Annotated in this window: 221 protein-coding genes and 4 tRNA genes (1 of these 225 cut by a window edge); 118 read left to right on the forward strand and 107 right to left on the reverse strand. The window is 70.4% G+C overall.

The features are described from left to right. Positions 1-94: 94 nt before the first annotated feature. Both D9C15_RS23445 and D9C15_RS23450 read left to right on the forward strand, forming a co-directional pair. The gene (locus D9C15_RS23445; protein ID WP_128000903.1) at positions 95-1132 is read left to right on the forward strand and encodes an alcohol dehydrogenase catalytic domain-containing protein; all 1038 of its coding nucleotides are present in this window, start codon (positions 95-97) and stop codon (positions 1130-1132) included. Between the two features lie 34 nt (positions 1133-1166). Further along, positions 1167-3389: a helix-turn-helix domain-containing protein gene (locus tag D9C15_RS23450; RefSeq protein WP_240668556.1), complete on the forward strand. Its 2223-nt coding sequence runs from the start codon at positions 1167-1169 to the stop codon at positions 3387-3389. A gap of 289 nt (positions 3390-3678) precedes the next feature. On the opposite strand, the gene D9C15_RS23455 is transcribed toward D9C15_RS23450, so the two are convergent. From D9C15_RS23455 to radC, 3 genes are all read right to left on the reverse strand, one after another. After that, positions 3679-3990: a hypothetical protein gene (locus tag D9C15_RS23455; protein WP_128000904.1), complete on the reverse strand. Its 312-nt coding sequence runs from the start codon at positions 3988-3990 to the stop codon at positions 3679-3681. After that, positions 3987-4295 (reverse strand): DUF5983 family protein, encoded by a 309-nt coding sequence (locus tag D9C15_RS23460; RefSeq protein WP_128000905.1) that lies wholly within the window; start codon positions 4293-4295, stop codon positions 3987-3989. The genes D9C15_RS23455 and D9C15_RS23460 overlap by 4 nt, the downstream gene beginning before the upstream one ends. Positions 4296-4608: 313 nt before the next feature. Continuing rightward, complete coding sequence (gene radC, locus D9C15_RS23465) at positions 4609-5154, reverse strand: RadC family protein (RefSeq protein WP_128001097.1); 546 nt, start codon at positions 5152-5154, stop codon at positions 4609-4611. Between the two features lie 637 nt (positions 5155-5791). Between radC and D9C15_RS23470 the strand changes: the two genes are divergently transcribed. Then, a complete protein-coding gene (locus D9C15_RS23470) occupies positions 5792-6004 on the forward strand; it encodes a hypothetical protein (protein WP_128000906.1) in 213 nt (70 codons plus the stop codon). 132 nt (positions 6005-6136) lie between these two features. Here D9C15_RS23470 and D9C15_RS23475 read toward each other — a convergent pair whose 3' ends face one another. The 3 genes from D9C15_RS23475 to D9C15_RS23485 form a co-directional block, all read right to left on the reverse strand. Then, complete coding sequence (locus D9C15_RS23475; protein WP_128000907.1) at positions 6137-6808, reverse strand: hypothetical protein; 672 nt, start codon at positions 6806-6808, stop codon at positions 6137-6139. A gap of 172 nt (positions 6809-6980) precedes the next feature. Continuing rightward, positions 6981-7625: a hypothetical protein gene (locus D9C15_RS23480; RefSeq protein WP_128000908.1), complete on the reverse strand. Its 645-nt coding sequence runs from the start codon at positions 7623-7625 to the stop codon at positions 6981-6983. A 214-nt stretch (positions 7626-7839) separates the two neighbouring features. After that, entirely contained in the window at positions 7840-8052 is a 213-nt protein-coding gene (locus D9C15_RS23485; protein WP_128000909.1) for a hypothetical protein, read from the reverse strand. Between the two features lie 877 nt (positions 8053-8929). Between D9C15_RS23485 and D9C15_RS23490 the strand changes: the two genes are divergently transcribed. Next, entirely contained in the window at positions 8930-9175 is a 246-nt protein-coding gene (locus D9C15_RS23490; protein ID WP_128000910.1) for a hypothetical protein, read from the forward strand. A 10-nt stretch (positions 9176-9185) separates the two neighbouring features. After that, positions 9186-11153, forward strand: coding sequence for a hypothetical protein (locus D9C15_RS23495; RefSeq protein ID WP_128000911.1), 1968 nt, complete (start codon positions 9186-9188; stop codon positions 11151-11153). An 883-nt stretch (positions 11154-12036) separates the two neighbouring features. Here the strand turns inward: D9C15_RS23495 and D9C15_RS23500 are convergent. Beyond that, positions 12037-13062 carry an IS30 family transposase gene (locus D9C15_RS23500; RefSeq protein ID WP_128000912.1) on the reverse strand — a complete coding sequence of 342 codons (1026 nt, stop codon included), beginning with the start codon at positions 13060-13062 and terminating at the stop codon, positions 12037-12039. Positions 13063-13418: 356 nt separating this feature from the next. Between D9C15_RS23500 and D9C15_RS23505 the strand changes: the two genes are divergently transcribed. Together D9C15_RS23505 and D9C15_RS23510 are read left to right on the forward strand one after the other, a co-directional pair. Beyond that, complete coding sequence (locus D9C15_RS23505) at positions 13419-13877, forward strand: helix-turn-helix domain-containing protein (protein WP_128000913.1); 459 nt, start codon at positions 13419-13421, stop codon at positions 13875-13877. 213 nt (positions 13878-14090) lie between these two features. Then, a complete protein-coding gene (locus D9C15_RS23510) occupies positions 14091-16157 on the forward strand; it encodes a ParB/RepB/Spo0J family partition protein (RefSeq protein ID WP_205854884.1) in 2067 nt (688 codons plus the stop codon). 28 nt (positions 16158-16185) lie between these two features. Here D9C15_RS23510 and D9C15_RS23515 read toward each other — a convergent pair whose 3' ends face one another. Beyond that, positions 16186-17493, reverse strand: coding sequence for a phage integrase N-terminal domain-containing protein (locus D9C15_RS23515; protein WP_240668557.1), 1308 nt, complete (start codon positions 17491-17493; stop codon positions 16186-16188). A 1299-nt stretch (positions 17494-18792) separates the two neighbouring features. On the opposite strand from D9C15_RS23515, the gene D9C15_RS23520 reads away from it, so the two are divergent. The 4 genes from D9C15_RS23520 to D9C15_RS23530 all read left to right on the forward strand — a co-directional run bounded on the left by D9C15_RS23520 (position 18793) and on the right by D9C15_RS23530 (position 21168). After that, positions 18793-19830: a PRTRC system protein D gene (locus D9C15_RS23520; protein ID WP_128000915.1), complete on the forward strand. Its 1038-nt coding sequence runs from the start codon at positions 18793-18795 to the stop codon at positions 19828-19830. Continuing rightward, positions 19827-20111 carry a hypothetical protein gene (locus D9C15_RS23525; RefSeq protein ID WP_128000916.1) on the forward strand — a complete coding sequence of 95 codons (285 nt, stop codon included), beginning with the start codon at positions 19827-19829 and terminating at the stop codon, positions 20109-20111. The genes D9C15_RS23520 and D9C15_RS23525 overlap by 4 nt, the downstream gene beginning before the upstream one ends. Positions 20112-20332: 221 nt before the next feature. Beyond that, positions 20333-20614 (forward strand): CFI-box extended C-terminal domain-containing protein, encoded by a 282-nt coding sequence (locus D9C15_RS34600; protein WP_375138818.1) that lies wholly within the window; start codon positions 20333-20335, stop codon positions 20612-20614. Then, entirely contained in the window at positions 20554-21168 is a 615-nt protein-coding gene (locus D9C15_RS23530; RefSeq protein WP_128000917.1) for a CRISPR-associated protein Cas4, read from the forward strand. Before D9C15_RS34600 ends, D9C15_RS23530 begins: the two co-directional genes overlap by 61 nt. 17 nt (positions 21169-21185) lie before the next feature. Here D9C15_RS23530 and D9C15_RS34155 read toward each other — a convergent pair whose 3' ends face one another. From D9C15_RS34155 to D9C15_RS23540, 3 genes are read right to left on the reverse strand one after another with little or no spacing between them, the layout of a single operon-like run. After that, positions 21186-21431 (reverse strand): helix-turn-helix domain-containing protein, encoded by a 246-nt coding sequence (locus D9C15_RS34155; RefSeq protein ID WP_240668559.1) that lies wholly within the window; start codon positions 21429-21431, stop codon positions 21186-21188. Positions 21432-21446: 15 nt separating this feature from the next. Beyond that, positions 21447-21662 carry a toxin-antitoxin system HicB family antitoxin gene (locus D9C15_RS34160; protein ID WP_240668560.1) on the reverse strand — a complete coding sequence of 72 codons (216 nt, stop codon included), beginning with the start codon at positions 21660-21662 and terminating at the stop codon, positions 21447-21449. After that, positions 21650-22084, reverse strand: a complete 435-nt coding sequence (locus tag D9C15_RS23540; protein ID WP_128000918.1) for a putative toxin-antitoxin system toxin component, PIN family — start codon at positions 22082-22084, stop codon at positions 21650-21652. The genes D9C15_RS34160 and D9C15_RS23540 overlap by 13 nt, the downstream gene beginning before the upstream one ends. Positions 22085-22419: 335 nt before the next feature. Between D9C15_RS23540 and D9C15_RS23545 the strand changes: the two genes are divergently transcribed. Further along, positions 22420-22701: an antitoxin gene (locus tag D9C15_RS23545; RefSeq protein ID WP_128000919.1), complete on the forward strand. Its 282-nt coding sequence runs from the start codon at positions 22420-22422 to the stop codon at positions 22699-22701. 319 nt (positions 22702-23020) lie between these two features. Here D9C15_RS23545 and D9C15_RS23550 read toward each other — a convergent pair whose 3' ends face one another. Then, a complete protein-coding gene (locus D9C15_RS23550) occupies positions 23021-23257 on the reverse strand; it encodes a cold shock domain-containing protein (RefSeq protein ID WP_128000920.1) in 237 nt (78 codons plus the stop codon). A 177-nt stretch (positions 23258-23434) separates the two neighbouring features. On the opposite strand from D9C15_RS23550, the gene clpS reads away from it, so the two are divergent. Beyond that, positions 23435-23791, forward strand: coding sequence for an ATP-dependent Clp protease adapter ClpS (gene clpS, locus D9C15_RS23555; protein ID WP_112190245.1), 357 nt, complete (start codon positions 23435-23437; stop codon positions 23789-23791). Further along, a complete protein-coding gene (gene clpA / locus D9C15_RS23560) occupies positions 23788-26091 on the forward strand; it encodes an ATP-dependent Clp protease ATP-binding subunit ClpA (protein ID WP_128000921.1) in 2304 nt (767 codons plus the stop codon). The genes clpS and clpA overlap by 4 nt, the downstream gene beginning before the upstream one ends. A 28-nt stretch (positions 26092-26119) precedes the next feature. Here clpA and D9C15_RS23565 read toward each other — a convergent pair whose 3' ends face one another. The 5 genes from D9C15_RS23565 to D9C15_RS23585 are packed head-to-tail and all read right to left on the reverse strand — an operon-like array spanning position 26120 to position 29300. Next, complete coding sequence (locus D9C15_RS23565) at positions 26120-26887, reverse strand: M90 family metallopeptidase (RefSeq protein WP_128000922.1); 768 nt, start codon at positions 26885-26887, stop codon at positions 26120-26122. Then, positions 26887-27663 carry a UDP-2,3-diacylglucosamine diphosphatase gene (locus tag D9C15_RS23570; RefSeq protein ID WP_128000923.1) on the reverse strand — a complete coding sequence of 259 codons (777 nt, stop codon included), beginning with the start codon at positions 27661-27663 and terminating at the stop codon, positions 26887-26889. The genes D9C15_RS23565 and D9C15_RS23570 overlap by 1 nt, the downstream gene beginning before the upstream one ends. Before the next feature lie 10 nt (positions 27664-27673). Next, positions 27674-28174: a peptidylprolyl isomerase gene (locus D9C15_RS23575; protein ID WP_128000924.1), complete on the reverse strand. Its 501-nt coding sequence runs from the start codon at positions 28172-28174 to the stop codon at positions 27674-27676. A gap of 1 nt (position 28175) precedes the next feature. Beyond that, positions 28176-28751, reverse strand: coding sequence for a peptidylprolyl isomerase (locus D9C15_RS23580; RefSeq protein ID WP_128000925.1), 576 nt, complete (start codon positions 28749-28751; stop codon positions 28176-28178). A 42-nt stretch (positions 28752-28793) separates the two neighbouring features. Further along, a complete protein-coding gene (locus D9C15_RS23585; protein ID WP_240668562.1) occupies positions 28794-29300 on the reverse strand; it encodes a tetratricopeptide repeat protein in 507 nt (168 codons plus the stop codon). A 187-nt stretch (positions 29301-29487) separates the two neighbouring features. On the opposite strand from D9C15_RS23585, the gene cysS reads away from it, so the two are divergent. From cysS to D9C15_RS23700, 25 genes are all read left to right on the forward strand, one after another. Beyond that, positions 29488-30864, forward strand: coding sequence for a cysteine--tRNA ligase (gene cysS, locus D9C15_RS23590; protein ID WP_128000927.1), 1377 nt, complete (start codon positions 29488-29490; stop codon positions 30862-30864). Between the two features lie 3 nt (positions 30865-30867). Beyond that, positions 30868-31521 (forward strand): DNA-3-methyladenine glycosylase family protein, encoded by a 654-nt coding sequence (locus tag D9C15_RS23595; RefSeq protein WP_240668564.1) that lies wholly within the window; start codon positions 30868-30870, stop codon positions 31519-31521. Between the two features lie 32 nt (positions 31522-31553). Further along, a complete protein-coding gene (locus D9C15_RS23600) occupies positions 31554-32525 on the forward strand; it encodes an acetyl-CoA carboxylase carboxyltransferase subunit alpha (protein ID WP_128000928.1) in 972 nt (323 codons plus the stop codon). A gap of 15 nt (positions 32526-32540) precedes the next feature. Then, on the forward strand, positions 32541-33833 hold the full coding sequence (gene tilS / locus D9C15_RS23605; protein WP_128000929.1) for a tRNA lysidine(34) synthetase TilS: 1293 nt from the start codon (positions 32541-32543) through the stop codon (positions 33831-33833). Between the two features lie 84 nt (positions 33834-33917). Further along, positions 33918-35189 (forward strand): aspartate kinase, encoded by a 1272-nt coding sequence (locus tag D9C15_RS23610; protein ID WP_128000930.1) that lies wholly within the window; start codon positions 33918-33920, stop codon positions 35187-35189. 37 nt (positions 35190-35226) lie between these two features. Beyond that, positions 35227-35319, forward strand: a tRNA-Ser gene (locus D9C15_RS23615). Between the two features lie 176 nt (positions 35320-35495). Continuing rightward, entirely contained in the window at positions 35496-36713 is a 1218-nt protein-coding gene (locus D9C15_RS23620) for a tyrosine-type recombinase/integrase (protein ID WP_128000931.1), read from the forward strand. Between the two features lie 99 nt (positions 36714-36812). Beyond that, positions 36813-37124, forward strand: a complete 312-nt coding sequence (locus D9C15_RS23625; protein WP_128000932.1) for a hypothetical protein — start codon at positions 36813-36815, stop codon at positions 37122-37124. An 8-nt stretch (positions 37125-37132) separates the two neighbouring features. After that, positions 37133-38152 (forward strand): hypothetical protein, encoded by a 1020-nt coding sequence (locus D9C15_RS23630; RefSeq protein ID WP_128000933.1) that lies wholly within the window; start codon positions 37133-37135, stop codon positions 38150-38152. Between the two features lie 124 nt (positions 38153-38276). Then, a complete protein-coding gene (locus D9C15_RS23635; RefSeq protein WP_205854885.1) occupies positions 38277-38540 on the forward strand; it encodes a helix-turn-helix transcriptional regulator in 264 nt (87 codons plus the stop codon). After that, positions 38537-38779, forward strand: a complete 243-nt coding sequence (locus D9C15_RS23640) for a hypothetical protein (RefSeq protein ID WP_128000934.1) — start codon at positions 38537-38539, stop codon at positions 38777-38779. Before D9C15_RS23635 ends, D9C15_RS23640 begins: the two co-directional genes overlap by 4 nt. A 7-nt stretch (positions 38780-38786) precedes the next feature. Further along, complete coding sequence (locus tag D9C15_RS33505) at positions 38787-38963, forward strand: hypothetical protein (protein WP_164886828.1); 177 nt, start codon at positions 38787-38789, stop codon at positions 38961-38963. Positions 38964-39210: 247 nt separating this feature from the next. Then, positions 39211-39873 (forward strand): hypothetical protein, encoded by a 663-nt coding sequence (locus D9C15_RS33510; protein WP_205854886.1) that lies wholly within the window; start codon positions 39211-39213, stop codon positions 39871-39873. Next, the gene (locus tag D9C15_RS23645) at positions 39870-41228 is read left to right on the forward strand and encodes a replicative DNA helicase (RefSeq protein ID WP_164886830.1); all 1359 of its coding nucleotides are present in this window, start codon (positions 39870-39872) and stop codon (positions 41226-41228) included. Before D9C15_RS33510 ends, D9C15_RS23645 begins: the two co-directional genes overlap by 4 nt. 138 nt (positions 41229-41366) lie before the next feature. Then, on the forward strand, positions 41367-41735 hold the full coding sequence (locus tag D9C15_RS23650) for a single-stranded DNA-binding protein (RefSeq protein WP_128000936.1): 369 nt from the start codon (positions 41367-41369) through the stop codon (positions 41733-41735). Next, a complete protein-coding gene (locus D9C15_RS23655) occupies positions 41728-42048 on the forward strand; it encodes a hypothetical protein (protein WP_205854887.1) in 321 nt (106 codons plus the stop codon). The genes D9C15_RS23650 and D9C15_RS23655 overlap by 8 nt, the downstream gene beginning before the upstream one ends. Further along, a complete protein-coding gene (locus D9C15_RS23660; RefSeq protein WP_128000937.1) occupies positions 42045-43493 on the forward strand; it encodes a hypothetical protein in 1449 nt (482 codons plus the stop codon). The genes D9C15_RS23655 and D9C15_RS23660 overlap by 4 nt, the downstream gene beginning before the upstream one ends. A 39-nt stretch (positions 43494-43532) precedes the next feature. After that, on the forward strand, positions 43533-43865 hold the full coding sequence (locus tag D9C15_RS23665) for a hypothetical protein (RefSeq protein WP_128000938.1): 333 nt from the start codon (positions 43533-43535) through the stop codon (positions 43863-43865). A gap of 40 nt (positions 43866-43905) precedes the next feature. Next, positions 43906-44382: a hypothetical protein gene (locus D9C15_RS23670; RefSeq protein WP_128000939.1), complete on the forward strand. Its 477-nt coding sequence runs from the start codon at positions 43906-43908 to the stop codon at positions 44380-44382. Continuing rightward, positions 44336-44881, forward strand: a complete 546-nt coding sequence (locus tag D9C15_RS23675) for a hypothetical protein (protein ID WP_205854888.1) — start codon at positions 44336-44338, stop codon at positions 44879-44881. The genes D9C15_RS23670 and D9C15_RS23675 overlap by 47 nt, the downstream gene beginning before the upstream one ends. Continuing rightward, entirely contained in the window at positions 44878-47244 is a 2367-nt protein-coding gene (locus D9C15_RS23680) for a phage tail length tape measure family protein (protein WP_128000940.1), read from the forward strand. The genes D9C15_RS23675 and D9C15_RS23680 overlap by 4 nt, the downstream gene beginning before the upstream one ends. A gap of 12 nt (positions 47245-47256) precedes the next feature. Further along, complete coding sequence (locus D9C15_RS23685; protein WP_128000941.1) at positions 47257-47502, forward strand: hypothetical protein; 246 nt, start codon at positions 47257-47259, stop codon at positions 47500-47502. A 98-nt stretch (positions 47503-47600) separates the two neighbouring features. Next, positions 47601-48032 carry a hypothetical protein gene (locus tag D9C15_RS23690; RefSeq protein WP_128000942.1) on the forward strand — a complete coding sequence of 144 codons (432 nt, stop codon included), beginning with the start codon at positions 47601-47603 and terminating at the stop codon, positions 48030-48032. A 32-nt stretch (positions 48033-48064) separates the two neighbouring features. Then, positions 48065-48493 (forward strand): hypothetical protein, encoded by a 429-nt coding sequence (locus tag D9C15_RS23695; RefSeq protein ID WP_128000943.1) that lies wholly within the window; start codon positions 48065-48067, stop codon positions 48491-48493. A 2-nt stretch (positions 48494-48495) separates the two neighbouring features. After that, positions 48496-48705, forward strand: a complete 210-nt coding sequence (locus D9C15_RS23700; protein WP_128000944.1) for a hypothetical protein — start codon at positions 48496-48498, stop codon at positions 48703-48705. A 431-nt stretch (positions 48706-49136) separates the two neighbouring features. Here the strand turns inward: D9C15_RS23700 and D9C15_RS23705 are convergent, their stop codons facing one another. Next, a complete protein-coding gene (locus D9C15_RS23705; RefSeq protein ID WP_128000945.1) occupies positions 49137-49376 on the reverse strand; it encodes a hypothetical protein in 240 nt (79 codons plus the stop codon). Positions 49377-49952: 576 nt separating this feature from the next. After that, positions 49953-50801, reverse strand: coding sequence for an AraC family transcriptional regulator (locus tag D9C15_RS23710; protein ID WP_128000946.1), 849 nt, complete (start codon positions 50799-50801; stop codon positions 49953-49955). Positions 50802-50900: 99 nt separating this feature from the next. Between D9C15_RS23710 and D9C15_RS23715 the strand changes: the two genes are divergently transcribed. From D9C15_RS23715 to D9C15_RS23725, 3 genes are all read left to right on the forward strand, one after another. Beyond that, positions 50901-51266, forward strand: a complete 366-nt coding sequence (locus tag D9C15_RS23715) for a DUF3703 domain-containing protein (RefSeq protein WP_128000947.1) — start codon at positions 50901-50903, stop codon at positions 51264-51266. A gap of 71 nt (positions 51267-51337) precedes the next feature. Beyond that, positions 51338-51790 carry a FixH family protein gene (locus tag D9C15_RS23720; protein ID WP_128000948.1) on the forward strand — a complete coding sequence of 151 codons (453 nt, stop codon included), beginning with the start codon at positions 51338-51340 and terminating at the stop codon, positions 51788-51790. Then, complete coding sequence (locus tag D9C15_RS23725) at positions 51787-53070, forward strand: cytochrome-c peroxidase (RefSeq protein ID WP_128000949.1); 1284 nt, start codon at positions 51787-51789, stop codon at positions 53068-53070. The genes D9C15_RS23720 and D9C15_RS23725 overlap by 4 nt, the downstream gene beginning before the upstream one ends. A 27-nt stretch (positions 53071-53097) precedes the next feature. Here D9C15_RS23725 and D9C15_RS23730 read toward each other — a convergent pair whose 3' ends face one another. From D9C15_RS23730 to D9C15_RS23740, 3 genes are read right to left on the reverse strand one after another with little or no spacing between them, the layout of a single operon-like run. Continuing rightward, positions 53098-53325 (reverse strand): DUF2798 domain-containing protein, encoded by a 228-nt coding sequence (locus D9C15_RS23730; RefSeq protein WP_128000950.1) that lies wholly within the window; start codon positions 53323-53325, stop codon positions 53098-53100. Positions 53326-53341: 16 nt separating this feature from the next. Continuing rightward, positions 53342-53941, reverse strand: a complete 600-nt coding sequence (locus D9C15_RS23735; protein ID WP_128000951.1) for a flavodoxin family protein — start codon at positions 53939-53941, stop codon at positions 53342-53344. A gap of 45 nt (positions 53942-53986) precedes the next feature. Then, a complete protein-coding gene (locus D9C15_RS23740) occupies positions 53987-54481 on the reverse strand; it encodes a DUF2938 family protein (RefSeq protein WP_128000952.1) in 495 nt (164 codons plus the stop codon). 77 nt (positions 54482-54558) lie between these two features. Here D9C15_RS23740 and D9C15_RS23745 point away from each other — a divergent pair, with 77 nt between their 5' ends. After that, positions 54559-54990 carry a helix-turn-helix domain-containing protein gene (locus tag D9C15_RS23745; protein ID WP_128000953.1) on the forward strand — a complete coding sequence of 144 codons (432 nt, stop codon included), beginning with the start codon at positions 54559-54561 and terminating at the stop codon, positions 54988-54990. 66 nt (positions 54991-55056) lie between these two features. Here D9C15_RS23745 and D9C15_RS23750 read toward each other — a convergent pair whose 3' ends face one another. From D9C15_RS23750 to mltG, 7 genes are all read right to left on the reverse strand, one after another. Beyond that, positions 55057-55287 carry a hypothetical protein gene (locus D9C15_RS23750; RefSeq protein WP_128000954.1) on the reverse strand — a complete coding sequence of 77 codons (231 nt, stop codon included), beginning with the start codon at positions 55285-55287 and terminating at the stop codon, positions 55057-55059. A gap of 135 nt (positions 55288-55422) precedes the next feature. Beyond that, a complete protein-coding gene (locus D9C15_RS23755; RefSeq protein WP_240668566.1) occupies positions 55423-55971 on the reverse strand; it encodes an ankyrin repeat domain-containing protein in 549 nt (182 codons plus the stop codon). Between the two features lie 71 nt (positions 55972-56042). Then, complete coding sequence (locus D9C15_RS23760) at positions 56043-56867, reverse strand: TatD family hydrolase (protein WP_128000956.1); 825 nt, start codon at positions 56865-56867, stop codon at positions 56043-56045. A 52-nt stretch (positions 56868-56919) separates the two neighbouring features. Beyond that, a complete protein-coding gene (locus D9C15_RS23765) occupies positions 56920-57315 on the reverse strand; it encodes a PilZ domain-containing protein (RefSeq protein ID WP_128000957.1) in 396 nt (131 codons plus the stop codon). Positions 57316-57325: 10 nt separating this feature from the next. After that, complete coding sequence (gene holB, locus D9C15_RS23770; protein WP_128000958.1) at positions 57326-58375, reverse strand: DNA polymerase III subunit delta'; 1050 nt, start codon at positions 58373-58375, stop codon at positions 57326-57328. Continuing rightward, a complete protein-coding gene (gene tmk, locus D9C15_RS23775) occupies positions 58369-58992 on the reverse strand; it encodes a dTMP kinase (protein WP_128000959.1) in 624 nt (207 codons plus the stop codon). Before tmk ends, holB begins: the two co-directional genes overlap by 7 nt. Then, the gene (gene mltG, locus D9C15_RS23780; protein WP_128000960.1) at positions 58992-59984 is read right to left on the reverse strand and encodes an endolytic transglycosylase MltG; all 993 of its coding nucleotides are present in this window, start codon (positions 59982-59984) and stop codon (positions 58992-58994) included. Before mltG ends, tmk begins: the two co-directional genes overlap by 1 nt. A gap of 60 nt (positions 59985-60044) precedes the next feature. Between mltG and ygfZ the strand changes: the two genes are divergently transcribed. From ygfZ to D9C15_RS23795, 3 genes are read left to right on the forward strand one after another with little or no spacing between them, the layout of a single operon-like run. Next, positions 60045-60974, forward strand: a complete 930-nt coding sequence (gene ygfZ / locus D9C15_RS23785) for a CAF17-like 4Fe-4S cluster assembly/insertion protein YgfZ (protein ID WP_128000961.1) — start codon at positions 60045-60047, stop codon at positions 60972-60974. A gap of 52 nt (positions 60975-61026) precedes the next feature. After that, a complete protein-coding gene (locus D9C15_RS23790) occupies positions 61027-61332 on the forward strand; it encodes a DUF4936 family protein (RefSeq protein ID WP_128000962.1) in 306 nt (101 codons plus the stop codon). Further along, positions 61320-62276: an NRDE family protein gene (locus tag D9C15_RS23795; RefSeq protein WP_128000963.1), complete on the forward strand. Its 957-nt coding sequence runs from the start codon at positions 61320-61322 to the stop codon at positions 62274-62276. The genes D9C15_RS23790 and D9C15_RS23795 overlap by 13 nt, the downstream gene beginning before the upstream one ends. Positions 62277-62289: 13 nt before the next feature. On the opposite strand, the gene D9C15_RS23800 is transcribed toward D9C15_RS23795, so the two are convergent. Further along, positions 62290-63147 carry a YbgC/FadM family acyl-CoA thioesterase gene (locus D9C15_RS23800; RefSeq protein WP_128000964.1) on the reverse strand — a complete coding sequence of 286 codons (858 nt, stop codon included), beginning with the start codon at positions 63145-63147 and terminating at the stop codon, positions 62290-62292. Further along, positions 63144-64052 carry an alpha/beta hydrolase gene (locus D9C15_RS23805; RefSeq protein WP_128001103.1) on the reverse strand — a complete coding sequence of 303 codons (909 nt, stop codon included), beginning with the start codon at positions 64050-64052 and terminating at the stop codon, positions 63144-63146. Before D9C15_RS23805 ends, D9C15_RS23800 begins: the two co-directional genes overlap by 4 nt. Positions 64053-64127: 75 nt before the next feature. Between D9C15_RS23805 and gbd the strand changes: the two genes are divergently transcribed. Continuing rightward, complete coding sequence (gbd, locus tag D9C15_RS23810) at positions 64128-65276, forward strand: 4-hydroxybutyrate dehydrogenase (RefSeq protein WP_128000965.1); 1149 nt, start codon at positions 64128-64130, stop codon at positions 65274-65276. A gap of 105 nt (positions 65277-65381) precedes the next feature. On the opposite strand, the gene rpoS is transcribed toward gbd, so the two are convergent. The 4 genes from rpoS to surE are packed head-to-tail and all read right to left on the reverse strand — an operon-like array spanning position 65382 to position 68975. Further along, positions 65382-66428 carry an RNA polymerase sigma factor RpoS gene (gene rpoS, locus D9C15_RS23815; RefSeq protein ID WP_128000966.1) on the reverse strand — a complete coding sequence of 349 codons (1047 nt, stop codon included), beginning with the start codon at positions 66426-66428 and terminating at the stop codon, positions 65382-65384. A 22-nt stretch (positions 66429-66450) separates the two neighbouring features. After that, positions 66451-67368, reverse strand: coding sequence for a peptidoglycan DD-metalloendopeptidase family protein (locus D9C15_RS23820; RefSeq protein ID WP_240668567.1), 918 nt, complete (start codon positions 67366-67368; stop codon positions 66451-66453). An 18-nt stretch (positions 67369-67386) separates the two neighbouring features. Then, a complete protein-coding gene (locus tag D9C15_RS23825; protein ID WP_128000967.1) occupies positions 67387-68202 on the reverse strand; it encodes a protein-L-isoaspartate(D-aspartate) O-methyltransferase in 816 nt (271 codons plus the stop codon). Continuing rightward, complete coding sequence (gene surE / locus D9C15_RS23830; protein WP_128000968.1) at positions 68199-68975, reverse strand: 5'/3'-nucleotidase SurE; 777 nt, start codon at positions 68973-68975, stop codon at positions 68199-68201. The genes D9C15_RS23825 and surE overlap by 4 nt, the downstream gene beginning before the upstream one ends. Positions 68976-69076: 101 nt before the next feature. Here surE and D9C15_RS23835 point away from each other — a divergent pair, with 101 nt between their 5' ends. The 7 genes from D9C15_RS23835 (at position 69077) to D9C15_RS23865 (ending at position 76538) form a co-directional block, all read left to right on the forward strand. Continuing rightward, positions 69077-70054: an NADPH:quinone oxidoreductase family protein gene (locus D9C15_RS23835; protein WP_128000969.1), complete on the forward strand. Its 978-nt coding sequence runs from the start codon at positions 69077-69079 to the stop codon at positions 70052-70054. Between the two features lie 83 nt (positions 70055-70137). Further along, the gene (locus tag D9C15_RS23840; protein ID WP_128000970.1) at positions 70138-70860 is read left to right on the forward strand and encodes a LuxR C-terminal-related transcriptional regulator; all 723 of its coding nucleotides are present in this window, start codon (positions 70138-70140) and stop codon (positions 70858-70860) included. A gap of 64 nt (positions 70861-70924) precedes the next feature. Beyond that, positions 70925-73165 (forward strand): sensor histidine kinase, encoded by a 2241-nt coding sequence (locus D9C15_RS23845; RefSeq protein ID WP_128000971.1) that lies wholly within the window; start codon positions 70925-70927, stop codon positions 73163-73165. Positions 73166-73226: 61 nt separating this feature from the next. Then, positions 73227-74120, forward strand: coding sequence for an L-threonate dehydrogenase (ltnD, locus tag D9C15_RS23850; RefSeq protein ID WP_128000972.1), 894 nt, complete (start codon positions 73227-73229; stop codon positions 74118-74120). Further along, positions 74117-75403: a 3-oxo-tetronate kinase gene (gene otnK, locus D9C15_RS23855; protein WP_128000973.1), complete on the forward strand. Its 1287-nt coding sequence runs from the start codon at positions 74117-74119 to the stop codon at positions 75401-75403. Before ltnD ends, otnK begins: the two co-directional genes overlap by 4 nt. Further along, positions 75400-76050, forward strand: a complete 651-nt coding sequence (locus D9C15_RS23860) for a class II aldolase/adducin family protein (protein ID WP_128000974.1) — start codon at positions 75400-75402, stop codon at positions 76048-76050. Before otnK ends, D9C15_RS23860 begins: the two co-directional genes overlap by 4 nt. Before the next feature lie 89 nt (positions 76051-76139). Continuing rightward, positions 76140-76538 carry a DUF2917 domain-containing protein gene (locus tag D9C15_RS23865; RefSeq protein WP_128000975.1) on the forward strand — a complete coding sequence of 133 codons (399 nt, stop codon included), beginning with the start codon at positions 76140-76142 and terminating at the stop codon, positions 76536-76538. Here the strand turns inward: D9C15_RS23865 and D9C15_RS23870 are convergent. The 16 genes from D9C15_RS23870 to D9C15_RS23945 all read right to left on the reverse strand — a co-directional run bounded on the left by D9C15_RS23870 (position 76526) and on the right by D9C15_RS23945 (position 94907). After that, on the reverse strand, positions 76526-79696 hold the full coding sequence (locus D9C15_RS23870) for an efflux RND transporter permease subunit (RefSeq protein ID WP_128000976.1): 3171 nt from the start codon (positions 79694-79696) through the stop codon (positions 76526-76528). The two genes, D9C15_RS23865 and D9C15_RS23870, sit on opposite strands and share 13 nt — an antisense overlap. Then, positions 79693-81261, reverse strand: coding sequence for an efflux RND transporter periplasmic adaptor subunit (locus D9C15_RS23875; protein ID WP_128000977.1), 1569 nt, complete (start codon positions 81259-81261; stop codon positions 79693-79695). The genes D9C15_RS23870 and D9C15_RS23875 overlap by 4 nt, the downstream gene beginning before the upstream one ends. Positions 81262-81265: 4 nt before the next feature. Beyond that, complete coding sequence (locus tag D9C15_RS23880; protein ID WP_240668569.1) at positions 81266-82558, reverse strand: TolC family protein; 1293 nt, start codon at positions 82556-82558, stop codon at positions 81266-81268. 84 nt (positions 82559-82642) lie between these two features. Next, positions 82643-83056, reverse strand: coding sequence for a hypothetical protein (locus D9C15_RS23885; protein ID WP_128000978.1), 414 nt, complete (start codon positions 83054-83056; stop codon positions 82643-82645). 66 nt (positions 83057-83122) lie between these two features. Further along, positions 83123-83500: a hypothetical protein gene (locus D9C15_RS23890; RefSeq protein WP_128000979.1), complete on the reverse strand. Its 378-nt coding sequence runs from the start codon at positions 83498-83500 to the stop codon at positions 83123-83125. Continuing rightward, positions 83497-85770, reverse strand: a complete 2274-nt coding sequence (locus tag D9C15_RS23895) for a copper-transporting P-type ATPase (protein ID WP_128001106.1) — start codon at positions 85768-85770, stop codon at positions 83497-83499. The genes D9C15_RS23890 and D9C15_RS23895 overlap by 4 nt, the downstream gene beginning before the upstream one ends. 176 nt (positions 85771-85946) lie before the next feature. After that, complete coding sequence (locus tag D9C15_RS23900; protein WP_128000980.1) at positions 85947-86438, reverse strand: c-type cytochrome; 492 nt, start codon at positions 86436-86438, stop codon at positions 85947-85949. A gap of 3 nt (positions 86439-86441) precedes the next feature. Further along, complete coding sequence (locus D9C15_RS23905) at positions 86442-86912, reverse strand: hypothetical protein (RefSeq protein ID WP_128000981.1); 471 nt, start codon at positions 86910-86912, stop codon at positions 86442-86444. Positions 86913-87032: 120 nt separating this feature from the next. After that, the gene (locus tag D9C15_RS23910; RefSeq protein ID WP_128000982.1) at positions 87033-87434 is read right to left on the reverse strand and encodes a hypothetical protein; all 402 of its coding nucleotides are present in this window, start codon (positions 87432-87434) and stop codon (positions 87033-87035) included. A gap of 155 nt (positions 87435-87589) precedes the next feature. After that, positions 87590-87922 (reverse strand): copper-binding protein, encoded by a 333-nt coding sequence (locus D9C15_RS23915; RefSeq protein ID WP_128000983.1) that lies wholly within the window; start codon positions 87920-87922, stop codon positions 87590-87592. 63 nt (positions 87923-87985) lie between these two features. Continuing rightward, a complete protein-coding gene (locus D9C15_RS23920) occupies positions 87986-88489 on the reverse strand; it encodes a cupredoxin domain-containing protein (protein ID WP_128000984.1) in 504 nt (167 codons plus the stop codon). 11 nt (positions 88490-88500) lie between these two features. Continuing rightward, the gene (locus D9C15_RS23925; RefSeq protein WP_128000985.1) at positions 88501-89922 is read right to left on the reverse strand and encodes a multicopper oxidase family protein; all 1422 of its coding nucleotides are present in this window, start codon (positions 89920-89922) and stop codon (positions 88501-88503) included. A 31-nt stretch (positions 89923-89953) separates the two neighbouring features. Further along, on the reverse strand, positions 89954-91408 hold the full coding sequence (locus D9C15_RS23930; RefSeq protein ID WP_375138816.1) for a TolC family protein: 1455 nt from the start codon (positions 91406-91408) through the stop codon (positions 89954-89956). 4 nt (positions 91409-91412) lie between these two features. Further along, a complete protein-coding gene (locus D9C15_RS23935) occupies positions 91413-91787 on the reverse strand; it encodes a hypothetical protein (protein ID WP_128000987.1) in 375 nt (124 codons plus the stop codon). 176 nt (positions 91788-91963) lie between these two features. Further along, entirely contained in the window at positions 91964-92431 is a 468-nt protein-coding gene (locus tag D9C15_RS23940) for a hypothetical protein (protein ID WP_128000988.1), read from the reverse strand. A 58-nt stretch (positions 92432-92489) separates the two neighbouring features. Then, the gene (locus D9C15_RS23945; protein WP_128000989.1) at positions 92490-94907 is read right to left on the reverse strand and encodes a heavy metal translocating P-type ATPase; all 2418 of its coding nucleotides are present in this window, start codon (positions 94905-94907) and stop codon (positions 92490-92492) included. 189 nt (positions 94908-95096) lie between these two features. Here D9C15_RS23945 and D9C15_RS23950 point away from each other — a divergent pair, with 189 nt between their 5' ends. Then, positions 95097-95354, forward strand: a complete 258-nt coding sequence (locus tag D9C15_RS23950; protein ID WP_128000990.1) for a heavy-metal-associated domain-containing protein — start codon at positions 95097-95099, stop codon at positions 95352-95354. 43 nt (positions 95355-95397) lie between these two features. On the opposite strand, the gene cueR is transcribed toward D9C15_RS23950, so the two are convergent. From cueR to uvrC, 9 genes are all read right to left on the reverse strand, one after another. Beyond that, positions 95398-95973 carry a Cu(I)-responsive transcriptional regulator gene (gene cueR / locus D9C15_RS23955; protein ID WP_310734490.1) on the reverse strand — a complete coding sequence of 192 codons (576 nt, stop codon included), beginning with the start codon at positions 95971-95973 and terminating at the stop codon, positions 95398-95400. A 200-nt stretch (positions 95974-96173) separates the two neighbouring features. Next, positions 96174-96249, reverse strand: a tRNA-His gene (locus D9C15_RS23960). Between the two features lie 42 nt (positions 96250-96291). After that, positions 96292-98211, reverse strand: coding sequence for a SurA N-terminal domain-containing protein (locus D9C15_RS23965; RefSeq protein ID WP_128000991.1), 1920 nt, complete (start codon positions 98209-98211; stop codon positions 96292-96294). A 134-nt stretch (positions 98212-98345) separates the two neighbouring features. Further along, positions 98346-98421 (reverse strand) — tRNA-Val (locus D9C15_RS23970). 16 nt (positions 98422-98437) lie between these two features. After that, entirely contained in the window at positions 98438-98710 is a 273-nt protein-coding gene (locus tag D9C15_RS23975) for an HU family DNA-binding protein (protein ID WP_128000992.1), read from the reverse strand. Between the two features lie 214 nt (positions 98711-98924). Further along, positions 98925-99767: a DMT family transporter gene (locus D9C15_RS23980; RefSeq protein WP_128001108.1), complete on the reverse strand. Its 843-nt coding sequence runs from the start codon at positions 99765-99767 to the stop codon at positions 98925-98927. 35 nt (positions 99768-99802) lie between these two features. Then, on the reverse strand, positions 99803-100369 hold the full coding sequence (gene pgsA / locus D9C15_RS23985) for a CDP-diacylglycerol--glycerol-3-phosphate 3-phosphatidyltransferase (protein WP_128000993.1): 567 nt from the start codon (positions 100367-100369) through the stop codon (positions 99803-99805). Positions 100370-100421: 52 nt separating this feature from the next. Beyond that, positions 100422-100925 (reverse strand): hypothetical protein, encoded by a 504-nt coding sequence (locus D9C15_RS23990; protein ID WP_310734491.1) that lies wholly within the window; start codon positions 100923-100925, stop codon positions 100422-100424. Continuing rightward, entirely contained in the window at positions 100912-102804 is a 1893-nt protein-coding gene (uvrC, locus tag D9C15_RS23995; protein ID WP_128000994.1) for an excinuclease ABC subunit UvrC, read from the reverse strand. The genes D9C15_RS23990 and uvrC overlap by 14 nt, the downstream gene beginning before the upstream one ends. A 34-nt stretch (positions 102805-102838) precedes the next feature. Here uvrC and earP point away from each other — a divergent pair, with 34 nt between their 5' ends. From earP to mnmC, 4 genes are all read left to right on the forward strand, one after another. Beyond that, positions 102839-103870, forward strand: a complete 1032-nt coding sequence (gene earP / locus D9C15_RS24000; protein WP_128000995.1) for an elongation factor P maturation arginine rhamnosyltransferase EarP — start codon at positions 102839-102841, stop codon at positions 103868-103870. 118 nt (positions 103871-103988) lie between these two features. Continuing rightward, complete coding sequence (gene efp / locus D9C15_RS24005) at positions 103989-104543, forward strand: elongation factor P (RefSeq protein WP_128000996.1); 555 nt, start codon at positions 103989-103991, stop codon at positions 104541-104543. Positions 104544-104605: 62 nt separating this feature from the next. Beyond that, the gene (locus tag D9C15_RS24010; RefSeq protein ID WP_128000997.1) at positions 104606-105529 is read left to right on the forward strand and encodes a heme-dependent oxidative N-demethylase subunit alpha family protein; all 924 of its coding nucleotides are present in this window, start codon (positions 104606-104608) and stop codon (positions 105527-105529) included. Continuing rightward, on the forward strand, positions 105526-107496 hold the full coding sequence (gene mnmC, locus D9C15_RS24015; RefSeq protein ID WP_128000998.1) for a bifunctional tRNA (5-methylaminomethyl-2-thiouridine)(34)-methyltransferase MnmC2/FAD-dependent 5-carboxymethylaminomethyl-2-thiouridine(34) oxidoreductase MnmC1: 1971 nt from the start codon (positions 105526-105528) through the stop codon (positions 107494-107496). The genes D9C15_RS24010 and mnmC overlap by 4 nt, the downstream gene beginning before the upstream one ends. Here the strand turns inward: mnmC and D9C15_RS24020 are convergent. Both D9C15_RS24020 and rpiA read right to left on the reverse strand, forming a co-directional pair. Then, a complete protein-coding gene (locus tag D9C15_RS24020) occupies positions 107462-107650 on the reverse strand; it encodes a hypothetical protein (RefSeq protein WP_128000999.1) in 189 nt (62 codons plus the stop codon). The two genes, mnmC and D9C15_RS24020, sit on opposite strands and share 35 nt — an antisense overlap. Positions 107651-107703: 53 nt before the next feature. Continuing rightward, a complete protein-coding gene (gene rpiA, locus D9C15_RS24025) occupies positions 107704-108363 on the reverse strand; it encodes a ribose-5-phosphate isomerase RpiA (RefSeq protein ID WP_128001000.1) in 660 nt (219 codons plus the stop codon). Between the two features lie 59 nt (positions 108364-108422). Here rpiA and D9C15_RS24030 point away from each other — a divergent pair, with 59 nt between their 5' ends. After that, entirely contained in the window at positions 108423-109460 is a 1038-nt protein-coding gene (locus tag D9C15_RS24030; protein WP_128001001.1) for a quinone-dependent dihydroorotate dehydrogenase, read from the forward strand. Here the strand turns inward: D9C15_RS24030 and D9C15_RS24035 are convergent. From D9C15_RS24035 to D9C15_RS24050, 4 genes are all read right to left on the reverse strand, one after another. Further along, a complete protein-coding gene (locus D9C15_RS24035) occupies positions 109457-109921 on the reverse strand; it encodes a hypothetical protein (protein WP_128001002.1) in 465 nt (154 codons plus the stop codon). The genes D9C15_RS24030 and D9C15_RS24035 overlap by 4 nt on opposite strands. A 75-nt stretch (positions 109922-109996) precedes the next feature. After that, complete coding sequence (locus D9C15_RS24040) at positions 109997-111115, reverse strand: helix-turn-helix domain-containing protein (RefSeq protein ID WP_128001003.1); 1119 nt, start codon at positions 111113-111115, stop codon at positions 109997-109999. Between the two features lie 25 nt (positions 111116-111140). After that, positions 111141-111779 carry a CoA transferase subunit B gene (locus D9C15_RS24045; RefSeq protein ID WP_128001004.1) on the reverse strand — a complete coding sequence of 213 codons (639 nt, stop codon included), beginning with the start codon at positions 111777-111779 and terminating at the stop codon, positions 111141-111143. A gap of 1 nt (position 111780) precedes the next feature. Then, on the reverse strand, positions 111781-112491 hold the full coding sequence (locus D9C15_RS24050; protein ID WP_128001005.1) for a CoA transferase subunit A: 711 nt from the start codon (positions 112489-112491) through the stop codon (positions 111781-111783). Between the two features lie 93 nt (positions 112492-112584). On the opposite strand from D9C15_RS24050, the gene D9C15_RS24055 reads away from it, so the two are divergent. Continuing rightward, positions 112585-113013: a PaaI family thioesterase gene (locus tag D9C15_RS24055; protein WP_205854889.1), complete on the forward strand. Its 429-nt coding sequence runs from the start codon at positions 112585-112587 to the stop codon at positions 113011-113013. Next, positions 113010-113570 (forward strand): LuxR C-terminal-related transcriptional regulator, encoded by a 561-nt coding sequence (locus D9C15_RS24060; RefSeq protein WP_128001006.1) that lies wholly within the window; start codon positions 113010-113012, stop codon positions 113568-113570. The genes D9C15_RS24055 and D9C15_RS24060 overlap by 4 nt, the downstream gene beginning before the upstream one ends. Before the next feature lie 19 nt (positions 113571-113589). Here D9C15_RS24060 and D9C15_RS24065 read toward each other — a convergent pair whose 3' ends face one another. Continuing rightward, positions 113590-114123: a YfiR family protein gene (locus tag D9C15_RS24065; RefSeq protein WP_128001007.1), complete on the reverse strand. Its 534-nt coding sequence runs from the start codon at positions 114121-114123 to the stop codon at positions 113590-113592. A 5-nt stretch (positions 114124-114128) separates the two neighbouring features. Next, positions 114129-116105: a TonB-dependent receptor plug domain-containing protein gene (locus D9C15_RS24070; protein ID WP_128001008.1), complete on the reverse strand. Its 1977-nt coding sequence runs from the start codon at positions 116103-116105 to the stop codon at positions 114129-114131. A gap of 180 nt (positions 116106-116285) precedes the next feature. Here D9C15_RS24070 and D9C15_RS24075 point away from each other — a divergent pair, with 180 nt between their 5' ends. Beyond that, a complete protein-coding gene (locus tag D9C15_RS24075; RefSeq protein ID WP_164886832.1) occupies positions 116286-117926 on the forward strand; it encodes a flavin monoamine oxidase family protein in 1641 nt (546 codons plus the stop codon). On the opposite strand, the gene D9C15_RS24080 is transcribed toward D9C15_RS24075, so the two are convergent. From D9C15_RS24080 to D9C15_RS24090, 3 genes are read right to left on the reverse strand one after another with little or no spacing between them, the layout of a single operon-like run. Continuing rightward, positions 117913-118338 (reverse strand): acyl-CoA thioesterase, encoded by a 426-nt coding sequence (locus D9C15_RS24080; protein ID WP_128001111.1) that lies wholly within the window; start codon positions 118336-118338, stop codon positions 117913-117915. The genes D9C15_RS24075 and D9C15_RS24080 overlap by 14 nt on opposite strands. Positions 118339-118340: 2 nt before the next feature. Continuing rightward, positions 118341-119003, reverse strand: coding sequence for a YceH family protein (locus D9C15_RS24085; RefSeq protein ID WP_128001010.1), 663 nt, complete (start codon positions 119001-119003; stop codon positions 118341-118343). A 1-nt stretch (position 119004) separates the two neighbouring features. After that, positions 119005-119787 carry an SDR family oxidoreductase gene (locus D9C15_RS24090; protein ID WP_128001011.1) on the reverse strand — a complete coding sequence of 261 codons (783 nt, stop codon included), beginning with the start codon at positions 119785-119787 and terminating at the stop codon, positions 119005-119007. Positions 119788-119933: 146 nt separating this feature from the next. Between D9C15_RS24090 and D9C15_RS24095 the strand changes: the two genes are divergently transcribed. The 3 genes from D9C15_RS24095 to D9C15_RS24105 are packed head-to-tail and all read left to right on the forward strand — an operon-like array spanning position 119934 to position 124023. Further along, the gene (locus D9C15_RS24095; protein ID WP_128001012.1) at positions 119934-121619 is read left to right on the forward strand and encodes an electron transfer flavoprotein-ubiquinone oxidoreductase; all 1686 of its coding nucleotides are present in this window, start codon (positions 119934-119936) and stop codon (positions 121617-121619) included. Next, positions 121616-122578 carry a DUF2868 domain-containing protein gene (locus tag D9C15_RS24100; protein ID WP_128001013.1) on the forward strand — a complete coding sequence of 321 codons (963 nt, stop codon included), beginning with the start codon at positions 121616-121618 and terminating at the stop codon, positions 122576-122578. Before D9C15_RS24095 ends, D9C15_RS24100 begins: the two co-directional genes overlap by 4 nt. Beyond that, on the forward strand, positions 122575-124023 hold the full coding sequence (locus D9C15_RS24105) for a GTPase (RefSeq protein ID WP_240668571.1): 1449 nt from the start codon (positions 122575-122577) through the stop codon (positions 124021-124023). Before D9C15_RS24100 ends, D9C15_RS24105 begins: the two co-directional genes overlap by 4 nt. 15 nt (positions 124024-124038) lie before the next feature. On the opposite strand, the gene D9C15_RS24110 is transcribed toward D9C15_RS24105, so the two are convergent. Next, on the reverse strand, positions 124039-125952 hold the full coding sequence (locus D9C15_RS24110; RefSeq protein WP_128001014.1) for a M48 family metallopeptidase: 1914 nt from the start codon (positions 125950-125952) through the stop codon (positions 124039-124041). Positions 125953-126099: 147 nt separating this feature from the next. Between D9C15_RS24110 and mepK the strand changes: the two genes are divergently transcribed. Continuing rightward, positions 126100-126630, forward strand: coding sequence for a peptidoglycan L,D-endopeptidase MepK (gene mepK, locus D9C15_RS24115; RefSeq protein WP_128001015.1), 531 nt, complete (start codon positions 126100-126102; stop codon positions 126628-126630). A 10-nt stretch (positions 126631-126640) separates the two neighbouring features. Here mepK and D9C15_RS24120 read toward each other — a convergent pair whose 3' ends face one another. From D9C15_RS24120 to D9C15_RS24160, 9 genes are all read right to left on the reverse strand, one after another. Continuing rightward, on the reverse strand, positions 126641-128059 hold the full coding sequence (locus tag D9C15_RS24120; RefSeq protein ID WP_128001016.1) for a L,D-transpeptidase family protein: 1419 nt from the start codon (positions 128057-128059) through the stop codon (positions 126641-126643). Next, positions 128056-128847, reverse strand: a complete 792-nt coding sequence (locus D9C15_RS24125) for an enoyl-CoA hydratase (RefSeq protein WP_128001017.1) — start codon at positions 128845-128847, stop codon at positions 128056-128058. Before D9C15_RS24125 ends, D9C15_RS24120 begins: the two co-directional genes overlap by 4 nt. A 16-nt stretch (positions 128848-128863) precedes the next feature. After that, on the reverse strand, positions 128864-130513 hold the full coding sequence (locus D9C15_RS24130) for an acyl-CoA synthetase (protein ID WP_128001018.1): 1650 nt from the start codon (positions 130511-130513) through the stop codon (positions 128864-128866). 1 nt (position 130514) lies between these two features. Beyond that, a complete protein-coding gene (locus tag D9C15_RS24135; RefSeq protein WP_128001019.1) occupies positions 130515-131798 on the reverse strand; it encodes an O-acetylhomoserine aminocarboxypropyltransferase/cysteine synthase family protein in 1284 nt (427 codons plus the stop codon). A 12-nt stretch (positions 131799-131810) separates the two neighbouring features. Further along, complete coding sequence (locus D9C15_RS24140) at positions 131811-132272, reverse strand: CoA-binding protein (RefSeq protein WP_128001113.1); 462 nt, start codon at positions 132270-132272, stop codon at positions 131811-131813. A gap of 38 nt (positions 132273-132310) precedes the next feature. After that, entirely contained in the window at positions 132311-133495 is a 1185-nt protein-coding gene (locus tag D9C15_RS24145) for a TIR domain-containing protein (protein ID WP_128001020.1), read from the reverse strand. A 101-nt stretch (positions 133496-133596) separates the two neighbouring features. Further along, entirely contained in the window at positions 133597-134895 is a 1299-nt protein-coding gene (aceA, locus tag D9C15_RS24150) for an isocitrate lyase (protein WP_128001021.1), read from the reverse strand. A 241-nt stretch (positions 134896-135136) separates the two neighbouring features. Beyond that, positions 135137-135844 (reverse strand): type 1 glutamine amidotransferase, encoded by a 708-nt coding sequence (locus D9C15_RS24155; RefSeq protein WP_128001022.1) that lies wholly within the window; start codon positions 135842-135844, stop codon positions 135137-135139. Then, positions 135841-137211 carry a transaminase gene (locus D9C15_RS24160; RefSeq protein ID WP_128001023.1) on the reverse strand — a complete coding sequence of 457 codons (1371 nt, stop codon included), beginning with the start codon at positions 137209-137211 and terminating at the stop codon, positions 135841-135843. The genes D9C15_RS24155 and D9C15_RS24160 overlap by 4 nt, the downstream gene beginning before the upstream one ends. 29 nt (positions 137212-137240) lie before the next feature. On the opposite strand from D9C15_RS24160, the gene D9C15_RS24165 reads away from it, so the two are divergent. Beyond that, complete coding sequence (locus D9C15_RS24165; protein WP_128001024.1) at positions 137241-138161, forward strand: agmatinase; 921 nt, start codon at positions 137241-137243, stop codon at positions 138159-138161. Positions 138162-138222: 61 nt separating this feature from the next. Continuing rightward, complete coding sequence (locus D9C15_RS24170; protein ID WP_128001025.1) at positions 138223-138756, forward strand: hemerythrin domain-containing protein; 534 nt, start codon at positions 138223-138225, stop codon at positions 138754-138756. Here D9C15_RS24170 and D9C15_RS24175 read toward each other — a convergent pair. Continuing rightward, a complete protein-coding gene (locus D9C15_RS24175; protein WP_128001026.1) occupies positions 138728-139207 on the reverse strand; it encodes an Lrp/AsnC family transcriptional regulator in 480 nt (159 codons plus the stop codon). The genes D9C15_RS24170 and D9C15_RS24175 overlap by 29 nt on opposite strands. Before the next feature lie 157 nt (positions 139208-139364). Between D9C15_RS24175 and aptA the strand changes: the two genes are divergently transcribed. From aptA to D9C15_RS24250, 15 genes are all read left to right on the forward strand, one after another. Beyond that, a complete protein-coding gene (gene aptA / locus D9C15_RS24180) occupies positions 139365-140726 on the forward strand; it encodes an omega-aminotransferase AptA (RefSeq protein ID WP_128001027.1) in 1362 nt (453 codons plus the stop codon). 10 nt (positions 140727-140736) lie between these two features. Beyond that, positions 140737-142059, forward strand: coding sequence for an NAD(P)/FAD-dependent oxidoreductase (locus D9C15_RS24185; protein ID WP_128001028.1), 1323 nt, complete (start codon positions 140737-140739; stop codon positions 142057-142059). A 44-nt stretch (positions 142060-142103) separates the two neighbouring features. Further along, positions 142104-142829 (forward strand): gamma-glutamyl-gamma-aminobutyrate hydrolase family protein, encoded by a 726-nt coding sequence (locus D9C15_RS24190; protein ID WP_240668580.1) that lies wholly within the window; start codon positions 142104-142106, stop codon positions 142827-142829. 80 nt (positions 142830-142909) lie between these two features. Next, the gene (locus D9C15_RS24195) at positions 142910-144277 is read left to right on the forward strand and encodes a glutamine synthetase family protein (protein ID WP_128001029.1); all 1368 of its coding nucleotides are present in this window, start codon (positions 142910-142912) and stop codon (positions 144275-144277) included. Positions 144278-144293: 16 nt separating this feature from the next. Beyond that, positions 144294-145691 carry an aspartate aminotransferase family protein gene (locus D9C15_RS24200; RefSeq protein WP_128001030.1) on the forward strand — a complete coding sequence of 466 codons (1398 nt, stop codon included), beginning with the start codon at positions 144294-144296 and terminating at the stop codon, positions 145689-145691. Between the two features lie 139 nt (positions 145692-145830). After that, positions 145831-146955, forward strand: coding sequence for a polyamine ABC transporter substrate-binding protein (locus D9C15_RS24205; protein WP_128001031.1), 1125 nt, complete (start codon positions 145831-145833; stop codon positions 146953-146955). Between the two features lies 1 nt (position 146956). Next, positions 146957-148069, forward strand: coding sequence for an ABC transporter ATP-binding protein (locus D9C15_RS24210; protein ID WP_128001032.1), 1113 nt, complete (start codon positions 146957-146959; stop codon positions 148067-148069). After that, entirely contained in the window at positions 148066-148998 is a 933-nt protein-coding gene (locus D9C15_RS24215; RefSeq protein ID WP_128001033.1) for an ABC transporter permease, read from the forward strand. Before D9C15_RS24210 ends, D9C15_RS24215 begins: the two co-directional genes overlap by 4 nt. Then, positions 148995-149852, forward strand: coding sequence for an ABC transporter permease (locus D9C15_RS24220; RefSeq protein ID WP_128001034.1), 858 nt, complete (start codon positions 148995-148997; stop codon positions 149850-149852). The genes D9C15_RS24215 and D9C15_RS24220 overlap by 4 nt, the downstream gene beginning before the upstream one ends. A gap of 35 nt (positions 149853-149887) precedes the next feature. Further along, positions 149888-151270: a DUF3138 family protein gene (locus D9C15_RS24225; RefSeq protein WP_128001035.1), complete on the forward strand. Its 1383-nt coding sequence runs from the start codon at positions 149888-149890 to the stop codon at positions 151268-151270. Between the two features lie 53 nt (positions 151271-151323). Beyond that, positions 151324-152832, forward strand: coding sequence for an aldehyde dehydrogenase (locus D9C15_RS24230; RefSeq protein WP_128001036.1), 1509 nt, complete (start codon positions 151324-151326; stop codon positions 152830-152832). 1 nt (position 152833) lies between these two features. Continuing rightward, positions 152834-154108, forward strand: coding sequence for a 4-aminobutyrate--2-oxoglutarate transaminase (gabT, locus tag D9C15_RS24235; RefSeq protein WP_128001037.1), 1275 nt, complete (start codon positions 152834-152836; stop codon positions 154106-154108). Beyond that, complete coding sequence (gene glnT / locus D9C15_RS24240) at positions 154105-155412, forward strand: type III glutamate--ammonia ligase (protein WP_128001038.1); 1308 nt, start codon at positions 154105-154107, stop codon at positions 155410-155412. Before gabT ends, glnT begins: the two co-directional genes overlap by 4 nt. After that, positions 155396-156319, forward strand: a complete 924-nt coding sequence (locus tag D9C15_RS24245; RefSeq protein ID WP_240668573.1) for a DMT family transporter — start codon at positions 155396-155398, stop codon at positions 156317-156319. The genes glnT and D9C15_RS24245 overlap by 17 nt, the downstream gene beginning before the upstream one ends. Before the next feature lie 9 nt (positions 156320-156328). After that, positions 156329-159124 carry a serine/threonine-protein kinase gene (locus D9C15_RS24250; protein ID WP_128001039.1) on the forward strand — a complete coding sequence of 932 codons (2796 nt, stop codon included), beginning with the start codon at positions 156329-156331 and terminating at the stop codon, positions 159122-159124. 8 nt (positions 159125-159132) lie between these two features. Here the strand turns inward: D9C15_RS24250 and dusA are convergent, their stop codons facing one another. Next, positions 159133-160158 carry a tRNA dihydrouridine(20/20a) synthase DusA gene (dusA, locus tag D9C15_RS24255; protein ID WP_259372613.1) on the reverse strand — a complete coding sequence of 342 codons (1026 nt, stop codon included), beginning with the start codon at positions 160156-160158 and terminating at the stop codon, positions 159133-159135. Positions 160159-160196: 38 nt separating this feature from the next. On the opposite strand from dusA, the gene D9C15_RS24260 reads away from it, so the two are divergent. The 11 genes from D9C15_RS24260 (at position 160197) to D9C15_RS24310 (ending at position 169469) form a co-directional block, all read left to right on the forward strand. Beyond that, positions 160197-161402: a tyrosine-type recombinase/integrase gene (locus tag D9C15_RS24260; protein ID WP_128001040.1), complete on the forward strand. Its 1206-nt coding sequence runs from the start codon at positions 160197-160199 to the stop codon at positions 161400-161402. 27 nt (positions 161403-161429) lie between these two features. Then, positions 161430-161648 (forward strand): hypothetical protein, encoded by a 219-nt coding sequence (locus D9C15_RS24265; protein ID WP_128001041.1) that lies wholly within the window; start codon positions 161430-161432, stop codon positions 161646-161648. A gap of 97 nt (positions 161649-161745) precedes the next feature. Next, positions 161746-162072, forward strand: a complete 327-nt coding sequence (locus D9C15_RS24270; protein ID WP_128001042.1) for a hypothetical protein — start codon at positions 161746-161748, stop codon at positions 162070-162072. A 108-nt stretch (positions 162073-162180) separates the two neighbouring features. Next, a complete protein-coding gene (locus tag D9C15_RS24275) occupies positions 162181-162447 on the forward strand; it encodes a hypothetical protein (protein ID WP_128001043.1) in 267 nt (88 codons plus the stop codon). A 14-nt stretch (positions 162448-162461) separates the two neighbouring features. Continuing rightward, positions 162462-162662, forward strand: a complete 201-nt coding sequence (locus tag D9C15_RS24280; protein WP_128001044.1) for a hypothetical protein — start codon at positions 162462-162464, stop codon at positions 162660-162662. Positions 162663-163368: 706 nt separating this feature from the next. Further along, positions 163369-163731: a hypothetical protein gene (locus tag D9C15_RS24285; RefSeq protein ID WP_128001045.1), complete on the forward strand. Its 363-nt coding sequence runs from the start codon at positions 163369-163371 to the stop codon at positions 163729-163731. Beyond that, positions 163728-164810, forward strand: coding sequence for a phage major capsid protein (locus tag D9C15_RS24290; RefSeq protein ID WP_128001046.1), 1083 nt, complete (start codon positions 163728-163730; stop codon positions 164808-164810). The genes D9C15_RS24285 and D9C15_RS24290 overlap by 4 nt, the downstream gene beginning before the upstream one ends. Next, a complete protein-coding gene (locus D9C15_RS24295; RefSeq protein ID WP_128001047.1) occupies positions 164810-166138 on the forward strand; it encodes a phage portal protein in 1329 nt (442 codons plus the stop codon). The genes D9C15_RS24290 and D9C15_RS24295 overlap by 1 nt, the downstream gene beginning before the upstream one ends. After that, positions 166138-166329, forward strand: coding sequence for a hypothetical protein (locus D9C15_RS24300; RefSeq protein WP_128001048.1), 192 nt, complete (start codon positions 166138-166140; stop codon positions 166327-166329). Before D9C15_RS24295 ends, D9C15_RS24300 begins: the two co-directional genes overlap by 1 nt. 123 nt (positions 166330-166452) lie before the next feature. Then, entirely contained in the window at positions 166453-169098 is a 2646-nt protein-coding gene (locus D9C15_RS24305) for a coiled-coil domain-containing protein (RefSeq protein WP_128001049.1), read from the forward strand. 50 nt (positions 169099-169148) lie between these two features. Beyond that, a complete protein-coding gene (locus D9C15_RS24310; RefSeq protein WP_128001050.1) occupies positions 169149-169469 on the forward strand; it encodes a helix-turn-helix domain-containing protein in 321 nt (106 codons plus the stop codon). A 368-nt stretch (positions 169470-169837) separates the two neighbouring features. On the opposite strand, the gene D9C15_RS24315 is transcribed toward D9C15_RS24310, so the two are convergent. Next, positions 169838-170116, reverse strand: coding sequence for a hypothetical protein (locus D9C15_RS24315; protein WP_128001051.1), 279 nt, complete (start codon positions 170114-170116; stop codon positions 169838-169840). 325 nt (positions 170117-170441) lie between these two features. On the opposite strand from D9C15_RS24315, the gene D9C15_RS24320 reads away from it, so the two are divergent. Both D9C15_RS24320 and D9C15_RS24325 read left to right on the forward strand, forming a co-directional pair. Further along, positions 170442-170903 (forward strand): (2Fe-2S)-binding protein, encoded by a 462-nt coding sequence (locus D9C15_RS24320; RefSeq protein ID WP_128001052.1) that lies wholly within the window; start codon positions 170442-170444, stop codon positions 170901-170903. Next, on the forward strand, positions 170903-173221 hold the full coding sequence (locus D9C15_RS24325; protein ID WP_240668575.1) for a xanthine dehydrogenase family protein molybdopterin-binding subunit: 2319 nt from the start codon (positions 170903-170905) through the stop codon (positions 173219-173221). Before D9C15_RS24320 ends, D9C15_RS24325 begins: the two co-directional genes overlap by 1 nt. A gap of 45 nt (positions 173222-173266) precedes the next feature. Here D9C15_RS24325 and D9C15_RS24330 read toward each other — a convergent pair whose 3' ends face one another. Beyond that, positions 173267-174967: a calcium-binding protein gene (locus tag D9C15_RS24330; RefSeq protein ID WP_164886836.1), complete on the reverse strand. Its 1701-nt coding sequence runs from the start codon at positions 174965-174967 to the stop codon at positions 173267-173269. A gap of 87 nt (positions 174968-175054) precedes the next feature. Continuing rightward, a complete protein-coding gene (locus D9C15_RS24335; protein WP_128001055.1) occupies positions 175055-175948 on the reverse strand; it encodes a DMT family transporter in 894 nt (297 codons plus the stop codon). Between the two features lie 88 nt (positions 175949-176036). On the opposite strand from D9C15_RS24335, the gene D9C15_RS24340 reads away from it, so the two are divergent. Continuing rightward, complete coding sequence (locus D9C15_RS24340) at positions 176037-176897, forward strand: LysR family transcriptional regulator (RefSeq protein WP_128001056.1); 861 nt, start codon at positions 176037-176039, stop codon at positions 176895-176897. Positions 176898-176900: 3 nt separating this feature from the next. On the opposite strand, the gene D9C15_RS33515 is transcribed toward D9C15_RS24340, so the two are convergent. From D9C15_RS33515 to D9C15_RS24380, 8 genes are all read right to left on the reverse strand, one after another. Further along, on the reverse strand, positions 176901-180377 hold the full coding sequence (locus D9C15_RS33515; protein WP_164886837.1) for a beta strand repeat-containing protein: 3477 nt from the start codon (positions 180375-180377) through the stop codon (positions 176901-176903). Between the two features lie 125 nt (positions 180378-180502). Continuing rightward, positions 180503-181771, reverse strand: a complete 1269-nt coding sequence (gene fahA, locus D9C15_RS24350) for a fumarylacetoacetase (RefSeq protein WP_128001057.1) — start codon at positions 181769-181771, stop codon at positions 180503-180505. Then, the gene (locus D9C15_RS24355; RefSeq protein WP_128001058.1) at positions 181768-182304 is read right to left on the reverse strand and encodes a VOC family protein; all 537 of its coding nucleotides are present in this window, start codon (positions 182302-182304) and stop codon (positions 181768-181770) included. The genes fahA and D9C15_RS24355 overlap by 4 nt, the downstream gene beginning before the upstream one ends. Continuing rightward, on the reverse strand, positions 182301-183377 hold the full coding sequence (gene hppD, locus D9C15_RS24360; RefSeq protein ID WP_128001059.1) for a 4-hydroxyphenylpyruvate dioxygenase: 1077 nt from the start codon (positions 183375-183377) through the stop codon (positions 182301-182303). Before hppD ends, D9C15_RS24355 begins: the two co-directional genes overlap by 4 nt. Before the next feature lie 12 nt (positions 183378-183389). Further along, positions 183390-184619, reverse strand: a complete 1230-nt coding sequence (locus D9C15_RS24365; RefSeq protein ID WP_128001060.1) for a Glu/Leu/Phe/Val dehydrogenase dimerization domain-containing protein — start codon at positions 184617-184619, stop codon at positions 183390-183392. 24 nt (positions 184620-184643) lie between these two features. Continuing rightward, a complete protein-coding gene (locus D9C15_RS24370; RefSeq protein ID WP_128001061.1) occupies positions 184644-185438 on the reverse strand; it encodes an ABC transporter ATP-binding protein in 795 nt (264 codons plus the stop codon). After that, entirely contained in the window at positions 185438-186367 is a 930-nt protein-coding gene (locus D9C15_RS24375) for an ABC transporter permease (protein WP_128001062.1), read from the reverse strand. Before D9C15_RS24375 ends, D9C15_RS24370 begins: the two co-directional genes overlap by 1 nt. A gap of 24 nt (positions 186368-186391) precedes the next feature. Then, positions 186392-187354, reverse strand: a complete 963-nt coding sequence (locus D9C15_RS24380) for an ABC transporter substrate-binding protein (RefSeq protein ID WP_128001063.1) — start codon at positions 187352-187354, stop codon at positions 186392-186394. 164 nt (positions 187355-187518) lie between these two features. Here D9C15_RS24380 and D9C15_RS24385 point away from each other — a divergent pair, with 164 nt between their 5' ends. Next, positions 187519-187992, forward strand: a complete 474-nt coding sequence (locus D9C15_RS24385; RefSeq protein ID WP_128001064.1) for an Lrp/AsnC family transcriptional regulator — start codon at positions 187519-187521, stop codon at positions 187990-187992. A gap of 26 nt (positions 187993-188018) precedes the next feature. Here D9C15_RS24385 and D9C15_RS24390 read toward each other — a convergent pair whose 3' ends face one another. From D9C15_RS24390 to rimP, 10 genes are all read right to left on the reverse strand, one after another. Further along, complete coding sequence (locus D9C15_RS24390; protein WP_128001065.1) at positions 188019-188903, reverse strand: alpha/beta fold hydrolase; 885 nt, start codon at positions 188901-188903, stop codon at positions 188019-188021. After that, complete coding sequence (locus tag D9C15_RS24395; protein ID WP_128001066.1) at positions 188903-189727, reverse strand: esterase/lipase family protein; 825 nt, start codon at positions 189725-189727, stop codon at positions 188903-188905. The genes D9C15_RS24390 and D9C15_RS24395 overlap by 1 nt, the downstream gene beginning before the upstream one ends. 10 nt (positions 189728-189737) lie before the next feature. Next, entirely contained in the window at positions 189738-191324 is a 1587-nt protein-coding gene (locus D9C15_RS24400) for a wax ester/triacylglycerol synthase family O-acyltransferase (protein ID WP_128001067.1), read from the reverse strand. Positions 191325-191395: 71 nt separating this feature from the next. Next, on the reverse strand, positions 191396-192283 hold the full coding sequence (locus D9C15_RS24405) for a DMT family transporter (RefSeq protein ID WP_128001068.1): 888 nt from the start codon (positions 192281-192283) through the stop codon (positions 191396-191398). After that, positions 192280-194097, reverse strand: a complete 1818-nt coding sequence (typA, locus tag D9C15_RS24410; RefSeq protein ID WP_128001069.1) for a translational GTPase TypA — start codon at positions 194095-194097, stop codon at positions 192280-192282. The genes D9C15_RS24405 and typA overlap by 4 nt, the downstream gene beginning before the upstream one ends. After that, on the reverse strand, positions 194094-195032 hold the full coding sequence (truB, locus tag D9C15_RS24415) for a tRNA pseudouridine(55) synthase TruB (protein ID WP_128001070.1): 939 nt from the start codon (positions 195030-195032) through the stop codon (positions 194094-194096). Before truB ends, typA begins: the two co-directional genes overlap by 4 nt. Then, entirely contained in the window at positions 195033-195398 is a 366-nt protein-coding gene (gene rbfA, locus D9C15_RS24420; RefSeq protein ID WP_128001071.1) for a 30S ribosome-binding factor RbfA, read from the reverse strand. Positions 195399-195465: 67 nt separating this feature from the next. Beyond that, a complete protein-coding gene (gene infB, locus D9C15_RS24425) occupies positions 195466-198315 on the reverse strand; it encodes a translation initiation factor IF-2 (RefSeq protein ID WP_128001072.1) in 2850 nt (949 codons plus the stop codon). A gap of 50 nt (positions 198316-198365) precedes the next feature. Continuing rightward, positions 198366-199844 carry a transcription termination factor NusA gene (nusA, locus tag D9C15_RS24430; protein ID WP_128001073.1) on the reverse strand — a complete coding sequence of 493 codons (1479 nt, stop codon included), beginning with the start codon at positions 199842-199844 and terminating at the stop codon, positions 198366-198368. Beyond that, the gene (gene rimP / locus D9C15_RS24435) at positions 199841-200380 is read right to left on the reverse strand and encodes a ribosome maturation factor RimP (protein ID WP_128001074.1); all 540 of its coding nucleotides are present in this window, start codon (positions 200378-200380) and stop codon (positions 199841-199843) included. The genes nusA and rimP overlap by 4 nt, the downstream gene beginning before the upstream one ends. Before the next feature lie 263 nt (positions 200381-200643). On the opposite strand from rimP, the gene fabI reads away from it, so the two are divergent. Beyond that, on the forward strand, positions 200644-201429 hold the full coding sequence (fabI, locus tag D9C15_RS24440; protein WP_128001075.1) for an enoyl-ACP reductase FabI: 786 nt from the start codon (positions 200644-200646) through the stop codon (positions 201427-201429). Between the two features lie 21 nt (positions 201430-201450). On the opposite strand, the gene D9C15_RS24445 is transcribed toward fabI, so the two are convergent. After that, entirely contained in the window at positions 201451-202341 is an 891-nt protein-coding gene (locus tag D9C15_RS24445) for an SHOCT domain-containing protein (RefSeq protein ID WP_128001076.1), read from the reverse strand. Between the two features lie 8 nt (positions 202342-202349). Continuing rightward, positions 202350-203321: a glucokinase gene (gene glk, locus D9C15_RS24450; RefSeq protein WP_128001077.1), complete on the reverse strand. Its 972-nt coding sequence runs from the start codon at positions 203319-203321 to the stop codon at positions 202350-202352. 448 nt (positions 203322-203769) lie between these two features. On the opposite strand from glk (D9C15_RS24450), the gene D9C15_RS24455 reads away from it, so the two are divergent. The 8 genes from D9C15_RS24455 to glk (D9C15_RS24490) all read left to right on the forward strand — a co-directional run bounded on the left by D9C15_RS24455 (position 203770) and on the right by glk (D9C15_RS24490) (position 213873). Then, a complete protein-coding gene (locus D9C15_RS24455; RefSeq protein WP_128001078.1) occupies positions 203770-204972 on the forward strand; it encodes a maltoporin in 1203 nt (400 codons plus the stop codon). Positions 204973-205043: 71 nt separating this feature from the next. Further along, positions 205044-206141: an ABC transporter ATP-binding protein gene (locus D9C15_RS24460; RefSeq protein ID WP_128001079.1), complete on the forward strand. Its 1098-nt coding sequence runs from the start codon at positions 205044-205046 to the stop codon at positions 206139-206141. A 98-nt stretch (positions 206142-206239) separates the two neighbouring features. Further along, a complete protein-coding gene (gene malE, locus D9C15_RS24465; protein ID WP_128001080.1) occupies positions 206240-207436 on the forward strand; it encodes a maltose/maltodextrin ABC transporter substrate-binding protein MalE in 1197 nt (398 codons plus the stop codon). 4 nt (positions 207437-207440) lie between these two features. After that, the gene (gene malF / locus D9C15_RS24470; RefSeq protein ID WP_128001081.1) at positions 207441-208964 is read left to right on the forward strand and encodes a maltose ABC transporter permease MalF; all 1524 of its coding nucleotides are present in this window, start codon (positions 207441-207443) and stop codon (positions 208962-208964) included. 10 nt (positions 208965-208974) lie between these two features. Next, positions 208975-209865: a maltose ABC transporter permease MalG gene (malG, locus tag D9C15_RS24475; RefSeq protein ID WP_128001082.1), complete on the forward strand. Its 891-nt coding sequence runs from the start codon at positions 208975-208977 to the stop codon at positions 209863-209865. A 56-nt stretch (positions 209866-209921) separates the two neighbouring features. Then, the gene (locus D9C15_RS24480) at positions 209922-210368 is read left to right on the forward strand and encodes a pullulanase-associated domain-containing protein (protein WP_164886838.1); all 447 of its coding nucleotides are present in this window, start codon (positions 209922-209924) and stop codon (positions 210366-210368) included. After that, on the forward strand, positions 210359-211993 hold the full coding sequence (locus tag D9C15_RS24485; protein WP_128001084.1) for an alpha-amylase family glycosyl hydrolase: 1635 nt from the start codon (positions 210359-210361) through the stop codon (positions 211991-211993). Before D9C15_RS24480 ends, D9C15_RS24485 begins: the two co-directional genes overlap by 10 nt. 8 nt (positions 211994-212001) lie before the next feature. Continuing rightward, positions 212002-213873, forward strand: a complete 1872-nt coding sequence (gene glk, locus D9C15_RS24490) for a glucokinase (protein WP_128001085.1) — start codon at positions 212002-212004, stop codon at positions 213871-213873. A gap of 12 nt (positions 213874-213885) precedes the next feature. Here glk (D9C15_RS24490) and D9C15_RS24495 read toward each other — a convergent pair whose 3' ends face one another. Then, a complete protein-coding gene (locus D9C15_RS24495; protein WP_128001086.1) occupies positions 213886-216147 on the reverse strand; it encodes an arginine/lysine/ornithine decarboxylase in 2262 nt (753 codons plus the stop codon). Positions 216148-216252: 105 nt separating this feature from the next. Here D9C15_RS24495 and D9C15_RS24500 point away from each other — a divergent pair, with 105 nt between their 5' ends. The 10 genes from D9C15_RS24500 to D9C15_RS24545 form a co-directional block, all read left to right on the forward strand. After that, positions 216253-216693 carry an NfeD family protein gene (locus D9C15_RS24500; RefSeq protein WP_128001087.1) on the forward strand — a complete coding sequence of 147 codons (441 nt, stop codon included), beginning with the start codon at positions 216253-216255 and terminating at the stop codon, positions 216691-216693. Positions 216694-216714: 21 nt separating this feature from the next. Then, positions 216715-217626, forward strand: a complete 912-nt coding sequence (locus tag D9C15_RS24505) for an SPFH domain-containing protein (protein WP_128001088.1) — start codon at positions 216715-216717, stop codon at positions 217624-217626. A gap of 16 nt (positions 217627-217642) precedes the next feature. Then, positions 217643-217733: transfer RNA gene (locus tag D9C15_RS24510), tRNA-Ser, on the forward strand. A 181-nt stretch (positions 217734-217914) separates the two neighbouring features. Continuing rightward, positions 217915-219129, forward strand: a complete 1215-nt coding sequence (locus D9C15_RS24515) for a tyrosine-type recombinase/integrase (protein ID WP_128001089.1) — start codon at positions 217915-217917, stop codon at positions 219127-219129. 410 nt (positions 219130-219539) lie between these two features. Further along, on the forward strand, positions 219540-219749 hold the full coding sequence (locus D9C15_RS34605) for a helix-turn-helix transcriptional regulator (RefSeq protein WP_164886839.1): 210 nt from the start codon (positions 219540-219542) through the stop codon (positions 219747-219749). Next, positions 219746-219967 carry a hypothetical protein gene (locus tag D9C15_RS24525; protein ID WP_128001090.1) on the forward strand — a complete coding sequence of 74 codons (222 nt, stop codon included), beginning with the start codon at positions 219746-219748 and terminating at the stop codon, positions 219965-219967. Before D9C15_RS34605 ends, D9C15_RS24525 begins: the two co-directional genes overlap by 4 nt. After that, on the forward strand, positions 219964-220842 hold the full coding sequence (locus D9C15_RS24530; RefSeq protein WP_128001091.1) for a helix-turn-helix domain-containing protein: 879 nt from the start codon (positions 219964-219966) through the stop codon (positions 220840-220842). Before D9C15_RS24525 ends, D9C15_RS24530 begins: the two co-directional genes overlap by 4 nt. A gap of 109 nt (positions 220843-220951) precedes the next feature. Further along, on the forward strand, positions 220952-221293 hold the full coding sequence (locus D9C15_RS24535; RefSeq protein WP_128001092.1) for a hypothetical protein: 342 nt from the start codon (positions 220952-220954) through the stop codon (positions 221291-221293). After that, positions 221286-222341 (forward strand): phage major capsid protein, encoded by a 1056-nt coding sequence (locus tag D9C15_RS24540; protein ID WP_128001093.1) that lies wholly within the window; start codon positions 221286-221288, stop codon positions 222339-222341. The genes D9C15_RS24535 and D9C15_RS24540 overlap by 8 nt, the downstream gene beginning before the upstream one ends. Further along, a protein-coding gene (locus D9C15_RS24545; protein WP_128001094.1) for a phage portal protein crosses the window boundary here: on the forward strand, positions 222341-222964 show its 5' portion. It continues 705 nt past the right edge of the window; the window shows 624 of its 1329 coding nt (coding positions 1-624); its start codon is at positions 222341-222343; the stop codon falls past the right edge of the window. The genes D9C15_RS24540 and D9C15_RS24545 overlap by 1 nt, the downstream gene beginning before the upstream one ends.

The following is a 222964-nucleotide window of genomic DNA, read 5'->3' on the forward strand; positions in this document are numbered from 1 at the left end:
CTGAAGGCGTTCTGAGGCCCCTGAGCCACAATGAAACCCGGCGTTTTCGAATCGCCGGGGCCAGCGCGAACACACAGCGTCGAACACAATTCCCATGCGAGCTGTCGTCTACAAGAGCCCCGGGCACGTCGAAGTCAGCGACGTCCCAGAACCGCATGTTGCGGAGGCGACTGATGCTATCGTGAAGGTCACGCACGCCGGCATCTGTGGCACGGACTTGCATGTAGTGAAAGGCGACTTCGCGGGTATCACGCCGGGTGCGGTGGTTGGACACGAATTCGTTGGCGAGGTCGTGGAAGCAGGTCGTGCAGTTCACCGAATTCGCTTGGGCGACAAGGTGATGTCTTCCGACTTCACTGCCTGCGGCCAGTGCCGCTGGTGCGATCGAGCCGAACACTGGCAGTGCACTGAGCGTGCCTTCTTCGGCACCGGCACCGCATTTGGCCCCAGCATCTCCGGAGCGCAGGCGGAGTACGTCCGGGTGCCGTTTGCCGACCAGACGCTGGGCCATTTGCCGGAACAGTGTCCACCGGAAGCAGCCTTGCTAATGGGCGACAACCTCGCCACCGGCTGGGTCGCGATCGAGCGCGCCAGCACCCAAGCGGGGGACTTCGTCGTAGTCATCGGCGGCGGCGCTGTTGGCCAGCTCGCCGCATTGTCGGCGCAGGTGGCCGGTGCGGGGGTTGTCGTGCTGGTCGAACCCAACGAAACGCGCAGGGCGTTCGCGAATGCCCAGGGATCCATCGCCGTGCACCCGGACGACGCCGCGGCGCTGGTGCGGAAACTGACGGATGGCGACGGTGCCGAGGTCGTCGTTGAGGCGGTCGGCGGCAATGGCACACTCGACTTCGCGATGTCGCTGGCGCGCGCGCGCGGACGCGTCGTATCCGTGGGCGCGCACGTGGCAGAAAGCTGGGCCTTTCCGGTCGGCCGCGCGTTCAGGGACGAGCTGACACTCAGCTTCGCGATCGGCGACAGCATTCGCCTGCGTCGCAAGCTGCTGCGCTTGGTCACCAGCGGAGCCCTAGATCCGACCGTGGTGGTGGATGCCCGCGGCCGCCTGACTGATGCGCCTAGCCTTTACGACCTGCTCGCAAGGCAGCAGCGCATGAAAGCAGTGATGACCCCATGATCCGGCGCGCGCACGACGGCGCAGACTCGGGGGCATGGGAAGTCGATTCACCTCCGAGCCAACGCTGATGCCGGGCGCACTGACGGGCGTTCTCGAGCCGATTGCGACTGCAGCGGCCCGTGGGCAGTACGACCTCCTGCTCGCGGAGGCAGAACGGGCCGTTGCCGAACTGGTCCCCGCCGCCCGCGCGCGCGTCATTCTTCGCACCGGCGGCGCCTGGTATGCGCCGTCAACGCTGGAACATGTTAACGAAACACCGGGTCTGGATCTTCCCGGAGGACTCGAGACGTGCGAAGCACCGCTGCGGGTGGGGAAGGGCGTGTTTGTCCCGGTTGCCCCCGGCGCGCTCGCTCTGCTGATTGAGGGGGATCCCGTCACGATCGAAGCCTCCGAGTCGCTCGGCGTGTTCTGCAAGTTCTTCGCGCTTGCGCTACAGACCTGCGAGCGCCAACGGATTGCGGTCCAGAACCTCGACGAGGTGCAGGCGCTGCAGCGGGTCGCCACCCGCATGCTCAAGAGCCACGACCTGAGCGAGATCCTGCTGCTCATCACGCAGGAGGCCAAGCAATTGCTGTCGGCGGACATCTGCGGCGTTCTGCTGCGGCAGGACGACAGGATCGTCATGCGCCGCTGCGTCGGTAACCGCTCCCCGGAAACGGCGAACCTGCAGATGGGGCCCGGGCAGGGGTTGGCGGGGCTCGTCCTGGCGCACCGCACACCAGCCTCGGTCGAGGACTATGTAACCAGCGAGTCGATCAGTCGCGATTTCTTCCATCTGGCCGAGGCCGAACTCGTTCGCTCGGCGCTGGCGGCCCCTCTGCTCGGACGCGACGACATCATCGGCGTGCTGGAAGTTTGGCGGCGGCGACCTTCGACGTTCACACCCCAGGACACAACCAGGCTGACGGCACTGGCGAACCTGACATCCATCGCCATCGAGAATGCGGAGCTCTACGCTGGGCAACGCCGCATGGTCGAGGAGCTGGGGCGTGCGCACGAGGCGCTCAACCAGCGGTACGACGTCGTGCGCAGCGTGTCGAGCCTCACGCAGACACTGATGCTGCTGTTGCTCCAAGGGGCCGGATTGAACACCATCGTGTCGACGGCGGCGACGACGCTAAAGACGGACGTCGCCGTCATCGACCGGGACGGTACGCTGTTGTCATGGAGCGGCAGTGACCGCGCCCATGAACTGGTTGCTGGCGCGGCCGCTGCTGCCATCGCGCGAGGAGTCGCCACCGCAGGGTTGTCGGTGACTCAGGACGGCATGTCCTGGCGAGCCCAACCGATCTTCGTCGAGGGCGAGGCGGTGGCCTGGATCCTCGGAACGCTCGATGACGGGCAGCGCTTGGAGCTCATTGAGCTGACACTCTCGCAAGTTGCGGTCATCGCTGCCTTGCAGCGGCTGGAACAGCGATCGGCAAGCCGAGCCCGATCGGAATCGATTGATGCGACGGTGTGGGATTTGTTGCGCGCGGACGAAACCGCACGTGCAGCGGCCATCGACCGCTCGGCAGATCTCAAGCTGGATCTGGAAGGCCCGATGCGACTCTATCTCTGCGAACTCGGCGCCGCGGTGCCGGGATCTGCGGAGAGTTCGGGCTCCATCCTTCGCCAGAAGATCACACGTTCCGTTCAGGCCATACGTGGCGAGAAGGTGCGCGCCATTGCATTGCAGGGCCTGTCGATCGCCGTGTTGTGTTCCGACCAAGCGCTCGGCGATGCCGAACGCTTTGCTAAGGGTCTCGCAGGAGCCATCAGCGATGGTCTCAGCGGACGCCATGTTGTGGTGGGTGGGAGTAGCCGCTGCCACGTTCCCCGTGCGCTCGCAATCGCATACCGGGAGGCGCAGATCGCGCTGGACGTCTCGCGACAGATGGGCAAGACCGCCTCGGTCGTGTACGACCGTGCAGGCGTAGTCGGCATGTTGCTGAGTCTGCGCCATGATGTCGGCATGCGGAGATTCCTGGAACTGAACCTTGGTGGGTTGCTGAACGAGGAACCGAAGCAGCGCGACCTTTTCTTGCAGACGCTGCGCGTCTACTTCGACGTGAACTGTTCACACGAAGCAGCGTCGCAGAAGCTTGGTGTGCACAGGAAGACCGTCGCACACCGGCTTGGTCGAATCTCTGATTTAACGGGCCTGGATCTCAGTACGCACGACGACCGGTTGGTCGCGGACCTTTCGCTTTACGTCTTCCAGCTGCTGAACAACGGTACAGCATCCGGCGATGCAGAGGATCGGCGCGGCAGGTAGTTGGTAAGCAACTGGATGGACGCCCAACCACCCGTTGAAGGCAGCAGCGTGCCAGAGCAGCATTCGACGAAAGGAGTTCCGAACGGGGGCAATGAGTTAACATAATTAACCACGTCACACAGAGGCAGCACAAAAACTCTCACCACTGGTGAGAGCGTTCTTGGGCAGATCACAGGCGGGTTGTTGTTTGATCGCGGGCCCATTCTCTGACTGATCGAGCAAAGAGTCGGCGCCGGCCTCGTCCCGGCAGGGAGGAGCGCACGGCGCCGTGATTTGAAGTCTATATGCCTCAGCCGACCATCAGCGTGACCGGCGTCCCGTCGGCGGCGTGGCGGACGATGCGGTTGCCCGCGAGCCGCAGGCCGTCGCTCTCGACTTCGCCGAGCATCGTGCTGGGCAGTTGAAGCCCGAGTTCGGCGACTTTGCCACGCAAGGTCGCGATGGCGGTCCAGTCCCGCTGGGGCTCCTGAAAGCTGGCGTAGAGCACCGTGTTCCGCTTGCCGTTGACCTGGAGGAAATAGTCCCCCAGGCGGCGATCGAAGCCGGCCACGACCTCGACCGTACGTCCGTTCAGCTGTGCCGTCGCGAGGTGCTGGCTCACGGCCCCGGCTCCACTGCGTCGAAGACCGGAAGGCCATCGATGACGGCGGCCTCGCGGTCAAACATCAGCCAGGCTACGCCGGCGGATTCGGCCACCTCGAACAGCATGGCCAGATCGGGCTCCGACGGCACGCGGTACTTCGGTGCCCCGACATAGACGAACCCGCCGCAGTCGGTCGGGTAGGCGTTCACGGACAGGTCGTCATCGGCGAGCTTGTTGCGCGTCGCCGAACTCAGATGCTTCAGGGACAGGCTGGCCAGCATCTCGGCCTGCTGTCGCAGGCCGGTGGCGGGCAGGGTATGCATCGTGGCTTCCTCCTCGGGATGAACTGGGAGATGCGGGGGATTCAGCCGCTGGCTTTCTGGTCGAGAGCGCACGGGGCGTGCGCTTCGATCGTCCGGCGCGGGCGAACGTCATGCCGCAGTCGCGGCAGCGGAACCAATGCAGGTGACCGAGCGCGCCCAGGGGCACGCCGTGGCCGGCACAGCAGGGGCAGGTCGGGGGTCTTCTCTCCGACATGGGCATCCTTGGTTGGGGTGGGATCGGCGAGAAGGGCACTGCCGAGGCGGTGCCCTTCTCGCGGCTGGGTCATGCAGGGCGTGACTGCCGCACATGGCGTCAGAGCAGTCCGCGCTCCACGAAGCTGACGCACTGGTCGCCGGCGACGACGAAGTGGTCGATCAGTCGGATGTCCACCAGCGCCAGCGCCGACTTCAGCGTCTGCGTCAGGAACTCGTCCGCGCGGCTCGGCTCGGCCTGGCCGCTCGGGTGGTTGTGGGCCACCGCGATCGCGGCGGCGTTGCGGGCCAGGGCGCTCTTGACCAGTTCCCGCGGGTACACCGAGGTCTGGGTGAGCGTGCCGCGGAACACCTCCTCGTGGGCGATCAGCCGGTGGTTGGCATCCAGGTACAGCGCGAGGAAGACCTCGTGCTGCAGGCCTGCGCAGCGCAGGCGCAGCCAGTCCCGAAGGACCTGGGGCGACGACATCACCGGCCCCTGCGCCATCCGGTCACGCAGCTCGCGCATCAGCAACTCGCGGGCGACACCGAGTCGGCGCGTCAGGAGCTGCTGCGTGGCCGGGTCCTCGTGGGGCGTCTCCCGGTCGCTGACGCGCAGCGCGGCCGGCGTCGGGCCTGGCAATGGGTGGGCCTGCAGGCCCAGCATCTCTGCCACCAGGGCCTCCCGAGACGCATGGGCGGCATCGGGCAGGTCCGGCAGATCTTGAAGGCCCTGGAAAGGGTGGAAGTTCATGGCGTTCTCCTCTCGTGGCGAAAAGGAAGACGGGAACGCCGTTCCCGGTGGGGACTGGTGTCCCCGCAAGGGAAGGATGTGCAGACACACGACGGAGCGTGGCCGGCACGGTGGCTCAGATGATCATCCGAGGCAGGTAACGACTGCGACGCCGCTGCCGCCGGTTCGGTCGGCAGCGGAAACACTCCTCTCGGGAGTGGGTGTGAGCCCATCAAGTCTGCGCCATCGGCGCCGGGGATTCAACCGGGGTGGTGCCAGTGACAGAGCCTTTGCCGCGCTTGCCCGCGTAAAGGGCGCCAGGGTCCGTGCCTTGGTCGGGCATCGGTACGCGGGGAGGTGGCACGGTTCGCGTGACCGCACTGCGCGTGGCCGCGCCGTTGTGGCTGGGCCACGGCCTGCGCGGATGTCTTGGCGGGCAGACTGCAAAAGTGACACCGCAGAGGCACTACGCTGTCACTGCAGAAATTTCTTCGTCGCGGGCCGCAGTGGATGTGCACAGACCTGCGCAGGCACGCGAAGATGCGCGGCTTCCCGACAAGGCCGACCCGACATGCTGCGCACCGGAAACCAGCTTCGACTGACCCGACCCGAACGGGCGCGGCTGGCCCGCATCACAGCCATCGAGCCGGGGTCCATCCGCAGCGTCGCGGACCTGCAGGCCTACGTCCGCCGGTGCAAGGCCCATTACTGGGGCCACTCCGATGACACCCGCTTCCTGCACTGGCTGATCGAGCGTGAGGTGCAGTCCCTGACTGGACGCTGAGCGCCCGTCGCCCCGTTCGCAGCCTTGGAAACAGGAACGCCCCCGGTGCTGGGCCGGGGGCGTGCTGGGTGACGGCCTGGAGTGGATCTGGATCGCGCCGTCTGAAGGGCCTCGAACGTTCGACAGGGTGGTTCAGCGGAACACGCGCGGCTCGACGCTTGCCCCGCGCATGAACGCGAGGTATGCACCGGCCTTGCCGATGTCGTCGAAGGTCGCCACGGGCTGCTCGTGCAGCACGACGGCCCAGGGACGGACATCGTCATCACTGGCGCGGATGCGCAGTTCCGGTGGCTGCCAGCGCGGGTGGCGGTACAGGGGCAGGCCGGTGTCCCAGTCCATCAGTGCCAGCACATGCGCACAGAGGATGGCCGTGCCGGCCGCCTCGCCCGGCTCGACGAGCAGGGGCACCTTCAGCAGGCCGGTCGAGCGGCCGACCGTGCCGACCACGTCGAACTCGTCGAGCCAGCTCGCGCCGGTGCTGGTGTCGCCGAGCACCAGCCGCACCTTGCGGCCTTCCCGGCGGCAGGTCTCCAGCACCCTCGCCAGGCGAGGGTCCGTGCCGGGATCGAAGTAGGTGCTGTGGCCCTGGGCGGACTCGCCCCAGGCACGCACGGCAGCGAGGTACTTCTCGTAGCCGGTGAGGCTGCCCGCGTCATCGGCGGTCGGCATCAGGTCGGGACGATCGAGCCGCTTCGCGATCTGCTGGGCATGATCGCGGGCGTTGTCGAAGCCGAAGCAGGTCACGCCACATTCGGTGGCGATCACATACAGGCGTTGCTCGGGATTCAGGGTGATGTCTCGCATGGTGAACTCTCGAAGTTGGGAGGGCGGACACCGGCCCTGGCGGGACAGGCCCGCGGGCGGTTGGATGGGGTGCCGGTCAACACAGGCCGCTGGACGTCAGTCCTTGGACGAGGCACGTCAGCGACTGAACCCGGTGCAGCCGATGGGGCTGCGCCGGGGCTCGGTCTTCGGATCAGCGCCGGCTGATCTGCACGGCGGGTGCGAGGCCGTCGACGGGAGGTTCCGGGGCACGCTCGGAGCCGCCTTCGGAGCCATTGACCGGCGACGCCGGGGACATGCCGGCCTGGTGCTGGAAGCGGGCGTGCGCGTCGGCGAACTCGGCATCGCCCAGCAGCTGACGAACCTGCGCGGCGGCCGGTTCGGTCCTGCCGTCGGCGTCACGGCCCGAGGCGGGGCGCGCGCCCCGCTTCGATGTCGCTGGCGAGGCTGGCGGTGTGGCGGCAATGGCCTCGTCGAGGACGTCCGCAGTGCGGTGGTACGCCTTCTGCGTGACGCCGCCCACGAAGGCTGCGGGTCGCTGCAGCGTCCACTGGACCAGCAGGCGCAGCCACTGCCCGATGCGCTTGTCGCGGGCCTGGCGCGCCTTGTGGACGCGCAGCGACTGCTTGCAGGAGAGGTACAGCGCCAGGTGGCGACGCTTCATCTCGGCGTCGCCGTCGAGCTGCGCCATCACCTCGGCGGCGAGGGCGACGTCACGGCCGACGCGTCTGTAGAAGCCGACCCAGGCGCGCTGCTCCTCGATGTCGATGGTGCTGCGCCGTGGTGACGGGCTCTGGATGGATCTGTCTGGGAAAGCATGACTCATGGGGTTCTCCAAGAAGGCGAGGGAACCCCGGCCCCGACGGGAGACGGTGACTCCCGGAGGTTGGATGGCGAGGACGGCTGAAAGCCGGAGCAAACGGGGTGTCGGGTGATGGCGTCCCGATGCCATCGCTGGCGGTCGGTTCACCATCCCCGAGACCCGAGGACTCGATCGGCACGAATTCGAGCCGACGGCAGTGCCGCGACGGACGACTCGATGCCCGCGACCATCAGGTCGTGAGCACGCGAGCGGCGCCTTGGCGCAGGCCCTCGGCAATGCCGATCCAGCGGTCGGCGATCCGGTCCAGATAGACCAGGTCGTCGGCCGCGATCTCGCCCGAGGCGCGGAGCCGGGCGATGACTTCCTTGACCAGGAGGGGATCCTCCCGGGCCAGCACGATGGCTGTCGAGGCGATGCGCCTGCGGTAGGTGTCGACCGTCATGGTCAGCACACCGTCGAGCAGGGCGCTGACGCCAGCGGGGCCGGGGCCTCGCACACCATGCGGATGGACGCAGGGGGCGTGCAGGTCCGGGCCCGGAGCAGCGCCGGAAGGGCGACAGGCCGCCGGGTGGGCACACGGGCAAGCCCGGTACCACCCAGCAGTGCACACACCGGCGCGACAGTGCGGTTCCACGGAACGGGACTCATGGGGGTTCTCCTTCAGGGGTGAAGGGGAACGCCCATCCCTGGCGGGGAACTGGGGTTCCCCGTCTGGGATGCCGTGCCGGGAAGGCAAGGCGCTTCGTCGCGTACAAGTGCGTACGCGAGCTGCAGAGGTCCGCGTCCGAGAGGACGCGGCCAGGGCAGATGCGTGCGTCAGGCCAGGCTTCTGATCGAGATCAGGCCAGGCTGGTGAGCGCAGGGCGCGTCACGACGCGAAGGTCGTGGTCGGCGCATGCGAGGAGGGGCCAAGACGCAGGGTCATGGCCGGTTCCGGGTTTCGGATCCGAATGGATCGGAATCGGCCCGGCACACGGAGGTGCCGGACGGGACACGAGGCAGGTAACGACTGCGACGCCAGCTGGGCTGGACTTCAGGGCGACCGGAGCCACCGATGAAGGCTGAGCAGACGCGATGTCCGCAGGAAGCCGGGCCAGTATGGGACGCGGGAACTTGGCCGGCAACAGACCCGAGGTCTCCTCGCGACAATGCCCGCCCAAGCGACCGGCTCGGCAGACGCTTGGGCGGGCAGTCGAATCCGAGTCATCCACATCGATGGCCCGGAATGCGTCGCCGCCCGCTTGCAGGGCGTGCAGGTCGGCAGTCGGTTCGTATAGTGGGTGGATCAAGACCTCCAGCAGACCGGTTCCGCACTGTCCATGACCGTCGAGCGCTATGCCTTCACTGACTGCGAAGCAACCACGGCGGCTGGGGTGCCGCTGCGCATTCCTGCTGGCGTTCACCACGTCGAGCGGCGATCGCTGGTGTTCCGCGTGCGCCTAGGTGGCCGCGAGCTTGATCTGACCCTGGCCGAGTGGGAACGGCTGCTGCACGCAGGCTGTGTCGGGCCGATCCCCGTCGTGGTTGCCGATCCTCAGGGAGCCGGCGACACCCATCCTCGGTGAGGCGTGCACCGTGGCGAAGGCAGAGTGGAACGTCCAGGCCGGGAACTCAGATCGCCAGATCCCGGCGACCACGGGACCTGTGCCGCTCAAGTGGGCCAGCGACGCGTCGACGGGTGCCCCCCGGTACATCCATGACCCGGACATCGTTTCGCAGGCTGCTGGCGCCGTATGTCCCGGCTGTGGCAGCAAGTTGTGGACGGTACTGGCGGGTCAGCCGCAGCGCGTTCGACCGACGGCGCACTTCCGCCACGTGGCCGGCACGCCGCGAACCGCGTGTGTCGTCGTCGCGGCGCGTCTTGCCGCCTCGCACCATCTGGCGTCGCTGGGCTACATCGACCTGCCGCGACGGCGGGTGACCGCCGTCTCGAAGGGTTTCAGCGGTGAGGGCTACGAGGGATGGGTGGAGAAGCCGGCGCAGCGTGTTCGGATCAGTGATGTGCGAATGGTCGATCTGGCCACGGCGGAACTGACGCTGGACGATGGCAGGACCATCCTGGTGGACTTGACGGGCGAGCGCGTCGAAGGCGAGGCAGGCCGCGCTGTCATCACGATCAATCTGTCGGATCCGGCGCTGGCGGAGATGGACGTGGACGAACTGCGAGCGCGACTGCGGCTGCTGCCTCCCGCAAGATGGTGCTCCCACTGGCGTGATCGCGAGTTGACGACAGAGGCGAGGACCCAGGCTGTGGACACGGCGCGGCAGGCGCTCGATGCCTGGTCCGACGAGGACGAGGCGCGGTTCCAGGCGCAACTGCCGCCGGGCATGGACCCGGACGCGACCGCGACGATGCGTCGGGAGACATTGCTTCACCGAACCGTCAAGTCGATCCTAGAAGACGCGAGGCGGATCCGAGCACCGGGCTTGCATGCCGCCGTGCAGCGTGATGCACCGGATGGGTACGGCGACGGCTGGTATGACCATCGCGTCGAGATCCTCTGGTGGAGCGCGCCGGCCGAACTCAGGTTTGAGGCCGTGGAACTGGAGCGGCGCCTCGGCCGCATCGTGCCGGATGTTGTCGGGCACCTGGCGGAGCCTCGACCGCGCATCCTGGGCGGCATGGCCACCCGGGTTCAACGGGGCGATGACGAAGAAGAGGACGAGCAGCACGATGAGTTCCCAGCGCACTGGTCGGAGACGGTGCTGATCGAAGTCGCGGTGACGCACAAAGTGGATGAGGAGAAGCTGCGAAAGGTCCGGCATCTCGATCTGCCGACGCTCGAGATCGACCTCGGTGCGATGGGGGGACGGCTGACCCTGGACGGTCTGCGCAGACTGGTCGTGGATGGGTTGGAAGGCAAGCGTTGGCTGCACCACCCAACGCTGCGAACCCAACGTGCGCTGCTGCGCTACAAGCTCCGTGAACATGCCGAGGTACTGGCCTACCAGGCCTACATCCGGGCACACCGGCGTGAGCGTCTGCTCGAAACACCCCCTTCGCTCTGGGCGGAGCGCTACCTGCAGGCACTCAGGGCGTTCTGCGACGCCAACATCAGGATCGAGAGGCTCCGAAAGACCGAAGGACCGCGATACCTCGAACACCTGGACGAGGACAGCGAGGAATGGGCGAAGGTCGCCCTGGCAGCCGAGGCCCTTGAAGCGCATGGGTTCGAGGGCGGTGTCGAGCGTGTGTTTGCCCGCACGATCGTGCCTCGCATCCTTTCGATCCAGTTGAACACCGGGGTTGGCTGCGCCGTGTCAAGCGCGATCCAGGTGTTGAACGCGATCATGAACACCCGCAGCGACAACAGCACGCAGTGGCTGTCGCTCTACCTCATTGCCGCGAAGTCCTTCGACGTGGAGCGGCACTTCAGGCCCGAGCAAGTTCAACGTTTCCGCAAATGGCGCGAGGAGGTCGTCGGGCAGATCGAGGCGGGGGCACCCGAGTACCTCCGGCCGGCTCGATTCGATGCCATCCTGTCCTTGCTCTTTCCATCGATGGCTCGTGGACTGGCAAACGGAAAGGGTCGCGTGATCTGAATTCCCAGGTGCCGAGGCAGGTGGCACTGGCCGGACACCGGCCCTTGGCGAGTACCCGGCCCCGGCCAGGAGCGGCACTTCGAGAGGCCTGGGCACCCCACTCGGTGAGTGGTCAGCTCGCGGCGCATTGCAGCCTTTCGCTGGTGCGTCTCTCGAGCGTGGGTCTCGGGTTCCACCGCCCCCGGCCGGGGTTTCGGCCCGGCGGCCGACCTACCTTCTTTGCTGGTGCAAAGAAGGTAGGCCAAGAAAGCACCTTCAACTCCAACACCCACGGCTCGTCGGGTGCCGATCGCTCGCTGGCGCTCGGTGCGGCTGTCACTCGATGCTCTCGCGAAGCCTCGCTCGACAGTCCACGACTTTTCACCGACACAGGAACGCGGGCGGCGTCACGCTGGACCACCAGCCGCCGCCCATGCGCACGAGCGGCGGCATGCCGATGGCGGGTGGTCCAGCGTGACCAGGCCACGGCTCGCCTCGTCGGTGAAAAGTCGTGGACTGTCGAGCAACCCTTTGCGAGAGCATCGGGTCACCACCGGCTCGAGCGCAGCGAGCGAAACGCACCCGACGAGCCGTGGGTGTTGGAGTTGAAGGTGCTTTCTTTGCTTGGCGGTCTCAAGTCCGAAGTGCAACACCTCAGGAAGCGAGAGGATAGCTCGATCGCGGTCCTGGCAGCTTGACAGACAGCACCCATCCCCCCGCCCTTCCCGCCGAGCGGGAAGGGAGCGAGTCGCCCTCTGTCGTCAGCGGGCAGGACATCGAATGCATGTCCTGCCCGCTGACGCTCAGCGTAGGCCTCGTGCACTCGTGTCGAGGCCAAGCCCTGGCGGGTGGCCTTGCGGCCAGCCTTGACACGAGCGCGCGAGGCGAGCAGCCGCGCGGGCTTTCAGTGAACGGCACCGCTGGGCTGCTGCGCCTGAGCGAGCAAGCGCGCGTACACGCGTATGGGCACGTCCCAGTCCAGCGTGGCGCGCGGCCGGGTGTTGAGGCTGTCGGCGATGGCGTCGAGCTGGTCTTGGCTGTAGCTGGACAGGTCCGCCCCCTTGGGCAGGTACTGCCGCAGCAGGCCGTTGATGTTCTCGCAACCGGCTCGCTGCCATGGGCTGTGCGGGTCGCAGAAGTACACGCGGATGCCCGTCGCGGCGGCCAGTTGCCGGTGGTGCGCCATCTCCTTGCCCTGGTCATAGGTCAGGGTCTTGCGCATCGGCGCGGCAATCGAGTTGAGCTTGTAGGTGAATCCCGCCAGAGCGGAGTCGGCCGTGGCGTCGGCCAGCTTGGCCAACAGGACCACCCGGCTGGCTCGCTCGTAGAGCACACCCACTGCCGATTGGTTGCCCGCGCCTCGCAAGAGATCTCCTTCCCAATGCCCAGGCATGGTGCGGTCTTGGACTTCGGGTGGTCGAAGGTGGATGCTGACCATCTCCGACAGCCGTCCCCGGCGGTCGGCTCCACCGCTGCGCGGGCGCCGCGTGCCCTTGCCTTGGCGCAGGCACGCGATGAGCTGCCGGCGTAGTTCACCCCGCGGCTGCGCGTAGATGGCCGTGTAAATCGTCTCGTGCGACACCTGCTGGCGCACCTTGCCCGGATGCATCTGCTTAAGTGTGGCGGCAATCTGCTGCGGCGACCAGAGCTGCTCCAGCAACGTGAGCACCTCCAGCCATAGATCTCCCTGGGCGTCGAGCTTGCGTGCCGGTCGCGCCTTGCGCCTGCGGGCTTGACTCGCGCGCTGCGCTTCGTCGCTGCGATAGCCCACCCGAGGCTTGCCGTTGCGGCGCAGTTCGCGACTGATCGTCGAGGGTGATCGCCCCAACTCACGCGCGATCCGCCGTACCCCAAGCTGCTGCAGTCGCATCCCCGCCACCGCCACACGCTCGTCCTGCGTCAACTGCCGATAACTCTTGCTCTGTTCCATTCGAACACCTCATCTGGGGACGAGGTGTTGCAGTTCAAACTTGAGGCTGCCCTTCCTTTCTTTGCACCAGCAAAGAAAGGGAGTCGGCCGCCGGGCCGAAATCCCGGCCGGGGGCGGTGGAGTCCAAGACCAAGGTTCGGAGCGCGGTGAACGGCTGCAATGCGCCGCGAGTTGACTGAGGTCGCGCGTTTGCCCGGGTGCAACTCGATGTCCGCCAAGGGTCGTCCAGGGACAGCGGCCTCGCTGACTTGAACGCCACAAAGCGGTCGCTCTTTGAAGTGCGACATGGCTCCGGCCGGCTTCCACCCGGACAGCACTGTTCCCGCCCTTCCTCGGGCCCTTGGCACAATCCTCGTATGCCCAACATTGCATCCGTGCTCAAGGCCGAGATCGTTCGTCTGGCTCGCAAGGAGTTGCGCAGCGAGATCGATTCGATCAGGAAGGCGCTCGCGGCAGCGCGCGCGGAAAGCGCCGCGTTGAAGCGCAGAGTCAGCGAGCTGGAACGGTCCGTGCGGCAGTCCGCGCGCGCCGCGCCCGCTCGGCCGCCATCACCACCTGCGGTCGAGGAAGCGGACGGCGCCGACAGATTCCGGTTCCGAGCCTCCGGTATGGCTAGCAATCGCAAGCGCCTGGGCTTGTCGGCTGCGGATTTCGGGTTGCTCGTCGGCGCATCCGGACAGAGCGTTTATGCCTGGGAGCAGGGCAAGGCACGCCCCAGAGGTAAGAACCTCGCGGCCATCGCTGCCTTGCGCGGGGTCGGCAAGCGCGAGGTGGTGGAGCGGTTGGCAGCCCTGAAGTCGGGCGAGCAGTCGTAGGCGAGCCGATGCGCGGTCCGGCGTCCTGACCGGACCATCGGCGAGCGCTCCTCGTCACCCTTGAAGTGCATGGGCTCAATGGGATCCTGACTGCATGGTGGGCCGCCGGCCTGCCATGCAACCGATCAGGAGTCCCTCATGAAATTCTCCAAAGCCGAGGTCGACGCCATCATCGAGGCGTCCCCTCGCACCTTCGTTCCCTTCAGCAAGCTGGTGCTGTCCGAGGACCACCAGGCCCGCAGTGCCACGACGCCCGCGCTGTCGCTGCCGGAACTGGCCGCGTCGATCAAGGACAGTGGCGTGCTGCAGAACCTTGTCGTCGTCCAAGCGGCGCGCGGGCGCTACGAGGTCTGCGCCGGGGGGCGGCGGCTCGCCGCGCTCACGCTGCTCGTGCAGCAGGGCGACATCGCCGACAACTACCCCGTGCCGGTGCTCGTCGTGCCGGCCGACAAAGCGCTCATTGCGAGCCTTGCAGAGAACTGCTTCCACGTGCCGATGCACCCGGCCGACGAGTTCGCCGCCTTCGCCAGACTGCTCGCGCAGGGCAAGTCCGTCGAGGACGTGGCCGCAGCCTTCGGCGTGACGCCGCTCATCGTCAAGCGGCGCATGAAGCTCGCCATCGTCTCGCCCCAGTTGATGGCTCTGTACCGCGAAGGCGGCATCGGCCTGGACTGCCTCATGGTGCTGGCCTCGGTCGACGATCACCAGCGCCAGGAGCAGGCCTGGGCCGGTCTGCCGAGCTGGAACCAGCGCCCGGAGCATCTGCGGCAGTTGCTGACCCGGGGCGAGATCGAGTCGGACGCCGACCCGCTGGCCCGGTTCGTCACCGTCAAGGCCTACGAGAAGGCCGGCGGACCACTGCGCCGCGACCTGTTCAGCGACGACGATCGCAAGGCCTACCTGCTGGACCCGGCCCTGCTGGACCGCCTCGCCGCCGACAAGCTGGGCAAGCGCGCGAAGCAACTCCTGTCTGAAGGCTGGAAGTGGGTCGACATCCGTCCGCGCTTCGCCTACGACGAGTACGTCAAGCACGGCGAGCTGCGCAAGCCCCGCCGCGCTCCGACGCCCGAGGAAGCCGAGGCGCTGAAGGCGCTGGACACGCGCATCGCTGCCCTGCACGAGCAGATGGACGCGCTGGTGGACCGCGACGGCGATGGCGATGCCGGCGAGGGCGTCAGCGGCGCCAGCGAGGCGAACGACGCCGCCGACGAGGACGACGCGTCGCGCGACCGTGCCTTCCTCGCCCTGGAGTCCGAGGCCGATGGGCTGGAGGAAGAGCGCAAGGCGAGACTGGAAGCGCTGACCGAATGGCCCGTGGCCTGGATGGCGCTCTCCGGGTGCGTGCTGCATGTGGGCGCGGACGGCCGTGCCGCGATCAAGGCAGGGCTCATCCGTCCCGAGGATCGGGCCGATCTGGCGCAGGCCATCACCAAGGCTGCCGAACAGAAGTCGGCCGGTGGACGCGGCTCGGAAGGCGACGCGGAGGCTGCGCGCGGCTCGGGGCTCCCGGCCCTGCAGTCGCTTCCATCGGCAGCCGGCGCCACGGCACGGCCCGTGCACTCCGAGAAGCTCATGCGCCGCCTCACGGCCCACCGTGTCGCCGCGATCCAGGCCGAACTGCTGGACCGACCCGAGGTTGCGCTGGCGGCACTGACAACCCACCTGACACTGAAGCTGCTGGCCGACCCGCTCCATGGCGCCTACCGACTGCCCAACCTGCTGGCGATCAGCGCGACCGGCAACCAGCACGAACTGCGGGGCGCGGCCGAGGACATCGAGGCAAGCCCGGCGGCCCAGCGCATCGAAGCCGACCGCGCCGCCTGGATTGCGAACCTGCCCAAGGAACCCGACGCGGTGTTCGACTGGATGCTGCGGCAGCCGCCGCAGACGGTGCAGCGGCTGCTGACCTTTCTGGTCGCGTCCACCGTGAACGGCATCACCGGCACCGACGCCGGCCGACCGGTCAATGACGGTCTGGCCCGCGCCCTCGGCCTCGACATGACGCGATGGTGGTCGGCGACGGGGGAGGCCTACCTTCAGCACGTGTCCAAGACGAGGGTGGTCGAGGTGGTGCACGCCGTGGCCGGCGCCAAGGCGGCAGGTCCGCTCGCGACGCTGAAGAAGGATGCCGCGGTGGCGCAGGCCGAACAACTGCTCGCCGGGCGTGGCTGGTTGCCCGATTGCCTGCGCATGCAGCCGCACGCCGATGCCCCGGCGACGGGTGGCGAGGAGGTCGACGCCAACGATTCTGCCCGGACCGAGGCGCCCGCCTGCGCCTGAACGCGGGGCCGGCGCAGAGCGGGCCGGCTCAGGCGATCGGGACAGGCGTGTCACCGTCGTCCCCGATGCTCCGCGGCCCGGGCTTGCCGGTCTCGCCCTGGACCGGGTCGCGGCTCCCTGCAGGCGAGCGCCGGATCGCACCAATGTAAGCCCCGGCCGAGCGCAGGCGGGCATGGCCCGCGATACGGGCCACACGCAGCCGCGCCTGGCGGTCGAGGTCCTGATCGACAGGCCCACCGCCACGCACCGGCGCGGGCGTGCCCGTCGTGTCCTGGTACTGGCCTTGAAGGTGGTCGTGCCGCGCCCCGTGCCCGGTGGTGCCGCTCTCGCGCTTCGTGAGGCCGAACTTGCGCAGCGCATAGTCCAGCCGACGGAGGTTGGACTTCAGGTCCCGATCCGGCGCCCCCATGTGTGCGTCATGGCCGCTGACCACGCTGCGGGCATGCGCGATGGCCGACTGCTGCTCCTCGGTGGCCAGCGGCAGCCAGCGCGCACGGCCTCCCTTGCCCTTTGTCCACAGGTACCGATCCGCCTCCCGTTGCTCGTCGGGCAGGCCTGTCTCCTCGAAAGGGTGGACGTGGGCGTAGGGGCGGCACATCACCGACTCCTTGCGCCGCAGACCGACCTTCACCATCAGGCGCATCGACGCGCCGATGCGGGCATCGTAGGCAGAGACCTGGGCCAGCAAGACCTCCACGTCGATGCCGTTGCCGCTCCAGCTCTTGTCGCGCTGGGCGTTCTCGTGGCGCTCGTACTCGTCAGGCGTCAGGCCGTAGTGCTCGGGCCTGCGGATGAAGCCCGGCTTGTTGAGCCACATCGCCAGGCCTCGCAGAAAGCTCAGGTAGGTCTGGATCGTCCCCGGCGAGAGCTTGCGGCGCTGCCACACCTTCACCATCGCCTGGACGTGCCGTTGGCCGAGGTTGCGCGGGTCGGGCGCCAGCTTGAAGCCCGCGTCCGTGTGCAGTTCGCGGAAGAAGCGTCGCAGGAAGTGGGCGCGCTCGTAGCGCGTCTTGTGCGACACGGTCTTCTCCAAAGCGGTGTGCAGCGGGTTGAACAGCTCGATCAGCACGTCCACCACCCGGTTCACGGGCGTCCTGCCCGGCGGGTACATGGCCAGCACCTGCTGGGGCGACTTGCCGGCCCAGTTCTGGCGGCGTGGCGAGTCCTGGCCATGCACGCGGCCTGGGCTGGCCGAGGTCATCGAGGAGTTCCTGGAAGGGCGGGTGGATGAGGGGGGCAGGGTGGAGCCATTGCGCGGGTCGTTGCGGCGGTCGTTGAGGGAGAGCGGTGCCTGCCGGCGGCGGCGCGAGGGTTCTGCACGGCGGATACGGGACATGGTGGGCTTTCTGCAAGGTGGCGGACTGCCCGAACAGCACGCCGGTGGATGAATGGTCCGGGGGACCGGAATCGGAGGAATCCATCTGGACATCCCCGGGGCGGATTCCTGGCAAGCCCACGGCGATGGAGATCGTGTGCAACGTCGGTGCGGCGGTCGATCTCTGCAGCGCCACACCCACCCATGGCTTTGCTGTCCGGGCTCCTCATGGTCTTCGGCGAGGGGCCTGGTCAGCTCGGTCAGACGTAAAAATGGAACACGTTGATCCAGGCCGTCTGCGCATTTCTGCGACGCGACGACAAGGGTGATGTCCACCCCGCTCGGGGCTGGGTGCGACATCGACGCCAGGGTCGAGCCCTGGGTCATTCGGTGGATCAGGCCTGGTGTGCAGCGCCGGCCGCTCGCATGGGTCCACCCCTGACCGAGAGTCCAGGGCGGTGTCGAGTTGATGAGCGAGGGTCGTGCGGGGAGCCTCATGGAGGCCATCACGCCGCGCGATGCGCGTCATGCGCGCGTGCTCAAGGGCTGGCGGGAACGGTGCGCGGCATCAGGTGCCGCCACGGGGTTCTGCTGCGCCGGTGCGCTTCTGGAGCGCCCAGCCGTCATCGCGGGGATGGGGCTGGCAAGGACCGGGCAGATCACTGCGGTGGTGGATGACTCGGCACGCTCGCGGCGTCGATCCTTCTGGAGGTCAAGGCCGGTCGCGCCACCCGTTCGGGACGGGAACTTCGGTTGAAGGCACGAGGCAGGTAACGACTGCGACGCCTGCAATGCTCCACGGGGAGCGGGCCAGGAGCCCTCGGGAGCCCACAGTGGAAACCGCGACGCCATCCACGGTCAAGGCCGCATGCGCAGCGCCCGCCGCAAGACCCCTGATCGTGCGGCCCTTGGGGCAGGCAGTTGACGGCGCGAGATTCGGCGGCAGGGCCCATCTAGCGTCGCAATGGCCCGGATCGCCAGCAACGGCGCGGGGTTGACAGGGAAGGCTGCCGCCTCAGGTACCTCGCGCGGACGTCGGTCTGGCTGGCGCGTCCGCAGCCTGTCCGCGCGCGCCGAACTGGAGAGGGGTTGAAAGGCCCGCGCGAGGTGAGACCGTGGTGACAGAAGTGCGCCCTGCGAACAGGCTCATGGCGAGCCGCGGGGCGCCTTCTGTCGCTGCGATGCAGTTCCGCTGATCCTGCATTGGCACTGAAGTCGAAAGACGCGCCGATTCGAGGCCATTGAGCGTGGAGAACGCGGCCTGGTGCGGCGACGCTGATCAGCCTTTCAAGGCAGTCAACTGCGCCAAGGAGCAACTGCATGGAACTCATCGTCAGAGCCGTGGATGTCGGGTCAGGCAACACGAAATTCGTTACCGGCATCTCGGGAGCCGACATCCGATGTGCCAGCTTCCCCTCGGTCGCTTATCCGTCGAGCGCCGACACGTCGGCCATGCCTGCAGCGGAGAAGCGCAAGACGGTCTGCATCCCTGTCGGCTCCCTGTTTTATGAGGTGGGTCCGGACATTCACCTGGCCGCGGACACGTTCCGCGCGAAGCAGCTGCACGACGAGTACACCGAGTCGCCGGAGTACATGGCGCTGCTGCGCGGGGCGCTGTCGATGATGAAGGTGCCGCACATCGACCTGCTCGTCGTCGGGCTGCCCGTCGCGCTGCTGGCACTGAAGAAGGCGGCGCTCGAGAAGGCGATGACGGGCAGCCACGAGATTGGGGCGGGACGAACCATCACGGTCCGCAAGGCACTGGCGGTGGCGCAGCCGCAGGGTGCGCTCGTCCACTACGCGGCCGAGCACGAGAAGATGGCCTCGATCGGCACGGAGCAGAGCCTGGTCATCGACCCGGGATCGAGGACCTTCGACTGGCTGGTCTGCCGCGGCATGCGGCTGGTGCAGAAGCAGTCGCACTCGATCAACCGGGGAATGTCCGATGTGCTGCGGCTGATGGCGGCCGAGATCTCGAAGGACATCGGGACACCCTACCGCGACTACGACGCCATCGACCTCGCCCTGCGGACCGGCAAGGCGCCGGTCATCTTCCAGAAACCCTACGACATGAAGCGGCACCTGCCCATCGCCGAGAGCGTGGCACAGCAGGCCGTGTCGACGATGCGCCAGTGGATCGAGACGCCCGAGAGCCTGCAGAACATCATCCTCGTCGGCGGCGGCGCGTTCCTCTTCAAGAAGGCGGTGAAGGCAGCCTTCCCCAAGCACCGGATCCACGAGGTGAAGGAGCCCCTGTACGCGAACGTGAGGGGCTTCCAGATGGCCGGGCAGAACTACGCGATGACTTCGCTCGCAACGCCGGCGCCTTCGGATCGTGCGCCAGGGGGTGGTGTATGAGCGCGCAGGAACGCGGAGCCCTTCGACCGATCCGGCTGGTGTTCGAGCTCTCGCGCGAGGAGAACCCGCGCCTGTTCGATGAACTGAGCCAGTTTCGGCAGGGGCGAAAGCGGGTCAACCGTCTGCGCCTGCTGGCCTACGACGGTCTGCTGGCGCAGCACGGCGTGTTTGCGATGGCTAGCCTGAAGACGCCCGACACGATCAAGGTCCCGAAGGAGCCTGACGTGCAGCAGGCCGCTGCGGTGACGAACGGGCTGTTTCAGCCTGCCATTCCGGAATGAAGGTCGACAAGCGTCGCCGCCGGGCTGGACGCAGGTCGATCGTGGGTGGGAACCCGACCGAACGGGCGCTCAGCGCCTCCCGGCTGGCCGAGATGGGGTTCTGCGAGCGGTGGGTCGTCCTCGAGCATCGGCATGGCCGCCCCCGTTCCAGACCGCTGCAAGTGGCCCGGGAGCGCGGATTGGTGTTCCATGGGCGACTCGAACGTCAGGCGAGGCTGGCCATGGGTGTTGGCCATGTACCGTCACCTGGGCCGAAGGGGCGCTGCTTCGTCGCCACCCTGGCCTTCGGCGAGGGATGGCAGACACAGACGCTCCGCCACTTCCGTGATGCCGTACTGCGACGCCGAGGCTGGGGACGGTCGATCGTGTACCACTACTACCGCGCCGGTCCCCGCATCTGCGCGGTGCTTGAAGCGTCTCCGGCACTGCTCGGGTGCATGCGATGGCTGCTCGGGCAGGCCGCTCGGCTGTGGAGGTGGTGGTCACGAGAGGCTGGACGATGAACATGGTCGAAGTCGTACTGGCGGTGATGATTCTTGCCGTCGCGATCGGCTTCGTCGGATGGGTCATCGCTGGCAGGCGCGCTGCGGCAGCGGAGCGTAGGCAAAGACCGGCGCGCCTCCGGGATGCCGAGCTGGTCTTCGTCGAGAGGCAGTTCAGGTCCTCGGGTCGCTGGCCGGTCGTCGCACGCGTCGACAGGGTCTATCGGAAGCCATCAGGGATCCTGGTGCTCGTTGAGCTGAAGACCCGTGCGAGCCCGGTGGTGACGCGTTCGGATGTCATCCAGTTGTCGGCGCAGCGAGTGGCGATGGAGGACGAACTGCACGCCACCGTCGCCGATGAGGCCTACGTGCTGATTCCTCGGAGGCGTCGGGGCACCTCGCTGATTCCTCTGCCTGTCAACCTCATGGCCCGGGAGGGGGTCGAGGACCTGATGCGCCGACGGGATGCGTTGCAGCGCGGACTGGTCGAGCCTCGTTGGCCCGCAAGCCAGCGGACTTGCCGTGCCTGCGGGTTTCGCGATCGATGTGGGCGGGCTCCATCGGCCGAGCCTTGAACCCGCAGGAGACCTCCTTATTCGTAGCCGAGTTGGAGTTCCTGCCCTTGCCTGGCCAACTCTGCCATCGCTTCGCTGCTTGCGTGATCCTGAACGGCCTTGAAGCGCATCAGATCTGCAAAACGCACTCGCTTGTCGTTGCCGCTCCGGTGGGCGTGAAGAGCCCCGGCTTCAAGCAGCTTGACCAAGTGTGAACGCGAAATCTTCAGCAGATCCGCCGCATCTTGGATCGTCAGGTCATCTTGGATCGGTTCGACTGTCACGGCGATGCCCTCGGCTCACTCGGCCCGATCTGCCTTGTCAAGTAAGGCCAGTGCGCGCTTGGGGTTGCCACGCGCCGCACGCGTCTCGAAGCGCACGCGGGCGTCGTAATTGGCGAGCGCCACCGTAGCCAACTCGTCCATCAGCTTGTTGATGCTGATCGAGTTGGACTTCGCGAGTGCCTTCAGGCGCTCGTGCTTGTCATCCGGCAAACGAATCGTCAAGGTGGACATGGAAAGGCCTCCAGGCATTGTTCGGGCGTCAGGACCCGCAGCGTCGGGAACTTCAGCTCGCCGCGCGCAACATCCCGCAGATTGCGCGTCACGATGGCATCGGCCTGTGCGGCCACGGCCAACTCGATCAGGTGGTTGTCGGCTTCATCAGGCAGGTTTGGCCGCCAAGCGTAGAACACTTCGACCCATCGGCAGCGGTTTATGAGACCGTCGAACACCTCGCCGCGTTCCTTGGTCGACAGCACGGAGTCGGCGAACAACTCGGAGCGGCCCAGAACGTCTTCGTACTCGGCCAGCAATGCGGGCCCGAGCACGGGTTGGTATCTGCCTCGCAGACATTCCCGTACCACGGCACGCCCAGTGCCGCCGCCCCGCAAGAGCGCGGCGACCAGTACATTGGTATCCAGCACGACCGTGACCATGCGGTATGATAGCACCGGTGCTATCATCTGATGAAGAGTCCGGGTCGTCAGCGCTCTGGGTGTCCGGCCGCGGCCTGTGAGTGCAGACCCCGCCGCGCGCTGAAAGGCTGCGCAGCCTACCTGACCAACCGCCGGGCAAGGCACCTGCGGCACAGGTCGTCATGGCCGTCGGGGATGCGGCCGCAAATGAGGGCTGGCGCCTGTGGCAGTCTGACGTAACGTCGCGAAGCTTGGCAGGTTACCGGCCGTGAACGGGCAGGGTATGTAGGCATAGATGCACGCAGGCGATGCCTGGATGAAGTCCAGCACATCGATGTAAACACGTGGAGCGCGTCGTGGAAACGACCATCACCAGAGTGCTCAGGATCGGCGACAGTCAAGTGGTGCGGATTCCTGCGGAGTTCCGGCTCAACAGTGAGCTTGTACGTGTTTCGCGCAACGAACAGGGCGACTTGGTAATCCATCCCTTGCGGGCCGACCGAGGTTCTGCGCTGCTCGATGCCCTGCGCGCCGTAGGCGAGGCGGACGTTGCCTTCATCGCAGCGCTGGAAGCCGAACAGGCTCGCTCTCAGCCTCTACACAGGCGCGAGGGCTCCGATGTGCCGGGTGGACACTGACTTCCCCAGCGACCTGACCAACGGCTGGGGTTTGACGGCATGGGAGGTACTGCTACATTGGCGCTGATCCTGCTCAGTGTTCGGCCAAGTGACAAACGTGCATCTGGCCCCACCTATGAAAGTTGGAGGATTCCCGATGGAGGGTCCTTTGACGGGAGATGGAGGGTGCCAGCGGGGCCGGAGCGTTATGCGACGCGGACTTAGGTGCGATTTCCATGTGATGATCGAGCAGATGGCCTGAGCCACGGCGGGCGCCGCGCCCGCCCCAAACGACGAGGGCCCGCATCGCGGGCCCTTGTTGCTTGTGGAAAGGAGGCGTTCAGGGTGCCGCTGCCGCCTTGGCCGGCGCAGGCTCGAGCGCGACGATGTTCTGGGCCAGCTGGCCCTTGGGCCCCTGCACGATGTCGAAGCGCACTTTGCTGCCTTGCTTCAGCGTGCGGAAGCCGTCCATCTGGATGGCCGAGAAATGGGCGAACACGTCGTCGCCCCCGCCCTCCGGCTCGATGAAGCCGAAGCCCTTCGCGTCATTGAACCACTTGACGGTGCCGATCGGCATGGTGGTCTCTCCTGAGGATCGAAAAGCGATTCTTGTGCAATGACTTTGCAAGTGTCAAGGACGTTCGCCCCAGTCGGACGGGCCCACCACGCGCTGGGTCGGTCTTGCGGAAAGTTGCCGCGGCGCCATATCCCTGGGCATGGATCGTGCACTGCCCAAGTCGATAGAATGCCTCGCATGTCCGACAACACGCCGTCGAAGCCACCGGCTCCGCCGGGCCAGAACAAGCCCGGCGACGGGCAAGGCGCCGTCGTGGCCGAACGCCGGACTCAACGCACCCAGCCGCCGCGCATGTACCAGGTGGTCATGCTGAACGACGACTACACGCCGATGGAATTCGTCGTGATGGTGCTGCAGGAATACTTCAAACGCGACCTCGAAACCGCGACCCAGATCATGCTGAAGATTCATCATGAGGGTCGAGGCGTCTGCGGCGTCTACTCCAAGGATGTCGCCGCGACCAAGGTTGAGCTGGTGCTGGCCGCTGCCCGCCGGGGCGGCCACCCGTTGCAGTGCATCATGGAGGCGCAATGATTGCCCAGGAACTAGAGGTCAGCCTGCACATGGCGTTCGTCGAGGCGCGCCAGCAGCGCCACGAATTCATCACGGTCGAGCACCTGCTGATGGCGCTGCTGGACAACCCGTCCGCCGCCGAGGTGCTGCGCGCCTGCTCGGCCAACCTGGATGACCTGCGCAAGAGCCTGGCGGGCTTCATCAAGGAGAACACGCCGACGGTCGGCGGCACCGAGGAGGTCGACACCCAGCCGACGCTCGGCTTCCAGCGCGTGATCCAGCGCGCCATCATGCACGTGCAGTCCACCGGCAGCGGCAAGAAGGAAGTGACCGGCGCGAACGTTCTGGTGGCGATCTTCGGCGAGAAGGACTCGCACGCCGTCTACTACCTGCACCAGCAGGGCGTGACGCGGCTGGACGTGGTGAACTTCATCGCCCACGGCATCAAGAAGAGCGATCCGCCCGAGCCGGCCAAGTCCAACGAAAGCAGCCAGAACAACGAGGGCGAGAAGGACGAGGGCGAAGGCAAGGGTTCGCCGATCGACCAGTTCACCCAGAACCTGAACCAGTTGGCCCGCGAGGGCAAGATCGATCCGCTGATCGGGCGCGAGCACGAGGTCGAGCGGGTGATCCAGATCCTGTGCCGGCGGCGCAAGAACAATCCGCTGCTGGTGGGCGAGGCCGGGGTCGGCAAGACCGCCATCGCCGAGGGCCTGGCCTGGCGCATCACGCAGGGCGAGGTGCCGGAGATCCTGGCCAACTCGATCGTCTACGCGCTCGACATGGGCGCGCTGCTGGCCGGCACCAAGTACCGCGGCGACTTCGAGCAGCGCCTGAAGGGCGTGCTCAAGCACCTGAAGGACCAGCCGAACGCGATCCTCTTCATCGACGAGATCCACACGCTGATCGGCGCCGGCGCGGCGTCGGGCGGCACGCTGGACGCGAGCAACCTGCTCAAGCCTGCGCTCAGCCAGGGCCAGATGAAGTGCATCGGTGCCACCACCTTCACCGAGTACCGCGGCATCTTCGAGAAGGACGCGGCGCTGTCGCGGCGTTTCCAGAAGATCGACGTGGTCGAGCCCTCGGTCGAGCAGACCATCGAGATCCTGAAGGGCCTGAAGTCGCGCTTCGAGGAACACCACAGCGTGAAGTACGCGCTCGGTGCGCTGCAGGCGGCGGCCGAGCTGTCGGCCAAGTACATCAACGACCGCCACCTGCCCGACAAGGCGATCGACGTGATCGACGAGGCCGGCGCCGCACAGCGCATCCTGCCCAAGAGCCGGCAGAAGAAGACCATCACGCGTGCCGAGGTCGAGGACATCGTCGCCAAGATCGCCCGCATCCCGCCGACCAGCGTGTCGAGCGATGACCGCGGCAAGCTCAAGACGCTGGATCGCGACCTGAAGAGCGTCGTGTTCGGCCAGGAGCCGGCCATCGATGCGCTGGCCGCCGCCATCAAGATGGCGCGCTCGGGCCTGGGCAAGCCGGACAAGCCGATCGGCTCGTTCCTGTTCAGCGGCCCGACGGGTGTCGGCAAGACCGAAGTGGCCAAGCAGCTCGCCTACATCCTGGGCATCGAGCTGATCCGCTTCGACATGTCCGAGTACATGGAGCGCCACGCCGTGAGCCGCCTGATCGGCGCGCCGCCGGGGTATGTCGGTTTCGACCAGGGCGGCCTGCTGACCGAGGCGATCACCAAGAAGCCGCACGCCGTGCTGCTGCTCGACGAGATCGAGAAGGCGCACCCGGACGTCTTCAACGTGCTGCTGCAGGTGATGGACCACGGCACGCTGACCGACAACAACGGGCGCAAGGCCGACTTCCGCAACGTCATCATCATCATGACGACGAACGCGGGCGCCGAGACGATGAACAAGTCGACCATCGGCTTCCTGAACTCGCGCGAGCAGGGCGACGAGATGGCCGACATCAAGCGCCTGTTCACGCCCGAGTTCCGCAACCGGCTCGACGCGATCGTGTCGTTCCGCGCGCTGGACGAGGAGATCATCCTGCGCGTGGTCGACAAGTTCCTGCTGCAGCTCGAGAGCCAGCTCGGCGAGAAGAAGGTCGAGGTCACCTTCACCGACGCGCTGCGCAAGCATCTGGCCAAGAAGGGCTTCGACCCGCTGATGGGCGCGCGGCCGATGCAGCGCCTGATCCAGGACACGATCCGGCGCGCGCTGGCCGACGAGTTGCTGTTCGGCCGGCTGGTCGACGGCGGCCGCCTGTCGGTGGACATCGATGCCGAAGGCCAGCCACTGCTGGACATCACACCGAACAAGAAGAACGACAAGCCCAAGGCCGAGGCGGCCACGGCATGACGAACGAGGGGCCTGCGGGCCCCTCGGTTCATTCGGCGGCCGGGTCCTGACGGTAGTACCTGGCCAGCAGCGCGTAGAGCGCCGGGTGGTCGGCGCGCAAGGCGGCCGGGTCGACGAAGAACACCTCGGAGGCGACCGCGAAGAACTCGTCCGGCCCCTCCGCGCCGTACGGATCGAGCAGGGTGCCCCGGCGGGAGTCGACCTGGGCCCGGAACGCGTCCCACTCGGGCTCCAGCACTGTCAGCCAGCGTTCGCGCGCAGCCGCGGTGGGCAGCAGCGGCACGCCGTCGGAGGCACCGTCGCGCATGTCCAGCACGTGCGCGAACTCGTGGATCACGACGTTGTAGACCCACGCGGCACTGTCGCCGGCCCCGGCGACGTCGCGCCACGAGAGCATCACCGGGCCGCCTTCCATGGCCTCGCCGGCGAGTTCCTCGGCGTAGTGGTGCACGATGCCGTCCTCGTCCATCACCTCGCGCCGCGCCACGACGACATCCGGGTGCACGACGATGCCCTTGAAATGGTCGTAGCACGACAGCCCGAGGCGCAGCACCGGCAGGCAGGCCTGCGCGGCGATCGCCACCGCCATGCCGTCGTCCACCTCCAGGCCCTGCATGCCGGCGAACTCCTTGTCGGCGAGGAACAGCGTGGCGAGCTCGCGCAGGGCGGTCAGGTCCGCCTCGCTGCGCTGGGTGAGGAAGGGGTAGCGGGCCAGCGTGATGGCCCACAGCGCGTCGGGGATCGGCCGACGCGCCAGCGTGCGCTGCGCGCGCCAGCGACGCCAGCGCTCGAACATCACTCGGGGCGCAGGCGCACCAGGCCCGAGCGTCGCAGGCGCAGCACCTCGGCGCGGTCCGCGTGGTCCAGGTCCCAGTCGCTCAGCACCTCGCGCATGAAGCCGGGAGCGAGGTCCTCGTGGCCCGGGCGGTGCGTGTGGCCGTGGATCATCGTCGGCGCACTCGCCTCGTGCTGCCAGCGCACGGCGGTGGCGCGATCGACGTCGACCCAGTCGGCCATGCCCGGGCCCTCCTTGCGCGCCTGGCTGCCGTCGCGCATCGCCCGCGCCCGGGCGCGCCGTTCCTCGAGCGGCAGGGCGAGGAAGTCGCGCTGGAACGCCGGACTGCGCACCTGGGCGCGAAAGGCCTGGTAGGGGCGGTCGTCCAGGCACAGCGCGTCGCCGTGGGCCAGCAGCATGCGCTCGCCGAAGGCCAGCAGCACGGTCGGATCGGGCAGGGCCATCACGCCGCATTCCTGCAGCAGGTCGCCGCCGACGAGGAAGTCGCGATTGCCCGCCATGAAGGCCACGCTGCGCCGCGTCGCCGCATCCGCCAGCACGTCGGCACAGCGGGCCGCGAAGCCGGTGCGGCGATCGTCGTCGCCGATCCAGAGCTCGAACAGGTCGCCCAGGATGAGCACCGCCGAGGCCGAGGTGTGGCGCATGTGGTGCGCCCAGGCCTCGAAGGTGCGCGGGGTGTCCTCGGCCAGGTGCAGGTCGCTGATGAAGTCGATCGCCGACCAGTCGGCCGGCGCCTCGAGCTCCCAGAACGACGGCAGCGGCAGCGTCTCGGTCATGGGCTCCGTGTCAGTCGAGCAGCACCGCCTTGACGATCACCACGTCTTCCAGCGGCACGTCGCCGTGTCCGCCGCTGCGGCCGGTCTTGACGCCCTCGATCGCGTCGACCACCTCGGTGCCGGCCACCACCTTGCCGAACACGGCGTAGCCCCAGCCGTCCTGCGACTGGGCCTTGTTGAGGAAGCCGTTGTTGGTGGCGTTGATGAAGAACTGCGCCGTCGCCGAATGCGGCGCCGAGGTGCGCGCCATCGCGATCGTGTAGTGGTCGTTGGTCAGGCCGTTGTGCGACTCGTTCTGGATCGGGGCGCGTGTCGGCTTCTGCTTCATGCCCGGCTCGAAGCCGCCGCCCTGGATCATGAAGCCGGGGATGACGCGGTGGAACACGGTGCCGTCGTAGTGGCCACTTTGCACGTACTCGACGAAGTTGCGCGCGGTGTCGGGCGCCTTCGCGTCGTCGAGCTCGATCGTGATGTCGCCCTTGCTGGTCTGCAACTGGACGCGTTGGCTCATGTCATTTCTCCAGGGTGGCCTTGTTGATGGTGACCGGCTCGAGCGGCACGTCGCGGTGCATGCCCTTGTTGCCGGTGGGCACGGCGCGGATCTTGTCGACCACGTCCATGCCGGAGATCACCTTGCCGAACACCGCATAGCCGTTGCCGTCGGCCGACTGCGCCTTGTTCAGGAAGGCGTTGTCCTTCACGTTGATGAAGAACTGCGCGGTGGCGGAGTTCGGGTCCATCGTGCGCGCCATCGCGATCGTGCCGCGCAGGTTGTCGAGGCCGTTGCCGCTCTCCAGCGGGATCGGCGCGCGCGTGGGCTTCTCCTTCATGTCCGCGGTCATGCCGCCGCCCTGGATCATGAAGTTGCTGATGACCCGGTGGAACACGGTGCCGTCGTACTGGCCGGCCTTCACGTACTCGACGAAGTTGGCCACGGTCTTGGGTGCCTTGGCGGCGTCGAGTTCGACGACGATGTCACCGGCCGAGGTGGCCAGCTTGACCTTCTGCGCGTGTGCGGCGAGGCCGGTGCCACCCAGCGCGAGGGCGGTGGCGGCGAGCGCGACCCAGCGGGTCACGGTTCGGTTCATGCGTTCACTCCTTCCAAGCAGACGACGACGAGAGAGGGCAGGTCAGGGCGCCGGGCGGCCGAGCAGTTGCCGCACCAGCTTCAGCTTGCCCGGGAGCGCGGCGTTGGCGGGCTCGAGCTGCTGTGCGCGCTGGTAGGCACGCAACGCCATCATCGCCAGCACGTCGCCGAGGTTCTCGTGCGCGGCGGCGAAGGACGGATTGGCGCGCACCGCCTGGTCCAGCGCCGCCTTGGCGCGATCGTAGTCTCCCGCTGCGGCGTACAGCGCGGCGAGGTTGTTGTACGGCTCGGGCAGTTCGGGATAGTCCTCGACGAGGCGCTGGAACACCTCGCTCGCCTCGGCCTCGCGCCGGCTTTCGGCCAGCAGCACCCCGCGCAGGAATCGCATCGGCGCGTCCTTGGGCTTGGCCGCCAGGAACTGCTCGGCGCGCGCGAGGGCAGGGCCGGTCTGCCCGGTGGCCTGCAGCCGCTGCACCTCGGCATGCTCGTCCGCACGGGCGACGCCGACGGCCAGCATGCCGGCCAGAGCGAGGCGCAGCAGCGCAGGCACGGGTGACTTCATTGGGGGGATTGCACGGACCGGCACGGCAGGGCCGCACCGCTATACTGGTTCGCATTGTAGTTCAGCCCCCTCGTCCGGCCGCCGTCGCGACGGCCGGTTCGCGAGCGCGGGAGCGCCCCTCTCCGTCCCACCGAACGCAGGCCGCACTCCGGCGTGCGTGACCGTCCACCGGCCCATGACGCTGCGCATCCACAACACGCTCACGCGCGAGACCGAGACCTTCCAGCCCCTCGAACCCGGCCATGTGCGCATGTACGTGTGCGGCATCACCGTGTACGACCTGTGTCACGTCGGCCACGCCCGCTTCATGCTGGTGTTCGACATGGTGCAGCGCTGGCTGAAGGCGCTCGGCTACCGCGTGACCTACGTGCGCAACATCACCGACATCGACGACAAGATCATCAAGCGGGCCGTCGAGCGCGGCATCCCGATCCGCCAGCTGACCGAGGAGATGACGGCGGCGATGCACGAGGACATCGGCCGTCTGGGCGTCGAGGCGCCGACGCACGAGCCGCGCGCCACCGACTACGTGCCGCAGATGCTGGCGATGATCGGCACGCTGGAGGCCAAGGGGCTCGCCTACCGGTCGAGCAACGGCGACGTCAACTACGCGGTGCGCAAGTTCCCGGGCTACGGCAAGCTCTCGGGCAAGTCGATCGACCAGCTGCGCGCCGGCGAACGGGTGGCCGTGCTCGAGGGCAAGGACGACCCGCTGGACTTCGTGCTGTGGAAGTCCGCCAAGTCCAGCGAGCCCGACGACGCCAGGTGGGACAGCCCCTTCGGCAGCGGCCGACCGGGCTGGCACATCGAGTGCTCGGCGATGGGCTGCACGCTGCTGGGCGAGCAGTTCGACATCCACGGCGGCGGGCTGGACCTGATCTTCCCCCACCACGAGAACGAGATCGCGCAGAGCGAGGGGGCCAACGGCCGGCGCTTCGTCAACACCTGGATGCACAACGGCTTCCTGAACATCGACAACGTGAAGATGTCGAAGTCGCTGGGCAACTTCTTCACCATCCGCGACGTTCTGAAGCACCACGACGGCGAGACGGTGCGCTACTTCATGCTGCGTACCCACTACCGCAGCCCGTTCAACTTCAGCGACGCCAACCTCGACGATGCCAGGCACGCCCTGACGCGGCTCTACACCGCGCTCGATGGCGTGGCCGCCGACACCGTGCCGGTGGATTGGGCCCATCCGCAGGCCAGCGCCTTCCGCGCCGCGATGAACGACGACTTCAACACACCGGTGGCCTTCGCGCAGCTGTTCGAACTGGCCAACGAACTGAACCGTACCCGCGACCCGGCCACCGCCGCGCTGCTGAAGGGGCTGGGCGCGACGCTCGGGCTGCTGCAGCAGACGCCGCGCCGCTACCTGCAGGGCGGCACCGACGGCGTCGCCGAGGCCTGGATCGCCGAGCGCATCGCCGCCCGCAGCGCGGCCAAGGCGGCGCGCGACTTCGCCCGCGCCGACGCGATCCGCCAGGAGCTTGCCGGGCGCGGCATCGTGCTGAAGGACGGCCCCACCGGCACGACCTGGGTGAAGGGCTGAGCGGTGGCGGCCGCCAAGACTCCGGGGACGACCCCCGACTACTGGGACGACGCCTGCAAGCACCTGGCGCGCCGCGACCGCGTGATGCGCAAGCTGATTCCGCGCTTCCCCGAAGGCCGGCTGCAGAGCCGCGGCGACGCCTTCACCACGCTGGCGCGCTCGATCGTCGGCCAGCAGATCTCGGTGAAGGCCGCCCAATCGGTGTGGGACCGCTTTGCCGCGCTGATGGACGAGCCCTCCAACCGGTTGCGTCCGGCCGCGGTGCTCGCGCTGGACGCGACGGCCGCACGCGCGGCCGGGCTGTCGGCGCGCAAGGTCGAGTACCTGTTCGACCTGGCGCGCCACTTCGAGTCCGGCAGCGTGCACGTGCGCCAGTGGCAGCAGATGGACGACGAGGACATCATCGACGAGCTGGTGGCGATCCGCGGCATCGGTCGCTGGACGGCCGAGATGTTCCTGATCTTCCACCTGATGCGCCCGAACGTGCTGCCGCTGGACGACCTCGGTCTGCTCAAGGGCATCAGCGTCAACTACTTCAGTGGCGAGCCGGTGTCGCGGGCCGAGGCCCGCGAGGTGGGCGACGCCTGGACGCCGTTCCGCTCGGTCGCCACCTGGTACATCTGGCGCAGCCTGGACCCGCTGCCGGTAGACTACTGAGTGACCCAGAAAAGAACGTCGGAGGGTTGCCGATGAGCAAGCGACATTTCCTGGATTTCGAGCAGCCGGTGGCCGAGCTCGAGACCAAGATCGAGGAGCTCCGCTACGTGCAGAGCGAATCCGCGGTCGACATCTCCGAGGAGATCGACCGCCTGTCCAAGAAGAGCCTGCAGCTCACCAAGGACATCTACGCCAGCCTGACACCCTGGCAGGTGACGCAGATCGCGCGCCACCCGCAGCGCCCCTACACGCTCGACTACGTCAACGAGTGCTTCACCGAGTTCCAGGAGCTGCACGGCGACCGGCACTTCGCCGACGACCAGTCCATCGTCGGCGGGCTGGCACGCTTCAACGGCCAGGCCTGCATGGTGATCGGCCACCAGAAGGGCCGCGACACGAAGGAGCGCGGCCTGCGCAACTTCGGCATGTCGCGCCCCGAGGGCTACCGCAAGGCGCTGCGGCTGATGAAGCTGGCCGAGAAGTTCGGCATCCCCGTGTTCACCTTCGTCGACACGCCGGGGGCGTACCCGGGCATCGGTGCCGAGGAGCGCGGCCAGTCCGAGGCGATCGGCCGCAACATCTACGAGATGGCGCAGCTCGAGGTGCCGATCATCTGCACCATCATCGGGGAGGGCGGCTCGGGCGGCGCGCTGGCCATCAGCGTGGGCGACCAGACGCTGATGCTGCAGTACTCCATCTACTCGGTGATCTCGCCCGAGGGCTGCGCCTCCATCCTGTGGAAGACGGCCGAACGCGCGGCCGACGCCGCCGAGGCGCTGGGCGTGACGGCGCACCGCCTGAAGGCGCTCGGCCTGGTGGACAAGATCGTCAACGAGCCGGTCGGCGGCGCCCACCGTGACCCGAAGCAGATGGCCTCGTTCCTCAAGCGCGCGCTCAACGACGCGCTGCGCCAGGTCAGCGACCTCAAGCCCAAGGAACTGCTGCAGCGCCGCTACGAGCGGCTACAGGGTTACGGCCGCTTCGTCGACAGCAAGGAGCGCTGAGCCGCGCGCGCGACGGTGACCGATCGCTGCGTCGCCGTCGCCTGGAGTGGGGGCCGTGACTCGACGGCGCTGCTGCATGCCACGCTGAAGGCGGCCGAGCCGCTCGGGCTGCGCGTCGTCGCCCTGCACATTCACCATGGCCTGAGCCCGCACGCCGACGACTGGGTGCGCTCCTGCCAGCGGCAAGCTGCGCGCTGGCGGCGGCGCGGCCTGCCGCTGCTGCTGCGGGTCGAACGCCTGTCCGATGTGCCGACCGCGGGCGAGAGCGTCGAGGCCTGGGCCCGCGCGCAGCGCTACCAGGCACTGCGCCGCCTGGCGCTGGAGCAGGGGGCCCGCATCGTGCTGCTGGCGCACCATCGCCGCGACCAAGCCGAGACCTTCCTGCTGCAGGCACTGCGCGGTGCCGGCGTGGCCGGGCTGGCCGCCATGCCCGCCGGCCTCGAGCGCGACGGCGTGCTCTGGCTGCGTCCGTGGCTCGCACACACCGACGCCCAGATTGCTTCGTACGTGCGCCGCTACCGGTTGCGCCACGTGGAGGACGACAGCAACGCCGATCCGCGCCTGGCGCGCAACCGCCTGCGGCTGCAGGTCTGGCCGGCGCTCAGCACTGCGTTTCCGGGGGCGGAAGCCGCCCTGGCCGACAGTGCCGCATGGTCGGGCGAGGCGGCGCATTGCCTCGAGGACCTCGCCCGGCTCGACCTCGCCGCTGCGCGCGAGGGCGAGCGCCTCGCCTGGAACCCGCTGGCCGCGCTCGGCGCCGCCCGCCGCAGCAATGCGTTGCGCCACTGGCTGCACGAGCGCACCGGCCTGCGGCCGCCGGCCTCGCTGATCGGGCGCCTGGCGCGCGAAATGGGTCCGCGGACCACGGCGTGCTGGCCGCTGCCGCACGGCGAGTTGCGCGCCTACCGCGGGCTCCTGGCGGTCCATGCCGGACCCGCCACCAACCCGGTCGCCGCCCGTGAGCACGGCCTGAGCGTGGACGCGCCCGGCTTCTATCCGTTGCCGGGGTGGGGCGGCGGCTTGCTGGTCCAGCCTGCGCTGCAAGGGGGTGTGCCGCTCGCCTGGCTGGCCGGGCTCGACTTGCGCGAACGCTCCGGGGCCGAGCGCTTCCAGGCCGGGCCGGGCCGGCCGCCGCGCAGCCTGAAGAAGCAGTACCAGGCGTCCGGCGTACCGGCCTGGCAGCGGACCGGCCCGCTGCTGTATCGAGGCAGCCAGCTGCTGTTCGTGCCCGGCCTGGGCCTCGACGGGCATGTTCTCGAGGCGCCCGGCCAGCCGCGCGTGCTGTTGAGCTGGCAGCACCTGGGCTGAGCCGGCGAGGCGGCGCGGCCAGATAGAATCGCGGGTTCACGAGCGCGGCGTGAACCGCTTTCAACCCCCGGACCGCGAGCATCCATGGCATTGATCGTTCACAAGTATGGCGGCACCTCGATGGGCTCCACCGAGCGCATCCGCAACGTCGCCAAGCGCGTCGCCAAATGGGCCCGTGCCGGGCACCAGATGGTGGTGGTGCCCTCGGCCATGAGCGGCGAGACGAACCGCCTGCTCGGCCTGGCGAAGGAACTGTCGCCGGCCGCCACGACACCCGAACTGCAGCGCGAACTGGACATGATCGCCTCGACCGGCGAACAGGTGTCCGTCGGCCTGCTGGCCATCGCCTTGCAGGCCGAGGGCATGCCCGCGGTGAGCTACACCGGCTGGCAGGTGCCGATCGAGACCGACAGTGCCTACACCAAGGCGCGCATCCAGCGCATCGACGACCAGCGCGTGCGCGCCGACCTGGCGGCGGGCAGGGTGGTGATCATCACCGGCTTCCAGGGCGTGGACGCGGGCAGCAACATCACCACGCTCGGCCGCGGCGGCTCGGATACCTCGGCCGTCGCGGTGGCCGCGGCGCTGAAGGCCGACGAGTGCCTGATCTACACCGATGTCGACGGCGTCTACACCACCGACCCGCGCATCGTCGAGCAGGCGCGCCGGCTGCACACCATCAGCTTCGAGGAGATGCTGGAGATGGCCAGCCTCGGCTCGAAGGTGCTGCAGATCCGCTCGGTCGAATTCGCCGGCAAGTACCGTGTGCCGCTGCGCGTGCTCTCCAGCTTCACGCCGTGGGACATCCCGATCGACGAGGAGGCCTCGTCCGGCACCCTGATCACCTTCGAGGAAGACGTCAAGATGGAACAAGCCGTTGTCTCGGGCATCGCGTTCAACCGCGACGAGGCCAAGATCAGCCTGCTCGGCGTGCCCGACAAGCCGGGCATCGCCTTCTCCATCCTCGGGCCGGTGGCCGATGCCAACATCGACGTCGACGTGATCATCCAGAACGTGTCTCACGACGGCAAGACCGACTTCTCGTTCACCGTGCACCGCAACGACTACGCGCGCACGATGGACCTGCTGAAGTCGGTGGTGGTGCCCAGGACGGGGGCGGCCGAGGTGACGGGCGACACCCGCATCTGCAAGGTCAGCATCGTCGGCATCGGCATGCGCTCGCATGTCGGCGTGGCCAGCCGCATGTTCCAGGCCCTGAGCGACGAGGGCATCAACATCCAGATGATCACCACCAGCGAGATCAAGACCAGCGTGGTGATCGACGAGAAGTACATGGAACTGGCGGTGCGTGCGCTGCACAAGGCCTTCGACCTGGACCAGCCCGCAGCAGCCTGAGCCCGGAGCGATTGCCGCTAGAATCGCGCTCTTCGCCGGAGTCGTGACCGAGAGGCCGAAGGTGCTCCCCTGCTAAGGGAGTATGCGGGCAAAACCTGCATCGAGGGTTCGAATCCCTCCGACTCCGCCAGCGATAGATTCGACAGCAGCCGCACACAGCCGCTAATGTCACGCTAAAGCCCCGCCAGCCGGGGCTTTTTTGTTCGTCAATGGCCGTCAACGGGCTTTGACAGCACGCTCAGAAGTGGGGCATCTTATGGGGCATCGCAGCGCCGAAACCGCTGATCCTCCAAGGATGCCCCCACCATGCCGCTGACCGATCCCGCCTGCAAGAACGCGCGTTGCCCGGCTGACAGGCCCCGCCTGCGTCTGGCCGACTCGCAGGGCCTGTACCTCGAGGTGACGCCGAACGGCTCGAAGCACTGGCGGTGGAAGTACCGCTTCGGCGGCAAGGAGAAGCGCCTCGCGCTGGGCAGCTACCCGGCGATCTCGCTGGCGCAGGCACGGCTCGACCGTGACGCCGCGCGCCTAAAGCTCAAGGGCGGCGTCGATCCTTCGGCGGAACGCCGCGACGAGCGCCTGACCCGCAAGGTCCGGCTCGGGACGACGTTCGAGGCGGTCGCGCGCTCGTGGCACGAGAACTGGAAGGGCGCCAAGTCGGCGCGCCATGCCGACTACGTGCTGCGCCGCCTGGAGGCCGACGTCTTCCCAGCCATCGGCGCGAAGCCGATCGCCGAGGTCACGGCGCCCCAGCTGTTGGCGCTGGCCAAGAAGATCGAGAGCCGCGGCGCCCTGGACATCGCCCGCCGCGCCTGGCAGACGGCCGGACAGGTGTTCGAGCACGCGCTCGCCCACGGGATGATCGAGAGGAATCCCGCGCGCGACGTGCGGCCCGGCGCCGCCCTGAAGCCGCGCACGAAGGGCGAGTTCGCGCGGCTAGAGCCCAAGGACATGCCGGAGCTGCTGCGGAAGATGCAGGCCTACCCCGGCTCCGTCTTCACGCGCTACGCGCTCGAACTCATGGCCAGAACCTTCGTTCGCACCGGCGAGCTGATCGCGGCCCGCTGGGACGAATTCGACCTCGATGCCGCCGAGTGGCGAATCCCCGCGGCGCGCATGAAGATGAAGACGCCGCACATCGTTCCGCTGTCGACGCAAGCGGTCGACGCGCTGCGCTGCCTGCACGAGCTGAAAGGCCTCAGCGGCCTTCTCTTCCCGGGCGAGCGCGACCACGAGAAGCCGATGAGCAACGGCACGATCCTCGGAGCGCTGAAGCGGATGGGCTACGCCGGAGCGATGACCGGCCACGGCTTCCGCGGCGTCGCCTCGACGATCCTGCATGAGGCCGGCTTCGACCACGCGCACATCGAGCTGCAGCTCGCGCATCAGGAGCGCAATGCGGTCTCGGCGGCATACAACCACGCGACCTACCTGCAGCAGCGCCGGCGCATGATGCAGTGGTACAGCGACCACCTCGACCAGCTGCGCCAGGGCGCGAAGGTGATCCCGTTCAAGGCCGCGTAGGCCGAACCGGTGCCTCAGCGGTCCTGAGGCAGGCGGGGTGCGGCGGTGGTGGAACACCGCCGGCCCCTGACTCTCCCCACCCGATCGCTGGAGGATCGAATGACGAAAGCTGCGAAGACTGTACCCGCCCTGGCCGATGCGCCTGCTGCACTGGAACGGGCCCGCGAGGCCTACGAGGAACTCAACGACTACGTCGAGCGCCTCGCCGCCATGGCGCTGACGATCGAGGGTAATCTCGCTCGACTCGCGGACGAGAAGGAGGGCAACCTGCCTGTGGTGATCGAATGGCGCCTGGCACAGGTCATGGCCGACATGCTGGGCGACCCGGAGGTGCTTCGCGGGATCCGCGTATCGCTGGGCATCGAAGACCCGCGAACCGGCGCAGCGAAGCCGTTCGAGGCGACCGCGTAGGCCTGACGATGGCAGCGAAGGCACCGAAGAAGCCTCGCGGTACCGGCACCATGCCGTTGGCGCGCCCGGCTACGGCGAACGAGGTCGAGCAAGCCGCGGGGGCGGTCCGCGTCTTCATCCGTGACCCTGGAGCGGATTCGACCCCATCCGGTGATGCTCGCATCGCCGGCTGGCTCGTCAGCGCGCTTGTGCCTTCAATGCCGCCTCGAGACGAGCCGCGCCTCAGCGTGCTCGACGTCGCGGTCGGGCGCTATTCGCAGGCGGAGGTCGAGCGCATGCGGGCCATGGTCCCTTTCGACGTCCCGGTTCTGCTGCGGGAAGTGCCGAGCGAGCTGCAGCCCCTCCAACCGGATGAGCCTGTGCGCGAGCGTCGCGGAGGAGTGGACGGACTGACGACCGCCGGCGCCTTGCGCGCGGAGCTAGAGGCGGTGGCAGCGCGTCAGGCGAGAGGCCACTACACGCTCGGCGAGTGCGTGGCGCTCCTCTCCGAGGCGGCGGTGACTGCTGGGCTTGCTGCAGATGGCGACCCCCGCGAGCGCTACTGGCGACAGCTGAACGAGGCTGCAGCTTCCGGGTCGCTGGCCGTGCTCGATCCGCTGACGCTGCTCCGCTCAAGTATCGACGAGTGGCCGGGCCCGTCGTCAGGTCTGCTGCTCATCGAGCGCAGGGAGCTCGCCGCCTGGCTTGAGCGCGAGAAGCATGCGCTGCGGCTGCCGGAGGAGCAGTCGAAAGACGCGCCGAAGCCCGCTTCGGGCGTGCCTGCCGGCGGGTCCTGCCCGCCGAATGCCCCGGAAGCGGGCCCCACCAGGCGTCCCTATCTCTCGATGCACTGGCGACTGCAGCGCATTTGCGAGGTGCGGGCTGCACTCGAAGAGGCCGACGCCTCCGACGCCCGTGCATCGCGCGTCGGTGTCCCGTCCGTGAGAGCCGCAGTGCTCAAGAAGCTGCGCGCCGACGATGGCAAGCCTGCATGGGCAAATAGTGCTTTCAGGCACGCCTGGGAGAGGCATCTGAAGGCGAAGCCGTAGTAGCCCATTCGCTGAATGGGCGCACCCGAAATCACTTTGGGTGCCGTTGAATGGGCGCTGGACCTCGCGGAACACTTTCGTCATTGACTGCTGGGTGCAGTCAACGACTGAAAGGGGCTGCAACGTGTCCAAAACGAACCATCTTCCCGAGCTTGGCTTCGCAAGAGAGCCGGCCGTGCTGGCTCACGTGGGCTTTGGCCGCACCAAACTGCGCGCCCTAGTCGCTGCCGGCGAGTTCCCTGCGCCGCGCCGACTTGGCCCGCGCTGCACCATGTATGACGCGGCCGCCGTCCGAGCGTGGATCGCCGACCGCGCTGCGAATGCGCCCGTCGTCATGCCGAAGGCGCCGAAGGTCGCGCAGACCACTGCCGGGCAGGTGACCGCGTGAGCGGCTCCACGCCAGAGCCCTCGAATCCTTCCGCGCGCCTCGACCACGACGGCTCGCACGTGCCTGTCGTCTTCGCAATCCGCGGCCCTGGCGGGCTGAGCGTCGACGCGCCGATGGGCGATCACGCGGTGCTGAATGTGACGGTCACGAAGGACCTCGCGCGCGGCATCGTCATCCAGCTGACCACGGGGCCCGAAGATGCAGCCGACATCATCCGTCGCATCGCCGAGCGAGGCTGAGAAGGCGTTGCGCACCATGCAGGCGGTCGCGGCGCTGGCCGGCTACGAGCTGCGCGAGACGACCGACTCGAGAGGCGCGCCCGCGTACGCGATCACCAGGTGGAACCTGGCGCGCGTGCTGCCGGATCTCGGCGCCGTCGAGGCCTTCCTCGAGCGGGTCGCGGGCCCGGGCCGAGGAACCTGATGCCGAAGCTCTTCCGCACCGCTTCGCGCCGGCGGCAGCCCCTGGCGTATCGCTCGGTGCTCGCTGTGCCAGCCTGCACGTGCTCAAGCGCGACGGCGGCCGCCTGCATGACGTGCGCCCGCTGGCGTGGCCACCTGCGCGCCCTGCTGGCGAGGCGCGCCGCCTGGAGTGCAACCCGATGAGCTGGCCAGCGGTCGCGTGGGCTCTGGGGCAGCGCGCGCCTTCGAGTGCAGCGAAGTTCCTACTCGTGGTCCTGGCCGACTCGGCGAGCGCTGGCGACTGGCTCTCATGGCCCTCGGTCGCCTACCTGGGAGAGACGACCCAGCAGGACAGAAAGACGGTCCTGGCCAACCTGCAGCGCCTGCAGGAAGAGCGCCTCGTCGAGCCGGCCGGCAAGACCGGGAAGACAGGCCAGATCACAATCTGGCGCCTACCCGTCGAGGTACCCGGAAGGGCATCGAACGGTACCAATTCCGGTACCGTTAGAGGTCGCCTTAACGGTCCCAAAAACGGGACAGCTTCGGCCGGCGAAACAGTACCGCTTTTCCCTGCAAAGAGTACCGGTTTTCCCTTGAAAGAGTCCCAAAAACGGGACACGGAACCTGAGAGGAACCCGAAGGGAACCAGAGAGGGCGCCGGCTCTCGCCTCCCGACAGACTGGACTCTCCCGTCGGAATGGCGACAGTGGGCTCACGACCGTCGGCCGGATCTTGACATCGACGCGGTTGCGGAGTCCTTCGCGGACCATTGGCATGCCCAGCCCGGCCGCGCCGGCATGAAGGCCGACTGGCAAGCCACTTGGCGAAGCTGGGTGAAGCGCGAGCGCGCCGGGTCACAAGCATTTGCGCGCCGTGTGTCAGGCGCATCTGCTATCCACGCCGACGACGATCTACGCGAGGTCTACCCGTGACCGCCCGCGACGAGGTCGAGCTGCGCAAGCCGCCGAACTCGGCCGAGGCTGAACAGAGCGTGCTCGGCGGGCTACTGCTCGACAACGGTGCTTTCGACCGCGTCGGCGATCTCCTCGAGGCCCGCGACTTCTACCGCAGCGAGCATCGCGCCATCTTCGAGGCGGTCGTGCAGCTGGTGGAGGCGAGCAAGCCGGCCGACGTCGTGACGGTGTACGAGCGCCTGCAGCGCGCTGGCCGCGCCGAAGACTGCGGCGGGATGGAGTACCTCGATGCGCTCGCGCGCAGCGTGCCCAGCGCCGCGAACGCACGGCGCTACGCCGAGATCGTGCGCGAGCACGCCGAGGCGCGCGCCGTCATTGCAGCCGTGGACGAGGCCGCCGCGATCGCCTGGACCGCGGAGACATCGCCTGCTGACAAGCGCGATCGAATCGGCGCCGTGCTGGCTCGGCTCGAAGGCCGCGCCGTCGGCAGGGAACCGCGGGCGATTGGCGACCTCGTCGCGGCGCGCCTCGATCACTACAGCGCGCTCGCGGAGGGCACGGAAGCCCCGGGCATTCCGACCGGACTCCGGACGCTGGATCGCGCCCTCGGCGGAGGCCTGAAGCCTGGGAAGCTGGTCGTCCTAGGTGCAAGGCCGACCATCGGCAAGACCTCGCTTGCCGGGCAGATCAGCGGCACGGTTGCCGCCGCTGGCCATGCGACGCTGATCCTGTCGCAGGAGATGACAGCCGGCGAGTTGGTCGACCGCTTCATCGCAAACACCGCCGGCGTGCAGTTGGAAGCGCTGACCTCCGGCCGGCTCGAAGATGCCGACTGGGGCAACCTGAGCAGTGGGGCGGATCGCCTCGCCGCGTCCGCCTTGTTTGTCGACGACTCGCCCGCGCTGAACCTGCAGCAGATCCGCGCCAAGGCGCGCCAGGTGCGCCGCCGGCATGGCTTGGCGCTGGTCGTCGTCGACTACCTGCAGCTTTGCTCGTCGGCCACGCCGACCGAGCGCCGCCATCACCAGATCGAGGCGATCAGCCGAGGCCTGAAGCAGCTCGCGAAGGAACTCGCCACCTGCGTGATCGTGCTGAGCCAGCTGGGCCGCGCCAGCCTGGATCGGCCCGACAGCGAGCCGGAGATGAGCGACCTGAAGGAGTCCGGTGCGATCGAGGAAGACGCCGACGTCGTGCTGCTGCTGCATCCGACCGGCAGGCAGGAACCGGACGGCTCGGCGCTGATGCTGCTGAAGCTGGCCAAGAACCGCCAGGGCAGGCGAGGCAGGATCGCGCTGGCATTCGATGGGCGTCTGCAGCGCTGGGCGGAGTCCGAATCGGACGTGTCTCGGCGGAGGGGCAAGGGTGATGAGTGAAACCCGACCGGACGAGGTACGAGCAGCCGAACCATGCCGCGCGCGCCGCGCCGGCCTTGAGCCGGCCGGTGTCCGCGGCGCTGCGCTGCCGCACCTGATGCCCCCGATTGGCCGGAGTCACCGCGGCGGAGGCCGGCGGTGCTGAGCTGCCTCTTCACCGGCACGGTCGTCCGAGCGCCTGAGCAACGCCTCGACCGGCGACTGCGCCCCATCGCGACGGCAGGGCTCGAGGTGATCGACGCCGAGGGCGCAACCGTGCTCGTCTCGATCATCGCGTTTCGGCCGGCGGCCGTTGAGGCCATTGGGCGCCTGCAGATCGGCGAAGACGTCGCAATCGCCGGCCACGCATCGTTGAGCCGTTGGAAGGACGGCGATGGGCGCCAGCAGATGGGTCTGAATGTCACGGTGGGCCGCTTCCTGACGGCGGCCGATGCCGGCATGCATCACACCCCGGTCGAGCGGCGTCAGTGGCGTCAAAGCGCACCTCAGGGGGACTCAAGTGGCTGAGCGCGACACCTCTCGATCGCACGAAACCCGCGCCGATGCTCGCGATTCGACCGATCCCCCGGTGGGCGAGAAGCGGCTCCGGTTGCCGCTGAAGACGATCGACGATGTCAAGGCCGAGCTCGCGCGCCTGTACCGCGAAGGCAAGGCAGGTCGGCGAGCCATCGGCGACGTCTCGCGCCTGGCCAACGTGCTTGGCATCCTCGGCCGACTGATCGAGTCGGAAGACCTTGCGGCGCGGATCGAGGCGCTCGAGGACGAAGCGATGAGGGCCGCTGCTGGCGGACCTGCAGCTCGCGGAACGGACGAGGGATGACCCCGGACACCGATCCGAGCTGGGCCGCCCTCGAGGCTCTGCTCGACGTCGCCGGCGAGAACAAGGCCCGCGAAATCCTGGCGCAGATCGGGCGGCCCGCGGCACTGGCCGAGTTCGAACGTGTCGCGGCGCTCCGCCTGGCGATGCGCCTGCGCGAGGCCCATCAGCCGCGCACCGTCATCCGCGAGCGCCTGGCGCTACGAGGCATCAGCCGATCCGCGGCCTATCGCCTGATCGCCCGAGCGATCGACGTCCCGATCGCGAACTGTCCCAGCAACGGCCCTACGTTGGGACGCGGCCCGGCCATCCTCGACGAACCGGCCGAGATGGCCTTCGATCGCCTACTGCAACCGCAGGAGAACACCATGCCCACCGACCCCACCACCCAAGACCAGCCCTCCGCCGGGCTCCGCGTCGAGGTCACAGCCCTCCGCGCGCCGTGGCCGGCCGGCGCCGTCATCGGCTCGATCGTCGAGATCCCGGGGAACACGCTGCCCGACTCGTTCGTCGGCAAGTGCCAGCCGGCCAGGCCGAATGTCGCGGTCACGCACCGCTACGAACCGCCGCGGTCCCCGGTCGCCGAGCCTCTCGGCGCCGTCGACCTGTCCGACATCGTCGGATCGTCCGGCAACGTCGAGTTCCTGACCACCAGGCGCGACGAACTCCGCGCGCGCCTCGCAGCGATCGACCTGCCGGCGGCGCGCAAGGCGCTCGAGAAGACGCATGCGGATGCGCTGGCTTCGCCCGGCGACGTGGCGCCGGTGTCGCCGCCGGGCGTTGGCGAGATGCCCGAGCAGACGGAACGCCGGCTGCGCCATGAGCGCGCCGCAGAGGCCCACAAGACCGCTCAGGCCAGGGTTCCGCAGCTCGAGGCCGAGGATCGCGAGTTGCGCTCGGAACTCGCCTACGTTGAGGGACTGCTCGCCGCCGAGCAGCAGGTCGACGAGGCGAAGGCCAGGGCGGAGGCGGCAGACGCCGAGGTGGTGCGCTTGGCCGAGGCCGCTGCAGCTGCCGACGCGGCGCTGCGCCGCATCGTCGACCTCATCGCCGACGAGGAACGGGCCTATGCGAAGGATCGCGACGCCGCCGGTGCGCGCGTGCTCGAGGCGGTGAAGGCCGGCGGCAGCGTGCCAGTGAAGGCGGCCAGCCGCGACAAGATCGCGACGCTGGAGGTCGCGAAGCGCGGTGCCGAGCAGGAACAGCTGGTCGCGCGAGCCGCCCACCAGCAGGCCGCGCAGCGCCGGCGCGAAGCATGGCAGCGCGTCAGGGTTGCCGAGGCGACGCTCGCCGAGCGTGCCTTCCGCCAGGCAGAGCGTGATTTCGTCGAGGCGCTGACGCGGGTCATGGTGGCGAAGGCCGTGGCGCACGACCCGTTCGGCGCCGCGGATCCGAGGGGCGAGGCGATCGTGCGTTCCCGCCGCATCGTCGAATCCTTGGGCATCTGAGCCGCCCTTCGCAGCATTCGACATCGAAGGAGAACCGTCTTGCACCACTTCATCGTCAATCCGACACTGTCGACCAACACCGGCGCGAGCGGGGCCGGCGATCCCATCCGGCGCGCGATCGTCGCGAGACTGAATACGGAAGGAGTGTCGACCGATGGGCGGTCCGACGAGGCTCTACTCGCCGACTACAACTCGCTGATCTGTGCGCCGCTCGAGGAGCAGCTCGCCGCCGTCAACTGGCGGATCTCGGTCAACGCAGCGACCGCGCAGTCTGCGAAGCAGCACGGCCAGTTGGCCAGCAACTCGGCGAAGGGCCTTCTCGAAGCGCCGGCGTCTGGGCTGGTCAACAGGTTCCGCATCGGGCAGCGATGACCTAACGCCACCGGACGGACACATAAGGCCCCGGACACCCATGGCAGCCTCCAACAAGACCAGCGCCGCAGCGGCTCGATCGCTGCAGCGCCAGGCCAAGGCGATCGCGCTGCGCTGCGCAGGCCTGTCCTACGCGTCGATCGCCGCGCACCTCGGCATCGGACGGAGCCAGGCGCACGCGCTCGTGTGCAGGGGTCTCGACGATGCACGCAGCCAGGTCGCGGCAGCTGCGGACGAACTTCGCGCGCTCGAGCTGTCCCGGCTCGACGGCATGCTGGCGAAGGTCTACCCGCGGGCCGCTCGCGGCGACCTGCCGGCAGTCGACCGCGTCCTGAAGATCAGCGAGCGCCGCGCGAAGCTGCTCGGCCTGGACGCGCCGGAGCGGCATGCGCTGCAGGGCGGAGGGGAGGGCGCGCCGCCGATCGTGTCAGACGCGCGCGTGACGTTCTACGTGCCGGAGAACGGTCGCGATGCTGGCCGTGCACGTTCGGCTGCCCCCACAGCGGCGCAACGATGAGCGCCGGCACTGTCCCGGCGCCGCGCCGCGCCGCGCATGCGCCAGCGGTGCCCCCAGATCAACCCCGCAACGAAGGAAGCGGGACGCCCGCGCGCAGCTGATGGGCCGAACTCGCGTCGTCAACAACCTGTCTGCGTTCACGGACAAGGTGCAGCGCCGCGCCGCGCGCAACCTCACAGCGGCGCTCGTGGTCATCGGCAGCGAGGCCGCGGGCCGCGCACCGCAGGACACCAGCACGCTGATCAACTCGCAGTTCCGCAACGTCCGCCGCGATGGCGATCGAATCGTCGGGGCGATCGGCTTCACGGCCGACTATGCACTGCCGGTCCACGAGGCCGAGGGCAAGCTGAAGGGTCAGCCGCGACCGAAGGAGAACGGCAAGGACCACGGGGTCTACTGGGGCCCTCATGGCGAGCCGGAGTTTCTGCGCAAGGGCGCCGAGGCGGCGGCGCCCGAGGTCCGCCGCATCCTGGTCGAGGGCATGAAGGAACAGAAATGAGCAATGGGACCGTCGTCGGTGGCGTGATCTATGAGGTCGCGTACGACACGCGGCCGCTGATCGAAGGGCAGCGCCAGGCCAGCAAGTCGCTCGACCAGCTCGACACCGATTTCACCCAAGTCAACAAGGCTGCCAAGGTGCATGTAGCCGGACTGGCTCTGTCGGGAGTCGCCGCGCGCGAAGCGGCGCGGTCGACGGACGCGCTGTCGAATGCGAGCGTCAAGGCGGCCGCCGCTACCGAACGTCACTCGATCTCGTCGCGTCGCCTGATGGAGGCACTGCGCGGCAGCAAGGTCGCGCTTGCCGACGTCGCGACGAGCATTGCCACCGGCGAGGGGCTGATGCGCAGCGCAGGCGCTGCCGCGTCCGGCCTCGGCGCCGTCGTGCTCGCCGTCGGCACCGCCCTAGGCTCGCTCGCGCTCGGGTTCGTCAAAGGCCGCAAGGAGACCGAGGAGTTCAATCGCAGCCTGACGCTGACCGGCAACCTCTCCGGTATGACGGAAGGGCAGCTGAACGTGCTGGCCGGCCGGCTCGACAGCTTGGCCGGCATCACGCGCGGTCAGGCGGCCGAGGCGCTCAATCAGCTCGCGCAGGCAGGGGTGCGCGGCGGCGATGGGCTGGGCCGTGTCGCTGAGGCCGCGATCCGCCTCGAGCAGGCCGGCGGGCCCGCGGTCGCCGAGACGGTCAAGGCGTTTCAGTCGCTCGAGCGAGAGCCGGTGCAGGCAGCGCTCAAGTTGAACCAGGCGACCAACTTCCTGACTGTCGAGCTGTACCGCCAGATCAAGGCGCTCGACGAGCAGGGCAAGCACGCCGAGGCGGCGCGCGTCGCGCAAGAGGCCTTCGCTGATTCGATCCTCGAGCGCACGCCGAAGATCACGCAGAACCTCGGGTTGCTCGAGCGCGCTTGGCGGTCGGTGCGGGACGCCGCGCGCGAGGGCTGGGACGCACTGTTGAACGTTGGGCGCAAGGAGACGCCCGAGGACAAGATCGAAGCGATGCGCGCGCGCCTGGCGCTACTGCAGCGGCAAGAGGCTTCCGGTGGTCCAAAGACCATCGGCGGCCGCGCGACCGGATCCTATGGGCCGGAGGGCGCGGCGCAGCGTCGGGCCGAGATCGAGGACCTGCAGCGCCAGCTCCGCGCGTACGAGCAGGCGGCCGGCTACGCGCGAGCCGCCGCTCAAGCGGACTCGGACCGTGCCGCAGCAGTCGAGGCGGCCTCGGATGCGGACAAGAAGGCAGGCGCGAACCGAAAGGCGAAGTTCGATGAGGCGCAGTACCTGCGCGAGCTGCAGATGCGCACGGCCGATGCGGAGGAGCGAGTCAACCTCGTCGAGCAGGAAGCGAACGCGCGAAACGACCAGCTGTTGAAGGAGGGCGTGCTCAGCTCGGAGAACTACGAGAAGGCGCGGGTGTTCATCGCCGAAGCGGCGGCCCAGGCCCGCGTCGAGGTTGCCAGGCGAGAGCGAGAACAGATCCTCGCCACCTTCGAAAAGGACGGCCGTGACATGGAGCGCCAGCGCGGCGAAAAGGCGAAGGCGGGCAACTTCGCGGAGGGAATCATCGCCGGCGGGTCGCAGGAGGACGCGACCGTCAACCAGTACCGCATGCGCAACGACCAACTTAACGAGTTGCGCGCGGCCGACCTTCTGAGCGAGCAGCAGTATTCGGCCGCGATCGTCGCGAACGCCCAGCAAACGCAGCAGGCGCTCGCGGCAATCGCGCAGGCACGCTCCGACGCGGAGGTGCAAGCACAGATGACGACGCTCGCCGCGGTGTCCGGTGCAACCGACCAGCTGATGGGCGTGTTGCGCGCTGCCGGGAAGGAGCAGAGCGCTATCGGCAAGGCCGCCTTCCTGGCATCGAAGGCGCTCGCCGTCGCAGAGATCATCCTGAACGCCGAGGTCGGCGCGGCGAAGGCGATGGGGCTGGGCCCGTACGGCATTCCCCTGGCCACCTACATTCGCGCCGCCGGCTATGCGAGCGCCGCGATGGTGGGCGGGCTTGCGATCGCGCAGGTCGCCGGCGGCCGGCAGTACGGCGGCCCGACGACCGCAGGGCAGCTCTATCGCGTCAATGAAGCAGGGAAGCCGGAGATGTTTACAGCGGCCAATGGCAACCAGTACATGCTGCCGACCGCGAACGGCAACGTCACTCCGGCGAACCAGGTCGGAAGCGGCGCGACGTGGACTATCAACATTCACAATGCGCCGCCAGGGACGACAGCGACCGTCAATGAAAGCGCGCGGATCATTGAAATCGCTGTCGCTCGTGCCGAGGCGAACTTCGTCGATCAAGTCAGCAACAACATGGGGCCGCAGTGGGCAGCGTTGCGCAACGCGAGTAACCTCCAAGGGCGCCTATAAAGCGGAGGTCAAATGCACGAGACGCTTGCGAGTGATGCCGGTCGCCACACGGCCATCATGACACTCCTGGCCTGGGTGATCGCGCACGACGAGCGCATCAGCCTGGAGGACACTTCTTCCTTGCCGAAGGCGCTGATGAATGCTCTCCCGAGAGGGGCTCTTCCAGATGAGATGGAGGATCAATTTCGGGTTTCCGCGAGGGACTTCACGATGCAAGTCCTGCGCCTCGCGGCTTCTATGCGGCGTGGAGGCATCTAGGGCATGCGCGTGAGCCTAGTCGACAAGTTCGGCAGCAACAGCGGCCCGGTTTGGCATGCGCCCAGGGGCGCGAGCAACGTGCAATCTCGCCTCTCCTGATGCGCTCGCTGCTTGTGAGGGTCAAGCGGCTCGAGGAGGCTGTCGCTCGCGCGAAGTTGCGGGAGGCACAGAGGGCGGCGGAGCTAAGCCTGCCACTCGATGAAGTCGAGACTCAGTTGCGACGCCAGGTGGCCATCTCGAAGCTGTTCGACTCGCTCGAGGCGAGCTACCCCGCCGACCCGTTCGACGCCGCAGGCTTGCCGCGGCTCACTACTTGGCAGAAGGTCGGGGCGGCCGCCGATCGCCTCATCGCCTGCCGCCACACCGACGTCGACCGGCGCGTGCTCGCCGCATTGCCGGCCGACGCCCTACGTGCCTTCGGCCACTCGGCGGAGGACTTCCTCGCCGCGGTGGGATTGCTGCACGCAGGGCCCGCCCTGGCACGCGGAGTCGAGCTCGACGAAGAAAAGCGCGGGCCGCTCGCTGCCTAGCATCCGGGCGCATGCCCAGCAGCTGCGCAGCGATGGAGACGGACCCCCACCTAGGCGATTCTGCAGTCGAGGCGGAGAACGAAGTCGACCCCTACTGCTACCCGGTGCATCGCCAGGTGCCAGCTGCCGGCGCACCGCGGCCTGAAAGCGTGGCGCCGCGCTGGATCTTCGAACTTGCCTCCTCGAACATCAAGATCGCGCGCTTCGATCCGCACCCGGGCAAGGCGCGCTCAACAGGCAGTGGTCCGCCACTTCGCACCTTCACCCTGGCCCTGCGCGAGGCCGGCGCGACACGATGCATGGGTGGCCAGTACCCCAGCGATCGCTGGACGGCAGAGCGCGAGGAGAAGGAAAGGGCACGACGGGCGAGGCAGCGCCCGCCGCGTCCGCCGAAGGGTGCGAAGACTCGCGGCAGGAAGCTGTTCGACCTGATCGGCAACAGCTTCGACTTCGACGTCTGACCGTGAAGCCCCTTGCATGGTTCACGCTGATGCTGTGCGCCGTCGCAGCGCATCGCCTCCTACGCTGGGACGTGCTAGTGGACCAAGACCGCGCCCGGCTCGATCGGCTGTTCGGCGCGAGCCCCAGGCACCGCGACATCGCCGAGGATTTCGCTCGCCTCTCGGTGCTGGGCGACCTGGGATTCGCCGCGGTCTCCGCCATGCTGCTGTAACCGGCGTCCACCCGTTAGGCTGCAATTCGAGCAGCGTGACGAACGCTGCAGACCCGCCATCTGTGCGAGTTGCTTTCTCGCCAGCCGATGCAAGACCCCCGGAATGGCCCCCCTCGCGACCGAAGCGCGCCCGTTAGGGCAGGCGTTCGGCGTAGAGCATGACGAACCCCTCGCCCTTGATTCGCACGGAGCGCCTCCCAGCCGGTGCCGGCGGTGGCCGCCTCCCGACGCGTCGGTGCCCGCCCGGCGTTCGAACGTCGTTCGCGGCGGGGATCGGACCGAAGCCGCGACCGTCGAGGGACTCGGCCTGCCGCTGGCTGATGTCCTCTGCCGTGCTTGTCCACCCCATCGACGCACTCCCCGGTACAGGCCTCGTCAGAGCTGGCTGGGCGCAGCAAGTTCCGGCAGCGTTCAGGGGTAGGGTGGGCAGATCAGTAGGGGCTCAGCGGTGGCAACCGCTCGAGGTCGTCGTCAGCGCCTGGCTCGCGCTCGAAGCAGCAGCAGACCTTGCCGGCGCCGCCCTGACCCGGGAGGCAATTCGGACAGGCGCAGGCGACGCTGTAGGTGCCCGGGAAGCGCATGCTCGGCGCCATGTCGACCCAGTGGCAGCACTCGCAGCGCCGGGCGTGGTCGCGCAGGTAGGGCGAGGTGATCAGGGGCAGGCCGGCCATGCGCCGAGTCTTGCAGGCAGGTGGCTCATAGAGTGAGACACCGGGCCATCCTCGATCAAGCTACAGAGTGGCACAGCGGAGAACGTCGTCCCAGCTTCAACTGTCGCTGCGCCTGCGGCGCAAGGTCTGACGATCGCGCAACTGACTGAGCCGTCGAGTCCCCGGGGCAGCGCCCTGGCCGACGCTGGGCAGGCGCCAGCGGTGTCGCCCGGGCAAGACGGCGCAAGCGCGCCTCCGGATTCACCGCGGCAGACTGGGGGCACGGCGGGGGGAATCACCAGTCCTTGATCTAGTGGAAACCAAGCAACGGCCTGCATTTCCGCTGAACATTCATCCGACTCCGACTCCGCCACACACAAGTTGTGCAGATCGAGACGGGCCCCGCGGGGCCCGTCGCTGTTTCTGCCATCCCCTGGATCAGGCCAAGCGCCAAGGGCGCGAGGGCGGTCGCGTATACGGCCGATTGTCCGCACAGTTGCCATCGTCCGCACAGTTGCCATCGTCCGCACAGTTGCCATCGTCCGCACAGTTGCCATCCACATGAGTTTACATAATATACATCGTAGCGCATTTTGATCAGGTACCGAAGCCGTTGCCAGCCGCGCTCGGCACACGAACGGCCGTCGGCTCGATGCCGAACATGCGCTTGTGCGTTCGGGCCAGGTGCGCGGAATCGGCGAACCCCGCCTCGTGGGCCGCCTGGGTCCAGGTGGCGCCGGCCGCCGCAGACTCGATGGCGACGTTGATGCGCTGCCACAGCACGTAGGCGCGGAACGAGCATCCGGTCTGCAGGGCGAACAAGTGGCGGAAGCGGCTGGCGGACAGCGTGGCCGCATCGGCCGCGGCGTCGAGGGTGATCGGCTCGCGGATGTGCGTGCGGATGTACACGAGCGCGCGCGCCAGGCGGGTGTCGATCGAACGGTCGACTTCCGTCGTTGCCCCGGACAGCCTCGCCAGCACCTGCGCCGCGATGTCGGCCATGGTCTCTCGCTGCGGCGTGGCTGCGAGGGCTTCGAACAGGCTGTGCGCTGCGGCGCGGCCATCTGCCACGGGAAGCGCAGCGACGGCGTCCGCGCCGAAGCGTTGCGTCAGCGCTCGTCCAGCACGGCTCTCCGGCTCCACGAACAGGTGCGCCATTGGCTGGGCAACGGTGTCGAACTGATGGGGCCGGTGGCTCGGCACGAAGGCCGCGTCGAAGGCCTGCCAGGCCCCGCTGGCGTCCGTCCTGAAGCGAACCTGGCCGGTCGGAACCACCACGATCTGATGGGCGTGGTGATCGTGCCATTCGGTGCGCCCCTGTCCGCGCCCGATCCAGAGGCTGCCGCCCGGCCAGAAGTAGATGCGCCCGGTCGAGGCGTTGGTGCGCGACATCCACCCTGCCGGGCCACCCGCCTCGGCTGCCTTGCCGCCGCGCGGCTTCGTCACCGCGGCGCCCCCTGCAAGTCAGCCGTTTCGTTCAAGTCCGTGCGCGCCCGGCTCCACAGAATCCCGTCCATCCCGAGTGCTTGTTTGTGGAGTCGCACGATGAACCTTTCCCTTCGATTCGCCCGGCGCATCCGCCCCTTCGTCCAGTACGAGCTCGACGCCGCCACGCGCCACGAGTCCCGCGGCGAGTTCGCCTCGGCCTTTGTCCGCCTCGAGCGTGCCCATGTGCTCGGCCAGGCATCGACCGTCGAGCACGTGCGCGTGCACTGGGCGATGTTCTGCTGGGCCCTTCGGCAGCAGGTGACGGTCGAAGCCATCGGTCAGGCGTGGCGCATGGTCGGCGCCTTCACGAAGACCTGGCTCTGGGTGCCGCTCGGCAACACCGGCGGCAGCAACGTCAGCGGCTTCGAGCCGATGCCGATCGCGCCGGACCTGCAGCGCCTCATCGACCTGGCGCGTCGCTAGCCCCGACCCGCCATCGCCCCGCCGCTGCGGCCGCCCGCCCTTCCCTTCGCCCATTCAACGGACCTGCACCCATGTTCCCTCGCATCCCCATGGCGGTTGTCGCCGCCCTCGCCTCCACCCTTCTGGCCGCGGCCTGCGCCACCCCTCAAGACCTCGACCTGACTCTGCAGCACGCCAGCACGCAAGGCAAGTTCATGGTCGGCCTGCAGCCGCCGGCCACCGGACCGGCCGTCAACCGGATGCAGGCCTGGCTGCTGCGCGTGACGGCACCCGACGGCACGCCGGTGTCGCACGCGTCGGTCAGCGTCGACGGCGGCATGCCGCAACACGGGCACGGCCTGCCGACCCGACCGCGAGTGACGCGCGAACTCGGCCCCGGGGTCTACGCCCTCGAAGGCATGAAGTTCAGCATGACCGGCTGGTGGGACCTGCGGCTGAACATCGCGGCGGACGGCGTGGCCGACACCGCGGTGTTCAACATCGTCCTCACCGACTCCGGCCTGCAGCGCCCGGTCGCGCCATGAGGCCGCGTCTGCGTGCTGCGGCGGGCGCAGCGCTCGCGCTGGCGGCCGGCGTGCTGGGCCTGGTGGCAGCGGCCTGGTCGGGGCCAGCCGACATGCCTCGCCACGACGCCTGGACCGCGGCCGAGAAGGCCACCCTCGCGTCGATGCAGCTGTCGCGCCTGGCCGAGCTGCCGGCCGCCCCCTCGAACGCGGTCGAGGCGCGCGCCGAGGCCGTCGCGCTGGGCCGACGCCTGTTTTCGGACACTCGGCTGTCGGGCAACGGCCAGGTGGCCTGTGCCACCTGCCATGACCCGCAACGCGAGTTCCAGGATGGCCGGCCGGTGGGCCAGGGCGTGGCGACGGGGCGCCGGCGCACGATGCCGATTGCCGCCGCGGGCCACGGACCGTGGCTGTTCTGGGACGGACGCAAGGACAGCCTGTGGTCGCAGGCGCTCGGTCCGCTGGAGGACGCGGCCGAGCACGGCGCGAACCGCGTCCAGCTGGTGCGCCTGCTCGGCACCCATTACCGGGCCGAGTACGAGGCACTGTTCGGCCCCTTCCCTTCGCTGCAGGACCTGCCCGTGCGCGCCAGCCCGCTGGGCAGCCGCGCCGAACGCGAGGCCTGGGCGGCCATGCCGCCGGCGCAGCGCGAGTCCGTCAACCGCGCGTTCGCGAACCTGGGCAAGGCGATCGCGGCCTACGAACGAACCGTTCGCTACGAGGAGTCCCGCTTCGACCGCTACGTCGCCGCGGTGCTGCGGGGCGACGCCGCCGGGCAGCAGGTGCTGTCGGCGCAGGAAGTGGCCGGACTGCGCGTCTTCATCGGCCCCGGTCAGTGCGCTACCTGTCACAACGGGCCGCTGCTGACGGACCAGCACTTCCACAACACCGGTGTGCCGCTGCGCGAACCGTCGCGCCCGGACCGTGGTCGCACCCAGGCGGTGGCCGCGGTCCTGGCCGACGAGTTCAACTGCCGCGGAATCTACAGCGACGATCCGCGCGCGTCCTGCGCGGAACTGGACTTCCTCGCGACGGACGACCCGGCGATGGAGGGCGCGTTCAAGACGCCCAGCCTGCGACACCTTGCCGGTCGGGCGCCCTACATGCATGCCGGGCAGTTCGGCACGCTCGAGGAGGTCGTGGCGCACTATCGCCGCGCACCGCCGGCGGCGACGGGGCGATCGGAGCTGCTGCAGAGCGGCAGCGCCCACGGCGTGCGGATCCCGATCCGCCTGGCGGACGCCCAGGCACGCGACCTGGTCGCCTTCCTCCGGTCCCTCGGCCCGGTGCCGGCGCCGTAGCATCGGGCGTGGCCGGGATGCGGCACGTCAGTCGTCGCGCACCAGCCGGTCCACCGCACGCCGGGCCAGCGGCGTCACCAGAAGCACCGCCGGGAACGCCAGCGGCCACGCGGTGAGCCAGGCGCCGGCCCAGGACAGTGCGAAGCCCGCGCCGACGCCCACCGCTCGCACCGTGGCGATGCCCGAGACGAGCAGCGACATCAGCCCGGACAGCAGCAGCCCGAACAGGACGGGGCCGAATCTGCGTGGGAACATGGTCGGGCCTCCCGGCTCAGATCGGTGTGGCCACCGGCGTGCCGGCGGGCGCCGCGACGGACACGCGCAGCAGGCTTTCGGCGAAGTGGCGGCCGAACATCCGCGCGGTCTTGAGGTCGCCCGGCACGAAGGCGTCGGCCGGGGCCGAATGTCCGGCCTGCGCCATCAGGCCCGACCAGGAGCCCAGCCGGTTGGCCGCCTCGTCGTAGGGCACGCCGCCGTGCTGTTCGGGCAGGATCGGGTTGCCGACCCAGAGCAAGCCGTGCTGCATGCTGAACACGAACATCGAGAACAGCGTCGACTGCTTGTCGCCCGACGGCAGCGACGACACCGTGAAGCCGGCAGCGAGCCGGCCCTTGAGGCGCTGGGTGCGCCACAGCCGTCCGGTGGCGTCCATGAAGCCCTTGAACGGCGCGGAGACGCCGCCGAGATAGGTCGGCGAGCCCAGGATGAAACCGTCGTAGGCGAGCAGGTCGTCGGGGGTACCGGCGATGGTCTCGGCGCGGACCAGGGCGACCTCGACGCCGGTGACGCTGCGCGCACCCTGGCAGACGTGCCGGGCGATGAACTCGGTATGCCCGTGGGCACTGTGGTAGACGATGGCGATCTTCTTCATGGTGTGGTTTCCAGGGTGGTGGGGCTGATGGCCGGTTCGGTGCGCTCAGCCGCGAAGTGCGGCCAGCGCCGACGCGGCAAGGTAGAGGCCGAGGCCGAACACGGCGTGGTTGGCGGCGCTGCGCAGACGGTTCATCCAGGGCGCGGGCGTCTTCGACGCGGCGACGCCCGCCCCCATCGCCGGCTGCATCACCAGCCAGGGTGCCGCCAGCGTGGCCAGGCCGAACGCCAGCGCGGGTGCCGGCGTCGGCCGCTGCAGCCAGTCGGCACCGGCCAGAGCCGCCAGCAGCGCCGCATAGGCGATGCCGATGGCGTAGTGCGTGGCCCAGCCCAGCGCCAGCTCCGCCCGCACCGGCGCGGCTGCGGCCATGCTGGCGTGCACGAAGCGCCCGTGGCTCATGTGGCCGACCCAGCGGCCGATGAGTGCGAAGCTGGACGAAGGCACCCCCAGCCGGGCCAGGGCCAGCAGCCAGAGGTCCATGAAGGCAGTGGCGCCGATGCCGACGGGCACGGCCAGGAGGGGAACGTCGGACGGGTGCATGGGGGGCCTCGAAGGGTTGACTCGATGGGGAGTCAGGGCCACTATAGAAGTTGAAGTCAACTTCAAGTCAAGGGCCCATGGACATTTCCGAAGTGGCCCGGCGTTCCGGCGTGGCGGCCTCGGCACTGCGCTACTACGAACGCAAGGGGCTCATCCGCTCGCTCGTGCGCGAGGGCGCGCGGCGCAAGTTCGCGCCGGCGGTGCTCGATCAGCTGGCGCTCATCGCGCTCGGCCAGGCGGCCGGCTTCTCGCTCGACGAGATCGGCGCCATGTTCACGCCCGGCGGCGCACCGAGCATCGACCGGACACTGCTCGCGGCCAAGGCCGACGAACTCGACCGCACCGTCAGGCGGCTGCAGGCGATGAGCGAAGGATTGCGGCACGCGGCCGCCTGCCCGGCGCCCAGCCATGCCGAATGTCCGTCCTTCCAGCGCCTGCTGAAGGCGGCAGCCAACGGTGCACTCGAGCCCCGTGGCCCACGCCGCGTGCCGCGGCGTGCGCAGCGCTGAGGGAGTTGCGCGCCTGTGGCCCGACGGGCCGGCGCGTCAGTGCCGCGCGGTGCGCGGCGGTGGGTGTCAGCGAATGATGTCGCTGATGTCGCCGAGCGACCCCGGCAGTGATGTGGCGAACTCCTCCGCCTCGACCGGCTTCTCGTCGGCGGTGGTGCCCGGCGTCGGCTTGTCCAGCGGACGGCAGATGCGGCTGGCGAGCCGGTTCAGGCGGTCGGAGCGCTCGACCTGCGCCAGCACGGCCGACGGATCGAGCAAGAGCGCAAACGGATTGTTCGCGAGTTGAGCGGTTTGCATCGGCGACCTCCCTGAGGCACTGGGATGGCTCGCAATCTACGCACCGGGGACCGGCACGGACAGTCGATGCAGCGCCAATCGGCGTGTCGGAAACGCGCTGACAAAACGCGAATCGCGTGACGGAGTTGGCAGCGCTCAGCGCACCGCCCGCTGCAAGGTGTCGGCAAGCTGGGCGCGGCCAGCCAGGCGCGCGAAATCGGCCGCGCTCAGGTCACGTTCGTTGCGGCGCGACGTGTCCGCCCCCTTGGCCAGCAGCAGGCGCACCGACTCCTCGCTGCCGTAGCGCGCGGCCATCATCAGCGGCGTCGAGCCGTTCGGCGACACCGCCTCGACCTCGGCCCCGCGCGCCAGCAGCAGCTCGACGATGCGCGGGTTTGGGCCCGTGGCGGCGTAGTGCAAGGGCGACCAGCCGGGCTGGTTGACCCGGGCGCCGCGCTGCAGCAGCTTCTCGCACCAGTCGAGCTGGCCCTTGATGGCGGCCAGCATCAGGGCGCTCTCGCCCGCCTTGTTGAGCTGGTTCACATCCAGCCCGGGCGTCTCGACCAGCGCCGCGAAGGCACGCGCCGAATCGCGCTGGATGGCCACGTTGGCCGCCGGCTCACCCTGGGGATCGACGCTGTTCGCATCGAACCCCTGGGCGATGAGCGACTTGACCGTGCCCGGATCGTCCCGGATCAGTGCCACGAAGAAGTCATCGTAGGTGCCGGCATGGGCAGACGAAAAGCAAATCACAGCAAAGAGATAGAAGGCTTTCTTCATGTGATGGATTGCTTGTCTCGGTCAATCGATTGCGTCGCGACGGGTTGTGTTCGGGCAAACAGCCGTTCGAAGTTCCGGCTGGTCGCCTCGGCCACCTCGGCCACCTCCAGGCCCTTGAGCGCAGCGAGCTGCTTGGCCACGAAGGGCACCCGTGCCGGCGTGTTGATCTTGCCGCGAAACGGGACCGGCGCCAGGTACGGGCTGTCGGTCTCGATCAGGCAGCGTTCGAGCGGCACGAAGCGGGCCACCTCCTGCAGCTCGACCGCATTGCGGAAGGTGAGGATGCCGGAGAAGGAGACGTAGAAGCCCAGGTCCAGCGCGGCGCGTGCCACGGCCAGGGTCTCGGTGAAGCAGTGGAACACCCCACCCGCCTGCGCCCCGCCCTGCTCGCGCAGGATCGCCAGGGTGTCGTCGGAGGCGCTGCGGGTGTGGATGACGAGCGGCAGCCCGGTGGCCCGGGCGGCGTCGATGTGCACGCGGAAGCGCTCGCGCTGCCAGGCCATGTCGGCGACGCTGCGGCCGTTGAGGCGGTAGTAGTCGAGCCCTGTCTCCCCGATCGCGACCACCTTGTCGCGCGCGGCCCGCTCGCACAGGTCGCCCGGGGTCGGTTCGGCGATGCCTTCGTTGTCCGGGTGCACGCCGACCGTGCACCAGAAGTTGTCGTGCGCGACGGCCATCGCGTGCACCGTGTCGAACTCCTCGAGCGTGGTGCAGATGCACAGGGCGCGGTCCACACCGGCGGCAGCCATCTCGGCGCGGATGTCGGCGAGCTGGCCGGCCAGTTCCGGAAAGCTCAGATGGCAGTGGGAATCGACGTACATGGGTCGCGCAGGGAAGGAGCCGGCAAGCCGCGCCAGCGCCGGCGGCGCCGGCTCAGATCGTCTGGGTCGGCTTGGCCGAGGAGATGGACGTGCCGAGGATCTCCTCGATCTTCAGCTTCAGCACGCGGGTCTTCTCGTCGGTCGGGAAACGCACGCCGACACCCTGGGTGCGGCCGCCCGAGGCATTGGCCGGGGTGATCCAGCCGACCTTGCCGGCCACCGGGTAGCGCTGCGGGTCGTCGGGCAGCGACAACAGCAGGTAGATGTCTTCGCCGAGCTTGTAGTCGCGGGTGGTGGGAACGAACAGACCGCCGTCGGAGAACACCGGCATGTAGGCGGCGTACAGCGCACCCTTCTCGCGGAACACCAGCTGGATGACGCTCGGCCGGGCGCTGGCCGCCGATGGGGCGGCGCCGGACAGGGGGGGGCGACCAGAGGCCTCGCTCATGGGCCGGAGTTTAGCGAACGGCCGCGCCGGCCGCGCGCGGAACAGCCCGGCGTCCGCATGCCATCTCACCCTGCGTGACGAGTGCCTCGATTGCCAGGCCGGCGTTGAGCGGGTGCTCGGCATGGCGCGCCGCGCGCCGCAGCGCCGCCGACCAGCCAAGCAGCCCGTCGAGCGACGCCCCGCGCGGCAGCGACGCCGCGGGGAAGTAGCGCGGTGTACCGCCCAGTGCACTCACGCTCAGGTCGTGGCAGAGCTTCTGCAGCGCGTCGATCGCGCGCGGCAGCGGCCAGCCGGCGAGCACGGCCGCGTCGCCCTGGGCGAGCGCCTGGGGCAGGCGTGTCCACGTGGCCGCGTCCAGACCGGCGCGTGCGGCCTCGAGGGCTTCGAGCGGCTGCCCGCCGCAGGCGGCCAGCAGCACCTCGGCCCCCGCGACACCCTGCGCCGCCAGCCAGGCCACGGCCTGCTCGGCGGGTGGCAGCGGCAGCGCCATCGCCTGGCAGCGGCTGCGGATGGTCGGCAGCAGCGCCTCCGGCGTTGCGCAGGCCAGCACGAAGCGGGCCGCGCCGGCCGGCTCCTCGAGCGTCTTCAGCAGTGCGTTGGCGGCGACGGCGTTCATGCGCTCGGCCGGGTGCAGCACGACCACCTTGCCATGCCCGCGCGCCGGCGTCGTCTGGGCGAAGCCGACGGCGCCGCGCACCGCATCGACCTTGATTTCCTTGCTCGGCTGACGCTTCTTGTCGCCGGCGGCGGCCTCGGCGCCCTCGCCGTTCGCATCCTCGGTGCTCCAGCCGAGCGCGGCCTGCAATGCCTCGGGCAGCAGCACGCGCAGATCGGGGTGCGAACGCGCCTGCACCAGGCGGCAGCTGGCGCAACGTCCGCAGGGCCGCGCCGCGGAGGCGTCCTCGCAGAGCCAGGCCTGTGCCAGCGTCAACGCCAGCGGCCACTGCCCGACGCCCGTGGGCCCATGCAGCAGCACCGCGTGCCCACGTTGCGTCTGCAGCGCCTGGGTCAGCCAGGGGCCGAGCCAGGGCAGCGGGAGCACGCCGTCCGGGCCTACCATCCGCGCGCCTCGAGGGTGGCCTCGATCTGTGCCCAGACCTGCTCGCGCGGCCGATCGGACTCGATGCGCACGATGCGCTGCGGCGCGGCGGCCTGGCGCGCCGCGTAGCCGGCGCGCACGCGCTCGAAGAAGGCCAGGTCCTCGCGCTCGAAGCGATCTGCCGCACGCGCCGCAGCCCGGCGCCGTGCGGCCTCCTCGGCCGGCAGGTCGAGCCACAGGGTCAGGTCGGGCTGCAGCGCGCCGTGCACCCAGGCCTCGAGCTGGGCCAGCACCGCCGCGTCGAAGCCGCGCCCGCCGCCCTGGTAGGCGAAGGTCGCGTCGGTGAAACGGTCGCAGACCACGGTTTCGCCGCGTGCCAGGGCCGGCTCGATCAGCGTCACGACATGGTCGCGGCGCGCAGCGAACACCAGCAGCGCCTCGGTCAGCGCGTCCATCGGGTCGCTCAGCACCCGCTCGCGCAGGCGCTCGGCCAGCGGGGTGCCTCCGGGCTCGCGGGTGCAGTGCACCGTCGTGCCATCCGCGCGCAGCCGCTGCGCCAGCGCATCGAGGTGGGTGGACTTGCCGGCCCCGTCGATGCCTTCGAAGGTGATGAAGCGACCCGCGCGGCCCGGGCCCATCAGCGGTTGCGCTGGTACTTGTTCACCGCCCGATTATGCTCGGCGAGGGTGTCGCTGAATTCGCTGGTGCCGTCGCCGCGCGCCACGAAGTACAGCGCCTTGCCCGGGTCCGGCCGCACCGCCGCCAGCAGTGCCGCCTTGCCCGGCATGGCGATCGGGGTCGGCGGCAGGCCGGGGCGCAGGTAGGTGTTGTACGGGCCGTCGGTCTGCAGGTCGCGCTTGCGCAGATTGCCGTCGAAGCTCTCGCCCAGGCCGTAGATCACTGTCGGGTCGGTCTGCAGCGGCATGCCGATGCGCAGGCGGTTGATGAACACCTGCGCGACGCGCCCGCGCTCGGCCGCTGCGCCGGTCTCCTTCTCGATGATCGAGGCCAGGATCAGCGCCTCCTCGGCGCTCTTCAGCGGCGTGTCCGGTGTGCGCTGCGCCCAGGCGGCGTCCAGGCGCTGCTGCATCGCGCGCCAGGCGCGCCGCAGCACCGCCAGGTCGGGGCTGCCCTTGCTGTAGGCATAGGTGTCGGGATGGAAGCGGCCCTCGGGCGCGACGCCCGGCTGGCCGAGCGCGGCCATCACCTCGGCATCGCTCATGCCGGCGGTGGTCGGCTTCAAGGCGTCAGCACGGGCAAGTTCGGCGCGGAACTGGCGGAAGGTCCAGCCTTCGATCAGGCGCACGGTGGCGAGCGTCTCGTCGCCGCGCACCATCTTCTCCAGCAGGGCGCGCGGCGTCGTGCCGGCCGTGATCTCGTAGCTGCCGGCGCGGATGCGCCGAGCCTGGCCGGACCAGCGGAACCATTCGTACAGCAGCAGCGGCGAGGCCTGCACGCCTGCGGCCACCCAGCCCTGCGCGATGTCGCGCGGCGAGGTGCCGGGCTCGATGGAGAGCTCGGCGCTCTCGCCCGCCAGTGGCAGCGGCTGCTGCAGCCACCACCACGCCGCACCGGCGGCCGCCCCGGCCAGCAGCACCACGAGCAGCAGCAGCCGAAACAACCACTTCATCGGCGGCGGCGCGGCGGCTCGGGCACGGCAGGAAACATGGGCGCTGATGATAATGGCCGCATGCACACGACCTCCTTGCCCTTCGACGGCGCGGTGCGCCTGCCGCGCTGGGGCGTGATCCGCGCGCGCGGTGCCGATGCCGCAACCTTCCTGCACGGGCAGCTGACCAGCGACGTCGCCCAGCTCGGGCCCTCGCAGGCCCGCCTGGCCGGCTTCTGCTCGGCCAAGGGCCGCCTGCAGGCCAGCTTCGTGATCTGGCGCCCCGGCCCGGACGACGTGCTGCTCGCCTGCCATGCCGGCGTGCTGCCGGCGACGCTGAAGCGGCTGTCGATGTTCGTGCTGCGTGCCAAATGCAAGCTCGACGACGCGAGCGCCGAGTGGCCGCTGCACGGCCTCGCCGGCCCCGCCGCGGCCGGCCTGCTCGGCGACACCCCGCCGTGGCAAGGCCGCACATCCGGCGGCGCGACGCTGATCCGGCTGCCCGACGTCGACGGCCTGCCGCGGGCGCTGGCGGCCGGGCCGCTCGACACGTCCGCCCTGCCCGCGCTCGACGAAGCCGCGTGGCGCTGGCTGGAGGTGCTGTCGGGTGTGCCGCTCATCGAGCCGGCCACGGTGGACCAGTTTGTTCCGCAGATGATCAATCTCGAACTGCTCGGAGGCGTCGACTTCAGGAAGGGCTGCTACCCCGGCCAGGAGGTCGTCGCGCGCAGCCAGTACCGCGGCACGCTCAAGCGCCGCACCTTCCTGTTCGACGTCGACGCCGGCGCGCAGGCCGGACAGGAGTTGTTCCACAGCGCCGATCCCGGCCAGCCGGCCGGCCTGGTGGCCAATGCCGCGCCGCGCCCGGACGGCGGCAGCTCGGTGCTGGCGGAGGTCAAGCTTGTGGCGCTCGACGCCGGCAGCCTGCACCTGGGCGCGCCCGACGGCCCGCTGCTGCGCCGCCGTGCCCTGCCCTACGCCGTCCCGATCGACGCCGCCCAGCCCGCCTGAGCCGCGTCAGACGGCACGGAAAGACTTCACGCCCTGCCGACGACCCAGCGGCATGCGCGAGCTGTTCATCTACTATCGATCGCCTGCGGACCGCGAGGCCGAGGTGGTCGAGCGGGTCCGAAACTTCCAGGCGCGGCTGTGTCGTCGGCACCCGCAACTCGTGGCCCGGCTGCTGCGCCGGCCCGAACTGCGCGACGGCCGGCTCACCTGGATGGAGACCTACGCCCTTCCCACCATGCACAGCCCCGACGGCATCAGCGCCGAACTGCAGCAGGACATCGAAGCCGAGGCCACCAGCCTGGCCGACTGCATCGAGGGCGCCCGCCACACCGAGGTGTTCACCGCATGTGCCTGGTAGCCCTGGCCATCGACCTGGACCGGCGCTTTCCGCTGGTCATTGCCGCCAACCGCGACGAGTTCTTCGACCGGGCCGCCGCGCGCCTGGCCTGGTGGAACCCTGCACCCGACCTGCCCGCCATCCTCGGCGGTCGCGACCTCGAAGCCGGCGGCACCTGGCTCGGCCTGACCGCCGCCGGCCGGCTCGGCCTGCTCACCAACGTGCGCAACCCGCAGCGCCACGACGCCGACGCCCCTTCGCGCGGCCGCATCGTGCCCGAGTGGCTGGCCGCGCGCGAGCCGGTCGACCGGTTCTGGATGCGTACTGCGCTGGCCGGCTACAACGGCTTCAACCTGATCGCCGCGGACTTCCGCCTCGGCGAGTGTTACTGGGCCAGCAACGACGGCTCGCATCCGCAGCGGCTCGAGCGCGGCCTGTACGGCCTGTCCAACGCCGGGCTCGACACGCCCTGGCCGAAGGTGGAGACAATCAAGGCCCAGCTCGGCGAGGCGCTGGCCGAGGCCGACACGGTGGACAAGCTGGCGCGCGAACTGTTCGACGCGCTGGCCGACCGTGAACTGCCGCCGGACGACGAACTGCCGGACACCGGCGTCGGTCTGGAGCGCGAACGGCAGCTCGCTCCGGTCTTCATCCGCACGCCCGACGGACGTTACGGCACGCGCTGCTCGACGCTCGTCATCACCGAACGGGCCGGCCGCCACAACGTCACGCATGTGCTGGAACGCACCCATTCGCCGCATGGCGGCGTGGCGCTGCTGCGTCGCACCACGCTGAACCACTGGCCGCCGCGCTACGCCGCCGGCGAGCCGGTGCAGCCGGCGCAGGCCGGGGCGGTGTCGGAATCGGAGATCGACACCGCCGCTGCGCCGCCGCGCCGAACCCGCGTGCGCAGCCTGCTGCGGCCGGACGCACGCCGCCGTCGCGGCAGCACGACGCACCCCTGAGCCGCAGCGGCCGCTACAACGAGCGCACCATCTCGATGTGCGGGATGCCGGCCTCCTCGAACATCGGCCCGCGCGGGCTGAAGCCGGCACGCGTGTAGAAGCTCGCGGCGCTGGCCTGTGCATGCAGCAGCACCTCGCGCTCGCCGCGCGCCCTGGCCTGCGCCATCAGCGCCTCCAGCACGGCGCGGCCCACGCCGCTGCCGCGCACCGCCTGGCTCACCGCCATGCGGCCGATCTTGGCCACGCCGGGCACGTGCGACAGCAGCCGGCCGGTGCCCACGGCATGGCCGATGCGGTTGTAGGCCACCGCGTGCACCGCACCGGCATCGGCCACGTCCCACTCCAGTTCGGCCGGGATCTTCTGCTCGTCCACGAATACCGCAGTGCGGATCGCCTGCGCGTCGCGGCCCAGCTCGCGCCAGTCGCCGACGCGCACGTCCACCATCGGGCGGCCCGCCTCGAAGCCGTTGAGCACCTCGCGCAGCGGCTGCGGCACCGGCACCGCGGTCTGGGTGGCCGGATCGGCGAACACGTAGACCAGCTCGCCGCCGACCAGCGCCTCGTCGGCACGAAACACGCCGCCGCGGAACAGGATCGAGCTGTTGCCGATGCGCTCGCAGCGCAGCCCCACGTCGATCTGGTCGTCGTAGCGCGCCGAGCCGTGGTACTCGAGCGTGGCCTTGCGCACGTACAGGTCGCCGCCCAGCGCGTGCATGGTCTGCTCGTATGGCAGCGCCAGCGCGCGCCAGTAGGCTGCGATGGCCGTGTCCAGGTACATCAGGTAGTGCGCGTTGAAGACGATCTTCTGCGCGTCGATCTCGGCCCAGCGCACACGCAGGCGCTCGAAGAAGCGGAACTCGCTGCGGTTCATGGCTCGAAGGCCCTCCTCAATGCCGCGCCGGCGAAGGCGTGGGCGGCGCGGGCCTCCTCGAGCACCCGGCCCATCTTGATGAAATCGTGCGTGACACCGCGCACCAGGTCCAGTTCGACCGGCACGCCGGCGGCGCGCAGCCGGTCGGCATAGGCCAGGCCCTCGTCGACCAGCGGGTCGCATTCGGCCAGGATCACGGCGGCCGGCGCCACGCCGTCCAGCTCGGGTGCCTCGAGCGGCGCGAAGCGCCAGTCGTGCCGCTGCGAGCGGTCGATGTAGTGGTCGAAGAACCACTCGATCGTCACCGCGTCGAGCAGGAAGCCGTTGGCGTACAGGCGATGCGAGGCGCTGTCGGCGTGCGCCGCGGTGCCCGGCGTGATCAGCAGCTGCGCGCGCAGCGGCAGGCCGGCATCGCGTGCCAGCAGCGCGCCGACGGCGGCCAGCGTGCCGCCGGCGCTGTCGCCGCCGATCGCCAAGCGCGTCGGTTCCACGCCCGCCAACCCGCCTTGCGCCAGCCAGCGCAACGCGGCCCAGGTGTCCTCCACCGCTGCGGGGAAGCGGTGCTCGGGCGCGAGGCGGTAGTCGATCGACAGCACGCCCGCAGCGCTGTGCAGCGCGAGCTGCCGGCACAGGCTGTCGTGCGTGGCGAGCCCGCCGATCGTGAATCCGCCGCCGTGCAGGTAGAGCAGCGTGCCGCGCGGCGCCGCGCTGGGCAGGTAGTGGCGCGCGGCGAGCGGCGTGCCGTCCGCACCCGGCAGCTCGAGCCGGTCGACGCGGTGCAGCGGCGCGCGCGGCAGGTCCAGCACCTCGGCGCCCAGCTCGTAGGCGGTGCGCGCCTGCTCGACCGTGAGCGCGTGGAACGGCGGCCGCTTCGCGCGCCGGATGCGCTCGAGCACGCCGGCCATGCGCGGGGTCAGCAGGTGGACGTGCGGGTTCATCGGGGCGCGCAGTCTGCCACAGCCTCACTACACTGCGCCGACATGGCCCTGATCCTCTACCTCACGCAGATCCAGCTCGACTTCGGCGCGGTGCGCCTGCTGCCGCAGGAGTGCGCACGTGTCGGCATCAAGCGTCCGCTGGTCGTCAGCGATGCCGGCATCAAGGCGGCCGGCGTGCTCGCGCAGGCGCTGCAGCCGCTCGCACAGCTGCCTTATGCGGTGTTCGACCAGACCCCGTCCAACCCGACCGAGGCGGCCGTGCGCGCGGCCACCGAGCTGTTCAAGGGTCACCGCTGCGACGGCCTGGTGGCCGTGGGCGGCGGCTCGAGCATCGACCTGGCCAAGGGCGTGGCGATCGCCGCCACCCACGACGGCCCGCTGGCCACCTACGCCACCATCGAGGGCGGCAGTGCGAAGATCACCGAGCGTGTGGCGCCGCTGATCGCCGTGCCCACCACCGCGGGCACCGGCAGCGAGGTGGCACGCGGCGCGATCGTGATCGTCGACGACGGCCGCAAGCTCGGCTTCCACAGCTGGCACCTGCTGCCGAAGGCGGCGATCTGCGACCCCGAGCTGACGCTGGGCCTGCCGCCGCTGCTGACCGCCGCCACCGGCATGGACGCGATCGCGCATTGCATGGAGACCTTCATGGCGCCGGCCGTCAACCCGCCGGCCGACGGCATCGCGCTCGACGGCCTGGAGCGCGGCTGGGCGCACCTCGAGGCCGCCGTGCGCGACGGCGCGAACCGCGAGGCGCGCTGGCACATGATGAGCGCGAGCATGCAGGGTGCGATGGCCTTCCAGAAGGGCCTGGGCTGCGTGCACAGCCTCAGCCACAGCCTGGGCGGCGTGAACCCCAAGCTGCACCACGGCACGCTGAACGCGCTGTTCCTGCCGGCGGTGCTGCGCTTCAACGCCAGCGCCGGGTCGATCATCAAGGAACGCCGCCTGGCACGCCTGGCGCATGCGATGGGGCTGCCGGGCTGCGACGACGCCGGCGACACGATCGCCGAGGCGATCCGGGCGAAGAACGCCGCGCTCGGGCTGCCGGGCGGCCTGGCCGCACTGGGCGTCACGCCGGACCTGTTCGAACGTGTCATCGACGGCGCGATGGCCGACCATTGCCACAAGACCAACCCGCGCCTGGCCACGCGCGAGGACTACCGCGCGATGCTCGAAGCCTCGATGTGACCCGGGCCCGCCAGTCGCTGCGCTCCTGCCCCGCGGGCCACGTAGAGGCCCGCTCTCGCGGCCCTCGGGCGCCGTCCGGCTAGGGGAGGCCCGGCGCCGGACACGCTAGAAGATCGAATCGCGGTCGATGCCGGCGCGGATCATGCGCCGCTTCAGCTTGAGCAGCGCCTCCTGCTGGATCTGGCGGATGCGCTCGCGCGTCAGGCCCAGGCGCTCGGCCAGCACCTCGAGCGTCTCGGGCTCGCGGTCGCGCAGGCCGTAGCGGCCGGCGAGCACCTCGCGCTCGCGTTCGTTCAGCTCGTCCAGGCCGTTCTCGAGCAGGCGCTCGACCTCGTTGGACAGCGTCAGGCTCATCGGATCGGACGAGCCGTCGTCGGCCACCGTGTCGAGCACCGACTCCGACGAGTTGTCCGACGGGTGCCGCTCCAGCGGCGCATCCAGCGAGGTCGGCTGCTCGGCGAAGCGCAGCAGCTCGTTGACCTCGCGCACCGGGCGGCCGACGGCCGCCGCCACGTCTTCCACCCGCACCGTGCGTTCGCCGTCGAGGCCGTCGTTGCCCTGCGACTCCAGCGCGCGGCGCGCCTTGAGCACCTGGTTCAGCTCGCGCACCACGTGCACCGGCAGGCGCACCAGACGGGCCTGGTGCATGATGGCGCGTTCGATGTTCTGGCGGATCCACCACGAGGCATAGGTCGAGAAGCGGAAGCCGCGCTCCGGCTCGAACTTGCCGATCGCATGCATCAGCCCGAGGTTGCCTTCCTCGATTAGGTCGGTCATCGGCAGGCCGCGGCCGATGTAGTTCTTCGCGATGCTGACGACGAGCCGCAGGTTGTGCTCGATCATCGCCTGGCGCGCCTCGAAGTCGCCCTGGCGGGCACGCATCGCGGTGTCGTACTCCTGCTGCGGCGTCAGCAGCGGCGCACGGCGGATCTCCCGCAGGTAGGTCTGCAGCGTGTTGCCCACCTCGCCGTCGCCGGCGGCCAGTTCGATAGGCCGCCCGTCGGCGGGCACGGCATCGGCCTCGCCGGCCGGCTCCTCGAGCGGCACCGGCTCGCTGTCGGACTCCAGCGAGGCCGACAGCGCACCGTTGATCAGCGGGCCGGCCCCCGGGCCAACCGGACTCCCGTCGAGCGATGTGCGCTTCCTGGGCATGGTCCGGTTCCCCGCCGCATCGTCACCGCGCTGGCAACAGCTTAGCCGGATCGACCGGCTTGCCCTGCTTGCGGATCTCGAAGTGCAGCATCACGCGCTCGGCATCGCTCGAGCCCATCTCGGCGATCTTCTGCCCGCGCCGCACGGACTGGTCTTCCTTGACCAGCAGCGCCTGGTTGTGCGCGTAGGCGGTGAGGTAGGTGGCGTTGTGCTTGAGGATCACGAGATTGCCGTAGCCACGCAGGCCGGAGCCGGCGTACACGACCCGGCCGTCGGCCGCGGCGAGCACCGGGTCGCCGGCCTTGCCCGCGATCGCCAGTCCCTTGCTCTTGCCTTCTTCGAAGCTGCCGATCACCGAGCCGACAGCGGGCCACTGCCAGGACAGGTCGTCGTCACCCTCGCGCACCGCAACCGGTGCCGCGCTCACCGCCGGCGCGGGCGTCGCCGCCGGTGCCGGCGCGCCACTGGCGGCCACCGGCGCAGGCTTGGCGTCGAGCGGGCGCGTCTCGGCACGCGCGGTCGACACCGGGCGCGTGGAGGCGCCGGCATCGCTGCCGGGCGGCACGACCCGCAGTACCTGGCCGACCTCGACCACGTTCGGGTTGTCGAGGTTGTTCCACTTGACCAGATCCTTCCAGTTCTGGCCGGTCTCCAGCCCGATGCGGATCATCGTGTCGCCGGGCTTGACGGTGTAGTAACCCGGCTTGCCCGCGTTCTCGGCGCCGGGCAGCACCTTGCCGGACTCGCCGGCGGGCAGCGCCGTCGCCGTGCCGGGCACCGGCACCGCGGTCGGCGTGGCGTTCACGACCGGCGCGCGGGCGGGCGAGCGGTCTTCCACCGGCGCGTAGTTACGGGTCGAGCCACAAGCGCCGAGCGTCAGCAGCACGGCCACCAGCATGCCGGCCGCGCCGACGCGGCGCAGGGGGGTTCGATTCAGCATGCCTTCTTCAGTCATGGATCATCCGGAGCGTCCGGATTTTAGGGGGACGAATTTGACCGCCTCGTGCACCTGATGCACGTAGCCGTCGGCGCGGCGATCGACCACCACCAGCACCTGGTCGCGCTGGCCGGGCCGCGCCAGCGGCGCCACCAGGCGGCCGCCGACGGCGAGCTGGTCGAGCCAGGCCTGCGGCAAGGCCTCGCCTCCGGCCGCGGCGATGATGCTGTCGTACGGCGCGTTCGGCGCATGTCCCTGCATGCCGTCACCATACACCAGCCGCACGCGGTCGAGCCGCAACGGGCCCAGCAGTTCGCGGGCCTTGTCGTGCAGCGCGCGCAGCCGCTCGATCGAAACCACACGGCGCGCCTGCTGCGCCAGCAGCGCGGCCTGGTAGCCGCAGCCGGTGCCGATCTCGAGCACGCTGCCGAGCTGGCCGAGCGTGCGCGCATTGGCCCCGGCATGCAGCAGCTCGAGCATGCGCGCCACCACGGAGGGCTTGGAAATCGTCTGCCCGTGGCCGATCGGCAGGCTGGTGTCCTCGTAGGCCTGCGTCACCAACGCCGCGTCGACGAAGGCATGGCGCGGCACGGCCGCGAAGGCCTCGAGCACGGCGGCGCTGGCGACACCGTCGCGGCGCAGGCGCGCCACCATGCGCGCGCGCACGTCGGCGGAATCGAGTCCCAGGCCGGCGGGCGCGCTGCGCCGTGCCGCATCGGCATGCGCCTGCTGCACCGGCGCCTGCGGGCGCAGCACCGGCGCCGCGTGGGGCCGCGCCGGCCCGACCTTGTCCAGCCGCAGCGGAAAGCGCGGCGTGCGGCCGTCGCCGCCGCTCATGCCGAGGCCTTGCCGAGCCAGGACTGCCAGGCAGGCAGCAGCGCGTGGTCCGTCAGGTCCACCTGCAGCGGCGTGATCGACACCTCGCCGCGTGCCGTGGCGTGGAAGTCGGTGCCCTCGCCCGCCTCGCGCGCGTCGCCGGCGGGGCCGATCCAGTAGATCGTGTCGCCGCGCGGGTTGGTCTGGCGGATCACCGGCTCGCTCGCGTGGCGCCGGCCGAGCCGGGTGACGCGGCGCGGCAGCGCCGTTGCATCCGCCCGGTTGGGGATGTTGACGTTCAGCAGCCAGGCCGCGCCCGGGGGCGGATCGCGCAGCACCTGCTCGATGACCGAACGGGCCACGCCGGCCGCGGCATCGAGGTGGGCCCAGCCCTTCTCGACCTGCGAGAAGGCGATCGACGGCACGCCGAACAGGTAGCCTTCCATCGCCGCGGCGACGGTGCCGGAATACAGCGTGTCGTCGCCCATGTTGGCGCCGTTGTTGATGCCCGAGACGACCAGGTCCGGCCGGTGCCCGAGCAGCCCGGTCAGCGCGACGTGCACGCAGTCCGACGGCGTGCCGGTGACGTAGCGGAAGCTCGCCACCCGGTCGCCGTGCGGGTGGCGCGCCGGATAGACCGAAAGCGGCCGGTTCAGCGTCAGCGAGTTCGAGGTGCCGCTGGCGTTCTGCTCCGGGGCCACCACGTCGATCTGGCCAAGGCCTTCGCAGGCCTGGATCAGCGCGGCGATGCCGGGCGCGAGGTAACCGTCGTCGTTGGCGATCAGGATGCGCATGACCTGCATTGTAGGGAGCGGCTGCACCGCGTCGCGCAGGCGACGCGGCGCCGGGGTCGCGCTGCGTATCATCGCGCGCTGCCCGACCCGAGGAGCGCGCGATGCATGCCTGGCTGTGCGAGAACCCGACCGGCCCCGAGTCGGTCACCTGGAAGGAACTGCCGACGCCCGAGCCGCGCGACGGCGAGGTGCGCGTGGCCATCAAGGCCGCGAGCCTGAACTTTCCCGATCTGCTGATCGTGCAGAACCGCTACCAGCTCAAGCCGCCGCTGCCCTTCGTGCCGGGCTCGGAGTTCGCCGGTGTGGTCGAGGCGGTGGGCGCCGGCGTGTCGCACCTGAAGCCGGGCGACGCGGTCGCGGCGTTCTCCGGCACCGGCGGCTTCGCCACCCAGGCCTGCGTGAGCGCGGCGGCCACGCTGCCGCTGCCCGCGGGGGTGGCGTTCGACGATGCCGCGGCCTTCGTGCTGACCTACGGCACCACGCACCATGCCCTGCTCGACCGTGGTGCCTTGCGTGCCGGCGAAACGCTGCTGGTGCTGGGCGCGGCCGGCGGCGTGGGCACCGCGGCGGTGCAGATCGGCAAGGCGGTCGGCGCCACCGTCATCGCGGCGGCCTCGAGCGACGAGAAATGTGCGCTGTGCCGTTCGATCGGCGCCGACGCCACCATCGACTACAGCCGCGAGAACCTGCGCGAGCGACTGAAGGAACTGACCGGTGGCCGCGGGCCCGACGTGGTCTACGACCCGGTCGGTGGCGACCTGGCCGAGCCGGTATTCCGCTCCATCGCCTGGCGCGGCCGCTACCTGGTGATCGGCTTCGCGCAGGGCGCGATTCCCAGCCTGCCGCTGAACCTGCCGCTGCTGAAGGGGGCCTCGCTGGTGGGGGTGTTCTGGGGCGACTACGCCCGCCGCGAGCCGCAGGCCAACGCGCGCGCGCTGGGCGAACTGCTGCGGTGGTACCGCGAGGGCAAGGTGAAGCCGGTGATCGGACAGCGCTTGCCGATGACCGAACTGCCGCAGGCCTACACGCTGATGGGCAGCCGCCGGGTGCTCGGCAAGCTCGTGCTTGTCAATGCGTAACCCGTTCCGATGGGGGACGGTTTCCGTGACGGAGTGCGCTAACATGCAACGACAAATTCCTGTGGGTCGGCAAGGTCGGGCGCATGGCGGTCAAGGTACTCATCGTCGAAGACAACCCGGTGGCGCGCAGCTTCCTGTGCCGCGTCGTGCGCGAGAGCTTCAGCGACGCGATCGCCATCACCGAGGCGGGTGATCTCGAGTCCGCGCGCCGGCACATCGGTCCGCTGAACCCGCAGCGCGAGCCGGTCGACCCGTTCAAGCTGATCCTGGTCGATCTCGAGCTGCCCGACGGCAACGGCATGGAGCTGCTCGGCGAGCTGGTCAAGTACCCGGCCACCAAGATCGTCACCACGCTGTACTCCGACGACGACCACCTCTTCCCGGCCCTGCAGTGCGGTGCCGACGGCTACCTGCTCAAGGAAGACCGCTTCGAGGTGCTGGTCGAGGAGCTGCAGAAGATCGTGCGCGGACAGCCGCCGCTCTCGCCGGCCATCGCGCGGCGCCTGCTGACCCATTTCCGCCAGGGCGGCACCGACTCCGGCCCGATGCCGCTGAACTCCGGCTTCCAGAGCAGCCGCCCGGTGCCGATGGGCCGCGGCGCGCCGCTCGACCACGAGCGCCTCACGCCGCGCGAGAGCGAGGTGCTCACCTACCTGAGCAAGGGCTTCACGATCAAGGAGATCGCGAACCTCATGGGCATCAAGTGGTTCACCGTGAACGACCACATCAAGTCCATCTACAAGAAGCTCAACGTCTCGAGCCGCGCCGAGGCGGCGGTGCTGGCGAGCAAGCAGGGATTGGTCTGAGGCTGTCCCGGCCGCCGTGGCAATCGATGCCGGTTCCTCCCGCTCCCCATCGTCTGCCGGCGGGGTGACCGGTCCCAACAGCAGCCTGGGCGGCGGCGACTCCCTTCTCGAATCGACCTTCGGCGAGCGGCTCGGCCTGTCCGCCGGCGTGTCGACGCGCTGGATGGGCTGGCGGCTGCGCATGCTGGTGGTCTCGGCGCTGATCGGCTGCGTCGGGCTGTTCCTGCTGACGCGCGAGATGGCCTCGGTGCCGACCGTCGATGCGCAATGGCGCGCGGACGCGGCCGGCCGCATCGCGCTGGCGCGCAGCAACGACCCGCTGCTCGCGCCGCTGACCGGGCAGGTGCTCACCGGGCTGCGCGCCGGAACGCGCGAGGTGAGCCTGCCCGACGCGCTGCCGCTGCAGCGCTCGGCGCGCTGGCTGATCGACGACGGCGAGCGCACGCGGCTGCAGGGCCTGCACCGCCAGATCGACGCCGCGTTCGCCGAGCCGGCCGTGCGCTTCGTCTTCGCCGACGGCCGCGGCGTCGAACTGCACCCGATGCCGCGCGGTTTCGCCGGCCTGCCGGTCACCTACTGGGTGCTTTGCGCGGTGGCGCTGCTGCTGCACCTGGTGGCGATGGTGGTGCTGATGGCCAAGCCGAACGGGCGCAACCTGCTCTACGCGCTGATGTCGCTCGCCCAGGCCGGCAACCTGGTGTTCATCGCCGTCGAGTCGACGCTCGACCTGCGCCTGCCCGGGCTCTTCGCGCGCTTCGACATGCCGCTGCGCGTGGCCTTCGACCTGTTCACGGCGGCGGCGATCGTCAACGCGGCGTGTTTCCATCCGCGCCGGCTGCCCGGCGCCGGCGCCATGGCGCTGGCCGCCTGGATCATCGCTGCCCTGCTGGCGCTGCTGGTGGGCAGCGGCTCGATCGAGCGCGGCTGGTGGTGGACGCAGCTGGCCATCGTCGCCTACGGGCTGATGATGGTCTCGCTGATGAGCTGGTCCTACCAGGTCGAGCCGCACCCCTTCGCCACGGTGCTGCGGCGCTTCGGCATCGTCACCATCGGCACCTGGCTGCTGCTGACCTTCTCGCTCGCCGCCGCGGTGCGCAACCCCGGCGTGCACCAGAACATCGCCTCGATCGGATCGATGATCTGGTACGTCTTCTTCGCCTCGCTGCTGCTGCTGGTGCCCTTCCTGTCGCGCTCGCAGCAGATCATGCGCGAGTTCTCGCTGCTGGCGGCGGTCAGCACCGTGGCCACCTCGCTGGACCTGCTGTTCGTCGCGGTGTTCTCGCTCGGGCAGTTCGCCTCGCTGACGCTGTCGCTGTTCGTCTCGCTGGCGGTCTATTCCGGCGCGCGCCAGTGGATCCTCGACCAGCTGCTGGGCTCGAGCATGCTGACCACGGAGCGCATGTTCGAGCAGCTCTACCGCATCGCGCGCGAGGTCGAGGCGCATCCGGAGCGCACCGCGACGCTGCTGTCGCAGCTGCTGCGCGAGCTGTTCGAGCCGATGGAGGTGGTGCTGGTGGAGCGCTCCACCGCGCAGACGCGTGTGTCGGGCGACGGCTCGACGCTGATGATCCCGGTGCCGCGCCTGTCGGACAGCGAATCGCCCGGCGGCTCGATCGTGATCCGCTTCGCGCAGCGCGGGCGGCGCCTGTTCACCTCGGAGGACGTGCGCCTGACCGAGCGCATCGTCGAGCAGCTGCGCCGCGCGGTGGCCTTCGACAAGGCGGTCGAACAGGGCCGCAGCGAGGAACGCGCCCGCCTCGCGCAGGACCTGCACGACGACATCGGCGCCCGGCTGCTGACGCTGATGTACAAGGCCCAGTCGCCCGAGATGGAGGAGTATGTCCGCCACACGCTACAGGACCTGAAGACGCTCACTCGCGGCCTGGCGGCGCCCAACCACCGCCTGTCGCACGCCGCGGCCGAGTGGAAGGCCGACCTGACGCAGCGCCTGACGGCCGCGCATGTCGAGCTCGGCTGGTCCTTCGAGTTCGACCAGGACATCCTGCTGACCGTGGTGCAGTGGTCGGCGCTGACGCGCGTGCTGCGCGAGCTGGTGAGCAACGCCATCGCGCACGCGCACGCGACCCGGGTCGACGTGGCCTTCGAGCTGCACCATGACCGGCTCGACCTGCACGTCACCGACAACGGCACCGGCCGCAACCCGCGCGCGTGGTCGCACGGCCTCGGCCTGGGCGGGGTGCGCAAGCGCGTCAAGCAGCTCGGCGGCGAGGTCGAGTGGCGCGAGGTGTCGCCGCAGGGCATCGGCTGCCGGGTGACGATCCGCGACCTGTCCGCCCGCGGCTGAGCCGCTCCGTCCCGCAGGGCTTGCGCGATACTGCGCCCGACACGGCACGTGCGGAGGGCGAATGGGTGCTGCGATCGGTGTGATCGGCCTGGGGGCGATGGGCCGCGGCATGGCCGCCTCGCTGCGGCGCGCCGGCTTCCAGGTGCACGTGCACGATGTGCGCGCCGAGGCGGCCGAGGCCTTTGCCGCCGAAGGCGGCACCGCCTGCGCCAGCCCGGCCGCGCTGGCCGCGGCCTGCGAGGTGATCGTCAGCGTGGTGGTCAATGCGGCGCAGACCGAGGACGTGCTGTTCGGCGCGCACGGTGCCGCAGCGGCGATGCGCCCCGGCAGCCTGTTCGTGATGTGCTCGACGGTCGACCCGAACTGGTCGGTGGCGCTCGAGGCGCGCCTGGCCGAGCGCGGCCTGCTCTACCTCGATGCACCGATCTCCGGCGGCGCCGCCAAGGCCGCCGCCGGCCAGATCACGATGATGACCGCCGGCCGCCCCGAGGCCTATGCCAAGGCGGGCGGCTCGCTCGAGGCGATGGCCGCGCAGGTCTACCGGCTCGGCGAGCGTGCCGGCAACGGCAGCAAGGTGAAGATCATCAACCAGCTGCTGGCCGGCGTGCACATCGCCGCCGCGGCCGAGGCGATGGCGCTCGGCCTGCGCGAGGGCGTGGACGCGGCCGCGCTGTACGAGGTGATCACGCACAGCGCCGGCAACAGCTGGATGTTCGAGAACCGCATGGCGCACGTGCTGGCGGGCGACTACACGCCGCTGTCGGCGGTGGACATCTTCGTCAAGGACCTGGGCCTCGTGCTCGACACCGCGCGCGCCACCAAGTTCCCGTTGCCGCTGGCCTCCACCGCGCACCAGATGTTCATGCAGGCCTCGACCGCCGGCCACGCGAAGGAGGACGACAGCGCGGTGATCAAGATCTTCCCCGGCATCACGCTGCCGGAGCGCAAGGCATGAGCGGCGGCGCGCTGCTGGGCTGCATCGCCGACGACTTCACCGGCGCCACCGACCTGGCCAACAACCTGGTGCGCGAGGGCATGCGCACGCTGCAGACCATCGGCGTGCCGGACGGCGGCCTGGACGAGCCGGCCGATGCGATCGTGGTCGCGCTCAAGTCGCGCACCATCCCGGCGTCCGACGCGGTGGCGCAGTCGCTGCGGGCGCTGCGCTGGCTGCGCGAGCGCGGCGTCCGGCAGGTCTACTTCAAGGTGTGCTCGACCTTCGACTCGACGCCCCAGGGCAACATCGGCCCGGTCACCGATGCGCTGCTCGATGCGCTCGGCAGCGACTTCACCATCGCCTGCCCCGCCTTCCCGGCCAACCAGCGCAGCGTGTACCGCGGCCACCTGTTCGTCGGCGACCTGCTGCTGTCCGACAGCGGCATGCGCCACCACCCGCTGACGCCGATGACCGACGCGAACCTCGTGCGCGTGCTGCAGGCCCAGACGCGCCGCCGCGTCGGCCTGGTGCCCTGGGAGGTGGTGGCGCGCGGTCCGGCGGCGATCCGCGAGCGCTTCGAGGCGCTGCGCGCGCAGGGCATCGGCATCGCGATCGTGGACGCCATCGCCGACGAGGACCTGCGCCGCATCGGCCCGGCACTCGACGGCATGCCGCTGGTGACAGCCGGCTCCGGCATCGCGATCGGCCTGCCGCAGAACTGGCGCGCGCGTGGCCTGCTCGGTGAGGCCGGTGCGGACACGCTGCCCGCCGCCGCGGGCGCGCGCGCCATCGTCTCGGGCAGCTGCTCGGTGGCGACCAATGCGCAGGTGCGCGACTTCCTCGCGCGTGGCGGCACGGCCTTCGCCGTCGACCCGCTGGCGCTCGCCCAGGGTCGCGACCTGGCCGCCGAGGCACTCGCCGCGCTGCGCCCGCGCCTGGGCGAGCGGCCGGTGCTGGCCTACGCCACCGCCGAGCCGCAGCAGGTGCAGGCGGTGCAGCAGCAGCTCGGCGTCGAGCGCGCCGGTGCGCTGGTCGAGCAGGCCCTGGCGCGCATCGCCGCCGGGCTGGTGGAGTCCGGAGTGCGGCAGCTGATCGTCGCCGGGGGCGAGACCAGCGGCGCGGTGGTGCAGGCACTGGGCGTGCGCCAGCTCGCGATCGGCCCGCAGATCGACCCGGGCGTGCCCTGGACGGCCGCGCGCACGCCACGCGCCGGTGGCGACTGGCTGCACCTGGCCTTGAAGTCGGGCAACTTCGGCGGCACGGGCTTCTTCAGCGACGCGTTCGCGCGTCTAGCCCCATGAGCGACGCCGCGCTGCGCGAAGCGATCTGCCGCATCGGTACCTCGCTGCACGCGCGCGGCTACGCGCACGCGACCGCCGGCAACATCAGCGCGCGCCATGGCGACGGCTTCCTGATCACGCCCACGGATGCCTGCCTCGGCACGCTGCAGCCCGAACGCCTGGCGGCGGTGAATGCGCTGGGCGTGCAGACCGGCGGCGATCGGGCCTCGAAGACACTCGCGCTGCACCGGCGCATCTACGCCGCCGACCCGCAGGCCCGCTGCGTGATCCACACCCATGCGACGCACCTGGTCGCGTTGACGCTCTCGGGCGTCTGGCAGCCGGACGACATCGTGCCGCCGATCACGCCGTACTACGTGATGAAGGTCGGCCACGTGCCGCTCGTGCCCTACCACCGACCCGGCGACCCGGCGGCGGCCGAACTGGTGGCCGCACGCATCGACACGATGCGCGCCCGCGGCACGCCGATCCGTGCCGTGATGCTGGAGCGGCTCGGGCCGGTGGTCTGGCACACGAGCCCGGAGGCCGCCAGCGCGGTGCTGGAGGAACTCGAGGAGACGGCGCGCCTGTGGCTGATGACACGCGCCACGCCGCTGACGGACGTGCAGATCGAGGAACTGCGCCGGCACTTCGGCGCCGCTTGGTGAGCGGGCGACAGCAAGGACTCCGGGCTTGACCTTGACGCGATGGGAACGCGAAGACTCGCGCCGCAACCCCCATCGCACGGAGCGACGACATGAACCCGACGACCCACGCACGCTCGCGGCCCTTCGGCATCGGCACGCGCACCGAGATCCGGCTCGACGCGCATCGCCTGCTGACGCTGTCGCTGCGCGCCGGCGACCTGCTGCGCAGCGACGGCGGCCTCGTCTGGGCCACCATCGACGGCCAGGCCGACGACATCGTGCTCGAGCACGGCGACGTGCACGTGGTCGTGCGCGACGGCGAGATGCGCGTGTCGGGCTTCGGGCCGGCGCGGCTGGAGGTCTACGGGAACGGGCCGCTGCGGTTCGAGTGGCCACGGCGCAGCCCGATGCTCGCCGCGCTGGCGTCGGCCTGGGGCGCCTTGGCTGCCGGCCTGGGCCGCGCCGGCACGGCCGCCCGCGAACGGGGCGCCCCGGCTCACGCGGCCTGAGCCTCGACGGGCCTGCCGGAGCCGCCCGGCACGGGCGCTCCCCCGCCGCGCCGCAGCAGCGCGAACACGGCGGGCACCACGAACAGCGACAGCAGCGGCGCGGTGATCATCCCGCCCAGCATCGGCGCGGCAATGCGGCTCATCACCTCCGAGCCCGTGCCGCTGCCCCAGACGATGGGCACCAGGCCGGCCAGGATCACCGCCACCGTCATCGCCTTCGGCCGCACGCGCAGCACGGCCCCTTCTCGGATCGCGTCGTGCACCACGCCCGTCGAGGCCGACGCGCCGCCATCCAGCCGCGCCTGCAGCGCCTGCTTCAGGTACAGCAGCATCACCACGCCGAACTCGGCCGCCACGCCGGCCAGCGCGATGAAGCCGACGCCGGTGGCGATCGACAGGTGGTAGCCCATCGCCCACAGGAACCACACGCCGCCGGTCAGCGCAAAGGGCAGCGTGGCCATGATCAGCACGGCCTCGTCGACACGCCGGAAGGTCAGGTAGAGCAGCACGAAGATGATCATCAGCGTGGCCGGCACGACGATCTTCAGCCGCGCGTTGGCGCGCTCCAGGTACTCGAACTGCCCCGAGTAGGCGATGCTGACGCCGGGTGCGAGCGTCACCTCGCGGGCCACGGCGGCGCGCAGGTCGGCCGCCACCGAGGCCAGGTCGCGGCCGCGCACGTCGACATAGACCCAGCCCGAGGGCCGTGCGTTCTCGCTCTTGAGCATCGGCGGGCCGTCGCTCACCTGCACGGTGGCCAGCGTGCCGAGCGTGATCTGCTGGCCCATCGGCGTGAGGAGCGGCAGCGCCGCCAGCCGCTCGGGCGTGTCGCGCCACTCGCGCGGGTAGCGCAGATTGACCGGGAAGCGCGCCAGGCCCTCCACCGTCTCGGCCACGTTCTCGCCGCCGATGGCACCGCTCACCACCGCCTGCACGTCGGCGATGTTCATGCCGTAGCGGGCCGCGGCGGCGCGGTCGATGCGCATATCGACGTAGCGTCCGCCGGTCAGCCGCTCGGCCAGCGCCGACGACACGCCCGGGACGGTCTTCGCGACCCGCTCCACGCCCTGCGCGATGGCGTCGATGGTGGCGAGGTCGCTGCCCGTCACCTTCACGCCGATCGGGCTCTTGATGCCGGTGGCCAGCATGTCGATGCGGTTGCGGATCGGCGGGATCCAGATGTTGGCCAGCCCCGGCACCTTCACCGCGGCGTCGAGTTCCTCGACCAGCTTCTCGGGTGTCATGCCGGGCCGCCACTGCTCGCGGGCTTTCAGCTTGACCGTGGTCTCGAACATCTCCAGCGGCGCCGGGTCGGTGGCCGTCTCCGCCCGCCCGGCCTTGCCGAACACATGCTCGACCTCGGGCACGGTCCGGATCATGCGGTTGGTGATCTGCAGCAGCTCGGCGGCCTTCTGCGCCGACAGGCCCGGCAGCGCCGAGGGCATGTAGAGCAGGTCGCCCTCGTCCAGGCGCGGCAGGAACTCGCCGCCCAGCCGCGCCAGCGGCCAGACCGTGCTCGCGGCGAGCACGACGGCGATCGCCAGCGTCGCCTTCGGCCAGCGCAGCACCCACTCCAGCGCGGGCCGGTAGACCGCGATCAGACCGCGCGTGATGGGGTTCTTCCGCTCGTCGGGGATGCGGCCGCGGATCCAGGCGCCCATCAGCACCGGGATCAGCGTCACCGAAAGCGCCGCGGCGGCCGCCATCGCATAGGTCTTGGTGAAGGCCAGCGGGCCGAACAGGCGACCTTCCTGCGCCTCCAGCGTGAACACCGGGATGAAGCTCAGCGTGATGATCAGCAGCGAGAAGAACAGCGCCGGGCCGACCTCCTCGGCCGCGTCGGTGACCACCTTCCAGCGCGCCTCCCCGGCCAGCGCCGCGCCCGGGTGGGCATGCTGCCAGGCCTCCAGCTTCTTGTGCGCGTTCTCGATCATCACCACCGCCGCATCGACCATCGCGCCAATGGCGATCGCGATGCCGCCCAGCGACATGATGTTCGCGTTGATGCCCTGCCAGCGCATGATCAGGAAGGCGGTCATCACGCCCAGCGGCAAGGCGATGATGGCCACCAGCGCCGAGCGCACATGCCACAGGAAGACCGCGCACACCGCCGCGACGACGATGAACTCCTCGAGCAGCTTGGCCGCGAGGTTGTCGATCGCCCGTTCGATCAGCGCGCTGCGGTCGTAGGTGGTGACCACCTCCACGCCGGGCGGCAGGCTGCCCTGCAGCTCGGCCAGCCTGGCCTTCACGGCGGCGATGCTGCGCTGCGGGTTCTCGCCCGAGCGCAGCACCACCACGCCGCCGGTCACCTCACCCTGCCCGTCCAGTTCGGCGATGCCGCGGCGCATCTCCGGGCCGACCTGCACCGTCGCCACGTCGCCCAGCCTCACCGGCACGCCGCCGCGCGCGGCCAGCGGCACGGCACGGAAGTCGTCCAGCGTCTTCAGGTAGCCGCTGGCGCGCACCATGTACTCGGCCTCGGCCAGCTCCAGCACCGAGCCGCCGGCCTCCTGGTTGCCGGCCATCAGCGCCTCGCGCACCTGCGCGTGCGTGACGCCGTAGGCGGCGAGCCGGAGCGGATCCAGCACCACCTGGTACTGGCGGTTCATGCCGCCCACCGTGGCCACCTCGGCCACGCCCGGCAGGCTCTTCAGCTCGTACTTGAGGAACCAGTCCTGCAGCGCCCGCAGCTGCGACAGGTCGTTGCGCCCCGAGCGATCCACCAGCGCGTACTGGAAGATCCAGCCCACGCCGGTGGCGTCCGGCCCGAGCGACGACCTCGCGCCGGCCGGCAGCCGCCCCTGCACCTGGTTCAGGTATTCGAGCACGCGCGAGCGCGCCCAGTACAGGTCGGTGCCGTCATCGAACAGGATGTAGACGAAGCTGTCGCCGAAGAACGAGAAGCCGCGCACCGTCTTCGCGCCGGGCACCGACAGCATGGTCGTCGCCAGCGGGTAGGTGACCTGGTTCTCGACGATCTGCGGCGCCTGCCCGGGCAGCGTGGTGCGGATGATGACCTGCACGTCCGAGAGGTCCGGCAGCGCGTCGACCGGCGTCGTGCGCAAGCCCCACAGGCCTGCGGCGGCGAGGAGGATCGTGCCCAGCACCACCAGGAAGCGGTTGGCCACCGACCAGCGGATCAGTGCGGCGATCATCGCGATGCTCCCGTGGCGCCGTGGCCGGCGTGCGGGCCGGCCGCCGCGGCTTCGCGCTCGATGGTGGTGACGACATGCTCGTCGCCCTGGCGGCGGAAGCGGAAGCGGACCGCGTCGCCGGCCTTCAGCCCGCGCGCCAGGTCCGGCCGCGCGAGCTGGAACGGCATCGTCATCGCCGGCCACTTCAGCGCCGGGACGGCCTCGTGCTCCAGCGTGATCGAGGCCCCGTCGGTGTCGACGACCCGGCCGCGCGTGTCGAACTCGGCCGCGGCCGCTTGCACCGCGACCCCCGCCGCCGCGCCGGAGGCGGCGATCGACGGCGACTGCGCCTGCGTGGTCAGCCCCTGCAGGCTGGCCTCGGAGTCGATCAGGAACTGGCCCGAGGCCACCACCTGCTGCCCGGCGGCCAGTCCCCGCAGCACAGCCACCCGGCCGTCGACTTCCGGCCCGAGATCCACTTCCACGGGCCGGTAGCGGCCTGCCGCCTCCACCACGTAGACGAGCGCGCGGCGCCCCGTGCGGATCACCGCCTCGCCCGGCACGCTGACCTGCTCCTTGCCCTGCCCTGCGCCGAGCAGGCGCACCTGGGCGAACATCCCGGCACGCAGACGGCCGGCGGGGTTCGGCACCTCGACGCGCACGCGCAGCGTGCGGCTATCGCGGCTGGCCTCGGGCAGGATCGCGGCCACCTTGCCGCGCAGCACCTCGCCGGGGAACGCCGCCAGCCGCAGCTCGGCGCGCTGGCCCGTGGCCACCGCGGCGGCCAGCGCCTCCGGGACGGCCGCCTCGACCCACACCGTCGACAGGCCGTTGATGCGCGCCAGCGTCGTGCCGGCGGCCACGGTCATGCCCCGGCGCACCATCAGCTCGGCGATCAGCCCGCCGCTCGGCGCGGTGATCGTCGTCACGGCCTGCGGCTGCGCGCTGGCGTCGACCCGTTCGACGAGGCTCGCCGGCATGCCCAGCAGCGTCAGGCGCGCGCGGGCCGCCTGGGCCAGCGCCGCGTCGCCGGTGGCACGCACCGCGAGGTACTCGCGCTGCGCGGCCAGCCAGTCCGGGTGCAGCACGTCGGCCAGCGGCGCACCGGCCGCGATCACGTCGCCCGGCGCACGGGCATGGACACGCTCGACGAAGCCGTTGGCGCGCGCCTGCACGATGCTGACGTCGCGCTCGTCGAGCCCGACCGTGCCGACCACGTCCACCGCCGGCTGCAGCACGCGGGACTCGGCCGTGGCCACGCGCAGGCCGAGCGACTGCACGGCCTGCGGCGACACCGCCACTGCCGTGCCGGCGTCGGCGCCGGCCTCGTCGGCATAACGCGGCACCAGCTGCATCTCCATGAAGGGCGACTTGCCGGGCTTGTCGAAGCGCTGCGTCGGCACCATCGGGTCGTACCAGTACAGCACCCGGCGCTCGGGCGCGCTGGCGGCGCCGGGCGCCGCCGATGGCGCGCCACCGGCGGGGCCGGCGCCCGACAGCCACTGCGACAGCGCCCAGCCGGCGCCCAGGCCCACCAGCAGCATCGCTGCTGCGCTCACCAGCGTCTTGTTGGAACGGGCATTCATCGTCTTACTCCGCGATCAGGGTGGACAGGCGCAGGCTCAGGGCAGCGCGCTGGGCGTCGAGGTCGATGCTGCGCAGCTGCGTCTCCAGCACCTGGCTGCGCGCGGCCAGCACGGCCGAGAGGTCGCCCCGGCCGGCCTGGTAGGCGGCCGTGGCCAGCGTCACCCGCTCGGCCGCCAGCGGCTGCCCGGCGCCGCGCAGCCGCTCGGCCTGGGCGTCGAGCGCCTGCAGTTCGGCCAGCATCGCGTCGGTCTCGGCCGCATGGCGGCGCAGCAGGTCGTCGCGTTCGGCCTCGAGGCGTTCGAGCTCGCGCCGCTTGGCCGCGATCTGCGGCTGCTGGCGGCGCTCGCGCTGCCAGGGCAGGTCGAAGCGGAGCTGGAACGACACCATGTCGTCGTAGCGCGGGCGCCGGCTGTAGGCCACTTCCCAGGCCCAGTCGCCGCGCTGCTCGGCATCGGCCTCGGCCGCCTCGGCCTGGGCCATCGCACGCATCGGCGCATAGGGCGCCAGCTCGGCGTGCTGCGGCAGCGAGGCCCGCAGGGCGTCGCCGTCGACGCGACGGGTCGGCGGCTCGCCCTGCAGCGGCGCGTCGGCGCGTGCACCGATCCAGCGGCGCAGCTCCGCGCGCGCCTTGCGCAGGTCGCGCGCCAGTTCGTCGGCACGGTCGGCGATGGCCAGCGCCTCCTGCCGCGCCATCGTCAGCTCGGCCGGCAGCGCCGAGCCGCCCGCGATGCGCGCCGGCAGCGTGTCCTGCAGCAGCCGGTTCTCGCGCTGGAAGCCGGCCACCTGCGCCAGCCGCGCCTCGGCGTAGTGCACCGCCAGCCAGGCCAGGCCGGCATCGCGGCGGACGGCCAGCTCGGCGGCCACCAGCATCGCGCGGTCGCGCTCGCTGCGGGCCTGCGCCGCCTGCTCGCGTGCGTCGCGCCGGGCGCGGTTGGGCATCTCCTGCATCAGCGCGATGCGCTGCATCGTGCCGGTGTCGCGCGTGGTGCGCCAGCGGTCGGGCCCGGCGATCGGCAGGTTCTCGACACCGACCGACAGGCGCGGATCGGGCAGCGCCGCGGCGGCCGGCACGAGGGCCGTCGACCCGGCCAGCGTGGCCTGCTGCGCCCGGAGGGCCGGCGCACCCTGGCGGGCCAGTTCGAGCGCCTCGGCGTAGCTCAGCGCGGGGGCGGCCGGGTCCGCCGACGCGGGGCCGCCCCCCAGTGCGGCCATGCCCAGCACCCACGCCAGGGCCAGCTTGGACGGCAGGCGCCGCCCGGCGTGCCGGCACGGCACGCGAACGATGAAACGGGACACGACACTCTCCTTCGGATCGAAAGCACGGCGAACGCACGAGACCCGGGCGCACCGCAGGGGCGCGCCCGGACCCGGGTCCGCGGGCTAGTTCCGCAGGACGAGGAAGGTGAGGAAGAGCGGGGGCGACCCGCGGGGCGGCCCGTGGGCCACCGAGGCCTGCATGCGGGCCGCCAGCTGGGCGGCGTCCGCGACGTCGATGCTGCCGAGCAGCGCGGCGCCGACGGCCATCGCCGGCGGCGCGTCCGGCGCCGCCGTCTGGCTGTTCACCGAGGTCGTGCCGGCCTCGCAGTGCGCCTTGCACAGCTGCGGCTGCTCCGGGTCCATGCGCGAGGGCATGCTGCCGTCGCAGTCCGGCATGGTGGCCATCTCGGCCACGGCGTCGCCGCTGGCCGGCGCAAGCTGCGGGCAGGCATACGCCGCCGTGGCCAGCTGGGTGAACAGCAGCACGGCGAGCAGCCAGCCCGAAAGCCGGCGGCGGTGACGGAGCAACGCGCGCATGGGGCGCAGTCTAGGCGCTTGCGGTGCTCGCGTCCTGTCCCGGGTCAAGCGCCGCGCCCGTCGCCATCAGCGCTCGAGCAGGAACTGCAGGGTGACCGGCTGGCCGGCCTTGTTGGTCCACATCCAGCAGTAGTCCTGATCGAGCGCCACCTTCAGCCGGCCGCTGGCGCCGGCCAGGGCGTCGCGGCGCTCCGGGTAGCGCACCTTCTTGCCCTCGTGGTAGTGGATGTTGAAGTTCAGCGGCCCGCTGGCCTCGAAGCGCCACGCGATCGACTCGGCGCGGGCGAGCCTGCCGCAGGCCTCGGCGAACTTGCCCGGCGCCACCGTCACGCGGTGCTCGAACCGACCGGCGCCGCTCCAGGCGATGTCGATGACTTCCGCCTGCGCGGCGGCCGGCCAGAGCACCGCGAGCGGCACGAGAAGGGATCGAAGGGGATTGGTCATCCGCGTACTGTAGGCAATGCCGGCGCCGGGCTGCGGCCCGGCATCCGCGGCCCGTCCCGGCGCAGCCGCAGCGCATTGGCGATCACCGACGCCGAGCTCAGGCTCATCGCCAGCGCCGCGATCATCGGCGACAGCAGCCAGCCGGTGAAGGGGAACAGCAGCCCGGCGGCCAGCGGCACGCCAAGCGCGTTGTAGACGAAGGCGAAGCCCAGGTTCTGCTTCATGTTGGCGATGGTCGCCTGCGACAGCAGGCGCGCCTGCGCGATGCCGCGCAGGTCGCCCTTGACCAGCGTGACCGGCGCGCTGTTCATCGCCACGTCGGTGCCGGTGCCCATCGCCACGCCCACGTCCGCCTGCGCCAGCGCCGGCGCGTCGTTGATGCCGTCGCCGGCCATCGCCACCACCCGCCCCTCGCGCTGCAGCGACTGCACGAGCGCGAGCTTGTCGGCCGGCTTGACCTCGCCGTGCACCGAGGCGATGCCGAGCCGCCGTGCGACCGCATGGGCCGTGGTCCAGCCGTCGCCGGTGGCCATCACCACGCGCAGGCCGGCGGCGTGCAGCGCCGCCAGCGCCTCGGGCGTGCTGGCCTTGACCGGATCGGACACCGCCAGCAGCCCGGCGAGGCGGCCATCCACGGCCAGGTGCATCACGCTCGCGCCGTCGCTGCGCAGGGCCTCGGCCCGGTCGGCGAGCGGATCGACGGCCACACCCAGCTGCTGCATCAGCGCGGTGTTGCCCAGCGCGACGCGGTGGCCTTCGACCACGCCGCGCACGCCGATGCCGGTGCTCGACTCGAAGCCCTCGGCCTTCGCCAGGGCGAGCCCCTTCGCGCGGGCGGCCCGCACGATCGCCTCGGCCAGCGGATGCTCGCTGCCCTGGTCCAGGCTGGCGGCGATGCGCAGCACCTCGTCGGCGGCGAAGCCCTCGGCCGGCACGGCGCGCTCGAAGGCCGGCTTGCCTTCGGTCAGCGTGCCGGTCTTGTCGACGATCAGCGTGTCGACCTTGCGGAAATGTTCGATCGCCGCGGCATCGCGGAACAGGATGCCGCGCGTCGCGGCGCGCCCGGTGGCGACCATGATCGACATCGGCGTGGCCAGCCCGAGCGCACAGGGGCAGGCGATGATCAGCACCGCCACGGCATTGATCAGCCCGTAGACCCAGCTCGGCTCGGGCCCCCACAGGCCCCAGGCGAAGAACGTGGCCACCGCGACGGCCACCACCGCCATCACGAACCAGCCGGCCACCTGGTCGGCCATGCGCTGCATGGGCGCCTTCGAGCGCTGCGCCTGGGCCACCATCTGCACGATCTGCGCGAGCATGGTCTGCGCACCGACTCGCTCCGAGCGCATCACCAGTGCGCCGCTGGTGTTCAGCGTGGCGCCGATCAGCTTGTCGCCGGGGCGCTTGCCGACCGGCACCGGCTCGCCGGTCAGCATCGACTCGTCGACCGCGCTCGCGCCCTCGGTCACCACGCCGTCGACCGGCACCTTCTCGCCCGGGCGCACGCGCAGCAGGTCGCCGACATGCACGTGGTTCAGCGGCACGTCCTCCTCGCTGCCGTCGGCACCGATGCGGCGTGCCGTCTTGGGCGCCAGCCCGAGCAGCGACTTGATCGCCGCCGAGGTCTGCGACCGCGCCTTCAGCTCGAGGATCTGGCCCAGCAGCGTTAGCGAGATGATCACGGCGGCCGCCTCGAAGTACACCGCGACGCGGCCCATGGACTGGAACGATTCCGGAAAGACACCCGGCGCGAGCGTGGCCACGACGCTGTAGCCGAAGGCGGCGCCGGTGCCCAGGCCGATCAGCGTCCACATGTTCGGGCTGCGCTGGCGCACCGAGGCCACCCCGCGCACGAAGAACGGCCAGCCGGCCCACAGCACGATCGGCACCGACAGCACCAGCTCGATCCGGCTCTGCGTGGCCATGTCGAACCACTGCAGGCGATGTCCGAGCATGGCCAGCAGCGTGACGACCGTGGTCAGCGGCAGCGTCCACCAGAAGCGCCGGCGGAAGTCGGCCAGTTCCGGGTTCTCGTCCTCGTCGATCGTGGGCAGCACCGGCTCCAGCGTCATGCCGCACTTGGGGCAGTTGCCGGGATGGTCCTGCCGCACCTCGGGGTGCATCGGGCAGGTGTAGATCGTGCCGGGCGGCGGGGCCGGCGCGTGCGGTCCGTCGTGCCCGTGGTGCGGCCCGTGGGCATGGTGGTGCTCGTGGGCGTGGCCATGGGCTTGGGCGTGCCCGCCGTGCCGGGTGTGCGTGTGCATGTCCATCGCATCACGCTCCGTGGCGGTCGTGGTCGGGCCCCTGCCCCGCGCGTCGGGTGCACCGCTGTCATCGACAGGGAGGTTCATGAACGGGCTCCTCGGTCCGACGGGCATCGGCGATGCCCGAACGCGATGGGATGACCATAGGCCTTGCCGCGGTGTGAAGGTCAAGCCCGGCGGGTTCAGCGCCCGGCCGGCCGGTTCAGTTCGTCGTGCCGCGCGCGAATGGCAGCCGGCCACTGCGCCTTGATCCACGAGAGCGCGGCGACGATCTCCTCGTCGCTGAGCCCGCCCTCGTAGGCGGGCATCGCGGACACGTAGTCCTTCAGGTTCGCGGCCTTGGCCACGCCGTGCTTGGTGATGCGGAACAGCACCTCGTCCGGGTGATGCCAGGTGTGCCCGCTCGCGTCGTGTGGCGGCGCCGGCAGCATGCCGTCGGGACCACGCTCGCGCCAGGCGGGCTGCCCCTCCAGGCGCGCGCCGTGGCAGGCCGCGCACTGCGCCGCATAGACACGCTGGCCCAGCGCGGTGACGGCCGGGTCGTCCGGGCGAAGCCGGACCTCGGGCGGCAGGGCGCGCTCGGCACGCCACCACAGGTAGGCGCCCGCCGCGACCGCGGCGAGCACCGCCGCGGCCAGCCCTGCGGCGACCCGGGACGTCCAGGCGACGGCCATCGTTCAGGGCCGGGCCGGCGGCGCGCCCATGCGGTCCATCATCATCTGCATCATCGACTGCATCATGTCCATGCGCTTCTCCATCATCTGCTGGCGCGTGGCCATGTCCATCGGCGCGCTGGCGGCACCCGCCGGGCCCATGCCTCGCATGCCGCCCATGCCGCCCATGCCCATGCCGCCCATGCCGCCCATCAGCGCCATGCCGTCCTGCATCAGCTTCATGTGCTCGGCCATCAGCGCCTGGCGCTCCTGTGGCGTCGCCGCGCGCGACATCTTCTCGTGCATCTCGCGCATCGCCTTCATGTGCGCATCCATCATCGCCATCCGGTCGGCCGGCCCGGGTGCGGCCGCGGCGGAACCCGGCGGGTGGTGGGCGGCATGACCGGGGCCGCCGCGGGCGGCCGGGTTCTGGGCGCAGGCGGTCAGCGAAAGGGCGGCTGCGACGGCCAGGGCAATCGAACGACGAGTGACCATGATGAGGCTCCAGTGGAATGGGTACGGGTTTCGCCGTCGTGCGACGGCGGGGGCCGCGGCGCGCGGACCGGTGCGCTGCGCGGGTCACGCCCGCGCCGGCGCCAGCCCGGCCGGAGGGGGCTACAGCGTCAGTCGCAGGAAGGCGATGGCCACCGGCGGGCCCGGTGGCGGCGGCGCCGCAAGGGGGCGCCAGCGGGGCCCGGCGCGCGCCGGCGCCAACGCCGGCCAGCCGTCGAAGGCCGCGGGCGGCAGCACCGCCGCGACGGCAGCGCCGTCTCCCTTCGAGGGCTGGGCCTTCGCGACGATGTTCTGCTCCGACTCGCAGAAGCTGGCGCAGGCCTGCCGTGCCGGGTCGGGCTCGTCTGCCGTGCCATGCGGCGCAACGACGTGCCCAACGGCGGGTGCGCCGGCGATGCTGTGCGGGTGGTGTTCGGGCACGCCCGCCATGACGGCGGATGGCTGCACGAGGCAGGCATGGGCCCAGCTCGCGACGGTCGCGAACAGCCAGACGAGCAGCATCACCGAGGCGATTCGGCGGGGTCGTTGGCGGCGTGGCGCGAGCGGCATGGACACGGTGCTCGCCGGGGCATCGAACTCCGGCCGAGTCATGCTAGGCCCACCCGTAGCACCCCGCTTGAGCGCCATCAACCCGGCTCTCCCGCGCGCGCGATCCGCGGCTACTTCGCCGCCTCGATGGCGGTCACGACATAGCTGCCGGCGGACTTCTCGGCGCGGAACTTCACCTTGTCGCCCACCTTGACCTTGTCGAGCAGCGCGGGATCCTTGACCTGGAAGACCATCGTCATGCCCGGCATGTCGAGGTTCCTGATCTCGCCGTGCTTGAGGGTCAGCTTGCCGGCGTCCTTGTCGACCTTGCGGACTTCGCCGTCGGCCATGTCGGACGTGTCCGCGGCGGCGTGGTGGGCGGAATGATCGTCCGCCTTCGGCTGCGCCACGGCGGGGCCGCCCAGCAGGGCGGCGGCGAGGAGTGCGGGGGCGAGGTGGTTCATGGGATGTTGTGTTCCGAATGGAGGGAGCGGGAGAGGAAGAAGCGACGCGAGGCGGCGCCGCGTTCAGCCGGGGCCGACATGGATGCGGCCGATCATGCCGGCCTGGTAGTGGCCTGCGATCAGGCAGGCGAACTCGAAGGTGCCGGCGCGGTTGAAGGTCCAGACGATCTCGCCGGTCTTGCCCGGCGCCACATGGGCCATGTACGGCTCGTCGTGTTCCATGTCCGGGAACTTCATCATCAGCTCGGCGTGCCTGGCGTTCTCGGCCCGGGTGCCGATGACGAACTCGTGCATCGTCTTGCCGGCGTTGTGCACGCGAAAGCGCAGCGTCTCGCCGAGCCGGACGTCGATGCGCTCGGGCGTGAAGCGCATGTTGTCGGCCATGCGGACCTCGATGGTGCGGCGGGCGGCCCTGGCCTCGCCGGCGATGCCCCAGTCCTTCTGTTCCTTGCGGACCGGCCCGGCTTTCTGCGGATGGTCCTTGTCGCCGTGGGCGCGTGCGAGGCCGGGCAGGCCCAGCCCCAGGGCCGAGGCGGCGGAGATGAGTCGACGTCTGCTGATCTGCATGGGGAACCCCTTCAATGACCGACGTGCCCGCCGGCCGGCTTGCGAACCGTGACCTCGATGTCTTGCGCGGGCCGGGACACCATCGGCATCGATCCGGCACTCTCGGCCTTGAAGCGCGCCGGGTCGGGCACGCCGCCGGCGGCACCGATGGCGCCGGTGAACTCGTAGGCCACCGTGCCCGCCGGGTGCCGGTACCAGCCGGGGTCGGTGTAGTCGCCGCGCTTCTGCTCCTTGCGCACCTTCACGACGCTGAACATGCCGCCCATGCCGACGGCGCCGAACGGTCCCTGGCCGGCCATCATCGGCGCCGTGTTGTCGGGCAGCGGCATCTCCATCTCGGTCATGTCCTTCATGCCGCGCTCGCCCATCACCATGTAGTCGGGAATGAGCTTCGTGATCTGGCGCGCCACGCCGGAATGGTCGACGCCGATCATGGTCGGCACGCCATGGCCCATCGCGTTCATCGTGTGGTGGCTCTTGTGGCAGTGGAAGGCCCAGTCGCCCTCCTCGTCGGCCAGGAAGTCCATCTGCCGCATCTGGCCCACCGCGATGTCGGCCGTCACCTCGTACTGGCGCGAGCTCTTCGGCGTGGGGCCGCCGTCGGTGCCGGTGACCAGGAACTCGTGGCCGTGCAGGTGGATCGGGTGGTTGGTCATCGTCAGGTTGCCCACTCGGATGCGCACCTTGTCCATGTGGCGCACCACCAGCGGGGCGATGCCCGGGAAGATGCGGCTGTTCCAGCTCCAGAGGTTGAAATCGAGCATCGTCATGATCTTCGGCGTGGCGCTGCCGGGATCGATGTCGTAGGCGTTGAGCAGGAAGCAGAAGTCGCGGTCGACCTCGTCGATCAGCGGGTGCCGGCCCTTCGGGTGCGTGACCCAGAAGCCCATCATGCCCATCGCCATCTGCACCATCTCGTCGGCATGCGGGTGGTACATGAAGGTGCCGGGGCGCCGCGCGACGAACTCGTAGACGAAGGTCTTGCCCGGCGGGATGCCCGGCTGCGTCAGGCCGGTGACGCCGTCCATGCCGTTGGGCAGGCGCTGGCCGTGCCAGTGGACGCTGGTGAGTTCGCCGAGCCGGTTGGTGACGAACAGGCGCACACGGTCGCCCTCCACCACCTCGATGGTCGGCCCCGGGCTCTGGCCGTTGTAGCCCCACAGGTGGGCCTTGAACCCGGGTGCCATCTCGCGCACCACGGGCTCGGCCACCAGGTGGAACTCCTTGACGCCGTTGTTCATGCGCCAGGGCAGCGTCCAGCCGTTGAGCGTGACCACGGGGTTGTAGGGGCGGCCGGTGTTGGGCACCAGCGGCGGCATCGTGTCGGGCGTGGTCTGGATCACCGGCTCGGGCAGCGCGGCCATCGCGACCTTGCTGACCGTGCCGGCCGTCACGGCCGCGGCGGCGCCCAGGAGGTTTCTGCGGGAGAACATGGATTCCTTCCTCGTGTTCGGTTCGGGCCGTTCAGTGGCCGGGGCCGCCGGCCTCGGCGGCCGGCATCGCCGGTCCGGCGGCGGCACTCAGGCTGGGTTTGCCGACCAGGGCCATGTCGAGGTCGGCCTGGGCGATCCAGAAGTCGCGCAGCGCGTCGATCGCGCCGTTGACACTGGCGATCTGCGAGCGCGCATCGGCGAGCAGTTCGAACACGCCGATCAGCATGCCGTTGTAGCGCAGCAGGTTCTCCTCGGCGATGCGCGCCTTCAGCGGCACGATCTCGTCGCGCTGGTGCCTGGCGATGTCCCAGGCCGAGCGGTAGGCGCCATAGGCCTCGCGCACCTCCGAGCGGGCGTTGACCGCCGTCTCGGCGGCGCGGTGCAGCGCCTGCATGTACACGCCTTCGGCGCGTGCCACGCGGGCACCGCCCCAGTCGAACAGCGGCAGCTCCAGCCCGATCTCCCAGCCCTTCTGCGTGGGCGCCTCGTTGGAGCTGTTGCGTACCCCGCCCAGCTCGAGCACGTTGATGAAGCGCGTCGTGCGCGTCAGGCCCAGGTTGCGCGCCGTCGCCTCGGCGCCCGCGCGGGCCGCGGCCACGTCGAGCCGCTGCGCCAGCGCGGTGCGCTCGATGTCGGGCAACTCGCGCGGCTGCGGCGGCAGGTCGGGCAGCCGCTGTGGCAGCTCGAAGCCGGTCTGCGCGCCCCACAGGCCCAGCAGGCGCGTGAGGCGTTCGCGCGCGGCCCGCTGCTGCTGCTCGGCCCGCGCCAGGTTCAGCGCCGCGTCGGCGTAGAAGCCCTGTTCGCGCGCCTGCTGCAGCTTGTTGAAGTTGCCCACCTGCGCCATGCGGCGCGCCAGCTCGGCACCGGCCTCGGCAGCCTGCATGACCTGGCGGCTGTAGCGCGCAGACTCCCCGGCCGCGACTGCCTGCACCCAGGCCTTGCGCGTGTCGGCGGCCAGCGCCAGCACCTGCATGGCCACCGTGTGGCGCACCTGCTCGAGGCGGCGGGCCTCGACGCGCTGCACCAGCGGCAGGGCGATCAGGCGGGCCAGGTCGACGTGGAGGCCGCGTTCCAGCTCGATTTCGTCGCCCTTCGTGAGGCGGCCGAAGCTGAAGCCCGGGTTCGGCAGGCGGCCGGCCTGCACGACCTCGGCCTCGGTGATGCCGAGGTCGGCGTAGGCGGCCTGCAGGCCGCGGTTGTTCAGCAGCGCCACCTGGACCGCCTCGTCCATGCCCAGCGGCCGGGCCAGCAGTTCGGCAACGCGCTGCTCGATGCGGTCCAGGTCCTCGGGCTGGCGGGCCCAGGCCAGCTCCGCCGCTGTGCCCAGGTGCCCGGCGGTGGCCTGCCGGACGGTCTCGAAGCCCCCGTCGGGACTGAAGGACGCGCATCCCGCCAGGGTGAGCACCAGGGCGGCCAGCCCGCCGAGCCGGGCCGGCGACGACGGCGCGACGACGAGGCCGCTGGTTGGTAGTCGAGTCATCGCCATCCCCTCAATGCATCCTGTGGCCGCCGTGGGACGGCGCGCTGTTCGACGCCGGGGCGGGCGTGCCACGACCGACCGGCGCGGAGGCCGCCGGATCCGGCTGCTGCGCTTCGCGGGTGTAGGTGCGCCAGCCGCCGATGCGGTTCACCGTCTCGTTGGCCTCGCGCCACGAGACACGCGTGTCATCGCCCAGCCGGCGATAGTTCGCCAGCGGCGACTGGTGGGTGACGGCCGGCACGGGCGCCTGCGCGTCGAGGGGATCGGCGCGCCCCTGGCGGGCGGAATCGCCCTGGGCCTGCGCCTGGGCGATGGACACTGCCGCGAACATCGCGACGGCGCAAACACCTCGGAACCATCCAAGGCGACGGGAAGCGGGGACCATGGGGACCTCCGGAAGCTCGACGAGGAGGCCTGCGGCCGGGGCGCGCAGGTGGGCAGACGGACGCGGTCCGCCGCTGGGGGCTCGATCGCGGCCCGATGGACCGCCGGAGCAACCGTCGGGTGGACGGCTGCGCGGGCCTTGCAGGCACCCGCATCACCCCACGGCGAAGCGCCGTGTCAGGCGAGGACGGCTCGAGGGGGACGGTCCGGCCCGTCGGGATGGTGCGAAACGACCGGCGCGGACGCAGCAGCCTGCCGCGGCAGCGCCGGGCCCGCGGCCTCGGGAAGCGAGAAGCTGGCCGGCAGTGCCAGCGCGGTGCAGCAGGCCGCACAGGCGCTGCAGCTGAACTTGCCGTGTGGCGCCAGCAGGCCTTCGGCGCCGTCCATCCCGGCTTCGGCGGAAGGCCGCGACGCCTCGTCATCGTCATGCGCCGCCGTGTGCGCGTGCATGGCGTGGCCGGCCGCCGCGTGCTCGTGTCCGGGCTCGCCGGCCCACGCCGGCGGCGCTGCCGCGTCGAGCTCCGCACCTTGGCCCATGTGCACGTGGCCCGGCCCGCAGAACCGCATCATGGACGCGGCCATGCCCTGCACCGGCATGGCGAACACCATGACCCAGACGAGGAAGGCGCGGACGACGCGGCTCATGGAATCAGTTTAGCGGAGCGCCCTTGACCATGCGCACGACCTTCGCGGCCGGCTCTCCTCAGAGCGTCGCCGCACCGCGCCAGCGCCGCAGCGTCAGCGCGTTGGCCACCACGCTGACGCTGCTGAACGCCATCGCCGCACCGGCGATCACCGGGCTCAGCAGGCCGAAGGCCGCCAGCGGGATGCCGAGCACGTTGTAGGCGAAGGCCCAGAACAGCCCCTGCTTGATCTTCGCGTAGGTGCGGCGCGACACGTCGAAGGCATCGGCCACCAGGCGCGGGTCGCCGCGCATCAGCGTGATGCCGGCGGCCTCCATCGCGACATCGGTGCCGGTGGACATCGACAGGCCCACGTCGGCGGCCACCAGCGACGGCGCGTCGTTCAGCCCGTCGCCGACCATCGCGACCACCTGCCCCTGCGCACGCAGCTGCTGCACGATCTCGGCCTTGCCGCCCGGCAGCAGCTCGGCGCGTACCTCGTCGATGCCGAGTTCGCGCGCCACGGCCTGGGCGCTGCCGTGGTTGTCGCCGGTCAGCATCACGGTGCGGATGCCGAGCATGCGCAGCCGCTTCACGGCCGCACGCGACGCCGGCTTGATCGTGTCACCGAAGGCCAGCAGGCCGAGCACGCGGGCACCCTGGCCCGCGCCATCGCCCGGCGCGAGCAGCCACGAGATGCTGCGGCCCTCGCCCTCCAGGCCCTGCGCCGACTCCATCAGAGCGCCCGGCTGCGCCTGCGACTCGTGCATCAGGCGCGTGCTGCCCAGCAGCAGGCGTCGGCCGTCGACCGCCGCCTCGACGCCGCGGCCCGGCAGGGCGCGGGCTTCGCGGGCTTCCGGAACGGCGACAGCGTCGGCCTTCGCCTTCTCCATCACCGCGTGCGCCAGCGGGTGGTCGCTGGTCTTCTGCAGTGCGGCGGCGAGCTGCAGCACCAGGCGCTCGTCGACCCCGTCGGCGGCCTCGACGGCGACGAGTGCGGGCTTGCCCTCGGTCAGCGTGCCGGTCTTGTCGAAGGCCACCGTGGTGACCGAGTGCGCCACCTCCAGCGCTTCGGCGTCCTTGATCAGGATGCCGCGGCGCGCGGCCACGCCGGTGCCGGCCATGATCGCGGTCGGCGTGGCCAGCCCGAGCGCACAGGGGCAGGCGATGACGAGCACGGCCACCGCACTGATCAGCGCCTGCTCCCAGTCGCCGCTCCACGCCAGCCAGCCGGCGAAGGTCAGCGCCGCAATGCCCAGCACCACCGGCACGAAGACGGCACTGACGCGGTCGACGATGCGCTGGATCGGCGCCTTGGCCGCCTGCGCCGACTCGACCATGCGGATGATGCGGGCGAGCGTGGTCTCCGCGCCGATGGCGCCGGTGCGCACCTGCAGCACGCCCTCCTCGTTGACCGAGCCGCCGGTGACGGCGTCGCCCGCGGCCTTGGCCACCGGCAGGCTCTCGCCGGTGATCAGCGATTCGTTCACGTGGCTGCGGCCGTCGACGATCCGGCCGTCGACCGGGATGCGCTCGCCCGGACGGACGAGCACGAGGTCGCCCACCGCCACCTGCTCGACCGGCGTGCTCACCTCCGTGCCGTCGACCAGGACGCGGGCCACCGTCGGCCGCAGCGCATTCAGCGCGCGGATCGCATCGGCCGTCTGCCGCTTGGCGCGCGTCTCGAGCCACTTGCCCAGCAGCACCAGCGTGATGACCGCGGCCGAGGCCTCGAAGTACAGGTGGGGCATGCCATGGTCGGCGTGCTTCCACAGCAGGTAGACCGACAGCCCGTAGGCGGCGCTGGTGCCCAGCGCCACCAGCAGATCCATGTTGCCGGCACGCGCCTTCACGGCCTTCCAGCCGGCGCGGTAGAAGCGCGCGCCGAGCCAGAACTGCACCGGTGTCGCGAGCGCGAGCTGCACCCAGCCCTCCGGCGTCCAGTCGATGCCGAACAGTTGCAGCAGCATCGGCAGCACGAGCGGCAGGGTCAGCAGCGTGGCGGCCAGCACCGGCCACCACTCCGGCAGGCGGCGCGCCGGCGCGGCGCTCGTCGGGGCCGCCACCGGCCGGGCCGCATAGCCGGCCTTGTCGATCGCCGCCGCGAGCGTGGCGAACGACACCGTGCCCAGCGCCTCGATGCGGACCTTCTCGGTGGCCAGGTTCACGGACGCGGACGACACGCCCGGCACCTTCAGCAGCGCCTTCTCGACCCGCGCCACGCAGGAGGCGCAGGTCATGCCCTCGACCTGCAGCTCGACGCGGTGCGTCGGCACGTCGTAGCCGGCCTTGCGCACGGCGGCGGCCAGCGCGTCGGCCGCCAGCGCCGCCGAGGCGCGGACCGTGGCCTCTTCGGTGGCCAGGTTGACCGCGGCGCTCTCCACGCCCGGCAGCGCCTTCAGCGCCTTCTCGACACGCAGCACGCACGAGGCGCAGGTCATGCCCTCGATGGGCAGCTTGAAGTCCTTGGACACGCTCAGGGCAGCGCTGGCACTCATGACGGCGATCTCCAGGTGGGTCGGGTTCGAAGTGCACTCAGCGTCGGCCTTGCCACCATCGGAAGGTCAAGCCCTGGCGCAGCGACTCGACAACACGGGCTCGGCCGACGCCCGACGCCGCTTGACCTTCCCCCGACGGCAAGGCCCAGAGTGGCCGACCGTCCACCACCTGCTCGCAAGGAGAGCTCCATGATTGCCTTCGAAGTCAACGACATGACCTGCGGCCATTGCGTCGGCACCATCACGAGAGCGCTGAAGTCCACCGACCGGGACGCCAAGGTCACGATCGACCTGGCAAGGCACCTCGTGATGGTCGAGCCGACCGAGGCCGATGCACAGGACCTGCGCGATGCCATCGCCGAGGCCGGCTACAGCCCGGTGCCGGTCGAGGCGGCCACGGTCGACGCCGCAGCCCCGGGGGGCGCCTGCTGCGGACACTGCCGCTGAGGCCGCCCGCTGCCGGCCAGCGGCGAGCCAGCGGCATGCGGGCTCAGTGCCCGCCGTGCTGACGGTTCAGCTGGTGCGTCCAGGCCATCAGGCCGTCATGCCCCGCCGACGGCGCCGGTGCGGCGGGCGATCGCGGCCGCTTGACCGCCGGCTTGCGCGCGGCGGCCGACTTGCGCAGCGCACCGGGCTCGATCGACCCCGGGTCCGGGGCGGCCGGGCTCTGCGCGGCGAGCCCGGCGAGGATCGCGCAGTGCGGCTGGTCGTCGCCATGGCAGGAAGCGACGAGCCGCTCGAGCGCCTGCTTCATCTCCGCCATCTCGCGCATCTTCTGCTCGAGGTCGGCCACGTGACGCTGCGCGATGGCCTTGACGCTGCGGCTGGCCCGGCGCGAATCGCTCCACAGGCCGAGCAGTTCGGCGATCTGCTCGATGGAGAAGCCCAGCCGGCGCGACTGGCGGATGAAGCGCAGGACCGACACGTCGCGCCCGGTGTACTGGCGATAGCCCGAGTCGGTGCGGGAGGCGGCAGGCACGAGGCCGATCTGCTCGTAGTGGCGGATCATCTTCGTCGAGACGCCGGCCGCTTCCGCGGCCTCGCCGATGTTCATCGCGCGGTCCATGGGTCCTCCTCGGGCGTGGGGAATGACGCGACTCTGAGGCTTGCCATTATTGGAAGGTCAAGGCCACGGGCGCAACGAGGCCTCCGGGCCCGCTCCACCGAGGTTGCGCACGGGCCGTGCCGCCCCGGCTGGTCAGCCTGAAGCGACAAGGCCTTGATTCCCGACGGAATCAAGGCCTTGCGCGGATCAGCAGGGTTCGGTGGGGTGGCTGATGGGACTCGAACCCACGACGACCAGAATCACAATCTGGGACTCTACCAACTGAGCTACAGCCACCGCCGAGCCGCAAATTATAGCGTCAAGCGTCGTGGCGACAGCTCAGTTCGCAGCCGGTGAACTGGCGGCCGCGGCGGCCGCTTCGGTGGTGCGGGCCCCCAGGCGCGTCTTCAAGGATGCGAAGTAGGCCTGCGACTCGGCATCGGCCCAGGCCTGCGCGTACTGCTGCTGCAGGCGTGCCATGTCGCCGGTGGCCGGGTCGCGCGGCAGCACCTTCAGCAGGCGGACCACCGCGTAGCCCTGCGCGCCCAGGTCGACCCCTTCGACCGCCGGCAGCTTGTCGGCGTTCGCCCGCAGCGTGGCATCGACCACCTCGCGCGGCAGGTCGCGCGTCTGTGCCCGCGAGATGGTCAGCGTCGCGCCCGGGAGCGCCGTTTCCGGCGCCTTGCTCAGCTCGGCCAGACGCGCCTCGCCTACCTTGCGCGCCAGCGCGGCGGCCTGCTCGGCGGCGACCCGGTCGCGCACCTGCGCCTTCACCTCGGCCAGGGCGCGCTGGCGCGCCGGCTCGTGCTTGACGATGCGGCCCGAGACCATCTGGTTCGGGCCCGTCTCGACGGCCTCGGTATTGCGCTTGTTGCGCACCGCCTCGTTGCCGAACAGCGCATCGAGGAACTTCGTGCTCGCCAGCGGACCGGTGGCGCCCGGCTGCGGCGCGCGCTTCACGGCGCTGGCCGTGCGCAGTTCGAGCTTGAACTTGTCGGCCGCCGGCTTGAGGCTGTCGGACTGTTCGTACACCGTGTTGGTGAACTCCACCGCCACCTCGGAGAACTTGCGCTGCGCGAGCTGCTTGCGGATCTCGTCCTCGATGCCGGCGCGCACCTCCTCATAGCTCTTCTTGTCGCCGCCGCGCGCCGCGGTCACCTGGATGATGTGGAAGCCGAAGTCGCTTTCCACCACACCGCTGATCTCGCCCGGCTTCAGGCCGAAGGCGGCGTCCTCGAAGGGCTTGACCATCGCGCCGCGTCCGAAGAAGTCGAGGTCGCCGCCGCGTTCCTTCGACCCGGGGTCGTCGCTGTTCTTGCGCGCCAGCTCGGCGAACGAACCCGGGGCCTTCTTCACCTCGGCGAGCAGCTTCTCGGCCTTCTCGCGCGCCTTCGCGCGCTCGGCCTCGGGCAGGCTCTTCTCGGCCTTGACCAGGATGTGGCTGGCGCGGCGCTCGGCCGGCGTGCTGTAGCGCGCCTCGTTCTCCGTGTAGTACTTCTTCAGGTCCTCCTCGGGGACCTTGATGTCCTTCTTCAGTGCCTCCAGGTCGAGCACCAGGTACTCGATGTCGGCCTGCTCGGGCGCCTCGAACTCGGCAGCATGGACCGGGTTCTTGTAGTAGGCCTCGATGTCGGCATCGCTCGGGCTGACCTTGGCGAGGTAGTCCTTGGGCTCGAAGCGCTGCAGCTGGATCTCGCGTTGCTGCAGCAGCGCGTCGAGCGCCGTGCCACTGCTGCCGGCCGGTCCGACTGCGGTGGCCGTGATGCCCTGCAGCACCTGGCGCATCGACAGCTCCTGGCGCAGCCGCTGCGCGAACTGCACCGACGACATGCCCTGCGCCGCCAGGAACTCCTTGCTGACGCTGCCGTCCGCGTTGCGAAGCTGGGCGAACTGCGGGTCGGTCGCGAAGATGCGCTGCAGCCGGTCGTCGGTGGTCACGAGGTGCAGCTTGTCGGCCGCCGCGAGCATGGTGCGCTCGCGCACCAGGCCGTCAAGCACCTGCAGGCGCATCTCCGGCGTGTCGAGGAACTTAGGATCCAGGCCCGGCATCTGGCGCCGCAGCCGCTCCACCTGGTCACGCTGCGCGGCGTCCCACTCGGCCCTGGTGATGTCGTGGCCGTCGACCTTGGCCACCGCCGTCGCCTCGCCGCCGGTAAAGCGCGAGTAGCCCTGGATGCCGAAGAACACGAACGACGGGAAGATCAGCAGCACCAGCACGAATTGCAGCAGCCGGGTGTGCTTGCGGACGAAATCGAACATTGCCGGAGGCCTCGGGGAATGCGGGGTCCAGATGCGACAAAGGCGAACCGGGGTTCGCCTTGTGTTTTCTGGGTCGGGCGGGATTCTAGCGCACGGCCTGCGTGCTGCCGGCGGCTCCCGGCCGGGCCGGAGGGTGGTGGGTGCTGAGGGGTTCGAACCCCCGACCTACGCCTTGTAAGGGCGCCGCTCTGCCAGCTGAGCTAAGCACCCGATGGATGGGACCGGATCAGTTCAGCGCGTCGCGCAGCGCCTTGCCCGGGCGGAACTTGGGCACCTTGGCGGCCTTGATCTTGATGGTGGCGCCGGTGCGGGGGTTGCGTCCGCTGCGCGCGGCGCGCTTGCTGACGCTGAAGGTGCCGAAGCCGACCAGCGAGACGCTGTTGTTCTTCCTCAGCGTCGCCTTCACACCGCTGATCATGGCCTCCAGCGCGCGTGTGGCCGCGGCCTTGGAGATGTCTGCCTGTCGTGCGATGTGCTCGATCAATTCCGACTTGTTCACGTGTCTACCCCCTCTCAAAAGGTGTCTCGAAGGAATTCGGTTGGGTGCATCGGACTGCATCCGTCCCGGTGCAGCCGGCTCGGTTCATTACAGCCCTGCCCCCTGCCACTGTCAAGCGCGGAGCGCGATTCTATGCGCAATCATTTGCATCCGACGTCGCACATCGGGCACGCAGCAGGCACTGCAGTGTGCACTGCAGCGCGGCATGAAAGTATCAGCGCACGACCAGTGCGACGCCAGTCACCGTCATCGCCATGCCCAGCAGCATGGTGCCGGTGAAGGCCTCGCCGAACAGCAGCCAGGCGAGCAGCGCGGTGCACGGCGGCACGAGGTAGAGCAGGCTCGTGACCTGCGTCGCCGCACCGCGCTGGATCAGCAGGTACAGCAGCGAGCTGCCGCCCAGCGTCAGCGCGAGCACCGACCAGGCCAGCGCGCCGATCAGCTCCGGATGCCAGGTGATCGGCTCGGTCTCGAGCAAGGCCAGCGGCAGCGTGGCGGCGAACGCGGCCAGCAGTTGCACCAGGTTGGCCATCCGCACGTCGGCCACGCGCACATGGGCCTTCTGGTACAGCGTACCGACGGTGATGCTCAGCAAGGCGAAGAGGGCCAGCGCGACGTTCAGCGGCGTGACCTCGCCCGCGCCGAGCTTGCGCCAGACCACCAGGGCCAGGCCGCCGAGCCCGAGCACCAGGCCGAGCCACTGGCGCGCGCTCACCGCCCGCGCGTCGCCGTGGCTCGCGCGCATGCTCAGCCACACGGCGGTCAGCACCGGCTGCAGGCCCACCAGCAGCGCGACGGTGCCGGCGCCGATGCCGTGCTTGACCGCGGCCCACACACCGCCCAGGTAGCCGGCATGCATCAGCACGCCGCTGACCGACAGGTGCAGCCACTCGGAGCGTGCCGGCCAGGCCGGGCGCAGCACCACAAGCCAGGCACCGAAGCACAGCACCGAGAGCGCGTAGCGCAGCGCCAGGAAGGACAGCGGCGGCGCATGCGGCATCGCGTAGCGCGCGACGATGAAGCCGGTGCTCCAGATCAGCACGAACACCCAGGGCATGGCCCGCAGCGGGGCCGAGGTCGGCACCGACAAGCTCAACGCACCTTGGCCCGGATCTCGGGCAGCGCCTTCTGCAGGTAGTACACCATCGACCAGATCGTCAGCACGGCTGCCACGTAGATCAGCAGCGTGCCCCACCAGTGGGTGTCGATCACGCCGAACAGGTGGCCGTCGAACAGCAGGAACGGGATCGCGACCATCTGCACCGTGGTCTTCACCTTGCCGAGCATGTGCACGGCCACGCTGCGCGAGGCGCCGATCTGCGCCATCCACTCGCGCAGCGCCGAGATCGCGATCTCGCGCCCGATGATCACCAGCGCCACCAGCGCGTGCAGCCGGTTCAGGTGCACCAGCACCAGCAGCGCGGCGCAGACCAGGAACTTGTCGGCCACCGGATCGAGGAAGGCGCCGAACGAGGAGGTCAGGTTCATGCGCCGCGCCAGCCAGCCGTCGGCCCAGTCGGTCAGGGCGACGACGACGAACAGCACGGTGGCCAGCAGGTTCTGCAGCCCCGGCTCGAGCTGCAGGTAGAACACCCCGACGATCAGCGGAATCGCGACGATGCGCGCCCAGGTCAGCAGGGTCGGGAGATTGAAGAACATCGGCCGGATTGTGCCGAAGTTCTTCCCCGCGTCCGATCGCGGGGATGCTGGGCTACAGCTGGCCCTCGGTCAGGGTGTCGAGCTGGAAGCGCCCGCTCTTGTCGACCAGCCAGGTGTCGGTGTACTTGACCGTGCCGAGCCGCGCCGGTGCCGGCAGCGGCGAGGCCTGGCGGATCATCTCGCGCACGCGCGCCGTGACCTCGGGCGCGTGGCTCGGCGTGCGCAGCATGTTGACGGCGCGCACGTTGCCGTTCGAATCGAGCTCGGTCTCGACGACCACGATCGCGTACAGCAGCGGCGGCAGCTTGCCCTTGAAGATGCGGTCCGGGTAGGTGGCGTAGATGGCCCGGGCACCGTCCACGCGGTAGGCCCGTGCGTCGCCGGCCTGCGAGACCTTTGGATTGGTGATGCGCGGCGCGGCCGCCGGTGCAGGTGCCGGCGCCGGAGCCCGCGCCACCGGGGCGGCCGGCGCCGGTGCCGGTGGCGGCGAGGCGCAGCCGGCCAGCCCGGCGCCGATGACCAATCCGAGCGCGACGCGCCGATCAATGCAATGCACGATAGATTTCCTCCGCCAGTTCCTTCGAGATGCCGTCGACGCTGGCCAGATCGTCGACGCTCGCATGCCCCACCCCGCGCACGCCGCCGAAGCGCTGCAGCAGCTTGGCGCGCTTGCGCGGGCCCACCCCCGGGATGTCCTCCAGCCGGCTGCCGCCGGTGCGCACGCTGGCGCGCTTGGCTCGCATGCCGGTGATCGCGAAGCGGTGCGCCTCGTCGCGGATCTGCGCCACCAGCATCAACGCCGCCGACTCGCGGCCGAGCGCCACCTTGGGCCGGCCGTCGGCGAACACCAGTTCCTCGAGGCCCACCTTGCGGCCCTCGCCCTTCTCGACGCCGACGATCAGCCCGAGGTCGAGGCCGAGTTCCTCGAACACCTCGCGCGCCATCGCGACCTGGCCGCGCCCGCCGTCCACCAGCACCAGGTCGGGCAGCCGGGCGTGGCCGCCTGCGGCGCCTTCGGCCAGCTTGGCATAGCGCCGCGTCAGCACCTGGCGCATCGCGGCGTAGTCGTCGCCGCCGGTGATGCCCTCGATGTTGAAGCGCCGGTACTGTGAACTCTGCATGCGGTGGTTCTCGAACACGACACACGATGCCTGGGTGGCTTCACCGGCGGTGTGACTGATGTCGAAACACTCGATGCGAAAGGTGTCGAGATCCTGCACGGCGAGGTCCAGAGCGTCGACCAGTGCACGAGTGCGCTCGCGCTGCGAGCCTTCCTCGGCCAGCAGCTGGGCCAGCTTCAGGCGCGCGCCCTCCTCGCACATGTCGAGCCAGGCGCGCCGCTGGCCGCGCGGCTGGTGCTGCGCGCCCACCTTGACGCCCCCGGCCGCGGACAGCGCCTCCAGCAGCGCCGGGTCGACCGCGTGGCTCGTGATCAGCAGCGGCGGCGCGGCGCCGTCGAGGTAGTGCTGGGCGATGAAGGCCTCGAGCACCTGCAGCTCCGGCGTGCGCTCCTCGCCGAACTCGGCCGCTGCGTCGACATGGGCCGGGAAGTAGGGCCGGTCGCCGAGGTGGCGGCCGCCGCGCACCATCGCCAGGTTGACGCAGGCCCGCCCGCCCTCGACGCGTGCGGCCAGGATGTCGGCATCCTTGGTCGTCACGCCGCTGTTGTCCTCCACCGCCTGGCGGTGCAGCACGCGCGAGAGCGCGCCGATCTGGTCACGGATCTCGGCCGCCTTCTCGTACTGCAGCGCCTCGGCGCGGGCCATCATCTGCGCCTGCAGCGCGTCCATCACCTCCTGCTCGCCGCCGCGCAGGAAGCGCTCGGCGTTGGCCACGTCGCGGGCGTAGTCGTCCGCGTCGATCAGGTTCACGCAGGGCCCCGAACAGCGCTTGATCTGGTAGAGCAGGCAGGGCCGCGTGCGGTTCGTGAACACGGTGTCCTCGCAGGTGCGCAGGCGGAACACCTTCTGCAGCAGCTGGATCGACTCCTTCACCGCCCAGGCGCTCGGGTACGGGCCGAAGTAGCGGTGCTTCTGGTCCACCGCGCCGCGGTAGTAGGCGATGCGCGGGAAGCGGTGCGAGACGATCTTCAGGTAGGGGTAGCTCTTGTCGTCGCGGAACAGGATGTTGTAGCGCGGCTGCAGCGTCTTGATCAGGTTGTTCTCGAGCAGCAGCGCCTCGGCCTCGGTGCGCACCACCGTGGTCTCGAGCCGCGCGATCTTCTCGACCATCAACCCGATGCGCGCATCGGCATGGGTCTTGTGGAAGTAGCTCGAGACGCGCTTCTTCAGGTCACGTGCCTTGCCGACGTACAGCACCTGACCGGCGGCGTCGAAGTAGCGGTAGACGCCCGGCCGCGATGGCAGCGCCGCCACCTCCTCGAGCAGGCGCTGGCGCAGGTCGCTGGGGGGCGGGTCGACCGGGAGTTCGTCCATCGGCGCGGATTATCGAGCCGGGATAATCGGCCGCATGCTGTGGGACCTGTACTGCCGCGTGGTCGACAACCACGGCGACCTCGGCGTGTGCTGGCGCCTCGCGGCCGACCTGGCCGGGCGCGGCGAATCGGTGCGGCTGTGGGTCGACGACGCCACGGCGCTGGCCTGGATGGCGCCGCAGGGCTCGCCCGGCGTGCAGGTGCACGCCTGGGACGAGGCCATCGCCGGCGCAGCGCCGGGCGACGTGGTGATCGAGGCCTTCGGCTGCGAGCTGCCCGAGGCCGTCGTCGCCGCGCTGGCCGCACGGCAACCCGCGCCGGTCTGGATCAACCTCGAGTACCTGAGCGCCGAGCCCTATGTCGAGCGCTCGCACCGGCTGCCCTCGCCGCAGCGCAACGGTCTGACCAAGTGGTTCTTCTACCCGGGCTTCACGCCGGCCACCGGCGGGCTGCTGCGCGAGCCGGGCTTGCTGCAGCGGCAAGCCTGCTTCGACGGTGACGCGTGGCTGGCCGACCACGGCTGGCCGCGTGCGCCCGGCGAGCGGGTCGTCAGCCTGTTCTGCTACGACGGTGCGCCGCTGCCGGCGCTGCTCGAGGCGCTGGGCGACCGCCCCACCCTGCTGCTGGCCACGCCCGGCCCGGCCACCACGCTGCTGCAGGAGCGCCGGCACAGCGGGGCGCTGCGGGCCGTCACGCTGCCCTGGCTGACGCAGACCGACTACGACCGGCTGCTGTGGAGCTGCGACCTCAACCTGGTGCGCGGCGAGGATTCGTTCGTGCGCGCCCAATGGGCCGGGCGGCCGTTCGTCTGGCACATCTACCCGCAGCACGACGCCGCGCACCGCGCCAAGCTGGCCGCCTTCCTGGATCGTTTCCTGGCCGGCGCCGACGCCGCGCTGGCCGGCGCCTGCCGGACGCTGCATGACGCCTGGAACGACGCCGTCCCGGCCCTCGTGCTGCCGGAGTTCGAGGCCTGGCGAGCCCAGGTCCTGCGCTGGCGCGACGGACTGCTCGCGCAGGACGACCTGACGGGCCAGCTTTTCAGGTTCGTGGCCGAAAAACGCTAGAATTGCGGGCTTTGCGCGGACTGGCTCACGAGTGCCTTCGGGGCCCCACGCCGCGCCCGGGCGGCGCCACCTCCCCGACCCAACGCCGCCTCGCTCCACGGGTAACACGGAAGTCACCATGAAGATCGCACAGGAAATCCGCGCCGGCAACGTGATCATGCAGGGCAAGGACCCGATGGTCGTGCTCAAGACCGAGTACAGCCGCGGCGGCCGCAACGCCGCCACGGTGCGCATGAAGCTGAAGAACCTGCTCAACAGCTCGGGCACGGAAGTCGTCTTCAAGGCCGACGACAAGATGGACCAGATCGTGCTCGACAAGAAGGAGTGCACCTACTCCTACTTCGCCGACCCGATGTACGTGTTCATGGACGCCGACTACAACCAGTTCGAGGTCGAGGCCGAGAACATGGGCGACGCCATCAGCTACCTGGAAGACGGCATGCCCGTCGAGGTGGTGTTCTACGACGGCAAGGCGATCTCGGTCGAACTGCCCACCACCGTGGTGCGCGAGATCCAGACCGAACCCGCCGTCAAGGGCGACACCTCCGGCAAGGTGATGAAGCCGGCTCGCCTGGTCGGCACGGGCTTCGAGATCTCGGTGCCCCTGTTCGTCGAGAACGGCGACAAGGTCGAGATCGACACCCGCACGCACGAGTACCGCAAGCGCGTATAACGCCGCAGCGCGGGCCACGACAAGGGCGCCTCGACAGGCGCCCTTTCTCTTTCATCAACGCCATGCCGTTCGACTTCGCCGCCGTCGCCGTACCGTTTCGCATGCAGCCGGGGCTGCGGCGCCTGCCGCCGGGCGCGGTGCAGCTCACGCCCAATCGGCCCGGCGATGCGGCGCTCGTGGCCAAGCTGCGGGTGCTGCACCACCACGCCGGCGAGGCGCTGCTGCAGGTGCCCGGGTTCGATGCGGCGCCGATGCTGGCGCGGCTCGAGGCGCATGCCGCGCAGGAGCATCCGCAGGCCCTCGCGGGCAACGCGCAGGAACTGGCCGCGCCGCTGTTGGGCTGGTCGGTGCGCGGCGAGGCGGTGCATGGCGACGGCGATCCATCCATCGGCGCAGTGCTGCAGGCGCTCCCCCCGCCCTGGCGCCGCGCCGGCCTGCTGGCGCTGGCGTTCGCCGAAGACTTCGCCATCCTCGACGGCGCCGGCGCGACCATCCCCTGGCTCGCGGTCTGCCTGCCCTCGCACTGGTCACCGCGGCAGAAGGTCGGCCGCCACTTCGCCGAGGTGCATGCGCCGGTGGCCGACAACCGCGTGCTGCTGGCCGCGAGCGACCATCTCGCACGCCTCGTGACCGGCGCGGAACGCTGGGAGCGCTTCGTCTGGACCGTCTCGAGCGACGGTGCGCTCGACCACCACCCGGCGCGCACGGTGCTGCCGCCCTGGCCGGCGGATGCGGATGCCGGGGCGCTGGCTGCGCGGGCCTGGTTCCGCACCGAACGGCAGACCTTCATTCCCGCCCCCGAGCTCGGCCAGGCGGTGTTCACGATCCATGTCGAGGCGCGCCCGCTCGCCGAGGCGATCAGCACGGCCGAGCAGGCCGCGCGGCTGCACGAGGCGATCGCCAGCATGAGCGCGGCGGTGCTGGCCTACCGCGGGCTGACCGACGCCCGCGAACGCCTGCTCGCCTGGCTCGCCGCGCAGCGATGAAGTCGCGGCCGCTGCAGCCGGCCGTGCCGGAGACGGACGCCCACGGACGGCCGTTCTCGCCGGCACATGGTGATGTCTACCACCCGCACGGCGGCGCACTGGCGCAGGCACGTCATGTGTTCCTGGCCGGCAACGGCCTGCCGCGGCGCTGGCAGGGGCGCGAGCGCTTCGTCGTGCTCGAGACCGGCTTCGGCCTCGGCAACAACTTCCTCGCCCTCTGGCAGGCCTGGCGCAGCGACCCGGCGCGCTGCGAGCGCCTGCACCTGGTCTCGATCGAGATGCATCCGCTGCCGCGCGCCGCGCTGTCGACGCTGCGGCGCGATCCCGAACTGGCCGGCCTCGCGGCGCAGCTGATTGCGGCCTGGCCGCCGCTGGTGCACGGCCTGCACCGGCTGGTCTTCGATGACGGGCGTGTCGAACTGCTGCTGGCCTTCGGCGACGTGCAGGACTGGCTGCCCGAGCTGGTGCTGCAGGTCGACGCGGTGTTCCTGGACGGCTTCGCCCCCGCGCGCAACCCGGCGATGTGGTCGCCCGAGCTGATGCGGCAGATCGCGCGACGCTGCCGCGTCGGCGCGACCGCGGCCACCTGGTCGGCTGCGCGGCCGGTGCGCGAGGCGCTGGCCGCGGCCGGCTTCGCGGTCGAGCGCGGCGCCGGCATCGGCGGCAAGCGCGACATCACGCAGGCGGTCTACGCACCGGTCCATGTCGAGACCCGGCTGCCGCCGGGCCGCCCGGCACCGCGCGCGGTGGAGCGCGAGGCCGTGATCGTCGGCGGCGGGCTGGCGGGCTGTGCCGCGGCCTTTGCGTTGGCGCAGCACGGCTGGCGCAGCACGCTGCTCGACCGGCACCCGGTGCCGGCCTGCGAAGGCTCGGGCAACCCCGCTGGCCTGTTCCACGGCACGCTGCACGGCGAGGATGGGGTGCACGCGCGCTGGAACCGCGCCGCCGCGCTGGAGGCGCAGCGCGCCGTCGCCCACGCGATCGAGACACAGGGCGTGCCGGGGTCGGCGCAGGGCCTGCTGCGGCTCGAAGCGACGCTCGCCCCGTCCGCGATGCAGGCGCTGCTCGATGCCCAGGGCCTGCCGTCCGACTATGTGCAGGTGCTCGACCGTGCGCAGGCGGCGGCGCGGGCCGGCCTCGACCTGCCGGCCGCGGCGTGGTTCTATCCCGGCGGCGGCTGGGTCGCACCGGCGCGCCTCGCCGCCGCCTTGCTCACGCAGGCGGGCGAGGCGGTCCGCTGGTGCGGCGGCGTCGCCGTCGACCGGCTCGAGCGCCACGGCAACCGCTGGCACCTGCTCGACGCGCAGGGCACGACACTCGCCGAGAGCGGCACGGTGGTGCTGGCCAACGCGCACGACGCGCTTCGGCTGGCCGGCAGCACGCTCATCGCGCTCGACTCGCTGCGCGGCCAGATCTCCGGCCTCGACCTCGCGCGCCTGCCCGAGGAGGCGCGTCTCGGGCCCCGCCTGCCGATCTCGGGCCACGGCTACGTGTTGCCGGCGATCGACGGCCGGCTCTGGTTCGGCGCCACAGCGCAGCGCGGCGACCCGGAACCCGCACTGCGCGAGGCCGACCACCGGCACAACCTGGCGCAGCTTCAGCTGCTGAGCGGCCGGCCGCTGCCGATCGAGGCCGCCGCGTGCACGGGGCGCGTCGGCTGGCGCTGCACGGCGCCGGACCGGCTGCCGCTGATCGGTGCCTGGCCGGACGAAGCCCTCGGCATCGGCCCGCTGCAGCCGCGTGCCGTGCCACGCCTGCCGGGCCTGTTCGCGTTCACCGGTCTGGGCTCGCGTGGCCTCACCTGGATGGCGCTGGGCGCCCGCGTGCTGGCCGGCTGGGTGTGCGGCTCCCCGGCGCCGGTGGAGGCCAGCCTGCTCGACGCGGTCGATCCGGCGCGCTTCCTTTCGCGCGCGGCGCGGCGCGAACGCTCGCTCAGCCCCCCTCGGGGCGGGCCGGCGCGGGGCTAGCGGCCGGCGCATCCGGCGCGTCGCCGCCGGACGCGGCTTCGCCGCCGCCCGGGCCGGACTTGCGCTCGGCCTTCTCGCGCGCCTTCTCTTCCTTCTTCTGCTTCTTGGCCAGTTCGCGCTGGCGCTTCTCGTACTGGTAATTCGGCTTGGCCATGGACCGTCCTCTTGTTGCGCCGCCCCGAGGTTACGCGTTTTCCGGGCGGTTATTCAGAAGTTGAGCGTGCGCACGCCGGCCGGCGTGCCGAGCAGGCAGGTGCCGGCGCGGTGGCGCGCGAAGATGCCCACGGTCACCACGCCGGGCCACTGGTTGATCTCCTGCTCCAGCCCCAACGGGTCGGTGATGGCCAAGCCGCGCACGTCGAGGATGCAGCAGCCGTTGTCGGTGACCACGCCGTCGCGCAGCCCCGCGTCGCCGCCGATCGCCGCGAAGCGGCGCGCCACCTGCGCGGTGGCCATCGGGATCACCTCCACCGGCAGCGGGAAGCGCCCGAGCGTGCGCACCAGCTTGGATTCGTCGGCGATGCAGACGAAGCGCTCCGCCAGGTCGGCGACGATCTTCTCGCGCGTCAACGCGGCGCCGCCGCCCTTGATCATGAAGCCGCGGTGGTCGATCTCGTCGGCGCCGTCCACGTAGACCGGCACCCGCTCGACGCTGTTGCTGTCCAGCACCGCGATGCCGTGCGCCTGCAGGCGCTGGGTGCTCTTCTCGCTGCTGGAGATCGCGCCGGCGATCCGGTCCTTCATCGTCGCCAGCGCGTCGATGAAGCAGTTCACCGTCGAGCCGGTGCCCACGCCCACCACGGTGCCGGGTTGCACGTAGGCCAGCGCGGCCTGGCCCACGAGGGCCTTGAGTTCGTCCTGGGTCATGGCAGCGGGTACGCGGCGGTGGTTTGAGAGAATCCGGCGATTATCCAAGAGCCTCCCGCATGGCCCTGCTGCCCTACGCCCTCGCCCGCCCGTTCCTCTTCGGCCTCGATCCCGAGCAGGCCCATGACCTCACCCTCGCCACCCTCGAGCGCCTGCAGCACACGCCGCTGCGCTGCGGATTCGCGCAGGAGCGTGTGGACGACCCGGTGACGCTGGCCGGCCTGCGCTTCCCGAACCGCATCGGCCTGGCCGCCGGGCTGGACAAGAACGGCCGCTGCATCGACGCCTTCGGTGCGATGGGCTTCGGCTTCGTCGAGGTCGGCACCGTCACGCCGAAGGCGCAGCCGGGCAACCCCAGGCCGCGCATGTTCCGCCTGCCCGAGGCGAATGCGCTGATCAACCGGCTCGGCTTCAACAACGACGGGCTCGAGGCCTTCCTCGCCAACGTGAAACGCGCACGCTTCCGATCGGGCGGCGGCATCCTCGGCCTGAACATCGGCAAGAACGCCGCCACGCCGATCGAGCGTGCGGCCGACGACTACCTGGCCTGCCTGGACGGTGTCTACCCGCACGCCGACTACGTGACGGTCAACATCTCGAGCCCGAACACGAAGAACCTGCGCGAGCTGCAGAGCGACGCGGCCCTCGATGCGCTGCTCGGTGCGATCGGCGGCCGCCAGGCGCAGCTGGCCGCGATGCACGCCCGCCGCGTGCCGGTGTTCGTGAAGATCGCGCCCGACCTCGACGAGGCGCAGGTGCAGGTGATCGCCGCCTCGCTGCGCAAGAACGGCATCGACGGCGTGATCGCCACCAACACCACGATCGCCCGCGAGGCGGTGAAGCACCTGCCGCACGGCGAGGAGGCCGGCGGACTCTCGGGCGCGCCGGTGTTCGAGGCCAGCAACCGGGTGATCCGGCTGCTGCGTGCGGCGCTCGGGCCGGGCTACCCGATCATCGGCGTGGGCGGCGTGATGAGTGGTGCCGACGCGCGCGCCAAGCGCGACGCCGGCGCCGACCTGGTGCAGCTCTACACCGGCTTCATCTACCGGGGGCCGCCGCTGGTGACCGAGGCGGCGCGCGCGCTGAAGCAGCCCTAGCGCGGCGCCGAGGTCTGCTGCACGCCGCTGGACCGGTTGGTCAGGCGGATCCGGCCGTCGTCGATGTCGGCCTGGAGGTCGAAGTCGAGTCGCTGTCCGACGGTGAACGGCAGGCCGCTGCCGGCCGACTCGATGTCCAGCGTCAGCCGTGGTCCCTGCAGCCGGGCGCGGCCTGCGGCCGCGGCCCCGTCCGCCAGCAAGCTGAAGGGCAGCCGGTGGGCGCTGCCGTCGGCCGAGGCCGGGCCGAACGCCAGCGTGGTGCGGGTGTGGTCGAGCGCCGGATCGAACACCGCGCCGTAGCTGAAGTCGGTGAAGACGAAGGACTGCGACTCGATGTCGTCGATGGTCGGATCGCGCGGGACGAACTCGTCCCAGTAATCGCCGCCGCCGCAGGCGGAAAGCAGCACGCTGGACAGGATGGCGGCGAGGACGGCACGACGCGGGGCACGGAAGCGGAGCATGGGAACGGGTCGGAGGTTGGACACGCGCCGATGGTCGACGCCAGGCCGGGCCCCGGTCGCGCCGGAACCACCCGATCAGCGGCCGTTTCCGGAATCGGCCAGCGGCGTCGAGGTTTCGGCCTGTCCGCGCGTGCCGCCGCCGCGCCGGAAGTCGCCCGGGGTCTGGCCGAACGCCTCGCGGAAGGCGCGGTTGAACGGCCCGATGCTGGCGTAGCCGCTGTCCAGCGCGATCGACAGGATCGGCAGATGCGCCTCGGCCGGATCGCACAGCCGCCGTGCGACCTCGCGCAGGCGGAAGTGATTGAGGAAGGCGCTGTAGTTGCGAAAGCCGAGGTGGCCGTTGATGACGGCGCGCACGCGGTGTTCGGGCAGCGACAGGTGCCGCGCCAGGTCGCCGATCGCCAGGCCGGCGCGCCGGTACAGCCGCTCGCCCTCCATCGCGGCGAGGATGGCGGCGGCGTGGCGCGCCGCCATGGCTTCGGCCGGCGTGGGCAGGGGCTGCAGCGGCGTGGGCTCGGGCAGGTGGCTGGTGGCGTACAGGCGCACCAGCGGGCTGGGCTGCCCGACCGTCAGCGCCAGCCAGGCCAGCTTGAACAGCGCCTGCGCCGCGCTCAGCCAGGCCGCGGCCAGCAGCGGCCGACCCTGCAGGCCACCCGCCAGGTACAGCAGCAGCACCGCACCGACGTAGAGCGATCCCCCGCCGGCCAGCAGCAGGCGCAGGCGGCGCCGAAAGGCATCGAGGTCATCTCCCCAGCCGGCCACCAGCAGCCACAGCATGTGGGCGACCGCGGCGCCGGCCACCAGCACGATCGCGACCGCCGCCAGGGGCCGCAAGGCAGGTTGCAGGCTCGCCGCCGCGCCCGGCAGCAGCAGGCCGACGCCGATCAGCGCGGGCACCAGCCCCGGCACGCGCGACAGCCGGTCGTGCCCCTGGAACAGTTGACGCACCGCAGACCACAGCAGCACGACCGCGGCCGCGGCCAGGGCCCGGGCCAGCGGCAGCAGCTCGCGGCCGAGGGCCTCGGCCAGGGGGCCGGACAGCAGGTTGTAGAGCGCCCCCGCCACGGCCATGCCGGCCACGGCGCGGCGCAGGCGCGGCTCGAGTCCGTGGTCGCGCCACAGCGCCACCAGGATCGCCGCCGAGAGCGCCACCGACGCCCCGAGCAGCGCGTGATAGGCCTCGGCCGGGCTCATGCACCCGGCGCCGCCGGGCACCGCCTCACTGCAGCGGCACGCCCGTCTTTGCCTGCACCTCTTCGCGCGTCACCCCCGGCGCGAGCTCGACGAGCTTCAGGCCGTGCGGCGTCACGTCGAGCACGCACAGGTCGGTGATGATGCGGTCGACCACGCCCACGCCGGTCAGCGGCAGCGTGCAGTGCGGCAGGATCTTCAGGTCGATGCCGCCGTCCTTCTTCTTCGCGACGTGCTCCATCAGCACGACCACGCTCTTGACGCCGGCCACCAGGTCCATCGCCCCGCCCATGCCCTTGACCATCTTGCCCGGGATCATCCAGTTGGCCAGGTCGCCCTTCTCGCTGACCTGCATCGCGCCGAGGATCGACAGGTTGATCTTGCCGCCGCGGATCATCGCGAAGCTGTCGTGGCTGCCGAAGATGCTCGAACCGGGCAGCGTGGTGACGGTCTGCTTGCCGGCGTTGATCAGGTCGGCGTCGACTTCGCTCTCGTCGGGGAACGGGCCGATGCCGAGCATGCCGTTCTCGCTCTGCAACCAGACCTCGATGTCGGGCGAGACGAAGTTGGCCACCAGCGTCGGCAGCCCGATGCCGAGGTTCACGTAGAAGCCGTCGGCGAGTTCCTGGGCCGCGCGCGCGGCCATCTGGTCGTGGGTCCAGGCCATGTCAGGCTCCCTTCGGGTTCTGCTTGGTGGTGCGCTTCTCGATGCGCTTCTCGGGCGTGGCATTGAGCACCAGGCGGTGCACGTAGATGCCGGGCAGGTGCACCGCATCGGGGTCGAAGGTGCCGGTCTCGACGATCTCCTCGACCTCGGCCACCGTGATGCGCCCGGCCATCGCCGCGGCCGGGTTGAAGTTGCGCGCGGTGCGGCGGAAGATCAGGTTGCCGCTCTTGTCCGCCTTCCAGGCCTTGACCAGCGAGACCTCGGGGTTGAGCGACCGCTCCATCACGTAGACGTGGCCGTCGAACTCGCGCGTCTCCTTGCCCTCGGCCACCACCGTGCCGACGCCGGTGCGGGTGAAGAAGGCCGGGATGCCCGCGCCGCCGGCGCGCAGCTTCTCGGCCAGCGTGCCCTGCGGCGTGAACTCGAGCTCGAGCTCGCCGGCCAGGTACTGGCGCTCGAACTCCTTGTTCTCGCCGACGTAGCTCGAGATCATCTTCCTGATCTGGCGCGTCTCGAGCAGCTTGCCGAGGCCGAAGCCGTCGACCCCCGCGTTGTTCGAGATCACCGTCAGGTTCCTCGCGCCGCTGTCGCGCAGCGCATCGATCAGCGCCTCGGGAATGCCGCACAACCCGAAGCCGCCGACGGCCAGCAGCTGGCCGTCGCGCACGATGCCTTCGAGCGCCTTGGCTGCGCTCGGATAGACCTTGTTCATCCGCCTGTCTCCTCGAAACGGAACAGCGCGGGAGCGTACTACGTATCGCATTACGTAGTCGTTACGTAGAATCAACTAACGGGAGGAGGAAGCATGGAGAACAGCAGCTCGACGGTGGACCGCGCGATGCTCGAGCACGCGCTGCACACCGTGTTCGCGCCCTGGGTGCAGCAGCTCGACCTGCGCGTCATCGACGCCCAGGCCGGCGAGGTGCTGCTCGCCCTGCCCGTCACGCCGCAGCATGTGCACGTGGGCAACGTGGTGTCGGGCCAGACGCTGATGGCGGCGGCCGACACCGCGATGGTGCTGGCCGTGATGACACGCGCCGGCGGCTTCAAGCCGATGAGCACGGTGCAGCTGCAGACCAGCTTCCTGCGCCCGGTGCCGGCCGAGTCGGGTGTCGCGCAGGTGCGCGCCAAGGTGCTGCGCATGGGCCGCAGCCTGGTGTTCGGCGAGGTGCGCATCACGACGGCCGACGAGATGCTGGCCGCCCACGCCACCACCACCTGCGCGCTGCTGTGAGCCGCGAGCTCGACTACCGCACCGCCTTCGACCTGGCACCGATCGGACTGGTGCTGTCGCGCAACCGGCTGATGGTGGACTGCAACCAGGCGGCGCTGGCGATGTTCGGCGCGCAGCGCGAGCAGCTGGTGGGGTGCAGCTTCGAGGTGCTGTACCCGACCCACGACGAGTTCGAGCGCACCGGCGAACGCATCGTCGCGAGCCTCGACACGAACGGCTTCTACGCCGACGAGCGCGTGATGAAGCGGGTCGACGGCCCGCAACGCGGCGAGCTGTTCTGGTGCCATGTGTCGGGCCGCGCGCTCGACCCGTCGGCACCGCATGCGGCCGGCATCTGGGCCTTCGAGGACCTGTCCTCGCGCCGCCGCCTGTCGGTCGACCTGACGCCGCGCGAGCGCGAGATCGCCGCGCTGCTGATCGAGGGCCTGACCAGCAAGTTGATCGGCAGGAAGCTCGCGATCAGCCCGCGCACGGTGGACGTCTACCGCGCCCGGCTGATGAAGAAGCACCGCGCGGCCACCACACCGGAACTGGTGCAGAAGCTGCTGCGCGGCTGACGCGCCGTGAATCCTGGGCTCACTCCCGCACCTGCCGCGCCAGCTGCAGCACGCGGCTGCTCAGCTCGAGCCGGGCGGACCGCAGCGCGCGCAGGTTGACGTCCAGACGCATCGCGTCGTTGACGTTGACCAGCTCGACCATGCCGCCGCGCGCCACGAAGCCGTCGCCGTCGCCGACCGTCAGCACGGGCGTCCCGCGGGCCGCCGCCAGCAGCGCCGCGGCGTCGCGCTCGGCGCCATCCTGCACGAACAGCACATGGCAGCCGGCCGCCGCCGGCGGCGGACTGGTCAGCACCCGCACAGGCCGGCCGGCCACGGCCTGCCCGGCCAGCTCGCCGAAGGCCAGGGCAAGCACGTCGCTGCGCTGCGCCACGCACAGCACCAGCGCATCGCTGCCGGCACCGGCGCTGGCGGCCGGCCATTGCGTGTAGCGCGCCAGCGTGAGCGTCAGGCGCGCCTTGACGCGCGCCTCGTCGAGCGTCTGCGCCCGTGCCGCCATGCCCAGCGGCAGCGCCGCGGCACAGGCCAGCAGCGAGCGGCGGCGCCAGGCCATGCGGCTCAGAAGCGCAGGCCGAGCTGCAGGCGCCACTGCCGGCCGTCCTGCGCGAGCTGGTCCTGCACCAGCTCGGGGCCGCCCGGATCGGCGTAGGCGCGGTCGAACAGGTTGTAGATGCTGCCCGACAGCCACCAGGCCGAGCCGGGCGGGTCGACCTGCACGGTCAGTCCCACCAGCAGGTGAGGCGCCAGCGTGTCGCCGGCGAGCGTGCGCCGCGTGCCCACACGCTGCGCCTCGACGCCGACACGCGCCGCATGGCGCGCCACCGGCAGCGTGGTGTGCAGCTTGAGCAGCGTGGCCGGCGAGTTGCCGATCTGCTGCTCGCTGCCGGCCTCGCGGGTGCGCTGGCGCGTCCAGCTCGCGCGCACGCGCCAGCCGCTCGAGTCGACATAGTCGCCTTCGAGCTCGGCGCCGCCGGAGTGCACGGTGCCGGCGTTGTTGTAGACCAGCCGCTCGGTGAGCTCGTCGAACTGCTGCTCGATCAGGTCGCTCACCTCGTAGCGGTACAAGGAGCCGGCCAGGCGCAGCTGCGCCAGCGCGCGCCACTCGACGGCCAGTTCGCGGGCGCGCAGCGATTCGCGCCTGAGCTGCGGGTTGGCGCGCACGAACAGGTCCTCGTACTGCGATTCGTAGGCGTTCGGCTCGCGGAACGCGCGGCCGTCCAGCGCCTTGAGCTGCAGCCCGGGGGCGGCCGTCCAGACCAGCGCCAGACGCGGCGTGGCCACGTGGCCGCCGTCGAGCTGGCGGTCCACGCGGGCACCGAGCACGGCACGCAACGACGGCGCCAGCGTCCACTCGTCATTGACGAAGACACCGAAGCGACGCGAGCGGCCCTGGATGTCGGCCGCGACGCCGCCGTCCTCGCCGTCGAAGGACGAACGCTGGCGCTGCGCCAGGTTCTGGCGCAGTTCCAGCCCCAGCACCAGGCGGTGGCCGGTCCAGCCGGACCAGAGCCAGCGGGTCTCGAGGTCGATCCAGCGGCCGGTCTGGTCCAGGTGCTGGCGGCCGTCGGGCGGGCCGTAGTCGAAGCGGCCGTCGAACTCGTACTGGCCGACGCTGCCGCGCAGCACCAGCTGGCGCTGCGCGTCGAGGTCGCGCTGCCACTGCAGGTCGGCGAAGGCATAGCGGTCGGTGCCGGAGGTGTCGCGGCTGCCGAACACGGTGCCGAAGGCGCCGGTCGGGATCAGCTTGCGCCGCTGCGAGAGCAGCCCGGTGGCGGTGAGCTCGCCCTGGGTCCAGCGGGCGAACAGCTTGCGGTCGGTTTCGCGGTCGCCGCCGTTGCTCCAGGCCGCGGGCGCGGACGCGTCACCGAACTCGGGAAAGTGGAGGGATTCGCCCGGCCGCAGCTCGCTGCGACCGGCCACCAGCACGCGGCCCTCGCCCCATTCGCTGCCGCTGCTGAAGCCGATGCGCCGGCTGCCCGCCGAACCGAGCTCGGCCTCGACCGCCTGTCCGAGCATGGCGGCGCCGGAACGCGTGACGATGTTGACCACGCCCAGCACGGCGTTCGAGCCGTACAGCGCCGAGCCGGGCCCGGGGATGAACTCGACCCGCTCGATCAGGCCGATGTCGAGCGGGAACTCGCGCCCGGCACCGGCCTGGTCGTAGATGTTGTCGTTGACGCGCATGCCGTCGATCAGCATCAGCAGGCGCGACGAGAAGTCGCCCGGCCGAGCCAGGCCGCGCACGCCGACGTACTGGTAGAACCGGTCGTAGCGCAGGAACACGCCGCGGGCGCCGTTCAGCACCTCGGCCAGCGTGCGCCAGCCGAAGGCGCGGATGTCGCCGGCCGTCAGCACCGTCACCGCCGCGGGGGCGTCGGCCGCGTCCTGCGCGAATCTCGAGGCCGCGTAGACCGGCTGGTTCAGCAGCGCCTCGAGGTCGGCCGCGTCGCCGTTCTCGGCCGCGCCCGCGGCACACCACGCCGCGACCAGCGCCGGCGCCACAGCAGCCGGCCAGGGCCGGAATCGACGAGTCATGGACAGCTTCTCCAGTGCCCGTACCGCGGGCCCTGACACGCTAGGCGAACGGCCGACGCTCGAGACCACGATAAGTGAGGGTCAGACGTCTCAATTCGTTGCGCCGACGCCGGGCGTGCATTCCGACACGCGTGAGTGGCCGCCCCGCCGCCAGAATCGGGCCCCTTTCAGGAGACCGCCGTGGCCCGCACCCCGCTGCTTCGCTCGATCGTCCAACTGGCCCGCGAGCATCAGCGTGCCCAGGCGCTCGGCCTGGACGTGCAGGCCCTGCGCGCCGCCCGCGCGCCGCGCCCCGATGCGCGGCGGGCCGGGCTGTCGCGGCGCGATTTCCTCGGTGCCGCCGCCCTGGCCACCGGCGCGCTGGCCGCGCCGCGTGCGGCGCACGCGCAAGGCCAGCCGCGCATCGCGATCGTGGGCGCCGGCATGGCCGGCCTGGCTGCGGCGCTGAAGCTGGCCGACCACGGCGTGGCCGCCACGGTCTACGAGGCCGGCCACCGCATCGGCGGGCGCATGTTCTCCAACACCAGCTACTTCGACCAGGGCCAGGTGTTCGAGTGGTGCGGCGAGCTGATCGACAGCGGCCACGAGACCATGCTGCGCCTGGCACAGCGCTTCGGCCTGGTGCTGGACGACCTGCACGCCGCCGAGCCGCGCGGCTCGGAGGAGACCTACCGCTTCTTCGGCCAGTACTACCCGAAGGCGCAGGCCGACCGCGACTTCAAGGAGATCGCGCCGCTGCTGCGCGAGGACCTGCGCCGCGCCGGGCCGTACACCACGGTATACGAGAGCACGGCCTGGGGCCGCATGCTCAACCGCATGAGCCTGTACGACTGGATCGAGTCGCGCGTGCCGGGCGGCCACGCGTCGCCGCTGGGTGCGCTGCTGGACACGGCCTACTACATCGAGCTCAACAGCGACACGCGCGAGCAGTCGGCGCTGAACCTGGTCTACCTGCTGGGCTACCAGCCGAGCTGGAACGAGCTGCACATGTTCGGCATCTCGGACGAGAAGTACCACCTGCGCGGCGGCAACCAGCAGCTGCCGCAGGCCATCGCCCAGCACCTGGGCGCCCAGGCGCTGCGCCTGGGCATGCGGCTGCAGGCGATCCGCCGGCGCGCCGACGGCCGCTACGAGCTGGTGTTCCTCGAGGGCTCGACCACCCGCGTCGAGCTGGCCGACCTGGTGCTGCTGACCACCCCGTTCGCCGTGCTGCGCGAGCTGGACTACGCACACGCCGGCTTCGACGCGCTCAAGCACCACGCCATCCAGCAGCTCGGCCGCGGCCGCCAGAGCAAGCAGCACCTGCAGTTCACGCGCCGGCTGTGGAACGAGCGCGGACACTGGCCGGGCATCGGCAACGGCTCGAGCTATGGCGACACCGGCTACCAGTCGAGCTGGGAGACCTCGCGCGCCCAGCCCGGCGCGGCCGGCATCCTGGTCGGCTACGCCGGCGGGCCGTTCGCCGACGCCATGAGCAGCACCCTGCCCTTCGCCACCGCCACGGTGCCTGCGGTGCGCCAGGACGCGCTGCGTTTCCTCGGCCAGATCGAGCCGGTGTTCCCCGGCCTGGCGGCGCTGTGGAACGGCCGCTCCACCCAGGGCCTGCCGCACCTGGACCCGAACATGAAGTGCTCGTACTCCTACTTCCGCATCGGCCAGTACGAGACCATCGCCGGCTACGAGCGCGTGCGCCAGGGGAACGTGTTCTTCGCCGGCGAGCACTGCTCGTTCGACTTCCAGGGCTTCATGGAAGGCGCCGCCGCGGAAGGCGAGCGAGCCGGCGTCGAGATGCTCGAGACCCTCGGGGTCACGCCCCGCTGATCAGGGCCCGCAACCGCTCGGGCAGCGGCACGGACTTCTGCTTCGGGAAGTCCACCCACACCACCTTGGCACCGCCCTCGGTGCAGACGATGTCCGGCGCGTCGGTGCGCGCCAGGGTCAGGAAGGTGTCGAAGCTGGTGCGGCCGGGGTGGGCGACGTAGTGCCGCGCGATCACCTCGCCGGGGTACTCGAGCTGGCGGATGAAGTTGCAGAACGCGTTGACGATCACCGGCCCCTCGCCGGCCGGGTTGGGCGGGCAGCCGATGCGGTCGAACCAGGCCAGCCGCGCGATCTCGAAGTAGCGGAAGTAGACCGTGTTGTTGACATGGCCCATCGCGTCCATGTCGCCCCAGCGGATAGTGATCACCATCTCGTGCACCAGCGTCTTGTGCTCGGGCACGGTGAAGCGCAGCGTCATCCCTTGCTCACTCCCAGCTCGGCATAGAGGCGCTCGACCAGGCTGCGCAGCTGCTCGACCTCGGCGCGCAGCGACTGCTGCTGCGCCTTCAGCGCGGCGATCTCGGTGGCGGCGACGAAGTCCTCGCCCGCGGCGGCCACCGGCAGCGCGGCGACGTCCACCGCACCGGTGAGCAGCTGCGTCCAGCGCGGCTCGCGCGCGCCGGGTGCACGCGGCAGCTTGAGCGCGAGCGGGCCGCCCTTGTCCTCCGGCCGCGCGGCCAGTTCGTCGAGGAAGGCCTCGACCGAGGACACGTCGGCGAAGCGGTGCAGGCGCTCGCAGTTGGCGCGCAGCTCGGAGGCGGTCTGCGGTCCGCGCAGCGCGAGCACCGACAGCAGCGCGACCGACTGCGACGGCACACCCAGCACGCGGCCGATGTTGTGCTCGTAGCGCGTGACGCGCGAACCGCTCACCTCGAACACCAGGCTGAGCGACTTGAGCGCGTCCAGCGTGGCCTGCACCTCGGCCTCGCTGGCGTTGAGCACCGGGTCGCGCGCGGTCTTCTGGTTGCAGCCGAGCGTGAGCGCGTTCAGCGAGAGCGGGTAGCTGTCCGGCACGGTGTGCTGCTTCTCGACCAGCACGCCGAGCACACGCGCTTCGAGGATCGAGAGCGCACGCATCTCACACCGCGAAGCCGTCGTCGACCTGGATCACGGCCCCGTTGACGAAGTGGCTCTGGTTGGCCACCAGCATCATCAGCGTCGAGTCCAGGTCCTGCGGCTGGCCGATGCGCTTGCGCGGCAGCATCTCGATCAGCTTCTGGCCCTGCTCGGTCTGCCAGTGGTGGTGGTTGATCTCGGTGTCGATGTAACCCGGGCAGATCGCATTGACGTTGATGCCGTAGCGGCCCCACTCGAGCGCCATGGCGCGGGTCATGTGGATCACCGCGGCCTTGCTCATGCAGTAGACACCGATCTGCGACAGCACGCGCAGCCCGGCCATCGACGCCACGTTGACGATGCGCCCGCCGGTGAAGGTGCCCGGCGCCGCGCCCTTGGCACGCGCCAGCATGCGCTTGCCGACCTCCTGCGCGACGAAGAAGGCGCCCTTGGTGTTGGTGTCGAACACGTAGTCGTAGTCGTCCTCGGTCACGTCGACCAGCTTCTGCGTGGTGCTGACGCCGGAGTTGTTGACCAGGATGTCGAGCGTGCCCATCTCGGTCTCGGCGTGGGCCACGGCGGCCTTGATGCTCACCAGGTCGGTGACGTCCATCGCCACCACATGGGCATCGCCGCCGCCGGCCTCGATCTCCGCACGCAGGGTCTTCAGCCGCTCGACGCGCCGGCCGGCCAGCACCACGGCGCAGCCGGCCCGGGCCAGCGTGCGCGCGAACTGCTCGCCCAGCCCGCTGGACGCGCCGGTGACCAGCGCCACGCGCCCGGCCAGATCGATCGTGTAGCTCATGTCGTGCCGCTCTCGGGGGTGGATGGGTGCCGGCGACGATAGCACGCAGGCCGCGCTGGAGAGCTCGCTCCAGGTCATCGAACGATCGTGCTTTTCCGACCTCTCCACCCCGTAGAATCGCCGCCCGGATTCCCCCTGGACGCACGATGACCCCTCAGCAGATCCTCGAGCAGTACGGCCCGCGCGAAGCCATGGAGTACGACGTGGTCGTGGTGGGCGCCGGCCCGGCCGGCCTGGCCACCGCGATCCGCCTGAAGCAGCTTGCCGCGCTCGAGAACCGCGAGGTCTCGGTGGTGGTCATCGAGAAGGGCTCGGAACCGGGCGCGCACATCCTCTCGGGCGCGATCATGGACCCGATCGCGCTCACCGAACTGTTCCCGAAGTGGCAGGAGATGGGCGCGCCGCTCACCCAGCCCGTCACCGAGGACCGCTTCCTGTTCCTCTCCGAGACCGGCGCGCAGGCCACGCCCGACTTCCTGCTGCCCGACTGCTTCAAGAACCACGGCAACTTCATCCTGAGCCTGGGCAACCTGGTGCGCTGGCTGGCGCAGCAGGCCGAGGCGCTGGGCGTGGAGATCTTCCCCGGCTTCGCGGCGGCCGAGGTGCTCTACACCGACACGGGCGCGGTCAAGGGCATCGCCACCGGCAACATGGGCGTCGGCCGCGACGGCGAGCCGACCGAGGCCTTCCAGCTCGGCATGGAGCTGCACGGCAAGTACACCGTGTTCGCCGAGGGCGCGCGCGGCCACCTGGGCAAGCAGCTGATCGCGCGCTACAAGCTCGATGCGGGCAAGGACCCGCAGAGCTACGGCATCGGCCTGAAGGAGCTGTGGGAGGTCGACCCGTCCAGGCACCGGCCCGGGCTGGTGCTGCACACCGCCGGCTGGCCGCTCGACGCCGACACCTACGGCGGCTCGTTCCTCTACCACGATGCGGACAACAAGGTGGAGCTGGGCTTCGTGGTCGGCCTCGACTACGCCAATCCCTGGCTCAGCCCGTTCGAGGAGTTCCAGCGCTGGAAGACCCACCCGGCGATCCGCGCCACGCTCGAGGGCGGCAAGCGCATCGGCTACGGTGCGCGCGCCATCACCGCCGGCGGCATCCTGAGCCTGCCGAAGGTCGTGTTCCCGGGCGGCGCGCTGGTCGGCTGCGAGGCCGGCTTCCTGAACGCCAGCCGCATCAAGGGCAGCCATGCGGCGATCAAGACCGGCATGCTGTGCGCCGAGGCGATCGACGCGGCGCTGAAGGCCGGCCGCGGCGGCGACGAACTGGCCGCCTACCCGGCCGCCTTCGAGAAGAGCTGGCTGCACGAGGAACTCGACCGCGCACGCAACTTCAAGCAGTGGTTCAAGAAGGGCCGCACCACCGCGACACTGATGACCGGTGTCGAGCAGTGGCTGCTGCCGCGCCTGGGCTTCAAGGCGCCGCCCTGGACACTGCATCGCCAGGCGGCCGACCACACCTATCTCAAGCCGGCCGACCAGTGCACGCCGATCACCTACCCGAAGCCGGACGGCGTGATCAGCTTCGACCGGCTCGGCTCGGTGTTCATCAGCAACACCAACCATGCCGAGGACCAGCCGGCGCACCTGACGCTGAAGGACACCTCGGTGCCGGTGGCGGTGAACCTGCAGAAGTACGCCGGGCCCGAAAGCCGCTACTGCCCGGCCGGCGTGTACGAGTTCGTCAAGGCCGACGGCGAGGACGACCGCCTGCAGATCAACGCGCAGAACTGCGTGCACTGCAAGACCTGCGACATCAAGGACCCGACGCAGAACATCGTCTGGGTCACGCCCGAGGGCGGCGGCGGGCCGAACTACGCCGGCATGTGAAGCCCGGCGTCGCGCTGCCACGGGCGGCCGGGCCGCTGCTGCTGGTCGCCGCCTTCGCGGCCGGCGCTGCGCTCGATGCGCTGCCCGGCGGCCAGCGCATCAACCTGTTCGCCCCGCCGCTGCTGGCGATGCTGGGCTGGAACCTCGCCGTCTACGCGCTGCTGCTGGTGGCCGTGGCGCGCCATCGGTCGTTGACGACACCGCAGCGGCGCCTGGCCGCCTGGCTGCACGCCGCGGCGGCGCTGCTCGCCTGCGGCGCGGTGCTGTCGATGTACGCCCGCGGCAGCTTCCTCGAGTTCCGCGCCGGCTGGGACAGCACCTTCTTCGACGCCCCCGCGCTGCATCGCTTCATGCAGTGGCTGTTCGGCCCGGCTGCGGCGCTGGGCGGCATCACGCTGCCCACGCTGGACGAGTTCGCGGCGCTGCGCTTCTCGGCCGGGGGCGGTGGCGAGCGCGCGGCCCGCTGGATCCATCTCTACGCCATCACGCTGGCCGCGCTGGTGATCCTGCCGCGCACGCTGCTGGCCTTCGCCGCCGCCCGCGCCAGCGAGGCGCCTGCACCGAGCGCCGGCGCCCGGCCGCTGCAGGTGCTGCCCTACAGCTACCAGGGCGCCGAGGCGCTGCGCGCCGGGCTGCGGGCCGCGCTCGAACGGCACGTGGGCGGCCCGGTCGAGCTGCAGCTCGCGCCCTCGCTGGCGCAAGGCGAGGAGGCGCAGGCCGTCGCAGCCGAGGTGCTGCTGCTGCCGCTGACCGCCACGCCCGAGGCCGAGACCCACGGTGCGCTGCTCGCCGCCCTGCCCGCGCCGCCGGCGCTGGTGCTGCTCGACGAATCGGGGTTCCGGCGCCGCTTCGCCGGGCCGGACGGCGCGCGCCGCCTCGAGGAGCGCCGGGCGCTGTGGCGATCCTGGCTCGTGTCGCGCCACCTTCCGGCGCTGTTCGTCGACCTGTCGGTGCCGTGAGGATCGCGCTCAGCCTGGTCTCGCACACCAACGTCGGCAAGACGACGCTGGCGCGCACCCTGCTGCGGCGCGACGTCGGCGAGGTGCGCGACGCGCCGCACGTCACGCAGGTGGCCGAGCGCCAGACCCTGGTCGAGGCCGGCGATCACGTGCTCGAGCTGTGGGACACGCCGGGCTTCGGCGACAGCGTGCGCCTGGCGCGTCGGCTCTCGCGTGCCGGCAACCCGATCGGCTGGTTCCTCAACGAGGTGTGGGACCGCTGGCGCGAGCCGGCGCTGTGGTCCAGCCAGCGTGCGGTGAAGAACGTGCTCGACGAGGCCGACGTGGTGCTCTACCTCGTCAACGCCGCCGAGCCGCCCGAGGACAGCCCGCAGGTCGACGCCGAGCTCGCGGTGCTGGACCTGCTGGGCACGCCGACGCTGCTGCTGCTGAACCAGGTCGGCCCGCCGCTGGACGCGCTGTCCGAGGCCGCCGAGCGGGCGCGCTGGCAGGGCGTCGCCGAGGCCCACCGCTGCGTGCGTGGCGTGCTGGCACTGGACGCCTTCGCGCGCTGCTGGGTGCAGGAGGATGCGCTGCTGCGTGCCGTCGGCGCCGCGCTGCCGGGCGAGGCGCGGTCCGCCTTCGACGTGCTGCACAGGGCCTGGCGCGAACGCGAGCGTGGCGTCTGGCAGCAGGCGCTGCAGGTGCTGGCGCAGCGCCTGGCGCGCGCCGCGTGCGACCGCGAGCCGATCGCCGAGACCGGCTGGACCGACCGCCTGGCCGAACTCGGCAGCGCGCTCGGTCTGCGCCGCGGCGGGCCGGCCACGCCGCGCGAACGCGCGATGAGCGCGCTGGCCGAGCGGCTCGACACCGACATGCGCGCCAGCACCGACCGCCTGATCGCGCTGCACGGCCTGGACGGCCACGCCGGCGCGCAGGTGCTGCAACGCCTGGCCGAGCACTATGCGCTGCGCGCGCCGCTCTCCGAAGGCCGCTCGGCGCTGGTCGGCGGACTGCTCAGCGGCGCGCTGGCCGGACTCAAGGCCGACCTCGCCAGCGGTGGCCTGACGCTCGGCGGCGGCCTGCTGGCCGGCGGCCTGCTCGGGGCGCTCGGCGCCGCCGGCCTGGCACGCGGCTACAACCTGGTGCGCGGCCTGGAGCAGCCGACCCTGGCCTGGACCGAGGAGGTGCTGCACGAGCTCGCCGAATCCGCCCTGCTCGGCTACCTGGCGGTGGCGCACCATGGGCGCGGCCGCGGCGCCTGGGTCGACGGGCCCGGGCCGGCGTTCTGGGCCGAGCAGGTGCAGGCGGCGCTGGCACCGCAGCATGCCGCCTTCGACGCGGCCTGGCGCCGGCGCACGCCGCAGGACGAGGTGGCCGTGGCCGCTGCGCTGCAGGCTCCCCTCGGCAGCGCCGGTGCGGCCCTGCTGCGATCGCTCTATCCGGACGCGGCCGACTGGCTGTGAACGGGGGCGCGCGCGTCAGGCGCTGCGGCCGCCCCACACCAGCGCGTCGGGCACCGCGCGCATCTTGTCGAGCAGCGCGGCCTGCGCCTTGTCGGCCCAGACCGGGTGCGCGGTGTCGATCACCATGAACGGACACGGCAGGTCGATGCGCTCGCGCAGCTCGGCCCACCAGGACTGCGCGTCGGGCTGGCCCAGCACCTTGGAGCGCTCGACGATGACGATGCAGAAGCGCCAGTCCGGCGCCTCGGCCACGGCCTTGCGCACCACCCAGGCCCGGCCGGCCGCCTTCTCGCCGCGCAGCAGGTCCTCCAGCGGGCGCAGCGCGCGACGGCCCAGGCCGTGCGGCTCGAAGCGCGGCTCGCCTTCGAAGTCGTGCAGCGCCTCCCAGGTGGCCTCGGTGCGCTGCTCGATGCGCGCCAGCGTGGCGCGCCAGGTCTTCAGCTCGTCCCAGCGCTCGCGTGCCTGCAGCCAGGCCTCGATGCGCTGCGCCGCGGGCAGCGCCCAGGGGTGGTTGCCGCCCTCGGCCACCTCGCGCAGCAGCTGCGCGCCCTCGTCGTTGAACTGGCGGTCGTCGACCTCGATCAGCGTGCTGCCGAGCTCGTAGCGGGCGCCCAGGTGCGTCGGGTGGTCGCGCAGCATGCGGCGCAGCACCGTGATCTCGGCCGCCTCGCCCTCGATCCACAGCGCGGCGCGGGCCCACAGCAGGTGGTCGTCCGGGTCCAGCGGGCCCTGGTTCAGCGCCGCCTGCAGCTCCTCGGCCATGCGGCGCTGCGCCTGCGCGTAGCGGTGCCGCTCGCGCCAGCCCTCGGCGCTGCGCCGGCGCCACTGGTGGTCGAGCCGGGTCAGCCAGGCCGGCAGCGCCTCGCGCAGCAGCGCCTCGGCGGCCGAGACGGTCAGCGGCGGCGGCAGCTTCGCCGGCACGTCGGCGAAGTCGAGCCGGTCGCGCAGGCCGGGGTGGGTGTCGGACAGGTCGGGCAGGCGCTTGACCGCCTCCTTCAGCCACAGCCCCGCCTTTGCGTTCGCGGGCGCGCTCTTCAGCGCCTGCTGCATCGCGCGGTAGGGCCGCTCCTTCTCCGGGCTCGGCAGGTGCGCGGCATGGCGCCACACCATCGGCCAGAACTGCTCGTGCAGGTAGCGCGCCTGAAGCTCGATGGCGATCAGCCCGGTGGCGGCCGGCTCGCGCCCCACCACCTCGTGCGCGGTGCGGTCGGCCTCGTACTCCTGCTGGCGCGAGAGCACGAAGGCGCGGGCGTTGAAGCGCGGGAAGAAATGGCGGAAGAAGAAGGCCAGCGCCAGGTCGGCCACCGAGCCGCCCAGGCGGGCACGCTCGCGCGACTCGGCCAGGCGCACCCAGGAGCGCCGCGTGCGGTAGACCCAGGCGCCGAGCTTGCCGTGCGCGCCGCGCAGGTGGCCGAACTCGTGCGCCAGCACGGCGGCGAGCTGCTTGCCGTCCAGCGCCATCATCAGCGGCAGGCCGAGGATCAGGGTGTTGCGGTGCCAGCCCAGCAGGCCCAGGCGCGGCTGCTGCACCACCGCGGCGTTCATCTCGCCGTCGATCAGCACGCGGTCGGGACGTGGCGCCCCGACACGCCGGCGCACCTGGTCGATCAGCTCGAACAGACGCGGCGCCTCGCGGTGCGTGATGGGCATGCCCTCGGGCTCGCCGCTGCGCAGCCACAAGGCGCGCAGCAGCGAGACCAGCAGCGAGGCGCAGCCGATCACCAGCAGCACCTTCCAGCTGCGCACGCGGCCGTGCACCAGCTGGGTCAGGCCCCAACCCAGGCCGACGGCAGCGCCGGCCAGCGTCGCGACGATGGCGGCGTAGCCGAACGCGGCCAGCGCCGCGGTGACCAGCGCGAAACGGCGCGGATCGTCGCGGCTGTCGTGTTCGTAGGCCGCGACGAGGCGGCGGTAGTCGTGGTCGTGCACGGGAGGCTCCGAAGGTCGAAGTGTCGCGGCTGGGCGTGCTGTCCGGCCGTCGCGCCCGGTGGCGACGCGAAGTTGTTCACGGGCAGAACTCCCCCTGACCGGGGGCGTCGCTGGGTACACTGTCCCCTTTGCCGCATACCCCCCACCGTGAGCACCCTGCACCGTCGCCGCTTCGTTGCCGCCCTCGCCGCGGCCCCCTGGCTCACCCAGGCCGCCCAGGCCGCACTGCCCTCCGCGCCGCGCGTGCTGAGCTTCGCCCACCTGCACACCGGCGAACGGCTCGAGCTCGAGTACGCCCGCGGCACCGACTACCTGCCCGACGCGCTGACCGCCGTCAACCGGCTGCTGCGCGACTTCCGCAGCGGCGAGGTCGGCGCGATGGATCCGGCATTGCTCGACCTGCTGCACGCGCTGCACGGCCGGCTCGGCAGCCGGCGGCCGTTCGAGATCATCTCGGGCTACCGCTCGCCGGCGACGAACCGCATGCTGCACGAACGCAGCAGCGGCGTGGCCAGCGGCAGCCTGCACATGAGCGGTCGGGCGATCGACGTGCGCCTGGCCGACGTGCCGCTCGAGCGGCTGCGCGACGCGGCGCTTGGGCTGGGCGGCGGCGGCGTCGGCTACTACCCGGGCTCGAACTTCGTGCACGTCGACACCGGCCGCGTGCGCCGGTGGTAGGCGCAGATCGTCAGGGCCGCGGCCGCCGGGACAGCGCACGCTCCAGCGCCGCGTCGTGGCCGTAGATGTCGGCGGCGAAGTGCAGCTGCCCGTCCTCGGGCATCACCATCGCGGTGAGGTAGTACAGCAGCACCGGCAGCGGTGCGCTCAGGTCGACCTGGCGTGAATCGCCGCCGTTCATCGCCGCGAGGATGGCCTCGCGGGTCCACTCGGGCCGGTCCTTCAGCACCCACTGGGCCAGCGCGACCGGGTCCTCGACGCGCACGCAGCCGTGGCTGAAGTCGCGCCGCGGCTGCGCGAACAGGCGCGGCGCCGGGGTGCCGTGCAGGTACACGTTGGCATCGTTCGGGAAGATGAACTTGACCAGCCCGAGCGCGTTCGACGGCCCCGGCCGCTGGCGGATGCGCGGCAGCGCCTCGCCGGGCACCTGGGTCAGCTCCATGTCGTGGCGCGCCAGGTAGGACGGGTCGCGCGCCAGCGCCGGCAGGATCTCGTCACGCACGATCGAGCGCGGCACGTGCCAGGACGGTCGGAACACCAGCCAGCGCATCTCGTCGGCGAACACCGGCGTGCGCGTGTTCAGCGCCCGGCCGACGATCACGCCCATGGACAGCGCCGGGTGCGCGTCGTCCCGGCCTGCGTCCCAGGCCCACAGCCGGTACATCGGGATGTTGACCGCCACCACCGGCCGGGCACTGCGCGGCGGCAGCCAGCGCAGGCGCTCGAGCGCGAGCTCGATCTGCCGCACACGCTGCGCCGGCGTCACGTTCAGCGCCGCCTGCGTTGCGCGTCCCGGCACGCCGTCGGCCGCGAGTCCGTGGCGGGCCTGGAAGTGCCGCACGGCATCGGCCAGCGTCGCATCGTCGTCGCTGTCCGTGTCGGGGGCGTCGGCCGGCAGATCGCCGAGCGCCTGCAGGCGCTGGCGCAGTGCCTGCGGCGCGGGCGGCGTCGGCAGGACCGGCCAGGCCCCAGCGGCGGCGAGCGTGCGGTAGGCCGCCAGCGCGGCGCGCAGCTGGCGGTACTGCACGAACGCGGGACGCAGTTCATCGGCCAGCGCGACCAGCCGACCGGCGGCCACCGCCTCGTCGAGCCGCCGGGCCAGTTCGGCCGCCGGCAGCGGCGCGGCCACCACGCCGAAACCGAGGTCGCGCGGCGTCACGCGCCCGCCGTGCAGGTGGCGCAGGTAGCGCAGCAGGTTCGCCTCGAGGGCCGCGGCCCAGGCGGCGTCGGGCGCGCGCGCGGCCAGGCCGGCGGCATCGTAGTCGCGCGGATCCAGCCCGTCGTCGCCCGCCGTGGCCAGCAGCGCGAGCGCGTCGCGTGCGCCCGGCAGGGGCCGGCCGGCGTCGTCGAGCCAGCGCGGGGCGGCCAGGGCCGCGCTCGTCCAGGTGCCGGCCAGCCAGAGCGCCGCCAGCAGCAGTGCCCGGATCATCCGCCCGGCGTGCCCCAACTCGGCGGACGCTTGTCGATGAAGGCCTGCACACCCTCGAGTGCGCTGGCGTCCATCATGTTGCAGGCCATCGTGCGGCCGGCATCCTCGTAGGCGGCAGCGATGCCTTCCTCGAGCTGGCGGTAGAACAGGCCCTTGCCGAGCGCGATCGCGACGCGCGGCTTGGCGACGATGCGCGCCACCAGCGCCTCGACCTCCGCATCGAGCGCCTCCGGCGCGGCCACGCGGTTGACGAGGCCCTTGGCCAATGCCTGCTCGGCGGAGATGAAGTCGCCCGTCACCAGCATCTCGAAGGCCGCCTTGCGCGGCAGGTTGCGCGACAGCGCCACGCCCGGCGTGGAGCAGAACAGCCCGAGGTTGACGCCGCTGACCGCGAAGCGCGCGTCGCGGCTGGCGACCGCGAGGTCGCACATCGCCACCAGCTGGCAGCCGGCGGCGGTGGCGATGCCCTGCACGCGCGCGATCACCGGCACCGGCAGGCGCTGGATCGCCAGCATCACCTGCGCGCATTGCGCGAACAGGCGCTGGTAGTACTTGAGCGAGGGCTCGGCGCGCATCTCCTTCAGGTCGTGGCCGGCGCAGAAGGCCTTGCCGGAGGCGCCCAGCACGACCACGCGCACCGACTCGTCCCCGGCAAGGGTGCCCAGGGCCTGTGCCAGCGCCGCGAGCATCGCCTCCGAGAGCGAATTGAAGGCCTGCGGCCGGTTCAGCGTCAGCGCCACCACGCCGCGCTCGTCGCGCTGCTGCAGCAGCAGGGGCTCGTCAGCCATGTCCGTCTCCTGTGTGTTATTCGATGGCCGAGGCGCTCTTGGCGCGCTCGCGCAGCTGGAACTTCTGGATCTTGCCGGTCGAGGTCTTCGGGATCGCCTCGAAGCGGATCTCCCTGGGCACCTTGTAGCCCGCCAGCAGGCCCTTGCAGTGCGCGATCAGTTCCTCGGCCGTGACGCTCGCGCCGGGCTTGAGCTCGACGTAGGCCAGCGGCGTCTCGCCCCATTTCTCGTGCGGCCGGGCCACCACCGCGCAGGCCAGCACCGCCGGGTGGCGGTACAGCGCATCCTCGACCTCGATCGAGCTGATGTTCTCGCCGCCGGAGATGATGATGTCCTTGCTGCGGTCCTTGATCTTGACGTAGCGGTCGGGCTCCATCACCGCCAGGTCGCCGGTGTGGAACCAGCCGCCCGCGAACGCCTTGTCGGTGGCCGACGGGTTCTTCAGGTAGCCCTTCATCACGATGTTGCCGCGGAACATGATCTCGCCCATCGTCTGGCCGTCGGCCGGGGTCTCGCGCATCGACTCGGGGTCCAGCACCGTCATGCCCTCCTGCAGCGCGTAGCGCACGCCCTGGCGGCCGTTCAGCCGGGTCTGCTCGGACAGGCTCTCGGCCGCCCAGCCGGCGCGCTTGACGGCCACCGACGCGGGCCCGTAGACCTCGGTCAGCCCGTAGACATGGGTGATGTCGAAGCCGATCGTGGCCATGCCCTCGATCATCGCGGCCGGCGGCGCCGCGCCGGCCACCATGCCGCGCACCTTCTGGCGGATGCCCGCGCGCTGCTCCGGCGCGGCGGCAATGATCAGGTTGTGCACGATCGGCGCGGCGCAGTAGTGGTCCACGCCGTGCTCGCGCATCGCGGCGAGGATGGAGGCGGCGTCGACGCGCCGCAGGCACACATGCGTGCCGCCGAGCATCGCCACGGTCCAGGGGAAGCACCAGCCGTTGCAGTGGAACATCGGCAGTGTCCACAGGTAGGTCGGGAAGTGCGGCATGGTCCAGGTGGCCGCATTGCACACCGCGTTCAGGTACGCGCCGCGGTGGTGCGTGACCACGCCCTTCGGGTCGCCGGTGGTGCCGGAGGTGTAGCTGACCGCGATCGCGTCCCACTCGTCGGCCGGGCCCTCGAGCCGCGCGAGCGGCTCGTATGCGGCGAGCAGCGCCTCGTACTCGTGCGCGCCGAGCCGCTCGCCGGGGCCGGTGTATTCGCTGTCGAAGACGTCGATGACCACCGGGCTGCGGCCGTGTTCCTCCTCGAGCAGCCGCAGCGCCGGCCCCATCACCGGCGCGAACTCGCGGTCGGTGATCACGACCGCCGCCTCGCAGTGGTTCATCTGCCAGGCCAGCAGCGGCGCGTCGAGCCGCGTGTTGAGCGTGTTGATCACCGCGTTCAGCGCCGGGATGGCGTAGTGCGCCTCGACCATCTCGGGCGTGTTCGGCAGCATCGTCGTCACCGTGGTGCCGCGGCCGACGCCGAGCGCACGCAGTGCCGCGGCCAGGCGAGCCGAGCGCTCGCGCAGCGTGCGCCAGTCGTACCGGCGCGTGCCGTGGATCACCGCCGGCAGGTCGCCGAACACCTCGGCGCTGCGTTCGACGAAGCTGACCGGCGAGAGCGCCGCGAAGTTGGCGGGGTTCTTGTCGAGGTGCTGCTCGTAGATGCTGCTCACGTCAGTCTCCCGCCTTGCTCAAGGCCTGGTCTATGTCCCACAGGATGTCGTCGATGTGCTCCAGCCCGACCGACATGCGGATCATGTCCGGCAGCACCCCGGCGGCGCGCTGCTGCGCCTCGTCGAGCTGGCGGTGCGTGGTCGAGGCCGGGTGGATGATCAGCGTGCGCGTGTCGCCGATGTTGGCCAGGTGGCTCATGAACTGCGCCGACTCGATGAAGCGCACGCCCGCCGGAAGCCCCCCCTTCACGCCGAAGGCCAGCAGCCCGGAGGCACCGCGCATCTGCCTCGTCACCAGCGCGTGCTGCGGATGGTCCGGCAGGCCCGGGTAGTTGACCCAGCCGACGCGCGGGTGCGCACGCAGGAACTCCGCCACCTTCAGCGCGTTCGCGCCATGCCGCTCCATGCGCAGCGGCAGGGTCTCGATGCCCTGCAGGATCTGCCAGGCACTCATCGGCGCGAGCGCCGCACCGTAGACGCGCAGCGTCTCCATGCGCGCGCGCATCGTGAAGCCGAAGTCTCCGAAGGTCTCGTAGAACTTGACGCCGTGGTAACCCGGCGAGGGCTCGGTCATGCCGGGGAACTTGCCGTTGTCCCACGGGAAGCGGCCGCTTTCGACGATCACCCCGGCCAGCGTGGTGCCGTGCCCGCCGAGGTACTTGGTGGCCGAATGCACGACGATGTCCGCACCATGCGCAAAGGGCTGGCACAGGAACGGCGACGGCACGGTGTTGTCGATCACCAGCGGCACGCCATGCGCATGGGCCACCTCGGCCACCGCGGCGATGTCGAGCACGACGAGGCTCGGGTTGCCCAGGCTCTCGGCGAACACCGCACGGGTGTTGGGCTTGATCGCGGCCGCGAAGGCGTCCGGTTTCGTCGCGTCGACGAACGTGGTCTCGATGCCGAACTTCGCGAGATTGACCGCCAGCATCGTCACCGTGCCGCCGTACAGCGCGCCGGCCGCCACGACATGGTCGCCCTGCTGCAGGATCGTCATCAGCGCCATCGCCTCGGCCGCCATGCCGCTGGCCGAGGCGACCGCGGCGCGCCCGCCCTCGAGCGCGGCCACGCGCTCCTCCAGCGCGGCCACCGTCGGGTTGGACAGGCGCGAGTAGACGTTGCCGAAGGTCTGCAGGTTGAACAGCGACGCGGCATGGTCGGCCGAGTCGAACACGAAGCTGGTGGTCTGGTAGATCGGAAGCGCCCGCGCGCCGGTGGCCGCGTCGGGGATCTGGCCGGCGTGGATCGCGAGCGTTTCGGGCCGGAAGACGTGGTCGCTCATGACGTCATGGCGTCAGACGGGCCGACGAGCCGAGATGACCTTGGTGTTCACGCCCGCCCAGTGCAGCCCGCCGAAGAGGCGCGCATGCTCGATCTTGACGCAGCGGTCCATCACCGACTCGAGCCCGGCGGCGCGCACCAGCGCGTCGGCCTCGAGGTTCTTCACGCCGATCTGCTGCCACAGGCACCGCGCGCCGATTGCCACGGCCTGTTGCGCGATCGGCAGCACGTCCTCGGTGCGGCGGAACACGTCGACCAGGTCGACCGGGTGGGGGATGGCCTCGAGGCTCGGCCAGCAGCGCTCGCCGAGGATGGACTGGTAGCGGGGATTGACCGGCACGATGCGGTAGCCGTGCTCCTGCATGTACTTGGCGGCGAAGAAGCTCGGCCGGTGCCACTCGGCCGACAAGCCGACGATGGCGAGCGTCCTGCAGGTCTTGAGGATGCGGCGCAGCTCGGAGATGTCGTCGGCCATGCGGCGACGATAGCGCAAGCGAAGGCACCGTCGACCGGTCAGGCGCCCAGCCGCGCCGCCAGCGCGTCGACCCGCTGCATGTTCTCGGCCCGGAAACCGCCGGGGTTCGCACGCATCCGGGCCTGCACACTGGCGATGGCGCGCGCGCCCTCGGCGCGCAGCTCCGGCGTCCAGGCGGCGTCCTCGGTGGCCAGCAGGAAGTTCAGCAGCCGGCTGCGCTGCGCGACCGTGCCCAGGGTCTGGAAGCGTTCGTACGGCAGGTAGGCCAGTGCGGCCTGCACCGCCTCGCGCGAACGCAGATGGTCGCGTTCCAGCGTCGCGCTGGCCTCCTGCCGCGCCTGCGCCTCCGGGCCCACCAGCGCCGCCACGAGCGCCTGCACCGACGGCGACGGCGCCGCTGCGGCCGCCATGACCGGCGCCGGAGTCGGTGTCTCACGCGGCGCCTTCTGTGCAGCGGGCGGTGCCGGCGCGGCGGCGGCCCTCGGTGCCGGCGCGGGGGCCGGCGCCGGTGTGGCCGGTGGCGGTTCGGGCACAGGCGCCGCGGCGGGCGGAGCCGGAACCGGGGGCGCCTGCGTCGCCGCCGGCGGCACCGGCGCGGGTGCGGGCGAAGGCGCGACGGCCACGTCCGGCGTCGCAGCGGCCGTCGGCGTCGGCGGCGCCGGCGGCTCCTGCAAGGCGAACCACGCGCCACCCGCCGCGGCGACGGCCAACAGCGCCGCCCCGGCCAGCATGGGCGTGCGCGAGCGCGGGGTGTCGCTGCGGCCGACCGGCGCCAGCCCGAGCCGCGCGACGAGTTCGCGCACGTTCGAGTCCCAGGTCTGGTGGCTGATCTCGAAGCCGTTGCGAAAGGCGAGCGGCTTCAGGTCGTCGGGCAGCGCGTCGGCTGACGGCATGCGCGCGTCCTGCACCAGCACCGGCGTGACGGCCACGTTGCGCTGCAGCGCGGTCGCGATCTCCAGCCGCACGAAGTCGTTCGGCTGCTCGAGCCGGCGCTGGCCGGCCGCGTCGCGTGCGTCGGCCCAGCCGCGGCCGATCAGCGCCAGCATCACCTCGCAGTCGTCGAGCCGCTGGCGCAGCACCTCGCGGAAGTCGCGCCCGAGCGCGATGTTGTCCACGTCCATGAAGACGCGCTCCGCGCCGAGCTGCTGTACGAGGCTGTTGAACAGTGCACGCGCCTCGCCCGCCGTGCTGTCGCGCCGGTAGTTGATGAAGACGATGCCCATCGTGACCTCCCGGGACGCGACTGTCGCGGCCCGCCGGCCGCCTTGTCAACGCCGCGGAAAGGCCCGGCAGTGCCGGGCCCCCTGTCTCCTCGCGTTGCGCCTTACGCGTGCTTCTTGTCGAAGAACTGCTCGTCCTCGGTCGAGCCCTTCAGCGCGGCGGTCGAGGCCTGGGCCTCGATCGTGGTCGTCACCGCATCGAAGTAGCCGGTGCCGACCTCGCGCTGGTGCTTCACCGCGGTGAAGCCACGCTCCGCGGCGGCGAACTCCTTCTCCTGCAGCTCGACGAAGGCGCTCATGTTGTTGCGCGCGTAGCCGTAGGCCAGGTCGAACATCGAGTAGTTCAGGCTGTGGAAGCCGGCCAGGGTGATGAACTGGAACTTGTAGCCCATCGCGCCGAGCTCGCGCTGGAACTTGGCGATGGTCGCGTCGTCCAGGTTCTTCTTCCAGTTGAACGAGGGCGAGCAGTTGTAGGCGAGCAGCTTGCCCGGGAACTTGGCGTGGATCGCGTCGGCGAACTTCTTGGCGAACACCAGGTCCGGCTTGCCGGTCTCGCACCAGATCAGGTCGGCGTACGGCGCGTAGGCCAGGCCGCGGCTGATCGACTGCTCGAGGCCGTTCTTGGTGCGGAAGAAGCCTTCGACGGTGCGCTCGCCCGTCAGGAAGGGCTTGTCGTTCTCGTCCACGTCGCTGGTGACAAGGTCGGCGGCTTCGGCGTCGGTGCGCGCCAGCAGAATCGTCGGCGTGCCCATCGTGTCGGCCGCCAGGCGCGCGGCGACGAGCTTGGCCACCGCTTCACGCGTGGGCACCAGCACCTTGCCGCCCATGTGGCCGCACTTCTTGACCGAGGCGAGCTGGTCCTCGAAGTGCACGCCGGCCGCGCCGGCGTCGATCATGGCCTTCATCAGCTCGAAGGCGTTCAGCACGCCGCCGAAGCCGGCTTCCGCGTCGGCCACGATCGGGGCGAAGTAGTCGATGTCGTTCTTGCCCTCGCTCCACTGGATCTCGTCGGCACGCTTGAAGGTCGCGTTGATGCGCTTGACGACCTTGGGCACCGAGTCCACCGCGTAGAGCGACTGGTCGGGGTACATCTCGCCGTTGCTGTTGGCATCGCCGGCGACCTGCCAGCCCGACAGGTAGATCGCCTTCAGGCCGGCCTTGACCTGCTGCATGGCCTGGTTGCCGGTGAGCGCGCCGAGCGAGTTGATGAAGGGCTCGGTGTTCAGCAGGTTCCACAGCTTCTCGGCACCGCGCTTGGCCAGCGTGTGCTCGATGGGCACCGAGCCGCGCAGGCGCACCACGTCGGCGGCGCCGTAGCCGCGCTGGATGCCCTTCCAGCGCGGGTTGGTCGCCCACTCCTTCTCGAGGGCGGCGATCTGTTGTTCACGGGTCGGGTTCGTCATGGGACCTCCGGTCAGTTGAGAGACAAGGCATTGAGCCGAAACGATGGCTCTAGCCTACGCCCGGAGAGAAGCGCTGCGAAGACTTATGTCTTATAGAAGACTAAAAATCTTTCTTCATTAAATCAACAACTTACGCGCATCATTCCAGGATGCGAAGTGTCATCCTTCACAATGAGAAAAAATGCGGCAGCGCAGCAAGGCCCCGTTCCGGATCCCGAAACGGCTGTCGTGGATCGTGAAATCAGCCGGCGGCGCCGATCCACCGCGCATAGAAGCGCGCGGCGAGGCGCTGCTGCGCGGCCAGGTGACGCGCCGCATCGGCGCGCATCGCCGCGCCGCTTTGCACGCTCGGGCAGGTCTCCTGAAGCGCGAGGTAATGCGGGTCGTCGCAGGCCGACCAGACGGCCAGCTTGTGCTCGTCCACCTCGACGTGGAACTGCAGGCCCAGGTGCGGGCCGATCGCGAAGGCCTGGTGCGGACAGGCCGGGCTCGAGGCCAGCAGCGTGGCCCCGGCCGGCAGGTCGAAGGCCTCGTAATGCCACTGGTACACCACGGCCTGCTTGCCCGCGCCGAACCAGTCGCTGGCCGCGGCGTGCGGCTCGATGCGAACGGGCTGCCAGCCGATCTCCGGCGCTGGCGACGCACCGATCCCGGCCCCGAGCGCCCGCGCCATCAACTGGCCGCCGAGGCAATGGCCGATCACCGGCACGCCGGCCTGCATGGCCGCGAGGATGAGGCGCTCGGCCTGGCGCAGCGAAGGCAGTGGATCGTTGGCGCTCATCTCGCCGCCCAGCACCGCGAGCGCGCCCCAGGCGTCGATCTGCGCCGGGTAGGCCTGCCCGGCGCTGCTGTCGAACACCTGGAACGGCAGCCCCTGCTGGCGCAGCCAGGTGGCGAGGTAACCCGGCCCGTCGCTGGCCATGTGCTGCAGCACCAGCACCGGCTTCACGCACACACCTCGGACAGGAAGGCTCCCACCGCGCCGACCAGCCGCTCGATGTCGGACGCCCCGGTCTGCGGCGCGACCAGCAGCATGTTGTGGAAGGGCGTGACCAGCAGCCCGCGGTTGAGCAGGTACAGGTGCAGTGCCTGCTCGAGCGGCGCATTCATCGCGGCGCGCGCGGCGGCCGCGTCGGCGGGCGTGACGGCGCAGAACTGCAGCTCCATGCGGGCCCCCAGCCGCGTGACGGTCCACGGCACGCCGGCCGCGGCGATCACCTCGTCCAGGCGCTGCTCGAGCAGCGCCGCGTGCGCCAGCATGCCGGCGTAGACCGCCGGTGTCATCACCTCGGCGAGCTGGGCCTGCAGGGCCGCCAGCGCGAGCAGGTTGGCCGACAGCGTGGTGCCGATGCCCGAGTGGCCGTCCGGCGCGGCGCGCTTGGCAGCCTGCATGCGCGCGTCGACCGCCTCGGTGAAGCCGTAGACGGCGCAGGGCAGGCCGCCGGCCACCGCCTTGCCGACCACGATGACATCGGGCTGCAACCCCTGCTGGCGGCCCTGCCCGCCCCAGCCGCTGCTGATGGTGTGTGTCTCGTCGAGCACCAGCAGGCAGCCGTGTTCGGCACAGGCGCGCTGCACGTCCTCGAGAAAGCCCGGCCGCGCCGGAACGAGGCCGCAGTTGGTCAGCGCCGGCTCGGTGAGCACGCAGGCCACGTCACCCCGCGCCAGTGCGGCACGCACGGCCGCGGCATCGTTGAACGGCACCACCACCGTGCCGAGCGCCAGGTCGTGCACCTGGCCGAGCAGGCTGGCGCGGGTCAGCGTGCGGCCGTCGCCGGCACGGTCGACCAGCGTGTCGTCCACGGTGCCGTGGTAGCAGCCGTCGAACACCAGCACCTTGGGCCGGCCGGTGATGGCGCGCGCCCAGCGGATCACGAAGCGGTTCGCGTCGCTCGCGCTCAGCGTCATCTGCCAGCGCGGCAGGCCGAAGGTGTGCGCGAGCAGGCGACCGACCTCGGCGCTGCGCACCGACGGCAGCATGGCCGTCAGGCCCTGCGCCGCCTGGCGGGCGATCGCCTGCGCCACCGGTTCGGGGCTGTGGCCGAACATCGCGCCGGTGTCGCCAAGGCAGAAGTCGACGATCTCGTGGCCGTCCGCATCGACGAGCCGGTTGCCAAGGGCGTGTTCGACGTGCAGCGTGGCCGGCGTCGGCCAGTCGCGCATCCAGTGCATCGGCACGCCGAACAGGTAGTGCCGCGCATCCTCGGCGGCGAGCGCCACGCTGCGCGGATGGGTCTCGACATAGCGCGTCAGCTCGGCCGCGTGCAGGGCGGCCAGGCGCGCGCGGTCGGGGCAATGGCCATCGGTCCGTATCATCGCGGCCCGAGTGTGCATCAGCAGCCCCGATGAGCGCCTTCGCCTTTCTCTCCCACCACACCTTCCTGAAGGCGCCGCCGGCCGGCGTGGACACGCCGTTCGCCGTGGCCGGCATTGCCTGGGACGGCGCGGTCACCAACCGCCCCGGGGCGCGCATGGGCCCGCGGGCGATCCGCGCCGCCAGCCACATGCTGTGCGACGCGATCCACCCGCTGTTCGACCTCACGCCCAGCGGCCGGCTCGGCGATGCCGGCGACCTGGAACTGCCCAACACCAGCCTGGTGGCGATGCGCGAGGCGATGCACGCGCCCGTCGAGCGCCTGATCCGCGCGCACCACATGGCCTGGCTGGGCGGCGACCATTCGATCACGCTGGCGCTGCTGCGCGCCTACCGCGCCTGGCTCGGCCGGCCGCTCGCGGTGATCCATTTCGACGCCCATTGCGACACCTGGGAAGACCATTTCGGCGAGCCGAGCGGCCACGGCACCTGGGTCTACGAAGCGATCCGCGAAGGCCTGGTCGTGCCGGAGTGCTTCACGCAGATCGGCATCCGCTCGGCCGGCGTGCGCGCGGCGCGCGAGTACGTGCGCGACCAGGGCGGCCAGATCTTCACCGCACGCGACCTGCGCGGCCTGGAGAACCCGGCGCAACTGGCCCCGGTGCTCGAGGCGATCCGCGCGCGCCAGGCCGCGCACGGCCACCCGCCGCTCTACCTGAGCCTGGACATCGACTGCCTCGACCCCGCCTTCGCTCCCGGCACCGGCACGCCCGAGCCGGGCGGAATGAGCACCAATCAGGTGCTGACGCTGCTCGAGGAGACGGCCGGGCTGCCCTTCGTCGGCATGGATTGCGTCGAGGTGGCCCCGCCCTACGACCACGCCGAACTCACCAGCCAGGCCGCTGCGAACTTCGTCTGGACCTACCTCTGCGCCCGCCTGTCCGGGGCTTGATCTGCCGCAGATGCTGCGTCGCAGCAGTGCTAAGAATGGGGCGTCACCACGAGGAGTACCCATGGCTGCAGCAGCGAAGCACCCCCAGCCGACCGATTTCCGCGCGCTCGACGACTGCCACCAGCAGATCGCCCAGCACCTGGAGCGTCTCGGCGCGCTGATGGATCACCTGGACCGCGAGGGCGTGGACGATCACGCCCGCAGCGAGGCCGACACGATCGAGCGTTTCTTCAGCACCACCTCGCAGCGCCACCACCTGGACGAGGAGACCAAGGTCTTCCCGCAGCTGCTGGCCTCGACCGACGTCGACCTCGTCGCCACCGTGCGCATGCTGCAGCAGGACCATGGCTGGATCGAGGAGGACTGGCTCGCGATCGCGCCCCAGCTGCGCGCCATCGCCGCCGGCTACAACTGGTACGACCCGGCCGAGCTGCGCCACGCGCTGCAGGTGTTCCTGGAGCTGTGCCGCGAGCACATCGCCCTCGAGGAATCGCTGATCTACCCCGAGGCCAAGGCCCAGGCCGAGAAGCTGCAGCGCCGCCGCGCCGCGCTGCCGCCGCTGGTGTTCAGAGCGGGAGCGCCGTCGTCCTCTTGACGGTGCGCAGCACCAGCATCGAGTTCGAGCGCGCCACGCCGGGCAGGTGCATCAGCACCTGCGAGTGGAAGCGCTCCAGGTCCTCGGCGTCGCGGTAGGCGAAGCGGATCAGGTAGTCGTTCTCGCCGGCCACGTAGTAGCAGTCGAGGATCTCGGGTGTGGCGCGCACCGCGTTCTCGAAGGCCTCGAGCAGCGGCGTGTTCATGCTCTCGAGGTTGATGATCGTGTAGCTGATGCCGTGCTTGCCCACGGCCTTCGGGTTCAGCAGCGCGACGTACTGCGCGATGACGCCGGAGTCCTCGAGCGCCTTGACGCGCCGCAGGCAGGCCGAGGGCGAGAGATGCACGCGTTGCGCGAGCTCCAGGTTCGAGAGCCGGCCCGCTTGCTGCAGCTCGGTCAGGATGGCCCGGTCTATCGCATCCAGTTGCACGTCGGCGGCCTTGAGTCGCATCGGATTGACTTTGTTGTTCGATTCTTCGAATGATATTGCAGTAACCGGGGTGAACCCGGCGCGATTGCGCAAGCACATTGCGCGCCGGTTTCTCTAGACTGAGTCTGTAGCGGATTGCACACTTGCCCGCACTCAGGCCCGGCCCCGGAGAGCCCCGATGAACAAGCCGATCGACCCCGCCGTCCTCGAGGTGCGCCAGACCGCCGCGCAGCACCCGCATGCGCTGGACGCCTACTGGATGCCCTTCACCGCGAGCCGGCAGTTCAAGGCCGCGCCGCGCCTGCTCGCGAAGGCCGAGGGCATGCACTTCTGGACGCCCGAGGGTCGCCAGGTGCTCGACGGCATCGCCGGCCTGTGGTGCGTGAACGCCGGCCATGCACGGCCGCGCATCGTGCAGGCGATCGCGCAGCAGGCCGCCGAGCTCGACTTCGCGCCGCCCTTCAACATGGCGCACCCCAAGGCCTTCGAGCTGGCCGAGCGCCTGGTGAAGATCGGCCCGCCGGGGCTGGACAAGGTGTTCTTCACCAACTCGGGCAGCGAGGCGGTGGACACCGCGCTGAAGATCGCCGTGGCCTACCACCGCGCCCGCGGCGAAGGCACCCGCACCCGGTTGATCGGCCGCGAGCGCGGCTACCACGGCGTCAACTTCGGCGGCGTGTCGGTGGGCGGCATGGTCGGCAACCGCAAGTCCTTCGGCCCGCTGCTCGGCGGCGTCGACCACCTGCGCCACACGCACGACCTCACGCGCAACGCCTACAGCCGCGGCGTGCCGCAGCATGGTGCGGAACTGGCCGACGACCTGGAGCGCCTGGTCGCGCTGCACGATGCCTCGACCATCGCCGCGGTGATCGTCGAGCCGGTGGCCGGCTCGACCGGCGTGCTGCTGCCGCCCAAGGGTTACCTGGAGCGCCTGCGCAGCATCTGCGACAGGCACGGCATCCTGCTGATCTTCGACGAGGTCATCACCGGCTTCGGCCGCCTCGGCGCGCCGTTCGCCTCGACCTTCTTCGACGTGACGCCGGACCTGATGACCACCGCCAAGGGCATCACCAACGGCTGCGTGCCGATGGGCGCGGTGTTCGCGAAGCGGCACATCCACGACGCCTTCATGACCGGGCCGGAGCACCTGATCGAGTTCCCGCACGGCTACACCTACTCGGCCCACCCGCTGGCCTGTGCCGCGGCGCTCGGCACGCTCGACACCTACGCCGAGGAAGGCCTGCTGGTGCGCGGCGCGGCCATGGCCAAGCCCTTCGAGGACGCGCTGCACTCGCTGCGGGGCCTGCCCGGGGTGATCGACATCCGCAACATCGGCCTGGTCGGCGGCATCGAGCTCGAGCCGATCGCCGGGCAGCCCGGCAAGCGGGCCTTCGAGGTGTTCCTCAAGTGCTGGGAGCGCGGCGTGCTGATCCGCACCACCGGCGACACGATCGCGCTGTCGCCGCCGCTGATCATCGAGAAGCAGCACATCGAGCAGCTCGTCGGCACGATCGCCGACGTGCTGAAGGGTGCGGCCTGACCGGGTCCTTATGTCGCTGCTGCGCATCGATCAGAACCTGACGAAGCACTCGTACTACGCGGCCACGGCGCCGCGCGAGCAGCGCCATCCCGCGCTGCAGGCCTCGCTCGACTGCGACGTGGCGGTCGTCGGCGGTGGCCTGGCCGGGCTGTCGGCCGCACTCGAGCTGGCCGACCGCGGCTACAGCGTCGTGCTGCTGGAGGCGCGCCAGGTCGGCTGGGGTGCCTCGGGCCGCAACGGCGGGCAGGCGCTGGTGGGCCTGGCCTGCGACCAGTCGGTGATCGAGTCGCAGCTCGGCCGCGAGGCGGCCCGCCGCGTGTGGGACATGACGCTGGAGGCAATCCGCCTGATCCGCCAGCGCTGCGAGCGCTTCGCGATCGACTGCGACTGGCGCGACGGCTACCTCAGCCTGGCCGTCAACGAGCGCAAGGCGCGCGAGCTGCGCAACTGGCAGGTGCAGATGCAGCGCGACTACGGCTTCGAGACCACCTGGATCGAACCGGCCGAGATGCCGCGCTGGATCGCCAGCCCGCGCTTCCACAGCGGCCTGCACGACCGCTTCAGCGGCCACCTGCACCCGCTCAAGTACAGCCTCGGGCTGGCCCGCGCCGCCGCCGGCCTGGGCGTGCGCCTGTTCGAGGACTCGCCGGTCATCGGCATCGAACCCGGCCCGCCGCCGAAGCTGCGCACGGCGCAGGGCTCGGTGAGCGCCTCGCACGTGCTGCTGGCCGGCAACGTCTACCTGCAGGGCCTGGCGCCCGCGCTGGAGAGCCGGGTGATGCCGGTCGGCACCTACATCGTCGCCTCGGCGCCGCTCGACCCGGCGCTCGCGGCCGCGCTGATCCCGTCCGGCGCGGCGGTGTGCGACACCAACTTCGTGCTCGACTACTTCCGCCCGACGGTCGACCAGCGCCTGCTCTACGGCGGGCGTGTCAGCTACAGCACGGCGACGCCGATCAACCTCGCCTCGAGCATGCAGCGCCGCATGGCGCGCACCTTCCCGCAGCTGAAGGACACTCCGGTCGAGTACAGCTGGGGCGGCTTCGTCGACATCTCGATGAACCGCGCGCCGGATTTCGGCCGCCTGTCCGATCGCCTCGCCGACAAGGCGCCGGGCTGGCGCAACGTCTACTACCTGCAGGGCTTCTCGGGCCATGGCCTGGCGCTCACCGGCCTGGCCGGCAAACTGGTGGCCGAGGCGATCGCCGGCGACGCCGAACGCTTCGACACCTTCGCACGCATCCGCCACCACCCGTTCCCCGGCGGCCGGCTGCTGCGCATGCCGGCGCTGGTGGCCGGCATGGCCTATTACCGACTGAGGGACATGCTGTGACCGCGACCGCCAAGCCCCTGGTGCTGGTGCCTTCGTGCAACCGCATGATCGGCCAGCACCCGTATCACATCGCCGGGCACAAGTACGTCGACGCGGTGCGCCTGGCCGGCTGCCAGCCACTGGTCGTGCCGGGTGCCGATGCGCAGGAGCTCGAGGTGCTGCTGGCGATGGCCGACGGCGTGTTCCTGACCGGCTCGCCGTCGAACGTGCACCCGAGCCACTTCGGCGAGGCGGTGCACGACCCCGCGCTGCCGCTGGACCCGGCGCGCGACGACTGGACCCTGCCGCTGATCCGCGCCGCGCTGGCACGCGGCATCCCGCTGTTCGGCATCTGCCGCGGCTTCCAGGAGACCAACGTGGCGCTGGGCGGCTCGCTGCACCAGGCGGTGCACGAGGTCGAAGGGCAGCACGACCACCGCGCGCCCGAGGGCGCCGACGCCGAGGTCGCCTACGGCCCGGCGCACCCGGTGGACGTGCAGCCCGGCGGGCTGCTGGCCGGCATCCTCGACGCGCCACGCATCCAGGTGAACTCGGTGCACGGCCAGGGCATCAAGCGCCTGGCGCCGGGCCTGCGCGTCGAGGCGCGTGCGCCGGACGGCCTGGTCGAGGCCTTCTCGGTGCCCGAGGCACCGGCCTTCGCCCTGTGCGTGCAATGGCATCCGGAGTGGCAGGCGGCCCAGAACCCGTTCTCGATGCGCCTGCTGCGCGCCTTCGGCGTCGCCTGCGCGGCCTACCGCGACCGCCCGCGCGCGCCCCAGCCATCGCGCTGAGCGTGCCGCGCCCCGCCCACCGGCGGGACCAGAATCCGCAGGCCGGCACGACCGGCCTGCCTACAACCCCAGGTGACCCCATGGTAGACAAACAGAACTTCGGCTTCGCCGACCTCGAACAGTGGTTGAACGAACGCCGTGTGACCGAAATCGAATGCCTCGTGCCCGACCTCACCGGCGTGGCCCGCGGCAAGATCCTGCCGCGCGAGAAATTCACCGAGGACCGCGGCATGCGGCTCCCGGAGGCGGTGGTGGCGATGGGCGTGACGGGCGAGTTCCCCGAGGAAGGCCCGTACTACGACGTCATCACGCCGACCGACCGCGACATGCACCTGCGCCCCGACCCGAGCACGGTGCGCATCGTGCCCTGGGCGGCCGACCCGACCGCGCAGGTGATCCACGACTGCTTCGACCGCGACGGCACGCTGGTGCCCTTCGCGCCGCGCTCGGTGCTGCGCCGCATCTGCGACCTGTACGACGCCGAGGGCTGGAGCCCGGTGGTCGCGCCCGAGCTCGAGTTCTACCTGATCGAGCGCAACTCCGACCCGAACACCCCGCTGCGCCCGCCGCGCGGCCGCAGCGGCCGCAGCGAGACCTCGCGCCAGGCCTACTCGATCGACGCGGTCAACGAGTTCGACCCGCTGTTCGAGGACATCTACGAGTACTGCGAGAAGATGGAGCTGAACGTGGACACGCTGATCCACGAGGTCGGCGCCGGGCAGATGGAGATCAACTTCTTCCATGCCCATCCGCTGGGCCTCGCGGACGAGGTGTTCTTCTTCAAGCGCACCATCCGCGAGACCGCGCTGCGCCACGAGATGTACGCCACCTTCATGGCCAAGCCGATGGCCAACGAGCCCGGCAGCGCGATGCACGTGCACCAGAGCATCGTGGACAAGGCCAGCGGCCGCAACATCTTCAGCAACCCGGACGGGACGCCCTCGAAGTACTTCTACTGGTACATCGGCGGGCTGCAGAAGTACACGCCCGCGGCGATGGCGCTGTTCGCGCCCTACGTCAACTCCTACCGCCGGCTGGCGCGCTCGACCGCCGCGCCGATCAACATCCAGTGGGGCACCGACAACCGCACCGTGGGCATCCGCTCGCCGGTGGCCGGCCCGGCGGCGCGCCGCATCGAGAACCGCGTGATCGGTGCCGACGCCAATCCCTACGTCGCGCTGGCGGCCACGCTGGCCTGCGGCTGGCTGGGCATGAAGAACAAGATCGAGCCGAGCCCCGAGTGCAAGGGCGACGCCTACCTGTCGGAGTACCAGCTGCCGCGCTCGCTGAACGAGGCGCTGAACTGGCTGGCCGAGGAGAAGGACCTGCACGAGGTGCTGGGCAAGGAGTTCATCACCGTGTACTCGGAGGTCAAGGAGATCGAGTACGAGGAATTCATGAAGGTGATCTCCCCCTGGGAGCGCGAGCACCTGCTGCTTCATGTTTGAGATTGGAGACCCTGCGATGAACGCCGTTCTGAACACCCCCGCCGAGCGCAGCACCAAGGAGTGGCAGGCCGCCGACGCGGCGCACTACCTGCACCCCTTCACCGACTTCAAGACGCTCGGGCTGAAGGGCTCGCGGGTGATCACGCGCGCCGACAACATCTACCTGTGGGACAGCGAGGGCCACAAGATCCTCGATGCGATGTCGGGCCTGTGGTGCGTCAACGTCGGCTACGGCGCCCGCGAGCTGATCGACGCGGCGACGCGCCAGCTCGAGACGCTGCCCTTCTACAACAGCTTCTTCCAGACCGCGACGCCGCCGGCCATCGAGCTGGCCGAGCTGCTGGCCGAGGTGACGCCGCCGCAGTTCCAGCACGTGTTCTTCTCCGGCTCCGGCTCGGAGGGCAACGACACCATCGTGCGCATGGTGCGGCGCTACTGGGACCTGCTCGGGCAGCCGCAGCGCAAGGTGATCATCAGCCGCAAGAACGCGTACCACGGCTCGACCATGGCCGGCGCCTCGCTGGGCGGCATGAGCGGCATGCACGAACAAGGGGGGCTGCCGATCCCCGACATCGTGCACATCGAGCAGCCGTTCTGGTTCGAACTGGGGCGCGACACGTCGCGTGAGCAGTTCGGCCTGAAGGCCGCCGGCTGGCTGGAGGCCAAGATCCTGGAACTCGGCGCCGACCGGGTGGCCGCCTTCATCGGCGAGCCTGTGCAGGGCGCCGGCGGCGTGATCGTGCCGCCCGAGACCTACTGGCCCGAGATCCAGCGCATCTGCGACAAGTACGGCGTGCTGCTGGTCTCCGACGAGGTGATCACCGGGTTCGGCCGCACCGGGCAGTGGTTCGGCTGCGAGCGCTTCGGCACCCGCCCCGACCTGATGACCTTCGCCAAGGGCGTGACCTCCGGCTACATCCCGCTGGGCGGCGTGATGGTCGGCGACCGGGTCGCCAAGGTTCTGATCGAGAAGGGCGGCGAGTTCAACCACGGCTACACCTACTCCGGGCACCCGGTGGCCTGCGCCGTGGCGCTGGCCAACATCCGGCTGATCCGGCGCGAGGGCCTGGTCGAGCGCGTGCGCGAGGATGTCGGCCCCTACCTGGCCCAGCGTTACGCGGAACTCGCCGAGCACCCGCTGGTGGGCGAGGCACAGACCTGCGGCCTGATGGCAGCGCTGCAGCTGGTGCGCAGCAAGGCCGACGGGGCCGGCTTCCCCGACTGGCAGGAGGTCGGCATGGTCTGCCGCGGCCACTGCTTCGGCAACGGCCTGATCATGCGCGCGGTCGGCGACCGCATGATCATCGCCCCGCCGCTGGTCATCACGCGCGCGCAGATCGACGAGATGGTGACCCTCATCCGCCGCTGCCTGGACCTGACGCTGGCCGACCTGAAGGAGCGCGGCTGGGTCTGAACCACCACCGCCCCGTGCCCGCGCGAGTGGCACGGGGTTTGCCTGTAGCCGCCCCAGGAATGCCCCTGGCTAGACTGCGCAGGCTTCGCACTGCGCGAGAGAAACAAGCAACGCCCCCATCCACCGAAGGACCCCGACCATGACACGGATGTTCAGTCGCTCCACCACCCTTCCCGCGGCCCTGCTGGCCGTCGCCGCACTGTGGGCCGGGCCGCCGGCCGCCGCGCAGGAAGAGGAGAAGGTGCTGAACATCTACAACTGGTCCGACTACATCGCCGAGGACACGATCCGGAACTTCGAGAAGGAGACCGGCATCAAGGTCCGCTACGACAACTTCGACAACAACGAGATCGTCCACGCCAAGCTGGTGGCGGGCAAGACCGGCTACGACGTCGTCGTGCCCTCGTCGTACTGGGCCAAGATTCAGGCCGACGGCGGGCTGCTGCAGAAGATCGACAAGAGCAAGATCCCGAACTACAAGAACCTCGACCCGGCGCTGCAGGAGCAGCTCGCCAAGCTCGACCCGGGCAACCAGTACCAGGTCAACTGGCTGTGGGGCTTCACGACGGTGGGCATCAACGTCGACAAGGTCAAGGCCGCGCTGGGCAGCACGCCGATGCCCGACAACGTGTGGGACCTGGTGTTCAAGCCCGAGTACATCTCCAAGATGAAGGGCTGCGGCGTCAGCTTCCTTGACTCCGCCACCGAGGTCATTCCCGCCGCGCTGCACTACCTCGGCAAGCCGGCCTACTCGAAGAACCAGGCCGACTACGCGGCCGTCGCGCCGCTGCTGAAGTCGGTGCGCCCGTACGTCACGCTGTTCAGCTCGTCGGGCTACATCAACGACATGGCCAACGGCTCGATCTGCCTGGCGCTGGGCTGGTCCGGCGACATCAACATCGCGCGCCAGCGCGCCATCGACGGCAAGACCGGGCAGAACATCCAGGCGCTGATCCCGAAGACCGGCGGCATCCTGTTCTTCGACGTGATGGTGATCCCGGTCGACGCGCCGCACCCGGGCAACGCGCACAAGTGGATCGACTACATCCTGCGCCCGGAGGTGCACGCGAGCCTGACCAACAAGGTCTTCTACGCCAACCCGAACAAGGAATCGAAGAAGTTCGTCAAGCCGGAGGTCGCCAGCAACCCGACCGTCTTCATCCCCGACGACGACATGAAGAAGATGCAGGCACCCGACGCGCTGTCCAACGACATCCGCCGCACGATGACCCGCCTGTTCACCAGCTTCAAGACGGGCCTGTGACGTGAGCCCGACCGCGCCCGCGTTCCTCCAGATCATCGACGTCGTGAAGGACTTCGGCGGCGGCGCCGTCGCGGTCAACCACGTCTCGATCGACATCGCCAAGGGCGAGATCTTCGCGCTGCTCGGTTCCTCGGGCTGCGGCAAGACGACGCTGCTGCGCATGCTGGCCGGCTTCGAGACGCCGAGCTCCGGGCGCATCGTGCTCAACGGGCAGGACCTGGCCGGCCTCCCGCCGTACGAGCGGCACATCAACATGATGTTCCAGAGCTACGCGCTGTTCCCGCACCTGACGGTGTGGGAGAACATCGCCTTCGGCCTGAAGCGCGACGGCCTGCCGGCCGCGGAGATCGAGCAGCGCGTCGAGGCCATGCTCAAGCTGGTGCAGCTCGGCAAGTTCGCCAAGCGCAAGCCGCACCAGCTGTCGGGCGGCCAGCAGCAGCGCGTGGCGCTGGCGCGTTCGCTCGCGAAGCGGCCGCAGCTGCTGCTGCTCGACGAGCCGCTGGGCGCGCTCGACAAGAAGCTGCGCGAGGAGACGCAGATCGAGCTGGTCAACATCATCGAGGAGGTCGGCGTGACCTGCGTGATGGTGACGCACGACCAGGAGGAGGCGATGACCATGGCCTCGCGCATCGCCATCATGAGCGAGGGCAAGGTGCTGCAGGTCGGCGCGCCGAGCGACATCTACGAGACCCCGGCCACCCGCTTCGTGGCCGACTTTATCGGCAACGTCAACCTGATGGACGGCACGCTGGCCGAGGACGAGGCCGACCACTGCGTGATCGACTGCCAGGACCTGAAGCACTACGTCGGCCACGGCATCACCGGCACCGCGGGCATGCCGGTCTCGGTGGCGGTGCGGCCCGAGAAGATCCACCTGTCGCGCCATGCGCCGTCGAACGAGGACGCCGCGCGGTCCTTCAACCGGGCCAAGGGCGTGGTGAAGAACCTGTCCTACTTCGGCAGCTACACGGTCTACCACCTCGAGCTGCCCAGCGGGCGCATCCTCAAGATCAGCCAGAACAACACGCAGCGCCACCGAGAGCACGAGCTGACCTGGGGTGACGAGGCCTGGGCGCACTGGTCGCGCCAGTCGCAAGTGGTGCTGACGCAATGAGGAAGCTGCGCGCCCTGCTCGCCTGGTTCCGCCGCGGCCGCACCGCGGTGATCGGCATGCCGTACCTGTGGCTGCTGGTGTTCTTCCTGTTCCCGTTCCTGATCGTCTTCAAGATCAGCATCTCGGAGATGGAGGCCACCTCCTTCAAGGACGTGCTGACGCTCCAGGACGGCGTGCTCGCGCTGACCATCAAGCTGTCGAACTACGTGTTCATCACGCAGGACGACCTGTACTTCAAGACCTACCTGTCGAGCATCAAGTACGCGGCCATCACCACCGCGCTCTGCCTGGCCATCGGCTACCCGTTCGCCTACTTCATGGCGCGCGCCCGGGCCGCCATCCAGCCGGCGCTGCTGATGCTCGTGATGCTGCCGTTCTGGACCTCCTTCCTGCTGCGCGTCTACGCCTGGAAGGGCCTGCTCAGCGAACACGGATGGGTGGCCGAGCTGCTGATCTTCCTGAAGCTCGACCACCTGCTGCTGGCCATGGGCGTGATCCCGGCGCTGGGCAAGTTCATGAACTCGCCCTTCTCGCTGGTCATCGGCATGGTCTACACCTACCTGCCGTTCATGATCCTGCCGCTGTACGGCAACCTGGCCAAGCTCGACCTGCGGCTGCTCGAGGCGGCCTCCGACCTCGGCGCCACGCCCTGGGTGGCGTTCTGGAAGGTCACGGTGCCGCTCTCGAAGGCCGGCATCATCGCCGGCTCGATGCTGGTGTTCATTCCCTGCATCGGCGAGTTCGTGATCCCTGAACTGCTCGGCGGCCCGCAGACGCTGATGATCGGCCGCGTGCTGTGGGACGAGTTCTTCAGCAACAACGACTGGCCGATGGCCTCGACCGTGGCCATCGTGATGATCCTGCTGATCCTCGTGCCGCTGGCGATTTTCAACCGCTACCAGGCCCAGGTGCAGGAGGCGCGCAAATGAGCCGGCGCGCATGGTTCGGCGCGGGCTTCGCGCGCGGCTTCGGCAAGGCCTGGCTGGCGGGGGGCTACGCCTTCCTGTACCTGCCGATCCTCGCGCTGGTCATCTACTCGTTCAACGACTCGCCGATCGCCAACGTCTGGGCCGGCTTCACGCTCAAGTGGTATGCCGCGCTGCCGGGCGACCGCGAGATCATCGCCGGCCTGTGGCTGAGCCTGCGCATCGCCTTCTTCACCGCCTGCGCCTCGGTGGTGCTGGGCACGCTGGCCGCGTTCGCGCTGGTCAAGTACCGGCGCTTCACCGGCCGCACGCTGTTCTCCGGCATGGTCAACGCGCCGCTGGTGATGCCGGAGGTGATCATCGGGCTGTCGCTGCTGCTGATGCTGGTGCAGGTGCAGCGCGCCATCGGCTTCCCCGAGCGCGGCATGATGACCATCTGGCTCGGCCACCTGCTGCTGGGCATGGCCTACGCGACGGTCGTGGTGCAGGCCCGCCTGCAGGACCTGAACCCGCAGCTCGAGGAGGCGGCGATGGACCTGGGCGCGCGGCCGCACCAGGTGTTCTACCTCGTCACGCTGCCGATGATCACGCAGTCGCTGATGTCGGCCTGGCTGCTGACCTTCACGCTCTCGCTGGACGACGTGGTGCTCTCGGCCTTCCTGTCCGGGCCGGGCTCGACCACCATGCCTCTCGTGATCTTCTCGCGCGCGCGCCTCGGCCTGAGCCCGAGCGTGAACGCGGTGGCCACGCTGATCGTGCTCGTCGTCACCATCGGCGTGGTGCTCGCCAGCCTCGCCATCGCGCGGGCCGAGCGCCGCCGAGCCCAGGACATCGCCGCCGCCGCGCGCGGCAACTGAACCGGAACCATGACACCCACCCGAGGAGAACCCCGATGAGAACATGCCGACCCTCCGCGCTCGCCCAGGCCGCCGCGCTCGCGCTGGGTGCCGCGTTCAGCGGCGGCGCCGCCGCGCAGTCGGCAGCCGACCTGCTCAAGGAGATCCAGGCGCTGAAGGCGCGCGTGGCCGAGCTGGAGGCCAAGCAGAAGAGCGCGGCCGAGGCCAAGCCGGCCGCCGGCCAGTGGGGCATGACGCCGGAGCAGGCGCAGGAGTTCAACCGCATCGCGGTCAAGACCGAGGCGCTCGAGGACGCAATGGAGGCGCAGGGTTTCAAGGGCCTGAAGATCACCGGCCAGATGGACCCGACCTACATCTACAACCGCAACCAGAACCGCTCCGGCTTCCAGGTCCTCAACAAGGTCAGCGACGACGGCTACAACTACGACAACTCGTACTTCGGCATGGCGATGATCGACTTCCTGAAGGAGACGCAGGAAGGCACGCGCTGGCGCCTGACGCTGGCGCCCAACCGTGGCGTCGGCTCGGCGTTCGACCCGGATTCCGTGGTGCACGAGGCGAGCGTCTCGGTGCCGCTGACCGACCTGCAGACCCGCTTCATCGCCGGCCAGATCCCGGACTGGTCGGGCTACGAGTACCTGCAGCCCACGCTGAACAAGCTGATCACGCACAACCTGCTGTTCGACTTCACGCTGCCTACCGCCTACACCGGGGCCGGCCTGGAGATCACCAGCGGCAAGTGGATCGTCAAGGGCGTGCTCGCGAACTTGAACGCGAGCCGCAACGGCCAGGGCGAGAAGGCGCCGGTGTTCGCCTACCGCGTCGACTACTCGCGCGGCGAGTTCCAGGGCTTCGGCTTCGCCGGCGTGCACGGCAAGGCGGCCAACTTCAGCGAGAACGTGCTCGACGAAAACGGCGACCCGATCGCGCAGCGCAACTCGCGCGTGGACCTGTTCGAGTTCGACGCCTACTTCATCCGCGGCGACTTCACCTGGCAGGGCCAGCTGAGCTACGGCCAGCAGAAGAAGGCCTCCATCACGCCGGCGGCCGACGGCTCGCTGCGCACCGCCAAGTGGTACGGGCTGACCACGCTGGTGGCCTACAAGTTCATCCCGCGCTACGAGGCGATCGCGCGCTTCGACTACCTCAACAACAAGAAGAACGGCGGCGGCCTGCTCGGCTACACCTCGGCCGACGACCGCAACGGCATCGGCCCCGACCCGAGCGGCGACCCGGACACCGGCGCCAACCGCATGGCCCTGTCGCTGGGCATGTCGTACCTGTACAACCTGAACACCGTCTTCAAGGTCGAGTACCGTCTGGACCGCGCCACCCAGCCGGTGTTCCTCGACGTCAAGGACAACAGCTACCGAAAGAACAACCAGATGTTCGGCACCTCGGTCGTGCTGAGCTTCTGACCAACCCCGGGGGTGGGCCGCCAGCGGCTCCGCCGCCGGCCAAGGATCCCACGATGAACCACCCCACCCCCGACTGGCACGCCGCCGCGCGTGCCGTGAAGATCGACGGCCGCGCCGTCATCGGCGGCCAGCGTGTCGCCGCCGCGAACGGCGCCGCCTTCGTCAAGACCTCGCCGATCGACGGCCGCGTGCTCGGCGAGATCGCCCGCGGCGGCGCGGCCGACATCGATGCCGCCGTCGCCGCCTCGCGCGCCGCCTTCGCCGACGGCCGCTGGGCCGGCAAGGCCCCGGCCGCGCGCAAGAAGACGCTCCAGCGCTTCGCCGAGAAGATCCTCTCGGCCAAGGACGAGCTGGCCGTGCTCGAGACGCTCGACATGGGCAAACCGGTCCAGTACAGCCTGGCCGTCGACGTGGCGGCAGCCGCGCGCACCATCGCCTGGTACGCCGAGGCCGTCGACAAGGTCTACGACGAGATCGCGCCGACCCCCGCCTCGGCGCTTGCGCTGATCACGCGCGAGCCGATGGGCGTGATCGGCGCCGTCGTGCCCTGGAACTACCCCATGATCATGGCGGCCTGGAAGCTCGGCCCCGCCCTGGCCGCCGGCAACAGCGTGGTGCTCAAGCCGAGCGAGAAGAGCCCGCTGACCGCGCTGCGCCTGGCCGAGCTGGCGCTCGAGGCCGGACTGCCCGCCGGCGTGTTCAACGTGGTGCCGGGTTACGGCCACGAGGCCGGCGAGGCGCTCGCGCTGCACATGGACGTGGACGCGATCGGCTTCACCGGCAGCACGCGCGTGGGCCGCAAGATGCTCGAGTACGCCGGGCGCAGCAACCTCAAGCGCGTCTACAACGAACTGGGCGGCAAGTCGGCCTTCGTGGTGTTCGACGACTTCGCCGACATCGAACGCGCCGCGAAGACGGTCGCCGGCAGCATGTTCTTCAACCAGGGCGAGAGCTGCAACGCGCCCTCGCGCGTGCTGGTGCATGCCCGGGTGGCCGAGCGCTTCCTCGAGATCGTCGCCGCCGAGGCGCCGAAGTACGCGCCGGGCGACCCGCTGTCGGGCCATGCCGAGATGGGTGCGCTGGTCGACGAGGGCCAGCTGCGCACCGTGCTCGGCTACATCGAGGCCGGGCGCAGCGAGGGTGCGGCCGTGGTCGCCGGCGGCGCCGCGGCGCGCACCGAGACCGGCGGCTACTACGTCGAGCCGACCGTGTTCGCCGGCGTGCGCAACGACATGAAGATCGCCCGCGAGGAGATCTTCGGCCCGGTGATGAGCGTGATCCGCTTCGACAGCGAGGCCGAGGCGGTCCACCTCGCCAACGACTCCAGCTACGGCCTGCAGGCGAGCGTCTGGAGCGACAACATCAACCGCGCGCACCGCGTCGCGCGTCAGCTCCGCGCCGGCACCGTGCACGTGAACCAGTACGACGAGGACGACATCACCGTGCCCTTCGGCGGCTACAAGCAGAGCGGCAACGGGCGCGACAAGAGCCTGCACGCCTTCGACAAGTACACCGAGCTGAAGACCACGTGGATCCGCATCGACGCGGCCCGGGGAGCGTGACATGAACCATTCGCTGAACGAGCAACTGCAGGCCCGCAAGGCCGCCGCCACCGCACGCGGCGTGGGCGTGATGGGCACGTTCTTCGCCGACCGGGCGAAGAACGCCGAGCTGTGGGACGTCGAAGGCCGGCGCTACATCGACTTCGCCGGCGGCATCGCGGTGATGAACACCGGCCACGGCCACCCGAAGGTGATCGCCGCGATCGAGGAGCAGCTCAAGCGCTTCACCCACACCTGCTGGCAGGTGGTGCCCTACGAGGGCTACGTCGCGCTGGCCGAGAAGCTCAATGCGCTGACGCCCGGCACGCATGCCAAGAAGACCGCGTTCTTCTCGACCGGCGCCGAAGCCATCGAGAACGCGATCAAGATCGCCCGCTACGCCACCCGGCGCTCGGGCGTGATCGCCTTCTCCGGCGCGTTCCACGGCCGCAGCCTGTTCGCGGTGTCGCTGACCGGCAAGGTGGCGCCCTACAAGGCCGGCTTCGGGCCCTTCCCGGCCGAGGTCTACCACGCGCCCTTCCCCTGCCACTGCGCCAGCCTCGCGGAAGTGAAGAAGGCGGTTCATCACCTCTTCAAGGCCGACATCGAGCCCGCGCGCGTGGCCGCGATCGTGTTCGAGCCGGTGCAGGGCGAAGGCGGCTTCAACGTCATCCAGCCCGAGGCGGTGCGCTGGATCCGCGAGCTCTGCGACGAACACGGCATCGTGATGATCGCCGACGAGATCCAGACCGGCTTCGGCCGCACCGGCACGATGTTCGCGATGGAGCAGTTCGGCGTGATCCCCGACCTGATGACCATCGCCAAGAGCCTGGCCGGCGGCGTGCCGCTGTCGGCCGTCACCGGCAAGGCGGAGATCATGGACGCGCCGGCACCCGGCGGCCTCGGCGGCACCTACGCCGGCAACCCGCTGGCCGTCGCCGCGGCGCATGCGGTGATCGACGTGATGCACGAGGAGCAGCTGCCCGCGCGCGGCCAGCGCCTGGGCGACCGGCTCAAGGTCGTGCTCGAGGCGATGCGCGCCGAGGTGCCGGCCATCGCCGACGTGCGCGGCCTGGGTGCGATGGTGGCCTGCGAGTTCCGCCGCGCCGACGGCTCGCCCGACGCCGACTTCACCAAGCGCGTGCAGGCGCATGCCCTGCAGCAGGGCCTGATCCTGCTGACCTGCGGCGTGGATGCGAACGTGCTGCGTTTCCTGTTCCCGCTCACCATCGAGGACACGGTGTTCGACGAGGCGATGCAGATCCTGCGCGCGGCGCTGCGGGCGGCGCGTTCGTGAGCGAGGAGATCCGGCAGCGCCTCGCCGCGCAGGGCGTGCACACGCTGATCGCGCAGTTCACCGACCTGAACGGCGTCGCCAAGGGCAAGTTCGTGCCGCTGGCGGAATGGCCGACCCTGCTGGCCACCGGCGCCGGCTTCTCGGGCCCCTCGATCGCCGGCACCGGGCTGCCGCGCATGGGCCCGCGCTCGGAGTACTACGGCCGCGGCGATGCTGCCACCGCGGTGGCGCTGCCGTGGATGCCGGGGTACGCACGCGTGGTGTGCGACGGCTTCGTCGACGCAGCGCCCTTCGAGGCCTGCCCGCGCCAGGTGCTGCGGCGCCAGCTCGCGCGCCTGGCCGAGCGCGGCTGGAGCCTGCAGACCGGCATCGAACCCGAGTTCTTCCTGCTGCGACGCACGCCCGAGGGCCGGCTCGTGCCCGCCGACGAACACGATCGCCTCGACAAGCCCTCCTACGACCTGAAGAGCCTGCCGCGCCGCGCCACCCTGCTGCACGAGCTGGCCAGCGGGCTGCAGGCCTGCGGCCTCGACGTGTTCCAGGTCGACCACGAGGATGCCCACGGCCAGTACGAGCTGAACTTCCGCCATGCCGACGCGCTGGCCAGCGCCGACGCGCTGATGCTGTTCAAGCTCGGCGCGCAGGCCATCGCCGAACGACACGGCCTCGTGTTCTCGATGATGCCCAAGCCCTTCGCCAACCAGCCGGGCAGCGGCATGCATTTCCACGTGTCGCTGTGGCAGGGCACACGCTGCCTGTTCGACGATGCGGCCACGCTGCGCCACTTCGTCGCCGGCGTGCTGTTGCATTCGGCCGGGCTGGCTGCGCTCGCCGCGCCCACGGTCAATTCGTACAAGCGCCTGGTGGTCGGTGAATCGCTCAGCGGCACGAGCTGGGCGCCGGCCTCGGTCTCGCACGGGCCGAACAACCGCACCGCGCTGGTCCGCACCCTGCCCGGCCGTTTCGAGTGGCGCCTGCCGGATGCCGCGGCCAATCCGTATCTCGCCACCGCCGGCCTGATCGCCGCCGGGCTGGACGGCCTGGAGCGCCAGCTCGACCCCGGCCCCGCCGCCGAGGACGACCTGTTCGAGGCCCCGCCCGCGCGGCTGCGCGAACGCGGCATCGTGCCGCTGCCGCAGAACCTGGCCGAGGCCGCCACGGCGCTGGAGAACGATGCGGTGCTCACGGCAGCCCTCGGGCCGCTGCTGACGCGCGAGTTCCTCGCCGCGCGCCGCGCCGAATGGGACGAGTACGCCCGCCACGTGAGCGACTGGGAGCTGCGCCGCTATGGCGAGCGCTTCTGAGGCGCCGCCGGCCCACGCTCACCTGCCCTGGGTCTCGTACGGCTGCCTGGCTGCCAGCATGGCGCTGGTGGGCAGCTACGTCGGCCTGTCGAAGTGGCTGGTGCTGATCTTCCCGGTGTTCCTGCTCGCCTGGCTGCGCTTCGGCATCGCGGCCGTGGCCATGGCGGGCTGGGTGAGACGTGCGCCGGGCGAGGCACCGCTGTCGCGCCACGACCGCGGCCTGCTCTTTCTCGAATCCTTCTTCGGCAACTTCCTGTTCTCGGTGTGCATGCTGTTCGGCGTCGCGCTGACCTCGGCGCTGGCGGCCGGCGTCATCATGGCGGCGCTGCCGGGCGTGGTGGCGCTGCTGTCGTGGCTGTTCCTGCGCGAGCGCATCGCGCCGCGCGTGCTGGCCGGCATCGCCTGCGCGGTGGGCGGCATCGCGCTGGTGTCGGCCAGCAAGGCGGCCGGCGATGCACCCGGCTCGCTGTGGGGCAACCTGCTGCTGCTGGGCGCCGTCACCTGCGAGGCGAGCTACGTGGTGATCGGCAAGAAGCTCACCGGGCAGGTGTCGCCCAAGCGCATCAGCGCGCTGATCAACCTGTGGGGCCTGGCGCTCGTCACGCCCTTCGGGCTGTGGCAGGCGCTGTCGTTCGACTTCGGTGCGGTCGCCCTGTCGCACTGGTGGCTGCTGCTGTTCTACTCGCTCGCCGCCAGCATGGTGACGGTCTGGCTGTGGATGACTGGGTTGAAGCATGTGCCGGCGGCCTCGGCCGGCGTGTTCACGGTGATGCTGCCGGTCAGCGCCGCGGCGGTGGGCGTGCTGTTCCTCGGCGAGCGCTTCAGCACCGCGCAGGCGGCAGCGTTCGCGCTCGCGCTGGCCGGCGTGGTGCTGGCCACCTGGCCGGGGACACGGCGCGACGGCTGACGCGCTACCATGCCCCGCACCCGTTGCGGGGAACCCATGGTCGCGCTGCACGCCCTGACGCACCGCTGGCCCGCGCTGAGCGCGCTGCTCGACGAGGCGCTCGCGCTGCCGCCCGGCGAACGGCCACGCTGGCTCGAGGCGCTCAAGGTCGATGCGGCGCTGCGCGACACGCTGCGCACCTTGCTCGCGAACTATGCCGAGGTCGAGCACGGCCCGTTCCTCGCCACGCTGCCGCGCCTGGACGCCGCGCCCGGCGCGGGCGCCGGTCCCGCGCCGGGCGCGCGCATCGGCCCCTACCGCCTGATCGCGGAGCTCGGGCGCGGCGGCATGGGCACCGTCTGGCTGGCCGAGCGGGCCGACGGCGCCTTCGAGCGCAGGGTGGCGCTCAAGCTGCCGCTGGTGCACCGCCTGCGCCCGGAACTGGCGGCGCGCTTCCTGCGCGAACGCGACATCCTCGCGCGCCTGGAGCATCCGCACATCGCCCGGCTCTACGACGCCGGGCTGGACGCGGACGGACTGCCCTACCTCGCGCTCGAGCTGGTCGAGGGCGACCCGATCGACGCCCACGCCGACGCACGCCGGCTCGGCCTGCGCGCGCGCCTGGCGCTGTTCGTCCAGGTGCTGGAGGCGCTCCAGTACGCGCACGCGAACCTGGTGATCCACCGCGATCTCAAGCCGTCCAACATCCTGGTCGACGCCGCGGGTCAGGTGCGGCTGCTCGACTTCGGCATCGCCAAGCTGCTGGCCGGCCCGGACGCGCCCGAGACCGAGCTGACCCGCGTGAGCGGCCGCCCCTTGACGCCGGAGTACGCCAGCCCCGAGCAGGTCCGCGGCGAGCCGCTCGGCACGGCCAGCGATCTCTACTCGCTCGGTGTGGTCCTGCACCGCCTGCTGGCGGGCGCGGCGCCGTACCGCGTCGACCTGCGCTCGGCGGCGCAGTGGGAGCAGGCCGTGCTCGGCGCCGAACCGGTGCGCCCGAGCGAGGCGATCGACGAGCGCGCGGCCGCGCAGCGCGGCGGCACGCGCAAGGCGCTCGCCCGCGCGCTCGCCGGCGACCTCGACACCATCGTGCTGAAGGCGCTCGCCAAGGCGCCCGCCGAGCGCTACCCGACCGCCGACGCCTTCGCCGACGACCTGCGCCGCCACCTGGACGGCCGGCCGGTGCAGGCCCGCCCGGCCGCCTGGACCTACCGGCTGCGCAAGGCCGTGCGGCGCAACCGCCTCGCGGTGGGGGCGGCCGGCGCCGTCGCGGCCGCCCTGCTGGCGGGCAGCGCGGCCGCGCTGTGGCAGGCCCGCATCGCCGCCGAGGAGGCGCGCAGCGCAAGGGCCCAGGGCGCGCGGGCCGAAGAGGTGAAGCGCTTCGTGGTGTCGATCTTCGAGGATGCCAGCCCCTACGGCGGCGCGGGGCGCGCGGTCACGGCCGTCGAACTGCTGCGCCAGGCGCGCGCGCGGCTCGAGGCCACGCCGGTCCGCGATGCCGCCACGCAGGTCGAGCTGCGCACCACGATCGGCAACAGCCTGCGGGCGGTGGGCGACTACCCGAGCTCGTTCGAAGTGCTGCGCGAGGCCGCCGCGCTCGCCACCCGGCAGCTGGGTCCGCTCGAGCCGGCGCGGCTCGACGCCCAGCTCGCCCTCGGCTGGAGCGCCGTCCTGCTCGGTGAACTGGCCGCCGCGCAGGCCGCGCTCGACGACGCGGAACGCGGTCGGCGGGCGCGCGGCGAGTCGGCCGCGCTGAGCAAGGTGCTGATCGCGCAGTCCGAACTCGTCAAGGACCGGGGCGACACCACGCGGGCACTGGCGCTGGCCGAGCAGGCGCTGCAGGAGGCCGAGGCCCATGCGGCGCGCACCGGAGACACGCTGCCGGTGATCGATGCGCTGGTGGCCCTGTGCAACCGACTGCGGGGGCTCGGCCGGCCGGGCATGCTCGCGCCGGCACAGCGCGCCCGTGCGCTGGCGCTGGCGGCCTTCGGCGACCGGCCCACCGACCAGGCACTGGACGCCCGACGCGTGCACGCCAGCGCACAGATCGCCGAAGGTGACCGTGCCGCCGGCGTGGCCGAGATGCGGGCCATCGTGCGCGAGCGCACCCGGCTCTCCGGCGAGGGGCACCACGCCGTCGCCGTGGCGCTGCGCGAGATCGGCACGGCGCTGCTGCTGGCCGGCGACCCGTCCGGCGCGGCGGCCGAATGGCAGGAAGCGCTGCGCCTGACGCGCGCGCAGAGCGACGGCCGACCCAACCCGGAGATCGCGAACACCGCCTACAACCTGGGGGTCGTGCTGGCGGCCGCGCGCCGACCGGCGGACGCGCTGGTCCAGTTCCGCGCCGCCGCCGCGATGCACCGGGAACTCGCCAGCCCGCAGCACCCGGTCGCGCTGCTCGCGCGCTGCGGCGAGGCCGACATGCTGCTCGCGCTGGGGCGCGTCGACGCGGCCGAGGCGGTGCTCGACGCGCTCGCCCCGCAGCTCGGCGACGATGCCCATGTGCGGGCCGTCTACCGCTGGCGCCTGGGCCAGCTGCGCAGCGCGCAGGGCCGGCATGCGCAGGCGCTGGAGCTGCTGAGCGCCACGGCGGCGCACTTCGACGGCGGCTCGCCCCGCCATGCATCGGCAAGCCGGCACAGCCTCGGCCGCGCGCTGCTGGCCGCCGGCCGGGCGCACGACGCCCACGAGGCACTGAACATCGCCCGCGCCCGGCTCGAGCCCGAGCAGCCCGACGGATCACCCGACCTGGCGGACATCGCCGCCGACATCGCGCGGGCCCGGCAGGCGATGACCGCCGCCGCGCCGCCCGCGCCGGTACGCTGACGCCGTCCTCAACCCGGCGTGGACGCGCCGAGCGCCTCGGGCGCGGAGTCCGGCGCCGGATGGCGCCGCGCCTGCGCCGCGAGGCCGGCCACCACCGCGGGCGGCTGCTCCTTCAGGCGGTGGTCCGACCACACCTGGCGCCAGCGCCGCGCGCCCGGCTGCCCGTTCCACAGGCCCAGCATGTGGCGCGCCGCGCGCGGCCAGGGCTCGCCCTCGCGCTGCATGCGCTCCATGTACTCGACCATCGCCGCCTCGACCGACTCGCGCGAACGCGGCTCGGGTTCGGCAGCGAGGAAGCGCGCGTCCCAGTCGGCCATCAGCCAGGGGTGGTGGTAGGCCTCGCGGCCGACCATCACGCCGTCGAGCGACTGCAGCTGCTCGGCGATCTGCGCGTCGCTGGTGATGCCGCCGTTGAGCACCACGGTCAGCGCCGGGAAGTCCTGCTTGAGCCGCCGCACCACCTCGTAGCGCAGCGGCGGGATCTCGCGGTTCTGCTTCGGGCTCAGCCCCTGCAGCCAGGCATTGCGGGCATGCACGATGAACACGGCGCAGCCGGCCGCGGCCACCGTGCCGACGAAATCGCGCACGAAACCGTAGTCCTCGCCGCGGTCGATGCCGATGCGGTGCTTCACCGTCACGGGAACAGTCACCACATCGCGCATCGCCTTCACGCCATCGGCCACCAGCGCCGGCTCGGCCATAAGGCAGGCGCCGAAGGCACCACGCTGCACACGCTCGCTCGGGCAGCCGCAGTTCAGGTTGATCTCGTCGTAGCCCCAGCGCTCGCCGAGCCGCGCCGCCTGCGCCAGGTCGGCCGGTTCGCTGCCGCCGAGCTGCAGCGCGAGCGGGTGCTCGGCCTCGTCGTGGTCGAGATGCCTCGGCACGTCGCCATGCAGCAGCGCGCCGGTGGTCACCATCTCGGTGTAGAGCCGCGTGCCCCGCGTGATGAGGCGGTGGAAGTAGCGGCAGTGGCGGTCGGTCCAGTCCATCATCGGCGCCACGCTCAGGCGCCATGCGCTATGTGATTGATTCACAAGCGTTTTCTCTCTTGAAGTCGTAACAGAAATGGCCCGTGTGCACGAAACGGTGCACACGAGGTGCACATGCGGTGGTTAAATGGGCGACGGGACAGACACAAACCGCCGCACACGAGACGCACACCATGCCCACATTCTCACAGCTACCCAGCGGCCGCTGGCGCGTGCAGGTTCGGCGCGGCGGCACCTACAAGGCCGCGACCTTCGATCGCAAGCGAGACGCGGAGGACTGGGCGCGGACCATGGAGACGCAGGCACAGCTCGTGAAGGTCAAGGGCTACGCGCCACCACCTGGCGCGGCGACGCTGGCCGACCTGATCGACCGCTACCTCGAGCTGCATCCTCGCGAGCCGGGCAAGACGAAGGCCGCCACGCTCGACATGCTCAAGGCCGACCAGCTCGGCAAGACGAAGCTCGCCGCGCTGTCCGCCCTCACCTTCCGCGACTTCGTCGACCGCCGCGTGAAAGCCGGCGCCGGCGGGGTCACGATCGCCGCGGACCTATCGACGGTCTCGGCGGTGCTCAAGTGGGGTCGGCACGCGCGCCGTCTCGACCTGCCTGTCGAGCTCGCGCTCGACGCTCGCCGAGACCTTCCCTACCGCGGACTACGCACACGCAGCGTCGAGCGCGATCGGGAGCCGACCGACGTCGAGCTGGCCCGCCTGTACGCGCACTGGGAAGAGAACGACCGCCAGCGCATTCCGATGGCGACGCTGTGCCGCTTCGCGCTCGCCACGGCCATGCGGCAGGAAGAGATCACCCGGATCCAGCTCGAGGACATCAACGTCATCGCGCGCACGGTGGTGATCCGTGACCGCAAGGACCCTCGCGAGAAGCTCGGCAACGATCAAGAGGTGCCGCTGCTGCCCGATGCGTGGGCCATCGTCGCGCCGATCCTCAAGGAGCGCTCGACCGGCTCAGTGTTCCCGTACCGCGCGGCCTCAGTCTCTACCGCCTTCACGCGCGCCTGCCAGGCGCTCGGCATCAAGGACCTGCACTTCCACGACCTGCGGCACCGCGCGACTGCGGACCTGTTCCGCATGGGGCTCGACATCCCGCGCGTGGCGCTGCTGACCGGGCACCGGACCTGGGCCCAGCTGCGCAGGTACACGAACATCAAGCCGGCCGACGTTCACGCGGCCGTCGCCAAGAACACCGGCACGGTCGTGCCGATGCCCGCGGCTGCCCGGAAGGCAGCAAGACGAGGCCCGCGCGGCGGTAGCGCGCCGGCGGGCCTCTGACCACAACCGCCCCCCAAAGGAGCCACCATGGCTGAAACGATCGTAGCAGCGCCCGAACTGAAGGATGCTGCCCACTATGGCGTCGACCGTCTCTTCGACGCCCTTGCGGCGCTGCAGGCGGCTCGCAGCGTCAGCGCACCCGGTGAGCCCGTCACCGACGAACAGGCCGGCCGCGTGCGCCGACTGGTCGGGCTCGCCGAGGATCGCGTGAACGAGGTGATCCAAGAGCTGCAGCCGCTCGTCTGAGCGCATGTCGACAACCAAGCCTCGGCGCGACGCAAGGTCGGGAGACCTGGCGGCCGAGGTCTTGGCCATCTTGAAGCCGAGGCCTCCTGTCCCGTACGTGCAGTACACCTTCGGCGAACCTGGCGCAGAGCGTTTCGAGCGCGTGCCACTGGCCGAAGTCGAGCGGCAGCTGCTCGCGCAGGTGCGGCAGGTGGCCGTGCTGAAGGCTCAAGCGGAGGCCCAAGCAGCCCGCGGCAGACTCAAGAGCGAAGCGGGCGACAGGACGCGCGCTGAAGTCTTGGCAGAGTACCTCGCCCTGCCGGACTCGAAGCGCGGCCGAGACGCCGCGAGCATCATCGCCCGCCGCATCGATAGGACGTCGGCGCAGGTCCGCACGCACCTGAAACGACTCGAAGAGTTGGGACAGATCGAAAAGCGAAAGTAAGCCGGCAAGCTTTCGTTTCGCTGCGAGCCGTGCCGCTCCGCGCCAGCGTCTGACCCATACAACTGCCGCACCCCAACTGCGCGCCGGTTTGAGCACCGGCGATACCCGGTGCAGCCCAACGACATCCCCGTTGCTGAAGACGGCGAGCAATTGCGGCAGCTTGCCGCTCGGCTTGATTGCATGACCGAGGATCAGTTCTTGCTCCTCGCACGGATCACGCGTCTAACCGCCGCGACTTGGAGAAAGCGCGGTCGCGGCCCCGGCTTCGTTAGGGTCGGTACCCGCATCCTGTACCCGATGAGGCTGGTGCAGCGATTCATCGAGACGGCGGCCCGCGAGCGCGACGAGAACACTGCAGCGAGGGACGCGCTGTGAGCGGCGGCTTCGAGTTGGACATCGAGGCCGTCGCCCGCCTTGCTGCGGGCGCCTTGCTCGCCCAGGAGGTTGCCGAGCGGATCAACGCTGGTGCACCGCTGTCCGTCGCCTTCGACGCCCTCGTCGCAATCCTGCGCAACGATGGCGAACTCACCGGCCCGGCGGCCCGCGGCTTTGTGCAGGAGCTGGCCAAGCAAGCGCGCCGCGCGGGGTGAGGCTTGGCGAAGCGCCGATACAGCAAGGGCGGCTCCCGCGACGCCGGCGACTTCATCGCTATCCCTCGCGCGGTCCTAACTTGCCCATCCTATGTAGCGCTCGGGCACTCAGCACGTGCCCTGCTGCTCGACGTTAGCTCGCAGTATCGCGGCGACAACAACGGCAAGTTGTTGTGCTCATGGTCGTTCATGACCGAAGAGCGCGGCTGGCGCGGCAAGCACTCGCTCATCAACGCCAAGCGCGAGCTTCTGGCTGCCGAGGTCTTGATGGTTGAGACCCGCATCGGCCGCTTCCCATCGACCGCCGCTTGGTACGCGTGCACTTGGTGGGCCCTCGATTGGTGTCCCGACATGGACCTTCCCGCGTCTCAGTTCCCTCGAGGCGCCTATCGAAGAAGCGCGCCGCTTGGTGCCGAATCAGCACAAAGAGCCCGCGCTACAGGTGCCGAATCAGCACAAAGGACCACACCGCTAGGTGCTGAAACAGCACCTGTAGGAGCCGGTTTTGGCGCCTCGCTTAGTGCCGATTCAGCACAACTTCTAGAGTTGCCATCTCCCCTGCCTCCGGTCGGAGGTGCAGCGCCATGAGGATGCATCCCGGGGGGGTGAGCTCAAGCATTCGGCGGCCGGCCGCGCGTGACCGAGCGGGGTCCGTCGCGCACACGGTGTCAGTTCGGTGCGCGGATTTTTTCGGGGTCGCGGCCGCATGAGTCTGCCGCTCGACCCGTTCGGACGGTCACAACTGCCTGACGCGCTCGCGTCTGAGCTGTGCCGTGAGCGGGCGCGGGCCGAGCGAAAGGAGCGGGTCCGCGACATTGCCCGGGCGGCCGAGGCGATGTTGACGAGCGGCGACCCAGCGCAGGTGTTTGTCGGCAGCGCGCTTGCGAGTTGGCTCGCAGACGGCGGGGACCTGGTGCGCGTTCACCTGAAGGTCGCGGCGCCGCGGTCATCACGCGCGACGCCCGCCGTTCTCTGGGCCGAGCTGCAGCAGGAGGCTCATCCGGATGAGGACAGGAGACGGCTCGGCGCGCCACAGTCTCGACCGTCCGAACTCCGAACGTCACGATGACCCGACTCGAAGCCCGCAGAGGCACAACCCTCGCGCACTACGTCAAAGCGCTCGCTGCCGGCCAAGGCGACAGGGCGGCGTCCGCCGCATACGCGATGGGCCGCAGTTGGTCCGACTCCGCGCAGATCGCGGGCATCCTCAAGAGCGCCGTCACGGCGCACTCTCTCGCGGAATTGGCTTCGGTGCTCGGGCCGATCAGCAGCGACCTGGTCGAGCTGGTCCGGCCGCTGACGATCGTCGGACGGCTCGAGAGCCGCATGCGGCGCGTGCCATTCGGCGTCAAGTCGATCCGGCAGGCGGGCGGTGCGCAAGGCCGGTGGGTCGAGGAAGGCGCGGCGATCCCCGCGAGTCGCCTGGACCTCGACGCCGCTGCGAACCGCCTCATGCCGAAGCGGGTTGCAGCGATCGCGTTCCAGACGGACGAGATCGCCAAGCACAGCGACCCGTCTTCGGACGCGATCATCTCCAACGATGTCGCCGCCGCGCTCGCACCGGCGACCGACCTTGCGTTCGCCGACCCGACGAACGCCGGCGACGATGCGACGCCGGCATCGGTGTTCTACGGCGCAGCGTCGATCCCTTCGTCGGGCAGCGACGTTGGGTCGATCGACGAGGATCTGCGGAGGCTCTGCGGGTTGCTGCTGGTGGCCGGCAGCACTCTGCGTGGCGCGACGTGGGTCATGAGCGCTCGGACGGCCGCCTATCTCGCCTTCCTGCGCGACGCGAGCGGTGCGCGGGCCTACCCGGCCATGCGCGTTGACGGCGGGACGATCGCGGGCATGGAGGTGCAGGTCTCGGCCTCGGTGCCCGAGGCCGGGTCCCCGGCGGAGACGACCATTGGCTTGCTCGACCCGGCCGGCGTCAACTTCGCGGACGATGGCCAGGCTCGCGTCGACGTTTCGACACGCGGCGCGGTGCAGATGGACGACGCCCCGACCAACGATGCTGGCGCCGGCACCGGTGCCTCGGTGGTGAGTCTGTGGCAGGTCGGTGCAATCGCCATCGCGGCGCAGCGGTACATGAACTGGTCCGTCGCACGCGCCGGTTTCACGGCCTACATCTCGGGCGTCGCCTACTGATGCGCCTCGCAGTCGGTCGGTTCGAGCTGAGTTTCACGCGCAAGGCGGCGGCCGAGCCTCGAGCCTCGGGGCTCACGTACCCCGACCGTGCGAGGGGCGGATGGCACACGATCGTCGAGCCGTTCGCCGGCGCTTGGCAGCGGGGCATCGTCGCAGAGGACCCGAAGGCACAGCTGCTGCGCTTCGGTTCAATCTTCGCGTGCATGTCTCTGGTCGCAGGCGACATCGGACGCATGCGGCCGATGCTGCAGATCAGGCAACCGAGCGGGACTTGGGTCGAGGTCGACGACGACTCGCGCCTGTCGCGCCTGGTGCGCAAGCCGCACCCGTTCTACACCTGGGGTCAGTTCCTCGAGAGCTGGGTCACGTCGCGCCTCATGTGGGGGAACGTGTACCTTCTGAAGGAGCGACGCGAAGATGGTGCCGTCGGGCGCCTTCATCTGCTCAGCCCCGAACTCGTGGCGGTGAAGTTGACCCCCGACGGTGGCGTCTACTACCAGCTCAATCGCGACGTTCACGCGGCGATCGAAGAGCCGATCCTCGTGCCCGCGAGCGAGATTGCGCACGATCGAACGCACTGCTTCTTTCATCCCCTGATCGGCTTGTCCGCGTTGTCCGCAGCGGCGGCGAGTGGCACGTTCGGCCGCAGGATCCAAGAGCAGTCCTGCACCTTCTTCGCGAACGCGAGCCAGCCAGGCGGGCATCTGACCGCAGAGGGCAACATCCCTGACGAGACCGCGGAGCGCCTGAAGCGCGACTTCGAAGACAAGTTCGCCGGCGGCTTCATTGGCCGCCTCTTGGTGACTGGCTCCGGGCTGAAGTACGAGCCCCTTGCGATGCCCGCGCACGATGCGCAGCTGATTGAGCAGCTCCGATGGACTGGCGAGGATTGCTGTCGCGTGTTCAAGATACCCGGCTACAAGGTGGGCGTGGGTCCGCTGCCGAGCTTCAACAACATCGCGCAGCTTCAGAACGACTACCTCGGCCAGGCGCTGCAGCCGGCGATCACCGCAATCGAGCTGCTGATGGCCGAGGCGCTCGAGCTGCCGCCGAACATGCGGATCGAGCTCGACACCTCGGCGCTTCTGCGCATGGACCCGCTGTCCCGCGCGGAGACGGCGGCGAAGCTGGTCGGCGCCGGGATTCTCTCGCCGAACGAGGCACGGGCCGCAGAGAACCTGCCACCGGTGCGCGGCGGCGATCAGCCCTTCATGCAGCAGCAAATGTGGCAGGTGGGGCAGCTGGCCTCGCGCACCGCGCCGAGCGATGCGCCCACGTCCCCGCCGGCGAAGGACTGGCTGGCTCGCCACGTGACCAAGGAAATGTGATGCCCTCGACCATCGACGAACCTGCGACCGTCTCCGTCGATGAACTGCGCGCGCAATACACGCGCGAGATTGAGGCACACCGCGCGGCCGCGCATCGCCAGGTCGACGCCTATTGCGATGCGCTGCTCGAGCAGCAGCGCCTCACGTTGGAGCGCCTCGAGCATCAGCTCGAGGGCGGCGCCGTCCATTGATCGGCCCCGGCACTTCGCCGGCGGGGCGTTAGTCGTGAGTGGCCCCGGCGAGGAACAAACCGCGACAGCCGGCGGCGGGGCGCTTCATGACCCGCGCGGCCGGCAACCATTCAAGGGGACTTGATGCCGCTCGCGAAACTGGAAGTTCTGCTCACCATGGGCCTCGCACAGTTCGAGGCCGCGTCGAATCGTGCGACCCGCGTTGTCGCGGGCGACCAGCAGAAGATGGCCGCTGCTGCCGAGGTGACGAACGCGGCACAGAAGCGCTTCCTCGCCTCGCTCGAGCGCACCGTCGACAAGGCCACGCTCGCGCGCTCGGCACTGCTCGCGCAACGTGCGGCGCAGCTCGGGGTGAGCGACGCGGCCGCGGGCTACATCAGGCGCCTCGAGGATGCCGAGAAGCGTCAGCAGGCAGTGAACGCCGCGACGCGAGCCGGCGCCTATCTGGGCCCTCTGCTGTGGACTGCTGCCGCCGGCGGTCTGACTGTCTTTCTCGACGGCTCCCTGCGCGCGGTCGACGCGCTGAATGGGCTCAGCGCCGCGAGCGGCTCAAGCATCGAGAACCTGTCCGCACTCGACGCGATCGCGCGTCGCTCCGGGTTCGGGTTCTCCGATCTGCAGCAGCTGGTGCTCCAGGTGAACAAGGCGCTCGAGGCTGCACCGGACAGCGGCGCCGGCCGCGCGCTGAAGGCCCTCGGGCTCGACGCAGCCGAGCTGCGCCGGCAGGACCCGGCCGAGGCGGTGCGCCAGATCGCAGTGGCGATCGCAAGGTATGCCGACGACGCGAACAAGGGACGATTACAGCAGGTGCTGCTCGGCCGCGCCACGAAGGAATCCGCCGACTTCCTGAAGGACCTGGCCGGGCAGACGAAGCTGACCGCCACGCTCACGCGCGACCAGGCGGAGGCAGCGGAGGCCTACACCAAGGCCTTGTCGACGCTCCGGGCGCAGACGGAGGACGCGGCACGCGCCCTGACACTGAAGCTCGCGCCGGCGCTGGCCGAGGTGCTGAAGGGCTACAACACCGGCGGCATCCGCGGTGCTGGCGACGCGATCGGCGAGCTGATCGGGCTCGGCTCCGCCTACTACGAAGGCAAGGCACTTGGTCGGCTCAAGTCCGACCTCGCGGACCTTGAGGCGCAGGCCAAGCGGCTGCGCACCGTGGTCCGCATCTCGCCTACAAGCCCGCTCGCGGCCGAGCTCGAGCAGGTCGAGGCGCAGATCGCGCAGCGAACCGAGGCGATCGCCGCGGCTCGTGCGAAGTACCTGCGCCTGACCGACGGCAGCGCCGGCGGCGGCCGGGGCTTTGTGAACCCGGAAGCGGTGAAGCCCTCCCTTCCCGACCTCGGCGAACTCGAGCGCCAGGGCAAGGCAGCCGAAGCGGCGGCGAGGTTCTATGCCGACCTGCAGACCAGCATCGCCGGCAAGCGCAGCGAGGCCGAGGCCGAGCTCGCCGGCGGCGAGAAGCTCAGCAGCGCCCAGCAGTTCGCGTTGGGCATCGTGCAGAAGCTGGCCGGTGCCGAGGTGGCGCTGTCGGACGCGCAGAAGCGCGCGGCCGCCGCGTCGCTCGAGCAGTACCTCACCACGGCTGCCACGATCGAGCAGCGGCGGGACCAGCGCGCGGCCGCTGAGGCGCTCGCGAAGTCAGAGCGCGAGTCGTCCGAGGCGCTCGACCGCCAGGCCGAGGCGCGCCTGTCCGCGAACGCCTCATTGCGTGAGCAGATCGAGGTGATCGGACTCACAGCCGACCAGGTCGACCGCCTGCGCATCGCGCGCCTCGAGGAGGCGATCGCGACCGAGCGGACCGCCCTGGCCATCGCCCGGGCTCGTGACGCGAGCGAAGCCGAGTCGGCCGGCGGTGAGCGGAACCTGCGCCTGCTCGAGGAAGAACTCCGCCTGCGGCGGGAACTGTCCGAACGCACGCGCGTGGCGGCCCAGCTCGAGCAACTGCGCACCGGTGCAGACTCGCTAGCGGATGGCTTGGCCGGTGCCTTCGGCCGAGCGCTGACCGAGGGCGGGAAGTTCCGGGACCTCCTGACGGACATCGGCCGCATCGGGCAGGGCATCGCGGTGCGCGTGCTTATCGAGGAGCCACTCGCCGAGTCCCTGCGCACGTCGTTCCGCGGCCTGCTGCCGGGCGCCGGCGCGGACTCTGCGACGGCATCGCAGACAGCCGCGATTGCGACGAACACGGGCGCGGTGACGACGTCGACCGGTGCACTCGCGGCGCTGACTCAGGCAGCCGGCGCGGCCGCTGCAGCTCTCGCGGCGATCGGCGGACAGCAGGCCGCCTCCGGCTTCGCATCGTTCGCCGGCTTCGCCTCACCAGGTGGCAGCGGGCTCGAGGGCCTGTCGCCCGATGCGCTGTCCTACTTCTTCCACGATGGCGGAGTAGCCGGCGCCGGCGGCCGCGCCGCGCGCGTGCCCGCCTCGGTGTTCGCTGGTGCGAAGCGCTACCACTCCGGCGGCATCGGTGGCCTGATGCCTGACGAAGTGCCCGCGATCCTGCGCAGGGGAGAAGAGGTCATCCGGCGCGATGACCCGCGCCACCGAGCGAACGGCGGGGCCGCTGGCGGCCGGCCGGTGCAGGTGGTGATCGAGAACCATGGCGCGGACGTGCAGACCGAGCCGACCGGGGACGGTGGCGTGCGCGTGATCATCGATGCCGCGGTGGCCGAGGTAGATCGCCGCATCGCGCGAGGCGGCAGCACGTACAGCGCGATGAAGTCGCGATTCGGCCTGCAGCCTGCGCTCGCGCGTCGCGGCTGACTGTCCCGCTTTGCGCTGCAGGGGCGAGACGCGGTCCGTACCATCCGGGCATGGACCCGTGGCCTTTCGCGATTGCAATGCTCCTGGGAACCTTCGCCGCGCCGGCTGTGAGCTGGCCTGCGGAGCGTTGCCGTGTGGTGATCACTACCGAGCCGGCCGGCGAGCCTGAGGAAGCGCTGCCGCCGGAACCACGCACCGCGCTCGACGACGAGGCACTGCTCGCGCAGCTGCAGCAGCTCGGCACGGGCAGCGTTCGCACCATCGCCGCAGCGACGGGCCGACCGAAGTCATCCATCGATCGCGCGCTGAAGCGCCTGGCTCGAGCGGGCTCCGCACGCATGGATGCGGATGGCTGGCGCGCCACCGCGTGACGCACGGGGGGTACTCGCGAGCATTCGGCGAGGCCTCGACCTAGACCGAGCCTGGCCACACGCAGAGAGTTTTTCCTCGGCGCTGAGATTCAGCCGGTGCCGAGTTTCTGCGCAAGAACTGAGTTTCGAGGAAGCGGCCAACTTGGCTCACGTAGACGCTTGGTAGACGCCCGCTGTAGACGCACGCGAGACGCTCAAGCGTCTACACGGCCCCCTCCCATCTGGACGAAGCCCCAGGCTTGGCCCCCATGGCAACCGGGCCGAGCCTCGGCTTTCCCTGTCTTCCAGCCGATCGGCTCACGCGAGCGGGACGCGTGGCCCACGCGTCACTGCACGCGCTGCACGTGCGCGCGCGTGCACGAATGGCGTCAGCCCTTCCCTCTTGCTCGATCAACGGCATCCGACGTTTGAGCGTGAACCTCGCCGAGGCGTGCTATGCGCGCAGCCTCGTGCTTTCGCACCAGCTCGACCGCCCGACGCTTGGCCTCCCCGTGATGGCGATTGCCCTTGGCGAAGTCTCGCTTGTGCTGCACGAGGAACACCGACTCCTCATGCGTCAACCCGACCATGCAATCGCGCCCCTCAGCGTCCGTGACCATGTCGCCGAACTGAATACGCAGGTCCCGTTCGTCATCGTTGAAGAGCATGCGTTGCCTCAGTCTGTTCGATCACTGTCCGATTCTTGGCCTTGCACACGCCCAGCACACGCCTACCGGCCAGGCCGCGCCAATGCTGCGCTTTCGCAACGATCCATCATCGGCGCGACGCTGAGGCGCCAGAGGCTGGGCAAGGGAGCGGAAGACAAGGGGTGAACGGGCAAGTCGATCGGGCGTGCCGCGATTGTCCTCGCTTCGACCTCGTCGCACGGAGGGTCAAGGCATGACCGTGCCGGCAACGGGCGTCCGGGGAGTACCCTGCGCGCTCCGCGGGGCCCGAACCAGCGGCGGCGCGGTCACTCGAGGAGAAGCATCGATGGCGAGCCTGCAGATCAACGGCAAGTCGATGAACGTCGACGCACCGGGCGACACACCCCTGCTCTGGGTGCTGCGCGACCACCTCGGCCTGACCGGCACCAAGTTCGGCTGCGGCGGCGCCCACTGCGGCGCCTGCACGATCCACCTCGACGGCACGCCGGTGCGTGGCTGCCAGACGCCGCTCTCCGCGGCGCTGGGCAAGAAGATCACCACCATCGAAGGCATCGGCACCACGCGCGTCGGCAAGGCGGTGCAGAACGCCTGGCTCGCGATCGGCGTGCCGCAGTGCGGCTACTGCCAGGCCGGGCAGATCATGAGCGCCGCGGCGCTGCTGGCGTCCAACCCCAAGCCCAGCGACGCCGAGATCGACGGGGCGATGAGCGGCAACCTGTGCCGCTGCGGCACCTACACCCGCATCCGCAGCGCGATCAAGGTCGCGGCCGGCATCAAGGAGGCATGATGGACCTGCACGCCCTGATCCGGGCCGGCCACGGCTCTACCGCGACCAGCCGTCGCCGTTTCCTGCAGACCGCCCCGCTGGCCGGCCTGGTGCTCGGCATCGGCCTGCCCGGCGCGGGCCGCGCCGCCGAGGAACCGAAGAAGTACGGCGGCGACGCCATGCCCCACGGCCTGCGCGACAGCCCGAAGCTGTTCGTCTCGATCACGCCGGACGGCACGGTCACGATCGTCGTGGCCCGCTCGGAGATGGGCCAGGGTGTGCGCACCAGCCTGCCGCGCATCGTGGCCGACGAACTGGAGGCCGACTACCGGCGCGTGCGCGTGGCCCAGGCGCCGGGCGACGAGCCGACCTACGGCAACCAGGACACCGACGGCTCGCGCAGCACGCGCCACTGGTTCGAGCCGCTGCGCCGCTGCGGCGCGGCCGCACGCCAGATGCTCGAGCAGGCCGCGGCCGCGCAGTGGAAAGTGCCGGTCGCCGAGGTGCAGGCGCGCAACCACGAGGTGGTGCACGCGCCGAGCGGCCGGCGCCTCGGCTACGGCGCGCTGGCCGCCGCCGCAGCCAGGCTCGAGGTGCCGCCGCGCGAGGCGCTCAAGCTGAAGGACCCGTCGGCCTTCCGCTACATCGGCAAGAACGACCCGGCGCTGACCGACGGGCCGGTGATCGTCGACGGCCGCTCGAAGTTCGGCATCGACACCCGCCTGCCCGGCATGCTGTACGCCGTCATCGCGCGCCCGCCGGTGCTCGGCGGCAAGCTGAAGGGCTTCGACGCCGCCGAGGCGCTGAAGGTGCCGGGTGTCGTCAAGGTGTTCGCGCTCGAGGGCACGCCGCCGCCCTCGGAGTTCATGCCGGTGGGCGGCGTGGTGGTGGTCGGCAAGGACACCTGGGCCGCGATCAAGGGCCGCAACGCCTTGAAGATCGAGTGGGACGACGGCCCGCACGGCAGCTACGACTCCGAGGCCTTCCGCACCGAGCTCGAGGCCGCGGTGAAGAAACCCGGCGGCAAGGTGGTGCGCAACGAGGGCGACGCCTATGCGGCGTTGGCCGGCGCGGCGAAGCGGCTCGAGGCCGATTTCTACGTGCCGCACTACGCGCACGCCACGATGGAGTGCCCGGCCGCGACGGCGCGCATCGTCCGCGGCGCCTGCGAGGTATGGGCACCGAGCCAGTCGCCGCAGGCCGCGCGCGACCGCGTCGCCAAGCGCCTGGGCCTCAAGCCCGAGCAGGTGAAGGTCAACGTCACGCTGCTGGGTGGCGGCTTCGGCCGCAAGTCCAAGGCCGACTTCGTCGTCGAGGCGGCGCTGGTCAGCAAGGAGATGGGCGGCCAGCCCGTCAAGCTGACCTGGACGCGCGAGGACGACCTGCACAACGACTACTTCCACACCGTCACCGCGCAGCACCTCGAGGCCGGGCTCGATGCGAGCGGCAAGGTGGTGGCCTGGCTGCACCGCGCCGCCGAGCCGACCATCGTGTCGATCTTCGCGCCCGATCCGAAGGTGCTGGCGGAGTTCGAGCTCGGCCTGGGTCTGACCGGCATGCCCTACCAGATCCCGAACATCCGCATCGAGAACCCCGAGGCCGTGGCGCACACCCGCATCGGCTGGCTGCGTTCGGTGAACAACATCCAGCATGCCTTCGCGGCGCAGTCCTTCATCGCCGAGATCGCGGCGGCGCAGGGCAAGGACCACCGCGACTTCCTGCTCGCGCTGCTCGGGCCGGACCGCAAGCTCGACCCGGTCAAGCTCGGCGAGCCGTGGAACCACGGCGAGTCGCCCGAGCGCTACCCGATCGACACCGGCCGGCTGCGCAAGGTGATCGAGCGCGTCACGCAGGAGGCGGGCTGGGGACGCAAGCTGCCGGCCGGCCAGGGGCTGGGGCTGGCGGCGCACTACAGCTTCGTCAGCTACCTGGCCGCAGTGGTGGAGGTGACGGTCACGCCGCGCGGCGAGGTGATCGTGCCGCGCGTGGACATCGCGGTGGACTGCGGCACGACCATCAATCCCGACCGCGTGCGCTCGCAGCTCGAGGGCGCCTGCGTGATGGGGCTGAGCCAGGCGCTGGTCAGCGAGATCACGTTCAAGAACGGCCGCGCGCAGCAGGACAACTTCCACCAGTACGAGATCATGCGCATGAACGCCGCGCCGCGGCGCATCGTGGTGCACTTCGTCGACTCGGGCTCGTACGACGCGCCGCTGGGCGGGGTCGGCGAACCCGGGGTGCCGGTGATCGCCCCGGCGCTGATGAACGCGATCCATGCCGCCACGGGCAAGCGCATCCGCCGCCTGCCGCTGCGCGACCAGCTCTCGGCGCCGGTCTGAGTGACCCGGGGCGGCGCGCGCCCGCCGCCCCGGGCGCCGTCACGCTCAGATGATCGTGATGTCGGCGGCGGTCATCGTCGGCGGCACCGCGACCCAGTCCAGCTGCGCGATCTTCAGCAGCACGGCGTCGAAGCCGGAGCCGTCCGCGTCGTAGTAGAGACCGCCGCCGAAACTGTCGAAGATGACGCGGTCGGTGCTGTCCAGCGTCCGGTCGGTCGCCGTCCACACACGGAAGGCCGCGGCGGGCAGGGCCCCGTCGCTGAGGATCGCCGTGAAGACGGCGTTGTCGAGTTCGATGGTGTCGGCCGGCGACGACCAGTCGGTGATGCGGTCGACGTTGGAGACCGGGTCCGGCAGGGTGGTGAAGCGGAAGTGGTCCAGCCCGCTGCCGCCGCTGAGGATGTCGTTGCCGCGCCCGCCCGCGAGCACGTCGTCCCCGCCTTGCCCCTGGAGGGTGTTGGCACCGCCGTTGCCGACGAGGTTGTCCGAGTACGCCGAACCGCGCACGCCCTCGATGCGGATGAGCGTGTCGGCGCCCGAGCCCCAGGTGTTCTGCATCGTGGTGCGGCCCAGGTTGACCCGCACGCCCGCAGTGGCGAACGAGTAGTCGACCACGTCGGTGCCGGCGCCGCCGTCGATGATGTTCGAGCCGGCCCCGGAATACAGCCGGTTGGCCCCGGCATTGCCGGTCAGGTGGATGTCCGCGGCGCCGGCGATCCGGCCCACTTCCACGTTGGCCGCGAGGGTGTACGAGTACACGCTGCTGATCACCGTGTCGGTGCCGGTGCCCTGCCCCGCGGCCTCGATCACCAGGTCGCCGGCATTGCGCACCTGGTACTGGTCGTTCCCGTCGCCGCCGACCATCCGGTCGACGCCGGCCAGGCCGTCGAGCGTGTCGTTGCCGGCGCCGCCTTCCAGCCGGTTCGCCCCGGCGTTGCCGGTCAGCCGGTCGGCATTCGGCGTGCCGACCAGGTTCTCGATCGAGATCAGCGTGTCCGTGCCCGAGCTGCCGGTGGCCTGGGCCGCCTCGGTGTCCAGCCGCACCGTGACACCCTGGTCGTCGACCTCGTCGTAGCGCACCGTGTCGCTGCCGGCGCCGCCGTCGATGCGGTTGTTGCCCCGACCGGCGACAATGAGGTTGGCCAGGCCGTTGCCGGTCATGCCGGCGGTGCCGACCGAGAAGATCCAGCCGTTCTCGACGTTGCTGGGCAGGGTGTAGGAGGCCAGCAGGCTGTACACCGTGTCGGACCCGCCCGTGGCGAGCGCGGCGTCGGTCTCGACCACGCGGTCGCCGGCGTCCATGACGGTGTAGCTGTCCGAGCCCGCGCCGCCGACCATGGTGTCGGCCCCCAGGCCGGCGTTGAACATGTCGTTGCCGCCGTAGCCGTACAGCAGGTCGGCGCCGTTGCGCCCGGTGATGCTGTCGAAGCCGGCCAGCGCGAGCGACTTCAGTTCCGCGCCGGAACGGCTCGCGAGCAGCCCGTAGACCGTCGCTGCCGAGAGGTTGAGCTGCAGGATCTGCAGGTCGCGCACCTGCCCGCCCTCGATCGCCCCTTCGAAGGCCGTGATGGTGCCGGCCGTGACCACCCCGTTCACCACCGTGATGCCGGTGCCGATGTAGCGGTCGTACGAGGTGGGCGAGCCGATGCGGATCTCGGTCGCGCTGACGAAGAAGACCGAGTCCGCGGCCGTGTAGGCCATCAGCTCGGACATGTCTGCCAGCCCGAGGTAGTTCACGATGGCCATTCGGCTCTCCCTGATGGTGACTGCGTGCCGCACCATAACCCGGGCCCGCAGTGGCGTCGAGAAAGACCGGTCCGGTCCGTGGGGTGCTCAGTGGTCCGGGCGCCGTGCCGTCAGCAGGCCGAGGCCCATGAGCAGCACGCCGCCCCATTGCAGGGCATCGAGCGGGCGGCCGAAGACCAGCGCGTCGACCAGCACGGCCGTCGCCGGGTAGACGAACTGCAGGGTCGCCAGCCGCCCGGCGGACACGCGCACGACGCCGGCATACCAGAGCACGTAGGCCAGCCCGGTGTGCACGACGCCCAGGGCGGCCAGCCAGCCCCAGGCCGCCGCCGCGGGCCAGCCGTGCAGCATCGGCCACCAGGCCAGCGCCAGCGTGCCGACGGCACATTGCCACCAGGCCAGCACCAGCGGGCTGGCGCCCTGGGCACGGCGGGCGAACAGCGTCACGCCGGCATAACAGAGCGAGCTGGCCAGGCACAGCGCGACGCCGAGCAGCGTGCCGGTGTGCGCCGTGCCCTGTGCCGAGGCCGCCAGGCCCGAGGCCAGCGCGAGCCCGAGCAGCGCCACGCCGGCCGCCAGGCCCTGCCGCAGCGTGATGCGCTCGTGCAGGAACAGCGCACCGAGGGCCATCACCCAGAACGGCTGCACGTGCACCACCACGGTCGCCACCGCGATGCCGGTGTGCTCGAGCGCCGCGAAGAACAACGCCCAGCTGGCCACCATCAGCGCACCGGCGGCCAGTGCCGCGGCCAGCGTGCGGGGCGCCAGCCGCAGCTCGCCGAAGCGCCGGGTCGCCAGCATCCAGCCGCTCAGCGCCAGCAGGCCGAACACGCTGCGGAACCACACGGCCGTCAGCGGATGGGCGCCGGCACGCTCCAGGAACAGGCCGATGGTGCCGAGCAGGACCCCGGCCGCACCCAGCAGCAGTGCGCCGTGCGGGGCCGGCACGGGCCGTGGCAAGGTCGTTGCGATGGTGGACATGCCTCGATGGTCGGTGCGGCTGGGGTCGGCGTAAAGCGGATAGATCGACACGCTATCATTCGATTCTCGAAACATTCTCGCGGCAGCCATGCCCTCCTCCGACCTGCAGCTCGACTGGCTGCGCGCCTTCGTCGCCGTGGTCGACAGCGGTTCGCTGACCGCGGCCGCACCGCTGGTGCACCGCTCGCAGTCGGCGGTCAGCATGCAGATCCTCAAGCTCGAGGAGGCGGTGGGCCGGCCGGTGCTCTCGCGCGGGCCGCGCCACCTCGAGCTCACCGACACCGGGCGCGAGCTGCTGCCGCACGCGCGGCGGCTGCTGGCCGACCATGCCGAGGCGCTGCGGGCGATCTCGGGTCGGGCCCTGTCGGGGCGGGTGCGGCTGGGCGTGCCGGACGACTACGCCGCGCGTTACCTCACCCCGGTGCTGAAGACCTTCGCGGCGCGCCACGCCGGCGTGGAGATCGAGCTGGACTGCGAGCAGTCGACCGTGCTGGTGCCACGCGTGCAGCGCGACGAGCTGGACCTGGCGCTGGTCTCGCGCCCGCGCGCCAGGCTCGGCACGCTGCTGTTCCACGAGCCGCTGGTGTGGGTCGGCGCGCCGGCCTTCGAGGCCTGGCGGCGCGAGCCGCTGCCGGTGGCGATGTACGAGGCCGGCTCGCTGGCGCGGCGCGACGCGGCGCAGGCGCTGGCGGCGCTCGGCCGGCCCTACCGCGTGGTCTACAACAGTTCCAGCCTGGCCGGGCAGCTGGCCGCGGTCGAGAGCGGGCTCGCGGTCGCGGTGCTGACGCGCTGCAGCGTGCCGCCCGGGCTGGAGGTGCTGGGCGAGCGCCACGGCCTGCCGCCGCTCGGCAGCATGGAGGTCGCCGTGCTGCGCAGCAAGGCCTCGCGGCGCAACCCGGCCGTCGATGCGCTGCACGCGCTGGCGGTGCAGACGCTGGGCCCGCGCTGAGGCTCAGGCGCCGAACAGGTAGTCCGCCAGCGTCGTGCTCGCCGTGCCGCTCAGCGTGGCCACCAGGCTCAGCTCGCTGGCGGACACATGGTTGTCCGCCGCGCTGGAGCTGAAGCGGTACAGCGCCGTGTCGCTGCCGTTGTCGACCACGAACAAGGCGGTCGCACCGAAGGCGTAGTTGCCGACGGCGTTGCCGATCGCCGCCGCGGCCGCGCTCGTGGTGATGGCCCCCGCGATGTCGTTGGTGACGATGACCAACTCCGCGGCGGACGTGAAGCCGCCCGGCCCGGCCACGACTGCCCCGCCCTCGACGACGCTGTCGCCATCGCCGATGCGCAGCCCGGACTGGCTGATGCGCACGCGGTCGCTGCCGCTCGCCAGATCGGTGACCGTGTCGGCGCCGGCCAGGCTGTTGAAGACGAACAGGTCGGCACCACCCGCACCCGCCAGCGTGTCGGCGCCGGCGCCGCCGGTCAGCACGTTCGCGCCCACGTTCCCGCTCAACGCGTCGTCCCCCGCACCGCCGACGGCGTTCTCGATCGAGATCAGCGAATCGCTGCCGCCCGCGCCGGTGGCCAGGCCGGTGGCGAGGTTCACGGTGACCGAACCGGTCATCGCGGCATAGCTGACCGTGTCGGTGCCACCGCTGCCGTCGAGCACGTTGGCGCCGGTGTTGCCCGTCAGCAGGTTGGCCTGGGTGTTGCCCGTGCCGTTGATGTTGGCGCTGCCGGTCAGCGTCAGGTTCTCCACGTCGGCGGCCAGGGTCCAGTTGATGCCGGAGAGCACCGTGTCGGTGCCGTTGCCCGCGGCTTCGATCGTCCGGTCGCCTGCGTCCTGCACGACGTAGCTGTCGTTGCCCGCGCCGCCGCGCATCGTGTCGGCGCCGAGCCCGCCATCGATCAGGTTGCCGCCGACGCTGCCGGTCAGCAGGTCGTCGAAGGCGCTGCCCGTCAGGTTCTCGAACTGCAGCACGGTGTCGGTGCCGGCACCGCCGGTGGCCTGGGCCGCCTCCGTGGCCAGGCTCACGGTGACGGCGCCCGCGGCACGCGCGTAGCTCAGCGTGTCGGTGCCGTCGCCGCCGTCGAGCACGTTGGTGCCGCCGTTGCCGTGCAGGGTGTCCGCACGGCCGCTGCCGGTCAGGTTCTCGATCGAGACCAGCGTGTCGACACCGGCACCGCCGGTGCTCTGCGGGCCGGTCTTGTCGAGGCCCACCTTGACGCCGGCCAGCGCGCCGGCGTAGCTCGCCGTGTCGACGCCGCCGCCACCGCTGAGCACGTTGTTGCCGCGGTTGCCGGTCAGCACGTTGCCGACGGCGTTGCCGGTGGCGTTCAGGTTCGCCGTGCCGAGCAGCGTCAGGTTCTCCAGCTCGGCTCCCAGCGTCCAGCTGACGCTGCTGCGCACGGTGTCCGTGCCGCCGCCGCCCGCCTCGACGATCTGGTCGTCACCGTGGTCGACGGTGTAGGTGTCGTTGCCGGCGGCACCGATCAGCAGGTCGTCCCCGGCGCCACCGTCGAGCCGGTTCGCCGCGGCGTTGCCGAGCAGGGTGTCGCCGAAGGTGCTGCCGACCAGGTGCTCGATCGACACCAGCGTGTCGACGCCCGCTCCGCCGGTGTCCTGCGCATCGCCGTTGTCCAGGTCGACGACCACCGCCCCCGCCGCCCCCGAGTAGGAGGCGGTGTCGGCGCCGCCCTGCCCGTCGAGCCGGTTGTCGCCGGCGTTGCCGCTCAGCACGTTGGCGCCGCTGTTGCCGGTGGCATCGATCGAGGCGCTGCCGGTCAGCACGAGGTTCTCGACGTTGTCCGCGAGCCGCAGGCTGACCGAGCTGCGCACGGTGTCCACGCCCGCGCCGGCCGCCTCGACGATCACGTCGCCGCTGCGCTGCACCTGGTAGACGTCGTTGCCCGCGCCGCCGGCCAGCGTGGCGCCGAACAGCGGGTTCGCCACGGTGTAGACCTGCACGCCGTTGGTCGGGTCGCCCGGCAGCAGGCTGCGCGAGGGGGAGGTGAAGCTGATGGTCGAGCCGTCGGCCGAGAACTCCGGGTGCCAGCTGAAGGTCATGATCGTCGGCGTGCCGGAGCTGCCGTCCGGCGCCACGCCCAGGCGCTCGATGTCGCCGGTGCGCAGGTCCTTGACGAACACGTCGTACCAGCCGTTGTGGTCGGTGTCGACCAGGTTGCCGGCCGCGCTGTAGAAGGCGACGTAGCGGCCGTCGGCGGAGAGGGTCGCGTTGCCCGAGAAGCTGGACCCGAGCGTGCCGTCGGCGCGCTGCGAGACGAGGGTGACGGCGCCGCTGACCAGGTCCTTGACGAACACGTCGGAGCTGCCGTTGGTGTCGCCGGCCACCAGGTTGTTCGCGCTGCTCTCGAAGCAGACGTAGCGGCCGTCGGCCGAGAGCGACGCATTGAGGCTCGTGCCGTTGCCCTGCAGGCCCGCCGCGTCGGTCGAGGCGCGCTGCAGCGATCCGGTGACCAGGTTGCGCACGAAGATGTCGCCGACGCCGTTGGTGTCGCCCGCGATCAGGTTGGTCGCGGCGCTGTCGAACGCGACCACGCGGCCATCGGCCGAGATCGCGGCGTTGCCGGACGCCAGATCGCCCACGGCGGCGTTGCTGCGCGACAGCAGCGTCATGCTGCCGGTCTGCAGGTCTTTCAGGAACACGTCGTTGGTGCCGTTCCCGTCGCCGGCCACCAGGCTGCTCGCGCTGCTGGTGAACAGCACGAAGTGGCCGTCGGCGGAGATCGTCGTGTCGAAGCAACTGCCGTTCGCCTCCTCGCCGGCCAAGCCGGTCGACGCGCGGGTGGTCTGCCCGGTCTGCAGATCCTTGACGAACACGTCGCCGACCCCGTTCGTGTCCCCGCTCACCAGGTTGGTCGCGATGCTGTAGAAGACGACGTAGCGCCCGTTCATCGACAGGCTGGCCTCGCTGGAACCGCCATTGGCCTCCACGCCCGCCGAATTGGTCGAGACGCGGATGGTCTGCCCGCTCACCAGGTCCCTGACGAAGATGTCGTTGGCGAAGTTGGTGTCCGAACCGACCAGGTTGGTGGCCGTCGAGAAGAAGGCCACCAGGCGGCCGTCCCCGGACATCGAGGCGTAGGTCGACCCGCTGTTGGCCGCCTGGCCAGTGGTGCTGATCGAGGCCAGCGCGAGGCCCTGCGCGGGCGCCGCGCCGAGCAGCAGGTCGTTGCCGCTGCCGCCCAGCAGGTCGGCACTGAAGCTGTTGTCCAACGAGGGCGTCAGCAGCCGCGAGCCGTCGGCGAACACCAGGTGGGACAGGTCGAACTGGTGCAGCGCCGCGTTCGCCAGGGTGATGGTCTTGCCGAGCGCATCGGTGATGACGATGCTGCGCCCGTCGGCGCTGCGCCCGACGTTCAGGCTGGCCGCCGACAACGCCGGGTCGTCGAAGCGCAGCAGGTCGAGCTCGGGTCGCCAGTTGAGGGTCAGGCCGCTCGGCAGCTGGCTGTACAGGTAGACGCTCATGAGATCCCCTCGGTGCTCCGGTGATGCTGGCCACAGCATCACGCACACGCCGAGGCGGCTCGTTGCGCCGACTCAAGCGGGGTACCGATGGGGGGTGCCGGCGGGCGCGCCGGCCCGCCGGGGTGTCAGGCGCGCGTGGGCAGCACCGTGCCGCGGCACTCGCCGAAGCCGATGCGGCAGGCGCCGGGGCGCTCGCAGAAGGCCTTGAGGAACACCGTGTCGCCGTCCTCGAGGAAACTGCGCTGGTCGCCGCTCGCAAGCGTGATCGGCTGCTTGCCGCCCTTCGTCAGCTCGAGCAGCGAACCGCCCTGCTCCGGCGCCGGCCCGGAGATCGTGCCGCTGCCGAGCAGGTCGCCCGCGGCGAGGTTGCAGCCGTTGACGGTGTGGTGCGCGACGAGCTGGGCCACGGCCCAGTAGGCGTCGCGGAAATTCGAGACGCTCAGCCGCTCGGGTGCGCGGCCGGCCTCGCGCATCGCCGCGGTCTGCAGCCAGACCTCGAGCTGGATGTCGAACATGCCGGCCTCGCGAACGGCCGGTGCGTCCAGGTAGGGCAAGGGCTGCGGATCACCCGCCGGCCGCACAAAGGGCGCGCGGAACGGCGCCAGCGCCTCGAGCGTGACGATCCAGGGCGACACCGTGGTGGCGAAGCTCTTCGAGAGAAACGGCCCGAGCGGCTGGTACTCCCAGGCCTGCACGTCGCGCGAACTCCAGTCGTTCAGCAGGCCGAGGCCGAACACCTGGTCCTCGGCCCCGGTGATGTCCACCGGCTCGCCCAGCGCATTGCCGCCGCCGACCCAGACGCCGAGCTCGAGCTCGTAGTCGAGCCGCGCGCTCGGCGCGAGCACCGGGGCCTCGGCATCGGCGGCCTTCAGCTGGCCCAGGGGCCGGCGGAACGGGGTGCCGCTGGCGACGATCGAGGAGCCCCGGCCGTGGTAGCCGATCGGCACCCACTTGTAGTTGGGCAGCAGCGGGTTGTCGGGCCGGAACAGCGAGCCCACCGTCGTGGCGTGGTGGATGCCGGTGTAGAAGTCCGTGTAGTCGCCGATCGTGCAGGGCACGCCCAGCTCGACCTGGTCCGCCGCCACCAGCGCCTCGGCGAAGCGCGCCCGTTCGTGGCTGCCGTGGCGCAGGCCGAGGCTCAGCGCGCTGCGCAACGCGCGGCGGTAGGCCGGGCCCTCGGCCATCAGGCGGTTCATGTCGGCGTGGTCGACCAGGCCGGCAGCGGCCAGGTCGAGCACGCGGTCGCCGATCGCCACGCCCAGGCGCCAGGGCTCGGCCGCATCGCGCCGGAACCGGCCGAACGGCAGGTTCTGCACCGGGAAGTCATTCGACTCGTCGTTGGCCCCGTCGACCCAGCTGCGCAGCGCCGGGTCATGCGTCTCGTCGAGCCTCACGAGAACTCCCGCTGGTGGATGAACGCGGCGTGCTTGGGCGCGCGCTTGGTCTTGCTCCAGTCCTCGAGCATCTTCCACTTCACCTCGTCCATGCGCTCGAGCATCGCCGCCTCGTCCGGATCCGGGCAGGCCAGTTCGACGCGGTGGCCGTTCGGGTCGAAGAAGTAGATCGAGTGGAAGGCGCCATGGTCGGTGACACCCAGCACGTTCACCCCGTTGGCCTCCAGGTGGGCCTTGAACTCGAGCAGCTCGGCGCGGTCCTTCACGCGGAAGGCGATGTGCTGCACCCACTCCGGCGTGTTCGGGTCGCGCCCCATCGGCGGCCTGGTCGGCAGCTCGAAGAAGGCCAGCACGTTGCCGCCGCCGGCGTCGAGGAACACGTGCATGTACGGGTCCGGCTCCTTGGTCGAGGGCACCAGGTCCTCGGCGATGGCGAGCACGAAGTCCATCTTCAGCATCCTGCCGTACCACTCGACGGTTTCCTTGGCGTCCTTGCAGCGGTACGCCACGTGGTGGATCTTCTCGATCTTCATGCGGTCTCCAGCACGCCACGGCGGATCTGGTCGCGCTCGATGGATTCGAACAGGGCGCGGAAGTTGCCTTCCCCGAAACCCTCGTCGCCCTGGCGCTGGATGAACTCGAAGAACACCGGGCCGAGCAGCGTGCCGGAGAAGATCTGCAGCAGCAGGCGCGGCTTGCCGCCGGCCGTGGTTCCGTCGAGCAGGATGCCGCGGGTCTGCAGCTCCTTCGCCGCCTGGCCGTGGCCGGGCAGGCGCTCGTCGAGCATCTCGTAGTAGACGTCGTTGGGCGCGCTCATCAGCGGGATGCCGGCCAGCTGCAGCGCATCGACCGTCTTGAAGATGTCGTCGGTCAGCAGCGCGACATGCTGGATGCCCTCCCCGTTGAACTGCATCAGGAATTCCTCGATCTGGCCGCTGCCCTTCTTGGATTCCTCGTTCAGCGGGATGCGGATCTTGCCGTCCGGCGCGGTCATCGCCTTGCTGGTCAGTCCGGTGTACTCGCCCTGGATGTCGAAGTAGCGGATCTCGCGGAAGTTGAACAGCTTCTCGTAGAACGCCGCCCAGTAGCCCATGCGGCCGCGGTAGACGTTGTGCGTCAGGTGGTCGATCAGCTTCAGGCCGTGGCCCACCGGGTGGCGCTCCGCCCCGCCGACCCATTCGAAGTCGATGTCGTAGATCGAGCGGCCGCTCTCGTAGCGGTCGATCAGGTACAGCGGCGCCCCGCCGATGCCCTTGATGGCCGGCAGGCGCAGCTCCATCGGCCCGGTCGGGATGTCGATCGGCTGCGCGCCGAGCTCGAGCGCGCGGGCGTAGGCCTGGTGGGCGTCGCGCACCCGGAAGGCCAGGCCGCAGGCGCTCGGCCCATGCTCGGCGGCGAAGTAGGCCGCCTGGCTGCGCGGCTCGTTGTTGACGACGAAGTTGATCTCGCCCTGCCGGTACAGCAGCACCTGCTTGGAGCGGTGGCGCGCCACCAGCTCGAAGCCCATCTTCTCGAACAGCGGCTCGAGCACGCCGGGCGTCGGCGAGGCGAACTCCACGAACTCGAAGCCGGCGAGGCCCATCGGGTTGTCGAACAGGTCAGCCATGGTGGGTTCCTTTCAGCGCACGAGTTGGTCGAGGGCGATCTCGAAGGCGGTGCTGGCGATGCCGCGCGGCGCGCCCGAGCGGGCATGGCAGCGCTGCAGCGCAGACGCGATGGTGGCAGAAACGTCGCCGAAGATGGCCTCGTCGGACATCTCCGGCTCGCGCTGCATCAGGAAGGCGAAGGCACGCGCCATGCCGCAGTTGGCGATGAAGTCAGGGATCACGGCCACCTGGCGGTCGGCGTGTTCGTAGGTCGGGCCGTAGAAGATCTCGTGGTCGGCGAACGGCACGTTGGCACCGCTGGAGACGACCTCCAGCCCGCCGGCCACCAGCCGCTCGACCTGCTCGCGCGTCACCAGGCGCGAGGCGGCGCAGGGCAGGAAGACCTCGGCACCGATGTCCCACACGCGCTGCTGCACCTCGGCCGCGCTCAGCAGGTCCGGCGCGTGCAGCCGGTTGCCCTGCTTGGCGAGGAACAGCGCGCGCACCTCGTCGAAGGAGAAGCCTTCGGCGTTCAGCAGGCCCCCGTCGCGGTCGACGATGCCGACGATCCTGGCGCCTTCCTGCGCCAGGTAGTAGGCCGCGGCCGAGCCGACGTTGCCCCAGCCCTGGACGATGACCCGCTTGCCGGCGAGCGCGCCGCCGTAGAGCCGGTAGCAGTGGCGCACCGATTCGGCCACGCCCCAGCCGGTGATCAGGTCGGCCACCAGGTACTTCCTGTGCTGATCAGGCGTGTAACGCGGGTCCTCGACGACCTTGGCCACGCCCAGGCGCAGCTGGCCGACCTTCTGGATGCGCTCGCTCTCGCTGGGCTGGAAGTGGCCGTTGACCACGCCCTCCTGCGGGTGCCACAGGCCGTAGCTCTCGGTGATCGGGATCACCTCGTGCACCTCGTCGACGTTCAGGTCGCCGCCGGTGCCGTAGTAGGTCTTGAGCAGCGGCGTGACGGCCTTGTACCAGCGGCGCAGCACGCCGTCCTTGCGCGGGTCGGCCGGGTCGAAGTCGATGCCCGACTTGGCACCGCCGATGGCCGGGCCGGAGACGGAGAACTTCACTTCCATGGTCTTGGCGAGCGATTCCACCTCGCGGCGGTCCAGCCCCTTGCGCATGCGCGTGCCGCCGCCGGCGGCGCCGCCACGCAGCGAGTTGATCACCACCCAGCCCTTCGCGGGCGTTTCGCTGTCGTGCCATTCGAACACGATCTCGGGGGCCTGGGCTTCGAAACGGGTCAGCAGTTCTTTCATCGGATTCTCGTCAATCGATTCGGTTCAGGCGAGCAGGAGCTTGTCGTCGTCCAGCACTTCGCCGCGGGTCTTCTCGAACATGTGCAGCAGGTCCTCGACGCTCATGCCGCGCCGCTGCGGGCCGGCCACGTCGAGGATCACGCGGCCCTCGTGCAGCATTACGGTGCGGCTGCCGAAGTCCAGCGCCTGGCGCATCGAGTGCGTGACCATCATCGCGGTCAGCTTCGCGCCCTCGACGATGCGCGCGGTCAGCTCCAGCACGAAGGCGGCGGTCTTCGGGTCCAGCGCCGCGGTGTGCTCGTCCAGCAGCAGGATGCGCGAAGGCTTGAGCGAGGCCATCAGCAGGCTCACCGCCTGGCGCTGGCCGCCGGACAGCAGGCCGATGCGGTCGGCCAGCCGGTTCTCCAGGCCGAGCCGGAGCATGGCCAGCTTGTCGCGGAACAGCTCGCGCGTTGCCTTGTCGACGCTGAAGCGCAGGCCGCGGCCCTCGCCGCGGCGCCAGGCCAGCGCCATGTTCTCCTCGATCGTCAGGCTCTCGCAGGTGCCGGCCATCGGGTCCTGGAACACGCGGGCGACGAGCCCGGCGCGCTGCGCCGCGGGGACGCGGGTCACGTCGCGGCCGTCGATCTCGATCGTGCCGGCGTCGACGATCAGGTCGCCGCTGACGGCGTTCAGGAAGGTCGACTTGCCGGCGCCGTTGGAGCCGATCACGGTGACGAACTGGCCGGTCGGGATCTCCAGGTCGAGGCCGCGCAGCACGCGGTTCTCGATCGGGGTGCCCGGGTTGAAGGTCATCTCGAGTTGGCGGGCGCGCAGCATCAGCGGGCCTCCTTCTGCACGGGCATGGCGACGGCGCGGCGCTTCGGCAGCCCGGCCAGCAGCTTGCGTTTCCACGCGGGCACCAGCAGCGCCAGGGCAACCAGCACGGCGGTGACGAGGTTCAGGTCCTGCGCCTGCAGGCCCAGGCTGTCGGTGTTCAGCGCGGCGGCGATGAAGAAGCGGTACAGCACCGCGCCGAGCACGCAGGCGAGCGTGGTGATCACCAGGTAGCGCGTGGGCAGCAGCGTCTCGCCGATGATCACGGCGGCCAGGCCGATGACGATGGTGCCCACGCCCATCGAGATGTCCGCCCCGCCCTGCGACTGGGCGAAGAGCGCGCCGGCCAGCGCCACGAGCGCGTTCGAGAGCGCCAGGCCGAGGATGGTCTGCGCGTCAGTCGAGATGCCCTGCGCCCGCGCCATGCGCGGGTTGCCGCCGGTGGCGCGCATCGCCAGGCCCGCCTCGGAGGCGAAGAACAGGTCCAGCAGCAGCTTGGCGGCCAGCACGATCACGATCAGCACCAGCGGCTTGAGCCACTCCTCCGGCAGGGCCAGGCCCTCGAAGGCGGCGAACACCGTCGGCTCGCTGATCAGCGCGACGTTGGGCTTGCCCATCACGCGCAGGTTCACCGAGTACAGCGCGATCATCACCAGGATGCTCGCGAGCAGCTGCATGATCTTCAGCCGCACGTTGAGGAAGGCCGTCAGCGCCCCGGCGCCCGCGCCCGCGAGCACGGCCAGCGCCGTGGCCGCGAACGGGTTCCAGCCCGCCACGATCAGCGTCGCGGCGACCGCGCCGCCGAGCGGGAAGCTGCCGTCGACCGTGAGGTCGGGGAAATTGACGATGCGAAACGAGAGCAGCACCCCGAGCGCGACCAATCCGAAGATCAGCCCGATCTCGAGCGCGCCGAGCGACGCGATGAGCGACATGACGAGCCTCCTGGCGTGCGCGGCTTACTTGACGACGACCTTGGCCGTCTTGACCAGCTCGTCGGAGAGCGTCACGCCCTGCTTCTGCGCCGCCGCCGGGTTGACGTGCAGCTCGAAGGTCTGGCTCACCTGCGACGGGATCGCGCCGGGCGCCTCGCCCTTGAGCACGCGCACCACCACCTTGCCGGTCTGGCGGCCGAGGTCGTAGTAGTTCAGGCCGAGCGCCGCAACCGCGCCGCGCTTGACGGCCTCGGTGTCGGCTGCGACCAGCGGCAGCTTCGCCTGCTGCGCGACCTTCACGACCGCCTCGAGCGCGGACATCACGTTGTTGTCGGTCGGCGCGTAGATCACGTCGGCCTTGCCGACCAGGCTCTGCGCGGCGCCGGACACGTCCACCGTGCGCGGCGCGGCGGCTTCGACCAGCGTCAGGCCGGCGTCGGCCGTGGCCTTCTTCAGCGCCTCGACGATGGCCACCGAGTTCGCCTCGCCCGGGCTGTAGATCACGCCGACGCGCTTGGCGGCGGGCACGACCTTCTTGATCAGCTCGAGGTGCTTCGCGAGCGGCGAGAGGTCGGACACGCCGGTGACGTTGCTGCCCGAGGCGTCCCAGGTCTTCACGAGCTTGGCAGCCACCGGGTCGGTGACGGCGCTGTAGACCACGGGGATGGTCTTGGTCGCCGAGACCACCGCCTGCGCCGACGGCGTGGCGATGGCGACGATCACGTCCGGCTTCTGCCCGACGTACTTGCGCGCGATCTGCGCCGCGGTGCCGGTGTTGCCCTGCGCGCTCTGGTACTCGAACTTCAGGTTCTTGCCGGCTTCGTAGCCGGCGGCCTTCAGCTCGTCCTTCACGCCGTCGCGGGCCGCGTCCAGCGCGGGGTGCTCGACGATGGCCGTCAGCGCGACGGTCTTGTCGGCAGCCAGCGCGGCACCGGCGAATGCAAGAACCAGGGCGGCCAGGCTGCCGCGGACGAAACAATGTTGCATCGGGAAAGTCTCCTCGTGGGATCCGTGAATCTGGGGTCCGCCACGGGTGTGCGGACAAGCGAAACTTTAGAAGCGCGGGGGCGCAATTGCATTGCGTTGGATTGCCGGGTGAACCCACAATCGCGAAATCCCGTTGCACTGGAAGCGATTGCGAGGAGACAAACTTGTACGACCTTGATCTGGATCGAATCGACCGCCGCATCCTCGACCACCTGCAGGGCCATGCGCGCGCCAGCAACCTCGAGCTGGCCCAGGCGGCCAGCCTCTCGCCCGCGCAGTGCCTGCGCCGGCACCGCCGGCTCGAGGAGGCGGGTTTCATCGGCCGCTACGAGACGCGGCTGAACGGCGCGCGGCTCGGCCTGACCGTCACCGCCTTCATCCACGTCTCGATGGAGCGCAGCCACGTGCGCGAGCTGCAGAAGTTCAAGGACCAGCTCGCCACGCTGGCCGAGGTGCAGGAGTGCTACTCGGTGACCGGCGACTTCGACTACGTGCTGAAGGTGGTGGCGCGCGACCTGCCTGCGCTGTCGCGCTTCCTGATGGACACGCTGATGCGCCTGCCCGGCGTGGCCGCCGTGCGCTCGAGCGTGTGCATGGACGAGATCAAGTGCACCAGCGCCTTGCCGCTGCCTTCATGACCCGCGCCTTGCCGCTGCCGGCCTGATCAGGCGCGGGCGGCGGCCTTCAGGATGTCGTCCACGAAGCGCGGCCAGAGCTGCTCGGGCAGGTCGTGCCCCATGCCCTCGATCAGGTCGATCTGCGCGCCGGCGATGCGCCGCGCCAGGTCGCGCCCCGCCTCGACGGGCACGAGCGGGTCCTGCAGGCCGTGGATGATCTGCGTCGGCGCCTGGATGCGCGGTAGCAACGCGCTGCGGTCGCCGTCCGCGGCGATCGCGACCAGCTGGCGCGCCACCGCCGCCGGGCGGTACGAGCGCTTCAGCGAACGCGCCAGGCGCTCGCGCAGCTCGTGCTCCTCGGCCGGGTAGCCCGGGCTGCCGATCAGCCGCGCGATGCGCGTGAAATGCGCCATCAGGTTGTCGAACTCGCGCGGGTTCTGCGGGCGCGAGAGCATCGCGGCCTGCAGCTTCCAGTGCGGCTGCGGCAGCCGGCGCGCGCCGCTGGTGGTCATCATGAGCGTCAGGCTGCGCACGCGTTTCGGATGCCGCACCGCCAGGTGCTGCGCCACCATGCCGCCCATCGAGGCGCCGCACACATGCGCGCTGTCCAGGCCCAGCGCCTCGATCAGCGCGGCGCTGTCGTCGGCCAGGTCGGCCAGGGTGTAGGGCGCGTGCACGCGCATCCCGGTGAAATGCCGGAAGGCATCGAGGGCCAGGTTGGGCACGCCCAGGTGGTCGAAGCGCTGCGACAGGCCGATGTCGCGGTTGTCGAAGCGGATCACGCGCAGGCCGCGCGCCACCAGCTGGCCGACGAAGCCATCGGGCCAGCCCAGCAGCTGCATGCCCAGGCCCATGATCAGCAGCAGCGGCGGGCCGCTCGCCGGCCCGTGGTCCTCCACCTCGAGGGCGACACCGTTGGCGGAGATCTGCATCAGTCGGCCGGATGCCCGCCGCGGTAGAACCAGCGCCGCCCGCCGTGCGGCTCGAACGGCTTCCACTGCCCCGGCGGCTGCGCGAGTCGGTCGGCGATCGCGTACAGCGCGAGCGGGTTCATGCCCATGCCGACATGGCTGGCGTGCACCTCGATGTTCTCGGCCTGCGGCGCGGGCGTCACCACGCTGCAGCGCCAGGACACGATGCCGTCGGTGCGCGACCAGATCGAGGTGGTGGGCACCGGCGGATCCTGGCGCAGCTGGGCGATCAGCTCGGGGTCGTTCACCGTCTGCCCGCTGACCAGCTCGAAGAAGCGCCAGGCGTTGGTGGCGCGCGGGTGGCCCGTGAAGGGCGTGCCCAGCGTGATCACGCAGCGCACATGGTCGGGCAGTTCCTTGGCCAGCTCGCGGGCATACAGGCCGCCCAGGCTCCAGCCGATCAGGCTGACCGGACGTGCGTGCTTCGCGAACAGCGCGCGCACGTCGGCATGGCTGCGCTGCAGCACGCCGTTGCGCGGGCCGAAGTTGAAGCCCTGGCCCCAAGGGTGGGTGGTGTAGCCGAGCTCGTCCAGGAAGCGGCGCAGCGGCCCGGTGGTGAAGTCGTTGGCGCCCAGGCCCGGGAACACCAGCACCGGGTGGCCGTCGCCGCGCGGCAGGCGGCGCAGCCAGGGTGTGGCGGCCAGCATCGCCGCGTACTCCCAGGGCGCGCGGCCCTCGAGGGCCATCAGCAGCAGGTGCGGCGCGCGCAGCTCCTCGGCGTGAAGAGTCTGGTGGTCCCGCGGGTCGGGTGGCTTGCGCGGTGCGCGGCGAAACTTCGTCGGCATGCGGCCGATGTTAGCGGCTGGCCCCGCGCACGGCTGGAGCCTGGGCCCTAGGCCGAGCGACCTTCTTCGCGACCTTCTTGGCGACCTTCCTGGCGACCTTCTTCGCCACTGCCTTCACGGGTGTCGCCGGGGCGACATCGGCACGCTCGGCCACCGGCAGCGCCTGGAACTCGTAGAACGCGATCTCGAGGTGGGCGGCGAGTTCGTCCACCTGGGGCAGCGCCTCGGCGCAGGCCATCAGCCCGATGTCGAGCGACTGGTCGTAGGTCTGCACCGTGATGTTCAGCGCCACGCCGTGCACGACGATCGAGGCGGGGTAGTTGGTCAGCATGCGTGCACCGGCCAGGTACAGCGGCACCGTCGGCCCGGGCACGTTGGAGATCACCAGGTTGGCCACCGGCGGGATGCGCTCGGCCAGCCCGGCCCGGCCGTACACCGCGGTCAGGCCCTCGATCAGCCAGGGAACGCCCATCGAGGGAAAGTCGGTCGGCAGCAGGTTCTTGACGCTGCCGACGGTGGACTTCATCGCGGCGGTCGACGCCATCACGTAGGCCAGCCGCTTCGCCGGATCGGCCAGGTGCGTACCGAGGCTGACGAGGGTCAACGAGGCCTGGTTGTTGGACGCCGTGTCGCCGGCGGCACGCAGCGAGATCGGTACCGCGGCCACCATCGGCTTGCGCGGCAGCGGGCCGTGGCGCGTGAAGAAGCGGCGCAGCGCGCCGCTGCAGATCATCAGCACCGCATCGTTCAGGCTCGCGCCGTGGCGCCGCCGCGCGGCGTTGAGCGCGGCCAGCGGCAGGCTCAGCGTCGCGAAGGCGCGGTGGGTCGAGACGGTGGCGTTCAGGCGCGTGCGCGGGGCGAGCGCGAGGCCGCTGCCCTGGGCCGACGACCCGCCCGGGCGCCCCTTCAGCCGCGCGAGCAGCCCGGAGACCGAGTCGCCCACCGCGCCGCCGGCCACCTGCGACAGGGTGCCCACCGCACCGGGCAGCGCCTTGACGATGCCGCCGAGCTGCATCACCTGGTGCGCCACCGCGCCGCGCAGCATCTCCGCCAGGCCGAGCTGGCCCTTGCGCTGGCGCGTCGGCCGCACCGCGATCTCGCGCGGCTCGGGGCCGAGGTCCAGGATGGCCTGGGCCAGCGCCACCGCCGCCTGGCCATCCACCGCGGCATGGTGCAGCTGGGTGTAGAGCGCGCGGCGCTGCTCGCCCTCGGGCCCGGGCGCGAGGCCGTCGAAGACGTGGAACTTCCACAGCGGCCGGTCGCGCTCGAGCAGCACCGGATGCAGCGCGCCCACCTGGGCCTGCAGTTCGGCGATGCCGCTGCCCTCGGGCAGCGTGATGCCGACGATGTGCTGCGCCAGGTCGGGCTCGGCATCCACCCAGGCCGGCGCGGCGAGGTTCAGCGGCATCCAGGCCAGCTTGCGGCGCAAGGCGGGCACCAGCGGCAGCCGCGTGGCGATGTGCTCGCGCAGGTCGGCCGCGAAGTCGCCGGCGTAGTCGGCCGGCAGCTCGAACAGGTGCAGCGCGCCGACATGCATCGGCATCTCGGGCGTCTCGAGGTACAGGAAGCTGGCGTCCAGGCCGGACAGCTGTCGCATCGGCGTCTCCCACGCGTCGTGGGCCGATGCTATGCGGCGCGCCGTGCCGCCGCCTCGTGGGGAAACCCCGGTCAGGCGGCGGCCGGTGCGCTGCGCCGCAGGGCCAGCAGCTCGTTGGCGGCCAGCGCGCCCAGCACCATCGCCCCCCCGGCGAGCACCGCGCCGGACGGTGCCTCGTCGGCGCCCAGCCAGGCCCACAGCACGCCGAACACCACCTCCAGCAGCGCCAGCAGCGAGATCTCCGGCGCCGCCAGCCAGCGCGCCACGCTCACGGCGAGCAGGCAGGGAATCGCGAGCTGCACGGTGCCGAGCATGGCCAGCAGCGCCAGGTCGCCGCCGGTGGCGGCAAAGGGCAGCGCCATCGGCAGGGTGAGCGCGGCGGAGATCAGCGCGCCGATCAGCACGGCGGGCAGCATGTCCTGCTGCGCGGCCCCGCGGTTGTGCTGGATGACCGTCCAGTTGATCGCGGCGGCCACCGGCACGCCGAGCGCGACCAGTGTGCCCAGCAGGTGCCTCGGATCGCCCGCGCTGAACTCGCGCGCGTACATCCACGCGATGCCGATGCCGGCGACGACGATCGCGCCCCAGGTGCGCGCCGCCAGCCGGTGGCCGAGCGCGACGCGCGCCAGCAGCGCCGTGAACAGCGGCGCAGTGGCCATGGTCACCAGCACGTTGGCGACGGTGGTCAGCGACAGCGCCATCATGAAGGCGGTGAACATCACCGACCAGCACACGCCCGATACCCACAGCGTGCGTCCGCCGGAGCGGATCGCCCCGGCCAGCGCCGCCGGGCCGCGCAGCCAGCCGAGCATCACGACCAGCGCGAGGGCGTTGAACGCGCTGCGCCAGAACGTCACCTCGAAGCCGCGTGCCGCCTCGAGGTGGCGCGTCACGACACCCGCGATGCTCCACATCAGCGTCACGGCGACCATCGTCGCCACGGCCCGGGCGTGGGTCATGCCGCTTCGCGCGAGGCCCGCTTGCGCTCGTGTTCCTTGAGGTGCCGCTTGCGGATGCGGATGCTCTTGGGCGTGATCTCGACCAGCTCGTCGTCGGCGATGAACTCGACCGCATACTCGAGCGTCAGGATGATCGGCGGCGTGATCTTGATCGCGTCCTCCTTGCCGGAGACGCGGAAGTTGGTCAGCTGCTTGGCCCGCACCGGGTTGACCACCAGGTCGTTGTCGCGGCTGTGGATGCCGATCACCATGCCCTCGTACAGCGGGTCGCCGGCCTTGACGAACATGCGGCCGCGGTCGTCGAGCTTGCCCAGCGCGTAGGTGACGGCCTCGCCGTCGTCCTGGCTGATCAGCACGCCGTTCTTGCGCCCTTCGATCTCGCCCTTGAACGGCTCGTAGCCGTCGAAGATGTTGCTGATCAGGCCGGTGCCGCGCGTCAGGTTCAGGAACTCGTTCTGGAACCCGATCAGGCCGCGCGCCGGAATGCGGTACTCCAGGCGCACCCGGCCCATGCCGTCCGGCTCCATGTTGACCAGCTCGCCCTTGCGCTCGCCCAGCGCCTGCATCACGGCGCCCTGGTGCTGGTCTTCCACGTCGGCGGTGACCAGCTCGATCGGCTCGTGGCGCTCGCCGTCGATCTCCTTGAACACCACGCGCGGCTTGCTCACCGCCAGCTCGTAGCCCTCGCGGCGCATGTTCTCGAGCAGGATGGTCAGGTGCAGCTCGCCGCGGCCGGAGACCTCGAACACGCCGTCCTCGTCGGTGTCGCGCACGCGCATCGCCACGTTGCTCTGCAGCTCGCGGTCGAGCCGGTCCTTGATCTGCCGGCTGGTGACGAACTTGCCCTCGCGGCCGGCCAGCGGCGAGGTGTTGACGCAGAAGTTCATCGTCAGCGTCGGCTCGTCGACCTTGAGCATCGGCAGCGGCACGGGGCGCTCCGGGTCGGTCAGTGTCACGCCGATGCCGATGGCCTCGATGCCGTTGATCAGCACGATGTCGCCCGGGCCGGCCTCGCTGGCCTGCTTGCGCTCCAGGCCCTCGAACTTCAGCACCTGGTTGACCCGCGCGGTGAACGGCGTGCTGTCCGGGCCGGCATAGACGGCCACGCTCTGCATCGGCCTGAGCGTGCCCTGGTTGACGCGCCCGATGCCGATGCGGCCGACGTAGCTCGAGTAGTCGAGCGAGCAGATCTGCAGCTGCAGCGGGTCGGCGGCCGAACCCTCGTGCGCCGGCACGTGCTGAAGGATGGCGTCGAACAGCGGCGCCATGTCGGTGCCGACCTCGCCCTGCTTCAGCGTGGCCCAGCCGTTCAGGCCGGAGGCGAAGATGACCGGGAAGTCGAGCTGCTCCTCGGTGGCATGCAGCTTGTCGAACAGCTCGAAGGTGGCGTTGATGACGTAGTCGCAGCGCGCGCCGGGCCGGTCGACCTTGTTGACCACCACGATGGGCTTGAGCCCCAGCGCGAGCGCCTTCTTGGTGACGAAGCGGGTCTGCGGCATCGGGCCCTCGACCGCGTCGACCAGCAGCAGCACCGAGTCGACCATCGACAGCACGCGCTCGACCTCGCCGCCGAAGTCGGCATGGCCCGGCGTGTCGACGATGTTGATGTGCGTGCCCTTCCACTCCACGGCGCAGTTCTTGGCCAGGATGGTGATGCCGCGTTCGCGCTCGAGGTCGTTGCTGTCCATCACGCGCTCGGCGACCTTCTCGTTCTCGCGGAAGGTGCCGCTCTGGCGCAGCAGTTGGTCGACAAGCGTGGTCTTGCCGTGGTCGACGTGGGCGATGATGGCGACGTTGCGGATCTGGCGGGTCATGGGGTTCTTTCCTGCAGGAGGCCTTGCACCTCCACGGGGCTGAGCAATCGGGTGGAGATCAGTTCGCCGGCGGCGATGTGGCCGCTGCCGAGGAAGGCGCGCGGCTCGGGGCCGAACACGCGGACGCAGTCGGCGTCGGGCAGGTCGATGCGGCGGCGCATGCCGGCCAGGAAGCGCGCGGCCTCCTCGGCGGCCAGCCGCACCTCGGGGCACTCGGCGAGCAGGCGGTCGGCGCTCAGCAGGCAGGCGTCGCGCGCCGGCTCGTCCATCGCCTCGAGCGCCTCCAGCGTCACGGCGCGGTCCAGCGTCAGGCCGCCGGCGCCGGTGCGGCGCAGGCCGGCCAGGTGCGCGCCGCAGCCGAGTGCGGCGCCCAGGTCCTCGGCCAGCGTGCGGATGTAGGTGCCCTTGCTGCAGCGCACGTCCAGCGTCCAGCGGTCGTGCTCGCCGGCGACGATGGCCATCGAATGGATCGTCACGCGGCGCGGCGTGCGTTCGACCTCGACACCTTCACGGGCGTACTCGTACAGCGCCCTGCCCTCGTGCTTGAGGGCCGAGTGCATCGGCGGCAGCTGATCGATCGGGCCGACGAAACGTGCGCAGGCCGTCTCGAGATCGGCGCGTGTGGTGTGCACCGGCCGGCGCTCGATCACCGCGCCTTCGAGGTCGCCGCCGAACCGTGTCTCGCCCAGCTGCACGGTGGCGAGGTAGCGCTTGTCCGCGTCCAGGCTCGCCTGCGAGAACTTGGTCGCCGCGCCGAAGCACAGCGGCAGCAGGCCGCTGGCCAGCGGGTCGAGCGTGCCGGTGTGGCCCGCCTTCTCGGCGCGGAAGAGGCGCTTGGCTCTCTGCAAGGCATCGTTGCTCGACAGGCCGAGCGGCTTGTCGAGCAGCAGCACGCCATGCACGGCGCGCCGGACGATCCGGGGGCGCGGCTGCACTCAGTCGTCCTTGGCGCGGCTCGCGTTGGCCTGGTTGATCAGCAGGTTCAGCTCCGCGGCGCGCTCGGTGGTGCGGTCGAACACGAAGTGCAGCGTCGGCACGGTGTGGATCTGCAGGCGCTTGAACAGGCTGTTGCGCAGGTGGCCGGCGGCGTCGTTGAGCGCAGCTTCAGTCTCCTGCGGGTCGCCCACCAGCACCGAGAAGAACACCTTGGCATGTGCGTAGTCGGGCGTCACCTCGACGGCGTGGATCGTGACCATGCCCACGCGCGGGTCCTTCAGGCCGCGGATCAGCTCGGCCACGTCGCGCTGGATCTGGTCGGCCACGCGGAAGCCGCGGTTGGGAATGGATCGCTTGTGTCGCATGGTCGACTCCTGAAACACGAAACCCCGCCTCCGTTCGGAAGGCGGGGTTCGCGAACGAGACCTCGCCTTACAGGGTCCGGGCGACTTCCTTGACCTCGAAGAACTCGAGCTGGTCGCCTTCCTTGATGTCGGTGACGTTCTTCAGCTTGATGCCGCACTCGAAGCCTTCCTTGACCTCGCGCACGTCGTCCTTCAGGCGCCGCACCGACTCCACCTCGCCGGTGTAGACGACGATGTTGTCGCGCAGCTGGCGGAAGCGCGCGCCGCGCCGCACCACGCCGGCGGTGACCATCGAGCCGGCCACCGTGCCGATCTTGGAGGCCACGAACACCTGGCGCACCTCGGCCTGGCCGATGACTTCCTCGCGCTGCTCGGGCGCGAGCATGCCGCTCATCGCCGCCTTCACCTCGTCGACCGCGTCGTAGATGATGTTGTAGTAGCGGATGTCGACGCCGTTGCCCTCGGCCAGCTTGCGCGCGCCGGCATCGGCGCGCACGTTGAAGCCGATGATGATGGCCTTGGAGGCAATCGCCAGGTTGACGTCGCTCTCGCTGATGCCACCCACCGCCGCGTGCACGATCTGCACCTTGACTTCGTCGGTGGAGAGCTTCTGCAGCGACTGCGACAGCGCCTCCTGCGAGCCCTGCACGTCGGCCTTGACGATCAGCGCCAGGGTCTGGGCGCTGCCCTGGCCCATCTGCTCCATCATCGACTCGAGGTTCGCGGCCTGGCGCTTGTTCAGCGTCACCTCGCGGTACTTGCCCTGGCGGAACGTGGCGATCTCGCGCGCACGGCGCTCGTCGGCGAGCACCATGAACTCGTCGCCGGCCTGCGGCACCTCGGTCAGGCCCTGGATCTCGACCGGAATCGACGGGCCGGCCTCGTCGGCCGGCTTGCCGTTCTCGTCGAGCATCGCGCGCACGCGGCCGTAGCTCGAGCCGGCCAGCACCACGTCGCCCTTCTTCAGGGTGCCGCTCTGCACCAGCACGGTGGCCACCGGGCCGCGGCCCTTGTCGAGCTTGGCTTCGATGACGAGGCCCTTGGCGGGCGCCTCGACCGCCGCCTTCAGCTCCAGCACCTCGGCCTGCAGCAGCACCTGCTCGAGCAGGTTGTCCACGCCCTGGCCGGTCTTGGCCGAGACGGGCACGAACGGCGAGTCGCCGCCGAACTCCTCGGGCACCACCTGCTCGGCCACCAGTTCGCTCTTGACGCGCTCGAGGTTGGCCTCGGGCTTGTCGACCTTGTTCATCGCCACCACGATCGGCACCCCGGCCGCCTTGGCGTGCGAGATCGCCTCCTTGGTCTGCGGCATCACGCCGTCGTCGGCGGCCACCACCAGGATGACGATGTCGGTCGCCTTCGCGCCGCGTGCGCGCATCGCGGTGAACGCGGCGTGGCCCGGCGTGTCGAGGAAGGTGATCATGCCGCGCGGCGTCTCGACGTGGTAGGCGCCGATGTGCTGCGTGATGCCGCCGGCCTCGCCCGCCGCCACGCGGCTGGTGCGGATGTAGTCCAGCAGCGAGGTCTTGCCGTGGTCGACGTGGCCCATCACGGTGACCACCGGCGCGCGCGGCAGCTCCTCGTGCGCGCCCTCGGCGGCCTCCTCCTCGAGGAAGGCCTCGGGGTCGTCCAGCTTGGCGGCGAAGGCCTTGTGGCCCATCTCCTCGACGACGATCATCGCCGTCTCCTGGTCGAGCTGCTGGTTGATGGTGACCATCTGGCCCAGCTTCATCAGCTGCTTGATGACCTCGGAGGCCTTGACCGACATCTTGTGCGCCAGGTCGGCCACTGAGATGGTTTCGGGCACGTGCACTTCCTGAATCACCTGCTCGGTCGGCGCGGTGAAGGAGGAACTGCTCGACTCGCCCCGGTCGCCGCGGCGGCCGCCGCGCGGCGCGCGCCAGCCGGCGCGGGCGCCGCCGGCGGCACCGTCGCTGCGGCCCTTGAGCGCGGCGCGCTTCTTGGCCGCGTCGTCGGCCCAGCTCGAGGACAGCTTCTCGGACTTGACCGACTTCTTGTCACCCGGCTTGGCCGTGGTGGAAGCCGGCGCGGAGCCGGGGGCGGCCGGCGCGCCGGCCTTCTTGTGGATGGTGCCGACCACGGCCTTGGCCGGCTCGGCCGGCTTGGCGGGTTCGGGCTTGGGCGCGACGAGCACCTTCTTCGGTGCGTTCATCATCTCGCGGATCGCGCGTGCCTCGGCCTCGGCGGCCTGGCGGCGCTTGGCCAGGTCGGCGGCGCGCTGGGCTTCCTCGTTGGCCACGTCGGCAGCCTTGACGACGCGCAGCGCCGGCTTGGGCGGTTCGGCCGGGGCGGCAGGCGGCTCGGCCGGCTTGGCCGGTTCGGCCGGCTTCGCCTTGGCCTTGGCCTCGCTCTTGGCGGCCGCGGCGGCCAGCGCCGCGGCGGCGGCCTCCTCGGCGGCCTTGCGCGCGGCCTCGGCGGCGCGCGCCTCGGCGGCCTCGCGCTCGCGCTTCTCCTGCTCCTCGCGCTGGCGGCGCTTCTCGGCCAGGTCTTCCTCCTGGCGGCGCAGCAGCTCGGCCTGGGCCTGCGCCTCTTCCTCGCGGCGCTTCAGCTCGGCCTCGTCGATGACGGGCGCAGCCTCCTCGGGCGCGGCGATGTCGTCGCGCTTGACGAAGGTGCGCTTCTTGCGCACCTCGACCTGGATGGTGCGGGCACGGCCGCTCGCGTCGGCCTGCTTGATCTCGCTGGTCGACTTGCGCGTCAGCGTGATCTTCTTGCGCTCACCGCTGGCGGTGCCGTGCGCCGACCGCAGGAACTCGAGCAGGCGCTCCTTGTCCGACTCGCTCAGCGTGTCGTCGGTCGACGCCTTCTTGACGCCGGCAGACTGCAGCTGCTCGAGCAGCGCAGACGCCGGGCGGTTCAGCTCGGCGGCCAGCTGGGCGACGGTGGTCGAAGCCATTGTGGGGTCCTTGCGTTTCTAGCGTGTTCGGTTCGCAGCGGCGGTCGGGCTCAGGCGGTGAACCAGTGTTCGCGGGCCTTCATGATCAACGCCTTGGCACGCGCCTCCTCGACGCCGGTCATCTCGGTCAGCTCGTCGACGGCCAGGTCGGCCAGGTCGTCGCGCGTGTGGATGCCGCCTTCGGCGAGCTTGGCGATCAGGTCGGGCGACAGGCCGTCCAGGTCGCGCAGGTCCTGCGAGACTTCGTCGACGCGTTCCTCGCGCGCGATCTCCATCGTCAGCAGCGCGTCCTTGGCGCGGTTGCGCAGCTCGTTGACGGTGTCCTCGTCGAAGCTCTCGATCTCGAGCATCTCCTGCATCGGCACGTAGGCCACTTCCTCGAGGCTGGTGAAGCCCTCGGCGATCAGGATGTCGGCCACCTCCTCGTCGACGTCGAGCTTCTCGACGAAGAGCTTGCGGATGTGCTCGGTCTCCTGCTGCTGCTTGGACGCCGACTCCTCGGCCGTCATGATGTTGATGCGCCAGCCGGTCAGCTCGGAGGCCAGGCGCACGTTCTGGCCGCCGCGGCCGATCGCGATCGCGAGGTTCTCCTCGTCGACCACCACGTCCATCGCGTGGCGCTCCTCGTCGACGACGATCGACTGCACGTTGGCCGGCGCCAGCGCACCGATGACGAACTGGGCCGGATCCTCCGACCACAAGACGATGTCGACACGCTCGCCGGCGAGCTCGTTGGTCACGGCCGTGACGCGCGAGCCGCGCACGCCGACGCAGGTGCCGATCGGGTCGACCCGCTTGTCGTGCGAGACCACGGCGATCTTGGCGCGGCTGCCGGGGTCGCGGGCGCAGCTCTTGATCTCCAGAAGCCCCTGCTCGATCTCGGGCACCTCCTGCGCGAACAGCTCGATCATGAACTGCGGCGCCGAGCGCGACAGGATGATCTGCGGGCCGCGCAGCGTCGGGTCGACCTCGAGGATGTAGGCCCGCACGCGGTCGCCCGAGCGCAGGTTCTCCTTCGGGATCATCTCGTTGCGGCGCAGGCGTCCCTCGACGCGGCCGGACTCGACGATCACGTCGCCCTTGTCCAGGCGCTTGACGGTGCCGACGAACACCTTGTCGCCGCGCGACAGGAAGTCGTTGAGCAGCTGCTCGCGCTCGGCGTCGCGGATCTTCTGCAGGATCACCTGCTTGGCCGCCTGCGCGCCGATGCGGCCGATCGAGACGGACTCGACCGGCTCCTCGATGTAGTCGTCGACCTCGATGTCGGGAATCTGCTCCTTGGCCTCGAACAGCAGGATCTCGGAGTCGGGCAGCTGCAGGCCGGCCTCGTCCGGCACCACGTGCCAGCGGCGGAAGGTCTCGTACTCGCCGCTCTCGCGGTCCACCGCCACGCGCATGTCGACCTCGCCGCCGTGCAGCTTCTTCGACGCCGAGGCGAGCGCCGCCTCGACCGCGCCGAACACGACCTCACGGTCCACGCTCTTCTCGCGCGAGATGGCGTCCACCAGCATCAACAGTTCGCGGTTCATCGATCCCGTCCTCCGTCCGTCTCATCGTGCGCCGCCGTCGGGCCGGCCGGCGCAAAACGCCGCCCCTTGAAGTCCAGCACCGGCACCAGCCGGGCCTCGCGGACCTCGTCGAGCGAAAAATCCAAGGCCTGGTCGGCCTTGCCATCGTTGAACACCAGCCGCCAGCCGGCCTCGGGCGTCTCGCCGGCCTGCAGTTCGCCGCGGTACTTCTTGCGGCCCTGGAAGGCGAGCTTGAGCGTCAGGTCGATCTGCGCGCCGGCGAAACGCGCGAAGTGCGCCGCCGTGCGCAGCGGCCGGTCCAGCCCCGGCGAGGAGACCTCGAGCCGGGCGTAGTCGCAGCCCTCGACCTCCAGCACATGCTGCAGCTGGCGGGTGACCTTCTCGCAGTCCTCGACGGTGATGAACTCACCGTTCGGGTCGTCGGCGACGCGGTCGATCGTGACGCGCAGCAGCCCCCCGCCGGCGCGCTCGACGTCCACGAGCTCGTACCCGAGCCCGCTGACGGTGCGTTCGACGGCCTGATGCCAGTTGCTCACGAGTGGTTCGACCCTTGCCAACACCTTGCCAAATAGATCTCGGTTCACACGAGCCGCGTCCGGGCTGCAGAAAAGACGCGGCAAAAAAAATGGGCCGGAAGAATCCGCCCAATCGCATGGAAGCAGCTTTCTAGGAAACGCCGGATTGTACTCTGCGCAGCAGGTACTAGCAAGGCGCAAGCCTGTCAAGGCCCCTCGCCGGGCACCTGACACATGCCAAAATCCGGCCGCTTCGACCCGACCACCCCTCTCGCGGAGACTCCATGGGCTTCCTCGCCGGCAAGCGCTTCCTGATCACCGGGCTGCTCAACAACCGTTCGATCGCCTACGGCATCGCCCGCGCCTGCCATCGCGAAGGCGCCGAACTCGCCTTCAGCTACCAGGGCGAGCGCTTCAAGGAGCGCATCGCCGAGTTCGCCGCCGAGTTCGGCTCGACGCTGACCTTCGACTGCGACGTCTCCGACGATGCCCAGATCGCCGCGCTGTTCGACGGCCTGGCCAGCGCCTGGGGCGAGTTCGACGGCTTCGTGCACTCGATCGGCTTTGCCCCGCGCGAGGCGATCGCGGGCGACTTCCTCGACGGCCTGAGCCGCGAGAACTTTCGCATCGCGCACGACATCTCGGCCTACAGCTTCCCGGCCATGGCCAAGGCGGCCGCGCCGCGTCTGCGCCGGGGCGCGGCGCTGCTGACGCTGTCCTACCTCGGCGCGGTGCGCTACGTGCCCAACTACAACACCATGGGCCTGGCCAAGGCCTCGCTCGAGGCCAGCGTGCGCTACCTGGCGCACAGCCTGGGCGCGCAGGGCGTGCGGGTGAACGCGATCTCGGCCGGGCCGATCAAGACGCTGGCCGCCTCGGGCATCAAGGACTTCGGCAAGCTGCTGGCCGACTTCGCCGCCGCCGCGCCGATCCGCCGTGCGGTGACGATCGAGGACGTGGGCAACGTCGCCGCGTTCCTGCTGTCGGACCTGGCCGCCGGCGTCAGCGCCGAGGTCACCTACGTCGACGGCGGCTTCAGTCACGTGATGGGCGGCTCGGGCAACGCCTGAGCGCCCCACCCCGGCGGCGCCTCAGAGCTGCTGCAGGATCTCCTTGCGCTTCTGCTGGTACTCCTCCTCGGAGATCAGCCCGCGGTCGCGCAGCCGCTTCAGCGTGGTCAGGCGCTGCTCGACCTCGTCGGCGAAACCGGGGTCGCGCGGGCGCAGCAGCGGCACGGCCGGCGCCGCGGTGGCCGGGGCAGCCGCCGGCGCCGGCGCGGCGGTCGGGGCCGCCGCGGCAGGCGCGGCAGCGGCGGGCACGGCGGCGGCAGCGGCCACGCTGAGCGGCAGCGCCAGCCAGTCGGCGCGCATCACGCTGGCGCCGTCGGCGCGCAGCGACGCCGACCCGGGCCGGGTACGCGAGCCGTAGGTGAATTCCGGCGCCCGATTGGTGCCGCGCATGGCGTCGTAGAACTCGTAGCGGGCGTCGTTCACGATGAGCTGCAGCGCCCCGCCCTGCACGAACAGCCGCGCCGTGACGGCCACCGGACGCATCATCACGGCATCGCCGCGCCGCGCGCTGCTCAGCAGCAGCACGTCGTCGCCGGGGCCGGCGCCGGCCAGCGCCTCGATCAGCGGCTGGACCAGCTCGGCCGCCTCGTCGGAGGCGAGCAGCGGGCGGCTCGTGCCGCTGGCGTCGAAACGCAGCTGCACCAGCTGCTGGCGCAGCAGGTCCGGATTCAGCTGCGCCGGGTGCTGGTTCGGCTGCGAACCGGCTTCGCGCGCGACGATGCGCACCTCGCTGAAATCACGCACCACCCACAGCTTCTGACCGGCGGGCCCCTTGGGCGCATTGCTCGACGAGCCCCCGCCGAACAGCGAGTCGAGCAGCCCGGCACGGGCCGGCACCGCGGTGGACAGCATCAGGCTGCCGATCAGCAGCGGCAGCAGCCGCGTGGCGGGTTTCATCCAGGTTTCTTTCATCGGATCGTTCAGAGGTCGTCGAGGGCACGCGAGGCACCGAGCAGGGCCGGCGAGATGCCCGCCTGCAGCACCCAGGTCGGGATGCCCTGCAGGTAGGCGCGGAACCGGCCCTTGGCCTCGAAGCGCTCGCGGAACGGGGAGCGCAGGATACGGTCTCCGAGGCGCGGCACGATGCCGCCGCCAATGTACATGCCCCCGCGTGCGCCCAGCGAAAGCGCGAGGTTGCCCGCGGTGGTGCCCAGGAAGGCGAAGAACAGGTCCACCGTCGCCGTGCAGGCGGGATCCTGGCCGGCCGCGTCTCGCGCGGTGATGCCGGCCGGGTCGAGTTCGGCCGCCGGTTCGCCGCGCACACGGCAGACCGCCTGGTACAGGTTGGCCAGGCCCGGCCCGGAGACGGCACGTTCGGCCGACGCGTGGCCGAAGCGCTCGCGCAAGCAGCGGATCACATCCTCCTCGAGCGTGTCGGTTGCCGCGAGCGTCACGTGACCACCCTCGCCGTTCAGCGGCACCGGCCGCCGGTCGCCGCGCGCGGGCAGCAGGCCCGACACACCCAGCCCGGTGCCCGGGCCGAGCAGCCCGAGCGGCGCCAGCGGCACGGCCTGTCCGCCACCCACGGCGCGCAGGTCGGACGGTGCCAGCACCGGCAGGGCCAGCGCGAGCGCGGTGAAGTCGTTGATGACCAGGAAGCGCTCGAAGCCGAGCGCGCGGCGCATCGCCTCGATCGAGAAGGTCCAGTCGTGGTTGGTCATGCGCACCTGGTCGCCGACGATCGGGTTGGCGATGCCGATGGCACACCAGCGCGGGGCCACGCGCCCGAGCACGCCCAGATAGTGGCGCATCGCCGCCTCCAGCGACGCATGGTCGGCGCAGGGCAGCGACACGACATCGGTGATCGCTGCGTCCGGCGCCGCGTGCCAGCCCAGCCGGGCGTTGGTGCCGCCGATGTCGCCGACGAGGCGCGGGTAGCCGGTGGAATCCATGAGGTACGGGCCCTGGGCCTGCGGGGAGTCCGGGAAGCGGAGCAATGTAGCCGAACTACGCGGCGCCCCGAAACCACATTGAAACCCTGAGCGGGTTCCGGGCCGACCCACAAGCCTTCGGTGTTGCAATCATGCACAGTTGGCGTAAACCCGCGTATGACCCTTGTAGTCCGACTACTAGAGTCGATCGCGACTTGAGCAGGGCGCCCGCACGGGTGCCCGCGGCCGCCAAGAGCCGGTTGCGGAGACAAACGCGCGTGTCGTCGGGCATCCCCCGGCGACGTGGTGCCCTGGGAGGTCGGAAGAGCGAGTTCGCGACGCCTCCACGGCGTCGCCCTTTTTCCGCTCGCTTCCAGCCTCCCCCTGTTGAACGGGTTTCCCCCGCCGCCAGCGGCCGGACACGTGTGGACGCTGGTTTCTTTCAAGCAAAACCTCTGAGGAGTCAAGGATGAAAATGAAACACACCCTGATCGCCGCGGCGGCGGTCGGTCTGCTCTCGACCGGCGCGCAAGCGGTGGACTGGGGCGGCTATGTCCGCGTCGGCCCGGGCCAGAAGCAGAACAGCGGCGACAGCAAGCGCTGCTTCAGCGGTGGCGAAGCTGCCGGCTTCGGCTCGCAGGCTCCCGGCAGGGGCGGCATCGGACGTCTGGGCAACGAGTGCGAGACCTACGGCGAGTTCGGTCTGAGCCAGACGATGACGGCAGGCGGGGTCAACTACAAGGCCCTGCTGATGACGAACTTCTTCAAGCCGGGTTCCGACGTCGCCGGCACGACCACCGCGGTCAACCAGATGTACGTCGAAGGCAAGGGCTATGACATCGCCCCGAACCAGACCTTCTGGATCGGCAGGCGCTTCTACCATCGTGCCGACGTTCACTTCGATGACAGCTTCTACGTCAACATGAGCGGCACCGGTGCCGGCGTGGACGGTATCGACGTCGGCGTGGGCTCGCTGAGCCTGGCCGTGTTCCGTACCAGCGATGCTGCGTCGACCGACAACGCCGGCACGCGCCTGAACGTGGACCTGGAAGGCATCAACGTCAACCCGGGCGGCAAGCTGCGCCTGACCGCCGCCTTCACGGACTTCTCCGGTCCCGGCGGCGAGAACGGTGCCGGCCTGAGCCTGCAGCACAACCAGGCGAACCTGTTCGGTGCCAACAACACCCTGTGGCTCCAGTGGTCCAAGGGCTCCACCTGGCTCGACATGGGCTTCGCCGGCGCGACCTCGGGTTCGGACAGCAAGCGCTGGCGCATCGCCGACAGCCTGGCATGGCTGAAGGGCCCGCTGACCGCGCAGACGCTCGTTCACTACGGCCAGATCGAGCAACCGACGCTGGCGGGCGACTACAAGGCCAAGACCTTCTCGGTCGCCGGCCGCGTGGCCTACGCGCTGACGAACAACTTCAAGCTGCAGGGCGAACTGGGCTTCGCGAGCACGAAGCCGGATCTGGCCGGCGTGTCGGGCGACAAGCAGAACGTCACCAAGTTCACCATCGCCCCGACGCTGACCGTCGGTCCGAACTACTACGACCGTCCGGAACTGCGCTTCTACGTGTCGGCGTTCAGCATGAACGACGCCTACAAGAACGCGACCGGCCAGTCGAAGAAGTCCAAGACGGCAGCGGGCTTCCAGGCCGAGATCTGGTTCTGACGCACCTTGCGTGATCGGGGGCCGGTCCGGCTGGGCCGGCCCCCTTTTTCCTCCCGACACCGCGTACAGGCATGGCCAACGTCCTGCTGAAGTCGCTCAAGAAGGCCTACGGCGATCTCGTGATCGTCCCGGGCATCGACCTCGAGATCCGCGACGGCGAGTTCATGGTGTTCGTCGGGCCCTCGGGCTGCGGCAAGTCCACCGTGCTGCGCTGCATCGCCGGGCTGGAGGAGATCACCGCCGGCGAGCTCTACATCGGCGGCGAACTGGTCAACGAGATGCCGCCGGCCAAGCGCGGCATCGCGATGGTGTTCCAGAGCTACGCGCTCTACCCGCACATGACCGTGGCCGCGAACATGGCCTTCGGCCTGAAGCTGGCCGGGTTCTCCAAGGACGAGATCAAGGCTGCGGTCGACCGCGCCGCCCAGATCCTGCAGATCGAGCCCCTGCTCGAGCGGCTGCCCAAGGCGCTCTCGGGCGGTCAGCGCCAGCGCGTGGCGATCGGCCGCGCGATCGTGCGCAAGCCCGGCGTGTTCCTGTTCGACGAGCCGCTGTCCAACCTCGACGCCGCCTTGCGCGTGCAGATGCGCGTCGAGCTGTCGCGCCTGCACAAGGAGCTGGCGACGACCATGATCTACGTCACCCACGACCAGGTCGAGGCGATGACGCTCGCGCACCGCATCGTGGTGCTGAACAAGGGCGCGATCGAGCAGGTCGGCACGCCGATGGAGCTGTACCACCAGCCGGTGAACCGCTTCGTGGCCGGCTTCATCGGCAGCCCGAAGATGAACTTCCTGGCCGCGACGCTGGTCTCGGCGACGCCGACGCTCGCGCAGGTCAGGCTGGCCGACGGCACCACCGTGCCGGTGGGCGCCGACGCGACCGCCCTGCCCGCCGGCGCAGCGCTGACGCTGGGCACGCGCCCGGAGCATGTCGTCGCCCGCGCCGAGTCCGGCGACGGCGCGCTGCGCGCCCACGTGCAGCTCGCCGAGCACCTGGGCGACACCATCTACCTGCACGCGCTGCCCGCCGGCGCCGGCGAGGCGATCACCGTGCGCACCGAACCCGAGAACCCGCTGGACACCGGCGACACCGCGTGGCTCACGTTCCCGCCGCGGCGCAGCTTCCTGTTCGACGAGCAGGGGCGCACGCTGCCGGCCGTGCGCTGAGGGTCGGCCCGGACAACCGAGGGCGCCGCCACGCGTTCAGGCCTCATCCCGCCACACCCACACGGCCCCTCACGGCCACACCCCCAAGGAGACACCGCATGAAAACCCAACGTCAGCGTATCCGCCTGCTGGCCGCCGCCGCGGCGCTCGCACTCGGCAGCGCCTCCGGCGCCTTCGCCGCGGAGCCGGGCAAGCTGCTGATCTGGATCAATGGCGACAAGGGCTACAACGGCCTGCAGAAGGTCGGCGACGAGTTCGCCAAGAAGACCGGCGTGCAGGTGGTCGTCGAGCACCCGGAAGATGCGCCGGGCAAGTTCCAGCAGGCCGCCGCCGCCGGCAAGGGCCCGGACATCTGGATCTGGCCGCACGACCGCATCGGCGAATGGATCGCCGGCGGCCTGCTGCAGCCGCTGAACCCGGGCAAGAAGGCCCGCGCCGACATCGACCCGCTGGCGCTCAAGGCCTTCACCGTGGGCGGCAAGGTGTGGGGCTACCCGATGTCGATCGAGGCCGTCTCGCTGGTCTACAACAAGGACCTGGTCAAGACGCCGCCCAAGAGCTTCGAGGAAGTGATCGCGCTGGACAAGAAGCTCTCGGCCGAGGGCAAGAAGGCGATCCTCTGGGACTACAACAACACCTACTTCACCTGGCCGCTGCTGGCCGCCAACGGCGGCTACCCGTTCAAGCTCAAGGCCGACGGCACCTACGACCCGGCCGACACCGGCGTCAACAACGCCGGCGCGCTCAAGGGCGCCGAGCTGCTGGCCAAGATGGTGAAGGACGGCGTGATGCCCAAGGGCGCCGGCTATGCCGACATGGAAGCCGGCATGGCGCAGGGCAAGATCGCGATGATGATCAACGGCCCCTGGTCGTGGGACAACCTGAAGAAGTCCAACATCAACTTCGGCGTGGCGAAGATCCCGACGGTGGCCGGCAAGAAGTCGGCGCCCTTCGTCGGCGTGCTCGGCGCGATGATCTCCAAGGCCTCGCCCAACCGCGACATCGCGGTCGAGTTCATCGAGAACCACATGCTCTCGGTGCAGGGCCTGAAGAGCATCAACGACGACGTGCCGCTGGGCACCCCGGCGAGCAAGGCGCTGTTCGCCGAGCTCAAGAGCAACCCCAACATCCAGGCGACCATGGCCAGCGCGCAGGACGGCGCGCCGATGCCGAACAACCCGGAGATGGGGCGCTTCTGGTCGTCGATGCAGTCCGCGCTGCAGAACATGACCGAGGGTCGCCAGTCGCCCAAGGAGGCGCTGGACGCCGCCGCCAAGCGCATCAAGGGGCAGTGAAGCGATGAAGAAGAGCAGCCGCTGGGTCGGCCCGGCCGTGCTCGGCGCGGTCGTCCTGGCCCTGCTCTACCTGATCACGGTGGTCTACGCCACCGGCGAGACCATGCTGGCGTCGACGATGCTCGTCATCGTCGCGCTGGCGCTGTGGATCTACGCCTCGCCGAGGACCTACGCCTACCGCTACCTGTTCCCGGGCATCGCGGCGGCGCTGGTGTTCGTGGTCTTCCCGATGCTCTACACGATCGGCATCGGCTTCACCAACTACAGCTCCAAGAACCTGCTCGAGTTCGACCGCGCGCGCCAGTACCTGCTGGACGAGACCACGATCGGCGAGGGCACGCGCCTGGCCACCACGGTGCACCCGGTCGACGGCGGCTTCCGGCTGCGCCTGGAGGACGCCGACGCCGAGAAGGCCTGGCTGACCGGCCCGGTCGCGCTGGCCGGCGAACAGCCGGCCACGCTGGAGGCGCAGCCCGAGCCGGCCGATGCGGCGCTGCCCGAGCCGCTGGCGATCAAGGAACTGATCGCGCGCCAGAACGCGATGCGCGCGCTGACCGTGCGCCTGCCCGACGGCACCCAGGTGCGCATGGCCGGCCTGCGCGAATTCGCGACCGTGCAGAAGCTCTACGCCGAGCAGCCCGACGGCTCGCTGAAGAACCAGCAGACCGGCGCCGTGCTGCGGCCGAACATGCAGACCGGCTTCTTCGAGACCGAGGCCGGCGAGCCGCTGCAACCCGGATTCCAGGTCGGCATCGGCTTCGACCACTACAAGCGCATCTTCACCGACCAGCGCTTCCAGGAGCCCTTCCTGCGCATCTTCGTCTGGACCGTGATGTTCTCGGGCCTGACGGTGCTGCTGGCCACCTCGCTGGGCATGCTGCTCGCGGTGGTGCTCAACTGGGACGCGCTGCGCTTCAAGGGCGTGTACCGGATGCTGCTGTTCCTGCCCTATGCGGTGCCGGGCTTCATCTCGATCCTGGTGTTCCGCGGCCTGTTCAACCAGAACTCGGGCGAGATCAACCTGATCCTGGACATGATCTTCGGCGTCAAGCCGGCCTGGTTCTCGAGCCCGCTGCTGGCCAAGGCGATGCTGCTGATCGTCAACACCTGGCTCGGCTTCCCGTACATGATGGTCGTGTGCATGGGGCTGATCAAGGCCATCCCGGCGGATCTGTACGAGGCCTCGGCGGTGGCCGGTGCAGGCCCGGTGACGAACTTCTGGAGCATCACGCTGCCGCTGATCATCAAGCCGCTGACGCCGCTGCTGATCTCCTCGTTCGCGTTCAACTTCAACAACTTCGTGCTGATCTCGCTGCTCACCGGCGGCCGGCCCGACTTCCTCGACACCAGCGTGCCGGCCGGCACGACCGACATCCTGGTCTCCTACACCTACCGCATGGCGTTCCAGGATTCCGGCCAGCAGTTCGGCCTGGGGGCGGCCATCTCGACCGTGATCTTCCTGATCGTCGTGGCGATCACGCTGGTGCAGATGCGCTACACGAAGATCGTCGAGACCGAGAAACGCTAGGAGGCTGCACATGGCCATCGTCCTCGACAAGAGCCACCGCTGGCGCGTGATCGCGGCGCACGCGCTGCTGATCGCGCTGTGCGCGCTGGTGGTGTTCCCGTTCCTGATGATCCTGTCGATCTCGCTGCGGCCGGGCAACTTCGCCACCGGCAGCATCATCCCCGAGACGATCACGCTGGACCACTGGCGCTTCGCGCTCGGCATCCCGTTCGCCGGGCCGGACGGCAAGCTGATCGAACCCGACCTGCCGGTGCTGCGCTGGCTCTGGAACTCGGCCAAGGTGGCCACGCTGTCGGCGCTGATCGCGCTGCTGCTGTCGACCACCGCGGCCTATGCCTTCGCGCGCATGAAGTTCGCCGGCAAGAAGGCCGCGCTGACCGGGCTGATGCTGATGCAGATGTTCCCGGCCGTGCTGGCGCTGATCGCCATCTACGCCATCTTCGACCGCATCGGCAACGCCTTCCCGGCCTTCGGGATCGACTCGCACTGGTCGCTGCTGCTGGCCTACTCGGGCGGCATCGCGCTGCACGTGTGGACCATCAAGGGCTACTACGACACGATTCCCGTGGAGATCGAGGAGGCCGCCAAGGTCGACGGTGCCTCGCCCTGGCAGGCCTTCTACCTGGTGCTGCTGCCGATGGCGCTGCCGATCCTGATGGTGGTGTTCCTGCTCGCCTTCATCGGCGCGATCATCGAGTACCCGGTCGCCTCCATCCTGCTCAAGCAGCAGCACAACCTGACGATGGCGGTGGGCTCGCAGCAGTTCCTCTACGCGCAGAAGTACCTGTGGGGGGATTTCGCCGCCGCGGCCATCCTCTCCGGCCTGCCGATCACCGTCGTCTTCATCCTGGCCCAGAAATGGATGATCTCCGGCCTCACCGCCGGCGGCATCAAGGGCTGAACCCTCCCGCCAACCTGCGGGCCGCAGGCTCGCCTCACCGACATACGAGGTCACACATGATCCGCAAGCACTCCCTGGTCCGACTGACTGCCGCACTCGCACTCGCGGCCACGCTGCCCTGCGCCTGGGCGACCTCCAACCCGCCGGCCGGCACGGTGGCGATCAACTACAACCGCTGCGACGGCAGCTACGGCGGCTGGGAACTGCACATCTGGCAGCGCGGCCCGGGCGGCCCGGCGGTGCCCGGCGTCTCCTGGACCAACGGTGCGCAGCAGACCGGCAAGACCGACTTCGGCGTCTACTGGCACATCAAGCTCGAGGACTTCCCCGGCGGCAAGGTGAACTACATCATCCACAAGGGCGACTCGAAGGACCAGGGCGGCAAGGACATGCAGTTCGACGGCAACACGACCAAGGAGATCTGGGTCAACAGCGGCGACCGCAACATCTACACCTCGATCGAGGACGCCAAGAAGGCGCGCGCCGAGACTCCGTGCAAGTGAGGCCTGTGGTGGCGCTGCTGCCGCGCCGTGCCGGCACCGTGCTGCTGGGCTGGCTGCTCGCGCTGCTCGCCGCGTCGGCGGGCGTGCAAGCGGCCGGGATCCCCGACCTCGGCCCGGTGCCCGTGGTCAAGCGCGACAGCCCGCTGCCGGCGGACTGGGCACGCAGCGGCGTGTTCATGGAAATCCTGGTGCGCGCCTACCAGGACAGCGACGGCGACGGCATCGGCGACCTGAACGGCCTGACCTCGCGACTCGACTACCTGCAGTCGCTCGGCGTGCGCGGCCTGTGGCTGATGCCGATCTTCAAGAGCGAGGACCGCGACCACGGTTACGCGGTGGCGAACTACCGCGAGATCGAGCCCGACTACGGCACGCTGGCCGACTTCGACCGCCTGATCGCCGAGGCCCACAAGCGCGGCATCGGCGTGATCGTCGACTACGTGATGAACCACAGCGCCTCGGGCCACCCGCTGTTCGAGAGCGCCTACGACAGCCGCAAGTCGCCCTACGCCGACTGGTACATCTTCAGCGAGGACAAGCCCAAGGGCTGGAACACCTTTGCCGGCGAACCCTGGCGCGAGGGCAACCAGCGCTGGTACTACGCGGTGTTCGATCCGCAGATGCCGGACTTCAACCTGCGCAACCCGAAGGTGGTGGACTTCCACCTCGACAACCTGCGCTTCTGGCTGAACCGCGGCGTGGACGGCTTCCGCTTCGACGCCGTGGGCGTGCTGTTCGAGAACAGCGCGATCGCCTGGGAGAACCAGCCCGAGAACCATGTGCTGCTCAAGCGCGTCCAGGACCTGCTCGACGACTACGGCAAGCGCTACATGGTCTGCGAGGCGCCGAGCGACCCGGCCCCGTTCGCGCAGCCCGACTCCTGCGGCGCCGCCTTCGGCTTCGGCCTGCAGAAGCACATCATCGCGAGCGTCAAGCTCGGCCGGCTGCGCGCCGACCTGCTCTACAACCTCGAGAAGCTGCCGGTCGCGCGCATGGGCACGCTGCTGGCGAACCACGACTTCTTCGCCGGCGCGCGGCTGATGCGCCAGTTCGCCGGCGACGAGAAGAGCTACAAGCTGGCCGCCGCCACGCTGCTGACGCTGCCCGGCACCCCGTTCCTCTACTACGGTGAGGAGATCGGACTCGGCGAGTCCGCGCCGGTGGCCCACGACGACCAGGCGATCCGCGGGCCGATGGCCTGGAGTGCGGAGCCGCAGGGCGGATTCACCCGGGCCGCGCAGCCGTTCCGGCCGCTGGTGTCGAACTGGAAGACGCACAACGTGGCCACCGCAGAGAAGCAGCCCGGCTCGCTGCTGAACTGGTACCGCGGCCTGATCGCGCTGCGCAATGCCGAGCCGGCGCTGGCGCTGGGCCGCTTCACGCCGCTGACCACGCGCGATGCACCGATCTTCGCCTTCACCCGCCAGCACGAGGGCAGCACCCTGCTCGTGCTGATCAACTACGCCTACCGCGAGGCGAACGCCACGCTGGCGCTGGCGCCGGCCGCGGCGCAGTGGCAGGTGCAGTTCCCGGCCGGCGCCGCCTCGGTGCTCGCCGGCCAAGCCGGTCAGCTGCAGGTGCGCATGGCACCGCAGCAGGTGCTGGTGCTGAAGGCGCAGCCCTGAACCACCCCATGCCCGCCGAACGCAGCGCCGCACCGTTGCCCGCCGACGCGGCCCCGCGTCTGCTGGCCGACATCGGCGCGACCTACGCACGCCTGTGCATCGAGCAGGTGCGCGGCCGGTTCGACCACGTGTCGGTGCTGCCGTGCGACGAGTACGCCGGCTTCACCGAGGTGGTGCAGGCCTACCTGGCGACGCTGCCGCCGGCCCTGCGCCCGCGCCACGGCGCCGTGGCGATCGCCAACCCGATCGAGGGCGACCGGGTGCGCATGACCAACCGCGACTGGAGCTTCTCGATCCGCGAGGTGCAGCGCGAGCTGGAGCTCTCGACGCTGCTGGTGGTCAACAACTACACCGCGCTGGCGATGTCGCTGCCGGCCCTGGCGCCCGGGGGCCGGCGCCAGGTCGGCGGCGGGCAGGCGCAGGCCGACGGCGTGATCGGCCTGATCGGCCCGGGCGCGGGACTCGGCGTCTCCGGCCTGGTGCCCAGCGGCGACCGCTGGGTGACCCTCGCCACCGAAGGCGGCCATGTCAGCTTCGCCCCCACCGACGAGCGTGAGCTGCGTGTACTGCAGCACGCCTGGAAGACGATGCCGCGGGTCTCGGCCGAGCGGCTGCTGTCGGGGCCGGGTCTCGAGCTGATCCACCAGGCGCTGGACCAGGCCGACTCGACCCTGCACGCGGCCGACATCGTGCAGCGTGCGCTGGCCGGCGACGCCGCCTGCGGCGCGACGCTGGACTGCTTCTGCGGCATGCTCGGCACGATGGCCTCGGACCTGGCGCTCACGCTCGGCGCCACCGGCGGCATCTACGTGGGCGGCGGCATCGTGCCGCGCCTGGGCGCACGCTTCGATGCCTCGCCGTTCCGCGAGCGCTTCGAGGCCAAGGGCCGCTTCAGCGACTACGTCGCGCGCATCCCGACCTTCGTGCTGACGGCCGAGAACCTGGCCTTCCTCGGCGTCTCGTCGCTGCTGGCCGACCACATGCCGGAGGCCGAGGCCGGCAACCCGCTGCTCGACCGGGTGCGCGGCGCACTCGAGACGCTCTCGCCGGCCGAGCGCCGCGTGGCCAGCTTCGTGCTCGACAACCCGCGGGCCGCGCTGAACGACCCCATCGCGCAGATCGCGCAGGGCGCCGAGGTCAGCCAGCCGACGGTGATCCGCTTCTGCCGCTCGCTCGGCTTCCAGGGCCTGGCGGACTTCAAGCTCAAGCTCGGCTCGGGCCTGACCGGCACGCTGCCGGTGCAGCGCACCCAGGTGCGGCGGCAGGACAGCACCGGCGACCTGTGCGCCAAGGTGCTGGACAACACGATCTCCGCGATCATGCAGTTCCGCGAGTCGCTCAACGTCGAGGCGGTGGACCGGGCCATCGAGCTGCTGCGCCGGGCCAAGCGCGTCGAGTTCTACGCGATGGGCAATTCGGCGGTGGTGGCGCTGGACGCGCAGCACAAGCTGTTCCGCTTCCGCATCCCCTCGGTCGCGCACACCGACGTGTCGATGCACGCGATGGCCGCGGAGCTGCTCGGCCCCGACGACGTGGCGGTGTTCGTGTCGAGCTCCGGCCAGCCGCCCGAGCTGGCGCGCTCGGCCGGGCTGGCGGTGGAGCGCGGGGCCTCGGTGATCGCCGTCACCTCGGGCCAGTCGCCGCTGGCGCGACGCGCCACGGTGTGCATCCCGGTCGAGCACAGCGAGGACGCGACCACCTTCGTGGCGATGATCTCGCGCATCCTGCACCTGCTGGTGGTGGACATGATGTCGGTGGGCCTGGCGATGCGGCGGCCCGGCGCGGCGGTCGGCCCCGGCAGCGTGCCCGCCGCCGGCACCGGCACCCCGGGCGATCAGGTGCAGCCCGCGCCCGGCGTGCTGATCTCGCACATCACCTGAGCGCCAGCGCGATCACAGGCGCACGCAGTCCACGTAGTAGCGCCGCTCGCCGCCGGCCTCGCCCTCGTCGCCCACGAGGCCATGCACATCGGTGTCGAAGCCCGGAAAGGCCGCGTTGAACTCGCGCGCGAAGCGCAGGTAGTCCACGATGCGCCGGTTGAAGCGCTCGCCCGGGATCAGCAGCGGAATGCCCGGCGGGTACGGCGTCAGCAGCGCGGTGGTGATGCGCCCTTCCAGCTCGTCGATCGGCACGCGCTCGGTGCGGCGGTGCGCGATGTGCGCGAAGGCGTCGCTGGGCTTCATCGCCGGCTGCAGGTCCGACAGGTACATCTCGGTGGTCAGCCGCGCGATGTCGCCCTTCGCGTACATCTCGTGGATGCTCTGGCACAGGTCGCGCAGGCCCATGCGCTCGTAGCGCGGGTGCGCGGCGCAGAACTCCGGCAGGATGCGCCACATCGGCTGGTTGCGGTCGTAGTCGTCCTTGAACTGCTGCAGCGCGGTCAGCATCGTGTTCCAGCGGCCCTTGGTGATGCCGATCGTGAACATGATGAAGAACGAGTACAGCCCGGTCTTCTCGACCACCACGCCGTGCTCGGCCAGGAACTTGGTGACGATCGAGGCCGGGATGCCCGTCTTGGCGAACTTGCCCGACACGTCCAGCCCCGGCGTGATGATGGTGCTCTTGATGGGGTCGAGCATGTTGAAGCCGGCGGCGAGCTTGCCGAAGCCGTGCCACTTCTCGTCGGCCTTGAGGATCCAGTCGGCCTGGGCGCCGATGCCCTCGCCGGCCAGCTTGTCCGGGCCCCAGACGGTGAACCACCAGTCGCGCCCGAACTCCTTCTCGACCTTGCGCATCGCGCGGCGGAAGTCGAGCGCCTCCTTCAGGCTCTCCTCCACCAGCGCGGTGCCGCCGGGCGGCTCCATCATCGCCGCGGCCACGTCGCAGCTCGCGATGATCGAGTACTGCGGCGAGGTCGAGGTGTGCATCAGGTAGGCCTCGTTGAACAGGTGCCGGTCCAGCCGCACCGTCTGCGAGTCCTGCACCAGTACCTGCGAGGCCTGGCTGATGCCCGCCAGCAGCTTGTGCGTGCTCTGCGTCGAGTAGACCATCGCCTGCTTCGGCCGCGGACGGCCCTTGCCCATCGCGTGGAAGCTGCCGTAGAACTTGTGGAAGGCGGCGTGCGGCAGCCAGGCCTCGTCGAAGTGCAGCGTGTCGATCCAGCCGTCGAGCTTGGCCTTGATGGTCTCGGTGTTGTAGAGCACACCGTCGTAGGTGCTCTGCGTCAGCGTCATGATGCGCGGCTTGACCGTCTCGGGGTCGACGCCCGCCAGCAGCGGGTTGGCGGCGATCTTGCGGCGGATCGTCTCGGGCGCGAACTCGCTCTCGGGGATCGGGCCGATGATGCCGTAGTGGTTGCGCGTCGGCGTCATGAACACCGGCACCGCGCCGGTCATGATGATCGAGTGCAGGATGGACTTGTGGCAGTTGCGGTCCACCACCACCACGTCGCCCGGCGCCACCGTGTGGTGCCACACCATCTTGTTGCTGGTGCTGGTGCCGTTGGTGACGAAGAAGCAGTGGTCGGCGTTGAAGATGCGCGCCGCGTTGCGCTCGCTCTGCGCCACCGGGCCGGTGTGGTCGAGCAGCTGGCCCAGCTCCTCGACGGCGTTGCACACGTCGGCGCGCAGCATGTTCTCGCCGAAGAACTGGTGGAACATCTGCCCGACCGGGCTCTTCAGGAATGCGACGCCGCCCGAGTGCCCCGGGCAGTGCCACGAGTAGGAGCCGTCCTGCGCGTAGTCCATCAGCGCCTTGAAGAACGGCGGCGCCAGGCCGTCGAGGTAGCTCTTGGCCTCGCGGATGATGTGCCGGGCGACGAACTCCGGCGTGTCCTCGAACATGTGGATGAAGCCGTGCAGTTCGCGCAGGATGTCGTTCGGGATGTGCTGCGAGGTGCGCGTCTCGCCGTACAGGTAGATCGGGATGTCGGCGTTGCGGAAGCGGATCTCGCCGATGAACTTGCGCAGCGAGAGCACCGCCGGGTCGAGTTCCGGGCCGGGCGTGAACTCCTCGTCGTCGATCGACAGGATGAAGGCGCTGGCGCGGCTTTGCTGCTGCGCGAACTGGCTCAGGTCACCGTAGCTGGTGACGCCCAGCACCTCGAAGCCCTCCTTCTCGATCGCCGCGGCCAGCGCGCGGATGCCCAGGCCCGAGGCGTTCTCGGAGCGGAAGTCCTCGTCGATGATGACGATGGGGAAGTGGAAGCGCAGCATGCGGGCCTCGGGACGGGCGGAAGCGGGAGAGCGCGAAGTGTAGGGCCACGCGATGTCGCTGCACGACCGCACTACACTGGCCGAACGCAACGACCGGGAACGAGGATGGACGTTTCAGCCGCGACGCTCTGGTGGGTCGCCGCCGGCGTGGCGGTGGCAGCCGAGCTCGCCACCGGCACCTTCTACCTGTTGATGGTGGCCCTTGGCCTGGCGGCCGGGGCGGTCGCCGCCCACCTGGGCGCCGGCGCTCCGGCGCAATGGATCACGGCGGCGCTGGTCGGCGCGGCCACCACGGCCGCATGGCACTGGACGCGCGCCCGCGCGCCGCGCTCGGCCCCGGCCGAACGCAACCGCGACGTCAACCTCGACATCGGTGAGCGGGTGCAGGTCGCGGCCTGGAACCCCGACGGCACCGCGCGGGTCCACTACCGCGGCACGCAGTGGTCGGCCCGGCTGCAGCCGGGCACCACCGCCACGCCGGGCGAGCACCGGGTTGCCGCGGTCGAGGGCAACTGGCTCGTGCTCGTCCCCCACTCCCACCCCTGAACCGGAGCCTCGCGCCGCACCATGGAAGTCGCGCTCGTCATCGCCGTCATCGCACTGATCTTCATCGTCCGCACCTTCAAGATCGTGCCGCAGCAGCACGCCTGGGTGGTGGAGCGGCTCGGCAAGTTCGACCGCACGCTGACCCCGGGGCTGAAGTTCGTCGTGCCCTTCATCGAGCGCGTGGCCTACAAGCATTCGCTCAAGGAGGTGCCGCTGGACGTGCCCAGCCAGGTCTGCATCACCAAGGACAACACGCAGCTGCAGGTGGACGGGATCATCTACTTCCAGGTGACCGACCCGATGCGCGCGAGCTACGGCTCGAGCAACTACGTGGTGGCCATCACGCAGCTGGCGCAGACGCTGCTGCGTTCGGTGATCGGCAAGATGGAACTGGACAAGACCTTCGAGGAACGCGACGCGATCAACGCCGCCGTGGTGAGCGCACTCGACGACGCGGCCGCCAACTGGGGCGTGAAGGTGCTGCGCTACGAGATCAAGGACCTGACGCCGCCGGCCGAGATCCTGCGCTCAATGCAGGCGCAGATCACCGCCGAGCGCGAGAAGCGCGCGCTGATCGCCGCCTCCGAGGGGCGCAAGCAGGAGCAGATCAACATCGCCACCGGCGAGCGCGAGGCGTTCATCGCGCGCTCCGAGGGCGAGCGCCAGGCCGAGATCAACAAGGCGCAGGGCGAGGCCGCGGCCATCACCGCGGTGGCCGAGGCCACGGCGGAGGCGATCCGCAAGATCGCCGCGGCGATCCAGTCGCCCGGCGGCGAGCAGGCGGTGCAGCTGAAGGTGGCCGAGCGCGCGGTCGAGGCCTACGGCCAGCTGGCGCAGAAGAACAACACGATGATCGTGCCCGGCCACATGGGCGAGGTGGCCACGCTGATCGGCACCGCGATGACGCTGATGAAGGGCAAGTCCCCCGGCTGATAAACTCCCGCCTCCCGGAGAGATGGATGAGCGGTTTAAGTCGCACGCCTGGAAAGCGTGTGAGGGTTAACAGCCCTCCGCGGGTTCGAATCCCGCTCTCTCCGCCAGGACTACTGATCACGAAGGCTCACGAAGGCCGACAGATCCACCGCCAAGCCCCGTAGATCGGGGCTTTTTCATCGGTTGATCCGCCGTGATCCGATTTGACGGCGCACGATCGGCGGGGGCACATTTCGGGGCACATGAACCCGAACCGTGGGGGCACACGCTACCTGCGCCGCTGACGCGATGCTGCGAGACCTGGATTGCCGGAACGCGAAGTGCCCTGACGGGAAGTCCCGCTTGAGGCTGGCCGACGCACAGGGCCTGTACCTCGAGGTACTACCCAACGGCGGCCGCTATTGGCGGCTCAAGTACCGCCATGGGGGTGTCGAGCGCCGGCTCGCCCTCGGCGTCTATCCGGAGGTGAGCCTCGCGCAGGCACGGCAGGCCCGAGACGCTGCTCGAGAGACGCTCCGGCACGGTGTCGACCCCCTCGCGGCAAGGCGCGAAGCCAAGGCCGCCGCGCGCGTTGCAAGGGCTACGAACTTTGAAGCCGTTGCCCGCGAGTGGCATAGCGCTTGGAAGGCCGCACGAACTGACCACCATGCCGCCTACGTTCTCCGCCGGCTGGAAGCCGACGTCTTCCCGGCAATCGGCGGGAAGCCGGTGAGCGAAATCACCGCGCCGCAACTGGTCGCGATGGCGAAGCGGATCGAGTCTCGGGGCGCTCTCGACATTGCGCGACGCGCGCTGCAGACCTGCTCGCAGGTCCTGCGCTACGCCGTTGCTCACGGGCTGGCGGAGAGAAACCCAGCGGCCGACATTCGCCCCGCCGACGTGCTCACCTCTCGTCGGCGCGAAAACTACGCGCGGATCGAGCCGAAGGAGCTGCCCGAGCTGCTGCGCAAGATGGCCGTGTACGAGGGCAGCCCTTATACGCGCCTCGCGCTGCAGCTGATCGCCTTGACGTTCGTTCGGACAACCGAGTTGATCGAGGCCAAGTGGAGCGAATTCGACCTCGACGCTGCAGAGTGGCGGGTTCCCGCATCTCGGATGAAGATGCGCCAGCCGCACATCGTCCCTTTGTCGACGCAGGCAGTCGATGCGCTGCGCTGCCTGCTGGAGCTGCGCAACCGCTCGGAGTTCGTCTTCCCCGGCGAGCGCGACCACGAGCGGCCCATGTCGAACAACACCTTGCTGAAGGCACTCGAGCGCCTCGGCTACAAACATCGCATGACTGGGCACGGCTTCCGCGGCCTAGCGTCGACCATCCTCCACGAGCAAGGTTGGCCGCATGAGCACATCGAACTGCAGCTCGCCCACCAGGAGCGCAATAAGGTGAGCGCAGCGTACAACTGGGCAACGTACCTGCCTGAGCGGCGCCGCATGCTGCAAGCCTGGGCCGATCACCTGGACGCGCTTCGCAAGGGCGCGACAGTCCTGCCGTTCAAGGCTGCGTGACCGCGCCGCGGCGGATCCGCGGCAACCGATGAAGGAGCGACCCCAACCATGGCACACGGCACACGCGCATCGCTGCGCGGCAAGCAAGCTGCAATCTCCATGCTCGAGGACCTTCGAGCCAAGAGCCGCGGCGGAACCTCGGCCGCAGAGCTTGATCGTCAACTCGCGAAGGAGCTCGAGCGCGGCCTTTCAGGCCAGGACCGACACGCGTTCGTGACGACACTTCGTCGGTGGGCCTGCTGCAGCCTGGACGGAGCAACCATAAGCCCTAGCTCGCTGTGACCTTGACTCTTCCTGAGTCGCCGTTGCACTAAACTTCGGCTCAAGTCCCCAAACGATCACGGGCACCAGCCCGAAGCATCAAGGGGTTTTCTCCGGATTCGGAGTTAACCGCTGATGTGGAGTTGATCGTGAGCGTAGGACAGAAATTGCCGGAGCCCTCCCGGAAGCTGCGACCCAAGGACGCGGCAAACTTGCTGGGCATCTCTACCGCCACCCTCTATAGGTGGAGTCGACTCCGGCCGGGTTTCCCCAAGCCCACGAAGCTCAGCGATCGCGTGACGGTCTTCGAGCAGGCCGAGCTCGAGGCTTTCGTCGCCCAGGCCGGTGCAGTCGCATGACCGGCAGCACGTATGCGCACGCGACCGACCAGGTCGCGCAGGAAGCAGTCGCAGCTCTCGAGGCTCAACGTGTGCGCGATACCGTTGCCAGCGGCGACGCGCCGGAGCTTCTTGCTTGGCTTACGTTCGCTGAGCTGGCAGGCAAGTATGGGCATCACAGCCCCGCCGCGCGGGCCTATGTGGTTGCTCTCGCGAAGCCGGTCAGCCGCACTCGGTGAGCTTCGACGCAATCGCTTGGGCTTTCCAACAGGACTGCGGCAACTCCTCGGGGAAGTTGCTGCTGCTCACGTTGGCTAACCTGGTGCGGCCGCCTCGCTTCGAGGCGTTCGCGAGCGCCGGGACCCTTGCTGCGCTGACGCACCTTGACCGGAAGACCGTGCTTTCGACGCTGACCAAGCTGGAGCAACGCGGCCTCATTGCACGCAAGGACGTGAAGACCGGCTCCACTCCTACCTTTCAACTGGTCGGTTGGACCGTTGGGGAGGAGCGAGGCAGCGGGCCAGGTGAGTCAATCGAGAGTGAAAGCGATCCCGAAAACGGGTCCGCTTCGCCTCGCGCCAGCAGTGCGCAACCGATACCAGAATTCCCAGCGACCAGTACCAGTTTTCCCGCAGACCCATCCCAGAATTCCCATGGACCAGTACCAATTTCGGGTCACATAACCAGTACTGAACCAGTATCGGAACCGGCTGTTGAACCAGTGACACGCGCGACGCGGTACGCGCGCACGGCTAACGACGCAGCAAGGTTCATCGACTTCTGGGCGTCCTGGCCGGCTACGGATCGCAAGCAGGACCGAAAAGCCTGCCTCGAGCACTGGCGAAAACATCGCCTTGACGAGGTCGCCGATCAGATCGTTGCCCACGTCATCGCCAGCAAGGGCACACAGAAGTGGCTCGACGGCTACGAGCCGGCGCCGAAAACGTACCTGCGCAATCGACGATGGGAGGACGGCACGCCGGTCTCGGCTGCCGAAATGCGCGAACGCATCAAAGCCGAAGAACGAGCGCGACTTACTGCGGAGGGCCTCCGAATCCTGCAGCGTGGCAACTCATCGGTTCTCGATATCGTCGCCCGCGAGGTGGAAAAGTGACCGGGGGGGATTGGTCAAGCGTTCAACAGGCACCCGGCCGTGACCGAGCCTGGTCCGTCGCGCACTTCGCGTCAGTTCGGCGCGCGGTTTTTTTCCGGGTCGCGGCCGCATGACGCTGCCCGCTGACCCCTTCGGCCGGTCGAGGCTGCCGCGCGGCGCGACGCGACACGACCGAGTCGCCTTGCTACTCGAGGCCTTCGAGGCGCTGCTCGCCGGTGAGCTGCCATGCCTCGAGGCTTGCATGTTCCTCGGCGGCGCCGGCACGGCCTGGCTCCGGGAAGGCGGCGACCTCGAGCGCGACTTCTTGCGAGTCGCGGCACCGGCCGGTTCACATCGGACGCCGGCGCAAATTGCATCGGTCATCCGATCCTGCTCGCGAGGAGCGACAGGCGCCGACGAAGCCGAGACCATCGCGCCCGTCTCAACTTCCGACGACGCCTCCGATGGCTGATCTGTTCCACGGGCGCATGGTTGCCCGATTCGTCCGGTCACTGACCCATGCGCGCGGCGACTACGCGGGCGCGGCGGCATACGCGAACAGCCAGCGCTGGCCGGAGCGAGAAGAGCTCGTCGGAGTGCTGCGGGCTGCGGTCGAGCCCCACACTGCCGCCGGTGCTGCAGCCCTGCTGCGGCCGCTGGCAGACGACTTCCTCGAGGTCGCGCGCCCGATGACGGCGCTGGGCAAGCTCACGCAGTTGCACCGCGTCCCCCTTCACGTGCGCCTGCTGTCGGGTACCGGTGGCGCGACGGCATGGTGGGCCGGCGAGGCCCAGCCCGCGCCACTCTCGGCAATGAACTTCGCTGGTGAGACGCTCGAGCAGCTGCGCGTCGATGCTGTGCTGGTCGCGACGCGCGAGCTCGTTACCGACCCGTCCGCCGATGCCGAGCGGCGCCTCTCGCAAGACCTCGGCCGCGCGTCGGCGGAGGCGATCGACGGGGCCTTCCTCGACCCGGGCAACGCTGGTGAAGCTGGCGTCAAGCCCGCATCCGTGACGTACGGTGTCGACCCGATCGTGTCGTCCGGCGCCACGGTCGCCGCGGTCGATGCCGACTTGAAGCTGATGCTCCGCAGGCTCGTGGATTCGGGCTCCGACCTGAGCGCGGCCGCGTGGATCCTGCACCCGCAGGATGCGGTGGCGCTGTCACTGCTTCGTGGCAGCGGAGGCGCACCCGCCTTTCCGTTCATGACCGCCCGCGGTGGCACGCTCGTTGGCCTGCCGGCCGTGACGACGGCGAACGTCAAGCGCTCCGGCAGTCCCGGCTCGACCACGATCACGCTACTCGACCAGGCCGCAATCTCGGTCGGTGACGAGGGTGGCGCGACACTCGAGGTCGCGACGCACGCGTCGCTGCAAATGGTCGACGACCCGGTCGATGGTGCCGCTTCGATGGTGTCGCTGTGGCAGGCCGGCGCCGTGGGGATCAAGTCGAGCAGGTACCTGAACTGGAAGGTCCGTCGACCCGGCGCGGTGCAGGTGCTCGCGGGGGTGAGCCTCTGATGCGCCTGGCCATCGGAAGCTACGAGCTCACGCTCGCGCGCAAGGCCGCGACCGAGCCGCGATCGACTGGGCTCCCATACCCTGACCGCGCGAGGGGCGGATGGCACTCGATCCTCGAGCCGTTCGCTGGCGCCTGGCAACGCGGCATCGTCGCGGAGGACGGCAAGAGTCAGCTCCTGCGCTTCGGTTCGATCTTCGCGTGCATGTCGCTCATCGCTGGGGACATCGGACGCATGCGGCCGATGCTGCAGATCAGGCAACCGAGCGGGACTTGGGTCGAGGTAGACGACGACTCGCGCCTGTCGCGCCTGGTGCGCAAGCCGCACCCGTTCTACACCTGGGGTCAGTTCCTCGAGAGCTGGGTCACGTCGCGCCTCATGTGGGGGAACGTGTACCTTCTGAAGGAGCGGCGCGAGGATGGTGCCGTCGGGCGCCTTCACCTGCTCAGCCCCGAACTCGTGGCGGTGAAGCTGACCCCCGACGGTGGCGTCTACTACCAGCTCAATCGCGACGTTCACGCGGCGATCGAAGAGCCGATCCTCGTCCCCGCGAGCGAGATTGCGCACGATCGAACGCACTGCTTCTTTCATCCCCTGATCGGCTTGTCCGCGTTGTCCGCAGCG

It is taken from the genome of Piscinibacter defluvii, from assembly GCF_004011805.1.
Classification (GTDB): Bacteria; Pseudomonadota; Gammaproteobacteria; order Burkholderiales; family Burkholderiaceae_C; genus Piscinibacter; species Piscinibacter defluvii.

What these genes read in the sequence shown, in the direction of transcription:
- fabI (WP_128001075.1), top strand. Translation starts at nt 200,644, where the DNA reads ATGGGCTTCCTCGCCGGCAAGCGCTTCCTGATCACCGGGCTGCTCAAC.
- D9C15_RS24515 (WP_128001089.1), top strand. Translation starts at nt 217,915, where the DNA reads ATGCTGCGAGACCTGGATTGCCGGAACGCGAAGTGCCCTGACGGGAAG.
- D9C15_RS24455 (WP_128001078.1), top strand. Translation starts at nt 203,770, where the DNA reads ATGAAAATGAAACACACCCTGATCGCCGCGGCGGCGGTCGGTCTGCTC.
- mltG (WP_128000960.1), bottom strand. Translation starts at nt 59,984, where the DNA reads ATGAAGTGGTTGTTTCGGCTGCTGCTGCTCGTGGTGCTGCTGGCCGGG.
- D9C15_RS23685 (WP_128000941.1), top strand. Translation starts at nt 47,257, where the DNA reads ATGCACGAGACGCTTGCGAGTGATGCCGGTCGCCACACGGCCATCATG.
- aceA (WP_128001021.1), bottom strand. Translation starts at nt 134,895, where the DNA reads ATGACGAACCCGACCCGTGAACAACAGATCGCCGCCCTCGAGAAGGAG.
- D9C15_RS24330 (WP_164886836.1), bottom strand. Translation starts at nt 174,967, where the DNA reads ATGGCCATCGTGAACTACCTCGGGCTGGCAGACATGTCCGAGCTGATG.
- D9C15_RS23865 (WP_128000975.1), top strand. Translation starts at nt 76,140, where the DNA reads ATGAACCCGACGACCCACGCACGCTCGCGGCCCTTCGGCATCGGCACG.
- D9C15_RS23610 (WP_128000930.1), top strand. Translation starts at nt 33,918, where the DNA reads ATGGCATTGATCGTTCACAAGTATGGCGGCACCTCGATGGGCTCCACC.
- D9C15_RS23760 (WP_128000956.1), bottom strand. Translation starts at nt 56,867, where the DNA reads ATGTACGTCGATTCCCACTGCCATCTGAGCTTTCCGGAACTGGCCGGC.
- D9C15_RS24340 (WP_128001056.1), top strand. Translation starts at nt 176,037, where the DNA reads ATGCCCTCCTCCGACCTGCAGCTCGACTGGCTGCGCGCCTTCGTCGCC.
- D9C15_RS23740 (WP_128000952.1), bottom strand. Translation starts at nt 54,481, where the DNA reads ATGCACCCGTCCGACGTTCCCCTCCTGGCCGTGCCCGTCGGCATCGGC.
- D9C15_RS24055 (WP_205854889.1), top strand. Translation starts at nt 112,585, where the DNA reads ATGGAGAACAGCAGCTCGACGGTGGACCGCGCGATGCTCGAGCACGCG.
- D9C15_RS23670 (WP_128000939.1), top strand. Translation starts at nt 43,906, where the DNA reads ATGGCAGCCTCCAACAAGACCAGCGCCGCAGCGGCTCGATCGCTGCAG.
- D9C15_RS24120 (WP_128001016.1), bottom strand. Translation starts at nt 128,059, where the DNA reads ATGATCCGGGCACTGCTGCTGGCGGCGCTCTGGCTGGCCGGCACCTGG.
- D9C15_RS23890 (WP_128000979.1), bottom strand. Translation starts at nt 83,500, where the DNA reads ATGACCAATCCCCTTCGATCCCTTCTCGTGCCGCTCGCGGTGCTCTGG.
- D9C15_RS24215 (WP_128001033.1), top strand. Translation starts at nt 148,066, where the DNA reads ATGAGGAAGCTGCGCGCCCTGCTCGCCTGGTTCCGCCGCGGCCGCACC.
- D9C15_RS23550 (WP_128000920.1), bottom strand. Translation starts at nt 23,257, where the DNA reads ATGCCGATCGGCACCGTCAAGTGGTTCAATGACGCGAAGGGCTTCGGC.
- D9C15_RS23575 (WP_128000924.1), bottom strand. Translation starts at nt 28,174, where the DNA reads ATGAGCCAACGCGTCCAGTTGCAGACCAGCAAGGGCGACATCACGATC.
- D9C15_RS24460 (WP_128001079.1), top strand. Translation starts at nt 205,044, where the DNA reads ATGGCCAACGTCCTGCTGAAGTCGCTCAAGAAGGCCTACGGCGATCTC.
- D9C15_RS24355 (WP_128001058.1), bottom strand. Translation starts at nt 182,304, where the DNA reads ATGAAGATCGAGAAGATCCACCACGTGGCGTACCGCTGCAAGGACGCC.
- glk (WP_128001085.1), top strand. Translation starts at nt 212,002, where the DNA reads ATGCCCGCCGAACGCAGCGCCGCACCGTTGCCCGCCGACGCGGCCCCG.
- D9C15_RS23875 (WP_128000977.1), bottom strand. Translation starts at nt 81,261, where the DNA reads ATGAATGCCCGTTCCAACAAGACGCTGGTGAGCGCAGCAGCGATGCTG.
- D9C15_RS23485 (WP_128000909.1), bottom strand. Translation starts at nt 8,052, where the DNA reads ATGACGGTCGACACCTACCGCAGGCGCATCGCCTCGACAGCCATCGTG.
- D9C15_RS24315 (WP_128001051.1), bottom strand. Translation starts at nt 170,116, where the DNA reads ATGCTCTTCAACGATGACGAACGGGACCTGCGTATTCAGTTCGGCGAC.
- malE (WP_128001080.1), top strand. Translation starts at nt 206,240, where the DNA reads ATGAAAACCCAACGTCAGCGTATCCGCCTGCTGGCCGCCGCCGCGGCG.
- D9C15_RS23925 (WP_128000985.1), bottom strand. Translation starts at nt 89,922, where the DNA reads ATGTTCTCCCGCAGAAACCTCCTGGGCGCCGCCGCGGCCGTGACGGCC.
- D9C15_RS24090 (WP_128001011.1), bottom strand. Translation starts at nt 119,787, where the DNA reads ATGAGCTACACGATCGATCTGGCCGGGCGCGTGGCGCTGGTCACCGGC.
- D9C15_RS23580 (WP_128000925.1), bottom strand. Translation starts at nt 28,751, where the DNA reads ATGAACCGAACCGTGACCCGCTGGGTCGCGCTCGCCGCCACCGCCCTC.
- aptA (WP_128001027.1), top strand. Translation starts at nt 139,365, where the DNA reads ATGAACAAGCCGATCGACCCCGCCGTCCTCGAGGTGCGCCAGACCGCC.
- D9C15_RS24540 (WP_128001093.1), top strand. Translation starts at nt 221,286, where the DNA reads ATGGCTGATCTGTTCCACGGGCGCATGGTTGCCCGATTCGTCCGGTCA.
- D9C15_RS24335 (WP_128001055.1), bottom strand. Translation starts at nt 175,948, where the DNA reads ATGTCCACCATCGCAACGACCTTGCCACGGCCCGTGCCGGCCCCGCAC.
- D9C15_RS23840 (WP_128000970.1), top strand. Translation starts at nt 70,138, where the DNA reads ATGGCGGTCAAGGTACTCATCGTCGAAGACAACCCGGTGGCGCGCAGC.
- D9C15_RS34160 (WP_240668560.1), bottom strand. Translation starts at nt 21,662, where the DNA reads ATGTCCACCTTGACGATTCGTTTGCCGGATGACAAGCACGAGCGCCTG.
- D9C15_RS23695 (WP_128000943.1), top strand. Translation starts at nt 48,065, where the DNA reads ATGGAGACGGACCCCCACCTAGGCGATTCTGCAGTCGAGGCGGAGAAC.
- D9C15_RS23900 (WP_128000980.1), bottom strand. Translation starts at nt 86,438, where the DNA reads ATGGCCGTCGCCTGGACGTCCCGGGTCGCCGCAGGGCTGGCCGCGGCG.
- D9C15_RS23825 (WP_128000967.1), bottom strand. Translation starts at nt 68,202, where the DNA reads ATGAGCGGCGGCGACGGCCGCACGCCGCGCTTTCCGCTGCGGCTGGAC.
- D9C15_RS23750 (WP_128000954.1), bottom strand. Translation starts at nt 55,287, where the DNA reads ATGCAAACCGCTCAACTCGCGAACAATCCGTTTGCGCTCTTGCTCGAT.
- D9C15_RS24175 (WP_128001026.1), bottom strand. Translation starts at nt 139,207, where the DNA reads ATGCGACTCAAGGCCGCCGACGTGCAACTGGATGCGATAGACCGGGCC.
- D9C15_RS23915 (WP_128000983.1), bottom strand. Translation starts at nt 87,922, where the DNA reads ATGAACCACCTCGCCCCCGCACTCCTCGCCGCCGCCCTGCTGGGCGGC.
- infB (WP_128001072.1), bottom strand. Translation starts at nt 198,315, where the DNA reads ATGGCTTCGACCACCGTCGCCCAGCTGGCCGCCGAGCTGAACCGCCCG.
- D9C15_RS24405 (WP_128001068.1), bottom strand. Translation starts at nt 192,283, where the DNA reads ATGACCCACGCCCGGGCCGTGGCGACGATGGTCGCCGTGACGCTGATG.
- D9C15_RS33515 (WP_164886837.1), bottom strand. Translation starts at nt 180,377, where the DNA reads ATGAGCGTCTACCTGTACAGCCAGCTGCCGAGCGGCCTGACCCTCAAC.
- D9C15_RS23965 (WP_128000991.1), bottom strand. Translation starts at nt 98,211, where the DNA reads ATGTTCGATTTCGTCCGCAAGCACACCCGGCTGCTGCAATTCGTGCTG.
- D9C15_RS24365 (WP_128001060.1), bottom strand. Translation starts at nt 184,619, where the DNA reads ATGAAAGAACTGCTGACCCGTTTCGAAGCCCAGGCCCCCGAGATCGTG.
- D9C15_RS24525 (WP_128001090.1), top strand. Translation starts at nt 219,746, where the DNA reads ATGACCGGCAGCACGTATGCGCACGCGACCGACCAGGTCGCGCAGGAA.
- D9C15_RS23835 (WP_128000969.1), top strand. Translation starts at nt 69,077, where the DNA reads ATGCATGCCTGGCTGTGCGAGAACCCGACCGGCCCCGAGTCGGTCACC.
- D9C15_RS23885 (WP_128000978.1), bottom strand. Translation starts at nt 83,056, where the DNA reads ATGCGCGCGTTGCTCCGTCACCGCCGCCGGCTTTCGGGCTGGCTGCTC.
- D9C15_RS24225 (WP_128001035.1), top strand. Translation starts at nt 149,888, where the DNA reads ATGAGAACATGCCGACCCTCCGCGCTCGCCCAGGCCGCCGCGCTCGCG.
- ygfZ (WP_128000961.1), top strand. Translation starts at nt 60,045, where the DNA reads ATGCACACGACCTCCTTGCCCTTCGACGGCGCGGTGCGCCTGCCGCGC.
- D9C15_RS24380 (WP_128001063.1), bottom strand. Translation starts at nt 187,354, where the DNA reads ATGCAACATTGTTTCGTCCGCGGCAGCCTGGCCGCCCTGGTTCTTGCA.
- D9C15_RS23690 (WP_128000942.1), top strand. Translation starts at nt 47,601, where the DNA reads ATGCGCTCGCTGCTTGTGAGGGTCAAGCGGCTCGAGGAGGCTGTCGCT.
- D9C15_RS24040 (WP_128001003.1), bottom strand. Translation starts at nt 111,115, where the DNA reads ATGAGCCCGGCCGAGGCCTATCACGCGCTGCTCGGGGCGTCGGTGGCG.
- D9C15_RS24395 (WP_128001066.1), bottom strand. Translation starts at nt 189,727, where the DNA reads ATGCCGACGAAGTTTCGCCGCGCACCGCGCAAGCCACCCGACCCGCGG.
- D9C15_RS23820 (WP_240668567.1), bottom strand. Translation starts at nt 67,368, where the DNA reads ATGCTGAATCGAACCCCCCTGCGCCGCGTCGGCGCGGCCGGCATGCTG.
- D9C15_RS23930 (WP_375138816.1), bottom strand. Translation starts at nt 91,408, where the DNA reads ATGGCGATGACTCGACTACCAACCAGCGGCCTCGTCGTCGCGCCGTCG.
- D9C15_RS23630 (WP_128000933.1), top strand. Translation starts at nt 37,133, where the DNA reads ATGGCAGCGAAGGCACCGAAGAAGCCTCGCGGTACCGGCACCATGCCG.
- D9C15_RS24200 (WP_128001030.1), top strand. Translation starts at nt 144,294, where the DNA reads ATGAACGCCGTTCTGAACACCCCCGCCGAGCGCAGCACCAAGGAGTGG.
- clpS (WP_112190245.1), top strand. Translation starts at nt 23,435, where the DNA reads ATGTCCGACAACACGCCGTCGAAGCCACCGGCTCCGCCGGGCCAGAAC.
- malF (WP_128001081.1), top strand. Translation starts at nt 207,441, where the DNA reads ATGAAGAAGAGCAGCCGCTGGGTCGGCCCGGCCGTGCTCGGCGCGGTC.
- D9C15_RS23940 (WP_128000988.1), bottom strand. Translation starts at nt 92,431, where the DNA reads ATGAGCCGCGTCGTCCGCGCCTTCCTCGTCTGGGTCATGGTGTTCGCC.
- D9C15_RS23715 (WP_128000947.1), top strand. Translation starts at nt 50,901, where the DNA reads ATGAACCTTTCCCTTCGATTCGCCCGGCGCATCCGCCCCTTCGTCCAG.
- D9C15_RS23525 (WP_128000916.1), top strand. Translation starts at nt 19,827, where the DNA reads ATGAGCGCGCAGGAACGCGGAGCCCTTCGACCGATCCGGCTGGTGTTC.
- D9C15_RS24125 (WP_128001017.1), bottom strand. Translation starts at nt 128,847, where the DNA reads ATGGCTGACGAGCCCCTGCTGCTGCAGCAGCGCGACGAGCGCGGCGTG.
- D9C15_RS24020 (WP_128000999.1), bottom strand. Translation starts at nt 107,650, where the DNA reads ATGGCCAAGCCGAATTACCAGTACGAGAAGCGCCAGCGCGAACTGGCC.
- D9C15_RS24205 (WP_128001031.1), top strand. Translation starts at nt 145,831, where the DNA reads ATGACACGGATGTTCAGTCGCTCCACCACCCTTCCCGCGGCCCTGCTG.
- pgsA (WP_128000993.1), bottom strand. Translation starts at nt 100,369, where the DNA reads ATGTTCTTCAATCTCCCGACCCTGCTGACCTGGGCGCGCATCGTCGCG.
- D9C15_RS23895 (WP_128001106.1), bottom strand. Translation starts at nt 85,770, where the DNA reads ATGGACATGCACACGCACACCCGGCACGGCGGGCACGCCCAAGCCCAT.
- D9C15_RS24265 (WP_128001041.1), top strand. Translation starts at nt 161,430, where the DNA reads ATGGCTGAAACGATCGTAGCAGCGCCCGAACTGAAGGATGCTGCCCAC.
- D9C15_RS23725 (WP_128000949.1), top strand. Translation starts at nt 51,787, where the DNA reads ATGAGGCCGCGTCTGCGTGCTGCGGCGGGCGCAGCGCTCGCGCTGGCG.
- D9C15_RS24290 (WP_128001046.1), top strand. Translation starts at nt 163,728, where the DNA reads ATGACCCGACTCGAAGCCCGCAGAGGCACAACCCTCGCGCACTACGTC.
- D9C15_RS23945 (WP_128000989.1), bottom strand. Translation starts at nt 94,907, where the DNA reads ATGAGTGCCAGCGCTGCCCTGAGCGTGTCCAAGGACTTCAAGCTGCCC.
- D9C15_RS24195 (WP_128001029.1), top strand. Translation starts at nt 142,910, where the DNA reads ATGGTAGACAAACAGAACTTCGGCTTCGCCGACCTCGAACAGTGGTTG.
- malG (WP_128001082.1), top strand. Translation starts at nt 208,975, where the DNA reads ATGGCCATCGTCCTCGACAAGAGCCACCGCTGGCGCGTGATCGCGGCG.
- D9C15_RS24495 (WP_128001086.1), bottom strand. Translation starts at nt 216,147, where the DNA reads ATGCTGCGCTTCCACTTCCCCATCGTCATCATCGACGAGGACTTCCGC.
- D9C15_RS23490 (WP_128000910.1), top strand. Translation starts at nt 8,930, where the DNA reads ATGACCGTCGAGCGCTATGCCTTCACTGACTGCGAAGCAACCACGGCG.
- D9C15_RS23660 (WP_128000937.1), top strand. Translation starts at nt 42,045, where the DNA reads ATGACCCCGGACACCGATCCGAGCTGGGCCGCCCTCGAGGCTCTGCTC.
- radC (WP_128001097.1), bottom strand. Translation starts at nt 5,154, where the DNA reads ATGCTGGGCCTGCAGGCCCACCCATTGCCAGGCCCGACGCCGGCCGCG.
- D9C15_RS24375 (WP_128001062.1), bottom strand. Translation starts at nt 186,367, where the DNA reads ATGTCGCTCATCGCGTCGCTCGGCGCGCTCGAGATCGGGCTGATCTTC.
- D9C15_RS24220 (WP_128001034.1), top strand. Translation starts at nt 148,995, where the DNA reads ATGAGCCGGCGCGCATGGTTCGGCGCGGGCTTCGCGCGCGGCTTCGGC.
- D9C15_RS23905 (WP_128000981.1), bottom strand. Translation starts at nt 86,912, where the DNA reads ATGGTCACTCGTCGTTCGATTGCCCTGGCCGTCGCAGCCGCCCTTTCG.
- D9C15_RS24285 (WP_128001045.1), top strand. Translation starts at nt 163,369, where the DNA reads ATGAGTCTGCCGCTCGACCCGTTCGGACGGTCACAACTGCCTGACGCG.
- D9C15_RS24145 (WP_128001020.1), bottom strand. Translation starts at nt 133,495, where the DNA reads ATGGGCATCGTCTTCATCAACTACCGGCGCGACAGCACGGCGGGCGAG.
- hppD (WP_128001059.1), bottom strand. Translation starts at nt 183,377, where the DNA reads ATGGCTGACCTGTTCGACAACCCGATGGGCCTCGCCGGCTTCGAGTTC.
- D9C15_RS23570 (WP_128000923.1), bottom strand. Translation starts at nt 27,663, where the DNA reads ATGACCGAGACGCTGCCGCTGCCGTCGTTCTGGGAGCTCGAGGCGCCG.
- D9C15_RS24165 (WP_128001024.1), top strand. Translation starts at nt 137,241, where the DNA reads ATGAGCGCCTTCGCCTTTCTCTCCCACCACACCTTCCTGAAGGCGCCG.
- D9C15_RS24135 (WP_128001019.1), bottom strand. Translation starts at nt 131,798, where the DNA reads ATGAGCGACCACGTCTTCCGGCCCGAAACGCTCGCGATCCACGCCGGC.
- D9C15_RS23745 (WP_128000953.1), top strand. Translation starts at nt 54,559, where the DNA reads ATGGACATTTCCGAAGTGGCCCGGCGTTCCGGCGTGGCGGCCTCGGCA.
- D9C15_RS23805 (WP_128001103.1), bottom strand. Translation starts at nt 64,052, where the DNA reads ATGGCCGGCGTGCTCGAGCGCATCCGGCGCGCGAAGCGGCCGCCGTTC.
- D9C15_RS23450 (WP_240668556.1), top strand. Translation starts at nt 1,167, where the DNA reads ATGGGAAGTCGATTCACCTCCGAGCCAACGCTGATGCCGGGCGCACTG.
- D9C15_RS23540 (WP_128000918.1), bottom strand. Translation starts at nt 22,084, where the DNA reads ATGGTCACGGTCGTGCTGGATACCAATGTACTGGTCGCCGCGCTCTTG.
- D9C15_RS24050 (WP_128001005.1), bottom strand. Translation starts at nt 112,491, where the DNA reads ATGAACAAGGTCTATCCGAGCGCAGCCAAGGCGCTCGAAGGCATCGTG.
- D9C15_RS23460 (WP_128000905.1), bottom strand. Translation starts at nt 4,295, where the DNA reads ATGCATACCCTGCCCGCCACCGGCCTGCGACAGCAGGCCGAGATGCTG.
- ltnD (WP_128000972.1), top strand. Translation starts at nt 73,227, where the DNA reads ATGGGTGCTGCGATCGGTGTGATCGGCCTGGGGGCGATGGGCCGCGGC.
- D9C15_RS24505 (WP_128001088.1), top strand. Translation starts at nt 216,715, where the DNA reads ATGGAAGTCGCGCTCGTCATCGCCGTCATCGCACTGATCTTCATCGTC.
- D9C15_RS23475 (WP_128000907.1), bottom strand. Translation starts at nt 6,808, where the DNA reads ATGCGAGACATCACCCTGAATCCCGAGCAACGCCTGTATGTGATCGCC.
- cysS (WP_128000927.1), top strand. Translation starts at nt 29,488, where the DNA reads ATGACGCTGCGCATCCACAACACGCTCACGCGCGAGACCGAGACCTTC.
- efp (WP_128000996.1), top strand. Translation starts at nt 103,989, where the DNA reads ATGAAGATCGCACAGGAAATCCGCGCCGGCAACGTGATCATGCAGGGC.
- D9C15_RS24095 (WP_128001012.1), top strand. Translation starts at nt 119,934, where the DNA reads ATGACCCCTCAGCAGATCCTCGAGCAGTACGGCCCGCGCGAAGCCATG.
- rpiA (WP_128001000.1), bottom strand. Translation starts at nt 108,363, where the DNA reads ATGACCCAGGACGAACTCAAGGCCCTCGTGGGCCAGGCCGCGCTGGCC.
- D9C15_RS23620 (WP_128000931.1), top strand. Translation starts at nt 35,496, where the DNA reads ATGCCGCTGACCGATCCCGCCTGCAAGAACGCGCGTTGCCCGGCTGAC.
- D9C15_RS23500 (WP_128000912.1), bottom strand. Translation starts at nt 13,062, where the DNA reads ATGGAACAGAGCAAGAGTTATCGGCAGTTGACGCAGGACGAGCGTGTG.
- D9C15_RS24480 (WP_164886838.1), top strand. Translation starts at nt 209,922, where the DNA reads ATGATCCGCAAGCACTCCCTGGTCCGACTGACTGCCGCACTCGCACTC.
- D9C15_RS23735 (WP_128000951.1), bottom strand. Translation starts at nt 53,941, where the DNA reads ATGAAGAAGATCGCCATCGTCTACCACAGTGCCCACGGGCATACCGAG.
- D9C15_RS23800 (WP_128000964.1), bottom strand. Translation starts at nt 63,147, where the DNA reads ATGAACCGCAGCGAGTTCCGCTTCTTCGAGCGCCTGCGTGTGCGCTGG.
- D9C15_RS23790 (WP_128000962.1), top strand. Translation starts at nt 61,027, where the DNA reads ATGCGCGAGCTGTTCATCTACTATCGATCGCCTGCGGACCGCGAGGCC.
- typA (WP_128001069.1), bottom strand. Translation starts at nt 194,097, where the DNA reads ATGACCCGCCAGATCCGCAACGTCGCCATCATCGCCCACGTCGACCAC.
- D9C15_RS23445 (WP_128000903.1), top strand. Translation starts at nt 95, where the DNA reads ATGCGAGCTGTCGTCTACAAGAGCCCCGGGCACGTCGAAGTCAGCGAC.
- D9C15_RS24305 (WP_128001049.1), top strand. Translation starts at nt 166,453, where the DNA reads ATGCCGCTCGCGAAACTGGAAGTTCTGCTCACCATGGGCCTCGCACAG.
- gabT (WP_128001037.1), top strand. Translation starts at nt 152,834, where the DNA reads ATGAACCATTCGCTGAACGAGCAACTGCAGGCCCGCAAGGCCGCCGCC.
- D9C15_RS24230 (WP_128001036.1), top strand. Translation starts at nt 151,324, where the DNA reads ATGAACCACCCCACCCCCGACTGGCACGCCGCCGCGCGTGCCGTGAAG.
- clpA (WP_128000921.1), top strand. Translation starts at nt 23,788, where the DNA reads ATGATTGCCCAGGAACTAGAGGTCAGCCTGCACATGGCGTTCGTCGAG.
- D9C15_RS23730 (WP_128000950.1), bottom strand. Translation starts at nt 53,325, where the DNA reads ATGTTCCCACGCAGATTCGGCCCCGTCCTGTTCGGGCTGCTGCTGTCC.
- D9C15_RS23980 (WP_128001108.1), bottom strand. Translation starts at nt 99,767, where the DNA reads ATGCCCTGGGTGTTCGTGCTGATCTGGAGCACCGGCTTCATCGTCGCG.
- earP (WP_128000995.1), top strand. Translation starts at nt 102,839, where the DNA reads ATGCTGTGGGACCTGTACTGCCGCGTGGTCGACAACCACGGCGACCTC.
- D9C15_RS24370 (WP_128001061.1), bottom strand. Translation starts at nt 185,438, where the DNA reads ATGCTGCGCGCCCGCCAACTCGAGATGACCTTCAACCCGGGCACCCCG.
- D9C15_RS24085 (WP_128001010.1), bottom strand. Translation starts at nt 119,003, where the DNA reads ATGCGTGCGCTCTCGATCCTCGAAGCGCGTGTGCTCGGCGTGCTGGTC.
- D9C15_RS23520 (WP_128000915.1), top strand. Translation starts at nt 18,793, where the DNA reads ATGGAACTCATCGTCAGAGCCGTGGATGTCGGGTCAGGCAACACGAAA.
- D9C15_RS23505 (WP_128000913.1), top strand. Translation starts at nt 13,419, where the DNA reads ATGCCCAACATTGCATCCGTGCTCAAGGCCGAGATCGTTCGTCTGGCT.
- D9C15_RS24300 (WP_128001048.1), top strand. Translation starts at nt 166,138, where the DNA reads ATGCCCTCGACCATCGACGAACCTGCGACCGTCTCCGTCGATGAACTG.
- D9C15_RS24325 (WP_240668575.1), top strand. Translation starts at nt 170,903, where the DNA reads ATGGACCTGCACGCCCTGATCCGGGCCGGCCACGGCTCTACCGCGACC.
- D9C15_RS24535 (WP_128001092.1), top strand. Translation starts at nt 220,952, where the DNA reads ATGACGCTGCCCGCTGACCCCTTCGGCCGGTCGAGGCTGCCGCGCGGC.
- D9C15_RS24160 (WP_128001023.1), bottom strand. Translation starts at nt 137,211, where the DNA reads ATGATACGGACCGATGGCCATTGCCCCGACCGCGCGCGCCTGGCCGCC.
- otnK (WP_128000973.1), top strand. Translation starts at nt 74,117, where the DNA reads ATGAGCGGCGGCGCGCTGCTGGGCTGCATCGCCGACGACTTCACCGGC.
- D9C15_RS24170 (WP_128001025.1), top strand. Translation starts at nt 138,223, where the DNA reads ATGGCTGCAGCAGCGAAGCACCCCCAGCCGACCGATTTCCGCGCGCTC.
- D9C15_RS23565 (WP_128000922.1), bottom strand. Translation starts at nt 26,887, where the DNA reads ATGTTCGAGCGCTGGCGTCGCTGGCGCGCGCAGCGCACGCTGGCGCGT.
- D9C15_RS24010 (WP_128000997.1), top strand. Translation starts at nt 104,606, where the DNA reads ATGCCGTTCGACTTCGCCGCCGTCGCCGTACCGTTTCGCATGCAGCCG.
- D9C15_RS24045 (WP_128001004.1), bottom strand. Translation starts at nt 111,779, where the DNA reads ATGGCCTGGACCCACGACCAGATGGCCGCGCGCGCGGCCCAGGAACTC.
- tmk (WP_128000959.1), bottom strand. Translation starts at nt 58,992, where the DNA reads ATGGGCCCGGGCCGCGCGGGTCGCTTCATCACCTTCGAAGGCATCGAC.
- D9C15_RS24390 (WP_128001065.1), bottom strand. Translation starts at nt 188,903, where the DNA reads ATGCAGATCTCCGCCAACGGTGTCGCCCTCGAGGTGGAGGACCACGGG.
- D9C15_RS23950 (WP_128000990.1), top strand. Translation starts at nt 95,097, where the DNA reads ATGATTGCCTTCGAAGTCAACGACATGACCTGCGGCCATTGCGTCGGC.
- D9C15_RS23765 (WP_128000957.1), bottom strand. Translation starts at nt 57,315, where the DNA reads ATGAGCGAGGCCTCTGGTCGCCCCCCCCTGTCCGGCGCCGCCCCATCG.
- D9C15_RS23600 (WP_128000928.1), top strand. Translation starts at nt 31,554, where the DNA reads ATGAGCAAGCGACATTTCCTGGATTTCGAGCAGCCGGTGGCCGAGCTC.
- D9C15_RS23860 (WP_128000974.1), top strand. Translation starts at nt 75,400, where the DNA reads ATGAGCGACGCCGCGCTGCGCGAAGCGATCTGCCGCATCGGTACCTCG.
- holB (WP_128000958.1), bottom strand. Translation starts at nt 58,375, where the DNA reads ATGGTAGGCCCGGACGGCGTGCTCCCGCTGCCCTGGCTCGGCCCCTGG.
- rpoS (WP_128000966.1), bottom strand. Translation starts at nt 66,428, where the DNA reads ATGCCCAGGAAGCGCACATCGCTCGACGGGAGTCCGGTTGGCCCGGGG.
- D9C15_RS23675 (WP_205854888.1), top strand. Translation starts at nt 44,336, where the DNA reads ATGCTGGCCGTGCACGTTCGGCTGCCCCCACAGCGGCGCAACGATGAG.
- D9C15_RS24030 (WP_128001001.1), top strand. Translation starts at nt 108,423, where the DNA reads ATGGCCCTGCTGCCCTACGCCCTCGCCCGCCCGTTCCTCTTCGGCCTC.
- D9C15_RS23705 (WP_128000945.1), bottom strand. Translation starts at nt 49,376, where the DNA reads ATGGCCGGCCTGCCCCTGATCACCTCGCCCTACCTGCGCGACCACGCC.
- D9C15_RS23935 (WP_128000987.1), bottom strand. Translation starts at nt 91,787, where the DNA reads ATGGTCCCCGCTTCCCGTCGCCTTGGATGGTTCCGAGGTGTTTGCGCC.
- surE (WP_128000968.1), bottom strand. Translation starts at nt 68,975, where the DNA reads ATGCGCATCCTGATCGCCAACGACGACGGTTACCTCGCGCCCGGCATC.
- D9C15_RS24310 (WP_128001050.1), top strand. Translation starts at nt 169,149, where the DNA reads ATGGACCCGTGGCCTTTCGCGATTGCAATGCTCCTGGGAACCTTCGCC.
- D9C15_RS24140 (WP_128001113.1), bottom strand. Translation starts at nt 132,272, where the DNA reads ATGGCCGACGACATCTCCGAGCTGCGCCGCATCCTCAAGACCTGCAGG.
- D9C15_RS24065 (WP_128001007.1), bottom strand. Translation starts at nt 114,123, where the DNA reads ATGGCCTGGCGCCGCCGCTCGCTGCTGGCCTGTGCCGCGGCGCTGCCG.
- D9C15_RS23530 (WP_128000917.1), top strand. Translation starts at nt 20,554, where the DNA reads ATGGCTGCTCGGGCAGGCCGCTCGGCTGTGGAGGTGGTGGTCACGAGA.
- D9C15_RS24445 (WP_128001076.1), bottom strand. Translation starts at nt 202,341, where the DNA reads ATGAAAGAAACCTGGATGAAACCCGCCACGCGGCTGCTGCCGCTGCTG.
- D9C15_RS24070 (WP_128001008.1), bottom strand. Translation starts at nt 116,105, where the DNA reads ATGACTCGTCGATTCCGGCCCTGGCCGGCTGCTGTGGCGCCGGCGCTG.
- glk (WP_128001077.1), bottom strand. Translation starts at nt 203,321, where the DNA reads ATGGATTCCACCGGCTACCCGCGCCTCGTCGGCGACATCGGCGGCACC.
- D9C15_RS24500 (WP_128001087.1), top strand. Translation starts at nt 216,253, where the DNA reads ATGGACGTTTCAGCCGCGACGCTCTGGTGGGTCGCCGCCGGCGTGGCG.
- D9C15_RS24035 (WP_128001002.1), bottom strand. Translation starts at nt 109,921, where the DNA reads ATGCTCCGCTTCCGTGCCCCGCGTCGTGCCGTCCTCGCCGCCATCCTG.
- D9C15_RS24245 (WP_240668573.1), top strand. Translation starts at nt 155,396, where the DNA reads ATGGCGAGCGCTTCTGAGGCGCCGCCGGCCCACGCTCACCTGCCCTGG.
- D9C15_RS24190 (WP_240668580.1), top strand. Translation starts at nt 142,104, where the DNA reads ATGATCGGCCAGCACCCGTATCACATCGCCGGGCACAAGTACGTCGAC.
- D9C15_RS24250 (WP_128001039.1), top strand. Translation starts at nt 156,329, where the DNA reads ATGCCCCGCACCCGTTGCGGGGAACCCATGGTCGCGCTGCACGCCCTG.
- uvrC (WP_128000994.1), bottom strand. Translation starts at nt 102,804, where the DNA reads ATGGACGAACTCCCGGTCGACCCGCCCCCCAGCGACCTGCGCCAGCGC.
- D9C15_RS23625 (WP_128000932.1), top strand. Translation starts at nt 36,813, where the DNA reads ATGACGAAAGCTGCGAAGACTGTACCCGCCCTGGCCGATGCGCCTGCT.
- D9C15_RS23680 (WP_128000940.1), top strand. Translation starts at nt 44,878, where the DNA reads ATGAGCAATGGGACCGTCGTCGGTGGCGTGATCTATGAGGTCGCGTAC.
- D9C15_RS24400 (WP_128001067.1), bottom strand. Translation starts at nt 191,324, where the DNA reads ATGCGACAGCTGTCCGGCCTGGACGCCAGCTTCCTGTACCTCGAGACG.
- D9C15_RS23920 (WP_128000984.1), bottom strand. Translation starts at nt 88,489, where the DNA reads ATGCAGATCAGCAGACGTCGACTCATCTCCGCCGCCTCGGCCCTGGGG.
- D9C15_RS24185 (WP_128001028.1), top strand. Translation starts at nt 140,737, where the DNA reads ATGTCGCTGCTGCGCATCGATCAGAACCTGACGAAGCACTCGTACTAC.
- D9C15_RS23515 (WP_240668557.1), bottom strand. Translation starts at nt 17,493, where the DNA reads ATGTCCCGTATCCGCCGTGCAGAACCCTCGCGCCGCCGCCGGCAGGCA.
- D9C15_RS24320 (WP_128001052.1), top strand. Translation starts at nt 170,442, where the DNA reads ATGGCGAGCCTGCAGATCAACGGCAAGTCGATGAACGTCGACGCACCG.
- cueR (WP_310734490.1), bottom strand. Translation starts at nt 95,973, where the DNA reads ATGGACCGCGCGATGAACATCGGCGAGGCCGCGGAAGCGGCCGGCGTC.
- D9C15_RS34600 (WP_375138818.1), top strand. Translation starts at nt 20,333, where the DNA reads ATGGGTGTTGGCCATGTACCGTCACCTGGGCCGAAGGGGCGCTGCTTC.
- D9C15_RS23470 (WP_128000906.1), top strand. Translation starts at nt 5,792, where the DNA reads ATGCTGCGCACCGGAAACCAGCTTCGACTGACCCGACCCGAACGGGCG.
- D9C15_RS24295 (WP_128001047.1), top strand. Translation starts at nt 164,810, where the DNA reads ATGCGCCTCGCAGTCGGTCGGTTCGAGCTGAGTTTCACGCGCAAGGCG.
- D9C15_RS23795 (WP_128000963.1), top strand. Translation starts at nt 61,320, where the DNA reads ATGTGCCTGGTAGCCCTGGCCATCGACCTGGACCGGCGCTTTCCGCTG.
- gbd (WP_128000965.1), top strand. Translation starts at nt 64,128, where the DNA reads ATGGCCCTGATCCTCTACCTCACGCAGATCCAGCTCGACTTCGGCGCG.
- D9C15_RS23720 (WP_128000948.1), top strand. Translation starts at nt 51,338, where the DNA reads ATGTTCCCTCGCATCCCCATGGCGGTTGTCGCCGCCCTCGCCTCCACC.
- D9C15_RS23870 (WP_128000976.1), bottom strand. Translation starts at nt 79,696, where the DNA reads ATGATCGCCGCACTGATCCGCTGGTCGGTGGCCAACCGCTTCCTGGTG.
- nusA (WP_128001073.1), bottom strand. Translation starts at nt 199,844, where the DNA reads ATGAACCGCGAACTGTTGATGCTGGTGGACGCCATCTCGCGCGAGAAG.
- mnmC (WP_128000998.1), top strand. Translation starts at nt 105,526, where the DNA reads ATGAAGTCGCGGCCGCTGCAGCCGGCCGTGCCGGAGACGGACGCCCAC.
- rbfA (WP_128001071.1), bottom strand. Translation starts at nt 195,398, where the DNA reads ATGCGACACAAGCGATCCATTCCCAACCGCGGCTTCCGCGTGGCCGAC.